The organism is Janthinobacterium sp. GW821-FHT03A03, from assembly GCF_059421435.1.
On record NZ_JBWKUZ010000001.1, the window covers coordinates 341,691 to 510,186 of the forward strand.

Genomic DNA, 168,496 nt, shown 5'->3' on the forward strand with positions numbered 1-168,496 from the left:
GAGACCATGGAAGTGTACGTGCCGATCGCGCACCGCCTCGGCCTGAACAACATCTACCACGAACTGCAGGACCTGTCGTTCTCGCACCTGTATCCGATGCGCTACCGCACCCTGGCGAAAGCCGTCAAGGCGGCGCGCGGCAACCGGCGCGAAGTGGTCAACAAGATCATGGAAGCGGTGAAAAGCACCTTGTCCATGGCCGAGCTCGAAGCCGAGGTCACGGGCCGCGAAAAGACCCTGTACGACATCTATAAAAAGATGCGCAGCAAGCACTTGTCGTTTTCGCAAGTTCTGGACGTCTACGGCTTCCGCGTGGTGGTGGGCAGCTTTGCCGACTGCTACGTCACCCTGGGCACCCTGCACAGCCTGTACAAGCCCATGCCGGGCAAGTTCAAGGATTACATCGCGATCCGCAAGCTGAACGGCTACCAGTCGCTGCACACGACCGTCATCGGCCCCTACGGCACGCCCGTGGAATTCCAGATCCGCACGCAGGACATGCACCGCACGGCCGAATCGGGCGTGGCGGCGCACTGGCTGTACAAGAGCGGCGAATCGAACCCGTCCGACCTACAGCAGCGCACGCATGCGTGGCTGCAGTCCCTGCTCGACATCCAGCAGCAGACGGGCGACTCGGCCGAATTCCTCGAGCACGTCAAGGTCGACCTGTTCCCCGATTCCGTCTACGTGTTTACGCCGAAGTCGAAGATCATCGCCCTGCCGCGCGGCGCCACGGCCATCGACTTCGCCTACTCGATCCACACGGGCATCGGCGACCAGACCGTGGCCGTGAAAATCAACAACGAAACCTCGCCCTTGCGCACCGAACTGCACAATGGCGACATCGTCGAGATCATCACCGATTCCTCGTCGCGCCCCAGCCCCACATGGCTGTCGTTCGTGCGCACCGGCAAGGCCCGCTCGGCCATCCGCCACCATTTGCGCACGATCAACCTGCCTGAATCGATCGCCCTGGGCCAGCAGCTGCTGTCGCAGGCGCTGCAGACGCTCAATATCGACGCCGACCTGCCGGCGCCGCTGGTGGAACGCCTGCTCAACGAATCGAGCGCCAACTCCATGGACGAGCTGTACGCGGACATCGGCATCGGCAAGCGCATGGCCACCCTGGTGGCGCGCCACATCTTCGGCCTGATCGGCGGCGAAGCGGCCAGCATGCCGGTGGAACACAATAGCGGCAGCGAACTGGACCCCGTCACCATCTGCGGCAGCGAAGGCGTTTCCGTGCAGCTGGCGCCGTGCTGTCTGCCGATTCCCGGCGACCAGATCATCGGCCAGCTGCGCCGCGACCAGGGCTTGCTCGTGCACACGAGCGACTGCTCGCAAGCCAAGCGCCAGCGCGCCAAGGAACCGGACCGCTGGATCGCCGTGCGCTGGGGAACCGAACTGAACCGCCGCTTCGACTGCCGCATCAAGGTCTTGATCAACAGCGAACGGGGCATCCTCGCCCGCGTGGCCGCCGAAATCGGCGAATCGGACGCCAACATCATCTATGTGGGCATGGACGAAGACAAGGACAACGTGCTCGACCAGCTGCGCTTCACCGTGCAGGTCAAGGACAGGGTCCACCTGGCCGCCCTGCTGCGCAATGTGCGCCGCGTGGCCGGCGTGAACCGCATCCTGCGCGAGCGTAATTAGACCCCAAGGCAAATACTGGGGGTCGGCCCCTCAGGGTCCGACCCGGCCCTTATGCTTTGCGGGTTTGCAATTTTTTCACGAATTCGGCACTGCCAACCGCCGCATTGCCACGGCTGGCGGCACGCAATGCCTGGAGCGCCGTTTCCTCATCCTCATGAAATAAAGCGGCATAGGCCTGCTGCCGCTCCCCCTTGCTCCTGCTCATGTTTAAATAGAGCGGATGTGGTTGTATCAAAGCATCCTCGCACCCCTCCGCATTGCAACGATAGCTGGACCATCGGTAGTGCCCCGGATAGCGCACCATGCCGGCTCGCACGGGATTGAGTTCGATATAGCGCTGGCACACCAGCAGATAGGTTTCATCCTGCACGACACAGGATTTGTAGCGCCCGTCCCATAGCGGTCCGCTGCGATGGTGGCGCCAGTTGATGTAGTGTGCATACTCTTGCCCCAAGGCCTTCATCATGCGCGAAACTGCCAGAACACTACCTGCGGAGAGCAGCAAATGCACATGATTCGTCATCAGGACATAGGCATGCAGGAGACAGCTTTGCGCATGTGAGTGCCGCTGCAGTTGCTGCAAATACCAGAGAAAATCAGCCGGTTCAAAAAAACAGATTTGCCTGTCCGCCCCACGCTGCACCACATGCAAGGGCATACCAGGCATAAACAAACGCTGGATGCGGGCCATCATCGCTCTCCCGTAAAGGAAAGTTCCAGCGTGACAGACTTACCAGGACTAACCCTGCGTCACCGCAAGCTTACCCCTCCCCCGGCGCCGGATACGTCACTTCCAGCAACTCCAGTTCCTGCTCGCCCTGCGGCGTGTTGAGGGTGATCAAATCGCCTTCGCGCGCCTTGGTGATGGTGCGGGCCATGGGCGAGACCCAGCTGATCTTGCCGTTCAGGGGATCGAATTCATCGATGCCGACGATGGTGATGGTGTGCGTTGCCCCGTCCTTCGTGCGGTACTTGACGGTGGCGCCGAAGAATACCTGGTCGTTGCCGTGGTGCACGCTGGGGTCGACGATGGCGGCCAGGTCCATGCGCTTGGTCAGGAAGCGGATGCGGCGGTCGATTTCGCGCAGGCGCCGCTTGCCGTAGATATAGTCGCCATTTTCCGAACGGTCGCCATTCGACGCCGCCCAATGGACGATGCGCACCACTTCCGGGCGGTCGACGTCGATCAGCTGCAGCAGCTCATCCTTGATGCGCTGGTAGCCGGCCGGCGTGATGTAGTTCTTGGCGCCGGCGGGGATGGCCAGCGCCAGCGCGGCCGCTTCTTCATCGTCGTCGTTGTCGGATTCTTTTACAAAGGCTTTATTCATGCGGCTATTGTAGCCCCGTCAAGGACTGTCGGACACAGCGATTTATCGTATCATCGAGGCAATGGCAGCCATACCGGGCAGCCACATGGAGACGGATGAAAAAATTCTACAGAGTCAGGCGCTGGCTGTTCGCGCCGCTGGTCTACCTGGCCGCCATTTTCCTGCTGATCGAGGAATGGCTGTGGACGACGGGCGCGCGCATCATGCAGGTGGTGGCGCAATTTCCGCCGCTGCATGCGCTGGAAGCGTGGATCAAGCGCCTGCCGCCATACTGGGCGCTGGCCGTCTTCGTGCTGCCGGCCGTGTTGTTGTTCCCCGTCAAACTGCTGGCTCTGCTGGCGATCGCGCGCGGTCATGCGTTTTCCGGCATCGGCGTGATCATCGTCGCCAAGCTGGGCGGCGCCGCGGCCGTGGCGCGGCTGTACACCCTGACGCGCCCCGCCCTGCTGACCTTGCCCTGGTTTGCGCGCTGGCACGGTGTATTCATGGAAACGAAGGACCGCTGGATCGCCCGCCTGCGCGCCACGCGCCCATGGCGCCGCGTCAGCCGCCTGTCGGCCGCGCTGGGCCGCGCGCGCCGCGCCTGGTGGCAGCGCTTGCGCAAAAGCACGCCGAGCCGTCATCATTCCCGTCCGGCCAGAGTACTGCGCCGTTTCGCCGCCTTCTGGCGCGCCCGCCGCTGATGAAGAAACAGACCGCCATGCCCGACACCCCTGCCCCGGCACAGCTTGCCCCCGCCATGCGCGCGGCGGCGCCGGAAATCTATCTGTACGACGCGGCCAGCCTGCAATTGCTGGACGTCAACGATAGCGCCTGCGCCAACCGCCGCTATGCGCGCGAGGAACTGCTGGCGCTGGCGCCGCCGCTGCAGGCGCCGGCGCGCCAACTGGCCGCCCTCGACGACGCCGTCGGCGCGCAAGCCGTCATGCATCTGCAGCCGCAACGGCGCGACGGCAGCCAGTATTCGCTCACCCTGCACCTGTCGCGCGCCAGCCACCATGGCCGGCCCCTGATCCTGGGCGTGGGCGAAGACCTGCGCACGCCGCAGGCAACGGCCGCCGCCCTGGCGCAGGTGCAGTCGCGCTTCAACGCCATCGTCTCGAATACGCCCGGCCTCGTGTACCAGTTCTGCCTGCATGCGGACGGGCGCGCCGCCTTCCCCTATCTGAGCGACGGCTGCCAGGCCCTGCTGGGGCTGAGTCCCGCACAGCTGCATGCGCGCCCGGAACTGTTTTACCAGCTGATCCTGGCCGACGACCGCGCCTCGTACCTCGAATCGATGCAGGCGTCCAAGGCCGCCCTGTGGAGCTGGAACTGGGAAGGCCGCATCTGGGTCGACGCCTGGAAGGACGTCAAATGGATCAACCTGCGCTCCACGCCGCGCGCGCTGGCGGACGGCACGGTGCAGTGGGAAGGCATCATGACGAATATCACGGAAAGCCGGCTCGAACAGATCGAAGTGCGCCAGTCGCGCGCCCGCCTGGCCGAGCTGACGGCGCATATCGACAAGGTCAAGGAACACGAACGCACGCGCCTGGCGCGCGAACTGCACGATGACCTGGGCGGCAATTTGACGGCGATCAAGATGGCGCTGGCCATGCTGGTGCGCCGCCTGCCGCCGGACGACGCCCAGTTGCAGGAAAAAGCCGAGTATGTCGACGCCCTGGTCGACCGCAGCATAGACGCCGTGCACAGCATTTCCCTGGATTTGCGCCCCTCCATGCTGGACCTCGGCCTGGTCGCCGCGCTGGACTGGCAAGTGAAGGAATTCGCGCGCCAGGCCGGCATCGAATGCCGCTTCATCTCGAACCGCCAGCACATCGACCTGGAACTGGACCTGGCCACCAGCCTGTTCCGCATTGCCCAGGAGGCGCTGACGAATATCGCCAAGCATGCGCAGGCGACCACGGTGACGGTGCGCCTGGCGCGCCAGCGCCAGCACATCAGCCTGTCCATCGCCGACAATGGCGTCGGCATGCGCCTGTCCGACCGCGCCAAGCCGCAATCGTTCGGCATCCGCGGCATGATAGAACGCACCAGCGCGCTGGGCGGCACCCTGACCCTGATGGACGGGCCGGACGGCGGCACGGTCCTGAGCATAAAAATCCGGCTGACCACGCCGCGAGAGGCGATAATAGCGGCTGCAGCCAGCACCCCTGCCCACAGCGGACCGCCATAAAGAACGCGGCATCGCCCGGCGCAGGCGAATCAGATAGGAAACAATGCAGTCATGAAAGAAAAAGCCACCATCCGGGTATTCATCGCCGACGATCACGCGATCGTGCGCGAAGGCTTGAAGCAGATCCTGGCCGATACCCGCGACATCGTCGTAGCGGGCGAAGCGGAAAACGGCCACGACGCCATCAAGCTGTTCCGCGGTTCGAAATGCCAGGTAATGCTGCTCGACATCTCCCTGCCCGACCGCAGCGGCATCGACGTGCTCAAGCAGATCAAGAAGGAAAAACCGGAACTGGCCGTGCTGATGCTGTCCATGCACCGCGAAGACCAGTATGCGATCCGTTCGCTCAAGGCGGGCGCGGCCGGCTACCTGACGAAGCAGAGCGCCCCGCGCGAACTGGTCACGGCCATCCGCCAGGTGTCCGAGGGCTTGAAGTACATCAGCGCCTCGCTGGCCCAGGAACTGGCCAACACGGTGGGCGAAGACCATGACACGGCGCTGCACGACACCCTCTCGGACCGCGAATACCAGACCCTGGTGATGATTGCCTCGGGCAAGACGGTGGGCGCCATCGCCGAAGAGCTGAAATTGTCCGTGAAAACCGTCAGCGAATACCGCGCGCGCCTGCTGGTCAAAATGAAACTCAAGAACAGCGCGGAACTGACGCATTACGCCATCCGCAACCAGCTGGTCGACTAGCGGCAAAGTGGCGCCGGACGCCGCCGAGGCGGCATGGGCGCTGGCATCGGGCGAATTGGACGGACTTATCCTTGCTTCTCGCACAATAAGTTCTTTGCCAACTAGCCTATCATGAGGATAATTAGAAAATATCTAAAAAGGCTGTGCCTACATGTCCAGTAAATTGCCATCTCCGCCAGCAAGCGCTCCCGCTGGCGCCACGAACTCCGCCGCCGTCCCCGCGATGAATCCGGCCGATATCGCCCGCGAAGCGTTTCGCCGCCTGGCGACGCGCCGCATCGCCCCCACGCCCAGCGCCTACCGCGAAATCTACAATGAAATCGCCGGCATCAGCGAGCCGGCCGACACGCCTGCCGCCCCGGCGGCCGTGCTGGCCGCCAGCGCCAATGTAGAAAAAGGCGCGGAGAGCGGCGCGGAAAACGTGCTGACGCAGTTTGCCGCCAGGATGAGCGAATCGGCGGGCGAACTGGGCGACTTCGGCCGCCGCTTCCAGCGCGCCCTGAAAGCGCGCGACTGGGACAGCTATGCGCGCATCCTGGCGCAGCTGGCGGAAAAACAGGTCAAGAAAGGCGGCGGCATCGAATTGCCGCCCCTGCCGGACGGCGAACAGACGCGCACCCTGCGCGAATTGCTCAGCCGCACCCTGGGTTTTGCCGTCGCCACCCTGCTGACGGGCACGCCCGCGCTGGTGGAAGAGGCCGAATCGCTGGGCGCGGCCATCAAGCAGGCGCACACGGAAGAAGCGCTGAACGAAGCAGCCCTGCGCCTGAAGCAGCTGTGCTACCAGATCGAACTCAAGAGCGGCGACACGGCCGAGCAGCAGGAATTGCTGTTGCGTCTGTTCAAGTTGTTGCTGGACAACGTCAGCCAGTTGCTCGACGACGACAGCTGGCTGCGCGGCCAGGTCGACGCCGTGCAAAACCTGATCGCCGGCCCGCTCGACCAGCGCGCGCTGGAAGACGCCACGCGCAGCCTGAAGGAAGTCATCTACAAGCAAAGCCAGCTCAAGCACAGTTTGTCCGACGTCAAGCTGACGGTCAAAAACATGATGATGACCTTCATCGACCGCCTGGGCCAGGTAGCGGCCAGCACGGGCGACTTCCACGAAAAGATCGGCGGCTATTCGGAAAAGATCAGCCAGGCGGAAAATATCAGCGAACTGAACAGCGTTCTCGACGAAGTCTTGCGCGAAACGCGCATGGTGCAGAACGAAGCGTTGCGCGCACGCGACAAAATGGTGCTGGCGCGCCAGGAAGTGCAGGATGCGGAACAGCGCATCCACACCCTGGAAGCGAAGCTCCAGCATATGAGCGAGCTGGTGCGGGAAGACCAGCTGACGGGCAGCCTGAACCGCCGCGGCCTGGACGACGTGTTCGAACGCGAAACGGCCCGCTCCGACCGCCGCGGCACGCCGCTGTGCATCGCCATGCTGGACCTGGACGACTTCAAGCGCCTGAACGACACCTATGGCCACCTGGCCGGCGATGCCGCGCTGAAACACCTGGTGAAGATCGTCAAGGAAACCCTGCGCTCGATGGACGTCATCGCCCGCTTCGGCGGCGAGGAATTCCTCATCCTGCTGCCGGAAACGACGGTCGAGGCCGCCTCATCGACGATGACCCGCCTGCAACGCGAGCTGACCCGGCATTTCTTCCTGCACGACAACGAAAAAGTCCTGATCACCTTTTCCGCCGGCGTGGCCCTGCGCCAGCCCAACGAAGACCAGGCCGAACTCGTCAAGCGCGCCGACCGCGCCATGTACCAGGCCAAGCAGACGGGCAAGAACCGGGTGGTGGTGGCCGACTGAACCGCTTTACACGGTACGCGCCAATGAAAATGCCGCTCATCGAGCGGCATTTTTGCATTCCGGCGCCCGCTGGGCACATGGCAGGAGCCTCAGCGGTAAGGATGCTCGTCGGCAAAGAAATCGATCAAGCCGCCCTCGTGCTCGATCAGGATGGACTTGGCAATAATGCCCTCGCGCACCATCTCCGCAGCGATATCGCGTGCACGCCACTGCGTGGGAATGATGACCACATCGGCCGGCCGCGCTTTCAGCACGTCGCGGTAGACGATTTCCTGGCCCAGGCCAGGCACGAAAGTGCCGGCCTTGTCCGGGTCGGAGTCGACCACCAGCGGGAAGCGCTGCGCATCGGCACCAAACTGGTGCATGAACGCGGCGGCCTTGCCCGTGCCGCCCCAGATGGCCACGCGCTGGCCGCTGGCTGCCAGGGCGTCCAGTTGCGCGGCAATGGCTTGCCGGCTGCGCCGGGCGGCGGCGGCAAAGGCATTGCTTTCTCGCGCCTGGTCGCGCAGCGCCTTGGGCACCTGCAACCGTACCAGCGCATACACGACTTCGCCGTCATAGCCGTGCGCCAGTTGCACCACCTCGCCAGCACGCTGCATCAGGGTGCGGAACGATTCCGTGGTGAAATGCGACATATGTTCATAGAAGAAATCGGCCAGGCGGCCCGTGGCGAAGACCCGGTCGATGCACGGCACTTCGGCAAACAGCCAGCACGGCTTGTCCGAGCGCGAAGCGGCCCACGCCATCTGCTCGACCAGCGAAGCGGGATCGGTCAGGTGTTCCAGCACGTGGCGGATCACCAGCGCATCGGGCGCGAATTCGGGCACATCCTGCAGCGGCTGGAAATAGCGCGCGTGAAACTCCACGCCGCGGCCCGTTTCCGGCGTCGCATTCGGGTCGAAACCGATGAAACGGCCCTGCTCGCTGCGGGCATCGGCCAGAGCGCGCACGAAATGGCCTTCGCCGCAACCGATGTCGATCACCGTGGGCGAGGCGGGCAACCGGGCCAGCAGCACGTCGCGCGTATCGGCCAGATGGCCTTTCCAGATGCCGCCCTTGTTGAACATGCGGTTAGGATTGTTTTGGTAAGGAATGGCGTCATAGGAAAACGCGCGGTTCCACACGTGCGTGCACTGCGGGCACTGCACGAAATCGTGCGGCTGCACGGCCATTGCCTGCGCGTCGGCAGCGCTGGCCGGCCAACCCAGAGTGGCCAGTGCTTGCTGGCCACCATCGAAAAACGCTGCCGCCACTGTGTGGGCGCAGACCGGACACACGGCCGGGAGCAATTGCTGTTTCATGCAAAGATCACTTTCTTGAAGTAAGCGATAGTTTCTTTCAAGCCATCGTGCAGACTCACTGCCGGCTCCCATTGCAGGGCGGCGCGCGCCTTGGCGATATCGGGCTGGCGGCGCACGGGGTCGTCGGCCGGCAAGGGACGGAAAACCAGTTCGCTTTTCGACTCCGTCAGGCGCAGCACCAGCTCAGCCAGTTCGCGGATCGTGAATTCGGCAGGATTACCCAGGTTCATCGGGCCGATTTCCTGGGTCTGGTTCATCATGCGCACCATGCCTTCGATCAAGTCATCGACGTAGCAGAACGAGCGCGTCTGCTGGCCATCGCCATACAGGGTGATCGGATCGCCGCGCAGCGCCTGCACGATGAAGTTGCTGACCACGCGGCCATCGTTCGGATGCATGCGCGGGCCATAGGTATTGAAGATGCGCACGACGCGGATATCCACGGCCGACTGGCGGTGATAATCGAAAAACAGGGTTTCGGCGCAGCGCTTGCCTTCATCGTAGCAGGCGCGCGGACCGATAGGATTGACATGGCCCCAATAATCTTCACGTTGCGGGTGCACCTGCGGATCGCCATACACTTCCGAGGTGGACGCCTGCAAGATACGCGCGCGCTTGCGCTTGGCCAAGCCCAGCATGTTGATGGCGCCCAGCACCGAGGTCTTGGTGGTCGAGGTAGGGTCGTTCTGGTAATGCACAGGACTGGCCGGGCAAGCCAGGTTGTAGATGCGGTCCACTTCCACGTACAGCGGCAGCCAGACGTCGTGGCGCAGCAGTTCGAAGCGCTTGTGACCCAGCAGGTGCCGGATATTGTCCTTGCTACCCGTGTAGAAATTATCCACGCACAGCACATCGTGGCCATCGGCAATCATGCGGTCGCACAAGTGCGAACCGAGGAAACCGGCGCCGCCAGTAATCAGGGTGGTACGGGGCATCATTGTTCTCCTTGGGGTATGCCGCAGGATTCAGCCAGTTTTTTGTTCTTCTCATGAAACATGCCCCAGACCGCATCCTCGAAGTGACGCGCGAAACGGCGTGCGTCATACAGCGGCGAGTTCACGACCTGCTGGCGCAAGCGCCCCCGCAGAGCCGCCAGCGCATCGATGTCGCTGGCACAGCGCCGGGCGACGGCCACATAATCGTCATCGTCGCTGGCGATCCAGTCCGGCAAGCCTGCATTGTGCAGTATCGACTCTCCCAGATGCGACAAAAAGTGCGTGCCGCGCAGCGTCACGATGGGCACGGCCATCCATAGGGCCTCCATGCTGGTAGTACCGCCGGGATACGGAAAAGGATCGAGTGCGATATCGACCTGCTGATAGGCCTCCAGCATGGCCAGGCGGGTCCCGGTTCCCGACATGGAAAGACGCCCGGCACTGATGCCATGGGCAGCAAAGCGCGCCAGGGTGCGCGCACGCACGGCCGCGTCATCCAGCTGTTTGGTCTTGAGCGACAGCCGGGAATCGGGCACGGCCTTGAGTACGCGTGACCACAGGGCGACGACGGCATCAGTCATCTTGGCAAGATTGTTGAAACAGCCAAATGTGACATAACCATTCGACACAGCCGGCAACGGCGTCACAGACACTTCCTCACGCGGCTCCGTGAAGCACAGATAGCTGTCGGGCATGCGCCACAGCGTCTCGGTGAACTCGCCCTCCTCTCCCGCTGGCGCCACATGGGGGTCGGCCAGCAAATAATCCATTTCCGCCATGCCCGTGGTGGCAAAATAACCCAGCCAGCTCACCTGAACGGGTGCCGGACGCCAGGCGAATACGGGCAAACGATTGTTGCCTGTATGGCCACCCAGATCGAACAATACGTGCACACCATCGCTTTCAATCAACTGCGCCGCCGCAGCATTATCCATGCCGGAAATCGGGCGCCATGCGGCAAAGTGGGGCCGCAGGCGCGCCGTCACCGAATCGGCGTGCAGAACAGTCGGGTAAGCGATCAATTCCACACGACGCGGGTCCAATGCCGCCAGCAATGCCTCTAGGAAAAGTCCAACCGGATGGTTCCTCAGGTCAGCTGAAACCATGCCGATACGCAAGCGCTGCGGCTGCTTGCTACAAGACCAAGCCGTAAATGGCGCGCTCGCCAAGCAACTGACTTCCTGGCCAAAACGCCGCGCTTCGGCCAGACGCTTGGTCGGCGTTGCACGGGAGTGATAGTTTTGCATCAAAATGAGATTACTGTGTGCCAACATTAAGCCAGGCTGCATGGCCATGGCATTCCTGCAAGCATTCTCGGCAGCTGTCATATTGCCCAGTTCCTGCAAGATCAGCCCCAGATTGTGCTGAGCCTCGCCATCTCCCGGAAGCAGACGCGCCGCTTTCTGCATGCATGGCAGCGCCTCGCGCGAACGGCGCTGCTCCTGCAACGCGGCGCCCAGCAATTTCCAGCCGTAGCCGTCGCGCGGCCGGCGCCGCGTCAAGGCGCGCGCGCCCTGCTCCACTTCGGCATAACGGCCTTGCTCGAACAAGGTGTTCAAATCGTCTTCCCCGGGGTCTCCGCCGCCCGATCCATCGCCGGCGAAAACATTGTCCAGAGAAACGACATCGGCGGCAGGCGTCCCTGGTCCGCCGCCATCGAGCCGGCGGGCCAACTGGTCGGCCCATATATTATCGAGGCCGCGCTCGCGCCCGAACTGCAACACCTGCCTCGCCGCCTCATGCTGGCCAGCCAGGATCAAGGCCTCGATATAGTCCAGCCAGCCAGCGGCCAGATCGGGACGCGCCTCAAGTGCAGCGGCAAAGAAAGGCAAACTTGCCTCAACCTCGGCCGCCTTTAATGCCAGCAACCCCAACTGGCGATTGGCTTCCGCGTGCAAGGGGGAAAGTTGCAATACTGCTTTATATAGCTGCTCAGCCTCGGAAAAACGGCCCGTCCGCAAATATGTCTCAGCCGATAATATGGCTTGCGCCACCGCCAACGCGATTTCGCTGCTCTCAGGCAGGCCGGCAGCATGGCCAGCAGCAGTATCAGTCATCATTTTATTAGGGTATCCATACAATCCATACAACTGCCCGGCCACCATGAGCGCCCCACCATATCAATTAGTACCATGACAGGCATCAATACATGGTGGCAACGATCTTAGCAGCTTATCTTCACGCTGAGAAACGCTGCCATGACGATGGAATGAACGTCCGACGCAAAAGAACATGGCGAAGCAAAGGTAAAATATTTTTTTAAGCCCCTCAAGTTTTCCGCAGGATTGCCGATAGGCGGGCCCTGATTTTAAAAATTGAAGGAAAAAAATAAAATAAAGAATGTTTTTCTCTATCAACTTTTCCAGACAGTAACCGATAAACATTACAACAGCGGCTTGATTGCCCCAGAACAACGGGGCAGGCCAAAGTGACTAGCACATAGCGCAATGTAGTACCTGTCTGGAGAATTATCATGGCTGCAGTAATTAATACCAACATTTCATCCCTGAATTCGCAACGCAACCTGTCGACCTCGCAGTCGGCCTTGAGCACCTCGCTGCAACGCCTGTCCTCCGGCTTTCGCATCAACAGCGCCAAGGACGACGCCGCTGGTCTGGCGATTTCCGACCGCATGACGTCGCAAATCCGCGGCATGACCCAAGCGACCCGCAATGCAAACGACGGCGTCTCGCTGGCTCAGACGGCCGAGGGCGCACTGTCGAGTTCGGGCGACATCCTGCAACGCATCCGCGAACTGGCCGTGCAATCGTCGAACTCGACGAACTCGTCGAGCGACCGCCAGGCGCTGCAAACCGAGGTGGGCCAGCTGGGCTCCGAACTGAACCGTATCGCCACTACCACTTCCTTCAACGGCCAGGCGCTGTTGGACGGCACCATGGGTACGGCCAATTTCCAGGTCGGCGCCGATGCCAACCAGTTGATTTCGGCCAATGGCGCGAACTTCCTGACCAGCACTTATGGCAACAACCGCATTGAAAACAATGCAGTTGCAACAACCGCCTCGTCAAGCGTGGTCGCTGCCAAGGCAATCGGTATCAGCGGCAAGCTCGGTTCCGCCACCTATACCACCACAGCCACGGATACGGCCCAAACGATCGCCGCAGCACTGAACCAGAAAACGTCGGCCACCGGCGTGACGGCAACCGCCAAGACTGAGGCCAACCTGGGCCTGGTCGCCGGCAACTACGCCTTCACGATCGCTTCGGACAACAGCGCAAGCCCGGTCACCGTCTCGTTCAACGTCGCCGCTGGCGCCTCCAGCGCAACTGACTTTGCTGCCGGTATCAACGCCATCAATGCCCAAACAGCAAAGACCGGCGTCACTGCCCAGTTCGACAACACGAATGGCGGCATCAAACTGAGCAACTCCAACGGCGCCAACATCGCCATCGCCGACACCGCTGCCGGCGGTGCCAACCAGTTGAAAGTCAATACCTACACCACCGCCGGCGGCATTGTTGCTGGCGTGGATGCCAAAGGTGCTACGGCCGTTGCCAACGGAACCGTCACGTTCGACTCGGACAGCAGCTTCTCCGCCAGCGATGCGGGCTCCGGCCTGGCTCTGGTTGCAGGCGGCTCGGCTTCGAAGCTGAATTCGGTTGCTTCGCTTGACGTCACCACCTTCGCCGGCGCCCAGCTGGCGCTGAAGATCGCCGATGCCGCCCTGTCGACGGTCAACAGCCAGCGCGCCCAGTACGGCGCCTTGCAGTCGCGCTTCGCCTCAGCGATCTCGAACCTGCAATCGACGACGGAGAACCTGTCCGCATCGCGCAGCCGCATCGTCGATACCGACTTTGCATCGGAAACGGCCAACATGACCCGCGGCCAGATCCTGCAACAAGCTGGTACGGCGATGCTGGCACAGGCGAACTCGCTGCCAAACGGCGTCCTGAGCCTGCTGCGCGGCTAATCTCCGATTAGCCAGGCAACAGCGTTGGACCCTGATTCCCCTGCCGGATTTTTTTGGCAGGGGAATTTTCACTAGGAGAGCACCATGACTATCGACACGATAGCGGCCGCCTCCGCGGCCAGGATAGACAAGAGTTACGTGTCTGCGGACACGCCGCCGGCGCGTCCGGCAACGCCACGTGCAGCAACGGAAAACGGCACGGCTGCATCACAGCCAGCCAGCAAGGAACCGAGCCGCGAGCAATTGAACAAGGCGGTATCGGAGCTGAACCAGTCGTCGCAAATAAAAACGCAGGGTCTGGAATTTTCCATCGACGAAGACAGCCAGCGCACGGTGGTCAAAGTCATCGATCAGGAAACCAAGGAAGTCTTGCGCCAGATTCCCACCAAGGAGGCGCTGGAACTGGCCAAGACCTTCAACTCGGCCAAAGGCTCCTTGATCAGTCAGAGCGCATGAAGATGGGATTACCCACAGACATACAGCTTCGTGGCGATACGCATCTGCATGACACCGGGGCCCGATAGCCTGGCTATCCGGCCCCGCATTTTTACCATAATTGCAATAACATTTCCAGCCCCGCTCCCGATTTTTTGTTCCCGCTGAAAACAGCGCGGTAAATCCCCCTCTCAAGTCCTGATTGATTCTGCCGATAACAGCTTATATTAGCGTTTTCCTAGGAGCATTCCGTGGCCATCACCCCTACAATATCATCCGTTGGCATCGCAGCCGGCGCCAGCGGTCTGGACGTGAACGCCATCATCGACAAGCTGATGAACGCAGAAGCGGCGCCACTGGGTACTTTTGACAAAAAAACGGCATCCTACCAGGCCAAGCTCAGTGCGTTAGGAACACTCAGCGGCTCCGTCAGCAGCTTCCAGAGCTCGCTGTCGGCACTGACCAACTCGAATAACTTCCGCGCCGTCAGCGCCACGCCATCGGATCCGCTGGTCCTGACGGCCAGTGCCGGCGCCAAGGCCGTGGCCGGCAGCTATAACATCAATGTCTCCCAACTGGCCCAGGCGCAGACGCTGACGTCGGGCGGCATGGCCAGCAAACTGTCGACCATCGGCAGCGGCGCCAAGACGACGGTATCCTTCCAGCTCGGTTCGCTCGCCGGCGGCACCTTCGGCGTAACGGGCACGACGCTGGGCGGCAGCACCCTGCTCACGGGTGTGAGCAACGGCTCCGTGATCATCAATGGCACTGCCATCCCGACGGATGCCAGCACCAAGAGCGCGCGCGCGCTGGCGGACGCCATCAATGCCAAGAGCAGCACCACGGGCGTGACAGCCACGGCCCAGCCGACGGCCAGCAGCGCCAGCATGTTCACCGGTTTCGGCAGTATTGCCACCGGCGCGGACGGCACCTATACACTGTCGGTGGGCGGCATCGAGATCGTCACCCAGGGCAACGGCGTCGCTGCGGGCGGCGGCATCACGGCCGCTTCGCTCGATACGACACTGGCTGGGCCGAACGCCGTCTCGAACGCACTGGCGGCGGCGAATATCACCGTCACCGGCACGGCAGCCGGCGGCAACCTGCAATTTACCCGCGCCGATGGCTCCAACATCAATATCGAGGAAGTCGTCACGGGCAGCGTCACGGGCGGCATCGGCCATGCCGCCAATTCCACCAACGACGGCTCGAACGTGACCATTGCCAGTTCGATCACCCTGGCCTCGGGCAATGCCAGCCCCATCACCATCGCCGGCAGCAATCCGGCAGCAGCCGGACTCACGGCAGGCTCGGGCGGCGCCTACATGAATACCAACTTTACCCAGGATGGTACGCAGGCCACCGGGTCGGTGGTGATCGACTCCACCAACAACACTTTGCAAGGCATACGCGACGCCATCAATAACGCAGGCCTCGGCGTTACCGCCAGCATCGTGTCCGACGGTAGCGACAAGCCGTATCACCTAGTGCTCAGCTCGACCAAGACAGGCGCCAATTCGGCCATGAAGATTTCGCTCAGCGGCAGCGATGGCCAGCCCGCCGACAGCGCCCTGACCAATTTGTTGTCCTATGATGCGTCCGGCACGCAAAACCTGAAGCAGAACAGTGCAGCGCAGAACACGATGTTCAGCGTCAACGGCATTGCCATTACCAGCAGTTCGAACAGCGTCGATACGGCCATCGAAGGCGTCACCCTGGGCATTACCAAGATAGGCACTTCCAATTTATCGGTAGCAAAAGATACCACGACGGTCAAAACCAGCATCACCGCCTTCGTCAAGGCCTACAACGACCTGAATACCTCGATCAGCAAGATGACGGCATACAATCCCGACACCAAGACGGGTGGGGTGTTACTGGGAGACGCAACCGTTAAATCGATCCAGAGCCAGTTGCGCAGGCAGCTGGGGGCGCCGATTACCGGTCTGAACAGTAGCATGAGCACCTTGAGCCAGGTGGGTATTTCCTTCCAAAAAGATGGTAGCCTGAGCCTGGATACCAGCAAGCTCGACAAGGCAATCAGCACGAACTTCGGCAACATCGCCGGCCTGTTTTCAGCCATCGGAGCAACCACCGACAGCAATGTGGCTTTCACCAGTTCGACGGCCGCCACCAAACCCGGCACCTATGACCTGACCATCACAACCATGGCCAGCCAGGGCTCACTCACGTCGCTCGGCGTGCTGCCCGCCAGCACCACGATTGCCAGCGATACCGTCTGGAACGTCACGCTGAACGATACGGATCCCTCGGCGGCCAAGAACACGGCCCAGGTGACGATACCGGCAGGTACTTACACTCCGGCGCAGATGGCGTCGCTGATGCAGTCCTCCATCAACGGCGTGAAAGCCTTTTCGGACAATGGCGCATCGGTCTCGGCTTCGATCGATGGCACCGGCAAACTGGTCCTGGCGTCGAGCCGATTTGGTTCGGTATCGAACCTGGCCTTGAGCAGCAATACGGGCACGGCGGTGAGTGACCTGTTCGGTGCAGCCACCCCCCTCAAAGGCGCCGACGTGGCCGGCACGCTGGGAGGACAACCGGTCATCGGCTCCGGTCAGACCCTGACGGGCGCCGCCGGTTCCCCGGCCGAAGGCCTGAAGATTGAAGTGACGGGCGGCGTCACCGGTTCGCGCGGCACGGTCAGCTTCTCGCAAGGCTATGCCTACCAGCTGAACAACCTGGCCACGTCCTTCCTGGGCACGGACGGCATGATCACCGGACGCACGAACGGCATCAATGAAACCCTGAAGTCGGTGGCGGCGCAGCGCGACAAGTTCAGCGCGAAACTGACCGACATCGAAGCGCGCTACCGCGCCCAATACACGCGTCTCGACGTGACGCTGAGCAAACTGCAGTCCACGCAAACCTATTTGACCCAGCAGCTGGCCGCCATCGCCGCCAACCGTTAAGCGCTATCATCAGGAGAATATATGTTTGGAACCCAACAACGCGGCGTCAACGCCTATGCCAAGGTGGGCCTGGAAACGGGCATCGTCTCGGCCTCGCCGCACAAGCTGATCGTGATGCTGTACGACGGCGCCCTGGTGGCCGTGCTCAGTGCGCAAGTGCACATGAAATCGGGCAATGTGCCGGAAAAAGGCAAGTCCATCTCGAAAGCCATCCAGATCATCGACAATGGCTTGCGCGCCAGCCTGGACAAGGAAGCGGGCGGCCAGATCGCCGAAGGCCTCGACGCCCTGTATGAATATATGAGCGCGCGCCTGCTGGCGGCCAATATCCGCAACGATCTTGGCATGCTGGAAGAAGTGCAGCGCCTGCTGACGGACCTGCGCGACACCTGGAACGCCATCGGTTCCACGCCCGCCGCCATCCCCGGCGCCGATTTGAAACGTATGCCCAGCCTTGTGAGCGCCTGACCCATGATGACGAATCAAGAAGTCCTGACCACCTACGAAACCATGCAGACCCTGACGGGCCAGATGGTGACCGCCGCCGGCAACGCCGACTGGGTCCAGCTCGAAGCGCTGGAGCAGCAAGTGAGCGCGCACGTGGCGGCGCTGAAGGCGAATGAAGAAAAAGTCGTGCTGGAAAGCGCCGGCCGCCAGCGCAAGGTCGCCCTGATCAAGCAGATCCTCGAAGACGACCGCAAGATCCGCGACCTGACCATGCCGTGGATGGCGCAATTGTCCAAGCTGATCAACAGCACCGGCACCGAGCGGCGCCTGGCCAACGCCTACGGCGTCTAGACGCCCCCGGGGCAAGGTTACCTATCATGTTGCCGAAGATGGATGCGATCGGCATGACGCCCTTGACCCCGGTCAAGGGCACGCGCCCGGCCGACACGGTCGCCGACCCGCGCCAGGCCGAGTTCCAGCGCTCGCTGCAGGGGCTCATCGGCAAAGCCATGCAGGGCCAGGTGCTGGCCCGCATGGGCGACGGCAGCTTCCTGGTGCGCGTGGCCGGCACGCCGGCCCGCATGCAGCTGCCCGCCGGCGCCCAGCCGGGCGCTGAGATTCCCCTGACCTTGATCGGCATCAATCCCCGCCCCTCTTTTCAAATCGGCAGCACCCGCGACCAGCCCGCCAGCACCGTGCTGACGTATGCGGACGCGGAAGCCGAACCCGACGCGGCCGAAGCGCGCGGCCCCCAGGCCGGCGCCGCCCAGGCCGGCACGCGCGCCAGCAGCACGGCCGCCACCCTGCTCAGCCGGGCGCCGCTGACGCCGGCCAACCTGCTGCCCGACCTGGCCGGCGACACGCCCGCGCCGGAACTGAGCACCACCGCGCGCGCCATCAGTAGCGTACTGAGCCAGGCGGAAAGCGCGCCCGGCGCGCCCGTGGCGCTGGTCGGCAAGACGCCGCTGATGGCCGCGCCGGGGGCCAATCCGGCCCAGGTGGCGCAAAAACTGCAGGAGGCAGTCGGCAGCAGCGGCCTGTTCTACGAATCGCACGTGGCCGAATGGGCCGAAGGCAAGCGCGCGCTGGCCTCGCTGCAGCTGGAGCCGCAAATGCAGAAGGCCGCGCCGGGCGAGATGGCAAAGACGGGCACCGACCTGGCCTCGGCACAATTAATCAATTTGCAACTACACACCCATGAGCAGGCGCGCGTGCAGTGGCAAGGCGAAGCCTGGGCGGGCCAGAAGATGCAGTGGGATATCAGCCGCGATGCGCCGGAAGGCGGGCAGCACGAGGGCCGTGACGGCAACGAGGAAGCGGCGGCCTGGCGCAGCAGCGTGCGCTTCCAGTTTCCCCTGCTGGGCGACCTGGCCGCGCAAGTGCTGCTGCAAGGCGGCCGGGTGGCCATCCAGCTGCAAGCCGGCAGCGAAGGCAGCGCCGAGACGCTGCGCCGGCACGCGGCGCGGCTGGAAGCATCGCTAGCCGCGGCCGGCTGGCCCCTGGCGTCGTTGACGATCGCCGGCCAGGACACTGCCGCGCCACCGGCGGCGGGAGACGGCGATGCTTGACGACACCAGGCGCAAGGTGCCGCAGACGGCCGTCGCCCTGGCCTACCAGAGCGGCACGGCGGCACCCAAGGTGGTCGCCAAGGGCAGCGGCCTGATCGCGGACCAGATCATCAGCACGGCGCGCGAACATGGCGTCTTCGTGCATGAATCGAAGGAATTGGTGGCCTTGTTGATGGATGTCGACCTGGACCGCCAGATTCCGCCTGGCCTGTATCGGGCGATTGCGGAACTGCTGGCCTGGTTATATCATATTGAATCTGCGAATGGCGGCCCCATCCCGCCGCCGCCCGACACCAGCTTTCTTCCCATCGATACATAGACAGGCATCAATGCAAGCACATATTATGGATTCCGGCCTCGAAAACTGGCACGACTTTGAAGTGGAATCACGGCGGGAAATCATCGCCTTGTTGCGCGGCATCAGCGAAAAGAACCAGCTGATCCGCATGCTGATCCATGGCGAATCCGATGTGTGCGTCACTTCGATCCTGGAAGTCGATGCCGAGCACAATACCGTCATCCTCGACCGCTCCGTAAACGCCGACCAGAACCGGCGCATGGTGGCCGCCACCGGCATCTCGTTTGAAACCTCGCTCGACAAGATCCGCATCCTGTTTGCCAGCGCCCTCGTGGAAGAGTGCAACTATGGCGGCACGCCCGCCCTGAAAATTGCCATTCCAGAAACACTGATCCGCCTGCAGCGGCGCGAGTATTACCGCATGACGACGCCTGTCAGCAATCCCGTGCGCGTCTCGATTCCCCTGCCGCCCTCGCTGGGCGGCGCCGACACCCTGTTTCCGCTGGCCGACATCAGCTGCGGCGGCATCGCCATCCTCGACAATAAACTGATGCTGGGCGAAACCATCGGCAGGGACTACCCGGGCTGCCGCATCGACTTGCCCGACGTCGGCATCGTCACCGCGACTTTGCAAATTCGCAACTCGCTGGACATGACATTGCTCAACAATAAGCTGAACCGCCGCCTCGGCTGCCAGTTCGTCGACCTGCCGCGCAGCATGCTGGCGCACGTGCAGCGCTATATCACGCGGCTCGAACGCGAGCGCAATGCCAGGATGGCGGGACTGGGTTAATTCAATCCGGAGTCAAAGCTTAACGTTTCGCAAAAGCGTAGCGAGCGGCGATGATTTGCGGCCGAGACGCGCAGCTGTGCTATAGCACAGCGGGCATCGCAGGCCGCAAAGCGCGCCGCGCAGTAGCTTTGGCGAGACGTTAAACTTGCATATTCATGATGTCATGATATGCAGAAACCAATTTATTGCGCACCTGCACCGTGGCCTGGAATTCGATGCTCGACTTCTGCATCGCCACCATCACGTCCGACAGGCTGACTTTCTCGTCGCCCATGGTAAAGCGCTGGCCCAGCGCCGATGACGCCTTCTGCGCGCCGCTCACGGAATCGAGCGCGCTCTTGAAGGCGTCGGCGAAGTTCACCTTGGCCGCCGGCGCCTCGGTCTGGATCGCCGGTATTTTCGCCTCCGGCCGCGTGGCCGCCGACTTCAGTTGCGCGATCATCGCCTCGATCCTGCTGCTATCGATACCGCCTGTTTTCACTTTGCCTCCCGATTCTGGTCAATTCCTGCCTGTTGCACCCAGAGAACAAAACTCTAGCCTGCAAGGCAACGACGGGTACAATATCTTCCGTCACATGTTGCCAGGGTTCCACAATACCAGCGCCAACGCCAGCCGCTCGGCCGAGCAGGCGGCGAAAGCGCCTTCTATTTGGACGATTGAAGCGCGTGACAGTGGCGGATAATTCTGCAAATCGCCCCCTCCTCCTCAGGAAGCGGCCCCCACGCACCACCCAATACCCGTCAAACCACGCGCCCTGGAAGGCAATCATGGCTGTAGCCGAAGAAATCGATGTGAACCGCATACCACCGGAGCCGGCGCCCGCCCGCTCGCCCGTGGAATCCGTGCAAGCCTTCGCCAAGACCCCGATGGGCAAGAATTTCCTGCGCGGCCTGGGCGTGGCGGCACTGATCGCCATCGGCGTGGCCCTGTACATGTGGAACCAGCCGCCTGAATACAAAGTCCTGTTTTCCAACTATACGGACCGCGACGGCGGCGCCATCACCGCGTCGCTGGACCAGCTGGGCATCAAGCACAAGTTTTCCGAAGGCGGCGGCGCCATTCTCGTGCCCACCGAGCAAGTCCACGATGCGCGCCTGAAACTGGCCGCGCAAGGCTTGCCGAAAGGCGGCAACGTGGGCTTCGAGCTGATGGAAAACCAGAAGCTGGGCGTATCGCAATTCCTGGAACAGGTCAATTTCCAGCGCGCGCTCGAAGGCGAACTGGCCAAATCCATCGAATCGGTGTCCGCCGTCGACACGGCGCGCGTCCACCTGGCCCTGCCCAAACCGTCCGTCTTCGTGCGCGACCAGCAAAAACCGACGGCCTCCGTGCTGCTGAACCTGCACCCGGGCCGCGGCCTCGACCAGCTGCAGGTGAGCGCCATCGTACACCTGGTGGCGTCGAGCGTGCCGGAGTTGCTGCCGATCAATGTCACCGTGGTCGACCAGGCCGGCACCCTGCTGTCGAACCAGGAAAAGGACAAGGACCGCGCCAACGGCGTGAAAAGCCTGGACCCGAACCAGCTGAAATACGTGCAGCAGCTGCAGCAAAGCGTGATCAAGCAGGTCGAATCGATCCTGCTGCCCATCGTCGGCGAAGGCAATGTGCGCGCCGAAGCGACGGCCGACGTGGATTTTTCGCAAAGCGAGCAGGCGGCCGAAACCTACAAGCCGAACTCGCCGCCGGAAGCGTCCACCATCCGCAGCCAGCAGACGAGCGAATCGACGGGCGCCGGCAATGCCAACCCGTCCGGCGTGCCCGGCGCGCTGTCGAACCAGCCGCCCGGCGTGGCCACGGCGCCGCTGACGGCGGAAGCGCCGGGCGCCCCGGGCGGCGCGCCGACGGCGCCCACGCAAAAGGAATCGACGACGAATTACGAAGTCGACAAGACCGTGCGCTACGAACAGAAATCCATGGGCGGCCTGCGCCGCCTGTCCGTGGCCGTCGTCGTCAATTACCGCCGCAGCTTCGACAAGGATGGCAAGGTCACGGTCAAGCCGATTTCCCCGGCCGAAATGGTCCAGATCAACAATCTGGTCAAGGAAGCGATGGGCTACAACAAGGAGCGCGGCGACAGCTTCAGCGTGGCCAACTCGCCGTTCGACGGCATCGACCGCGCGCCGGAAGGCAAGCTGGAGTGGTGGCGCGACCCGGCCAACTTGCCGCTGGCCAAGGAATTGGCGAAATTCCTCATCACGGCCCTGATCCTGTTGTACATTTTCATCAAGATCGTGCGCCCGATGCTGCGTCCCGTGATGCGCAAGATCGACGATTTCGGCGCCCCGCCGCCCGTCATCGAGCCGGAGCTGCCGAAGACGGAAGAAGAAAACGAGGTTCTGCTCAGCGAAGCCGAGCTGGAAGAACTGGAAGAAGACACGGCGCGCGGCTACCGCGAAAACCTGGCCATGGCCAGGAAGCTGGCGCAGGAAGACCCGCGCGTGGTGGCCAACGTAATCAAAGCATGGGTGGGCAATAATGAGTGAGACAACGGGACTGCAAAAAGCGTCCATCCTGATGCTGGCCCTGGGCGAGAGCGAAGCGGCCGAAGTGATGAAATTCCTCGGTCCGCGCGAAGTGCTGAAACTGGGCGCCGCCATGGCCACCATGAAGGGCATCGCGCACGAGCAGGTGGTCGAGGTGCTCGGCGACTTCCGCGCGCAGACGGAACTCAATTCCACCGTCGGCCTCGATTCGGACGAATACATCCGGCAAGTCCTCACCAAGGCGCTGGGCGACGACAAGGCATCCGTGCTGCTGTCGCGCATCCTGGGCGGCAAGGACGCGTCCGGCATCGAATCGCTGAAATGGATGGATTCGCAATCCGTGTCCGAGCTGATCCGCAACGAACACCCGCAGATCATCGCCACCATCCTGGTCCACCTGGAGCGCGACCAGGCGTGCGAAATCCTCGGCCACTTCACGGACCGCCTGCGCAACGACGTGGTGCTGCGCATCGCCACCCTGGACGGCGTGCAGCCGGCCGCCTTGCGCGAACTCAACGATGTGCTGACGAAACTGCTGTCCGGTAACGAAAACATCAAGAAATCGTCGCTGGGCGGCGTGCGCGCGGCGGCCGAGATCCTGAACTTCATGAGCGGCGAGCAGGAAGGCTCCGTCATGGACAATATCAAGAACTACGACAATGACATGGCGCAAAAGATCATGGACGAAATGTTCGTGTTCGACAACGTGATCGATATCGACGACCGCGGCATCCAGCTGCTGCTGCGCGAAGTGCAGTCGGAAATGCTGATCATCGCCCTGAAAGGCGCTTCGCAGGAGCTGCGCGACAAGATCTTCAAGAACATGTCGCAGCGCGCCGGCGAGATGATGCGCGAAGACCTGGAATCGAAAGGCCCCGTGCGCCTGTCGGAAGTGGAATCGCAGCAGAAGCAGATCCTGCAGATCGTGCGCCGCCTGGCGGACGAAGGGCAGATCGTATTAGGCGGAAAAGGCGAGGATTCGTTTGTCTAACTTAATTCCCAAAGAGCAACAAACCGCCTACCAGCGCTGGGAAATGACCTCGTTTGGCGACGAGCGGCCCAGCGTGGTGGCGGCGCGCAAGCTGCTCGAGCCCGATCCCGAAACGGAGCTCGATGCCTACGGCGAGCCGCACGAGGAAGAACTGGCGCCGCCTCTGGAATACCCGACGCAGGAAGAGCTCGACGCCATCCGCGAGGAAGCGCGCGCCACCGCCTTCGACGAGGGCCGCGCGGCCGGCTATGCGGAAGGCCATGCGGCCGGCCATGCCGACGGCCATGCGCAGTCGTACGCGGAAGGCAAGGCGGCCTCCGCCGTGGAGCTGGCGCACCTGCAAACCATCGCCGTCGACTTCGGCACGGCCGTGCAGCAGGCCGACGAACTGATCGCCAATGAAGTGATGGAACTGGCCCTGCAACTGGCCAAGGGCATGCTCAAGTCAGCCTTGCCCGTGCGCCCGGAGCTGATGCTGCCGCTGGTGCGCGAAGCCATCGAATATTTGCCAGTATTGCAACAACCGGCCTTGCTGATGCTCAATCCCGACGATGCGCAAGTGGTGCGCGACGGCATCGGCGACGAGCTCGACAAGGGCGGCTGGCGCGTCATCGAAGACCCGAGCGTGGAACGCGGCGGCTGCAAGATCGATACGGCCAGCAACCAGATCGACGCGCAGACGTCCACGCGCTGGCAGCGCCTGATGCATGCGCTGGGCAAAGACCTGGACTGGCTGGCGCCGTGAGCGAGCCCGTCAAAGGCCCGGCTGCCCATGCGGCGCGCTGGCGCGCCTACCTGAACGACTGCACCGCCGTGGTCGGCTTCGTCGAGCCGATGCAGGTGTCGGGCCGGGTCACGCGCGTGGCCGGCCTGGTGATGGAAGCCGTGGGCCTGCGCCTGGCCGTGGGCGCCGCCTGCACCGTGCCGCTGCCCAATGGCGGGCGGGTCGAGGCGGAGGTGGTGGGTTTTGAGGGCGACCGCCTGTTCCTGATGCCGCAAAGCGACGTGGAAGGCATCGTGCCCGGCACGCGCGTGTTTTCCGTCGAACCGGCCATCCCCCGCCCCGGCAGCGTGGCGCATCCGCGCCGCCGCCCCAGCGACCGCGCGCGCCACCTGCCCGTGGGGCCGCAACTGCTGGGCAGGGTGCTCGATGGCGCGGGCCGCCCGCTGGATCAGCTGGGGCCGCTGCACACGAGCGACAGCGCCCCCATCAACGTGCGCCCCGCCAATCCCCTGGGCCGCGCGCCCATCGTCGCCACCCTGGACGTGGGCGTGCGCTCGATCAACGCCATGCTGACCGTGGGCCGCGGCCAGCGCATGGGCCTGTTCGCCGGTTCCGGCGTGGGCAAAAGCGTGCTGCTGGGCATGATGGCCCGCTACACGGAGGCGGACGTCATCGTCGTCGGCCTGATCGGCGAACGCGGGCGCGAGGTCAAGGAATTCATCGAGCAGATTCTCGGCGCCGAAGGCCTGGCCCGTTCCGTCGTCGTGGCCGCGCCGGCCGACACGCCGCCGCTGATGCGCCTGCAGGGCGCCGCGTATGCGACGGCAATCGCCGAACACTTCCGCGACCAGGGGCAAAACGTGCTCTTGATCATGGATTCGCTGACCCGCTACGCCATGGCGCAGCGCGAAATCGCCCTGGCCATCGGCGAGCCGCCCGCCACCAAAGGCTATCCGCCGTCCGTCTTCGCCAAGCTGCCCGTGCTGGTGGAGCGGGCCGGCAATGGCGAGGAAGGCGGCGGCTCGATCACGGCCTTCTATACCGTGCTGACCGAGGGCGACGACCAGCAAGACCCGATCGCCGATTCGGCGCGCGCGATTCTCGACGGGCATATCGTGCTCAACCGGCGCCTGGCCGAGGCGGGCCACTACCCGGCCATCGACATCGAACAGTCGATTTCGCGCGCCGCCCACTCGATCACCACGCATGAACACCAGCAGCAGGCGCGCAAGCTGAAACAGCTGTATTCGCGCTACGAGCGCAGCCGCGACCTGATCAGCGTGGGCGCCTACAGCGCCGGCACCGACCCCGTGCTGGACCAGGCCATCGCCCTGCATGAAAAAATTGAAGCCTTCCTGCAACAGCAAATCACGGAACGGGTCAGCATGGACGAGAGCTTGGGGCAACTTACCGCTCTATTCGACTGATTAGGGCTTGCACACCGGGAATATAATCAGCCATGGCCTCTCCTTCCCAACTTGCAACCCTGATCGACCTTGCCCAGCGCGAGACGGACGATTGCGCCAAGCGCCTGGGCGCGGCCCTGAAAGCGCTCGACGATTGCCGGCAAAAGCTCGACATGCTGTCCGGCTACCGCGACGACTATGCCCAGCGCTTCGAGGCCACCATGAGCAACGGCATCACGCCCATGGCCTACCGCAACTTCCAGGCCTTCATGGTCAAGCTTGACAGCGCCATCCTGGGTCAGCAGCAAGTCGTCGAGCATGCGCAGGCGCGCAGCGAGAATGAAAAAATGCGCTGGCAGGCGGCCGAGCGCAAGCGCATGTCGTACACCACCCTGAACAACCGGGCACAGGAACAGGCGCTGAAACTGGAAAACAAGCGCGACCAGAAAGCAATGGATGAGCACGCGGCTCGACAAGCCTATTACAAACGCTAAGCAACACTGAGGCAGCATCATGCAAACCCAGCCAACCCCGATTTCCCAGATCGTCTCGCCGAACGCCACGCCCGGCCCGGCCAACCGCGCCCAGCAGCCATCCGGCGGCGGCGACGGCGACTTCCAGCGCACCCTGAACCGCCAGCTGGAACAGCGCCAGGCCAGCCGCAATGTTGCGCAGGCGCAAATGCAGCCCCAGCCGCCGGCAGCCCGCCCGGCGCCCGCCGCACCCGCTCCCGCCACGCCGGCGCCGCCAGCCAAGGCGGCAGGCGGCGAAGCCAGGCCCGCCGAGCAGGCCGTCGCGCAGGACAAGCCGGCCACGCCTGCCAGTGAAGCGGCCGCACCGCCCGCCAGCGACAGCAAGCCGGCCGACACCACGGCAGCGGCCGCCACACCGCCGACAACGCCGCCGCCGGCCGATCCGGCCGCGGAGATGCTGGCCCTGGTAGGCAGCATCCAGCTGGCGATCCAGCCACCGGCGGCAGCGGCCAAGGCCGTGCCGGAACTGCCCGCGCGCGCCGGCGGCGTCAAGGCCGACGGCAAGGGCCTGGCGGCAGGACCATTGCTGGCGGCGGGCCAGGGCAGCGGCAAGGCTGCCGCCGCCATCGCCACGCAAGCGGACAGCGGCGACTTTGCCGACAGCCTGGGCCAGGCCCAGGGCAAGGCGGCCGCCGGCAGCCAGCCCGGCGCCAGCGTGCCAACCGGCAAGGCCGAGCAAGGCAAGCTGGCCATCGACGCCCAGCTGGCGGCCACGGTCAAGGCGGGCGCCGCCATCGCCGAACCCGTCATCAAAGAAACCCCGGCCGACCTGAGCCGCCTGGCGGCCCAGTTGCAGCCGGGCGCCCTGCAGCAGGCGGCGGCCGCTGCGGCCGTGCCGGCCGACAAGCTGGCGGGCCGGGTCGGCACGCCGGCCTGGGACCAGCAACTGGGGCAGAAAGTCGTGTGGATGGCGGCCGGCGGCGACCAGAGCGCCACCCTGACCCTGAATCCGCCCGACCTGGGGCCCTTGCAGGTAGTCCTGACGGTTACCAACGACCAGGCCGACGCGGCCTTCATGTCGGCCCAGCCGGAAGTGCGCCAGGCGCTGGAAGCGGCCATGCCGCGCCTGCGCGAGATGATGAGCGAAGCGGGCATCGCCTTCGGCAGCGCCACGGTCTCGGCCGGCACGCCGGAACAGCAAAATCATGGCGAACGTGCGGCCCCGGGCGAACGCCGCGGCAATGGCCAGGGCGGCGGCGCGTCGGGTGGCGAGATCGCCATCGCGCCAGCGGCGGCCGGGCGCAGCCGGCCCAGCCTGAGTGCCGTGGATACCTTTGCCTGAGGACAATTCGTCGCCCGCGGGCCACAGGCGTGCCCCACAGCGTAACTTTTCGTATAAAAACAGTGAGTTGAGGGCGCTTCCGCCCTCTTTTCATTGCATCCTTCTGCGCAGAATTTGCCGATAATGACATAATGGCGTCGTGATCCACTTCCATGCACTCGAGTACCATTGAAAGCAAATCCAAAAATGAAAGCAGATCCGAAAGCAGATGCAGGCGTGGCGCCGGCCGGCGCGTCGAAAAAGAAGCTTCTGATCATCGTCCTGGCCGCGGTTCTGGTCGCGGGCGGCATCGGCGGCGGGGCCGCCTGGTATTTCCTGCACGGCAAGGCCGACAAGGAAGAAAGCGCGCCCAGCAAGAAGAAACATGCCGCCTCCAAGGCCGGACCGCCCGTCTTCGTGCCCATCGACGCCTTCACCGTCAACCTGCAGCCGGAAAACGGCGAACAGTACCTGCAGATCGCCTTCACCCTGCAGGCCAGCAGCCCGGAAGAAATGGACTTGATCAAGGTCAACATGCCGAAGGTGCGCAGCCGCCTGCTGTTGCTGCTGTCGGGCAAAAAGGCGTCGGAACTCAATACCGTGGAAGGCAAGCAGCAACTGGCGGCCGAAATCATCGGCCAGGTGAACCAGCCGTTCGAGGACAAGGGGCCGGAGCAGGACGTGACGGACGTATTATTTACCGCATTCATCATTCAATAAGCAGCCATGGCCGATAATTTCCTCTCCCAGGAAGAAGTCGACGCCCTTCTGAAGGGCGTCAACGGAGACCAGGACGACGCGCAGGCGCCGGAAGACGTCACGGGAGTTCGCACCTACAACCTGGCGACCCAGGAGCGCATCGTGCGCGGCCGGATGCCAACGTTGGAAATTATCAACGAGCGTTTCGCCCGCCTGCTGCGCGTGGGCCTGTTCAACTTCCTGCGCCGCAGCGCGGAAGTGTCCGTCGGTTCCGTGCGCGTGTCGAAATACAGCGAATTCATCCGCAACCTGGTGGTGCCCACCAATCTGAACCTGGTGCACATGAAGCCGCTGCGCGGCACGGCCCTGATGGTCTTCGATCCGGGCCTCGTGTTCCTGCTGGTGGACAACCTGTTCGGCGGCGACGGGCGTTTCCACACGCGCGTCGAGGGCCGCGACTTTACGCAGACGGAGCAGCGCATCATCCTGCGCATCCTCGACATCGTCTTCGAAGCCTATACCAAGTCGTGGGAGCCGGTCTTCCCCGTCGAGTTTGAATATATCCGTTCGGAAATGAATACGCAGTTCGCCAACATCGCCACGCCGAACGAGGTCGTCGTGGCGTCCACGTTTACGGTGGAACTTGGCTCCGTTTCCGGACAAATCCACTTCTGCATGCCGTATTCGATGATCGAGCCGATCCGCGATTCGCTGACCTCGAGCCTGCAGGGCGAGGCGCTGGAAGTGGACAAGCGCTGGATCCGCCTGATGACGCAGCAGATCCAGATCGCCGAAGTCGAGCTGGTGGCGTCGCTGGGCACGGCGCGCGTGTCGTTCGACGAGATTCTGAACATGAAGGTGGGCGACATCATCCCGCTGAACATCCCGGAACTGATCGCCGCCACCGTCGACGGCGTGCCCGTGATGGATTGCACTTACGGCGTGTTGAACGGACAATATGCATTGAAGGTGGAGAAACTCCTCGCCAATGCCGACAACATGAACAATCATTAAATAATGCACCCGGGCCGCGCTGCGGCCCGCATCTGTACAACAGGAGAAACACATGTCTGACAACCAAGACGACCAAAGCGCGGAAGACGATTGGGGCGCGGCCATTGCCGAGCAGGCCAAGGCGGAAGCCGAAGCGCTGCAGAACCAGGCCGCCAATACGGCCAGCGCCGCCAGCGCCGCCGTGTTCAAGGACTTTTCCAAGCAGGCGTCGAAGTCGGAAACGCACAACGATATCGATTTCATCCTCGACATCCCCGTGCAGCTGACCGTCGAACTGGGCCGCACCAAGATCGCCATCAAGAACCTGCTGCAGCTGGCGCAGGGTTCCGTGGTCGAGCTCGATGGCCTGGCCGGCGAGCCGATGGACGTGCTGGTCAACGGCTGCCTGATCGCCCAGGGCGAAGTGGTGGTGGTGAACGACAAGTTCGGCATCCGCCTGACCGACATCATCACGCCGTCCGAACGTATCCGAAAACTCAATAAATGAAGCCTGGACTGTTGATTTCCATCATGCTGCCGCTGGCGGCGGCGTGCTGCATCGCCCAGGCGGCGCCCGCGCCGGCGTCCGCAGCGGTTGCGGCGGCCAGCGCCGCCGTCGCCAGCGCGCCGGCCGAGGTTGCTGTTGAGAAAGCTGCGGCTGCGCCCGCCGCTGCCGCAACGGTCCCCGCGCCCGCCGCCGCCCTGCCCGCCATGCCGCCGGGCGCACCGATGACGATGGCGCCCGCGTCCTCCGCCGGCAGCCTGCTGCAAACCATCTTCGCGCTCGTCTTCGTCCTGGCCCTGCTGATCGGCCTGGCCTGGTTCATGAAGCGCTATGGCCCGAAAACCCTGGGCGGCAACAACAAGATGCGCGTCGTCAGCTCGCTCAACCTGGGTGGACGCGAACGCATCGTCCTCGTCGAAGTGGCCGACCAGTGGATCGTCGTGGGCGCTTCGCCCGGGCGCATCAACGCGCTGGCGACCCTGCCGCGCCAGGAAGGCGAGCTGCCCCAGCTTGCCACGGCGCAAAACGGCCCCGCGGCCGCCAATTTTTCCGAATGGCTGAAACAGACCATTGAAAAACGCAATGGGAAATAAGCAGGCAATGAAGCAAGTGACGCGGATGCAAGCGCAAGCATTGAGCAATATCAAGACTCCCCTGGCCTGGCTGCTGGCGGCCGCCGCCCTGGCCCTGCCGCTGTGGGCGCTGGCCGAACCGGGCATCCCCGCCTTCACCAGCACGCCGGCGCCCGGCGGCGGACAGAACTATTCGCTGCCGGTACAGACGCTCATCCTGATGACGTCGCTCACCTTCCTGCCCGCGGCCTTGCTGATGATGACCTGCTTCACGCGCATCGTCATCGTGCTGTCCCTGCTGCGCCAGGCCATCGGCACGCAGTCGGCGCCGCCGAACCAGGTGCTGGTGGGCCTGGCCCTGTTCCTGACCCTGTTCGTCATGGGCCCCGTGTTCGACAAGATCTATACGGATGCGTATCAGCCATATCAGGAAAACAAGATCACCATGCAGCAGGCGATGGACAAGGGCGTCGAACCGCTGAAAACCTTCATGCTCAAGCAGACGCGCCAGGCCGACCTGGCCCTGTTCGCCAAGATGTCGCGCTCGGCGGCCCTGCAAGGACCGGAAGACGTGCCGCTGCGCATCCTCGTGCCCGCCTTCGTCACCAGCGAGCTGAAAACGGCGTTCCAGATCGGCTTTGCCATCTTCATTCCGTTCTTGATCATCGACATGGTGGTGGCCAGCGTGCTGATGTCGATGGGCATGATGATGATGTCGCCGGCGACGATTTCGCTGCCGTTCAAGCTGATGCTGTTCGTGCTCGTCGATGGCTGGCAGTTGCTGCTGGGCTCCTTGTCACAGAGTTTTTACTAGGGGAATGCGATGACACCCGAAAGCGTCATGACCCTGGGCCGCCACGCCATGGAGGTCACCCTGATGGTGGCCGCGCCCATGCTGCTCGTCGCGCTGATCATCGGCCTGATCGTCAGCATCTTCCAGGCGGCCACGCAGATCAACGAGGCGACCCTGTCCTTCATCCCCAAGCTGGTCGGCATTTTCGTCGCCATCGTCGTGGCGGGACCGTGGATGCTGTCCGTCATGCTCGACTACATGCGCCAGGTCTTCACGGGCATCCCGAACCTGGTGGGCTAGCCGCTTGCCACCGGGGCACACGCCATGCTGACCCTGTCAAGCATTGAACTCAATACCTGGATCGCAGCACTGCTGTGGCCGCTTAGCCGCATCCTCGGCCTGCTGGCGGCCGCGCCCCTGTTCGGCAACGCGGCCGTGCCGCTCACCGTGAAGGTGTCGCTGGGCGCCCTGCTGGCCATGATCATCGCTCCCACCGTGCCGGCCCTGCCCGCCACGGACCCGATGTCGCTGGCCGGACTGCTGATCCTCACGCAGGAAATGCTGGTCGGCCTGGCCATGGGCTTTTCCATCCGCATCGTGTTTGCCGCCATCGAGATGGCCGGCGAGATCAGCAGCCTGACCATGGGCCTGGGCTTCGCCTCGTTCTTCGACCCGCAAACCAAGGGCCGCTCTTCCGCCATCAGCCAGTTCCTCGTCATGCTGGCCACGTTGATGTTTCTCACAGTTAATGGCCACCTGGTCTTGCTGGCGGCGCTGGCGGAAAGCTTTGTCAGCCTGCCCATCTCGGCTAGCCCCATCAGCGGCGGCGGCTTCCAGCAGCTGGCCGCCTGGGGCGCGGAAATCTTCCGTTCCGGCGTGCAGATTTCGCTGCCCATCGTGGCGGCCCTGCTGCTGACCAACGTGGCGCTGGGCATCCTGACGCGGGCCGCGCCGCAGCTGAACATTTTCGGCATCGGCTTCCCCGTCACCCTGGGCGTGGGCCTGCTGGTGATCGGCATGGTGCTGCCCTACCTGGCCACGCCCTTCCAGAACATGTTCCTGCGCGGCATAGAGACGGCACGCCTGCTGCCGCGCGGCTTTGCCACGCGCGACCGCCCGCCCCCGCCCGCGCCGCCGAATCCCTTGCGCCCGGCACGGCCTGCGCCGGCGCCGCTGCCGCCCGCGCGCTGACCAGGGCTACCCGCCCAGCGCATGGCGCAGCAGCAGGGCCGACAGCACGAACATGGTGACGCCGATCAAGCCATCGAGCACTTGCCAGGCCCGGGGCCGCGCAAACCACGGCGCCAGCCAGCGCGCGCCGCATCCGAGCGCGGCAAACCACAGCAGGCTGGCCGCGCTGGCACCGGCGATGAAGCTGCCGCGCAGCGCACCGGGCTGCTGGGCGCCAATACTTCCCACCAGCAATACCGTATCCAGATAGACATGGGGGTTGAGCAAGGTAAACGCGGCCGCCTGGGCCAGCACGGCGCCCGCGCCCAGGGCATGCCCGCCCGCGGCGGCGCGCAGCTGCTGCGGCCGGCGCGCGCGCCGCAGCGCTTGCCAACCGTAGACGGCCAGGAAAGCGGCGCCGCCCAGCGCCAGCACGGCGGCCAGGACGGGGCGCTGCCCCAGCGCGCTGGCCATGCCCAGCACGCCGGCGGCAATCAGCACGGCGTCCGCCAGCGCGCAAAACAGCACGATCTTGCCCACATGTTCGCGCCGCAATCCTTGCCGCAAGACAAAAGCATTCTGCGAGCCGATGGCAACGATGAGTCCCAGGCCCAGGGTCATACCCTGGAGAAAGACAGAAAAGGCGTGTGGGGTGGTGGCGGAGAGTGTCATGCGGCGATCTTGCCAGCCCCATGAAATGAAGGCAAACTACCTTTTCTGTTGCCAGTTAAGGAAAACTTCATCCATGCTCGACTATTCATCGCTCAGCGCGCTGGCCGCCGTGATCCGGGAAGGCAGCTTCGAGCGTGCCGCGCGCGCCTTGCACGTCACGCCATCGGCCGTGTCGCAGCGCATCCGCCTGCTGGAAGAGCGCGTCGGCTGCGCGCTGGTGATACGCGACCAGCCCTGCCGCGCCACGCAGACGGGCCGGCGACTGTGCCGGCATGTGGACCAGGTGCAACTGCTCGAACAGGATTTGCAGGCGACCTTGCCAGCGCTGGCGGCGCAGGGCATGGCGCGCGCCACCTTGCCCGTCGCCGTGAATGCCGACAGCCTGGCCACCTGGCTGGCGCCCGCCATCGCCGCCTTCGCCGCGGAACATCCGGTGCTGATGGAAGTGGCCGTCGATGACCAGGACCACACGGCCGACTGGCTGCGCAGCGGCGCCGTGCTGGCCGCCGTCAGCGCCACGGCCCGGCCCGCGTCGGGCTGCAACAGCCGCCCGCTGGGCGCCATGCGCTACCTGGCGGCGGCCAGCCCCGCCTTCCTGCAGCGGCATTTTGCCCACGGAGTCGGTGCCGCCAGCCTGGCGCTGGCGCCCAGCCTGGTGTTCAATGCCAAGGATGAATTGCAGGCGCGCTGGGTGCGGCGCCTGTGCCACCGGCATGTGGAACTGCCGCGCCATGCCCTGCCCTCGCCGCATGCCTTCGTCACGGCCGCCCTGGCGGGCATGGGCTGGGGCCTGCATCCGCAGGCGCTGATCCAGCCGCATCTTGACAATGGCAGCCTGGTCGAACTGCTGCCCGCTACGCCCCTGGACGTGCCCTTGCACTGGCATACGGCGCGCGCCGCCTCCGGCCTGCTCGACGGCTTGAGCGCAGCCATCCTGGCCGCCGCCCGAACGGGCCTGCTGCCGCCCTGACGGGACGCGTCAGGGCTGGTCGCTGCCGAGCGCCACGCGCCAGCGCCGCAGCTCGACATTCAAACGCAGCTGCTGATGTTTCACCAGGTAGCGCACGCCGACGAGGGCCGCCGCCAGGCCCGACAGGGCGCCTATGCCCAGTGCCCAGCGCGGGCCGAAGGTATCGGCCACCCAGCCCACGATGGGCGCGCCCAGCGGCGTGCCGCCGGCCGAAATGGCCAGCACGATGGCCATGACTCGGCCCCGCATGGCGGGCGCCGTCGACAATTGCACGCTGCTGTTGACGCTGGTGGTAAACGTTTGCGCGGCGATGCCGATGAGTACCAGCGTGACGCCGAACAGCCAGTAATTGGGCATCACGGCGGCCAGCGCGCAGCCGAAGCCGAACAGCGCGGCCGCGCCCAGCAGCAGGGCCAGCGTGGGCCGGCCCCGCCCCGCCGCCAGCAGGGCGCCGGCCACGGAGCCGCAGGCCATGATGGAGCTGAGCACGCCATACTGGCCGGCGCCCGCATGGAAGGCCGTCACCGACATGGTCGACAGGAAAATCGGGAAGTTCAGGCCGAAGGTGCCGATCAGGAACAGCATCAGCAGGATGGCCATCAGGTCGGGCCGCTGGCGCACGTAGCGGTAACCCTCGCCCAGGCTGGCGCGCGTGGCCTTGACGCGCGGCGCGCGGCGCAGCAGTTCCACGCGCAGCAGCAACAGCGAACCGATCACGGCGGCAAACGAGACGGCGTTGATGATGAAGACCCAGCCGCTGCCGACGCTGCTGATCAGGAGTCCCGCAACAGCCGGGCCCAGCATGCGCGCCGCATTGAAGGAGGTGGAGTTGAGCGCCACGGCGTTCGTCAGATCTTCCTCCTCGACAATCTCGGAGACGAAAGTCTGGCGCACGGGCGCATCGAAGGCCGTCACGCAGCCCAGCAGGAAGGCAAACACATACACATGCCACAGCGCTACCCATCCGCTGATGCACAGCAAGCCCAGGCCCAGCGCCAGCAAGCCCATGGCCGCCTGCGTGCACAGCAGCAGTTTCCGGCGGTCGAGCAGGTCGGCCGCCATGCCCGTCAGCGGCAGCAACAGCAGTTGCGGGCCGAATTGCAAGGCCATGACGATGCCGACGGCGCTGGCCTTGTGCTGCGTCAATTCGCTCAGCACCAGCCAATCCTGCGCCGTGCGCTGCATCCACGTGCCGACATTCGACACGAGGGCGCCGCCGGCCCAGATACGGTAATTGGGATTGCGTAGCGAACGGAATGTGTTGTTCATCTGGGCGTGCGGGCTCCTTGCCGGGTAGTCAATGGGTTGGTCGGCGCATCACTGCGCCAGGCGTTGCAATAGCGCCACAGCCTTGTCCAGCTCGCCGACTTCGGCCGGCGTGTAGCGGGTTTCAATGGTGCGCGCCAGCCAGTCTTCGCGCGCGGCGCGGCTGGCCGCGATCCAGGCGCGGCAGCTGTCCGTCAGGCTCAATATCGTCTGCCGGCCATCGAGCGGGTCGGGCGCGCCCGTCACCATCTGCGCGTCCGTCAAGGCTTGCACGGTGGCGGCCATGGACTGGGGCCGCATGCCTTCGGCGCGCGCCAGGCAGCTGGCGGTGGCCGGACCGTCGCGCTCGAGGCGGCTCAGCACGGAGGCCTGCGACATGCTGACGTCGCCCAGGTGCGCTTCCTCGCGCAGGCGGCGGCGCAGCCTGCCGATGAGAATGCGCAATTCGCCGGCCAGCTGCAATACGTGTTCGTGGTCTTCTTGCGGGGTGGTCATGGTCGCCGTGTGGTGGATCAACAGCCCCTACTATAACAGATAGACAGGTAGACTGCACAGTTTGCCTGTATATCTTGCCAGGATAGCCAGATGCCGGGCGCAAAAAAAGCCGGGGCGGGAGATGCACTCCCTGCCCCGGCTTGCCGGCCCATCCCGCGATGCCGGTGCGTCAGTTGATGTAATTGAACAGCGACAGGCCCGAGATCGAGGTGAACGATTTTTGCGCCGCCTGCAGGGTCACTTGCTGCTGGCTGAAGGTGGAAATGGCTTTCACCATGTCCAGGTCCTGCAGGTCCGACAGGGTGGTGGCGTACTGGATGTCGAGGTCGTCGCCGGCGCTGTCGAGATAATCGAGCTCCTTCATGCGGGCGCCCACTTCCGCGCGCACGGACAGCACATTGTCGTAGGCCGTGTCGAGAATATTGTGCGCGGCGTTCAGGCCGTTCGTCAGGCGCGCCTGGCCCGCGTCGCCGCTGCCCGGCTGGCGCAGCACGCCGATCAGGTTTTTCACGGTGGTAAACAGCGATTCCTTGGCGCTCGGTTCCAGCGTAAAGCTGTCCTGGTCGGCCGGCTTGCCCGTGATGTTTACCTGCTGGCCGTCGAAAGTGATGGCGTCGCCCGCCTTGTAGGGGACGGGCACGGCGGGATTGGGCACCGTCTGGCCCAGGGTGGCGTCCGTGACGATATAGGTGGTGACGGCGTCGGTGCCCGTGCCCGTGACCTTGAAATCGATCGAATACTTGTGCCCCGTCAATGCCGACGGGTCCGTCACGGTGCCGCCCGAAATGATGCCCGAGCCGCCGCGCGTGAAATTGGCGGTGGCCGCCGCCGTGGTGAACTTGCCATTGCCCGTCAGGTTGTTTTCAAACACGGTGGCGCCGGAATCGCTGGTGGCCAGGTAGCGCGCCGACCCCACCTGCAGCTCGCGCTGGCCCTGGTCGCCCACGTAGCTGGCGCCCGTCGGCGTCTGGCTGAACGGCTGGGTCGTGGCCTTATAGCCGGAAAACAGGTAGCCGCCCGCGCCGTCGGCCGTGTTGGCGATGCCCAGCAGGTCGGTCAGCCGGCCTTCCAGCTCCTTGGCCAGGGTATCGCGGTCGACATCCTTGAGGGCCGGATTGCCGGCCTTGAGAACCAGGTCCTTCACGTCGGCGATCAGCGAGGTGGTGCTGGCCAGCGCCAGCTCTTCCTGCGACAGGAAATTCTTCGCGTTCGAGCGGTTCGTCACGAACTGGGTGTTGATCGATTGCGATTGCGTCACTTCCAGCGCGCGCGCGGAGGCGATCGGATCGTCGGCCGGCGTCAGGTTGCGGCGGTTCGACGACAGCTGCATCTGCGTGCGGTTCAAGGCGCCCTGCAGATTGTTCAGCTGCGAACTGCCCTGGTCGTAAATCATTCGTGTGCTGATGCGCATGATGCTGCCCTTCCAGAAAACCGCCGCGCTGCGCTGCGGCAAAAAATTGATTAACGTCCCAGGCCGATCACCACGTCGAACAGAGTGCTGGCGATCTGCATGACCTTGCCGCACGCCTGGTAGGACTGCTGATAGCGCAGCAGGTTGGCCGCCTCTTCGTCGAGGTTGACGCCGGAGACGGCCTGCTGCTGGGTGCTGACCTGCTGCAGCAAGGCCAGGCTGGCCAGGCCGCTGACCTGTACTTCGCGCGTCTTGTTGCCCACGAAGCTGACGGTTTGCGCATACGAACCCTGGAACGTGGCATTGCCGCCATCGAGGATGTTCTTCGTCTGCAAGCCGGCCAGCAGCGCCGCGTTGCGGTTGTCGCCCACGCCGCCCGTATTCGGACTGATGGTAAAGGTATCGCCCTGCGCCGGCGTGCCTGTCATGCTGACATTGATGCCGCCAAAGCTGAAGCTGTCGCCCTCTTTGTAGGGAATGTTCGCCGTGCCGGCCGGATAGGTCGTGGTGGCGCCGTTCAAGCCCTTGACCGTCACCGCCTGGCCCGCCGGGAAACCCGTCAGCGAGGTGGTCGCCTTGTCATATGTCAAGGTCAGGGGACCCGTCAGGGCATTGCCCGGCGTCAAGTAAGCCTTGTCGACGGAGCCGGCGCTGAGCTTGCCCGAGCCCGTATTGGCCACCGGCGCCGACGTGGCGATCGGCGCCGCGGCGGCGATCTTGTTGCGGTCGGTAATCAGCACGGCCATGCCGGCCGCGCCATTCGCCGTCGGCCTGATGACGTAGTTGTCGCCCTGGGCGGCCGTGCCCGAGATCGAGAAATCGACGCCGTCGATGGTTTGCGGCCCCGTTTGCGGATACGGATTGATGATGGTGTGCGTGCCGTCGGACTCGCGCGTCACCACATAATTGCTGCCGTCGTACTTCAGGCTGTAATCGCTGGCCGTCAGCTTGGTCGGGTCGCTGACCTTGGCCGACAGCACGGTGGTGCTGCTGGCGTTGTTGCCGCGGTCGGCGCCGATCACGGGATCGGGCACCTTGAAGAAGTCGCCGCCCATGGCGCCATTCAAGTCCTGGCCCAGCTTGTGCTGGTCGTTGAAGGTGGTCGCCAGCGCGATGGCCACCTTGCCCAGCGAATTCTGCACATTGTCCAGGGTGCCGCTGCGAAATTCCAGCAAGCCGCCCAGCGAGCCGCCGCTCAGGGAGCTGTCGGGCAGCGCGGTGACGGTACTGCCCGTGACATAGCCCACCTCGATGCGGTTCGGGTCCGTCCGCGAAGGCGTGGCCGCCAGCTCGAAGCTGCGGTCCGCCACCACCAAGGGCTGGCCGGCGCCGATGGAAATGGTGACGGTATTGTTGGCGGCCGGCTGCACCGTCGCCTTGACATATTTGTTCAATTCCGTGATCAGCTGGTCGCGCTGGTCCAGCAGATCGTTGGGCTGGTTGCTGGCGTCGACCGACAACTGGGAAATCGACTTGTTCAGCTCGGCGAGCTGCTTGGCGTAGGTATTGATGACCGTCACATTCGACGTGATCTGCGAATTGACGCCGTCGCCGATCTCCGTCAGGCGCGCGCTCAGCCCCTGGAAACGCGAAGCGAGCGAGCCGGCGCTCGACAGCAGCGCCTGGCGCGAGGCCACCGACGAGGGATTGGCGCTGAAATCCTGCACGCCCTTGAAGAAATCCTGCATGGCGGGCGACAGGCCCGCCGTGGGATCGGCCAGCAGGTTGTCGATCTGGCTGATCTGCGTGTAATAGGTGTCGAGGGCGCTGGTGGCGCTTTGCGCGGCATTGACCTGGGTGGCCATGAAGCTGTCGTACTGGCGCTTGATCTGCGACACTTCCGTGCCCGTGCCGATGAAGCCATAGCCCGCATAGTTGGACTGCGAAGTCTGCTGCAGCACCACCTGGCGGTTGTAGCCGGCCACGTTGGCATTGGTGATGTTATGCCCGGTCGTCGACAGGCCCACCTGCGCTGCAAGCAAACCGCTCTTACCGATGCTGAGTAGATTCGAAGTCATGGTGTCTTATTGGTTACCGTCAAATGTATTTACGGCAGCCGCGGCGAAAACTTGAAGCGCCCGGCCGGCACAAGGGGATGGCGGAGGCTTAGCCGACCAGCGAATTTTTTATGATTTTTGTCAATTTGGCAGCGTAATTCGGGTCTGTCGCATAACCGGCCTTTTGCAAGCCCTGGGCAAAGGTACTGGCGTCGCCCGCGCTGGCCAGCACTTTTTCATAGCGTTTGTTGTTGGTAATCAACTGCGCATAGTCCTTGAAACTGTCCGCATAGCTGTCGTAGGCGCGGAATTTCTCCACCTTGCGCTGCGCCTTGCCATTCACGTATTCGGTGGTGACGGCCTCCGTCACCTTGCCCTTCCAGTCGCCAGAGGCCTTGATGCCGAACAGATTGTGGCTGCTGCTGCCGTCGCGGCCGATGATTTCGCGCTTGCCCCAGCCCGTTTCCAGCGCCGCCTGGCCCAGCATGAACTTGGCCGGGATGCCCGTGGCGCGGCTGGCCTCTTCCGCATGCACGCCCAGCTTTTCCTGGAAGGCGCGCACGTGCGGCGCCTGCGTGGCGTTGGCCTTGTCGCTCAGGGTCTTGCCGGCGGCGGCGCTGCCTGCGCCCTCGGTCAGCGCGCCCTGCTGCTGGCGGAACGCGGCCAGCGCCTGCGCCATGCTCGACGAGCGGGGCGACGGCGCCTCGGCGCCATCGGCGGCCAGCGCCTGGTTCGAGGACGACAATTGACGGATCAGCACGTCCGCCAGGCCCGTGCCCCGCTTGGCCAGGTTCTGGCTCGTCTGCTGGTCCAGCATCGAGGTGTACATCTTGCTCTGCTGGCTATCCATGATGCCGTCCTGCGGCGAGGCTTCACGCATGCTTTTCATCATCATATTGATGAACATGGCTTCAAATTGCGTGGCCGCCTCTTTCAGCGCGGCGGGGTCCTTCGCCTTGGCGGACTGGCGCAAGCCATCCATGCCCTTGACGTCGTAGGCGGCGGTATTGCTCAGGTCGGTTTGACTGATCATGGCGTGTCCATCAAATGATTTCGAGTTCGGCGCGCAGCGAACCGGCCGCTTTCATCGCCTGCAGGATGGCCAGCAAGTCTTGCGGCGAGGCGCCGATGGCGTTGAGGGCTTTCACCACGTCCGACAGCGAAGCGCCGCCCTTGACCAGCATGACCTTGCCCGGTTCCTTCTTGATATCGATCTGCGCCGTCTGCGTGACCACCGTGCGTCCGCCCGACAGGGGCGCCGGCTGGCTCACCTGCGGCTCGACATTGATGGTGACGGACAGGTTGCCGTGCGAAATGGCGCACGTTTCCAGGGTCACGGACTGGTTCATCACGACGGAGCCGGTGCGCGCGTTCATGATGACCTTGGCCGCCAGGCGGGCCGGGTTGACTTCGATGCTTTCCAGCTGGCCCAGGAAGGACACGCGCTGGTCGCTGCCGCCCGGCGACTGCACCTGGATCACGCGCCCGTCGAGCGCGGCGGCCGTGCCGGCGCCGTAGCGGCTGTTGATGGCGTCGACGACGCGGCTGGCGGTGGCGAAATCGGTGGCGTTCAGTTCCAGGCGTATCGTGTTGTTGGCGCCCAGCACAGAAGGCACCGTGCGCTCGACGGTGGCGCCGCCCGAGATGCGGCCCACGCTCAGGTGATTGACGACGACGGAGCTGCCGGCCGCCTGCGCGCCCACGCCGCCCACCAGCACGTTGCCCTGCGCCATGCCGTACACCTGGCCGTCGGCGCCCTTCAGCGGCGTCATCAATAAAGTGCCGCCGCGCAAGCTTTTCGCATTGCCCATCGACGACACCGTCACGTCAAGCAGCTGGCCCGGCTGGGCAAACGGCGGCAGCGACGTCGTCACCATCACGGCGGCCACGTTCTTCAGTTGCAAACTGGTGCCTTGCGGCAAGTTAATGCCCTGCTGCTGCAGCATCGCCGCCACGCTCTGGATGGTGAACGGCGTTTGCGTGGTCTGGTCGCCGCTGCCGTCGAGGCCGACGACCAGGCCATAGCCCATCAGCTGATTCTGGCGCACGCCGGCGATGCTGGCCAGGTCCTTGAGGCGTTCGGCCTGCGCCGCGGGCGCCAGCAAGGCGCACGCCAGGCCGAGAATGGCCAGGAAACGGGGAAAAGTCACGGTCGCCATGATCAGAACGGCAACAGGCTGAGGAAGAAGCGCGACGCCATCGAGGCCATTTCGGCGCGGTCGATCTGGCTGTTGGTGCGGTATTCCACGCGCGCGTCGGCCACCTGGGTCGACGGCACGACGTTGCCGATGCCGATGGTGTCGGGATTGACCATGCCCGAGAAGCGGATGAATTCCGTGCCCTTGTTCATGGCGATCTGTTTCTCACCAGCAACGATTAAATTGCCATTTGGCAATACCTCGATCACCGTCACGCCGATCGTGCCGGAAAACGTGTTGCTGGCGGACTGGTTGTCGCCGTCCGCAAACTTGGTCGCGCCGTTCGCCGAGACCGTGCCGCCGAAACGGCCCTGGGCGATGCCGGGCGTGCTGAAGCCCACGCTGCCCGATTTATTGCCGGAACTGGCGCCCGCCTTGACGGCGTTCGTGCGCTCGGTGATGGCGATCGTCATGGTGTCGCCCACGTGGCGCGCGCGGCGGTCTTCGAAGGCGGGACGGTAGGTCGACGGCTGGTAGATGGAGCCGTTGCTGACGACCACGGGTTCGGGCATCGGCGCGCGCGTGGTGGTCGGGTACTGCACGATCGAGGTGGGCGTGATGGCGCAGCCGGACAGCAGGACTGCGGACAACAGGGCGATGATGGGGTATTGCATGACAAACCTCCGCTGCCATCCGGCGGCGGATGGCATGACAGCTATGAAAATTAAAGTTGCGACAATTTCTGCAGCATTTGGTCGGACGTGGTGATGGCCTTGCTGTTGATCTCGTAGGCGCGCTGCGTCTGGATCATGTTGACCATTTCCTCGGCCACGTTGACGTTCGACGTCTCGATATAGCCCTGCATCAGCACGCCGGCGCCGTTGGTGCCAGGAGTGTTGGTCTGCGCCACGCCGGAGGCGCCCGTTTCCATGTACAGGTTTTCGCCCTTCGATTCCAGACCGGCCGGATTGACGAAGGTGGTCAGCTGCAGCGAGCCGATTTGCGATGGCGCCACGGTATTGGGCAAGGTGACGGAGACGGTGCCGTCGCGCGCCACGGTCAGGCTCAGCGCGTTGGTCGGCACGGTGATGGCGGGCTGGATGACAAAACCTTCGGAAGTGACGAGCTGGCCGTTGGCGTCCGTCTGGAAGGAGCCGTCGCGCGTGTAGGCGGTGGCGCCGTCCGGCAGCAGCACCTGGAAAAAGCCCGTGCCGTTGACCATCACGTCGCGCGAATTGCCGGACGCCTGGGGATTGCCCTGGGTATGGATGCGCTCGGTGGCCACGGTGCGTACGCCCGTGCCGATCTGCAAGCCGGAAGGCAGCTGGGTCTGCTGGGACGATTGCGCGCCCGGCTGGCGCACATTTTGATACAGCAAGTCTTCAAACACGGCGCGCGACTTCTTGAAGCCGGTGGTGCTGACGTTGGCCAGGTTATTGGCGATCACGTCCATCTGCGTCTGCTGCGCTTCCAGGCCGGTCTTGGCTATCCAAAGGGAACGAATCATGTTTTTTCTCCAATAACGGCGCTGTAGACTATTTCTATGTGACCATTATGCGGTGGTCCCCATCAATTCAAAGCGAGGATCTGGGTGGCTTTCGCCGCGTTATTCTCGGCATTCTTCAGCAAACTCATTTGCGTTTCGAACTGGCGCGCCAGGGCGATCATGCTGACCATGGAGTCGACGGGGCTGACATTGCTGCCTTCCAGGGCCCCGGTGGTCAGCTTCACGGCCGGGTCGGCCTGCGCCACGGTGCCATCCTTCAGGCGGAACAGGCCGTCGTCGCCGCGCACCAGCTGCTGCTCGGGCGGATTGACCAGCTTGATGCGTCCGAGCACCGTGGACGGTCCCGGCGGCACGTCCGTGGAAATCGTGCCCACCGTGCCGTCGCCGGCGATGGCCACCGTCACGCCCGGCGGAATGGCCATGGGTCCCGTGTCGCCCTGCACCATCAGCCCGGCCTGCGTCTGCAGCATGCCGTTTTCATTGAGCTTCAGGGCGCCGTTGCGCGTGTAGGCTTCGGAGCCGTCGGCCGACTGCACGGCGATCCAGCCCGCGTTCTCCACGGCCACGTCCAGCGCCCGGCCCGTGTGCTGCATGGGGCCTTGCGTAAAATCGGAACCGACCGTCGAATCGACGACGAAGGCGCGCGTCGGCATCATGCCGTCGGCCACTACAGGCACGGCGCGGAACGAGTCGAGCTGGGCACGGAAACCCGTGCTGGTGGCGTTCGCCAGGTTATTGGCCGTAGTCGCCTGCTTGTCCAGGATGTGCTTGGCGCCCGAGCCGGCGGTGTAGATGAGACGGTCCATTTTTTATTTCTCCCAAACCAACAATAAAATCGGGGGCATGCGCCCCCGGTCAACTTATTAGCGGAGGTTGACTAAGGTTTGTAACACCGAATCCTGCGTCTTGATGGTCTGCGCATTCGCCTGGTAGGCGCGCTGCGCCGTGATCATGTTGACCAGTTCGGCCGTCAGGTCCACGTTCGACACTTCCACGGCCGAGGCACGCAAGTCGCCCAGGCCGCCCGAGCTCGGCTCGCCCGTCATCGGACTGCCCGAGGTCGAGCTTTCCGCCCAGGCATTGTTGCCCAGCGGCTCAAGGCCGTTCGGATTGGAAAACTTGGTCAGCACCACCTGGCCCAGGTCGCGCGTCTTGCCATTGTTGTACTGGCCCTGGATCACGCCATCGGAACCCACGACGAAACGGTCCAGCTGGCCGGCCGCATAGCCATCGGCCACGGTGCGCTTTTCGCTGGTGGACGAACTGAGCTGGGTCGAATTGGTAAAGTCGACCTTGATCGCCAGGTTGGCGTTCGCGCCCGTGGCGGGGAAGACGGGCAGGTTGACCGTCACCGGCAGGGTTTGCGGCGGCGTCAGGGCCAGCATGGCGGCCTTGTCCAGGGTGCCGACGCTGTTGAACACCAGCGACGCCGACTTCACGGCGGGCACTTCCGTCACCGCGGAGATCCTGCTGTCGATCTGGTCCGGCGTGAGGCTGGAATTGACGCCGTCGGGCACGGCGCTGCCATAGGTGGCGCTGATGGCGGCCAGCTGGGCCGGGCTGGCGCCGGCCGCGGCGGCGGCGGTGCGTATGGCGACACCGGCCGCATTGCCATAGGCAACGGCGGCGGCCGTGATATTGGCGGGCACCAGCGGCACGGCCGTGACGGCGGCCTGATAGGCGGCGCGCGCGGCCAGCGAGGCGGCATCGGTTTGCGCCGCGGCTACTACTTTCGCGCTGGTGATTTCCTTGCCGTCAGTGGCCGTGTAGACATCCCAGGTATTGGTGCCCGTCTTGACGTAGAAATTGGACATGGTGTGGGAGTTGCCCAGCGAATCGTAGACGGGCACGGGGAACTGCTTGGTCCACGACTTTTGCTCGCCCACGGTGAACGGCACCACGGTCGGCATGGCCGAATTGGAATCGAGGTTGACCTGGGTATCGACCTTGGTGGTCGCCTGCGGCGCCATGTCGGACGGGTCGATCTGCAGCGGCACGGTGGCGCCGGCCAGGATCTTGCCGTTCGCATCGGCCGGATAGCCGGTCAGCTGGGCTTTCTGGGCATTGACGATGAAACCGTTCTTGTCGACCTGGAACTGGCCGTTGCGCGAATACTGGATGGCGCCGTTCACGCTGGTGCGGAAGAAACCGCCGCCGTTGATGGCGATGTCGAGCGGATTGGACGAACTTTCCAGGTTACCCTGGTTGAACAGCTGTGCCACTTGCGACACGGACACGCCGATACCGGGCTGGTTGCCGCCCACGCCATACAGCGAGTTGGCGTAGATGTCGGCAAACTGCGCCTGCGACTGCTTGAAACCCACGGTGGCCGAGTTGGCGATATTGTTACCGATGACGTCCAGCGATTTGGCGGCGCCGTTCAAGCCGCTCAGGCCTTGTTGAAAAGACATTCTGCTCTCCTGTTAGGAATTATTGACTATCCAGTTTGACAATATTGCTTACAAAATCTGTTTCACATCGGCCATGGTGATGCTGCCCACGCCCGGCACGTTCAGCTTCACGCCCCCGGTTCCCGTCGACACGCTGGCGACCGAACCGAACATCAGCGCCGTGGCATCCGTGAGCTTGGCGCCGCCCCGCTTGGCTTCCACCGAGAAGGTGTAGGCGCCGTCAGGCAGCACGATGTTCTTGCCATCCTTGTCGAGGTCGGCGGTGGAGCCGTTCCAGCCCAGCGGCAAGGTACCCGCGCCCTGCGGGCCCAGGTCGATCGAGTGGACTTCCTTGCCCGTACTGTTGTAGATGACGACCTTGACGCTGTCGGCCGGCGTCGCCAGGTCCACGCCCAGCAGGGCCGCGCTCTTGCTCAGGTTAATGCTCTTGCCGGCTGTCAACACGCCGTGGCCGATGATATTCGCCGCCTGCATGGATTCGGCCTGCTGGTAGCTGGTCTTGAGCGTTTCCAGCGTGGTATTGAGCTTGTTGACGCCTGTCACCGTGGAAAGCTGGGCCAGCTGGCTGGTCAGCTGTGCATTGTCCAGCGGGTTCATCGGGTCCTGGTTTTGCAGCTGGGTCACCAGCAGGGTCAGGAATTTGTTCGTCTCCTCCTCGACGCTGCCCTTCGCGGCCGTCGTCTTCTTCGGATTCATCGTCGCCATCAGGTCGGTGGTGACGGTTTTGCTCGTATCGATGGTTGCCATAATGGTCAATCAGCCTTATTGGCCGATGGTGAGGGTTTTCAGGAGCAGCGACTTGGCCGCGTTCATGGTTTCCACGTTGGTCTGGTACGAGCGCGAGGCCGACAGCATGTTGACCATTTCGTCCACCGTATTCACGTTGGGCATGGTGACGTAGCCCTTCTCGTCGGCCAGCGGGTTCTTCGGGTCGTACACCAGCTTCATCGGCGACGGGTCCTCGATCACTTTCTGCACCTTGACGGCCGTGGCGCCGTTGGCCATGGGCACGGCTTCAAACACCACCTGCTTGGCGCGGTAGGCTTCGCCGCTGGCGCTGGTGGCGCTGTCCGCATTGGCCAGGTTGCTGGCCACCGTGTTCAGGCGCTGCGCCTGCGCGCTCATGGCCGAACCGGACACATTGAAGATATTAAAAAGCGACATGATTATTGTCCTCCCTGGATGGCCGTCAGCATGCCCTTGATCTGCGAGTTGAGGAAGGTCACGGCCGCCTCGTAGCGGATGGCGTTGTCGGCAAACGCGTTGCGTTCGAGGTCCATGTCCACCGTATTGCCATCGACGGCGCCCTGGGCCGGCGCGCGGTACAGCAGCGGCGTGCCGTCGGCCAGGGTCTCGACCTTGCCACCCGTGCTGCCACCCACGGCGGCGGCGACGCCCTTGCCCGGCATATGCTGCGGCGCCGTGCCCTTCAGGGCGGGCGGCACGCCGTCCTTGCGCGCCATCGCCCCCTTCAGGGCGGCGGCGAAATCGACATCGCGCGCCTTGTAGTTGGGCGTGTCCGCATTGGCGATGTTCGAGGCGAGCAATTCCTGGCGCGTCGAGCGCAGGCTCAGCGCCGTCTCGTTGAAGCGCATGTAATCGTCGAGTTTCCCTATCATGTCAGGCTCCGGAAAGATCTGCCACTGGCGCCCGAGATGGCGGAAGGATGGCGGTATAGTGATGACAGGAAACATAGTACGGCCGGCGCCGGCAAGGCCATCGCCGGATCAGACCATACTTTTCCCCCTTAATCGGCGCTTCAAACGGGGCGGCGCGCACTATCATGGCAGTATTCCAGAGGCCTATCACCATGAAGACACCGCTTGCTTTCCTCCTCGCCCTTGCCGCCCTGACGCCTCTGGCGCAGGCGCAAAACGCTGGCCGGCAGACGCCGGAAGCCTTGCGCAACAGCGTGGAACAATTTCTGCAAGTACAAAGCAATGGCTTGCCCGGCAAGGTGACGATCACCGTCGGCGCCGTCGATCCGCGCCTGAACCTGGCCGCCTGCCCCGCGCCGCAGGCGTTCATGGCGCCCGGCGCCCGCGCCTGGGGCAAGACCACCGTGGGCGTGCGCTGCACGGCCCCGGCCAGCTGGACCATCTATCTGCAGGCGAATGTCGCCGTCGTCGGCGACTACGTGGCCAGCGCCGTGCCGCTGGCGCAGGGACAAGCCATCGACGCCAGCCAGCTGGTGACCATGCAGGGCGACCTGGCGGCATTGCCAGCAGGCATCGCCACCGACATGGCCCAAGTGGTGGGCGCCAGCACGAATATTTCCTTGCCACCGGGCACGCCGATGCGCCTCGACACCCTGCGCCGCAAGCCGGTGGTCATGCAGGGCCAGCTGGTCAGGGTCGTTTCCAGCGGTAATGGTTTCCAAGTGGCATCAGAAGGACGCGCCATCGGCAGCGCCGGCGACGGGCAGACGGTGCAGGTACGCACGCAGAGCGGCCAGCAGATCAGCGGCGTGGCGCGCCCTGGAGGCATGGTCGAAGTAGCATTCTGAACACGGATGGACAGCGATATTGTGGTCTGGCGCACTAAAGTTCCTGGATATGATGCCGATAAGAAGTCATATCCCGGAGTTTTTTGACTTCGACCAGACGAGGATCACGCTGTGAAAATTACCGACAACACCATTAAAAGCAATCCCGGCCTGCCGGTAGCGCCCGCGAATACCTCGAGCGCCCGCAATGCCGAGAAAGCGCAAGCAACGCCGACGACGTCGGACAATGTACGCCTGTCGCCGCAAGGACAGGCATTAGCGGCCAGTGCAACTGCCGGCAGCGGCGCCGTGTTCGACACGAAAAAAGTCGAACGCATCAAACTGGCGATCGCCGACGGCCAGTTCCAGGTCAACTCTGAAAAAGTGGCGGACGGGCTCCTCGACACGGTCAAGGACTTGCTGCACTCACGAAATAGATAGGTTTCCTCATGCAATCAGTGACTCCGTTTTCCAGCCTGCGCGACGAGCAACAGCTCATGACCACATTGCTGGCATTGATGAAAGAAGAACAGCGGCATCTGGTTGCCGCTGACATCGATGCGATCACGGAGCTCACGGCGCGCAAGACGGCACTGGTGGGACAATTGAACAAGCTGGCGGCGCAACGCCACCAGGCGCTGGCGGCGGCGGGCTACACGGCCGCCGAAGCGGGCATGGAAGACTGGCTGGTCGGCGCCGATGAAGCCGAGGCGGCGCCCCTGTGGAAAGCCCTGCTCGACACCACGCGCGAGGCCAAGGAACAGAACCGGCTCAACAGCCTGCTGGTCAACAAGCACATGCTGCACACGCAGGGCGCCCTGAACGCCATGCGCCCCACTGCCCAGAGCGGCAATTTCTACGGCCCCAGCGGCCAACCGACGACGAACACGGCCAGCCGGCGCGTCGTCATCGGCTGATTTTCTTCTTTACCTAACAGCAACATCCCCTGCCGTCGAGTGGCGCCCTGCGCCGCTCAGCCGTGCGCGGCACGCCCCGCATGCTGGCGGAACTTCGCCGCGATCGCCTGCCCCTTCGCCGTGGCGGCCGCCAGCTGCCCGGGCGTCAGCTCAGCCTGCAGCCAGTGCCAGTATTCATCCTGATACGGATTGGTGACGCCGGGCGCGAGGATGTCGTCGTACACCATGCGCAGGGCCAGCAGGTAGCCGTAGGCTTGCGCCGCGTCCTTCTGCACCACCTCGCCATCGCGCAGGTAGGCCATCATCAGGGTAGCCACGCTGGTGAGTTCCGCTTCGTCCGCCTGCGCCGTCAGCTGGGCGATGGCCTGCCGCTTCCATGCCTGCACCAGCGGGTCGTCGGGACGGTTGCGCAGCGCGCTGCGGTCGCCGAACGGGCCTTCCGACAGGAACAGGGTGGCCGCGCCCGGCACGCCCGCCTGCGCGGCGGTGGCCAGGTAGCCGAGGCGGTCCTCGCGCTGGCGCTGCGTCAGGCCCGCGCACAGCTGCCGCTGGGCGGCCTTTTCTTCGGCCGTCATTTCGCGTCCCAGCTCGAATTCCAGTCCCGGCAGCCGACCTTCTTTCTCAAAAGAAATACAATCATCGAGCAGCTTGTAAGCCGCATACGCGTCTTCCGCCCTGCCGCTGGCGCCCAGGCGCGCAAGCTGCTGCGCCAGGGTCACGGGAACAGGCGCGGCATCGGCGGCCGGGCTGGCGTCGATATGCAGGTACGATTCCAGGCTGCGTCCCGCCGGCGCGCCGGCGGCCGCGGTGGCAGATTCCGGCGCGCCGCCTTCAGGCGCGGGCCAGTACGCGAGCGCCAGCACTGCCGCGATGGCAGCGGCGATGGCGATGCTGGTCAATTTGACGTTCATGGTGAGGATGCGCGTGGTTGGGAAGCGCACGTTACCACAGGCGCGCGGCGGCGGCCCGCACGCCTTCGCACGCTCAGCCGCCGGCCTTTTTCGCCGGGTGGCCCAGCCTGGCCAGCGCGGCCACGATGGCGTCCACATGGTCGCCCTGCACCTCGATCACGCCATCCTTGACGGTGCCGCCCGAGCCGCACTGCGTGCGCAGCTGCTTGCCCAGCAGGGCCAGGGCGATGGCGTCCAGCGCCAGGCCCTTGACCACGGTGACGCTCTTGCCGCCGCGGCCCTTGGTCTGGCGCGACACGCGCACCACGCCGTCGCCCGCGGGCGCCGCCTTGGCCTGCGCCTTGCACGCGCACTGCGCCAGCGGCTGGCGGCAGGCGGGGCACATGCGGCCCGTTTCGGTGGAATACACTAAGCCGCCCTGGGAACTGCTTTTCATGATGGAGAAAGAAGAGAATGGAAAGGCCGCGATTGTACCAAGCGGCGGCCCGCAGCTGACGGGCGTCAGTTGGCCGGCGCGGCGGCCGGCGGCGGCGTCGGCACTTCCGTCACCGTCTCGGGAATGCCGGACAGGATCGTCACGGCGACCCGGCGGTTGCGCGCGCGCCCTTCCGGCGTGGCGTTGGGCGCCACGGGGATGTTGTCGGCGTGGCCGACGGCCGTCAGGCGCGTGGCCTGTACGCCGCTGGCGATGAACAGGCGCACCACGGCGCTGGCGCGCGCGGCCGACAACTCCCAGTTCGAGGCGAAATTCGAATTGCTGATCGGCTGGACGTCCGTATGCCCTTCCACCTGCACGTCGTGCGTGTCGTCCTTGAGCAGCACGGCGACGGCGCGCAGGGCCTGGTCCGATTCCGGCGTCAGGCCGGCCGCGCCCGGGTCGAACAGCACGCTGGCATTGATTTCCACGCTCACGCCGCGGCTCGTCTGCGTCACGCGCACCTTGCCCTCCTTGACCAGCGGCGCCAGCGTGGATGTGAGGTCCTGCGCCAGGCGCGTCATGTGTTCGCGCTCGCGGCGGATGGCTTCCGTGCGCCGCTTGAGGGCGGGGTTCGGCAGCGCAATGGCTTGCGGCGCCTCCATGATGATGGGCGGCGCGCCCTTTTCCAGGCTGAAGGCCTGGCCGATGGCGTTCTGGAAGACGCGGTATTTACCCTCGTTGACTTGCGAAATCGCATACATGACGACGAAAAAGGCGAACAGCAGGGTGATGAAGTCGGCGTACGAGATCAGCCAGCGGTCCTGGTTGTCCGGTTCCTCGTCATACTTCCTGCGCGCGCGCCGCATCATGATCAGTGCTCGTGCAGCAGGCTGGCGACGCGCTCTTCGATGATGCGCGTGTGGTCGCCCGTGGCGATGTCGTACAGCACGGCGGCCGAGATTTCATACTGCACCACCCGGCGCGAGACGATGGCCTTGAGTTTATTGGCCACCGGCAGGAACAGCAGATTGGCCAGGCCGACGCCGTAAATCGTCGAGACGAAGGCCACGGCGATGCCGCTGCCCAGTTTGCTGGGGTCGGTGAGGTTTTCCATGACGTGTATCAAACCGAGCACGGCGCCCAGGATGCCGATGGTGGGCGAATAGCCGGCCGCCGATTCCCACACCTTGACGGCCTGGCGCTCGGCCATCTCGTAGGCGGAGATTTCCACGTCGAGCAGCTGGCGCAGCTTGTCCGGCGCGATGCCGTCGACGATCATGCGCAAGCCCTTGGCGTTGAAGCGGTCGGCCGTGTTCTCCATCAGGCGCTCGAGCGCCAGCGGGCCGTCGCGGCGCGCCGTCAGGCTCCATTGCCCGATGTCGCGCGCCAGCGCGGCGCGCGTGTCGGCGGGCGGCAAAAATACCCAGCGCAGCATTTCCAGGCCGCGCACGAAAGTGCGCAGCCGTGTCTGCAGCAGCACGGCGCCGAAGGTGCCGATGATGACGATGGCGAAGGCGGCCGGCTGCAGCAGGGAGGCCATCTTGCCGCCTTCCAGTGCCTGGCCGACCAGCAGGCCCGCCAGCGCCAGCGCCAGCCCGATTACGCTGGACCAGTCCACGCCTGCTCCCTCAAGGTTGCGCGCAGGCGCGCGACGGCCTGGGTATGCAGCTGCGAGACGCGCGATTCGGATACCCCCATCACCGCGCCGATCTCCTTCAGGTTCAGCTCTTCTTCGTAGTACAGGCCCATGAGTATTTTCTCGCGTGGCGGCAGCGCGTCGATGGCGTCGATCACGGACTGCCGGAAATCGGTATCGAGCAGGGAACGCAAGGGGTCGCTGTCCTCGTCCACGCAGTGGCGGTCGAGGAAGCTGTCATTGCCGTCCGGGTCATGAAAATCTTCGTAGTACACCAGCTGGTGGCCGCCGCCGTCGCCCAGCATTTCCTGGTAGTCGGCCAGCGACATTTTCAGCAGTTTCGCCACTTCCGACTCCGTCGGCGGGTGGCCGAGGCGCTGCTGCAGGATGCTCATCGCCTCTTCGATCTTGCGCATGTTCTGGCGCATGCTGCGCGGCAGCCAGTCGCTGGTGCGCAATTCGTCGAGCATGGCGCCGCGGATGCGCAGCACGGCATACGTCTCGAACTGCGCGCCATGGGTTTCCTCGTAGCGGCTGATGGCGTCGAGCAGGCCGATCATGCCGGCCTGGATCAGGTCATCGACCTCGACCGAAGGCGGCAACTTCGCCTTCATATGGTGCGCCAGACGCTTTACCAGCGGAATGTGCTCCGTCAGCAAATAGTCCTTGTTCGATTTCCCTTTGACCGTGTACATAGGCTGCTTATTGTTTTATCGTCTTATCTGGTGCTACGGTTGGATTCAGGCGCTGAAATGGTGTGCGCTCCCCGTCTGGTACAAGGTGCTTCCCAATACGGGCGCCGCCGAACGCACCAGCCGCTCGGCCAGTCCGCGGAACGCCACCGACGCGCCGGCCAGCGGAAACGCATCGACCACGCTGCGGCCCAGGCGCGCGGCGCGGTGCAGGTATTCATCGGCCGGCACCGAACCCATCGACGTCAGTTTCACGGCCAGGTAGCGGCTTGCCGCCTGCGCCATATTATCGTATACCACTTTTGCCTCGGATTCGGAAGCGCCGGTAACAAGAATGCCGAAGGGACGCCGGCCCAGTTCCTGGTTCAGGCGCTTGATCAGGCAGTACGCCGCCTTGATCGAGGTGGCGCTGTTGGACACCTGCACCACGATATCGGACGAGGCCATCAGCGGCACGGGGAAGCAGTCGCCCTGCTCGGCCACGACGCCGTCGACCAGCACGATGCCGCTCTGACGCGCCATCACCTCGAAGGTCTTGCCCAGGCGGCGCGTCTCGTCCTCGCCCGCATAGTCGGCGCTGTCCATCAGATGGTTGCGCGCCCCCATGTGCGCCACGCCGAAGCCCTGCGGCACCTGGTGGATCACCTGGTTCAGGCCGCACTGCTGGCGCGCCACGTCGAGCAGGCTGGCGCCATGCGCCAGGCCCAGGCGCGAGGCGACGCCGTCGCCGCTGCCGCTGGCGTCGACCAGCAGCACTTCATTGCCGCCATAGGCCAGCGAGGCGCCCAGGTTGACCAGCATGGCGCCCTTGTCGTCCTGCGGCGTGGCCGAGAGAAAAGTCATCACGCGCGGCTGCGGTCCGGCCAGCATGCGGCGCAGGCCTTCGGCCTGATCGAAATCAAAGTTAGCCAAGGCGCACCCCGCGCGCTTCATTGTTGCGGGCGGCCGCCTGCGCCATCAGCAGCGGCAGTTCGGCGTCGGAAAACTGCGTCGCCGCCGTATCGCGCTTGAGCTTGAAGGCGCGGTCGATCAGGTAGCCGCGGTCGGCCAGGTGCAGGTCTTCCGGCACGCGCTGGCCGTTCGACACGTAGAACAGATTGAGTTTCTGGCGGATCACCACGTCGAGCACATTGCCGATCGACGCCGCTTCATCGAGCTTGGTCATGATGCAGCCGGCCAGGCCGCTGCCCTGGTAGGCGCGCACCACTTCGTTCAGGGTTTCCTGCGTCGCCGTGGAATTGAGGCACAGCAAACGTTTCACGTCCGCGCCCGCGCCCGACAGCATGGCCACCTGCTCCGTCACCATCTGGTCGCGCTGGCTCACGCCCACCGTATCGATCAGCACCGTGTGCTTGTTCTTGAGTTCCTTCAGGGCGATGCGCAAGTCCGCTTCGTCCTTCACCGAGTGCACCATCACGCCGAGGATCTTGCCGTAAATGCGCAGCTGTTCATGCGCGCCGATACGGTAGGCGTCCGTGGTGATCAGGGCCAGCTTTTCCGGACCGTGGCGCATCACGCAGCGGGCCGCCAGCTTGGCCGTGCTGGTGGTCTTGCCGACGCCGGTCGGGCCCACCAGCGCGAACACGCCGCCCTGCTCCAGCATGGCGTCTTCATTGGCGACGGAATTCAGGTTGCGGCTGAGAACGGTCTTGATCCAGCGCATGCTTTGTGCGCCGTCCAGGCCGGCCGGCAGCTTGTCGATCAGGTAGCGCGCCAGGCTGGCCGAAAAGCCGGCGGCCAGCATTTCGCGCAGCACGACGGCCTTTTGCGGCTCGCGCTGCTGCGTCGAGCCCCAGGAGATTTCCGCCAGCTGGGTTTCCATCATGCCGCGCATGGCGCGGATTTCATTCATCATGCCGCTCATCTCGGCGGCCGCGTTTTCCTTGACGTGGGCCAGCGCGCTGGCCATCATCTGCTGCATGCGGGCCATGTCCACTGGCTCGCCGGCGGCCTGGCGCGGCGCGGCAGGACGGGGCGCGGCCGGGCGCTGGGCCGGGGCGGCCGGGCGCTGCGGCGTGGCGAACTGGGTCTGCAACTGGGGCCGCGGCTGGGCCATTTCCGAGGCGGCCGGCGGCGACGCCAGCGAGGCGGCGTCGTCATTGGCCAGCGCGAGGATTTCCACCACGCCATCGCCCTGGCGGTTCGACAGGATCACGGCGTCGGGACCCAATGCTTCGCGCACCTTGCGCAGCGCATCGCGCGACGAGGCGCCCGTAAATTTCTTCACATTCATGGCCGGCCTCCCAGGGCTGGGTGGGCGCTGTATTGGCTGAACTGTGTGACCATCATCGACTCCTGTTGCTTGAGTGCTGTCTTCCACATGGACACAGATCACCCGGACAGTTTCCATTATTAGCGATGCTTGTTGGAAATGATCGAAGGAACAGGACGGGAAAGTACCCGTTATTCAGTTTGCCGAAAGGAAATTGATGAAAAAATAAGCAAAAAGGTGGCGGGGACCGTCGTCGGTGATCAGCGAGGGCTGGGGTCTGACGGGGACGCCGAGTCCCCCTCGCACCCTGGCGATGACCTTCGTGCTGGCGGTGTTGCGGGTCCGACCCCGGCATTAACTATGGCAACTATTGCGCGCCCACCAGCGCCGTGACGCGAATCGTCTTGGTTTCCGGCACTTCCGCGTGCGACAGCACTTTGAGCTGCGGCAAGGCGCGGCGCAGGAAGCGCGACAGCAAGGCGCGCAGCGGCGCCGGCACCAGCAGCACGGGCGTCAGGCCCAGCGCTTCCTGCTGCTGCGCGGCCAGGCCCGCCTGGTGGGCAATGGTGTCGGCCAGACCCGGCTCGATGCCGGCGCCGTCGCCGCCATTGCCCATCGCTTGCATCAGCAGGCGCTCCAGGCGGCTGTCCAGGGTCATCACGGACAGCTCGGCCGCGCCGGGGAACAGCTGCTGCACGATGGCGCGGCCCAGGCCCACGCGCACCAGCGCCGTCAGGTCGTTCGGGTCCTGCGTATTGACCGTATGCTCGGCCAGCGTTTCGATGATGGTGCGCATGTCGCGGATGTGCACGCCTTCGGCCAGCAGGTTCTGCAGCACCTTCTGCAGGGTCGACAGCGACAGCATCTTCGGCACCAGGTCTTCCACCAGGCGCGGCGACTCCTTGCCCAGGTGATCGAGCAGCGACTGCACTTCGGCGCGGCCCAGCAGCTCCGAGGCGTGCGAGGTGATCAGGTGGTTCAGGTGCGTGGCCACCACGGTGCCCGCATCGACCACCGTGTAGCCCATCGATTGCGCCTGGTCGCGCAGGCTGGCCTCGATCCACGTGGCGGGCAGGCCGAACGCGGGGTCGGTGGTGGCCAGGCCGGGCAAGGTGCCGCTGGCCATGCCGGGGTTGATCGCCAGGAACTGGCCGTTGTAGGCCTCGCCCACGCCCACTTCCACGCCCTTGAGGGTGATGCGGTAGGCCGAGGGCTTCAGTTCCAGGTTGTCGCGGATATGCACGGGCGGCGCCAGGAAGCCCACTTCCTGGGCGAATTTCTTGCGGATGCCTTTGATGCGCTTGAGCAATTCGCCGCCCTGCGTCTTGTCGACCAGGGGGATCAGGCGGTAGCCCACTTCCAGGCCCAGGGTATCGACGGGCATGATGTCTTGCCAGCTGGCTTCTTCTTGCTCGGGCGCCACCGTGGCCGGCGGCGCTTCGGCCGGCGTCTCGGCCGCCTCCTTCGCCTGCGCCCGCGACTTGCTGATCAGGTAAGCCGAGCCGGCCAGCAGGGACGCCAGCAGGATGAAGACCATGTTCGGCATGCCGGGAATCAGGCCCATGCCGCCGATGATGCCGGCGGTAATGTACAGTACTTGCGGTTTCGCAAACAACTGGCCGACCAGCTGGGTGCCGATGTCCTGTTCGCTGGCCACGCGCGAGACGACGATACCGGCCGCCGTGGAAATGATCAGCGAAGGAATCTGCGCCACCAGGCCGTCACCGATGGCCAGCAGGGTGTAGTTCTTGAGCGCATCGGCAAAGCCCATGTCGTGCTGCAGCAAGCCCACCAGCAAACCGCCGACGATGTTGATGACGGTGACCATGATGCCGGCGATGGCGTCGCCGCGCACGTATTTGCTGGCGCCGTCCATGGCGCCGTAGAATTCCGCTTCCTGCGCCACTTCCGTGCGGCGGCGGCGCGCCTCGTCTTCGCCGATCAGGCCGGCGTTCAGGTCGGCGTCGATGGCCATCTGTTTACCAGGCATGGCGTCCAGCGCGAAGCGGGCGCCCACCTCGGCGATACGGCCCGCACCCTTGGTCACGACGGTAAAGTTGATGATGGTCAAAATGATAAACACGACGATACCGACCGTGTAATTGCCGCCAATCAAGAAGTGGCCGAAGGCTTCGATCACTTTACCGGCCGCGTCGGCGCCCGTGTGGCCTTCCGTCAGCACCACGCGCGTGGAGGCCACGTTCAGCGACAGGCGCAGCATGGTCGACACGAGCAGGATGGTCGGGAAGGCCATGAAATCGAGCGGCTTGACCGTGTACAGCGCCGTCAGCAGCACGATGATGGACAGCGCAATATTAAAGCTGAAGAAAATGTCGAGGATGAAGGCCGGCAGCGGCAGCACCATCATCGCCAGCAGCATGATGATAATGACCGGCGCGGCGATGCCCTTGCTGGCGTTGCCTTTCAGTCCGCTGAGCCAGGCTGGCATGGTCAGGCCGTTCATGGTGTGCTTCCTTTATTCTTGTCTGCCGCGTCTGCCGCGGCCTTGGTCTGCGATGCGGGGTCGAGCGGGTCGAGCTCGGGCGGCACGTCGAGTTTTTTCGGCTTCTCGGGGCGCTGGCCGTGGCCGCTGCCGTAGCTGCGCAGCTGGAACACGTAGGCCAGCACTTCGGCCACGGCGCCGTACAGCGCCTCGGGAATCTCGTCGCCGATGTCCGTGTGCTTGTACAGCGCGCGGGCCAGGGCCGGCGCTTCCAGGATGGCGACCTTGTGCTCGCCGGCCAGCTCGCGGATCTTCGCCGCCACCTCGTCGATGCCCTTGGCCACCACCTGCGGCGCGCCGCGCGAATTCTCGCCATACTTGAGCGCCACCGCATAGTGGGTCGGATTGGTCACCACCACGTCGGCCGTCGGCACGTCGGCCATCATGCGGCGGCGCGACATCTCATGCTGCATCTGGCGGATCTTCGCCTTGATCTGCGGATTGCCATCCGACTCCTTGGCCTCCTGCTTGACTTCCTGCAAGGACATTTTCATCTTGTTGGCGTAATGCCACATCTGGTAGGGGCCGTCGATGGCGGCGATCAGGCCCAGCGCGCCGACGATCAGCAGGAAAGCCGTGATCAGCAGACTGATCAGGTGAGCGGAACCGGCGCGCAAGGATTCGACCGACAGGCCCAGCACGGCGTCTTTCTGGTGCTGCATCACCATCCAGGCGACGACGCCGACGACGATGGTCTTGGCGACGGCCTTGAGCAATTCCACCAGCGCATTCTTCGAAAACATATTGCCCAGGCCGCGAATCGGGTTGAGCTTGCCAAAATTCGGGGTAAACGCCTTGGAGCTGAACAGCCAGCCGCCGACCAGCACCGGCGACGCCAGGGCGACGAGCATGATGGCCAGCGCATACGGCAGGCAAGTGAGCAGGACCGAGCCCACGTCGTAGCCGATGCGCAACATCATCGCGTCGGGATTGAGTATCTGCTCCCGGTCCAGCGACAGCCCGGAAACCATGACGGCCGTCAGCCGCCGCACGATGGCGTCGCCGGCAAACCACAGGCAGCAGCCGGACGCCATCAGCACCGTAAACGTCGCCACTTCACGCGATCGCGGAACGTCGCCTTCCTCACGCGCCTGCTCGAGGCGCTTCGGTGACGCGGCTTCGGTCTTTTCTGCGTCGCTGTCTTCCGACATCAATCAACTCCGGTGAAGTCCTGCGGCCTGGCTAGGCGCAATACGGACTGGGCATGACGCATTATCGGTTCAATCATCACGGCGCCATCAAGGGAAAAGGAGGGCGAATCCCCTGCTTTTCCTTTGCCGGGATGAAACAAGGCGCCGCAGGCGCCCAATTCGGAGGGGACCGAAAAATGGGCAGGACAAGGCGTAGCCCCGAAGACAGTACGAATAGTACGGCGAGGGGCTGCAACGCAGTCATGGCCATTTTCCCGGGGCCCCTAACGATTTTTTCGCGCCTCGGCCTGTTTCACCGTTTGCTCTATCGCGCCGAACAAGGATTTACCGTCATCGCCCAGCATTTCCAGCCTGACAACATCGCCAAACAGCAGGAATGGCGTGCTGGCGACGCCATCGGCGATCATCTCCTGGTTACGTCGTTCAACGATGCTGGAAAATCCCTTCTTGACTTCCTTGTTGGCAATGCCGCCAGCACTCACCACGCTGCCGGCGCGCGCATTGCGCGTCTGGCACAGGTGGGCGAGCAATTGCGGGTAATTGAAGGCCATGTCGGCGCCCGCGTGGGGCTGGCCCGACAATTTGCCGTTCAGGCTGCAGCGCACGGCATAATGCACCTTGCCGCCGCGCCAGGCGTCGCCCAGCTCGTCCGGCGTGATGGCGACAGGCGAGCAAGCCATGGCCGGCTTCGATTGCAGGAAGCCGTAGCCGCCGGCCTGCTCGTCGGGCGCCAGGTTGCGCAGGGTGACGTCGTTGACCAGCATCAAGAGCTTGATGTTCAGGTGCGCCTGGTCCGGCGTCGACCCCATGGCCACGTCGTCCGTGATGGCGGCGATGCCCGCCTCGTAGTCGATGCCCCACTGCTCGTGCGCCAGGGCGATGTCGTCGTGGGCGCCGAGGAAGTCGTCGCTGGCGCCCTGGTACAGGCGCGGCGCCTCGCGCAGACTGGCGGGCGCCTCCAGGCCGGCGGCCTTGCAGGCCCGCTCGATCTGCTGCAGGTAGGACGCGCCGGCCACGCGCAAGCTGCTGCGCGGCAAGGGCGCCATGCAGTTGGCGGGGTCGAACTCGAAGGCGCGGTGGCCGCGGCCGCTATTGATGGTCTGGTACAGCAAGTCCAGCTGCGGGGAAATGAAACTCCAGTCGTCGAGCGCCTTTTGCAGGGTCGAGGCGATGCCGTCGGCCAGGTGCGCCGTTTTCAGGTCGCGCGAAACGACCGCAAGCTGGCCATCGCGCGTGCCATCCTTCAGTGTAGCTAATTTCATGTACGGAAAACTTCGTCAAATGCAGGCAATAGGAGGCTAAAGACGCCAAAAAGCCGGGAAAACCCGGCTTCGGCGCTCAGGGGGAGTTATGCCAGGAGGGCGATCTGTGCGGGCGTGAGGTAGCACCACTCGCCTTCGGCGATGCCCAGCGATGCCAGGGTCAGGCTGCCGATGGCGGAACGGTGCAGCGCGCTGCAATGGTTGCCGGCAGCGGCCAGCATGCGCTTGACCTGGTGGTACTTGCCCTGTTCGAGCACGATTTCCAGCAGATGCTCGCCGCGCTTGACGCACACGAGGGCGGCCAGCGGCGCCGGCTCGTCGTGCAGTTGCACGCCGGCCAAGAGCTGGGCCACCAGTTCATCGGTCACCGGCTCTTGCGTGGTAGCCTGGTAAATTTTCGGAACGTGGCGCTTCGGCGACGATTGTGCATGGATAAATGCCCCATCGTCGGACATCAAGAGCATGCCGGTCGTGTCATGGTCGAGCCGGCCGACGGGCTGGACTTCGCGCCAGCTGAACTGTTCCGGCAGCAGGGTCAGCACGCCAGGGTGGTGGCTGGGCTTGCGCGAGCATTCGAAGTTGGCGGGCTTGTACAGCGCCAGGTACAGGTGTTCGCGGTAGACCCACTCTTCCTCGAAGACGTGCAGCACCAGGCCTTCGGTCTCGACGGTGGTGCGGTAATTGGTCTGGGTGACGCCATCGATGACGACATCGCCATCATCGATAAGGGAACGGCAATACTTGCGGGTGCCAAAGCCCTGCGATTGCAGGATGCGGTCTAGGGATAATTTACTCATGGGCGTGACTGTACCAGAAGCGGCTGGCAGCGTGAAGCGGCCGCGCGCGCCGCCTGCGCCAGCGTACGGGAGGCGGGAAACCATGGCACACGCAGAAATACCGAAAAGAACAAGGTGAGATTTGGCGAGAAATGGCCCATTCCTTTGAGATATATCAAGCGCTCGGAATATCGCATTGATAGACTGAAACTTCGTTAGGAATCCGCCTAACGTGCGTTAGGAATTATGACAGCAGCCACGACCTCACAAGGATATCGTATGAAGCACATCGACACCATAGCCTTACAAGGCAGCATCGCCGACATGCGCGGCCGCATCGCCGCCGAACAGAGCGCCATGCATAAAGTCCAGCTCGGCCTGGCGCGCTGGCGCGGCGCCCTTCCCGAACAGGACGCAGACGGGGCCAGCCCCGCTCCTGCCAGCCAGGCACGCTGGCACGCCGAGGCGCAATGCCATTTCATGTGCTGGCTGGAACAGGGCGGCTTTGCCCTGGCGGAAGAGGAAGCGGACCAGGCGGCGCCGGCAGCCTCCATGGCGCACGGCGCAAAGGGAGCCGGCGCGCAGGCTAAGCCATCCACCGCCCCGATCTCGCCTGCGCACTGCAACGACTGCGCCGCCTGAGGCGCAGCAGCCGGTCACCCATGCCCCGCCTTCGCATGCCTGCCCACCACCAGCCAGCCCACGCCGCGGCAACCGCGCCGCCCAGGTCATCCCCGACTTCGACGCACAAAAGGGAACGGCGGCATTGCGCCGCCGTTCCCAAGCCCCAACGGGACTTTAGTGAGGAATGTAAATTCACTCAAAACCACATCTGCGATGCGGCGAGTAGTTCCATGACCTGCCCATCAAAGTACTGACAACATAGTAGATATATCGCCCCTCCTTGAAAAGAACTACGCTTTCACTATAGCCCAGAAGGGTCGATTTTCAAGGCAAATTGCCATCTTATTGAAAATCATTCTCGATTGGCTTATCAAGTTATTACGAGAGATATCTTCAACGCAACGCCGGTTGCGCCTGCTGCACGGCCGCCTTCATGGCGCCCGCCCCCATGGCCGCGCCAAACTTCTTCAGCACCCGTTCCGGCAAGCCTTCGTGCTGCGTGTAGTCGACGATGTCTTCCGCCTTGACCACGTCGCGCGCCACGCTGTCGACCGTGCCGAAATCATCGGCCAGGCCCATTTCCACGGCTTTCGCGCCGGTCCAGTACAACCCCGAGAAAGTGTCCGGCGTTTCCTTCAGGCGCTTGCCCCGTCCCGCCCGCACCACCTCGATGAACTGCTGGTGGATTTCATTGAGCATGCCCTGCGCATACGCCTTGTGCTTGTCCGTCAGCGGGCTGAACGGGTCCATGAAGCCCTTGTTCTCGCCGGCCGTCAGCAAACGGCGCTCGACGCCCACTTTTTCCATCACGCCCGTAAAGCCGAAGCCGTCCATCAGCACGCCGATGGAGCCGACCACGCTGGCCTTGTTGACGTAGATGCGGTCGGCGGCGGCCGCGATGTAATAGCCGCCCGAGGCGCACATTTCATCGACCACCACATACAGGGGCTTGTCCGGATAGCCCTTGCGCAGGCGCTGCATCTCGTCGACGATCATGCCCGCCTGCACGGGGCTGCCGCCCGGACTATTGATATGCAGCACCACGGCCACGGAACCGGCGTCGGAAAACGCCTTGTCCAGCGCGGGGATGACGACGGCAGCCGAACCGCTGCCCTCGGACTCGATGGCGCCGCTGATGTCGATCAGGGCCGTGTGGCGGCCCAGGGTTTCGCTGTCGTCGGCCGTGTTGTAGTCATAAAACACCCACAGGGCGAACAGCACGATCAGCAGGCCGAAGACCTTGAAGAAGATGCTCCAGCGGCGGTGGGCGCGCTGCTCTTGCAACGTGGCAAACACCAGTTTTTCCAGCACGTCGCGTTCCCAGTGGCCGGCAGGGGCGCCGTTGCCGGCGGCCGCACCGCTGTCCAGCTTGTCATTCGTGTTATCGCTCATAGTTCACTTTGCTCACATTGCAAAAAGACCGGCGCCAGGCTTCAGGCCGGCACAGGCCTGACATAGTCATCGGGCTGCCAGTACAGCTGGCCATCGCGCTCGGCCACGGGAATCGGGCGCAAACGGCCGCCCTTGCAGGGGCCGCCCGCGCAGAAACCGCTTTCCGGCACATAGATGGCGCCGTGCGTCGAACACATCAGGTACAGGCCGCTGGATTCGAAAAACTCGCCCTCGGCCCAGTCCAGCTCGATAGGCACGTGGGCGCAGCGGTTCAGGTAGCCATACGCCTTGCCGCCATGGCGCACGACAAAGCCGGTCGTCGCTTCGCCCCCGGCCAGCACGGGAAAGCGCACGCCCTTGCCGCCGTCGGCCACGGCGTCGGCCGCGCAAATGAGCACTTCCGGCACATCGCCCATCATGCGTGCTCGCTCAGCCATTGATGCAGGTCGGCCACCTTGGCGGCCGAATACAGGGGCTTGCAAGCTTGCAACTGCTCGACGGGATGTGCCCCATACTCTACGGCAATACTGGCCGCGCCTGCATTGCTTGCCATCAATAAATCATGGCTGGTGTCGCCGACCATTACCGTGCGGCGCATGTCCTGACCCAGTTCGCGCGTCAGTTCCTGCAGCATGGCCGGATGGGGTTTGGAGAAAGTTTCGTCTGCGCAACGTGTCGCATCGAACAGGGACAGCAGCTTGACGGCGTTCAGCGATCGGTTCAGGCCGACGCGGCTCTTGCCCGTGGCGACGGCGAGGAAATACGCCTGCTGCGACAATTCCAGCAGCATTTCATGCACGCCCGGAAACAGTGCCAGCTCATGGTCGCGCGACAGATAGTGATAACGGTAGCGCTCGGCCATGCGCGCATGGTATTTCGGCTCCACGTCGGGCATCGCCAGCTGCATGGCTTCCTGCAGGCCCAGGCCGATCACGTGCGAGGCCTGCAACTCGGTGGGAACAGGCAAGCCCAGGTCTTTGGCCGAAGCCTGGATGCACTTGACGATGGTCGAGGTACTGTCTATCAGGGTGCCGTCCCAATCGAAGACGATCAGATCAAATTGCTTTCTTGCCATGTTTTCCGACGACAACGCCGCCGGCTCCTTGAGAATGAATGATGGCGACTGACTGCCTTGTGGGCAGCGTCGCGCGCACGCGTTTGATAACTATCTAACTATCGAGCGGCAACAGCCAATGGTTTGCCCAAGCTTACCAAGAAACGCTCGCATTCGGCAGCCAGCGGCGCATTCAGGGTCATCGTCTTGCCGTTTTCCGGATGCGTAAACGTGATCTGGTGCGCATGCAGGAACATGCGTTTCAGGGCGCCGCGCGTGCTGTCGGCCTTCAACAGGGCGCGGTTGAGGGCGAAGTCGCCATATTTATCGTCGCCGGCGATGGGGAAGCCGGACGAGGACAGGTGCACGCGGATCTGGTGCGTGCGGCCCGTCTTCAATTCCGCTTCCAGCAAGGCGAAGTTGTGATATTTATGCAACAGTGAAAACACCGTGTGCGACGCCAGGCCGTCGGCCTGCACGGCCACCCGGCGCTCGCCTTCGGCCGTCGTATATTTATGCAATGGCAACTTGATATGCTGGCGCGCGTTCTTCCAGTCGCCGGCCACGAGCACCAGGTAGCGCTTGTCCGTGACGCCGTCGCGCATCTGTTCATGCAAGTTCGTCAACGCGGAACGTTTCTTTGCAAGCAACAACAAGCCGGACGTGTCGCGGTCCAGGCGGTGCACCAGTTCCAGGAACTTGGCGTCGGGGCGCGAAGCGCGCAATTGCTCGATCACGCCGAACGAGACGCCCGAGCCGCCATGCACGGCCACGCCGGCCGGCTTGTCGATGACGAGCAGCTGCGCATCCTCGAAAATAATCTTGAATTCGGCGGCCGGCGCGCCCGTGGGCGCCTTTTCGGCCACGCGCACGGGTGGAATGCGCACCACGTCGCCGGCGGCGAGACGGTACAGCTGATCGATACGGCCTTTATTCACCCGCACTTCTCCCGATCGCAAGATCCGGTAGATGTGGCTTTTAGGCACTCCCTTGCACACTCTTAATAAGTAGTTGTCGATGCGCTGGCCTGCTTCTTCCTCGGCGATCGTTACGAATTGGGCTTGCGGCTGAACCGGGGGTGTTGAAGGGGGAACAACATCATTTTGACTCTTCATTTACTATGTCTTCCCAGAAATCTCTCTAAGTCCTTCATTTTGAATATATAATTGTTTTTGCTGCGGCCCTGGCTGCTGCGAGTGTAAGAATAAAAGCACATTTTACACAGGGGCGTCTCCACCGGCCTCGCCAAATTGCAAATTCGGTGGAAAAAAACGTATATGCACCATCCCTGCGCGAATCAAGGTTGCACCGTAGTTGTAATCGGATAACGCGTGGAGATGCTGAAGTGAGTGTGGGATTATAAGGATAAGTACCCGTTAGCGCGACTTATCGAGTCGGGCTCGCGGGTTGATGAAGTTGATAACGCTTGCCGTTTTCGCCAAACCCCGTATGCGGCCACCAGAGGGTTGTCGATGAATAGGCTGAGGCCAAGCCTCGCCATCGCGATCCCTGTCATGAGCCGGCCTACGATTTGGCTCTGAATTTGCTGACCACCTGCATTCTCTGCCCCCGGCATCCGGGCTGTTTCAGATGAGTTGCAGGTGTCCTGTGCACTCGGCATGACGATCGACCTCACCGCGCCCTGTTGCGGCCGCAACGCATCACGCGTTGTTGCTCCGCACGCTAAGGCATTCCCCCCGCCAACACTCCCGTTCTCGCATATATCCCTGTACTGTCGCCGCTTCCCCGGAAGCGGCTTTGAGATGGCCTACGGGTCGCGGAGTTATAAAAATGAAACGCATGTTGTTTAATGCCACGCAGCAAGAAGAACTGCGCGTAGCGATTGTCGACGGACAAAAACTGATCGACATCGATATCGAGACAGCCGGGCGCGAACAGCGCAAATCCAACATCTACAAGGGCGTCATCACGCGCATCGAGCCTTCGCTCGAAGCGTGCTTCGTCAGCTATGGCGAAGACCGCCACGGCTTCCTGCCCTTCAAGGAAGTTGCCCGCACGTATTTCCGCGAAGGCGTCGACGTGCGTAACGCGTCCGTCAAGGAAGCGCTGCGCGAAGGCCAGGAAATCATGGTCCAGGTGGAAAAGGAAGAGCGCGGCAACAAGGGCGCCGCGCTGACCTCGTTCGTCTCGCTGGCCGGCCGCTATCTGGTCTTGATGCCGAACAACCCGCGTGGCGGTGGCGTATCGCGCCGCGTGGAAGGGGAAGAGCGCCAGGAATTGCGCGAAACCATGGATAAGCTGGACTTGCCTGCTGGCATGTCCGTCATTGCCCGCACGGCCGGCATCGGCCGCAACGTCGATGAACTGCAGTGGGACTTGAACTACCTGATGCAACTGTGGCGCGCCATCGAAGGCGCCGGCAAGTCGGCCAACGGCGCCTTCCTGATCTACCAGGAATCGTCGCTCGTCATCCGCGCCATCCGCGACTACTTCCAGCCCGACATCGGCGAGATCCTGATCGACACCGACGAGATCTACGACCAGGCGCACCAGTTCATGAGCCACGTGATGCCCGACATGGTGCACCGCGTCAAGCGCTACAGCGACGACGTGCCGCTGTTCTCGCGCTTCCAGATCGAACACCAGATCGAAACGGCCTACAGCCGCACCGTGCCGCTGCCATCGGGCGGCGCCATCGTCATCGACCACACCGAAGCGCTGGTCTCCGTCGACGTCAACTCGGCGCGCGCCACGCGCGGCTCGGACATCGAGACGACCGCCTTCAACACCAACTGCGAAGCGGCCGAGGAAGTGGCCCGCCAGCTGCGCTTGCGCGACCTGGGCGGCCTGATCGTCATCGACTTCATCGACATGGAAGTGGCAAAAAATCAACGCGAAGTGGAACAGCGCCTGAAGGACGCGCTGCACCATGACCGTGCCCGTGTACAAATGGGCAAGATTTCCCGCTTCGGCCTGATGGAACTGTCGCGCCAGCGCCTGCGCCCTTCGCTGTCCGAAGGTTCGCACGTGACGTGCCCGCGCTGCTCCGGCACCGGCCACATCCGCGACACGGAATCGTCCGCCCTGCAGGTGCTGCGCATCATCCAGGAAGAGGCGATGAAGGAAAACTCGGCCACCATCCACGTGCAGGTGCCCGTGGACGTGGGCGCCTTCCTGCTCAACGAAAAGCGCGGCGAAGTGCTGAAGATCGAGAACCGCCACCGCATCGCCGTGATCCTGATCCCGAACAAGCATCTGGAAACGCCGCACTACAAGCTCGAACGCATCAAGCACGACGATCCGCGTCTGGAAGACAGCCAGGCCAGCTACAACCTGGCCGAAAGCGCTGAAACCGACATGGCCTACAGCAAGCGCCAGAAGGAAGAAGCCAAGCCGCGCCAGGAAGCCGTCGTCAAGACGATCACGCCTGACCAGCCGGCACCGCTGGTCGAGCGCAAGCCCGTCGAAACGAAACCGGCTCCCGTGGCCGCGCCTGCCGCGCCGCAAGGCCTGATCGCCAAAATCATCAGCTTCTTCACGGGCGCGCCGGCTGCTCCGGCACCGGCCCCCGCCCCTGTCGCGCCAGTCAAGCCGGCCGGCAATGCCGACCGCGGCGACCGCAGCAACCGTGGCCCGCGTGGCCGTGGCCGCAATGGCAAGCCTGGCCGCGAAGAGCGCGAACCAGGCCAGGGCCGTCCGGCCCAGGACGATGCGGCGAAAGAAGCGGAAGCACTGGAAAAGGCGGCCCGTCCGCCACGCCCGCCGCGTCCGCCACGCGAACCGCGCGAAGCGCGCGAGAATGGCGATACGGCAGCGGCGCCACGCGAACGGGGCGAGCGTCCAGAACGGGCGGAACGTCCCGAGCGCGCTGAGCGTCCGGAACGCGCCGAGCGTCCGCCACGCCAGCCGCGCGAAGCGCGCGAACCACGCGCCGACAAGGCTGTTGTTGCTGAAGTGAAAGCTGAAGAACTGGCATTGGCCGGCGCTGCCGCCACGGCTGTCAACGTCGTCGTGGCGTCAAACGGCCCTGCCGCCGACGCCGCGCCTACGAGCTTGCTGAAGGCCCCGGCCAATGCCGGCCCTGAAGGCGAAGAGACGGAAAACGACGTGGAAGGCGAAGAACCGCGCCGCCGTCGTCGTCGTGGCGGCCGCAACCGCAACCGCCGCGACCGCGAAACGGGCGAGCTGATTGAATCGGCAAACGGCGAGAACGAAGGCCAGGACGCGCCCGTGATCAGCTTTACGGTCGCTCCGGCGCCGGAAGCGGCCGCCGCTGCCGATGCTGCGCCAGTGGCCGTCGTGGCTGCCGCCGTCGCCGCGCCGGTGGAAGCCGCCGTCGTGGACGTGGTCGAAGTGGTGGAAGTGGCCAAGGTGGTGGAGATCGCCAAGGTCGAGGTAGCCGCTCCTGCCGCAGAAGCCGCAGTTGCTGAAGTGATCGTGCCGCAAGCCCCTGTTGAGGCCGTCGTTGCTGTAGCGCAAGCTGAACCAGCCGCTGCCGAACCAGCACCAGCTGCCGAGTACAGCTTTGCCGAGAAGGCCGCGCCTGAAGCAGCAGCTCCTGCTCCAGCTCCAGCTCCAGCTCCTGCTCCAGCTCCAGCTCCAGCGGAAATCATCGTCGAAGCGGCGCCGGTCGTGGAAACGGCCGCCGTCGTGGAAACCGCCGTCGTGGCTGAAGCAGCGCCAGTCGCCGAAGCAGCACCTGTCGTGGTGGAAGCCGCCCCGGCGCTTGCCGAAGTTGCTCCCGCTGCGGCGCCAGCCCCCGTGGCTGCTCCTGCTCCTGCTCCGGCACCTGTCGTCGCTCCAGCTTCCGCACCGGCTCCATCGCCGGCGCCTGCGCCGCTGGACCTGGACGCGGTGCTCGGTTCGGCCGGCCTGACCCTGGCCGCCACCGATCCGGAAAAACTGCGCCTGGCGCAGGAAGCTGCCGCCAAGGCCGTCGCTCCCGTGCGCAAGCCGCGCGAGCGCAAACCCTTGCCGCCGCAATCGGATGAGCCGTTGATCCAGGTCAACACGCAGCGTCCATAAGCGTGCCGGGTTTGCCCAGCCGCGAATGATGAAAGGGGGAGCTCAGGCTTCCCCTTTTTTACGTCCCCACCTTTGCCAGCCAGCCGCCATGCACGAGAACGCCGACCTTTCCCCTCCCGCCCCCGTCACCCTGCGCAGCGCCTTCTGGTACTGGCTCAAGCTGGGCTGCGTCAGCTTTGGCGGCCCCGCCGGGCAGATCGCCATGATGCATGCGGAACTGGTGGAAAAGCGGCGCTGGATCTCCGAGCAGCGCTTCCTGCACGCCCTCAATTACTGCATGCTGCTGCCGGGGCCGGAAGCGACCCAGCTGGCCATCTACATCGGCTGGCTGATGCACCGCACGCGCGGCGGCATCCTGGCCGGACTGCTGTTCCTGCTGCCCTCGCTGCTGCTGCTGATCGTCCTGTCCTGGCTGTACATGGCGTATGGCCACGTGGCCGCCATCGCCGGCATCCTGTACGGCGTCAAGCCGGCCGTCGTCGCCATCGTGGTGGCGGCCGCGTGGCGCCTGGGCCGGCGCACCTTGCGCAGCCCCGGCCTGAGCGCCATCGCGGCGGCGGCATTTATCGCCATCGCCGCGCTTCATCTGCCATTTCCGCTGATCGTCTTTGGCGCGGCCCTGCTGGGCATGGCGGGCGGGCGCTGGCTGCCGGCCCATTTCCAGGCCGGCGGCACGCGGCACGGCGGCGCGGCCCGCCACGGCGCCGCCCTGATCGACGACGACACGCCCACGCCGGAGCACGCGCAGCTCAAATGGCCGCGCCTGCTGGGCATGGCCAGCCTGGGGGTGGCGCTGGCCTTGCTCGCCTGGCTGGGCCTGGCGCTGCTGGGCGGAAAGGATCAGCCGCTGGCGCAGATGGGCGTGTTTTTCAGCAAGGCCGCCCTGCTGACGTTCGGCGGCGCGTATGCCGTGCTGCCCTATCTGGTGCAGGGCACCGTCGAGCAATACCACTGGATCAGCAGCACGCAGATGATGGATGGCCTGGCGCTGGGCGAAACGACGCCCGGCCCCTTGATCATGATCGTCGCCTTCATCGGTTTCGTGGGCGGCTGGAGCCACGCGGTGCTGGGCGGCAACCTGTGGCTGGCGGGCGTGTGCGGCGCCCTCGTCGCCAGCTGGTTTACTTTCCTGCCGTCATTCATCTTCATCCTGGCCGGCGCGCCGCTGGTGGAGGCGACGCGCGGCAACCTGCGCCTGAGCGCGCCCCTGAACGCCATTTCAGCGGCCGTGGTGGGCGTCATCGCCAGCCTGGCCCTGTTCTTCGGCCGCCACGTCTTCTGGCTGGAAACACCCTTGCCGCACTGGGATTGGCTGGCCCTCGCCATCGGCGCGGCGGCCGGCGTGGCGCTGATCAGGTTTCAAATGGGAACCATCAAATTGCTGCTCGCCTGTGCCATCTTCGGCCTCGTGCTATCGTATCTGCCTTGAACGACTTAACGTAACTGGCATCACCTTTCATGGCTGACAAGATTATCTACCTCGCCGAGGCCCGCAACGGGGTGCTGGCGATACCCGAGCGGCTGGAAAGCCCCAGCGGCAGCGTCGCCGACCGCCTGGGCCGGCCCCTGCACGACCTGCGCATCTCGATTACCGACCGCTGCAATTTCCGCTGCGTGTACTGCATGCCGAAGGACGTATTCGACAAGAATCACGTCTACCTGCCGCACACGGATTTGCTGTCCTTCGAGGAAATCACGCGCGTAGCGCGCCTGTTCGTCGCGCACGGCGTGGAAAAGATCCGCCTGACGGGCGGCGAGCCGCTGCTGCGCAAGAATATCGAAAAGCTCGTCGCCATGCTGGCCGCACTGCGCACGCCGTCAGGCCAGCCGCTGGACCTGACCCTGACGACCAACGGTTCCCTGCTGGCCAGAAAAGCGCAAGCGCTCAAGGATGCGGGCCTGAACCGCGTCACCGTGTCGCTCGACTCGCTCGACGACGCCACCTTCAAGCGCATGAACGACGTCGATTTCGCCGTCGCCGACGTGCTGGACGGCATCGCCGCCGCCCACGCGGCGGGCCTGGGACCGATCAAGATCAACATGGTGGTCAAGGCCGGCATGAACGAGCAGGAAATCGTGCCCATGGCGCGCCACTTCAAGGGCACGCCCTACATCCTGCGCTTCATCGAATACATGGACGTGGGCGCCTCGAACGGCTGGAACTTGCAGGAAGTCATCCCTTCGGCCGAGGTCGCGCGGCGCATCGCGGAACACATGCCTTTGCTGCCGATCAACCCCAACTACGCGGGCGAGACGGCGGCGCGCTGGCGCTATGCGGACGGCGACGGCGAGATCGGCCTCATTTCCAGCGTCACGCAGGCGTTCTGCGCCGACTGCAGCCGCGCCCGCCTATCGACCGAAGGCAAGCTCTACACTTGCCTGTTCGCCACCAGCGGCCACGACTTGCGCGGCCTGCTGCGCGGCGGACGCAGCGACGAGGAGATTTCCACGGTGGTGGCGCAGCTGTGGCGCGGCCGCGCCGACCGCTATTCGGCCTTGCGCACCAGCCAGACGGACTTGACGGGCGGCGCGCTTGAGCGCGGTAAAAAGAAAGTGGAAATGTCATATATCGGCGGCTGAATCGGACGCAAGGGGCGCCCGCCGCTGCTACCATGGCGCATGCACCCATTTTCCTACCTGACATGATCAACAAACACGATATTACCGGCCTCATTCTTGCTGGCGGACTCGGCACGCGCATGGGCCACGGCGACAAGGGCATGCAGCCGCTGCACGGCCAGCCCCTGGCCCGCCACGTGCTGCAGCGCCTGGCGCCGCAAGTGGGCCCGCTGGCCATCAGCGCCAACGAACACGCCGGCAACTACGCCCGTTTTGGCCTGCCCGTCTGGCAAGACGTGCTGCCCGGCCACGCCGGCCCGCTGGCAGGTCTGCACAGCGGCATGCGGCACGCCGCCACGCCCTACCTGCTGAGCGTGCCGTGCGACTCGCCCCTGCTGCCGCCCGACCTGGCGGCGCGCCTGGCCGCCGGCTTGACGCAAAACAATGCCGACATGGCCATCGCCGTCACCGAAGAGCTTGATCCGGCGACGGGATTGACGGTACGCCGTCCCCATCCCGTTTTTTGCCTGGTGAAAACATCGGCCCTGCCCCAGCTGGACGCCTACCTGGCCGCCGGCGAGCGCCGCATGCGCACCTGGCACGGCCCCCTGAAGCTGGCCGAGGTGCTGTTCGAAGACAGCGCCGCGTTTGGCAACGTGAATACGCCGGACGAGCTGGTCGCCCTGCAGGCGCGGGCATTGAGCGTGCCGATGGCGCAAGCCATCCTCGCCGATACCGTCACGCCCGTGGCCGACATCGAGCAATTGCCGCTGCAGCAGGCGTTCGAGCGCATCCTGGCGGCCGACATCATCTCGCCCATCAGCGTGCCCGCGCACGACAATTCCGCCATGGATGGCTATGCGCTTTACGGAGCTGACCTTGGCGCCGACCTCGGCGGCGGCGCCCCTGTCACCCTGGCCGTCGTCGACACCATCCTGGCCGGGCGTCCCGGCACCGTCAAAGTTGCACGCGGGCAATGCGCGCGCATCATGACGGGCGCCGTCATGCCCGACGGCTGCGACAGCGTGGTGCCGCAGGAACTCGTGCTGCAAGCGGGCGAAACGAGCATCACGCTGGCGCCGGACTGCATCCGTCCCGGCGACAACCGCCGTTTCAAGGGCGAAGACTTGATGCAGGGCAAACCGGCCTTGCTGCAGGGCAAGCGCCTGGGTCCGGCCGAGCTGGGTTTGCTCGCCTCGCTGGGCATCGCCACGGTGCCCGTGCGCCGCCGCCTGCGCGTGGCCTTCTTTTCCACGGGCGACGAATTGCGCTCGATCGGCGAACCGCTGGCCGCCGGCTGCATCTACGACAGCAACCGCTACACCCTGCTGGGCATGCTGACCCGCCTCGGCTGCGAGGTACTCGACATGGGCATCGTCAAGGACAATCCGCCGGCGCTGGAAGCGGCCCTGCGCGGCGCCTGCGCCTCGGCCGACGTCATCATCACTTCGGGCGGCGTCTCCAGCGGCGCGGCCGATTTTACGCGCGAAATCCTGGCCCGCCTGGGCAAGGTCGCCTTCTGGCACATCAACATGCGTCCGGGCCGCCCCATGGCGTTTGGCCGGATCGCCAGCGCGGGCGACACGGCCTTGCTGCTGGGCTTGCCCGGCAACCCCGTGGCCGTGATGGCGACCTTCTATTTCCTCGCCCGCCCCGCCCTGCTGCGCCTGATGGGCGCCGATGCGGAGGCGTCCAGCCTGCCGCTGCTGCAGGTGGCGGCACAGGCGCCCATCCGCAAGAAGCGGGGCCGCACGGAATACCAGCGCGGCATCGTCGAGCGCGATGCGGACGGGCGCCAGCATGTGCGCGTGACCGGCGCGCAAGGCTCGGGCATCCTGCGCTCGATGACGCAAGCCAATTGCATGATCGTGCTGCATGAAGCGCAAGGCAACGTGGCGGCCGGCGACCTGGTCGATATCGTGCTGTTCCACGGATTGACCTGATGAAACATCTAGTTCTGGCGCTGGCCCTGCTGCCGGGCATGGCGGCGCATGCTGGCGAAGTCCACAGCAATGGCTACACGGTGCGCTTCGACGAGCGCATCGAAACGGCGCCGGGCGACTTGCATGGCGCCAGCGTGGGCCGCATCAGCATCGTGCGCGCCGCCGACCAAGGTCTCGCGTGGCAGGAAAATACGCCCTTGCAGCCGGGCTGCGGCGCCATTGCGGCCGTCACCGTCCTCAACGACAGCTATGTGGCCCTGTGCGGCCACCTGGGCGGGCGCCATTACACGCAAAAGATCATCTTCATGCAAGGCAACTCGCCCGCCATGGTGAGCGTGGACCAGTTCGATTCGCCCAGCGCCGTGCGCGTGGAACGCGACGGATCGCTGGCCATCGACGTCCTGCGGCGCGACCGGTTCCCCGGCGAACTGACGGGTCCGCATTATTTTCCCACCGTGTACCGCTTGCACCATGATGACGCCACGTTCGGTTTCGTCCCCAGCTTTGATGGCGATGCCGCCGAGCGCTACTGGCAGCACTATCGCGCCAAGCGCCAGGCGGCGCCAGCGGCGGACGTACTACCGGAACTGCTGGCGTCCCTGCTGGCCGCGCAGGCCGGCAAGCAGCCCATCTGCACCGAGCTGGCCACGCTCGCCGCCGACCTGCAGCGTGACAGCCAGCCGCACGATGCACAAGGTGCGCGTACCTTGATGCGCACCTGGCTGCACAAGTTGCCGGCCATCGGCTATCCCCGCTTCGAGGCACCTGCCTGCCGGGGCACGTTCTAGCGCGACATGCGGTCGGCGCTGCGGCGCCAGCTCGCTCAACATCCTTCTTCAAGCACCACCACGGCCCGCCCTGCGCGGGCCGCTTGCATTGCCCCTGCGCAATCAATTTTCCTCATTTGAACGCCTTTTCCCACCGAGATAAAAATATTAATTATTTCGCTCAATAACATATCAATAAACACAACACTAATTGTAATAATTTTATTTATTTGTTGATATTGAAGTTTCTTCGGTGATAACATCCGGACTCAAGCAAAAGAGTTCAATTTTGATATTGTTTTCACGAGGAAACTACCAATGAAACACGGCCCATCGATCGCGGGCGCCTGCATGCTGGGTGCCGCCGTCCTGTTCGGCATGTTGTCCCTGACGCCCCTGCCCGCCAGCGCGAAAGGCATGGCCCGCGCCGACGTGCTCGATAATTGCAGCTGGAACCGTCCCGGCGTCGATCCGTTCATGGGTGACGTGGTGGCGGCCGTGGACCGCTATACGGATATCGCGCCCCAGGTGCGCGAACAATTGAAGGAGCGCATGCGCGCGCGCCAGTACGACGAGATCGTCGTGATCAGCCGCGACGCCATCCGCGGCAAGGGCAACTACAACGCGCGCATCAGCGAGATGCATTTCGGCCCTGGCCGCGTCTGCCGCAACGTCACGCGCGCGGGATGGAGCGAGCAGATGCAGGAACGGGGACTCGTGTATTGCGTGCAGGGCCAGTGCATCCTCGTGCCGACGATCTGCCGCAACGTCAGCCGCATCACGCAGGCGCCCGCGTCGGCGCCGCCGGCGGCGGGCGCCGCACCCGGCGCTGCAGCACCCGTTGCCGCCGCGCCCGCCGCCGCAGAAACGGCAGGCGTGCCCCTGATCGACCATCCCGACGCCTTGCGCGGCGGCTCGTTCACGGGCGACGCCATGCCGCCCGAAGTGGCCGGCATTCCTTTCCTGCCCTTCGATTACCTGCGCACCGTCGGCGGCATCTCGCCGCCGGCCGGCACGGGCGGCAGCGGCGGCGCTGGCGGCTTGCCGCCCGGTTCGGCGGGCAGCAGCATCATCGTGCCGCCCACCGTGACCCTGCCCACCTTGCCGCCCACCGGCCCGAATGTCTTGCCGGCCGTGCCGGAACCGGACACCTGGGCCATGCTGCTGGCGGGACTGGCGCTGACGGCCTTCGGCGCCAGCAAACACCGTGCCGGCAAGCATGCCGCCTGAGGCCTGGCCACCTCGATACCGTCAATGCCCTGGCCGCCAGCCAGCCTTTGCTTCCTGCGCCGGGCACGGCGCCGCGCCTGGCGGCGGAGTTGATGAATCTGGTGAAAGACGTGCGGATCGCCGCTGCCGTGCAGCGCGGGCAAGGGCAGGCCGCCGAGGCCGAGGCCCGGTGCGCCGCCCTGCTGGCCGGCCTGGCGCATGACGCCATGCGCGCCGGCGCGGCGCAGGCTCGATGCGCCCGGCAGCATCACCGCTGCAATCGTCAAGCGCCAGATGGACGAGGAAGCACAGGCCTAGCCGGCCGCGACGGCGAACATGACGTGCCTATTCGCCGTCCGCCTCGGCGGACAGCCCCGCATCGGCCGCGCCCAGCAGCAAGGCGGCCGCCTCGCCGGGCAAGGCTTCCACGGATTTGAGCTTGCGCGCCATCTGCCGGCTGCGCACTTCCGCGCTTTCGATATTCTTCGCCGCCCGCTCCAGGGTCAGCTTGGTTTGCGCCAGCACGTCGCCGAACTTGCCGAATTCCGTCTTGACGGCGCCCAGCACCTGCCACACTTCGGACGAGCGCTTTTCCAGCGCCAGGGTGCGAAAACCCATCTGCAGGCTGTTGAGCAAGGCTGTCAGGGTGGACGGTCCGGCGATGCTGACCCGGTGCACGCGCTGCAATTCGTCGGCCAGGCCCGGCCGGCGCAGCACTTCCGCATATAAACCTTCCGTGGGCAGGAAGAGGATGGCAAAGTCGGTGGTCTGCGGCGGCGCCAGGTATTTCTCGGCGATGGTCTTCGCCTCGCCCCGCACGGCCCGTTCCAGCTCGCGTCCGGCCTGGGCCACGCCGTCGGCGTCGGCCCGCTCGGCCGCCTCGACCAGGCGCTCGTACTGTTCTTTCGGGAATTTCGCGTCGATCGGCATCCACACGGGCGCGCCGCCTTCGACCATGCCCGGCAGCTTCAGGGCGAACTCCACGCGTGCGCCGGTCCCAGGCACCGTTTCCACGTTCTTCGCATACTGGTCGACAGTGAGTACCTGCTCCAGCAGCATTTCCAGCTGCACTTCGCCCCACGTGCCCCGCGTCTTGACGTTGGTGAGCACCCGCTTCAAATCGCCCACGCCCAGCGCCAGCTGCTGCATCTCGCCGAGGCCCTGGTGGACTTTTTCGAGCCGCTCCGACACTTGCTGGAACGAGGCGGAAAGGCGCGTTTCCAGCGTCGCGTGCAGCTTTTCATCGACCGTCTTGCGCATTTCTTCCAGGCGCGCGCCATTGTCGGCCTGCAAGTCGCGGATCTTGTTTTCCAGCGTGGCGCGCACTTCCAGCATGCGCTGGGCATTCGATTCCGTCAGCTGGGACAAGGTTTGATTCGTGCTGTCGGCAAAGCGCGCCAGGCTTTGCGCCTGTTCCTCGCGCCCCACTTTCCCCTGCGCCTGCATCTGCGTGCGCAGGCTGTCGAGCTGCTGCAGGGTTGCCGCCTGGAATTGCGCCAGGCCGGCCGCCAGGTCTTGCCGCGTGGCCTGCGCCGACGCCTGCAATTGCAGCCGCACTTCGCGCTCGACCCGGTCGATGCGTTCCAGGCTTTGCTGCTGGTGCTGCTGCACCAGCGCCAGCGTGGTGGCGCCATCGCCGGCCGCGCCACGGGGGCGCAGCAGCAGCAAGAGCAACAGGACGATGGCGGCGATGGCGGCGCCCAGCAGGCTGTAGAACTCGATAGGGCTCATGGGTATCAGTCCGGTTTGTTGCGCATCCAGTCGGCCGTCTGGTAGAACGATTCCATCAGGCGCACGCGCAGGGATTCTTCGATGCCCGTGTCTTCCATGGCCCAGGCCATGGCCCGCAGCCACTGGTCGCGCTCGCTGGTGCCGATGGCGTAGGGCAAATGACGGGCGCGCAGGCGCGGGTGGCCGAATTTCTCGATATACAAATCCGGCCCGCCCATCCAGCCCGTGAGGAAGAAATACAGCTTGTCGCGCGAACCGTCCGTCGAGGGCGGATGCATGACGCGGATGCCGGCGAACTCGGCTTCGAGCTCCATCAGATCATAAAAACGGTCGACCATCTCGCGCAGCACGGGGGCGCCGCCGATGGTCTCGTACAGGGTGGGGGCAGTGGTATCGGTCATGGCCGCCATGATAGCGCAAGCGCCGGCGCGCCATGCGGCACTGGCACTCCCTGCCACAATAAATGGCAATATACTTGACCACTCAAGCTTTTATCAACTACTATGCAATTTTTAAACACGGAAAAGACCAATATGCCAAGCGCCACAGACACCGATTTGCTGAGCAATACCAACTTCCGCTGGCTGCTGGGCGGCGGCCTCGTTTCCATGCTGGGCGACCAGTTCAGCCTGCTGGCCCTGCCCTGGCTCGTGCTCAGCCTGACGGGCGATAGCCTCAGCCTGGGCATCGCCGTCGCCCTGATGGGCGCGCCGCGCGCCGTACTCATCTTGCTCGGCGGCACCATCGCCGACCGTTACTCGCCCGGCCGCGTGATGCTGCTGAGCAAATATGCGAACGCTGCCATCCTGCTGCTGCTGGCGGGACTGCTGATGCTGGACCACGCCAGCCTGGCGCTCGCGTATGCGGCCGCGCTGGCACTGGGCATCGCATCCGCCTTCGGCATCCCGGCCGGCACAGCCATCCTGCCGCAAGCCGTGCCAGCATCATCGTTGCAGAAAGCCAATGGCTTGCAGATGGGTGTGCGCCAGTTGTCCCTGCTGGCCGGGCCGCTGCTGGCGGCGCTCGTGCTGGGCGCCCGCGATGGCGGGCAGCAAACCAGCATGACGGCGCTGGCCGCCGCCTTCGCCATCGATGCGCTGACGTTTGTGTTTTCCGCCTGGACCTTGCGCCAAGTCAAGCTGCGGCCCCGGGCAGCGGCCGCAGCGCAGGGCATGTGGCGCGACTTGGCGGCGGGCCTGGCCATGGTGTGGCGCGACCGTCCCTTGCGCAGCTGCTATGCGTACTGGGCGGTGGTGGCCTTCTTCGTCATGGGTCCGCTGCAAGTGGCCTTGCCCGTGCTGGCCAGCGAGCGCCTGCATGGCGCCCCGGCGCTCGGTTTGCTGATGGGCGCGCATGGCGCGGGCACCCTGGCCGGCATGCTGGCCTCCAGCCTGGGCGGCGCCTGGCTGCGCCGCCATTTCGGCGCCGTCCTGCTGGCCGCCGACGCTGTCGTGGCTTGCCTGCTAATGGCGCTGGGACAAATCAGCACGGCCTGGCACGGCGCGGCCCTGCTGGCCGTCACGGGCCTGCTGTCCGGTTACTTGCAGGTCGTCATCTTTACGTGGATACAGCGGCGCGTAGCGCCCGCCATGCTGGGCCGCGCGATGGCCTTGTTCATGGGTATCTTCCTGGGCCTGGCGCCCCTGTCGGCCGCGGCCACGGGCGCGCTGCTGCGCCACCTGAGCGTGGGCGAACTGTTTTGCGGCGGCGGCGCCCTGCTGCTGGCCGCCGCCGTGGCCGCCGCCCTGCTGACCGACATTCCCCGCATCGCGGGCAGCCCTTCCGTATCGTCACATTGAGAAAGTTCTACCATGGATAAAACACGACAAGCGGCCCTGAAAGCGGCTTACCGGCAACAGGCGCCCGCGCTGGGCATCATCGCGCTGTGCCACCTGCCCAGCGGGCGCACCCTGCTCGAACGCAGCCGCAACGCCCCTGGCGCGCTGAACCGCCACCGCTTCGAACTCACGCTGGGGACGCACCGCAACGCCCGCCTGCAGGCGGACTGGCGGCGCGACGGCGAAGCGGCCTTCCGCTGCGAGCTGCTCGACGCCGTCACGGTGCCCGACGATCCCGCCTTCGATGCGGATGCCGAGCTGGCCGCCCTGCTGGCGTTGCACCTGGAACAACTGCAGGAGCGGGGGCTGGCCCTGTATTGAGCCGCCATGCTTTACACTTGCGCACTCACGCACTGCGCAGCCAACATAAAGAAAACCATGACCGATAATACTTCCCCGCCGCCGGACGGCGCCAGCGCGCTGGATTTCTGCCTGCGCCTGGCGCGCGCCCAGGCGCTCATCGTGCGCCGCTTCGACAGCATCCTGGGCAATCTGCATGGCCTGAGCTTTGCCGACTATCAATTGCTGTACCACTTGCAGCGGGCGCCCGGCGGCCGCCTGCGCCGCATCGACCTGGCCGAACGCCTGGCGCTGACGGCGTCCGGCATCACGCGCTCGCTGATGCCGCTGGAAAAAATCGGCCTGGTGGCGCGCCAGGCCGATGCGCGCGATGCCCGCGTCGGCTACGCCGTCATCACCGGGGCAGGACAGGCGCTGCTGATCAATGCCGATGCGACGGCGCAGGCGCTGGGCCAGGAATTGCTGGGCAGCGCCAGCGCGCAACAGCTGGCGCCCCTGTCCCTGCTGCTGGCCGGCATCGCCGGCAGCCAGCCCGCCCACGGCTGACACACGCCACTTACACCAGCGCCAGCTTGCGCAGGCGCCGCGTCGATGGCCAGCGCGCCATGCCCGTCTCGTCGCGGATGGCGGCGCAGGCGGCCAGCACGCGGACGCACTCATCCTCGCGCAAGCCCGCATTCAGGGTCAGGCGCACCAGCGAACGGTTCTTCGGCGTGGCCGGCGCGCAGAAGACGGCGCCGTAGATGCCGTGCCGTTCCAGCGCCTTGCGCAGTGTCAAGGTATCGGGTTCGCTGCCCGCCTCCAGCGCGATGATCTGCTCGGTGCCGTCGCTGACGTTGTAGCCGAGATCGGTCAGCCCCTGGCGCAGCCGCACGCTGTGGCGGCGCAGGGCGGCGCGGCGGGCGTCGGCGGCGCGGATGAAGTCGAGCGCCGCGTCGAACCAGGCCAGCTCGTGTTCGAGCAGGCAGGAACTGAAGATGGCGGGCCGCGAGGCGGACAGGAAGTAGCCCTTGAAGCGGGCCGAACAGGTGATCAGCCCGGCCCGGCCCGCGAAGGCCTTGGCCAGCGAGGCCGTGCGGAAATGCACCCTGTCGGCCAGGCCCAGCTCCGCCACCAGCCCCGCGCCCTGCGGCCCGTGCGTGCCCAGCGAATGCGATTCGTCGACGATCAGCATGCTGCCGCTGCGCTCGGCGATCGCCACCATGTCCGACAGCGGCGCCACGCTGCCATTCGTGCTGTATAGCGCGTCGACGACGATGATGCCGGGGCCATGCTTGTCGAGCTGGCGCTGCAGGTGCGCGCCATCGTTATGCAGGAAGGCCACGGGCATGGCTTGCGCCGACTGCACCCCCTCCCACAGCGAAGCGTGCGCCTGCATGTCCAGGTAGACGGGCACGCCGGGCCCGGCCAGGCTTTGCAGCAAGCCCACGTTGGCGGCCCAGCCCGACTGGGCCAGCACGCACGCTTCGCTGCCGAGAAACGCCGCGAGTTTATGTTCGAGGCGGTGCTGGCGGCTGCCTTCCTGCAGGAACACGGACGACATCAGCATGGCGCCGCCGCCCTGCAGGACGCGCGCCTGGGCCGCCAGCAGCGCCGCCTCGCCAGCGATATTCAGGTAATCGTTACCCGACAGCACGACTGCGCCGGCCGGCATGGCTTGCCATTCGTGCAAGTGCTCTCCGCCAAGCAGCTTTTCGATGCGCTCGACATAATGGTCATCCATGCGCGCGCGCACGAAGGCGGGCAGCTGCCGTTCGGCGGGAATGACGGGGGATGGCAGGGGAAAAAGGGCGTTTGGCATGAGGGCTCCTGATTGGTTGCGGTGGGAACTACCGCGTCCAACATGCGCGAGCCATCCGGCAAGAGATTGATCCATCTCAACAGTTATGACGATATGCCTCTTTTATTGCGGGAACACGCCGATCATGTTGCATTGATACGCCTCAACGAATGTGTTCCCCTACCATGATGCACCTGCGGTCCGCCTCCGGAAAACGCTGGCAAGGCAAGCTGCTCCAGCCTTTCCTGCATTTCCACGACACCATCGAACACGCGCCGGTACGCCGCACCCAGGTGCGCACCCTGGCCGTCATCGGCGCCCTCGGCATGCCCCTGTATTACTGGCTGTGGCAGCATGTCTTCCCGCAGGAGTACGAGTCGCCGCTGCTGCGCGGCGTGGCGGCGCTGCTGTTCCTGCCCGCCCTGTGGCCGGGGCGCTTCAGCAATACCTGGTTCAGCGTCTATCTGTTCCTGGGGCTGACGTTCGAGCTGCCCTTCTTCTTCACGTATATGTTCCTGATGAACCACGCCTCGGTCCTGTGGGTGCATTCGCTGCTGGTGGCCCTGATCGTGCTGTTTCATTTCGACGCCCGCATCGCCATGCTGGCCTACCTGAGCGGCACCTTGCTGGCCTGCCTGGCCTTTGCCGTGCGCGGCGATCCGGCAGTCATGCTCAGCCGCGAAGTCTTGCAGCAGCTGCCCGTGCACTGGTTCACGATTGCCGTCCTGTCCGTCGTCAAGGTGGGGCGCCACGTGGGCGCGCAGGAAAAGCTGGCGGGCCTGGCGGCCGGCCTGGGCAGCGTGGCGCACGAATTGCGCACGCCGCTCGTCAGCGTCGAGGCGAATGTGCGCGGCCTGCAGCGCAGCGCCGCCGCCCTGCAAGCGGACGCGGCCAGCCAGGACGCACTGGCGCGTATCCAGTTCGAAGTGCGCCATATGCACCACATGATCGATCTGTTCCTGCTCAGCGCCAGCACCGTCAACCGCAAGCTGGAAGCGAACGAAACGGTGGCCATGCAGGACAGCGTCGCCACCATGCTGCGCCGCTATCCGTTCACCAGCGCGGCGCAGCGCGACCTGGTCAAGGTCGATGTGCGGGCCGACTTCACCTTTGACGGACAGTCCGAGCTGTGCGCGGCGATTTTGCTGAATTTGCTGCGCAATGCCCTGAAAGGCATCCAGCGGGCCGGCAAGGGCCGCGTGCGCATCATCGTCGACGGCGCGCGGCCCGTGCCGCGCCTGCTGTTCATCGACACGGGCTGCGGCATCGCAGCCAGCCGCCTGCCGCTGATCTTCGACCGCTTCTACTCCTATCCGGCGCACAACGGCAGCGGCATCGGCCTGGCCCTGTGCCTGCAGATCATGCAAGCCTGGCATGCGCGCATCCGCTGCGTGGCGCGCGAAAACGCCTATGCCATCTTCGTGCTGGAGTTTCCGCACCCCGTGTCCACGCCCAGGTCCAGCCGTTTTCCATCCATCCACCGCGCGAGGTGACGCATGCAACTGCCCGTCCACACCCATCCGACGCTGACCGTATTGATCGACGACAGTGATTCCTTCCTGAAAAGCCTGGCGTTCCAGCTCGATCCTGGCCTGGCGCGCAAGACTTTCCACGACACCAGCAGCGCCCTGCACTGGCTGCGCCACAGCACGCAGCTGGGCGAGACGCCGCTGCACGTCAATTTCGACACGCAGAACCTGCCGCCCGACCAGTGCAACGTGGCGCTCGACCTCGAACGCATCTGGCGCATCAGCGGCCAGGCGCAGCGCTTTGCCGTGCCCTCCGTGCTGGTGGTCGATTATTCGATGCCGCAGATGAACGGCCTGGAATTTTGCCAGGCCGTGCGCGACTTGCCATGCAAAAAGATCTTGTTCACGGGCGCGGCCGATGAAAAAGTGGCCGTGACGGCCTTCAACCGGGGCTTGATCGACCGCTACATCAAGAAGAGCGACGACGATGCGCTCGACATCCTGGAACAGGAAGTCCATGCCCTGCAGCGCGAATTCTTCCTGCAGCAATCGGACACCGTGCGCGACTTGCTGTTGCTGCACGACTATAGTTTCCTGCAAGACGAGGCCCTGGCCGCCGTCGTGCACGAGCTGTGCCGGCGCCACGGCTTCGTCGAATTCTATATTTTCCCGAATCCCTGCGGCATCCTGTTTTTCACGCGCGACGGCCAGGCCCGCCTGATGATCATCGAGACGGAGCGCAGCCTGCACACGCAGTACGAAATGGCGCGCGACAGCGACGCGCCCGATTCCCTGCTGCTGGCCCTGCTGGAAATGCGCGTGATCCCGTATTTTTCCGACGCCGACAGCGACGGCATGTATGCGGCCCACATCGGCGAAAACTGGTTCCGCTACTGCGCCGCGCCCACCATCTGCCTGGGCCGCGAAACGTATTTCTGGGCCCTGTTCGACGTGCCGCCCCACCAGCTGGGGCAGCCGGTCATGTCATACGCGCAATTTCTGCGGGCGCAGACGGGCGACAGCGTGGGCGCGTAGTTGGCAAGCTAGCTTTCCCGCAGCGTTTGCAGCGGCGGATGCTTCAGGACATTGCGCAAGCCCAGCCAGCCGCCGGCAATCGCGCACAGGGCGCCGGCCAGCAGGCCGAAGGCCCACACGCCGGGCGCGAAACTCCAGGCGAACTTGAACTGGTAGGTGGCCAGCGCCCAGCCCATGGCCGCCGCGCCCGACGCGGCCAGCAGGCCGGCCAGCGCGCCGACGAGCGAAAACTCGATCAGCTGCGCCTGCGCCAGCTGGCGCCGCGTGGCGCCCAGCGCGCGCAGCAGGCCCGCTTCGCGCGTGCGCTCGTCCTGCGAGCCCATCAGTGCCGCATACAGCACCAGCAAGCCCGAGGCCAGGGTGAAGGCGAAGAGGAATTCGACGGCCGTCACCACCTGGTCCAGCACGCCCTGGATTTGCTTGAGCACCCCGCCCACGTCGACCACCGTCAGGTTCGGATACTCGCGCAGCAGGGCGTTGCCCAGGTCCGCCTGCGCGGCAGGCAGGTGGAAGGCCGTGATCCATGTTTGCGGCGTGTCCGCCATGGCGGCCGGGTTGAGGATGACAAAGAAATTGACGCGCATCGAACCCCATTCCAGCTTGCGCAAGCTGGTAATGGCCGCTTCCACGGGCTGACCGGCGATGTCGAAGCGCAACTTGTCGCCCAGTTTCAGCTTCAGGGTTTTGGCGATGCCCTCTTCCACCGACGCTTCAAACGGCGCGCCGGGCTTGTCGCTGAACCATTTGCCCGCGACGAGCTTGTTTTCTTCCTGCATGGCGGCCATCGTCGAGAGGTTGAATTCGCGGTCGGCCAGGCCCTTGGCGCGGTCGTCCTCGTAGGTGGCATCCGTGATGGCCTTGCCGTTCACGGCCACCAGGCGCCCGCGTATCATCGGATACAGGGGCGCATTGGCCACGCCCGCCCGGGCCAGGCGCGCGGCGATCGGGTCTTTCTGCTCGGGCAGGATATTGATCATGAAACGGTTCGGCGCGTCGGGCGGCGTGGCGTTGCGCCAGGCCACCATCAGGTCGCCCCGCACCACCGTCAGCAGCAGCAAGGCCATCAGGCCCAGGGCCAGCGACACCACCTGGATGACGGTGGCGCCCGGACGGCGCTGCAGGGATGTGACGGCGAAGCGCCAGCCCTGGTGCCGGAACAGGCCGCGCAGGGTTTTCAGCGAGCGGATGCCCAGCCAGCCGGCCAGGGCGAACAGCGCGAAGCCGCCGAGGAAGCCGGCCGCCGTCAGCAAGGCCAGCTTGACGTCGCCCGCCTGCCACAGCAGCAGCACGACGAAGGCGGCGATGCCCAGGCCGTAGGTCGCCAGGGCCAGCGCCCGCGGCGGCTCCTGTTCGCGGCGGATCACGCGGTTATGGGGAACATTGCGCAACTGCAAAATCGGCGGCAGGGCGAAGCCCAGCAGCAGCAACATGCCGGTGGCCACGCCCTGCAGCGCGGGCAGCACGGAGACGGGCGGCAAGTCGCTCTGCACCAGCTTGCCCAGCAGCTCCAGCAGCACCAGGTGGCCGCCGAAGCCCACCATCACGCCGATCAGGCTGCCCGCCAGGCCCACGCACAGGAATTCGATCACGTACATGGCCGTGACCTGGTTCTGCGTCAGGCCCAGGCAGCGCAGCATGGCGCAGGCGTCGAGGTGGCGCAGCATGAAGCGGCGCGCAGCCATGGCCACGGCGACGGCGGCCAGCATGGCCGACAGCAGGCCGACGAGCGACAGGAAACGGTCGGCGCGGTCCAGGGTCGACTGCATCTGCGGGCTGCCCGATTCCAGCGATTCGATGCGCACGCCTTTTATTGACTGCGCCTTGATCTGGCTTTCCAGCCAGGCTTGATATTGCGCAAGCTCGGCCGCCTTGGCGGGCGGCGCCGACAGCAGCAGCCGGTACGACACGCGCGAGCCGTTCTGCACCAGCGCCGTGGCGGCAAGATCACTCAAGGGCAGCATCACGCGCGGGGCAAAATTGAGGAAGGACGCGCCGCGGTCCGGTTCGCTGGCGATCAGCTGCGTGACCGTAAATGCCTTGTCGCCCAGGGTCACGGTGTCGCCCAGCTTCGCGTTCAGGCTGGACAGGATCGCCGCATCGACCCACAGGGTGCCGGGCGCGGGCACCTGGTCGGTGGGCTGGCCCACCGCATCCTGCGCTTCGCTGAGATGAGTGGTGATTTTCAGCTTGCCGCGCTGCGGGTAGCCGGGCGAGACGGCCTTGATGGACGCCAGCTGCGACGTCGACTGCTCGCCCTCGCCCGCCTGCGCCATGCTGGGAAAGGTCACCGTGTCGGCCAGGATAAAGCCGCGCTTCTGCGCTTCGGCGCGCCAGGCCGCATTGACGGGCTGGTCGGCGTTGATGACAAGGTCGGCCCCCAGCAGCTGGTGCGCGTCGCGGTTCAGGCCAGCGCGCAGGCGGTCGACGAAGAAGCCCACGGCCGACAGGGCCGCCACGGCCACGATCAGCGCGACGAGGAGGAAACGCAGTTGCCCGGCGCGCCAGTCGCGCCCGGTCATTTTGAGGGAGAGGCGCAGCATGGGCGGCGGGTCTTTATGCAAGAGTCAGTTATTGCGCCGCGCCGTGGGCGGCGGCGTGCTGCGCGAAATACGCATCGACGGTGGCAAGAAACGCGTCTTTCTGCGCCTGCGGCAGGAAGGCGGCGATGAAACCGTTGCGCGCCAGGCGCTGCGCGTGGGCCAGGCCCAGCGGCAAGGCGTCGAAGATGGCGTCGAAGTTGTCGTTCATGTAGCCGCCGAAATAGGCGGGATCGTCGGAGTTCACCGTCACCAGCAGGCCCGCGTCGAGCAGTTGCACCAGGTTATGGTCCTGCATCTGGTCGAACACGCGCAGCTTGGTGTTCGACAGGGGGCAGACGGTGAGCGCGATCTGTTCGCGCGCCAAACGGGCCGTCAGGTCCGCGTCTTCCAGGCAACGCACGCCATGGTCGATGCGTTCGACTTTTAAATCGTCGAGCGCCGTGCGGATGTAGGCCGGCGGGCCTTCCTCGCCCGCGTGGGCCACCAGGTGCAGGCCCAGCTCGCGGCAGCGGGCAAACACGCGCGAGAATTTCTCGGGCGGGTTGCCCACTTCCGACGAGTCGAGGCCGATGCCGATGAACTTGTCGCGGTGCGGCAGCGCGTCTTCCAGCGTCTCGAACGCCTCTGCCTCGCTCAGGTGGCGCAGGAAGCACAGGATCAGGGCCGCGCTGACGGGGCTGTCCTGGCAGGCGCGGTGGATGCCGTTGATCACGTCGGCGATGGCCACGCCGCGCGCCGTGTGCGTTTGCGGGTCGAAGAAGATTTCCGTGTGCAAAACATTATCGGCTTCGGCGCGCTGCAGGTAGGCTTGCGTCATGTCATAGAAATCCTGCTCTTTCAAGAGCACGCTTGCGCCAGCGTAATAAATGTCGAGAAAAGACTGTAAATCTGTAAAAGCATAGGCGCTGCGCAAGTGTTCCACAGATTCATAGCCCAGAGGCACGCCATTACGCTCTGCCAGTGCGAAAATCAGTTCTGGCTCCAGCGAGCCTTCGATATGGATATGCAGTTCGGCTTTCGGCATGCCGCGGACGATCGCGCGCAATTGGGGGGGCATCATGGGGTTTCCTTCAACGGTGACGATAAAAATGCTGGCAGGCCCGCGCCAGGCGCGGCGCAAGGGCAACGCGCCGTGGCGGCCGCCATCAGACATGCAGGCATCTTAGCGCAAGATGGACGGCGCCACCGGCGCCGGGCCGCCTGGACGGCATCGGCACGGGCCAGCGAATTGTCGTATGATGATTAGACAGGTAGTGGAAAGTTCCTTTTCAAGCCGAATAAATTTGATGTTTTTTCCAATTAAATCAACAATTTACACACAAGTATTTAAGGATGATGACATATCTTTTGACTTCCTGATCCTTTAGAGCAATAATAAATTTCATGGGGTAATGGTAGGTGCAACAAGCGCTATCAACAGTGAAAAAAAGCCGGCTGGCCACGTCAGCACACGGCATCAAGCGCCAGTTTTTTGGTCCGGGCAATCCGGACTCGCAAAGACAGCCGGGCTTGAAACAACAATAAAAATCGATACGGGTACAGGAAAAGTTCAGACGGCAAGCCCAGGCGAGTGCCAGGCGGGCGGCCATGGTGACTGGCAGTTCAGGTTTACATTAAAGGACATTGACATGACCATTTTTGATAACTATGCAGCACGCTACGAGCGCACCCGCGAAGAGGAAATGTCGCTCACCGAATACCTGGCCCTGTGCAAGAAGGACAAGCTGACCTATGCCAGCGCCCCCGAACGCATGCTGGCCGCCATCGGCGAGCCGCAACTGGTCGACACGCGCAACGATACGCGTTTGTCGCGCATCTTCGCCAACAAGGTCATCAAGATCTACCCCGCCTTCCGCGATTTCTACGGCACCGAGGAAGTCATCGAGCAAGTCGTCTCGTATTTCCGCCACGCCGCGCAAGGCCTGGAAGAACGCAAGCAGATCCTGTATCTGCTGGGGCCTGTCGGCGGCGGCAAGTCGTCGATCGCGGAAAAGCTCAAGTCGCTGATGGAACATGTGCCTTTCTATTGCCTGAAGGGCTCGCCCGTCAACGAATCGCCGCTGGGCCTGTTCAACGAGGAAGAGGACGGCACCATCCTGGAAGAGGATTACGGCATCCCGCGCCGCTACCTGCGCAACATCCCCAGCCCCTGGGCCGTCAAGCGCCTGCATGAATACAATGGCGACATCAACCAGTTCCGCGTCGTCAAGCGCTACCCGTCCGTGCTGAAACAGATCGCCATCTCGAAAACGGAGCCGGGCGACGAAAACAACCAGGATATTTCCTCGCTGGTGGGCAAGGTCGACATCCGCAAGCTGGAAGACTACGCGCAGGACGACCCGGATGCCTACAGCTATTCGGGCGGCCTGTGCCTGGCCAACCAGGGCCTGATGGAATTCGTGGAAATGTTCAAGGCGCCCATCAAGGTGCTGCATCCGCTGCTGACGGCCACGCAGGAAGGCAATTACAAGGGCACGGAAGGCTTCGGCGCCATCCCGTTCGACGGCATCATCCTGGCCCACTCGAACGAGTCGGAATGGAAGACCTTCAAGAACAACCGCAACAACGAGGCGTTTCTTGACCGTATCTATATAGTCAAGGTGCCGTACTGCCTGCGCGTGTCCGACGAAATCAAGATCTACGACAAGCTGGTGGCCAATTCCTCGCTGGTGAAGGCCCCGTGCGCGCCCGGCACCCTGCGCATGATGGCGCAGTTCGCCATCCTGTCGCGCCTGAAAGACCCGGAAAACTCCAGCATTTTCTCGAAGATGCTCGTCTACGATGGCGAAAACCTCAAGGATACGGACCCGAAAGCCAAGTCCATGCACGAATACGTCGATTACGCGGGCGTGGACGAGGGCATGAACGGGCTGTCGACGCGCTTTGCCTTCAAGATCCTGTCAAAAGTGTTCAACTTTGACAATTCCGAAGTGGCTGCCAATCCCGTGCACTTATTATATGTACTGGAACAGCAGGTCGAGCGCGAACAGTTCGCGCCGGAACTCGAGCAGCGCTACTTCTCCTATATTAAAGAGCACCTGGCGCAGCGCTACGTGGAATTCATCGGCAAGGAAATCCAGACGGCTTACCTGGAAAGCTATTCCGAATACGGCCAGAACATTTTCGACCGCTACGTGACGTTCGCCGATTTCTGGATACAGGACCAGGAATACCGCGATCCGGACACGGGCGAAAGCTTTGATCGCGAATCGCTGAACAATGAGCTGGAAAAGATCGAGAAGCCGGCGGGCATTTCCAATCCGAAGGATTTCCGCAACGAAATCGTCAACTTCGGACTGCGCGCCCGGGCGTCGAACGGCGGCAAGAATCCCGCCTGGACCAGCTACGAGAAGTTCCGTACCGTGATCGAAAAGAAAATGTTCTCGAATACGGAGGAATTGCTGCCGGTGATTTCCTTCAATGCCAAGGCCAGCGCCGACGATGCCAACAAGCACGCCGACTTCGTCGCCCGCATGGTGGAAAAAGGCTATACGGCCAAGCAGGTACGCCTGTTATGCGAATGGTACTTGCGCGTACGCAAGTCATCCTAGCGCGGACAGCGGGCGCGCCCCGCCCGGAGACGGGCGGGGCGCGCAAGACGAGAAGCAAGGAGGCACCCTTTGACATACCTCATCGACAGGCGCTTGCAAAGCAAGAATAAATCCGCCGTCAACCGCGAGCGTTTCCTGCGGCGTTACAAGGGCCAGATCAAGGATGCCGTGGGGCGCGCCATCAAGGGGCGCTCGATCACGGACGTCGAGAATGGCGAGAAAGTCAGCATCCCCGTCAAGGACGTGGGCGAACCGTCGTTCGGCCACGCCCACGGCGGCGTGTGGGAAGTGGTCAATCCCGGCAACAAGGAATACCTGAAAGGCGACCAGATCGCGCGGCCGAAAGGCGGCGGTGGCAGCGGACGGGGCAAGGCGGGCAACAGCGACGAGACGACGGAAGACGATTTCATCTTTGAATTGTCACGCGAAGAATTCATGAATTATTTCTTCGAAGACCTGGAATTGCCGCACATGGTGAAAACCCAGCTGACGGCCACCACGGAATTCAAGAACCAGCGCGCCGGCTACAATATGTCGGGCACGCCGTCGAACATCCATGTGCTGCGCTCCCTGCGCGGCGCGCTGGGGCGGCGCATCGCCGTCGGCGGCGGCGCCCGCAAGCAGCTGGCGCAGGCCGAGCAAGACCTGGCCGCCCTGCTGCTCGACGGCGCGCCCGAGGACGACGTGCTGGTGCAGGAATTGCGCCGCCTGATCCACCACATCCACACGCGCCTGCTGGCCATCCCCTTCATCGACCCGTTCGACTTGCGCTACAGCAACCGCATCAAGGTGCCCAAGCCCATGACGCAGGCCGTGATGTTCTGCATCATGGACGTCTCCGGTTCCATGGACGAATCGCGCAAGGACACGGCCAAGCGCTTCTTCATCCTGCTGTATCTGTTCCTCAAGCGCGCCTACGACAAGATCGAGGTGGTGTTCATCCGCCACCATACGGCGGCGGCGGAAGTCAACGAGCATGATTTCTTCAATTCGCGCGAATCGGGCGGCACCGTCGTGTCGTCCGCCTTGCACTTGCTCAATACTATTATTGACGAACGCTATGGCGCCGGGCAGTGGAACAGCTATGTGGCGCAGGCGTCCGACGGCGACAACTGGGACAACGACTCCGTGCTGTGCCGCCAGCTCTTAATTAATACCATCATGCCCAAGGTGCAGTACTACACCTATGTCGAGATCACGGACGGCCCGCAGCAAAACCTGTGGGAGCAATACGCGGGCGTGCTCGACCATCACGCCCATTTCGCCATGCAAAAGATCGTCACGCCGGCCGATATCTACCCGGTCTTCCGCGAACTGTTCAAGAAACAGGTGAAATAATGAGTGCAGCCTTTGACCGCGCCAGCAATACTCCGGGCGAACCGTTCGTGCGCCTGCGCCACCCGAACGCCCTGCCCGAGCAGTCGGAATGGACGTTCGAGCTGATCGAGCAAATCCACGAAGAAATCCGCCGCGTGGCGAAACAGTTCGGCCTCGACACCTATCCGAACCAGCTGGAAATCATCACGGCCGAGCAGATGATGGATGCCTACACCTCCGTCGGCATGCCCGTCTCCTACAACCACTGGTCTTTTGGCAAGCATTTTCTGTCCACCGAGAAAAGCTACAAGCGGGGCCAGATGGGCCTGGCCTACGAGATCGTCATCAACTCGAACCCCTGCATCGCCTATTTAATGGAGGAAAACAGCCTGACCATGCAGTCGCTGGTGATCGCGCACGCGGCCTACGGCCACAATTCCTTCTTCAAGGGCAACTATCTGTTCCGCGCCTGGACGGATGCGGACGCCATTATCGACTACATGGTGTTTGCCAAGAACTACATCAGCGAATGCGAACAGCGCCACGGCGTCGACGCCGTGGAATTGCTGCTCGACTCTTGCCACGCCATCCAGAACTATGGCGTGGACCGCTACAAGCGGCCGGCGAAGTTGTCGATGGCCAAGGAATATGCGCGCCAGAAAGAGCGCGAAGAATATGTGCAGTCGCAGATCAACCAGCTGTGGCGCACCCTGCCCCGGCGCGACGACGACGAGGACGAGGGCGAGCAGCGCAAGGCCGCGCCCCGCTTTCCGCCCGAACCCGAGGAAAACCTGCTGTACTTCATCGAGAAGTACGCGCCGCTGCTGGAACCGTGGCAGCGCGAGATGGTGCGCATCGTGCGCAAGATTTCGCAGTATTTCTATCCGCAGCGGCAAACCCAGGTCATGAACGAGGGCTGGGCCACGTTCTGGCACTACACGATCCTGAACCAGCTCTACGACGAAGGCGTGGTGGGCGACGGCTTCATGATGGAGTTTCTGAAAAGCCATACCAACGTCGTCTACCAGCCGCCCATCGACAGCCCGTACTACAGCGGCATCAATCCGTATGCACTGGGGTTTGCCATGATGAGCGACATCCGCCGCATCTGCGAACACCCGACCGACGAAGACCGCGCCTGGTTTCCCGACATGGCCGGCAGCGACTGGCGCAAGAGCCTGGACTTTGCCATGCGCAATTTCAAGGATGAAAGCTTCATCGCCCAGTACCTGTCGCCCCGGCTGATCCGCGAATTCCACTTCTTTGCCGTGCTCGACGACGACAAGAATGAAAAACTGGCCATTTCCGCCATCCACGACGACGCCGGCTACCGCTACGTGCGCCAGCAGCTGGCCGAGCAGTACAACCTGGGCAACCGCGAGCCGAACATCCAGGTATGGTCCGTCAACACGCGCGACGACCGGGCGCTGACCCTGCGCCACACGCAGTTCCAGCGCCGCCCGCTGAACCAGCAGGCGACGGAAGTACTCAAGCACGTGGCCCGCCTGTGGGGCTTCGACGTGCACCTCGACACGGTCGATCCGCAGGGCGTCGTGCTGGGCACGCTCAATTGCCGCCGGGAAAAACGCAACCGGCGCGACGACCCCGTCGTACGCACCTAGGGCCGGTCGCGGCGAACGGCCTTGCCTGCCGGAATGGCCTCAAAAAATGAACTTCCTGGCAAGAATTTTGGCAAGAACATAAGCGCGCGCTATGCCGGCATCACAATTCAGTATGGCTGAGCGGCCTCGAAAGGGACGCCGGAGCCGTCTTTTTTGACCTGTGCAAAGTTCTTTCCGCACCTGTTTGGTGCGAACGAAAGGCTAAGTGGTCTGGTTCCGAGGCAAAACATTTCCAAAAGGAAAGATTTTCATCCAAATTTAGCAGTTTCCATATTGGATATCACGAAATATAATTCCGCCAGATCGGCACATCGGAGAACTTAGCAGTGGTAGCCCAAAACGGCTGTAAAAAACCGATAAGACCGCCTTTTTTTCTGTCCGAAAGCGTGCAAAGATGACATAAGCAAGTACGTTTTCAGGGCGCAAAAGCGCCAAAAATTTAACCGGTTTTAGGCGTTAAAAATCTGTGTAAAATAAAGAATTCGTATGTATAATTCGGCGACGTCCCGGATACGGCTGGAGCTTTGTGTCGTCATTTTGGGGTTCAGTTGCAAGACAAGAGATGGTATTTGGAGAAAGCAGGCATGAATTTTTCGAACGAGAAAAGTCCCAAGAACTACACAGGCATCACTATCGTTGTCCTGCTGCACGTTCTCGCGGCTTACGGGATCGTGACGGGCTTGGGCAAGCGGTTGGTCACCAAAATGATGGAACCGGTTGAAACCAAGATTATCGAGGAAGTCAAACCGCCTCCACCGAAGGATCTTCCACCGCCACCACCGCCGCCAGAAATGAAGGCACCACCGCCGCCATTCATTCCGCCAGTCGAGGTGAACGTGCAGCAGCCGCCACCACAACAGAACGTGATTGCAAATACGACTGCTGTGAAGCCAGCCACGAATGTATTGGCACCGCCATCGCCGCCTGCACAGCCTGCGCCAACTCCTGGACCAGCCAAATCGGTGCGTACGCCGGCCGTGGTTGACTTCAGTGTCTGCGAAAAGCCGGCTTATCCAAAGTCGTCGCAGCGCAATGAGGAAACCGGTGTGGTGACACTGTCCTTCCTGATCGGTGTGGATGGCAAGGTCGCTGATTCGAAGATCGTGAAGTCAAGCGGCTTCAGAGACCTGGACAAAGCTGCGGTGCAAGGCATCAGCCGCTGCACATTTAAGCCGGCAACAGTCGACGGCAAGCCGGAACAAGGCTGGCAGCAAATGCAATACGTTTGGTCGCTGGATTAAAACCCGAGACAGTTATCCCCTGTCTCACACCATGATTTCGTTGTCATTACGTTCAGCGATCTGTTATTTTTAATTTTGGAGGAAGCATGTTTAAGAATACCCGTTTGTCCGCATTTTTTGCCGCGGTTCTGTTGTCCGTCACCGCTACTACCGCCCTGGTAGCAGCACCAGCTTTCGCTGACGCGCCAGCATCGGCAGCCGCTTCGGCTCCAGCGGCAGACGCTGCACCGGCAGCACCAGCTGCTGATGCCGCAGCAACTCCAGCAGCAGACGCAGCCGCTCCAGCCGCTGACGCAGCCGCGCCAGCCAAAACCGAAGAAGTGCACAACCCGTTCGGCCTGCAAGCAGTGTGGGACGGCGGCTTCGTGCCACGCGCCACCCTGATCATCCTGGCCATCATGTCGATCGGCAGCTGGTACATCATCATCACCAAGCTGATGGATCAAATGAAGATCTTCAAGCAAGCCAAAGAAACGGCTGCCAAATTCTGGAAAGCGCCTTCGATCGCTGCCGGCTCGGCAACCCTGACCGAAGGCTCGCCATTCCGCTTCATCGCTGAATCGGGCACCAAGGCAACGGCTCACCATGACGGCGCCCTGCTGGAACAAATCGACCTGTCGACCTGGGTGACGATGTCGATCCAGCGCGCTTCGGACAAAGTCCAATCGCGTCTGCAAGATGGCCTGTCGTTCCTGGCAACCGTTGGTTCGACCGCACCGTTTATCGGTCTGTTCGGTACCGTTTGGGGTATTTATGGCGCGCTGACCAACATCGGCATGACCGGTAACGCTTCGATCGATAAAGTTGCAGGTCCAGTTGGTGAAGCACTGATCATGACCGCTTTCGGTCTGCTGGTCGCCGTTCCTGCCGTTCTGGGTTACAACTGGCTGGTGCGTCGCAACAAAACCGCAATGGAAGACGTACGCTCGTTCAGCGCCGACGTTCACTCGGTACTGATCTCCGGCGCCATGTCGACCAGCGAAGCTGGCCGTGCTGCCGGCGCTAAAAAGATCGGATAAGAATCATGTCGATGTCCGTCGGCTCCGACAGCGGAGATGAAGATCAAGTAATGTCAGAAATCAACACGACGCCGCTCGTCGACATCATGTTGGTTTTGCTGATCATTTTCTTGATCACCAGTCCGGTTGTCCTCAAATTGCAGAAAATCGATCTGCCGATCGAGGCCAACCAAGCCCTTCAAAGCAAGCCAGAAAACGTCAACATCGTTGTCAACAAGGATGGCGAGATCTATCTGGGCCAGAAGAAACTGAAAGATACGAACGAACTGTTCGATTATCTGAAAGTTGAAGCAGTGAAAGTACCGCAGCCGGAAGTACACGTTCGTGGCGACCAAGAAACACGCTACGAATCGATCGGCCGGGTTATTTACACGACCCAACGCGCCGGAATCCAGAAGGTCGGCTTCATCACCGAACCACCTGACAAGGGCTGATAGCGGCTGACAGCGGCGTCCCGGCAACAAGGGACGCCACTGCCGGAAGCTTGCCGGGCGGCAGTCTCGCCCGGCGCTTCGTTGGACTTCTTAAAGGAAATACTATGAGTATGAATGTCGGTTCGGGCAGTTCGCCAAACGCGGATCCGGAACCAATGATGGAACTGAACATGACGCCCCTCATCGACGTGATGCTGGTGCTGATTATCATGTTGATCATCACGATTCCTAAGCAAAACCACTCGGTGAACCTGAACATGCCGGTCGGCACCCCGCCGCCACCGACAACGGAACCAGTGGTCGTCACGATCGATGTCGATTTTGACGGCACCATCTTGTGGGACAATCAGGTCGTTCCTGACCGTGCCTCGCTGGAAGCCAAGCTGAGCAACATCGCCGCGCAAGCGGACCAGCCGGAAGTGCATCTGCGCCCCAACAAGCTGGTGGAATACAAAGTCGTCGCCGGTGTGATGGCGTCGGCCCAGCGTCTGGGCGTGACCAAAATCGGTCTGGTCGGCAACGAGCAATTCCAGTAAGCTGCAGCAATCAGGTTCTCTTTACATCCGAATAGGCAGGACTTCCTGCCTATTCGCTTTTTACTGAAAGACTTTCTCATGTCCAAGTTTCGTCTCGCTCATCTCGGCCTCGTCATGGCCGCTATCGGTTTTACCGCAGCAACTCCTGTAATCGGCCTGGGCTCGCTGGCATACGCCGCCGACACCGTGCGCGCCGAAGTGGGCAAGCCACTGCAAGAAGCGCAAAAACTCGCTAGCAGCGGCAAAAACAAGGAAGCGCTGGCCAAGCTGCGCGAAGCTGACAGCGTTGGCGGCAAGACCGCCTTTGAGAGCTACCAGATCGAACGCGTGCGCGCTTCGGCCGCCGCCGCAGCCGGCGACAACCCGACCGCCATCAAGGCCTTTGAAGCCGTCATCAATTCCGGCCGCCTGGGCGCCGCCGAAGCCCCCAAATTCACGCAAGCCCTGGCCGGCATGTACTACCGCGCCAAGGACTGGCCTAACGCCATCACCTGGATCAACCGCTCGCTGAAAGACCGCGAAGATCCACAGATGCGCGAACTGCTGATCCAGACCTACTACGTCAGCGGCAACTATGCAGCGGCGGCGAAAGAGCTGCAATCGCGCGGCGGCAACTCGGAAAGCAGCCTGCAGATGCTGGCCAACATCCAGTTGAAGCAGAATGACAAGGCCGGCTACGTGGCCACGCTGGAAAAACTGGCAGGCAACTATCCAAAGACCAGCTACTGGGCCGACCTGCTGAACCGCGTTTCGGGCAAGCCAGGCTTCTCGCAACGCCTGGGCCTGGATGTCCAGCGCCTGCGCCTGGCCAACGGCCTGTTCACCAAGCCCTCCGAATACATGGAAATCAGCCAGCTGGCATTGCAAGCGGGCAATCCAGGCGAAGCGCTGAAAATCATCGACCAGGGTTACAAAAAAGGCATTCTGGGTACGGGCGCCGATGCGGCCCGCCACCAGCGCCTGAAAGACCTGGCCCTGAAGACGCAAGCTGACCTGAAGGCCAACGCCGCCAAGTCGGAAGCCGAGTACATCAAGAACAAGGACGCCGACAGCTTGAGCAAGCTGGGCTTCGCCCTGGTTTCCGATGGCCAGGCCGACAAGGGCCTGGACCTGATGAACCAGGCCGTGAAGATGGGCAGCGCCAAGTACCAGGAAGAAGCACAATTGCACTTGGGCATCGCTTACGGCGTGGCTGGCAAGAAATCCAATGCCCAAAACGCCCTGAAAGCCGTCAAAGGCACGGATGGCGCAGCTGACCTGGCCCGCTACTGGTCGCTGATGCTGAAATAAGCCGGCATCAACCGAGGCTGCTGCGCGGCGCGCCTTGCCGCCTGCGCACCTCACCGGCTCGGCCCCCCGTATGCAAGTACGAGGGCGCTTCCGGGCCACAAATCACCGCCGCTCGCTACGCTGTTGTGCGATGTTGGTAGTGTTGCAATATGTCAAAAAGCGTTGCCCGCCCTGTGCCGGCAACGCTTTTTGTCCATTTCAGGGGGAAATTACCGCTCTGGCCGCCCTTGCGGCTGTGCATCCCTGAAACAGTCCGTATAATCTCCCATTTGGCACAGTTTTTCATCAGATTCCTATGAAGGTATTCCGCGGACTTCCCAATGCCCAGGCTCGAGCGCCCTGCGCTCTGACCATCGGCAATTTTGACGGTGTCCACATCGGCCATCAGGCCCTGCTGGCGCGCGTGCGCGAAGCTGCCACCGAACTCGGCATTGAAGCGGCCGTGATGACGTTCGAACCGCACCCGCGCGAATTCTTCGCCCAGCGCGCGGGCGACCTGTCGAAGGCGCCGCAGCGCATCGCCAACCTGCGCGACAAGCTGCAATCGCTGGACGACGCCGGTATCGACCGGGTCGTCGTCGAGCACTTCAGCGCCCAGTTCGCCGCCCTGACGCCGCAGGAATTCACGGAAAAAGTCCTCGTTGACGGCTTGCACGTGAAATGGCTGATGGTCGGCGACGACTTCTGCTATGGCGCCCGGCGCGCCGGCGACGTGGCCATGCTGCAGGAGGCGGGCCGCCAATATGGTTTCCACGTAGAAACTTTGGCGACGGTCATGAATGGCAGCACGCGCATTTCCTCGTCCGCCGTGCGCCTGGCCCTGGCCGCCGGCGACTTCCCGCTGGCGCAGCAGCTGCTGGGCCATCCCTACGCCATTTCCGGCCATGTGATCCACGGCCAGAAGCTGGGCCGCACCCTGGGTTTTCCCACCCTGAACCTGCGCGTGGCGCACCGCCCCGCCCTGTCCGGCGTCTTCATCGTGCAAGTGCACGGCCTGGGACCGCTGCCGCTGCCCGCCGTGGCCAGCCTCGGCGTGCGCCCCACCGTCGACGACAGCGGCCGCGTCTTGCTGGAAGTGCATCTGTTTGATTTCGCGCAATCGTGCTACGGCAAGCTGGTGCGCGTGGAATTCCTGCAAAAGCTGCGCGACGAAGAGAAATACGACGATTTGCCCACCCTGACGGCCGCCATCGAGCGCGACTCAAACCAGGCCCGCGCCTGGTTCGAGCAGCGCAGCGGCGCCATCACGGCCACCGACCGAATTTGATCCCGGCCAACTCCGCCGCCTGGCGGCGCCTGCCGCCGCAAACCATTCAATATCATTAAAGAAGACTATGTCCGATCAAAACAAGCCAGCCACGCCCAAGCAGAACAAGAAGCCTGAAAGCAAATACCCGGTCAACATGACGGAAACCCCATTCCCGATGCGCGGCGACATGGCCAAGCGCGAGCCGCAATGGGTACAGCAATGGCAAGACAAGAAGATTTACGAGCGCGTGCGCAAGGCTGCCGCCGGCCGGCCGAAATTCATCCTGCACGACGGCCCGCCGTACGCGAACGGCGACATTCACCTGGGCCACGCCGTCAACAAGATCCTGAAAGACATGGTCGTCAAGTCGCGCTCGCTGGCCGGCTTCGACGCGCCGTATGTGCCAGGCTGGGATTGCCACGGCATGCCGATCGAGATCCAGATCGAAAAACTGCACGGCAAGAACCTGCCGACGGCCGAAGTGCTGGAAAAGGCCCGCGCCTACGCCAACGTGCAGGTCGAGCGCCAGAAGAAGGATTTCATCCGCCTGGGCGTGCTGGGCGAGTGGGACAACCCCTACCTGACCATGGCGCACGGCAATGAAGCGGACGAATTGCGCGCGCTGGGCAAGCTGCTGGAAAAAGGCTATGTCTACCGCGGCCTGAAACCGGTCAACTGGTGCTTCGACTGCCAGTCGGCGCTGGCCGAGGCGGAAGTGGAATACGCGGAAAAGCGCGATCCCGCCATCGACGTCGGGTTCAAATTCAAAGAATTTGAACGAATCGCGCAAGCCTTCGGCCTGCCTGCACTGCCGACCGATAACGGCTTCATCGTCATCTGGACCACCACGCCGTGGACCATCCCGTCGAACCAGGCGCTCAACGTGCACCCGGAAGTGAAATATTCGCTGGTGAAGACCGAGCGCGACGGCCAGCCATTGCTGCTGATCCTGGCACAAGACCTGGTCGTGGCCAGCCTGGCGCGCTTCAAGCTCGATGGCACGACGATCGCCACCTGCGACGGCGCGGCCCTGGCCGGCATCAGCTTCCGCCACCCGCTGCACGCGTCCGACGCCTTCTATGACCGCCTGTCGCCGCTGTACCTGGCCGAATACGTGACCACGGAAAGCGGCACGGGCGTGGTGCACTCGGCGCCCGCCTACGGCCTGGACGACTTTATCTCGTGCAAGGCGCACGGCATGAAGGACGACGACTTCATCAAGCCCGTCATGGGCGACGGCAAATTCGCCTCGACCCTGCCCCTGTTCGGCGGCATGAGCATCTGGGAAGCGTCGAAACCGATCTGCAATGCCCTGAAAGAAGCAGGCGCCTTGTTCGAAGTCAAGATGTTCGACCACAGTTACATGCATTGCTGGCGTCATAAGACGCCGATCATCTACCGCGCCACGTCGCAGTGGTTCGCCGGCATGGACGTGACGCCGAAGGACGGCGGCGCGACCCTGCGCGAGACGGCCTTGCAAGGCATCGCCGACACCGAGTTCTTCCCGGACTGGGGCCAGGCGCGCCTGCACGGCATGATTGCCAACCGTCCCGACTGGACCCTGTCGCGCCAGCGCCAGTGGGGCGTGCCGATGGCCTTCATCGTGCACAAGGAAACAGGCGACCTGCATCCGCGCACGCCGGAACTGCTGGAGCAGGTGGCCAAGCTGATCGAAAAGGACGGCATCGAGGCATGGCAGGCGCTGGACTTGCGGGACCTGATCGGCGACGAAGCGGCCATCTACGCCAAGAACAAGGATACCCTGGACGTGTGGTTCGATTCCGGCGCCACGCACCAGACGGTGCTGGGCGGCCCGCAGGCCCACGGTTCGCACTCGACGCAGCTGCAATTCCCGGCCGACCTGTACCTGGAAGGCTCGGACCAGCACCGCGGCTGGTTCCACTCGTCCCTGCTCGTGTCGTCGATGCTGAACGGCCGTCCGCCGTACAAGGCGCTGCTGACGCACGGCTTCACGGTCGACGGCGAAGGCAAGAAGATGTCCAAGTCGCTGGGCAACACGCTGGCGCCGCAAAAGATCTCGGACACCCTGGGCGCGGACATCCTGCGCCTGTGGATCGCCTCGACCGATTACACGGGCGAGCTGTCGATCTCCGATGAAATCCTCAAACGCGTGACGGAATCGTACCGCCGCATCCGCAACACCCTGCGCTTCCTGCTGGCGAACACCTCGGACTTCAATCCGGCCACGGACGCCGTGCCGGTGGCGGAAATGTTCGAAATCGACCGCTATGCGCTGGCCAACATGGCCTCGCTGCAGCAGCAGATCGAGAACAATTACGCGCGCTACGAATTCCACCCCGTCGTGTCGAAGCTGCAGACCTACTGCTCGGAAGACCTGGGCGGCTTCTACCTGGACATCCTGAAGGACCGTCTGTACACCTCGGGCTTGACGTCGCACGCGCGCCGTTCGGCGCAGACGGCCCTGTGGCACATCACGCAAAGCCTGCTGCGCCTGATGGCCCCGGCCTTGTCGTTCACTGCCGAAGAGGCCTGGGCAGTGTTCGCCGGCGCGGAAGCGTATGCCGCCAGCGATGAAACCATCTTCACGCAAACCTGGTGGCAGCTGCCGGAAGTTTCGGGCGCGGCCGAGCTGCTGGAAAAATACACGGCCCTGCGCGCCGTGCGCACGGACGTCACGAAGCAGCTGGAAGACTTGCGCACCTCGGGCGCCATCGGTTCCTCGCTGCAGGCGGAGCTGACGATCAAGGCCGCGCCGATGAAATACAAGCTGTTGACCACCCTGGGCGACGACTTGAAATTCGTCTTCATCACCTCGCAGGCAACCGTGGCCGAAGTCGCCGACGAAGCGGCAGAGGAAGTGCTCGTGGCCGCGTCGACGGCGCCGAAGTGCGAGCGCTGCTGGCACTACCGCGCCGACGTGGGCACGGACGCCGCCCATGCCACCCTGTGCGGCCGCTGCGTCAGCAACCTGTTTGGAAAGGGCGAAGTTCGCCGTTTCGCCTAAACAACGTCGTCAAAATCTACTGCGCGTCGCGATTTGCGGCCTGCGATGCTCGCTGTACTAAAGTACAGCTGCGCGTCTCGGGCCAACGGGGGCGCCGAGCCTCGCTGCCGCTCGCTACGATTTTGCCCGTCGTTGTATGCTATGAGTCCAACCGCCGCCTGCTGCCAGGCGGCGGCTTTATCTTCCCTGGAAAAATATGGCCACTAAAAACCGTTTTTCATCGAAATCGTCCTCTTCATCGTCGCTGGTGCCCTGGCTGGGCATTGCCGCCATCGTCATCCTGTTCGACCAGATCACCAAGATCACGATCCTGAAGACCTTCCGCTATGCGCAGGAGATGGTCATCACCTCGTATTTCAACCTGGTGCTCGCGTACAACAAGGGCGCCGCGTTCAGCTTCCTGTCCGACCAGGGCGGCTGGCAGCGCTATTTCTTCACCGGCATCGCCCTGGCGGCGGCCATCTACATCATTTATTTGCTGAAAAAGCACGCCGGCCAGCGCATGTTCTGCTGGGCCCTGGCGCTGATCCTCGGCGGCGCGCTGGGCAACGCCATCGACCGCCTGGTGTACGGCCACGTGGTCGATTTCCTCGACTTTCACTGGAAGAGCTGGGGCCATTTCCCCGCTTTCAATATCGCCGACAGCGCCATCTGCATCGGCGCGGCCCTGTTCATCATCGATGAACTGCGCCGTGTAAACAAATAGACAAGCAGGAGAACGGCATGGAATTGTCCGGCAAAAAAATTGTCCTGGGACTCTCGGGCGGCGTCGCCTGCTACAAGGCGGCGGAACTGTGCCGCGCGCTGACAAAGGCCGGCGCCTCGGTGCAGGTGGTGATGACGGATGCGGCCAGCCATTTCATCACGGCCGTGACGATGCAGGCGCTGTCCGGCCACCCCGTGCACACCAGCCAGTGGGATGCGCGCATCGACAACAACATGGCGCACATCGATTTGACGCGCCATGCGGACGCCATCCTGATCGCGCCGTGTTCGGCCGACTTCATGCGCAAACTCGCGCACGGCGTGTGCGACGACCTGCTGTCGACCCTGTGCCTGGCCCGCCCGGCCCACCTGCCCCTGCTGGTGGCGCCGGCCATGAACGTGGAAATGTGGCAGAACCCGGCCACGCAGCGCAATGTGCAGCAGCTGCGCGACGACGGCATCCAGATCTTCGGCCCGGCGGCCGGCGAACAGGCGTGCGGCGAAACGGGCCTGGGCCGCATGCTGGAACCGGAGCAGCTCTTGACGGAGCTGATCGCCGCCTTCCAGCCGAAAGTCCTGGCGGGCAAGCGCGTGCTGGTCACGGCCGGTCCCACTTTCGAGGCCATCGACCCTGTGCGCGGCATTACCAATCTGTCCTCGGGCAAGATGGGTTATGCAGTGGCCAGGGCGGCGCGCGAAGCGGGCGCCGAAGTACTGCTCATTTCCGGTCCCACGGCGCTCGAATCGCCGTTCGGCGTGCGCCGCATCAATGTGCAAAGCGCGCAGCAGATGCATGATGCGGTATTGGCCCATGTCGAAGACCAGCATGTCTTCGTCGCCGTCGCCGCCGTGGCCGACTGGCGGGTCGTCAACGCCAGCGAACAAAAGATGAAAAAGCAGGCCGACGGCTCCGTGCCCGAGCTGCTGTTCGCGCAAAATCCCGACATCCTGGCCACCGTGGCGGCGCGCACCAACCTGGCCGGCTATCCGTATTGCGTGGGTTTCGCCGCCGAATCGGAAAACCTCGTGGAATTCGGCTCGGTCAAGCGAGAAAAGAAGGGCATCCCCCTGCTCGTCGGCAATATCGGCCAGAACACCTTTGGCCAGGACGACAACACCATCATCCTCTTCGACGAGGATGGCCATACCGTGCTGCCGCGCGCCTCGAAACTGAACCTGGCGCGCCAGCTGATCTCGGAAATCTCAAAGCGGCTGGCAAAAAACTCGCTCCTCAAGTAACCCTTTATACGCATTAGCTCATTTAGATTCATGAAAAATATCGACATCAAGATCCTCGACGCCCGCATGCAAGAACTGCTGCCGGCCTACGCCACCCCGGGCAGCGCCGGCCTGGACCTGCGCGCCTGCATAGCCGAGTCCATCACCATCGAGGCCGGCCAGACCGTGCTCATTCCCACCGGCCTGGCCATCCACATCGGCGACCCGTCGTATGCGGCCATGATTTTGCCGCGCAGCGGCATGGGCCACAAAAACGGCATCGTTTTGGGGAATCTGGTAGGCTTGATCGATTCCGATTACCAGGGCCAGCTGATGGTATCGACCTGGAACCGGGGCCAGAGCGCATTCACGCTCAATCCCATGGAACGCCTGGCGCAGCTCATCATCGTGCCGGTGCTGCAAGTGGGCTTTAACGTCGTCGAGGAATTCGGCGACAGCGAACGCGGTGTTGGCGGTTTTGGCAGCACCGGCAAACATTAACAGCGACTGACAAACCGCAGCGGGCTCGTGAGTTGTGGCTAAAAGCGGAGCGGTGCGTATGCACAGTGAACGTTTGAGGCCGCGACCGGCGCCGCGCAGCAGGTTTTGTCTGGAGCGACAAGAAGGAATAAGTTTATGCCAGGTTTCCGCCATCTGATCCCAGCCCCAACTTCGCTGCGCCGACTGGCCACGCCCCTCCTACTGGCCGGCGCGGCCATTCTGGCCGGCTGCACCACGCCGGCGACGCATGTCAGCGGCCCGTTCAACGTCGTGCCGGCGCCCGACGCGCCGGCTCTGACGGCGCAGCAAAAGGCGGCGCAGGAAGAACTGGTGAAGATGGTGGCCCTGCAGGACCGCCTGTCGAAAGTCTCGGCGCCCCTGCTGATCAACAATGCGGACCTGTGCAAGACGTATGCGCGCAACCTGCTGGGCTTTACGGCGCAGAACAAGTATTCCTACCCTGGCATCTATGCCGACGCGGCGCAGGCGGCGCTCGGCTATGGCGAGCAGATGCAGGTCTCCGGCGTGCTGCCGGGCAGCGGCGCCGCGCGCGCCGGCCTGCGCAAGGGCGACGGCTTGCTGGCCGCCGAAGGCAAGCCGCTGCCGGCCGGCCCGAAGGCGGAAGGCCCGTTCGGCGCCATCGTCGGACCGCTGGCCTCGAAAAGCGCCAGCCTGAACATGACCATCGCCCGCGACGGCCAGCAGCAGGACCTGAAGATTCCCGTCACGCGCGCCTGCGCCTTCCGCGTCGCCCTGGGCAATGCGGACAATATCAACGCCTATTCGGACGGCGCGCGCATCATGCTCACGCGCGGCATGATCAATGCGGCGCAAAACGACGAAGGCATCGCCTTTGTCACCGCCCGCGAAATGGCGCACAACATCCTCGACCACGCGCGCAGCCAGCGCACGGCCGGTACGGCCGGCGCCATCATCGACAGCCTGGGCGCCGTGCAGCCCGACGTATCGATGCTGACGGGCGCCGCCGGCATCAAGGCCATGCCGCAGGAACTCGACGCGCAAGCCGACGCCCTGGCCATCTACCTGCTGGCGCGCGCCGGCTACAATATCGATAACGCCGCCCGCTTCTGGCAGCGCCTGGCCACGCAAGTGCCGGCGACAGTCGCCAACGGCTACACGGCCCTGCATCCCGGCACCAACTCGCGCATGGCGGCCATCAACCGCGCCGTCATCGACGTGCGCGCCAAGCAGGCGGCCAAGAAACCGCTCAAGCCTTAGCAAAGTGGCGCCTGACAAAACCGTCGCGAGCGGCAGTGATTTGTGGCTAAGAAGCGCAACCGTACTTTAGTACGGGGGCGCCGAGCCGGTGAGCATCGCAGGCCGCAAAGCGCGACGCGCAGCAGGTTTGCTCAGGCGCCCGGGAAGTTCGGGAAGTAGGTGCCCATGATCCAGGTCAGGGCGCCGCAGAACACCACGGCCAGGAACAGGATGACGAGCAGCTTGCCGAACTTGGGAATACCCTCTTCTTGCGTCTTGACTTCATTTGACATGAAAATTCTCCGCAGGGTGGTGGAACAGGTAGTATATCCACAATCTTGAATACTTTTCCATACTTTGCCGCAAACATACGGCATGTAACTCCCGCCCCCCATGGACAGCATCGACCTTGAAGTTCTGAAGACCAGCGCCGCGTGGCTCGCCGCCGGGCACCGCTGCGAACTGGTCACCGTCATCAAGACCTGGGGCTCCAGCCCCCGCCCCGTGGGCGCCACGCTGGCCATCTGCGACGACGGCACGGTGGTCGGCTCCGTCTCCGGCGGCTGCATCGAGGATGATTTGATCGACACCGTGCGCGTGCACGGCATCGTGCGCACGCGGCCCGACATCGTCAGCTACGGCATCAGCGCCGACGAGGCGCACCGCTTCGGCCTGCCCTGCGGCGGCACCATCGAACTGGCCATCGAGCCGCTGCATGCGGGCAGCCGCGTGGCAGAACTGCTGGCGCGCCTGGAAGCGCACGAACTGGTCGAACGCCGGCTCGACCTGGGCACGGGCGCCGTCACCCTGCAAACGGCCGCGCCGGGCGCCGTGCTGGCCCTGGAAAATGGCGTGCTCACCACGCAGCACGGCCCGCGCTGGCGATTGCTGATCATCGGCGCCAGCCAGCTGTCGCGCTTCGTGGCGCAAATCGCCATGGCCATGGATTACCACGTCATCGTCTGCGACCCGCGCGAAGAATACCGGGGCGGCTGGAACGTGCCCGGCGTGCCCCTGCTGCACGCCATGCCGGACGATCTCGTGCTCGATTTGAAGCTCGACAGCCGCAGCGCCGTCGTCGCCCTCACGCACGACCCAAAGCTCGACGACCTGGCCCTGATGGAAGCACTCAAATCCCCCGCGTTTTATGTCGGCGCCATCGGTTCGCGCGCCAACAACGCCAAGCGCCGCGAGCGGCTGCTGCAGTTCGGCGTCAGCGCGGACCAGCTGGCGCGCCTGCACGGCCCCATCGGCCTGTACATCGGCAGCAAGACGCCGGCCGAAATCGCCATTTCCATCCTGGCCGAGCTGACGGCCGTGAAAAATGGCGTGCCCGACGCCCTGCAGATCCAGCACGCGGCCGCCCTGACGCCGCCCAACCCTGGCCTCTGCGTGCGCTGACGCCTGAAAAGCAAGAAACAAGATGCGCCAGCGGCGCGCCCCTGCTACCTTCCCTGATTTTGGCCACCATGAACCTGCTGCACTGGACCCTCCCCCTGCCCGCCGGCTACCGCCGCGACGACGTGATCGCCTTCCACAGCCGCGACGGGGAAGCCGTGGCCGAACAAGTCACCGCTACGGGACTGCGCAAGGGCATCCTGCTTGACGGCGTGCCCGTGGTGCTGGACGTGGCCTTCACGGACGCTGCGGCCGTCTGCCGCGCCGAGATCGACGGCAGCGCCAGTGACGATCTGCAAACGGCGCTGCACGGCGCGCTGCTCAACATCCTCGGCCTGCGCATCGACCCGCAGCCGTTTGCCCGGCTGGCTGCAGGCGATCCGCTGCTGGCGCCTTTGATCCGCATCAATCCGGGCTTGCGCATCGTGCAATCGGCCAGCCCCTTCGAGGCGCTGACGTGGGCCATCATCGGCCAGCAGATCAACCTGCCGTTCGCCATCGCCCTGCGCCGCACGTTTATTTTGCAGGCGGGGCGCCGGCACGGCAGCGGCTTGTGGTGCTACCCGGAGGCGCGCGACGTGGCGCGGCTGTCCGTCGAGGATTTGACCAGCCGCAAATTCTCGCGCGCCAAGGCGGAAACCGTGCTGCGCCTGGCCCGCCTCGTCGACGAGGGAAAATTGTCGCTGGAGCTGCCTTCCTCCGGCGACGTGGCGGCCATTTCGCAGGCGCTGCTGGCCGTGAAGGGCATCGGCCCGTGGACCGTCAATTACGCGCTGCTGCGCGGCTACGGCTACGCCGACTGCTCGCTGCACGGCGACGTGGCCATCCGCGCCGCCCTGCAAAAGCTGCTCGGCGAAGAGAGCAAGCCGGACATGGCGCGCACGGAACAGTGGCTGCGCCAGTACGCGCCGCACCGCACCATGGCGGCCGCCCACCTGTGGGCCAGCCTGCATGCGCCGGCAAAAAATATGTCAAACGAGCGGGAATAAACGGTGGGCGGCATGCGTCCATCCCTTGCAAGCCCACCACACCTCAAGGAGACCATCATGCGCTTTACCACTATCGCCACCCTCGCCGCCCTGTTGTCCGCCCCCCTGGCTTTCGCCGCCGACGTCATGCCCGCCAACGGCATGCTGGTCAACGCCAGCGGCATGACCGTGTATGTGTTCGACAAGGATGTCGCCGACAGCGGCAAGAGCGCCTGCAGCGGCGGCTGCCTGGTCGCCTGGCCCGCCGTCATCGCCACCGAAGCGGCGCCCGCCGCCCCGTATGGCAGCATCAAGCGCGAAGACAACGGCGCCATGCAGCTGACCTACAAGGGCAAGCCCCTGTACCTGTACAAGGAAGACAAGAAGCCGGGCGACGTGGCCGGCGACAATTTCAAGAACGTCTGGCACGTCGCCAAGCCTTAAGCATCGCGCCGCGCCGCCACGATGACCACGCCAGAGGACAGCCGCCAGCTGCAAGCCTGCCTGCCGGGCCTGCGCCGCTATGCGCGCGCGCTGGCCGGGCCCCTGCACGCGGACGACCTGGTGCAGGACACCGTGGAGCGGGCCTGGCGCAAGCTCGATCAGTGGCAGCGCGGCGGCGAGATGCGGCCCTGGCTGTTTTCCATCATGCATAACCTGCACGTGGACCAATTGCGCCGCCCCGGCCTGCCCCTGCTGGAGCTCGACGACGACACCGTGCTGCCCGCGCCGGAGCGCGCGCCGGGGCAAGCCATCGCCATCGGCGAAATGGATGCGGCATTGGCCCGCTTGCCGCTGGCGCAGCGCGAAGTGATATTGCTCGTCGCGCTGGAACAGATGCCGTACGAGCAGGTGGCTGCCACCCTGGGCATCCCCGTCGGCACCGTCATGTCGCGTTTGTCGCGCGGGCGGGACAAACTGCGCGCGCTGCTCGACGGCCGCCCCGCCGGCGACGGAGGCGCGCCCACCCTGAAAGTCGTGAAATGACAAGGCAAGCCATCAGCGAAGCGCAATTGCACGCCCTGGCCGACGGCGTCCTGCCCGAGGAACAGCGCGCGGCCGTCGACGCCCACCTGCGCGCGCATCCGCAGGACGCCGCCCGCGTCGGCGCCTGGCGCGAGCAAAACCGCCAGTTGCGCGCCCTGTTCGATCCCGTGCAGGAAGAAGCCGTGCCGCGGTCCTTGCTGCAGGCAGCGGCGCCGCCGGCGGCAAACCGTGCCTGGTACCGCCCCGCCATGCAGGCGGCGGCAGCCGTCGTGCTGGTGGTTGCCGGCGGCGCGGGCGGATGGCTGCTGCGTGGCGACGCCGGCAATGCGGATGCTGGCGCCAGCCCGCGCATGCTGGCGCGCAGCGCCGCCATCGCCCACGCCGTCTACACGCCCGAAGTGCGCCACCCCGTGGAAGTGGGCGCGGAACAGGAAGCGCACCTGGTGCAATGGCTGTCGAAGCGCCTGGGCGCGCAGCTGCAGCCGCCCGTGCTGTCGCCGCTGGGCTACCAGCTGATCGGCGGACGCCTGCTGCCCGGCGACGGCGACGGGCCCGTGGCGCAGTTCATGTACGAGGATGGCGGCGGCAAGCGCCTGACCCTGTATGTGGCGAAAGAGCGGGCCGGCAGGCAGGAAACGGCCTTCCGCTACACGCAGGAGAAGGAACTGAGCGTGTTTTACTGGATCGACGGCCAGCTCGGCTACGCCCTCTCGGCAAATCTGCCCAAAAAGGAGCTGGGCAAGATCGCCAACGCCGTGTATGCGCAGCTGGAGCAGCCTCGCTGAACCGCGTATCGCCGCCAGGACAGCGCAGGCTTACTGCGCCCGCTTGCGCCACAGCGCCAGCTGCAGCAGCACCGCCATGGCGGCCACCACGGCGGCGCCGGCTGCCAGCAGCCATGCGGGCCAGTCGAGCAGGAGCAGCAGCCCGCCCATGGCGGCGCCGATGGCGCTGCCCAGGTACAGCGCCGATTCATTGAGGGCGATGGCCAGGTTGCCGTCGCCCTGCCGCGCGCGCACGGCCAGCAGCTGCTGGTTCTGCGGCACTTGCAGGGCCCAGCCGGACGCGCCCCACAGCACGATGGGCGCCAGCATCAGCCACGCCGACCAGCCGGCCGCCAGCGGCAGCGCGCACAAGGCCAGCGCCAGCAGCTGCAAGATGAACAAGGTCAGCTTCGGCGGCCGCACCCTGTCGGCCCATGGCCCGACCAGCACGCTGCCAGCGATTCCCCCCACGCCCCAGGCCCACAGGAAGGGCGTGGCGGAAATCGCCGTCCCCTGCGCGGACCAGGCCAGCAGCGGCGCAATAAACGTGTACATGCCCAGGCTGGCGATGGCGGCCAGCAGCGACACGAGCAGGATGGCCAGCACCCGTCCGTCGGCCAGCAAGGCCAGCTTGCGGCGCAACGAGGACGCCGGTACTTCCGGCAGCACCGGCAGCTGCCACAGCAAGCCCGCCAGCGCCAGCGCGCCGAGGATGGCGACCAGCCACAGGGCAGCGGCCCAGCCCAGCTGCTGCGCCAGCAACAGGCTCAACGGCACGCCCAGCACCGTGCCGCCCGCCATGCCGCCCATGATCACGCTGATGGCCTTGCCGCGCTGCGGCGCCGTCGCCACGCCTGCCGCCGCCGCGATGCCCAGCGCCAGGTAGACGCCCGCGCCCACGCCGGCGACGGCCCGGCACAGCAGCAAGCCGGCAAAATCGCCGGCCAGCGCGCTGGCCCCGTTCGCCAGCACGAACACGCCCAGTGCGCCCAGCAGGCCGGAACGCTGCGCGCGCGCCGGCAGCAAGGCCACGACAAGAGGCGAGCCGAGGCCGTAGGCCAGGGTGAACGCCGTCACCAGCTGCGCCGCCATTGCCACGGACACGGACAACGCGCCGGCGATCAGCGGCATCAGCCCCGCCGTCACATACGACGCCATGCCCAGCGCGAAGGCGCCCACGGCGATCAGGTAGACGGTGGCGGGCAGCGCGGCGGCGGCAGGCGCGGCGGCACGGGAGGAAGAATAGTCAGACATGGGCAAGCTTTCGGGAAGAAAGCAGGCATTCTGGAATACAATATAAACAATTACAATTTAACTGTTTATGCTATTACTGGCAGCAACAGGCTCACCGGAAAGACCGCACCATGCGTACCTTGCAACGCACCCGCCATGAACTGGCCGCCTACCTGCAGGCGCGGCGCGCGCGCCTGTCGCCCGAGGACGTGGGCTTGCCCGGCGGCGGGCGGCGCAGGACGCCGGGCTTGCGGCGCGAGGAAGTGGCGGCGCTGGCCGGCGTGGGGCTGACCTGGTACACCTGGCTGGAACAGGGGCGCGACATCGGCGTCTCGAGCGCCTTCCTCGACAAGCTGGCGCAAGTGCTCAAACTCGATGCGGCGGAACGCCGCCACCTGTTCCTGCTGGCCCATGCGCGCCCGCCCGCCGAAGAGGGCAAGACGTTTTGCGTGGTGCCGCCGCTGGTGCGCCGATTGATGCACGAACTGGCGCATCCGGCCTATGTGCTCAACCTGCGCTGGGACGTGCTGGCGTTCAATGCGGGCGCGGACACCCTGTTCGGCTTCGGCGCGCATGCTGGCGCGCGCCGCAACCTGTTGTGGCTGTTGTTTACCGACCCGCAGCTGCGCTCGCGCTTCGTGGCCTGGGAAGAGCAGGCGCCGCTGATGCTGTCGGGCTTTCGCCGCGACTACGCGCGCGCCACGCAGGAAGCGGACATCCATGCGCTGGTCGACGAACTGGAAAAAGTCTCGCCCGAATTCAGGCTATGGTGGCGCCGCCACGACGTGCATGCGCCATGCGACGGCGTGCGCCGGCTGACAATCGGCGGCGAGCAGGTCGCGTATGAGCACACTGCGCTGACCATCGACGCGGACCGCCACTTGCGGCTGGTCGTGTATGCGCGCCAGCTGCAGCAGGAAGCAGCGCCATAGAACGAAAAAACCGCTGGCCCTCTTGCGAGGAACCAGCGGCTTCGAATTGGTTGCGGGGACAGGATTTGAACCTGTGACCTTCGGGTTATGAGCCCGACGAGCTGCCAGACTGCTCCACCCCGCACTCGAATTATATACCAGATTGTTGCGCGGCGTAAAGGGCGTGAATTGACAATGTCACTGCTGCCCGCCTGGCGGTGCTTGCCAACGGGCAAAAATGGAAAAAGCCGCTGATCTTTTGCAAGAATCAGCGGCTTTCCGGTATTGGTTGCGGGGACAGGATTTGAACCTATGACCTTCGGGTTATGAGCCCGACGAGCTGCCAGACTGCTCCACCCCGCACTCGAATTATACGGGCAAAGGGGAGAATTAGGCAATAGCTATCTCAACTTCGACTGCAATAGAGCGATTTAATTTAAACGTTCGGCCAATTGCCGGTTGGCATTGTGTCCGCCCGTCACGCCACGGCGCACGCAATCGGTGTACAGTAAGCGTTACACTATCGTCTTGCCCGATGCCCTCTTTCCCGAAGCCTGCCCATGAAATTCTGCTCCGAATGCGCCCATCCTGTCAGCCTGTCCATTCCGGAAGGCGACAACCGTCCCCGTTATGTGTGCGCCAACTGCGACGCCATCCATTACCAGAATCCGAAAATGGTGGTCGGCTCCATCCCCGTGTGGGAAGAGGATGGCCAGTTGCAGGTCTTGCTGTGCAAGCGGGCCATCGAGCCGCGCCTCGGCTACTGGACCCTGCCGGCCGGCTTCATGGAAAACGATGAAACGACGTCCGATGCGGCCGAACGCGAGACGGTGGAGGAAGCGGGCGCCAACATCGAGCTGGGCCCCCTGTTTTCGCTGCTCAACGTGCAGCGCGTGCACCAGGTGCACCTGTTCTACCTGGCGCGCCTGCGCGACCTCGACTTCGCGCCCGGCATCGAAAGCCTGGACGTGCGGCTGTTTACGGAAGCGCAGATTCCCTGGGATGACCTGGCCTTTCCCACCATCCGCGCCACCCTGGAACTGTTCTTTGCGGACCGCGTGAAAATCCGCGAAGGCGGCAGCTACGGCGTCCATACGGGCGACATCACGCGTCCGATGGCGCGCGCCGACGCCGAATAAGCCCCTCACCTGCCCCCTTTGACGCCGCATGATTCCCTGGCTCGATATCCATACCCCGTTTCCCGACGTCGCGTGCGCCCTCACCGACGAGGCGCCCGGCCTGCTGGCGGCCGGCGCCGACCTGTCGCCCGCGCGCCTGCTCGACGCCTACCGGCACGGCATCTTTCCCTGGTTTTCCGAAGGCCAGCCCATCCTCTGGTGGAGCACCGATCCGCGCATGGTGCTGATGACGCAGGATTTCAAGGTGTCCGACAGCCTGGCCAAGGCGATCCGCAAGGTCGAACGCAGCGCCGCCACGGACGGGCGCTGGCAGCTGCGCTTCGACGGCGACTTCGAAGCCGTCATGCGCGCCTGCGCCGGGCCGCGCAAGGACGGCCCGGGCACCTGGATTTCCGACGAGATCATCGCCGGCTACACGGGCTTGCACAAGCTGGGCTACGCGCACTCGTCCGAACTGTGGCTGGACGGCGAACTGGTGGGCGGCGCGTATGGCGTGTCGATCGGGCGCATGTTCTATGGAGAATCGATGTTCGCGCGCGTCTCGGACGGCTCGAAGATCGCGCTGGCGCACCTGGTACGCTTTTTGAAAGCGCGCGGCGTGGCCATGATTGACTGCCAGCAAGAAACAAAACACCTGGCCTCGCTGGGCGCGGCGCCCATTTCGCGCGCCCGCTTCCTGGCCCATGTGCGCGTCGCTATTGAAGCAGCGCAAATCACCGACTGGCATGCTGCGCCACCCGCATAAAAAAGCTATGATAGCTCCAGGCACACCGCCAGGCACAACGCCGCGGACAGACCAGACAGGATCAGCATGACGCACCTGAACGAACTACCGTTTGCCACCCTGCAGTTCTACACGACGGCGCCCTACCCGTGCAGCTACCTGGACGACCGCCAGGCCCGCTCGCAGGTGGCCACGCCTTCGCACCTGATCAACAGCGACGTGTATTCGGAACTGGTGCGCAACGGCTTTCGCCGCAGCGGCATTTTTACCTACCGCCCGTATTGCGACGGCTGCCAGGCCTGCATCCCCGTGCGCGTGGTGGCCGGCGAGTTCACGCCCAACCGCAACCAGCGCCGCGCCTGGACGCGGCATGCCAGCCTGCAGGCCGGCGTGGCCAGCCTGTCCTTCCTCGACGAACACTACGAACTGTATCTGCGCTACCAGAGCACGCGCCACGCGGGCGGCGGCATGGACCAGGACAGCCGCGACCAGTACGCGCAATTTTTGCTGCAAAGCCGCGTCAACACGCGCCTGGTGGAGTTCCGCGAGCCGGACGGCACCCTGCGCATGGTCAGCATCATCGACGTGCTGGCCGACGGCCTGTCGTCCGTCTACACGTTTTTCGATCCCGACGTGGCCGGCGCCTCGTACGGCACCTACAACGTGCTGTGGCAGATCGCGCAGGCGCGCGAACTGAACCTGCCGTATATCTACCTGGGCTACTGGATAGAACAAAGCCCGAAGATGGCGTATAAGATCAACTTCAAGCCGCTGGAAGCGCGCATCAAGGGGCAGTGGGTGATCTTGTAAATTAAACCCTACGGCGGACACTGGGGTCGTACCCTGAGGGTACGCCCCCGGCCTTTGCTGCTGGGTTTGCATTGCCGCCTTATTTGCCCTCTTATTTGCTCTTGTCCGGAAACGCCGGACGCGCAGGCCGCACGGGCGGGTTCTTCGCCAGTTCGGCCTGGATCACCTCGATCGCCTTTTCCAGCTGCGGATCGCGCCCGGCGATGACGTCGGCCGGCGTCTGCTCGACTTCGATATCGGGCGGCACGCCCTCGTTTTCCACGCCCCAGCCGTTTTCGCGCGTCCAGAACGCCAGGTTCGGCGCCGTGATCGTGCCGCCATCCATCAGCACGGGGAAGCCGAGGATGCCCACCAGGCCGCCCCACGTGGCCTTGCCGATCAGCGGGCCCATGTTGTTCTTGCGGAACATCCACGGCAGCAGGTCGCCGCCCGAGCCGGCCGTCTCGTCGATCAGCATGGCGCGCGGCCCCTGGATCGAGGCGGACGGCGTCTTCATGTCGGCGCCGTAGCGCATGGTCCACCAGGCGATTTCCTTCTTCTGCAATATCTCGATGTAGTAATCGGCCACGCTGCCGCCGCCGTTGAAACGCTCGTCGACGATGATGGCCTGCCTGTCCGCCTGCGGGAAGAAATAGCGCTTGAAGTAGGTGTGGCCCAGGCCCGCCGTATTGGGCACGTACACGTAGGCCACCTTGCCATTGGTGGCCGCATTGACCTTGCGCATATTGCCTTCGATCCAGTCGCGGTTGCGCAAGGCATCCTCGGTGGGCACGGGCACCACGGTGATCGTGCGCGCGCCCTTGCCGTCGGCCGACGGCCCCACGGTCAGGTCGATGGCCTTGCCGGCCGTGTTCTCGAAGGCGCTGTAGATATTCGTCGGCGGCACCAAAGGGCGGCTGTCGACGGCCAGCAGGTATTCGCCCGCCTTGACGTTCAGGCCCGGCTCCGTCAGCGGCGCGCGCAGGGCCGGATTCCAGTTCAAGCCGCCATACACCTTCTTGAAGCGGTAACGGCCGTCGCTGACCTCGTAATCGGCGCCCAGGAGTCCCCCCGGCACCTTCTTCGCCTCGATAAAGTCGTCGCCGCCGCCGCCGCGGTGGTGGCCCACGGCCAGTTCGCTGCACATCCACTGGATCAGGCGGTTCAGGTCCGCGCGGCTGGACAGCTCGGGCAGGAAGGCGGCGTACTTGTCGCGCATGGCCTTCCAGTCCACGCCGTGCATGCCCGGGTCATAGAAATAATCGCGGTTGATGCGCCACACCTCATTGAAAATCTGCGCCCACTCGGCGCGCGGATCGGCTTTCACTTCGATGGCGTCGACCTTGATCTTGCCTTCGCCCGGCGCCAGCAGCTTGCCCGTGGCGGAGCCCATGGCCCAGTTGTCCTTGTGCCGGTACAGCAGCTTCTTGCCGTCGGCCGAGACCTCGAAATCATCGGCTTCGGCCACCACGGTTTCGGCCTTGCGCTCCTTCAGGTCGAAGCGCTGCACGGCCTTCTTGCCGTCGCTTTCGCGCAGCAGGAAGATCTGCCCCGCGGCGCCGGCCGTCAGGCTGGAAAACTGCGCGGCCGGCAGCGGCAGGTCGACGATGCGCGTGGCGATGCCGTCGAAATCGATGGCAATCGGCGCCACGGGGGCGACCGCCACTTTCGGGTCGTCGCGGCCCGTCTTCGGATCGATCTTCGGCTCGTTTTTCGGCTCCGCTTCCGCCTTTGCCGGCTCCTTTTTGCTTTCCGCGCCGGCGGCCTTTTCCTCGTCGCTTTCCTTGATCAGCGGCGACGGCAGGTCGCGCCGCAGCACGGCCATCCACACGGTGCGCGTCACCAGGTTGTCTTCATTCTGCTGCGAGAACCAGTTGTTGCTGGGCCCCGCATTCGTCGAAGCGAAGAAGTACAGGTATTTGCCGCTCTTGTCGAACACGGGCTGGGCCACGTCGGACAGGCCATCCGTGACGGGCATGGACTTGTTCTGCTCGACGGAATAGATGTAGGCGCTGCGCGTGTAGGTGGGCGAATTGAGCGTGTAGGCCAGCCAGCGCGAATCGGGCGCCCACGAAGCGCGCATGCTCTTGTCGACGCCGTACATCGGCTCCGTGGCGATCTTTTGCACCTTGCCGTTGCCGACGTCGATCACGTACATGCTCCAGCCATTGTCGGCAAACGCGATCTTTTTGCTGTCGGGCGACCAGACGGCATTGTCATAGAAGCCGCTGCCATTGAGCTTGAACTTGCGCACGGCGCCCTTGCCGTCCTGCCCGCGCACATGCAGCTCGTATTCGCCCGATTCATCGGAAAAATACGCGACCGAGCGGCCATCGGGCGACCAGATGGGCGTGCGCTCGTGGGCGCCGGCCGTCTGCGTCAGGTTGCGCACGTCGCCCTTGTCGGCGGGGATGGTGACGATCTCGCCCCGGTATTCGAAGGCGATGCGCGCGCCCGACGGCGAAATCGAGGCGTCGCGGATGTATTTCGCGTTCTTCACCCAGCGGGGGCGCGCCTGGCCCAGGTCGCTGGCCACGCCGATGGTCAGTTTGCGCGCCTGGCCGCTGGCGATGTCAAGCGAGTGCAGGTAGCCGGCCTGCTCGTAGACGATGGTGCCGTTCGCGGCCGACGCGTTGAGCACAGGAAAGTCCTTGTGCTGCGTCAACTGGCGCACGGCTTTCGTCTTCACGTCGTAGGCAAACAGGTTGAACTCGCCGTTGCGGTCCGAGCGGAAGTACACGGTATCGCCTATCCACATCGGATCGACGTCGTTCGAGCGCGTCGTCGGCTGGGGGATTTTTTCGATCGATTTGTCGGCCGGGGAAAACAGCCACAGCCAGGAATTGGTGCCGCCCCGGTAGCGCTTCCATTGCTTGAAGGCGGGCGCCAGCGGGTTGTAGGCGATGCGCTGGCCATCGGGCGAATACGTGGCGCGCGAGGCGTTGGGGATTTCCAGCTGGGTTTCCACGCCGCCCGCCACGGGCACCGTGAACAGCTTCTGGAAGCGGTTGTTGAAGGCGGCGCGGGGCGAGGTGAACATCACGGCACGGCCGTCGGGCGTGAACGATTGCGCCAGATCAACACCAGGATGGAAAGTCAGGCGGCGCGGCACGCCGCCGGCCGCCGCGATCACGTACACGTCGACATTGCCGTCGATGTTCGCGCTGTACGCGATCAGACTGCCGTCGGGCGAGAACACGGGATTCGATTTGTCGCCCAGGTCCGACGTCAGGCGCCGCGCGCCGCCGCCGTCGAGGTTGGACAGCCACAGGTCGCCCGCATAGATGAAGGCGATGTGGCGGCTGGAGACGGCCGGTTCGCTCAGCATGCGGGTATCTTGCGTATTGGGCAGGGCCAGGGCCGGGTGGCTCAGCAGCAGTGCGCTGGCGGCCGCGATGGCGGTCAGGATGCGTGTCTTTTTCAATCGATGTCTCGCTTATGTAGTAAAGGGAACAGGGAAGAAACAGGATAGTCCACGGCCGGATGCAGATTATCAATGGATCAATATTGCATTAGACCAACAAGAACTATACACCCGTCCGCCGCGCGGAACACGGTAAAATACGCCACTTATTTCGCGCGCCGCCAGCCCTTCCCGGCAGCCCGCACACCTACTCAAAGCGCCCCATGTCTGAAAAATTCCTGTACTCCCTCGCCCGTCCCCTGCTGTTTTCGATGGATGCCGAAGCGGCCCACCACTTCACCCTGCCCGCCCTGAAACGCGCCAGCGCGCTGGGCCTGACGAAGCTGGCCGGCAAACCGGCGCCTGACCCGCGCACGGTGATGGGCATCACCTTCCCCAATCCCGTGGGCCTGGCTGCCGGCCTGGACAAGGATGGCGCCTACATCGACGCGCTGGCCGACCTGGGTTTCGGTTCCATCGAAGTGGGCACCGTCACGCCGCGCGCGCAGGCGGGCAATCCGCAACCGCGCATGTTCCGCCTGCCGCAGGCGCAGGGCATCATCAACCGCATGGGTTTTAATAATGGCGGCGTGGATGCGTTTGTCGCCAACGTGCAGGCGTCGAAGTTCTACCAGAACCGCGCCGGCGTGCTGGGCCTGAACATCGGCAAGAATGCCGACACGCCCATCGAGCGCGCTGCCGACGACTATCTGCTGTGCCTGGAAAAAGTCTATCCCTACGCCAGCTATGTGACGGTGAACATCTCGTCGCCGAACACCAAGAACTTGCGCCAGCTGCAGGGCGCGTCCGAACTCGACGCCCTGCTGTCGCAATTGAAGGAGGCCCAGGCCCGCCTGGCGGACAAGCACAAGCGCTACGTGCCGCTGGCCCTGAAGATCGCGCCGGACATGGATGGCGAGCAAGTGAAAAGCATCGCCGAGTCGCTCACGCGCCACCGCATCGACGGCGTCATCGCCACCAACACGACCCTGTCGCGCAGCGCCGTCGAAGGCATGCCGCACGGCGCGGAAGCGGGGGGGTTGTCCGGCGCGCCCGTGTTCGAGCTGTCGAACAATGTCATCCGTTTGCTGAAGGCGGAACTGGGCGACGCGCTGCCCATCATCGGCGTGGGCGGCATCATGCAGGGCAAGGATGCCGTGGCCAAGTTCGAGGCGGGCGCGCAGCTGGTGCAGCTGTACAGCGGCCTGATTTACGCCGGTCCGGCCCTGATCAAGGATTGCGCGCGCGCGCTGCGCGGCAAGCAGCCGGCATGATAGACAAGGTCAGACTCGGTTCCAGCAGCCTGGAAGTGAGCACGATCTGCCTGGGCACGATGACCTTCGGCGAGCAGAACAGCGAAGCCGAAGCGCACAGCCAGCTCGATTACGCGCTGGAACGGGGCATCAACTTCATCGACACGGCGGAAATGTACCCGGTGATGGCCAGCGCACAGACGCAGGGCAGCACCGAGCGCCATATCGGCAGCTGGCTGAAGAAAAGCGGCAGGCGCGGCGACATCGTCCTGGCCAGCAAGGTGGCCGGGCCGAACTCGCGCATGCACTGGATACGCAAGGGCAAGACGGACCACGACGCGGTCAACATCCGCGCCGCCGTCGAAGACAGTTTGCGCCGGCTGCAGACGGAGCACATTGACCTGTATCAGTTGCACTGGCCCAGCCGCAACCTGCCCATCTTCGGCGCCAGCGTCTACAACCCGCGCAAGGAGCACGCCTCGGTGGCCATCGAGGACACCCTGGCCGTGCTGGGCAAGCTGGTCGACGAAGGCAAGATCGGCCACATCGGCGTGTCGAACGAATCGTCGTGGGGCGTGTGCGAATACATCAAGCAGGCTGAACTGAAAGGCTTGCCGCGCATCGTGTCGATCCAGAACCTGTACAACCTGACGGCGCGCCATTTCGAGACGAGCTTGCTCGACGAGACCTGCCACCGGGAAAATGTCAGCTTGCTGGCCTACAGCCCGCTGGCGTTCGGCCAGCTGACGGCGAAATACCTCGACGATCCGCAAGCCAGGGGCCGCCTGACGATCTTCCCGCCCGGCTGGAGTCCCCGCTACGTGCGTCCCGCCACCATCGAGGCGGCCCGGCAATATGCGGCGCTGGCCCGCGCGCACGGCCTGACGCCGGCACAGCTGGCGCTGGCCTGGTGCTACTCGCGCTGGTTCGTCGCCTCGACCATCATCGGCGCCACCAGCGTGGCGCAGCTGCGGCAGAATATTGACGCCCATCAAGTCAGCTTGTCACCGGAACTGGTGGCAGCCGTCGACGCCATCCACGCCAGAGCGCCCAATCCGGGGCAGTAAGGCCCGCCGCCTGGCGGCACATGCCGCCGCCAGGCGCCCCGCACTCATCGCAGATAGTCGTATTTATACAACAGCCAGCCATTTACTGCTGTGCAGCATTGCAGCCTTGCCAAGCCGGTCGTATGCTGGAAACGAGGCCATATGCGCTACTCGCGCCATGTTGACGTGGTTCATACATTTATTGCATATCAATAGACAGAACTATTCGTAAGCACGCCATGTGCCCGCTGTTAATCTGCTGTCATCACCGGACCGCCACGGTTCGCGCATCCCCTAACCGAAGAGATATAGTCGATGAGTTCAAGCACCGCCCGCTCCCAGCTTCCCGCCCTGCCCGTGAAAACCGTTATCGCCGCCAGCCTGATCGCCTGCTTCAGCCTGCCCATGCATGTGCAAGCGCAGCAAGAATTGCCGGCCGAAGGCGAATTGCAGTCGGTGGTCGTCACCGGCACCTTCGCCAAGAACCGCCGCACCATCGATTCCGAATCGCCGATCGACATCCTCACCTCGCGCGACCTGCAAAGCACGGGTTCGGGCGAACTGGCCACCGTGCTGGCGCGCCTGCTGCCCTCGCTGAACTTCGCCCGCGCCACAGGCGCCGACGCCAGCGACGCCGTGCGTCCGGCCCAGCTGCGCGGCCTGTCGCCGGACCAGACCCTGGTGCTGGTGAACGGCAAGCGCCGTTATACGTCGGCCGTGGTCAACGTCAACGGCTCGCTGGGCCGCGGCTCGGCGCCCGTCGACCTGAACGCCATTCCGCTGGCCGCCATCGACCACGTGGAAGTGCTGCGCGACGGTGCGGCGGCCCAGTACGGCTCGGACGCGATCGCCGGCGTGATCAACATCATCCTGAAAAAAGGCGCTGCCGGCGGCGATGTCGAAGTGGGCTATGGCCAGACGCAGGAACGCGACGGCAAGCAAAAGTCCATCAAGGGTTCGGCCGGCTTCGCCCTGGGCGAGGACGGCTGGGTGCGCGTCTCGGCCGAAGTGGCGGAACGCGACCCGACCAACCGCGCCGGCGCCGATTTCCGCAATCCGCTCGAGCCGCGCTACGGCAAGGTCAACCAGCGCTATGGCGATCCGGAAAGCAAGCCGGCAACGATATTCCTCAACAGCGAATACCGCATCAGCGACAACCTCGACTGGTATGCCTTCGGCAACTATGGCAAGCGCGACACCTCGGCCGCCGCCACCTGGCGCACGGCCCTGATCCAGGATGCCGTCACCAAGGCCTACTCGCAGCGCACGCCGATCTTCCCGGAAGGCTTCTTGCCGCTGCAAAACAGCACCCTGACGGACCAGTCCATCGTCACGGGCCTGCGCGGCGAAGCGGCCGGATGGCGCTGGGATGCCAGCCTCAATTACGGCAGCAACAAGTTCGAGCTGGACCTGGACAACACGGTCAACCAGTCGCTGGGCGCAGCCAGCCCCACGCATTTTTATGCCGGCTCGCTGAAAAACGAGCAAACCGTCTTCAATCTCGATGCGGCGCGCGAATTTCCCGTTGCTTACTTTACGGGTCCGCTGACGGTGGCCGTCGGCGCCGAAGCGCGCCACGAAAAATACAGTATCGGCGCCGGCGACGCAGCGTCGTACACGGGCGGCGGTTCGCAAGGCTTTGCCGGCTTTCGTCCTGTCAACGCGGGCAGCCACTCGCGCCACAACGAGTCGATCTATGTGAACCTGGAAGCGGAAGCGACGAAGAAGCTGTCCGGCGGCGTGGCCCTGCGCCATGAGCGCTACAGCGACTTCGGCAGCACCACCTCGGCCAAGGGTTCGGCCCGCTATGCCTTCACGGAGGCCCTGTCCCTGCGCGGCACCGTGTCGAGCGGCTTCCGCGCGCCGTCGCTGGCGCAGCAGTACTACACCATCACCACCACCAACTTCCAGGTCATCAACGGCAACAATACGGCCATCGAGACGGGCACCTTCGCCGTCAATACGCCGCAGGCGCGCTCCCTCGGCGCACAGGACCTGAAACCGGAAAAGGCCCGCAACTACAGCCTGGGCCTGCAGTTCCAGCCCAGCCGCAACTTCACGACGACGGTGGACGCCTACCGCATCGACATCGACAACCGCATCCTGTTCTCGGCCAACCTGGCGCTGAACGACAAGCTCAAGGCCGAGCTGGCGACGCAAGGTTCGACCGTCGGCGCGGCGCGCTACTTCACCAATGCCGTCGATACGCGCACGGAAGGCGTGGACATTGTCAGCACCTACCGCATCGACCTGCAGGACAAGGACCGCCTGGACCTCACGGTGGCGTACAACCACAACAAGAGCACGGTACGGAAAATCGCCGACAATCCGGCCATCCTGACGGCCAACAACCTGAAGCTGATCGACCGCCAGAGCATCGACCGCATCACGGTGGCGTCGCCGAAGGACAAGTTCAGCCTGGCCGCCGACTACGGCTTCGGCATCTGGAATGCGCACGGCGTCGTGACGCGCTACGGCAGCTTCACCGTGCCGCAGAACGACGTCAAGCTGGACCAGACGTATGATCCGCAATGGGTGCTGGACGTGTCCGGTTCCGTGAAACTGGGCAAGAACTGGCGTCTGGTGGCCGGCATCGACAACGTCACCAACCGCTATCCGGCGCAAGTGACGAGCGCGGGCAACCTGAACGTCAACGGTACCCAGCCCTACAGCATCTTCGCGCCGAACGGCTTCAACGGCCGCTATTACTACGCCAAGGCTGGCTATAGCTGGTAAAAAGCGCCCTGCCATGCAAAAAGCCCGGAACGCATCGCGTTTCCGGGCTTTTTTTTCATGCTTTAGCGCAAGCGCCCGCAGGCGCCGCAGGCTCAGGCACGGCGGCGGCGCGCGACAAAACCGACCAGGCCCAGGCCCAGCATCAGCATGCCGTAGGTGGCTGGCTCAGGCACGGCCGAGACGGAGCTGTAGGCGCGGAAGTTGCTCAGGCCGCGCGGCAGGTTGGCGATGCTGAAGAGCGTATTGGCGGCCAGCGGCGTATCCCAGTGGAACAACAGTTCGCCACGGCCATAATGCACGGCCAGGTAGTCGAAGCTGGAGTTGACGGTGAACGAACCGGACTTACCGCTTTCCAGGTCGCCCTGGGCGGCAAAGACCAGGGAACCGGCGCCGCTGGACGGCAGGCCAAACTTGCTGCTGATCAAGCTCTGGATGGCGGCCGCGCTTTGCGCGCCGGGCGGATTGGCGCCGTCATAGACCCAGACCGAGTCTGCTGCCACGCTGCCATAGGTAACGGTCTTGCCGCCCACCGAGAAGCCACTCATGGCGGGATCGGTGAGTTCCACCCAGTTCGCCGCCTGGGCCAGCGGCGCCAGGCAAGCCGAAACGCTCAGGCACAGGCCCAGCAGCGCATGTTTGGTCGTGTTCATATATTCCCCTAATCTAAATATTTCAATAAATGCAATCTTGATTATTTTTTTGTCATATTCTGTACCGCTGAGCAAAAGATATCACCCAGGAAATCAAAGTGCAATAAAAGAAACAAATTTTACCATTGGCATTTTCAATCGACCCCGGCAATTTACTGCCGGTGCCGGCTATCGCGGGGCGTGCCGCCATTCCGGCGACGGCCGGGCGGCGCTGCCGCACACGGGATTGTTGTAGATTGGCACATGCCGGATAGTGGAGTAGCCCTGCGGCAACAAGAATATGCGTGGTCATCCTGCCGCGCAATCGGCTACCATGGGTTTTGCTCTTCTTGATGACGGATAACCATGCCCAGCTGGCACCTGGCCGACGCCGCCGAACTGGCGGCGCGCCATCCCTACACTTTCTATAAATCGCCGCCCGCGGCCATCGCCCGGGTGCGCCCCGGCGACGTGGTCAAGCTGATCTTCGCCTTCCACAGCGACGACCCGCAGGCGCCGGGCGCCGAGCGCATGTGGGTGCTGGTCGATACGATCGGGCCGCATGGGCATTTCACGGGCAAGCTCGACAATAGGCCCGGCTACATCCGGGATTTGCAGGCCAGGGACACTATTGCCTTCGAGGCGCGCCACATCATCAATACGCGGCACGACGATGACGACAACCTCGTCAACCGCTATGCGGGCCTGTGCTTCGTCACAAAACGCGTGCTGGAGGATGGCGCGCCCGTCGGCTATCTGTACCGCGAGGAGCCGGACAACGCCAACGACAGCGGCTGGCGCTTCACGGCCAACGACGAGAGCGACGACTACGTCAACGACAGCGCCAACGTGGCCCTCGTGTCGCTGGGCGCCGTGCTCAGCGTGGACGACCGTTTTATTGCGCTGCTGGACGCTCCCGCCGGCGCGGCCTATGCCTTCGACCATAACACGCAACAATTCATGGCGGTTGACGAATGACAAGTGATGAACTGAAAGACTTTTGCGCGGCCCTGGCCGGCGCACAAGCCGTGCTGCACGGTGCGCCGTCGAACATCCTCGTGTATGAAGTGGGCGGCAAGAAATTTGCCTACTTTAAGACCAGCACGCCCGAGCAGTGGCGCTTCAGCCTGCGCGCCAGCGCCGAACGCTTCGTCGAGCTGACGGACATGCCGGGCGTCAAACCGGCCCGCTACATGGGCCGTTTCCACTGGGTAACGATCGTCGATGTGGGCCGCTTCCCGTCCGCTTACCTGGCGGAACTGGTACAGGATAGCCACGCGCGCGCCGTCGCCAGCCTGACGCGCGCGCAGCGGGCCGCGCTGGCTTAAAGCGCGTCCTCGCCCGCCATGGCGCGGTCGATGTCGGCGCGCGTCAGGTCCGGCGCCAGCTGCAGGATGAATTCATAGGCATACGAGCGCAGGTAGGCGCCGCGGCGCACGGCCAGGCGCGTCGTATTCGTGGCGAACAGATGCGACGCTTCCACGGCCCGCAGCCCCTTGTCGCGGCCATGGTCGAAGGCCATCGACGCCACGATGCCCACGCCCAGGCCCAGCGCCACGTATTGCTTGATGACGTCGGAATCCATGGCCGTCAGGATGATGTCGGTGGCCACGCCCGCCTTGGCGAACGCGTCGTCGATATGGCCGCGGCCCGTGAAACCCTTGTCGTAAGTAATCAATGGGTATTTCGCCAGGTCTTCCAGGCGGATCGGCGAATGTTCGAGCAGCGGATGGCCGTCCGGCACGACGATCAGATGGCTCCAGCGGTAGCACGGGAACGACACGAGGTCGGGAAACTGGCTCAGGCCTTCCGTGGCGATGCCGATGTCGGTCTTGCCCGACAGCACCCATTCCGCGATATGTTCAGGGGCACTTTGTTGTAGCGCAATACGCACGTCGGGATAGGCGGCGCGGAAACTCTGCACCACTTTCGGCAGCGCATAGCGCGCCTGCGTATGCGTGGCCGCGACGGATAAGGTGCCGCTGGTCTGGCCGCTGTATTCGAGGCTGGCCTGCTGCAGGTTTTCCGCCTCGATCAGGAGGCGGTCGACGATCTTCAAAATGCCCTTGCCCGGCTCCGTCAAGCCCGTCAGGCGCTTGCCGTTGCGCTCGAAAATCACCACGCCCAGCTCATCTTCCAGTTCGCGGATCTGCCGGCTCACGCCCGGCTGCGACGTGAACAGCGCGTTCGCCACTTCCGTCAGGTTATAGCCGCGGCGGGCCGCTTCGCGGATCGAACGCAGTTGTTGAAAATTCATAGTATTCCAGTATATGAGTTAACTTTGCGACACCTGACAAAACCGTAGCGAGCGGCAGTGATTGTGGCTAAGAAGCGCAACCGTACTAAAGTACGGTGAGCATCGCAGGCCGCAAAGCGCGACGCGCAGTAGGTTTGGTCAGGTGTTATCTTGCTGTCGGTTCGACGAACACATGTAAACGTTTCGGACGGACAACCAGGGTCTCGCCTTCCTTCAGCTGCAGATGGCTGAAGCGCTCGTTCGACATCACCGCTTCGATCAGCTCGCTGTTATCGACGCGCTGCAAGTCCAGCTGGGCCAGCGGGCCGATCGCATGGGCGCGGCTCAGTTTCACGACGATGCCTTCCGCGCCCTGCGTGTAGCGGTCGATTTCCAGGTCGTGCGGACGCACATAGGCCGTGCCCTTGCTGTCGCTCACGCCCGCATAGTCGGGCACCTCGAAGCTGGCGTCGCCCGTCGCCATCACGCCGTCATGCACGCGGCCGTGGAACAGGTTGACGTTGCCGAGGAAACCGTAGACGAAGGGCGAGGCCGGGTGGTTGTAGACTTGCTCCGGGGAACCGAGTTGCTCGACCGTGCCCTTGTTCATCAGCACCACCTGGTCGGCCACTTCCAGCGCCTCTTCCTGGTCATGCGTGACAAAAATGCTGGTGACGTGCAAGTCGTCGTGCAAGCGGCGCAGCCAGCGGCGCAATTCCTTGCGCACCTTGGCGTCGAGCGCGCCGAACGGCTCGTCGAGCAGCAGCACGCGCGGCTCGACGGCCAGGGCGCGGGCCAGGGCGATGCGCTGGCGCTGGCCGCCCGACAGCTGCGGCGGATAACGGTCGGCCAGCCAGTCCAGCTGCACCAGCTCCAGCAAATCTTTCACTTTACGGCGGATCTGGTCTTCCGACGGGCGCTCGCTGCGCGATTTCACGCGCAAGCCAAAGGCCACGTTTTCGAAGACCGTCATGTGCTTGAACAGCGCATAGTGTTGAAACACGAAACCGACTTGCCGCTCGCGCACGTGGCGGTTCGACGCGTCTTCCGCATCGAGCAACACCTGGCCGCTGTCCGGGTGCTCGAGGCCGGCTATGATGCGCAGCAAGGTTGTTTTACCGCAACCCGACGGACCCAGCAGGGCCGTCAATTCGCCGGCGGGAAAGTCCAGCGAGATATTGTCGAGGGCGACAAAATCGCCGAAGCGCTTGTGAATGTTCTTAACTGCGATGGTCATATCAGTGCTCCGTGGAACGTAAGGCGGAATCGTCGGCGTCGCTCTCGTTCAAACGCCACTCAATAAAGGCTTTCAGGGCCAGGGTCACCAGCGCCAGCAGGGCCAGCAGCGAGGCGACGGCAAACGCGGCGGCGAAGTTGTACTCGTTGTACAGAATCTCCACCTGCAAGGGCATGGTGTTCGTTTCGCCGCGGATATGGCCGGAGACCACCGAGACGGCGCCGAACTCGCCCATGGCGCGGGCATTGCACAGGATCACGCCATACAGCAGACCCCATTTGATATTCGGCAAAGTCACGCGGCGGAAGGTATTCCAGCCCGAGGCGCCCAGCACGATGGCGGCCTCTTCCTCTTCGCTGCCCTGCGACTGCATCAGCGGGATCAGTTCGCGCGCCACGAAGGGGAAGGTAATGAAGATGGTGGCCAGCACGATGCCGGGCACGGCGAACAGAATCTTGATGTCGTGCGCCTGCAGCCACGGGCCGAACCAGCCCTGGGCGCCGAACATCAGCACGTAGATCAGGCCGGAAATCACCGGGGAAACGGAAAACGGCAAGTCGATCAGGGTCAATAAAATGCTCTTGCCGCGGAAGTCGAACTTGGCGATGCACCAGGAAGCGGCCACGCCGAACACCAGGTTCAGCGGCACGGCGATGGCGGCCGTGATCAAGGTCAATTTAATGGCGGAAATCGCGTCCGGATCGATGATGGCGGCGATATACGCTTCCCAGCCCTTCTTGAACGCTTCCGCAAACACGGCCACCAGGGGCACGATCAGGAAAGCCGTCAGGAACAGCAGGGCTATGCTGATCAATACCGTACGCACCCACAAGGGTTCCAGCACGACGGGGCCGACGTTCGGTTCGAAGCGGCGCGCCGTTGGCCGCGCAGTATCCACGCCAGCGGCGGCAGTCGTATTCGTACTCATGATTTCTTCGCCTTTCCGCGCGTCCATGCTTGCAGCAGGTTAATCGTCAACAACAGCAAAAAGGACACCACCAGCATCACCACGGCGATGGCCGTGGCGCCTGCGTAATCGTATTGTTCCAATTTGGTAATAATGAACAGCGGCGTGATTTCCGACACCATCGGCATGTTGCCGGCGATAAAAATCACGGAACCGTACTCGCCCGTGGCGCGGGCAAAGGCCAGCGCAAAGCCCGTCAGCAACGATGGCAGAATCGTGGGGAAAATGACGCGGATAAACGTTTGCAGCGAGGAAGCCCCGAGGCTGGCGGCCGCCTCTTCCAGCTCTTTTTCCGCGTCTTCCAGCACCGGCTGCACGGTGCGCACGACAAACGGCAAGCCGATGAAGGTCAGCGCCACCACCACGCCCAGCGGCGTGAACGCCACCTTGATGCCCAGCACGCCTTCGATGAACTGGCCGAACCAGCCGTTCGACGAATACAAGGCCGTCAGGGTGATGCCGGCCACGGCCGTCGGCAAGGCGAACGGCAAGTCGACGAGCGCGTCGATGATGCGCTTGCCGGGGAATTTATAGCGCACCAGCACCCAGGCCAGGATGCCGCCGAACACCACGTTCAACAGGGCGGCGATCAGCGAGGCGCCGAACGTCAGCCGGTACGAGGCCATCACGCGCTCGGACGTGACGGCGCTGAAGAAGGCGTCCCATGTCATGGTGAAGGTTTTCAGGAACACCGACGACAGCGGGATGAGAACGATCAGGGCCAGGTAAAACAGCGTAAAACCCAGTGACAGCTTAAAACCCGGCATGACCCGAAACGGCGCCCCGCGCGCCTTGACCGGCGCTAGTGTTGCTTCAGACATGGAAACTCCCTCTTATTACATTTTTGAGTTATAGGCCGCAATAATCACATGCAATCGTTATAAAAAGAACTAACCATTTCTCATTTGCTTAGATGGATTTTGCATACTTGCCGGCGGAATCTGCAGGCGAAAAAAAACGCACGGGCGAGGTGCGTTTTTTAGGAACAAGAGTGCCGAATAGAACGTTCAGGGCTAGGCGCGTTGCCGAAGACAGTACGAATGTACGGCGAGGCAATGCGACAACGCCATGGACGTTTTTTCGGTGCTCTTACTTGTTCGGCTGCGGCGTGAGGCGCAAGTATGGCTTGGCGGCCGTAAAACCCTTCGGATATTTCTGCTTGATCACCTCCGGGTCTTGCACGGTCAAGGGAATGATGACGTCGTCGCCGTCTTGCCAGTTGCCGGGCGTGGCCACCGTGTAGCCGTCCGTCAATTGCAGTGCGTCAATGACGCGCAGGATTTCATTGAAATTGCGGCCCGTGCTGAGCGGATACGTGAGGATCAGGCGTACTTTCTTGTTCGGGTCGATGATGAAGACGGAGCGCACGGTGGCCGTGACGGACTGTTCCGGGTGGATCATGTCGTACAGCACCGACACTTTCTTGTCGACGTCGGCGATGATGGGGAAGCCCACCACCGTGTTTTGCGTCTCTTCGATATCCTTGATCCAGCTCTTGTGCGACTCGGCCGCGTCCACGGACAGGGCGATGGCCTTCACGTTGCGCTTGTCGAATTCCGGCTTGAGCCTGGCCGTCAGCCCCAGTTCCGTCGTGCACACGGGCGTGAAGTCGGCCGGGTGGGAAAACAGCACCACCCAGGAATTGCCCGCCCACTCGTGGAACTTGAGCGGGCCGATCGAGCTGTCTTGTTCAAAATCAGGGGCGACATCGCCCAGGCGTAAAGTCATGGTGTTCTCCTCAACAGGTTTTTGATAACGATCAGTGTCCGTGTGTCCGTCAGGCTGCCTGACGGTGGCGTTTGTCGCTTTGCGCCAGATCAAACAGTGTCTGCAGTTGCGCCTGGCCGTAAATCCAGTCGCCCAGTCCCGATTCGGCATTGATGTGGCCGAGTTCTCCGCCATCGATGTATTTGCAATTCCAGCGCCGCGCCCACTGCGTGGCGTGCTCGGCCGTCATCCACGGGTCCGTCCGGCTGGCGATCAGGATGCCGGGGCAAGGCAGGCGCTTCTGCGGCAAGGCCTTGGCCACGCCGAACTTGTCCGGATCGGCCGGCCCCACCAGCAGCACGCCGGCCACGCCCTGCGGGTCGCGCGCCAGGCTGTGCGCCGTCGTCAGGCAGCCGAAGCTGTGGGCGACGATCAGGGTCGGGCGCGCATCCTGCCGCCGCACCCGGTCCAGGCGCGCCGACCAGGCGGCCAGGTCGGGATAGCTCCAGTCATCCTGCTCGACCCGCTCGAATTGCGGATACAGGCGCTGCCAGCGGCTCTGCCAGTGTCCGGGACCGCTGTTATGCAAGCCCGGCACGATCAGTACCCGGTAATCGGAAAAGCTGCGCAGCGCCATGATGGTTCCTTTTAGTAACGGTCTGGCAATCGTGCCATCCGGAATTACTTAGGCTGGTAAATCTGGTCGAAGATGCCGCCGTCGGCAAAGTGGGCCTTCTGCGCCGCCGTCCAGCCGCCCGCCACCTGCTCGATGGTGAACAGATTGACCTTGGCAAACTGCGCCGCGTATTTCTTCGCCGCCTTGTCCGTTGCCGGACGGTAGTAATTCTTCGCGATGATGTCTTGCGCCTCGTCCGTGTACAGGTAGTTCAGGTAAGCCTCGGCCACCTTGCGCGTGCCGTGCTTGTCGGCAAATTTGTCGACGACGGCCACGGGCGGCTCGGCCAGGATGCTGACGGACGGCGTGATGATGTCGAACTTGGTCGGGCCCAGTTCCTTGACGGCGAGATACGCCTCGTTTTCCCAGGCGATCAGCACGTCGCCGATGCCCCGTTCGACGAAGGTGGTGGTGGCGCCGCGCGCGCCGGAATCGAGCACGGGCACGTTTTTATACAGCTTGCCGAGGAAATCCCTGGCCTTCGCTTCGCTGCCGCCCGGCTGGCGCAAGGCATAGCCCCAGGCTGCCAGATGGTTCCAGCGGGCGCCGCCCGAGGTTTTCGGATTCGGCGTGATGACGGACACGCCCGGCTTGATCAGGTCGTTCCAATCCTTGATGCCTTTCGGGTTGCCCTTGCGCACCAGGAACACGATGGTCGAGGTGTACGGCGAGCTGTTGTGCGCCAGCCGCTTTTGCCAGTCGCCGGCCAGCAGCTTGTGCTCGGCCAGCGCGTCGATGTCATAGGCCAGGGCCAGGGTGACGACGTCCGCTTCCAGGCCGTCGATGACGGCGCGCGCCTGCTTGCCGGAGCCGCCGTGCGATTGCTTGATCTTGACGTTGTCGCCCGTCTTGCCTTTCCACTCCTTGGCAAACGCCGTATTCACATCCTGGTACAGCTCGCGCGTCGGGTCATACGACACGTTGAGCAGGGTGATATCGGCGGCTTGCGCCGTTTGCAGAACGGCAAACGCGCTGAGGGCGGCGGCAATGATGATTTTTTTCGACAGCATCTAAGATCCCCGTATGGTTGAACTTTCAGAGCCACCAGAGTACGGCGCCGCGACCGCAAAGAGAACGAAGCGTTTCGCCGTTCGATATGCATTTTTCGCATATGGACGGCGCGCAACGGGGATTTAGCGGTTAAGACCAGGGTCACCTGACAAAACCGCAGCGAGCGGAAGGGAGAGGCGGTCGAGAAGCGCAACTGTGCTTGGCACGGGGCCGCCGCGGCAGTGAGCATCACAGGCTGCCTATACCGACGCGCAGTAGGTTTTGACAGGTGTTCAATAAAAACGGTTGAACAGGATGACTGCCCAGGTGGCGAAGGCCAGGATGCAGGTCAGCAGCACGGCGGCGCTGCCGAAGTCCTTGGCATTTTTCGACAGCGGATGGCGTTCCAGCGAGATGCGGTCGACCACGGCTTCCAGCGCGGAATTGATCAGTTCGACGATCAATATCAGCAGCAGCACGCCGATCAGCACCAGCTTTTCAAACGCGGAGATACGCAACAGCAAGGCGATCACCGTGCCGACGAGGAACAGGCCCAGTTCCTGGCGGAACGCATGTTCATGGCGCCAGGCCGCCTTCAAGCCGTCGAGCGAGTAGAAAAAGGCGGAAAAAATCCGTTTCAGGCCACTTTTACTCTTGAATTCATTTACAGGTTGCATAATTTTCCATGGTTCAAAGCCTATCCGGTGCATGCATTATGCCGGGCGGCATAGGGATTGTGACAATTTAATCGCTTTATATCTCGGAACATTTCACTATTTTTTCACATCATGGTATAAAGAAGCATGAATACTGCATTGCACCAAATCCATCATGAAAATTGAACCGGTCGCAGCCCCGAAGACGACGATCCAGGTGATCGAGCGCATGGTCGCGCTGCTCGATGCCCTGGCCAAATATTCCGACCCTGTCAGCCTGAAGGAATTGTCCAAAGTTTCCGGCCTGCACCCCTCGACGGCGCACCGCATCCTCAACGACATGGTGCTCACGCGCTTCGTCGACCGCATCGAGCCGGGCACGTACCGCCTGGGCATGCGCCTGCTGGAGCTGGGCAACGTGGTGAAAAGCCGCCTCAGCGTGCGCGAAGCGGCGCTGGACTTCATGCGCCAGTTGCACAAGAAAACCCAGCAAACGATCAACCTGTCCGTGCGCCAGGGCGACGAGATCGTCTACATCGACCGCGCCTTCTCCGAGCGCTCGGGCATGCAGGTGGTGCGCGCCATCGGCGGCCGCGGCCCCCTGCACCTGACCTCGACAGGTAAATTATTCCTCTCCGTCGACGAGCCGAAAGCCATCCGCGCCTATGCCACGCGCACGGGCCTGGCCGGGCACAACAAGAATTCCATCACGGATCTGCAAAAGCTGGAGCGCGAGCTGAGCCTGGTGCGCGAGCGCGGCTATGCGCGCGACAATGAAGAGCTGGAACTGGGCGTGCGCTGCATGGCCGCCGGCATCCGCGACGATACAGGCAAGCTGATCGCCGGCCTGTCGATCTCGGCGCCGGCCGACCGCCTGCAGGATGAGTGGCTGGTGGACCTGGTGGAAACGGCGAACCAGATTTCAGTGACCTTGGGATTCATTCCCCAAGACTAAAGCACTGCCGTATAAAAATGTTCAGGACAAGGCGCACTAACGAAGACAGCACGACTAGTACGGCGAGTTAGTGCAACGCAGCCCTGGACATTCGCATTGAAACTTAATCAACCGCCGGGCAGGCTCATGTTGGCGGGTTTCAAGGCTTCCAGCCACTTGCGCATGCGTCCCGCGTCGGCCGTGCGCGACTGTTTCCCCTTGGAATCAAGGAAGACCATGATCACGGCCCGTCCTTCGATGACGGCCTGCATCATCAGGCAGCGGCCCGCCTCATTGATGAAACCCGTCTTTTGCAAGCCGATTTCCCAGCCCGGATTGGCCACCAGGTGATTCGTATTGCCAAATTGCATGGGCTGGCCGCTGGCTTCGACGATGGCTTTCGGGTCCGTCGAGTACTGGCGCAGCAGCGGATGGTGGAAGGCGGCCATGGCCAGCTTGCCCAGGTCGCGCGCGCTGGCCACGTTCATTTTCGACAAGCCGCTGGAATCGACGTAATGCGTATCCATCATGCCCAGCTGGCGCGCCTTGCTGTTCATGGCGTCGACAAAGGCGGGCAAGCCGCCCGGATAATTGCGGCCCAGCGCCGAGGCGGCGCGGTTTTCCGAGCTCATCAGGGCAATGTGCAGCATGTTGGCGCGTGTCAATTGCGAACCCACTTTCAGGCGCGAACTGCTGAACTTGGCGCGGTCGACGTCCTCGTCCGTAATCGTCAGCAATTCATCCATGTCCTGGCGCGCTTCGACTACCACCAGGCCCGTCATCATCTTGGTGATGGAGGCGATGGGCAGGGCGACGTTGGAATTCTTTTCAAACAGCACTTCCGAGTTGGCCTGGTCCAGCACCAGCGCCACGCTCGACTTGAGGTCGAGCGGATCGCGCGTGAGGTTCAGGCCGGCCAGGTCGCCCATGGTGGGCATCGGTGCGGCCATGGGCACGGCCACGCTGCTCACTTTCTGATAGATGACCTTGCGCTTGCCGCGCACCATGACGACCCGGCGCACGGTCTTTTCGCGCGGCGCGGCCGTCGCGCCCTTGCGCAGCACGACCTTGACTTTCTTGGTGTTGTGTTTCTTGGAGGCCGAGGATTTGCCGTTCGCTTCCCTGGCATGCACGGCCGCAGCCGGCGCCAGCGCAAACAGGAGGGAAGCCAGGACACCCAGCGCAAGTTTAAACTTAGCCATTCGATAATTCCCCGTGAAGCTGTTGCCTTATTGCAGTGTAGCGAAATGCAGAGTAATCGCAAGCCCATTTAACAGTTGGGACAGTATTTATTGCGGCAATGAAATACAAATCGTTGGCGTTCCGCAAACAAGCTCATCCTTAAACTCTTGTTTACTTGTGCATATTGCTATACCTCGCTAGACATCCATGAATTTAACAAAGCCGGACAGCGGCTCGCGTTCCGTGCTCAGGCGGTTTTCAATCTTGTCCGGGTCCGCATGGCCCAGCGCCATGCCGCACACCACCATTTCGCTGGCAGGCAGGCCCAGTTCGTCGCGGATGATGTCATGGTAATGGATGAAGGCCGCCTGCGGGCAGGTGTCAAGCCCGCGCGCCCGCGCGGCCAGCATGATATTTTGCAAAAACATGCCGTAATCGAGCCAGGAACCCTGCTCCAGCACGCGTTCGATGGTGAAGATCAGGCCCACGGGCGCGTCGAAGAACTGGAAATTGCGCCCGTGCTGGGCCGCCATGCCGGCCGTGTCGCCCCGTTCCAGGCCCAGCAGCTGATACAGGTCCAGGCCGATCTTGCGGCGGCGCTCGATGAACGGCGCCGTCCACTGGCGCGGGTAATAGGTGTACGAGGCCGTGCGCGCGGGCGCATCGGGCGCCCTGGGCGCCGCATACGCTTCCAGGATGCGGCGCGACAGGCGCTGGCGCGCCTCGCCCGACAGCACGTACACTTTCCATGGCTGCATGTTGGCGCCCGAGGGCGCGCGCGCCGCCACTTCCAGGATGCGCGCGATATCGTCCCGCGCCACCGGCGTGGGCAAAAAGGCGCGGATCGAACGACGCGACAGGATGGCCGCATCCACGGCTTGCTGCGTCGACGGTGTTTCTGATGCTTGCTTGCTCACTGCCCTGCTCCCTGCTATTTCTTGACGACGAAGACCACGCCGACCACGGCCACCAGCATGCCGGCGATGCCCAGCATATTAAACGCTTCGCCAAACATCAGCCAGGCCATCACGGCCGTCGTGGGCGGCGTCAGGTACAGCAAGCCCGTCACTTTCGTCGCGTCGCTGCGGCGGATCAGGGCGAACAGCAGGAAGATGGCGCCGATGGACAGCACGAGTACCGACCACAGCAAGGCACCGATGAAATTCGCCGTCCATTGCACGTTGCTGAAATGCAGGTCCAGCCCTTCGTAATACAGGGCAAACGGCAACACCACGACAATGGAGGCGGCAAACTGCACCACCGTGCCGGTGCGCAAGTCGAACTGGGGACAGTGGCGTTTTTGATACATGGTGCCGGCCGTCATCGACAGCAGGGCGAACACGCACAGCAGCACGCTTTCCACCGTCAGGCCCACCAGGTTGATCTTCGCATACACGACGAGGGCCACGCCCAGCAGGCCGAAGAACAGGCCCAGCCACTGGCGCGGACGCACGGATTCGCCGATCAGCGGCGCGGCGCAGGCCGTCAGCACCGGTTGCATGCCGACGATCAGGGCGGACAGGCCGGCCGGCATGCCCAGCTTGATGGCGCACCAGACGCCGGCCAGGTAGCCGGCCTGCATCAGGATGCCGGCCACGGCGATCTGGCGGAACTGCCCTACGGGCCACGGCGCGCGCAACAGCAGCACCAGCGGCAGCAGGATCACCAGCACGCCCAGGAAGCGCAGCAGCAAAAAGGTCAGCGGCGGCGCGTACGGCAGGCCGAACTTGGCCACGATAAAACCTGTGCTCCATAACAACACGAAGAAAGCGGGCAAGGCCATCGGCGCCACGGTCGTCAGGAAAGGGGTTTTGGGGGCTTTGCCGCTGGCGCCAGCCGCGGCGGGAGGATTGGACATGGTATCAACTCGGGAAACGGGGTCGGCACCGGGGCGCTGCGCCGGTGCGGGAGGCAAAGTCTAGCATGCTGCGCCGCGGTCGTCCCCGCAGCCCCTGGAAACGATAGTTTAAGTTCAAACCATTGACAGCCAGAAATCAAATATTTCTCTTTAGAAACAACGGCTTTTGATGCAAATCTATTCAATTGTTGCATCGCACAAGATTCGCTTGACTTCATTTTTTTTAACCGTAGAATAGGGTTTGTTGCGTTGCACAATTCTTGTTCAGCTTGAAAAATTTAGATTCACCTGCTTCCCAAACGGTACACGCAGCATCAAATTAACCAGATTTCAACATTTTGGAGATTTATATGTTTTCAATTCCTGAGCAATTTTCGTCCGCCACCAAAGCCAACCTGGAAGCCCAGTTCGCCCTGTTCTCGTCGCTGACGGGCAAGGCCTTCGAAGGCATCGAAAAGATCGTCGAACTGAACCTGACCGCCGCCAAGGCCACGCTGGAAGAATCGACCGCTGCCGCCAAGCAATTGCTGTCGGCAAAAGATCCGCAAGAATTCTTCTCGCTGAGCGCAGCGCAAGCCCAGCCTAGCGCCGAAAAAGCCATCGCTTACGGCCGTCACCTGGCTGCCATCACGTCCGGCACGCAAGCTGAATTCAGCAAAGCGGCGGAAGCGCAAATCGCTGAAACCAACCGCAAAGTCATTTCGCTGGTCGATGAAGTCACGAAAAATGCGCCAGCCGGCTCGGAAAACGCCGTCGCCATCCTGAAAAGCGCCATCGGCAACGCCAATGCCGGCTACGAGCAGTTCACGAAAACCAGCAAGCAAGCCGTCGAAGCCATCGAAGCGAACCTGGCGTCGGCCGTGAACCAGTTCACGCAAGCGGCTGAAAAAGTCGTGCCACGCACTGCTGCCAAGTAATTGTTTCATGGACCGTCAATGACGGTCCCGCAAGCCTCCTCCAGGCATCCATCCCGCTTCTCCGCACGGATGCCATTCTGCCCCGATACTTCGGGGCATTTTTTATACCTGAACGCTCATTCCGCCCGCTCACTCGCCCAGGTACGCCGCCTTCACGCGCGGGTCGTCGAGCATGTCGGCCGCGTTGCCGCCCATGGTCACCAGGCCGGAATCCATCACGTAGCCGCGGTGCGCCGCCTGCAGGGCCAAACGGGCATTCTGTTCGACCAGCAAGATCGTGATGCCTTCGGCCGATACCTTGCGGATGACCTCGAAAATCTTCTCCACCATGATGGGCGACAAGCCCATTGACGGCTCGTCGAGCAGCAGCAGTGTCGGGTGGCACATCAGGGCGCGCGCCATGGCCAGCATCTGCTGCTCGCCGCCCGACAGGGTGCCGGCCATCTGCGCCGCGCGTTCCTTCAGGCGGGGAAACACGTCGCACCACCTGGCGATATCGTCCTCGACACCGGCCTTGTCCGTGCGCGTGTAGGCGCCCATCATGAGGTTTTCGCGGATCGACATGCGCGTAAACACGCCCCGTCCTTCCGGCACCATCGCCAGTTTCTTTTCCACCAGGTGAAACGACTTCGTGCCCTTGAGCGACTCGCCCAGGTAGCTGATCATGCCTTCGACCTTACATGCAGGCAAGGTTCCCGTGATGGCTTTCAGGGTCGTCGTCTTGCCGGCGCCGTTCGCGCCGATCAGGGCGATGAGCTCGCCCCGGTTCACTTCCAGGTCGATGCCTTTCACGGCCTTGATGCCGCCGTAGGCCACGTGCAGGCCCGCCACTTTCAGTACGCTGTTGCTCATGCGTGCGACCCTCCCAGATAAGCCTCGATGACGGCCGGGTTTTGTTGTATTTCGGCCGGCAAGCCTTCGGCGATGCGCTTGCCATATTCGAGCACCGTGATGCGGTCGCACAGCCCCATCATCAGTTTCACGTCGTGTTCGATCAACAGCACGGTCTTGCCTTCCGCCTTGATTTTCACCAGCAACTCGCGCAAGGCCAGCTTTTCCGTCGCATTCATGCCGGCCGCCGGCTCGTCCAGGGCCAGCAGGGTCGGATCGGTGGCCAGCGCGCGGGCGATTTCCAGGCGCCGCTGGTCGCCATACGACAAGAAGCGCGCCGTGCGGCTGGCGAACTGGGCAATGCCGACGAAATCGAGCAGCTCCATCGCCCGCTTGCGGATGGACGCTTCTTCCTCGCGCGCCGCCTTGTGGCGGAAGATGGCGCCGAACACGCCCTGGTGCGAGCGCACGTGGCGCCCCACCATGACGTTCTCCAGCGCCGTCATGTCGCCAAACAGCCGGATGTTCTGAAACGTGCGCGCGATGCCCGCCTTCGCCACCTTGTGCGGCGCGGACGGCGAATACGGCTTGCCGGCCAGCTCGAAAGTGCCCGTATCGGGCTGGTACAGGCCCGTGATGACGTTGAAGAAGGTCGTCTTGCCGGCGCCGTTGGGGCCGATCAAGCCATAGATCTGCCCTTGCTTGATGGTAATGCCCACATCGGTGAGCGCCTGCAGGCCGCCAAAACGCTTGTTGACGCCGGCAATATTGAGAATGATCTGTTCGCTCATGGTGCTTTCCCCTCCTTAGGCGGACACGACGCCGGTCGACTTGTTGGGCTGGTCGACGTCGTTGTCGGGCCGGTCCTCGTGCTTGGGCGCGGGCCACAAGCCGGCCGGGCGATTGAGCATGATCAAGACCAGGGCCAGGCCGTACAGCAGCTGGCGCAGCACTTCCGCTTCGATCACCACGTGGCCGAACAGCGCCTGCTGGGCCGGCTCCACCACATGGCGCAGCACTTCCGGTATCGACGCGAGGATCACGCCGCCGAGAATGACGCCGGGAATATGCCCGATGCCGCCCAGCACCACCATGGCCAGCACGGCAATCGATTCCGTCAGGGCAAACGATTCCGGCGAAACAAAGCCCTGGAACGAGGCAAACATGGCGCCGGCCACGCCGCCGAACGAGGCGCCCATGGAAAAGGCCAGCAATTTGACGTTGCGCGTGTTGATGCCCATGGCTTTCGCGGCGATCTCGTCTTCGCGGATGGCGACCCAGGCGCGCCCCAGGCGCGAATGCTGGAGGCGCTTGGTGACGAACACCACGGCGATGCACAGGAAAAGGAACAGAAAGTAATAGGCATTGACGGACGGCATGGAGAAGCCGCCGAGCACGACGGTGCTGTTGCTGCCCGCCTCGCCCGCCAGGTTGACGCCGAAGATGCGGATGGGATCGATCAGATTGATGCCTTGCGCGCCATTCGTGAAATTGATGGGGTCATTCAAATTGTTCATGAAGATGCGGATGATCTCGCCAAAGCCCAGGGTCACGATAGCGAGATAGTCGCCGCGCAGTTTTAATGTAGGCGCGCCCAGCAGGGCGCCGAAAAATCCCGCCACGGCGGCGGCCAGGGGGACGATGGCCCAGATCGACAGATGGATGCCGTGCTCGCGGATTTCCGGTCCCATCAGCCGCACCAGGGTTTCCCCCAGCACAGGATATTGATTCACCACCGATTCGAGCAGGATGGCGAACTGCGGCGACGCCAGCAGGGCCGTCAGGTAGGCGCCCACGGCATAGAAGGCGATGTAGCCGAGGTCGAGCAGGCCGGCAAAGCCGACGACGATGTTCAGGCCCAGGGCCAGCATGATGTACAGCAAGGCCATGTCGATGATGCGTACCCACGAATTGCCGAACTGGGCGGCAAAGAACGGGAACACCACCAGCAGCGCGGCCAGGGCCAGCATGCCGGCGTAGGCCTTGGCGGGGTTCTTTTTGACGTCGAAATCGAGTAGTGCCATGATGGTCAACTCCTTGTTTTGATGGGTGACGTCAGGCGCGGTCGGCCACGCGTTCGCCCATGATGCCGGACGGACGCAGGGTCAGCACGATGATCAGCACGACGAAGGCAAAGATATCCTGGTAGTGGCTGCCCAGGAAACCACCGGTGAAGTCGCCGATATAGCCGGCGCCCAGGCTTTCTATGATGCCCAGCAGGACGCCGCCCAGCATGGCGCCATAGATATTGCCGATGCCGCCCAGCACGGCGGCGCAGAAGGCTTTCAGGCCGGGAATGGCGCCCATCGAATATTGGATGGACGAATAGTTGGCGCCCCACATCACCCCCGCTACGGCCGCCAGCAGGGCGCCGATGGCAAACGTGGCGACGATGACCTTGTCGGAATCGACGCCCATGAGTCCGGCCACGCGGGGGTTTTCCGCCGTGGCCCGCATGGCGCGGCCCATGCGGGTTTTTTCCACCAGGACCACCAGCGCGCCCATCGACAGCGCGGCCAGGGCCAGCAGCAGCACTTGCGTTTGCGAAATGACGGCGCCGCCTATGTTGATGGGGTCGGTGGACAGCAGTTGCGGAAAGGGCAAGGGATTGCGCGTCCAGATCATCATGGCGAAAGTTTGCAGCAGGATGGAGACGCCGATGGCGGTAATCAGGGGAGCGAGGCGGGGGGCGTTGCGCAGGCGGCGGTAGGCGACCCGCTCGATGAGAATGTTGACCAGGATACAGACGGGAATGGCGCCGAGGATGGCGGTGGCCAGTTTCAAATAGCCGGGCCAGTCCGGCACGTAGATGCCCAGCAGCTTGAGGATGCTCAAGCCCACCATGGCGCCGATCATGAGCACATCGCCGTGGGCGAAGTTGATCAGGTTCAAGACGCCGTACACCATCGTGTAACCGAGGGCCACTAAGGCATACATGCTGCCCAGCACCAGGCCGTTGATGATTTGCTGGATGAATGTATCCATGGTCAGATTGCCCTATCAAATATGCATTTCTCGGGAACAACTTCCGCAGGAACTGCCATCGCTGATACAAAAACGGCACCGGAGGAAGAAATCCTGCAGTGCCATCCCTGGACCGTTCTCACCAGCATGGTGCACGCACTCAAAACGCGCGTGACCTTGCTTAGTCATAACGACAACATATTCAAGCTTGAGGCAATCATAACGATCTTTTGCAAAAACTAAACTTGGAATAAATCGATCATTTCCGAATTAAATTTTGTTTTGAGGTGACTCCTCATCGATACTCAATCGTCCCGCAGGCTCAGGCGACGTCGCGCTTGATGCCGTCGAGGCCTTTCGGCATCGGGAAAGTGACGGCTTCCTGCACGCCGTCGAGCGGTCGCACGCTCTTCACGCCGCACTCTTTCAAACGGTCGATGACGGCTTGCACCAGCACCTCGGGTGCCGAGGCGCCGGCCGTCACGCCCACGCGCAGCTTGCCTTCCAGCCAGGCGGGATCGATCTGCGACGCATTGTCGACCATATAGGCAGGCGTGCCCATCTTCTCGGCCACTTCGCGCAAGCGGTTCGAATTCGAGCTGTTCGGGCTGCCGACGACGATCACCACTTCCACCTGCGGCGCCATGAATTTCACGGCTTCCTGGCGGTTCGTGGTGGCGTAGCAAATGTCGCCTTTTTTCGGCTCGGAAATATTCGGATATTTCTGTTTCAGGGCCTCGATAATGTCGCGAGTGTCGTCAACTGACAACGTTGTTTGCGAAACATAGGCCAGGCTGTCCGGATTGGCGACCTGCAAGGCCGCCACGTCGTCGAGCGTTTCCACCAGATGCATGCCCATGTCGGCCTGGCCCATCGTGCCTTCCACCTCGGGATGGCCGTCGTGGCCGATCATGATGATCTCGCGGCCTTCGCGGCGCATCTTGCCCACTTCCATGTGCACCTTGGTGACCAGGGGGCAGGTGGCGTCAAAAATGCTCAGGCCGCGCGCTTCCGCTTCGGCGCGCACGGCTTTCGACACGCCATGCGCGGAAAACACGAGCGTATTGCCAGATGGAACGTCATCAAGGTCGTCGATGAAGATGGCGCCCTTGTTGCGCAAATCGGCCACCACATAGGCGTTATGGACGATTTCATGGCGCACATAGATGGGTGCGCCAAATTGCTGCAAGGCGCGCTCGACGATTTCGATCGCCCGGTCGACGCCAGCGCAGAAACCGCGGGGCTGGGCCAGTAACAGTTCTTTTTCCATCGCCATTCCTTCTTTACAGGACCGAAATGAGCCGGACTTCAAAGCGCAGCGGCTGGCCGGCCAGCGGATGATTGAAGTCGAACAGGGCCGAATCGTCGCGCATTTCGCGCAGCACGCCGGCAAAGCGGCCGCCGCCCGGCGCGGCGAAGTCGACCAGGTCGCCGATCTTGTAGTCGGCGCCCGGCACGGAGTTTTCGTCCAGGGTGGCGCGCGAGACCGATTGCACCAGCTCGGGATTGCGCTCGCCAAAGCCTTCGCCGGCGGCCAGCTCGAACGTCTCGTGCGTGCCTTCTGGCAAGCCCAGCAGGCGCTGCTCGAGGAATGGCGCCAGCTGGCCCTGTCCCAGCATCAAGGTGGCAGGATTTCCGCCAAAGGTAGTGACAATATCAGTACCGTCCACCGTGGCAAGACGATAATGCAGGGTGAGGTAAGCCGCTTCGGTGACGACTGCTGGTTGCTCGTTGGACATAGTAGTTTTCAGGTAACTGGTGCAAAACGATATTGTAAGCCACACTGGCCGCGCCTGCCCCATGGCTTCGTCAAAGAAGGCCACACCGGGGCGCACGCCGGTGCCAAACAGGAGAACAGCATGGGCATCAAGGATTGGCCGGCCAGCGAACGGCCGCGCGAACGCCTGATCGAGGATGGCGCGCACACGCTGTCGGACGCGGAATTGCTGGCCGTCTTCCTGCGCACGGGCGTGCGCGGCAAGAGCGCCGTGGAACTGGCGCGCGACACGGTCGAGCACTTCGGCTCCCTGCGGGGCCTGTTTGGCGCCAGCCTCGTGAGCTTTTCCGCCGTGCACGGCATGGGCAGCGCCAAGTTTGCCCAGTTGCAAGCGGTGATGGAACTGGCGCGGCGCGCCATCATCGAGGACTTGCAGGCGGGGCAAGCCCTCAATTCGCCGCACGCCGTGAAAGACTACCTGCGCCTGACCCTGGGCCACCTGGCCCACGAAGCATTTCATGTGTTGTTTTTGGACGTCAGGAACCGCCTGATCACCACCCGCGAAATGTTTCGCGGCACCCTCACCCACACCAGCGTGTACCCGCGCGAAGTGGTAAAACAGGCGCTGCAGCACAACGCGGCCAGCGTCATGCTGGCCCACAACCACCCGTCCGGCACGCCGGAACCGAGCGAAGCGGATTTATTGCTGACGCGCGCGCTGATGCAGGCCTTGTCGCTGGTGGACGTGCGCATCCTCGACCATTTCATCGTGGCCGGACGGCACGTGCATTCGTTCGCGGAACACGGCCAGATCTAGGCCGGCTCCTGCGCCACCGCAGTTAACCATGTGTAAACAAGGACATACGTCACAACGCCAGGCGACTTATCTAGCAGTAAACACACTGGTTTACCAGCGGCTGTCCCGTAAAAACACCTGAAAATCAAATTGTTAAATTTATTCACAACAACAAGACACAATTGTTTTTCGCAAGTCATTGATAAATCGGCTTATTTTGGATATACTCTCGTTTTTCCAATTTGGAATATCTTTAAGGAGTGCGCCATGGCACGTGTTTGCCAAGTCACTGGGAAGAAGCCGATGGTCGGCAACAATGTTTCCCATGCAAACAACAAAACCAAACGTCGTTTTTTGCCTAACTTGCAGAATCGTCGTATTTTTGTTGAATCTGAAAACCGCTGGGTCTCCCTGCGTTTGTCCAACGCCGGTCTGCGCGTCATCGATAAAGTCGGCATCGACGCCGTATTGGTCGATATGCGCGCTCGTGGCGAAAAAGTCTAATTAGCAGAATAAGGGAGCTATCATGGCAAAATCAGGCCGCGACAAAATCAAGTTAGAATCGACCGCCGGTACGGGTCACTTCTACACGACCACCAAAAACAAGCGTACGACGCCTGCGAAAATGGAGATCATGAAATTCGATCCTAAAGCACGCAAGCACGTAACGTACAAAGAAACCAAGATCAAGTAATTGATACTGTGTTCTGTAAAAAGAGCCGCTCCGATGAGCGGTTTTTTTTCGCCCTGATTTTTACGCCCCCTCCCCGTCAATGTGCCAGATCAAAAAAAAGGCCCTGGAATCCAGGGCCTTGATATGGCGCAACAGTCTAGTTATGCATAGCTGCGCAGGCGCAAGGAGAAATCCTGCAGCGACTGGATGCCTGACGCCTCGGCGCGCGCGCACCAGTCTTGCAGTTTCTGCAGCAATTGCTCGCGCGTAAAGTGCGAGCGCTCCCAGATGGCGCCCAGCTCCACGCGCATGTGGTGCATGGTTTCCAGTGCCTTGCTGTGCTGGAACAATTCCGACAGCTGCTCGTGGTGCGCGTCGGCCAGCTTGGCCGGTTCGCGCTGCATCAGCTTGCGCGATGATTTCAGGAAACGCTTTTCCAGTTCCGCCTTGTGCTTCAGGTGTTCCAGCTCTTCCTTCCAAGCATGCTTGATCGATTTCGCATACTTGGCCATCACGTCATAGCGGTTGGCGATGACGGACTGCAAGGTCTCGAAGTCCGCTTCCAGCTTGCCGTGGGAAAACTTCGGCGCCGGCGCCAGCTTTTTCACCTTGGCCAGGCCCAGCATTTCCAGGGCGCGGATATACGCCCAGCCGATATCGATTTCATACCATTTCGACGACAGCTTGGCCGATGTCGCATACGTGTGGTGGTTGTTATGCAACTCTTCGCCGCCGATCAGGATGCCGAACGGAATGATGTTGGTGGCCGCGTCGGCGCAGTCGTAGTTGCGGTAGCCCCAGTAATGGCCGATGCCGTTGATGATGCCGGCCGCCGTGATGGGGATCCACATCATTTGCACGGCCCACACGGAAATGCCGATCACGCCGAACAGGATGAAATTGATGACGAACAAGGACACCACGCCCAGCCAGCTGTATTTCGTGTACAGGTTGCGCTCGATCCAGTCCGTCGGCGTGCCGTGGCCGTACTTGGCCATGGTTTCCAGGTTCTTCGATTCGGCACGGTAGAGCTCGGCGCCTTCCCAGAAGACTTTCTTGATGCCGCGCGTCACGGGGCTGTGCGGATCTTCTTCCGTATCGCACTTGGCGTGATGCTTGCGGTGGATGGCCGCCCATTCCTTGGTGACCTGGCCCGTCGTCAGCCACAGCCAGAAACGGAAGAAATGGCTGGGAATCGCATGCAATTCCAGCGCGCGGTGGGCCTGGTGGCGGTGCAGGTAAATCGTCACGCTGGCAATCGTGATATGCGTGACCACCATGGTGTACAGGAACACTTGCCATGCGGACAGATCAGTAATGCCAGTTGCCATGAACTGCAATACGTCGTGTAAAACGGAACTCAATGTCATTACTACTACTCCAAGTGGACAGGGCGTGCGCACGGTCGCTCCAGTGACTCTGGAGGTCCGGCAGAGTTAATTTTAGGCGTGATTGTACGCCCTAATGGGTGCTATCAGGCAAAAACGGCGGCAGGCAGCGAGGTCAAGGCTGGGTGCCGGAAGGCGCGGACTCACCGTCTGCAGCGCCGGCGAGCGGGGCAGGAGGCGTGGCAATAATACGCAATTCGCGTTGCGGAAACGGTACAGTGACCTTATGTTCCTGCAAGGTGCGCCAGATGGCGCGGTTCACATTCGACTTCACGCCGCCCGTGCCGTTTTCCGGGTCCGCGATCCAGAAACCGATCTGCAGATCCAGGCCGTCGGCGCCGAAACGCACGAGGGTGGCCGATGGCGGATTGCTTTGCGATACACGCGGCACACTGGCCGCAGCCGCTTCCAGCAAGGGGAAGATGACATCAAGGTCCGTTTCATACCCCACCGACACGGCCGTCGACAGCCACACCATGCGGTTGCTTAGCGACATGTTCTGCACGCCGCCGGAAATCAGCATTTCATTCGGCACGATGGATTCAACGCCATCGCCGCCCAATAACACAGTATAGCGCGTATTGATCTGCGTCACCTTGCCCGTAAATTGGCCGACGGTGATCATGTCGCCGATGGTCAGGCTGCGGTCGAGCAGGATGATGAAGCCGGACACGAAGTTGGCGGCGATCTTTTGCAGGCCGAAACCGAGCGCCACGCCGAAGGCGCCGCCGAATACGGACAGCACCGTCAGGTCGATGCCCACCAGCGACAGGCTGACCAGCACGGAAACGAGGATCAGCACGGCGCGGCCCATGCGCGACAGCACCACGCGCAAGGAGGTGTGCAAGCCCTGCATTTTCATCAGGCGCTCGTCGAGCGAGGTGCCGGCCCACATGGCCAGCACCAGCAGCACGGCCACGGAAATAGCGGCTTGCAAGATGGCAGCCACGGACACCTTGTTGCGGCCCAGCGGCACGATGATGCCTTCGAGGAAGGCATGCAAATCCGGCCACAGGCCCGTGATATACAGGGCCATGCCGGCCCACACGACCACCGTGAAAATCTTTTCCAGCAACAACATCGTGGGGCTGATGGTGCCGTGGCGGGTAAAAATACGCCGCAACACATAAAAGCCGAAGCGCACCAGCGCCATCGAGGTGCACAGGGGAATGGCGATACTGAGCAGGTTGACTGACTGGAACTTCGCCAGGAAGTGCTGCGCAATGCCCAGCAGCATGGCCGCCAGCACGGGCGTCAGAATGCGGATGAAACTGTCCGTGCGCTGCAGGGTTTCCGGCGCTGCCGGCGTGGCCGCCGCTTCCGCCCGCTTGTGCAGGAATTCGCGCAACTGCCGCACCAGCAGCCAGCTCAGGGCCAGGCAGGCGATGATCGCCAGCGCCTGCCACAAAATGGCCGGTTGACGGAAATCGTCGACAAAGTCGGTGATCAGGTTGAGCAGCGGAGTTTCATTCATGGCGGATGGGGTCTGGAAGATGATGCGGGGAAACAAACGGGCGCGGCGCCCACAGCCAGCGCCAGGCGGGCCGGCGCAGGAGAGTGGCCGCCGCTGCGAAGCTGCAGCGGCGGCCCGTGAGCAGCTTATTCGGCTTGCTCAGCGTCAACGTCGTCGGCCGGTTTTTCATCGGCGTAGACTTTTTTCGGCATGACCTTGCGTTCGAACACGGCGGCGAAGAAGCCGTCGGTCTGGTGCAGGTGCGGCAGCAATTTCAGGTAGTCGCCCATTTCCAGCTCGATCTTCTGCTCGGCCAGCACCTTGCTCATCGGCACCAGCGTGAAGTCGGGGTTGGCAGCCAGGAATTGCTCGGCGATCTGGTCGTTTTCTTCGTTCAGGAAGCTGCAGGTGGCGTACACCAGGCGGCCGCCGCCCTTGACCAGGCGCGCCGCGCCGGCCAGGATGGCCGCCTGCTTGGCTTGCAGCTCGACGATGGAGTTCGGCTGCTGGCGCCATTTGACGTCCGGATTGCGGCGCAGGGTGCCCAGGCCGCTGCATGGCGCGTCGACCAGCACGCGGTCGATCTTGCCGGCCAGGCGCTTGATCTTGGCGTCGCGCTCATGCGCGATCTGCACCGGATGCACGTTCGACAGGCCGCTGCGGGCCATGCGCGGCTTGAGCTTGGCCAGGCGCTTTTCCGACACGTCAAACGCGTACAAGCGGCCTGTGTTGCGCATCAGCGCGCCCAGTGCCAGGGTCTTGCCGCCCGCGCCGGCGCAGAAATCGACCACCATCTCGCCGCGCTTGGCGCCGACGATCTGCGACAGGATCTGGCTGCCTTCATCCTGCACTTCGATGGCGCCGCTCTGGAACAGGGGCAGGTTTTGCAGCGACGGCTTCTTGATCACTCGCAAACCCAGCGGTGCAAACGGCGTCGGCGTGCTGAGGATCGGCGCTTCGGCCAGGGCCAGCATCACGTCGTCGCGCGTGGCCTTGAGCGAGTTGACGCGCAGGTCCAGCGGCGCCGGCGCGTTCAGCGCATCGGCCAGCAGCATGGTTTCCGCTTCGCCGAACTGGGCGATCAGCTTGTCGAACAGCCATTTCGGCATGTTGGCGCGCATATTCGCCGGCATCAGGCTGCGGTCGATCTGCTTGATGCGCTCCAGCCATTCCACTTCTTCTTCCGTCAGGCCGCCCAGCGAGTCGGCGCCCACGGCTTCGGCCAGGCCGAGGATGGTCAGGCGGCGCATGGTGGGGCCATTGCCCGCTTCGGCGAAATCCGTGAAGAACGATTTGTTGCGCAGGACGGCATAAATGCCTTCGGCGATGGCGCCGCGTTCGCGCGAACCGAGGCGCGGATGGTCGCGGAAATAGCGCGACAGGGTGGTGTCGGCCGGGGCCGTGAAACGTAAAATTTCGCGCAATACTTCTTCAGCATTGGCAAGTATCGCTGGTGGCAATCTCATTGTTATTCTTCCTGTAATATTTTATTGAGGGTCCACGCGGACCTGGCCATGCTCGACCGACAGTTTATCGTCAATGAACAGGCGGATGGCGCGCGGGTAAAGCAGATGTTCCTGTACCAGCACGCGCGCCGATAAGCTGTCTTCTGTGTCGCCCGGCAAGACGGGGACTGTCGCGCTCGCCACGGCCGGGCCATGGTCAAGTTCGGCAGTCACGAAATGCACGGTCGCGCCGTGTTCCGTCACTCCCGCCTCGAGCGCCTGGCGGTGCGTCGCCATGCCCGGGAACAGCGGCAGCAGCGACGGGTGGATATTGAGCATGCGCCCCGCATAGTGCTCGACGAAGGGCGGCGTCAGGATGCGCATGAAACCGGCCAGCACGACCAGGTCGGGGGCAAAGCCGTCGATCACGGCTTGCAGCGCCGCATCGAACTGTTCGCGGCTGGCATAATCCTTGTTGGCAACGACTGCCGTCGCTATCCCGTGTTCCGCGGCAAACACCAGCCCCTGGGCGTCCGCCCGGTTACTGATGACAGCGGCAATACGGGCTGGCCATTGCTCGGCTTGCGCCGCGCGCACGACCGCTTCCATGTTGCTGCCGCGTCCGGAAATGAGGATAACGATATTTTTCATAGCGCGCATTGTACCCGCTATGGCTAGGCGAATCTAGAAAGGCCGGTATTATTGTTGCGGCGCAACATGTCCGCCGGGCCGCCGCCGCTGCCCGCTTGCTGCTCCCGGTAGCGGCATGGCAGGCCGGCCGGAGGCCGCCATGACAAGAGTAAGCGCTTACTCGAATGAATAGAAGACGCGGAACGGGACTTTCTTCTCGGCCCAGTAGTCGGCCGCGTCGCGGAACACGTCGAGCAGGATCTCGCGTGCTTCCTTGTCGAATTTTTGCGTATTTGGCAATTGCTCGAGCACGACCAGGAAACCCGTCTGCGGACCCGCCTTGAACATGGTATCCGTCAGGCACAGGCGCAGGGCATCGAAATTCTTCGCCAGATTTTTCGGAAACAGGAATGCTTCTGCGATAATGCCGATGACTTGTTGTTTGGTCTGCCCAGCGTTGCAATGCGCATATAAAAAGTGCTGCCCGAGACGAATCGCCTCGTCTTGTAATTCGGTCACGCGAAAGGCACGGATGGACTGGACAAGGTTGGGCGGCACGGTTAGTAACAAACTCATTTTTCCCTCAAATCGACCTGTTATGTATGGATTTTTTCTAGCTGCTCGTCTTATTGCATCCCCGCACGCGGGTCAATGCGCACGCGGTGATTCGATCTGTATCAACTTTTATGCGATTCAGTGCGATTTTGTATAAGCCATACGCGTATTAGGGTAACGTGTTGTCTTGCATGAATCAACCCGAATATGATGTCAAACGCAAGATTTGTTACAAACCGCCGGTTTCAAGCCATTTCAACATCTTGTATCGATTGAAAGTGCATGTTACAGACTGCGGGGCAAGGGACTCGGGCTGTTACATTTTGTTGCCATGCGAACGACAACCGGTCGGCGAGTCGGATTACTATAGGCTCAAGTTGTAAAAAATACCCTGAAAGATTCTCTAGATAACGAGGTTACAAATGAACTTGCAAGCCAAATTGATGATGTCAGCCCTTTGTATCGGTGCATTGCCACTCGCCCAGGCCGCCGACTTTGAAGATTTCGGCAAGGTCGTGCGCGTCGTGCCGCAAGTGGAGCAGATCAATCGTCCACGCCAGGAATGCCGTACGGAATACGTGCAAGTGCAGGCGCCGCCCCAGCAGCGCAGCGCGGGCGGCTCCATCGTCGGCGGCATCGCCGGCGCCCTGCTCGGTAGCCAGGTCGGCGGCGGCAATGGCCGCACGGCCGCCGCGGCCGCCGGCGCGATTGCCGGCGCCGTCGTGGGCGACCGTGTCGACAACCAGAACAACTACCAGGGCGGCGTGCAGGAACAAGCCGTCAAGCAGTGCCGCCAGGTCGACCACTGGGAAAGCCGCAACAATGGCTATCAGGTCACCTACGACTACCGCGGCCGCAACTACACGAGCATCATGTCCTATGATCCGGGCGAACGCATCCGCCTGCGCGTCTCGATCGAGCCAGCTCAGCAGTAACGCTTGACATACGCTGCTGCGCGTCGGCATAGGCGGCCTGCGATGCTCACCGGCTCGGCGCCCCCGTACTAAGCACGGTTGCGCTTCTCGACCACCTCTGCCTTCCGCTCGCAACGCTTCTGTCAGGCGTTGTTACTCAGTATTAAAATGCCGGCCCCATGTCGTTCTCATGGGGCCGGCATTTTTTATGGCGCCCCGGCACGGGCTATAATGCGGCACACTTTCAGGCCGCCTTATGCTTATCAAACGAAAATCCATCGAACAAGTCGAATCCTCGCGCCCCGCGCGCAAGCCCCGCTACGCGCCTGTCACCCTGTCGGAAATGGATGGCGTGCGCTATCTGCATTTCGGCACGGAATGGGTGCAGGGCGCCATGCGCATCCGCAAGCCGGACTGGCCGGAGCTCGAATACGCGCAGCAGATGATGGCGTGGATGCTGTGGATCGAGCAACCGCAGCGCATCGCCCAGCTGGGCCTGGGCACGGCCGCGCTGACCAAGTTCTGCTACCGCCAGTTCCCGCAGGCACAGGTCGAGGCCATCGAACTGAACCCGGCCGTCATCACCATCTGCGCCTCGATGTTCAAGCTGCCGCCCAATGACGAGCGCCTGCACGTGCGTGAAATGGACGCGCTCGACTATGTCAACGACGACGCCAACCACGGCACCCTGGACGCCCTGCAGGTGGACCTGTACGACGCCACGGCGCGCGGTCCCGTGCTCGACAGCGCGGACTTCTACGCCGCCTGCTGCGCCTGCCTGGCGCCGCACGGCATCATGACGGTGAACCTGTTTGGCGACCACCCCAGCTACGCAAAGAACATCAAGGTGATGAAGTTTGCGTTTGAACAGGTGATCTGCCTGCCGGAAGTCCATGATGGGAACGTGGTGGCGATCGCCTTCAAGACGAAAGTGACGCTCGATGCCGAAGCGCAAGCGGCCCTGCTCGAGCGCGCCAAGCAGATCGTCGCCGAGACCAAGCTGCCCGCCAGGACCTGGGTCAAGGGCATCGTCAGCACCCTGTAACCGCCGGCACTCCCAGGCAAGGCCGGCAGCCCTGAAAGGCGCCGGCCATGCCCGCATCCCTCCCCCCTGCGCCCGACACGCCGCTGGAACTGCCGCAACTGCTGGCCTGGCTGCAGGAAGACGGCTTGCTTGATGCAACGCAAGCGGCCGCCATCAGCGCCCAGGCCGCCCTGCAGCGGGCGCCGGCCCTGCATCCGCTGTGCCACGTCGCCCACGATGCGCTCACGCTCGACACCCTGTGCGCCTGGCTGGCGCGGCGGGCAAGCTTGCCGTATCTGCGCATCGATCCCCTGCACATCGACTTCAGCCAGGTGGCCGACGTCATGACGGCCGGCTATGCGGCCCGCTTCAACATCCTGCCCGTCGAATGCACGCTTGACCGCATCGTCATCGCCACGGCCCAGCCCTACGCGCTCGCCTGGCAGGCGCAGCTGGGCACCCTGGCGCCACGCAAGCTGCACCTGGCCATCGCCAACCCGTTGCACATCGCCGACGCCATTGCGCAGTTTTTCAGCCTGGCCAGCTCCGTCAAGGTGGCCAGGCAAGCGTCCACGCAAGACCTGGCGCTGCGCCAGAATGTGGAACAGCTGGTGGAACTGGGGCGCAACAAGACCAGCCTGGACGCCAACGACCAGCACGTGGTGCGCATCGTCGACTGGCTGTGGCAATACGCGTTTGCCCAGCGCGCGTCCGACATCCACCTGGAGCCGAAGCGCGAGGCCGGCCTCGTGCGCCTGCGCATCGACGGCGTGCTGCACCAGGCTTACCAGGTGCCGCCCGTGGTCTTGCTGGCCATGACGGCGCGCATCAAGTTGCTCGGACGCATGGACGTCGTGGAAAAGCGCCGTCCGCAGGATGGCCGCATCAAGACGCGCAATGCGCAGGGACAGGAAATCGAGCTGCGCCTGTCGACCCTGCCCACGGCCTTCGGCGAAAAGCTCGTCATGCGCATCTTCGACCCCGACATCGCCATCAAGAACCTGCTCGACCTGGGTTTCCCGCCGGCGGACGCCCAGCGCTGGCGGCAGCTGACGGCGCGCACCCACGGCATCGTGCTGGTGACGGGCCCTACCGGCTCGGGCAAGACCACCACCCTGTACAGCACCCTGAAGGCGCTGGCCAGCAGCGAAGTCAATGTGTGCACGGTGGAAGACCCCATCGAGATGGTCGAGCCGGCCTTCAACCAGATGCAGGTGCAGACCCAGGCCGGCATCGAGCTGTCGTTTGCCGATGGCGTGCGGGCGCTGATGCGGCAAGACCCCGACATCATCATGGTGGGCGAAATCCGCGACCTGGCCACGGCCGAGATGGCCATCCAGGCGGCGCTGACGGGCCATCTCGTGCTCTCGACCCTGCACACCAACGATGCGCCGTCGGCCGTCATGCGCCTGCTGGAGCTGGGGGTGCCCGCCTACCTGCTCGAAGCGAGCCTGGCCGGCGTACTGGCGCAGCGGCTGCTGCGCTGCCTGTGCCCCGACTGCAAGCAGCCGGGCGCGGCGCCGACGCAAGCGCAATGGCAGGGCCTGGCGGCCGGCCAGCTGGCGCGGCCGGAAACGGCCTGGCGGCCCGCCGGCTGCGCCCTGTGCCGGCAAAGCGGCTACCGGGGCCGCGCCGGCATTTACGAACTGCTCTGCGTGACGCAGGCATTCAGCCAGCTGATCAAGGCCGGCGCCGACATCCACGCGCTGCGGCGCCAGAGCCTCCTCGACGGCATGACGCCGCTGCGCATCGCCGGCGCGCGCAAGATCGCCGACGGCACGACCAGCATCGACGAAGTGCTGAGGCTCACGGCAGCCCTGCATTGACGCAGTTCACACTTTCTCGCAGGAATACTTTGCATTCCTTTTCAACTGATATATAATGCGGCCTCTTTCGGGTCGTTAGCTCAGCTGGTAGAGCAGCGGACTTTTAATCCGTTGGTCGCAGGTTCGAATCCCGCACGGCCTACCACGAATGCGCAGTACCAAAAAGCCCCTCCCCACGGAGGGGCTTTTTGCATTTCCGGCCCTGCAGCTATACTGGCGCTTCGTCTTGCCAGCCCTGAAAGAACCGCATGAAACTTGCCGCCGCCCTCCTCCTGGCCACCGCCTGCCTGTCCGCCCGGGCGCAAGCGCCCATCGTGCTCGACGGCCAGTACAGCCTGCGCACGGACGAGATGAGCCTGGAAATCATCGGCAACCGCGTCTGCTTCGCGCCCGACAAGGCGCAGTGGGGCCGTTTGCCCCGGCCGGCAGCTTCGCACGATGCGTGGTTCTGCTTTTCCAACGACGGCCAGGCGCGCCGCCTGCTGCGCGTGCCCGCGCGCCAGGCCGATAATTGCGGCTGGCAGGCGCGTGCGCGCATCATCATTGACACGTATCAAGCGTACATGGAACAGGGCGACGGCAACGACATGGCACGCCTGGCGTCCGTGGTGAAAGTGGCGCAGCCGAACGCCATCGCCTGCGAATAAGCGCTAGTCGAGTTCGTATTCCCGCAGGTAGCGGGCAAACAGGTCGCCGTCGGCCAGCGGACACGCAAACCCCGCGCCCCAGTCGGCCAGCAGCAACTGCTCCTTCAAGGGCAGCAGCAACAGTTCCGGCATGCCATCGCTGCACCACAGGTCGCACACGATGCCCTTGTCGTCCAGGCCGGCAAACAGGGTCTCCGTCTTGTCGCCGCCAAAGGCCAGCACGTTCTTGCATTCCACGCGGTAACTGCCGTAGCCCGTGTACACGGCGCCATACGGCGGCAAGGCATCGGCCAGCGCCAGCCGCAGCCGGTCGGCCGTCATGCCCAGCGCGGACAGTGGCGACGGCGGCGCCTTGATGACGTACATGTCGGTCCAGCCGGCGCCGCTGCGGTGCGCATCGGCAAACGCCTGCTGCTCGCCCATCTGCGTCACACAGTGCTGCAAATTATCCAGCGGCAACAGTTCGATCATGCAGAAATCGTCTTCGTGGTAATAGGCTTCGCGCATGCGTCAATTCTCCAGTAAATCTTGCAATTGCGCATTGCGCCGCGCCGTCAGCAGGCCGGCCCACGTCTCGCTCGTCACGGATGGATAGCGCACGGCGCCAAGATTCATCCAGGCATCGCGGTAGGCGAGCCACAGGCGCTGGGTGGCGCGGATGCCATCCTTGTCCACGGCGCCCGCATAGGTGGACGCGGGCTTTTTCATCAGCTTGCCGTAGATGGCGTTGAGTTCCTTGTCCAGCGCCGCCGCCTGCGCCGTCGACAGGGCCGGCGGCAGCTTGCCCGCTTCGTACTGGCGCAAATCCTGCGCCAGCAGGTCCAGCTCGGCCGTGCGGGCGGCGATGCTCATGGCGGCCCGCGCCGTGCCGCTCAGGTCCGTTTCATGGGCCGCGCGCGCGTCGGCAAACTTGCTTGCCGCCGCCTGCAGTTTTTGCAGCGACGCTTGCGCCACGGCAGGCCAGCCATCGCTGAGTTTACCGCTTGCCTGCGCGCGCACGCGCTGCTTTTGCCGCGCATCGATGGCGCTGCATACGCCCATCATATAGCCGCTGGTGATGTCGTCGCACAAGTCCATCATGCCGCGCCCGCTGGCATTGATCTGCTGCAAATGTGCTATGCGGCCCTGCATCTCGGCCGGCGCCGCGTCGATGCTGCACGCATACTTGAGCGCCAGCAATGGGTCCTTCTGCACGCCCTGCCCGTTCTGGTACAACATCATCAGCACGGCGCTGTTCTGCGTGGCCATGGCGCAATGACGCACAGGACGCCAGTCGGCCGGCTTGGGCGAGGACATACTCTTGGTATCGTAATACAGGTCTGTCGCCTGGCACTGCTGCAAGGCGGCCACGGCGGACGGCGCCGGCAGGTCGGCCGGCGGCGGCGCCGCATCCTTGACCTTCAGGCAGCCCGCATACCAGGCCGTGCTTTCCGCGTGGCCCACGCCCATGGCGCTGGTGTTCGGGTAAGGAGCTGCCGCGGCGGCAAAGCCATGACCGGCAAGCAACACACCTGCGCCCAGCAATGCCGTTTTCAATAAGGGTAGACAATTTTTCATGTTCTATCAGCGCCAGCGTGAGTAAAGCGGCAAGTTTAACTGATCAGGCATACCGCGCCCGCCCGATACGCGGCCATCCCGCCTGGTAAGTAACGGTCCATGGCCTTGGCAGCGGCCGAATCGATGGGCAATAATGTTGCCCGCTGTACTTTTTTCACTACCCGGACCACGCCCATGACCTTACCCCGTCTTCGCCGTTCCCTCGGCTCCCTGCTGATCGCAGCGGCCTGCGCCTCGCTTGCCCATACCGCCGCCGCCGCGCCTGCCGCCGCCCCGCAAACGCCAGCCAGACACGCCATCACGCATGAAGACGTGTGGCTGATGAAACGGGTGGGCGCGCCCGTCGCCAGCCCGGACGGGCTCTGGGCCGTGTTTTCCGTCGTCGACAGCGCCTACGACAGCAAGGACCAATGGTCGGACCTGTGGATCAAGTCGCTGCTTGATGACAGCCCCGCGCGCCGCCTGACCTATTCCAAGGGCGGCGAAGGCGCCGTGGCCTGGTCGCCGGACAGCCGCCAGCTGGTGTTTGTCGCCAAGCGCGACGGCGATGAAGCGGGACAGATCTACCGCCTCGACGTGGCCGCCGGCGGCGAAGCGCAGCGCCTGACCTCGCTCACCCTGGGCGCGCGCATGCCGAAATGGAGCCCGGACGGCAAGCAATTGCTGTTCATCAGCGACATCTATCCAGGCAACAAGACTGAGGCCGACGTCAAGCAAAGCGCGAAGGAGCGCAAGGACCGCAAGGTCAGTGCCCGTTCGTATGAAACGACGGCACCGCGCTATTTCGACAAATGGCTGACGGACAAGCAGGTGCGGTTGTTCATCGTCGATGCGCAGCCTGAGACGAAAGGTGAAAACACGCCGCGCGACATCCTGTCGGGCACGCAACTGGTGGCCCTGCCGGGCTTTGGCGGCGGCCAGGGCGACGAAGGGCAATCCTTGGACGCCGTCTGGACGCCGGACGGCAAGGCCGTCGTCTTCAGCGCGGCCAGCAACCGCGACGCGGCGCAGCGCGAGGCCGTCTACTCGCAACTGTATCTGCTGCCCGTGGCGGGCGGCGAAGCCCAGCGTTTGACGCAGGACAAACACAGCTACGGTTCCTTGAAATTTGCCGCCGACGGCAAGACGCTGTTCGCCCTCAGCGACCCGCAAACACCCGGCAAGGTGTATGACGTGAAACGCCTGGCCAGCTTTGCCTGGCCGATGAGCAACCCTGCGCCGACGATTTTGACGGCCAGGCTGGACCGGTCGATCTCGCGCTACGTGCTGCCCGACGGCGGCAAGCGCGTCATTTTCAGCTATGAACATGCGGGCCTGGAAAAGCTGTATTCGATCGACGCCAGGGGCGGCGAGGTGCGCGAGGAGCCATCCTTGCCGACCGGCACCATCAATTCGCTGAGCAGCGGCGGCAAGTCGCTGGTGGGCGTGTGGGAGTCCGCCATCAACCCGCCGGAAATCTATGCCTTCAACGGCAAGCAGCCGAAGCGGCTGACGGCCTTCAACACGGACAAGGCCGATAAAATCGACTGGCAGGCGCCCGAGCACTTCTGGTTCACCACGGCCGACGGCCGCCGCATCCACAATATGCTGGTCAAGCCGGCCAATTTTGACCCGAACAAGAAATACCCGCTGTTTACCGTCATCCACGGCGGCGCGGCCAGCATGTGGCGCGACCAGTTCGTGCTGCGCTGGAACTATCACTTGCTGGCCAAGCCAGGTTATGTCGTGCTGCTGACGGATTACAAGGGTTCCACCGGCTACGGCGAGGAATTCTCGCGCTCGATTCAGTTCGATCCCTTGAAGGGTCCGGGCGATGAGGTCAACCAGGGCGTCGATGAAGCCATCAAGAAATATCCGTTCATCGACGGCACCAGGCTGGCCGCCGGCGGCGCCAGCTATGGCGGCCACCTGGCCAACTGGCTGCAGGCGACCACCACGCGCTACAAGGCCATCGTCTCGCACGCGGGCGAAATGGATTTGATCATGCAGTGGGGTACCAGCGATGGCGGTTTCGGCCGTGAAACGAATGCGGGCGGCCCCGTCTGGTCGAACCTGCCCGTGTGGCGCGACCAAAGCCCGGTCATGCAAGCGGGCAACCACGAAAAAGGCACGGGCTTTACCACACCCATCCTGATCACCGTGGGCGAGCTCGACTACCGCGTGCCGGCCAACAATGCCTTGATGAACTTTGCGGTGCAACAGCGCCTGAACGTGCCGGCGAAACTGCTGGTCTTCCCGGACGAGAACCACTGGATCTTGAAGGGCGAGAACAGCCGTTTCTTCTATAGCGAAGTCGAGGGCTGGCTGGCGAAGTATGTGAAATAAGCGCCTGACGTAAACGCCGCACCCGCTGGGCGCGTCTTCCGCCGGCCGCCCATCCGGCGCGCGCCCGCAGCGCAAGAAACAGCCAGGCACCGCCTTTGCGGACCTGGCTGTTTTCATGCGGGCAGTCTCCCTGCCCCATGGCAGGCGCAACCAGGCTTACTTCACCTTCAAGCCATTCTTCACGTCCTTCACGCCTTCCACGCCGCGGGCCAGGTCGCCCGCCTTCTGCACTTCATTTTGCGATGGCACAAAACCGCTGAGCATGACGACGCCGTTGACGGTTTCCACATGGACATCCAGCGCTTTCAGGGTGGAATCCTTGACCAGGTCCGCCTTGATCTTGGTGGTGATGACGGAATCGGCCACGGCCGTCTTGGTGCTGCCGGCCGCATTGCGCGTCATGCAGGCGGCCTTGGCCGTCGCATCCATGGCGTCGCAATTCTCCTTGGCAACGGCAGGCGGATTCTGCGCCACATTGGTGCCGGCCTTGGCACCCGTGCTGGCATCGGCCAGGGCGGCAGTTTTTGCTGCCTTGGCATCGTTCATGCATGTGGTTTTATCGGCGCCCGTGCGGTCGCTGCACTTGGCCTTGGCCAGGTCATACTCGGCATTGGCCACGTCCTTGCGGGCCTTGGTCAGCTCGCGCGGCGTGTTGCGGTATTGCGCCACGGCATCGGAATCGGCCTTGGCGCGGGCCACCCGGGCCTCTTCCACGCAGACTTTTTTCGCATTGCCGCTCTGGGCGTCGCAGGCGGCCTTGGCCTGCTTGTAATCGGCTGTTGCCTTATCGGTCAGGCTCTTGTACGAGGTGTCCTGCGCATAGGCCGGTGCGGCGGCAAGCAGGGCGCTGGCACTGGCGGCCAGTACGAAGGCGATCATTTTGTTCATGATGGTTCCTCTCTGGTTTGGTGGATGACCAGATTAGACCCCTGCCGCGCCCAAAGCTCCGTGCGACAACACACGCTGGCAGGCTATCGCGGCACAAATTCGCCTCTATTTGTCGCCGCTCAAGCCCATCCGCCATAAAACTTGCGCCTGTTCAAATGGTGAAGCGGCCCCATCAAATACACCCTCGCCCTCCGCCAGCGCCAGCCATGCCTGCGTGGCGTGCGACCCGGCTGCCGTCGCGCCGCCGGCGCGCACGCCGCGCATCCAGGCCAGCACGTCGCGGTACTGCTCCCGGTGCTGGCCATGCATCCACGCCAGCGCCACCAGGTCCGCATAGCCCTCCTCGCGGCGCGTGTCGCGCAGCTCCCGGTCCAGCCGCTTCAGCTTGCCCCGCTGCCCGCTGGGCGGCTCGACGAAGCCGCGCGGCAGCGCATGCCAGTCGCCCTGGGCGTAGCGCCGGCAATGGCCGATCTCATGCGCCGTCATCGCTTCGATCATCAGGTCCTGCTGCGCGGGCAGTGCCTCTTGCAGGACGCTTTGCGCCTGGGCATTGCCGCGCAACGACAGCACCAGCTTGCAGCGCCCCGCCTCGAAGCCCAGCGCCAGCGGCACGGCCCCGGGCGCGTCCTGCGGCTGGACGATGATGTCGAGCGGCAAACCTTGCGCGCGCGCAAACGCGATGACGGGCTGGCCCGCCTGCAGCCAGCGCGTTTCCAGTTCGGTGAGCTGGGCGGCAGCCACTGCAGGCAAAGGAGATAAGGCGATGAGCAAGCTCATCAGCAAGAGCGGTTTCAACATGGGACAGGCGGGAAGAAAGGAGGATTTACCACTGCAGAGTAAGCGGTGGACGTATTTCCACAAGGAAAAACTGGCAACTTTTCGCAAATAAAGACGAAAAAAAACCGGTGCAGCAGCACCGGCTTTTCACTCTGCCAATACGGCATCGGGTTTATTTCTTCGTCGCTTGATCCAGCGCGCGGGCCATGACGAATTCCGGGCGGATATCGTTGGGCACGGCCTTCATCTTGTCGAGCGCCACCTGCACTTCAGGGCGGATCACCACGTATTTCGTCATCATCGCTTGCGCGCGCGCATAGTCGCCCGTCGCCTCGATGGTCAGGAATTCGCGGTCCAGGTCGATCACGGCCTGCTTGATCTTCGCAAAATCGACGCCGAACTTGCCGTCGCCCAGCGAGACGAAACCGCCCTTGTCGAGAATGTAATTGATCTGGATGGCCATGCCGCGCGCATGCGAATCCGTCAGGCCGAAATGCAGGGTGCGGAAACCGGAGGCAAGGAAGGTGTTGTACAGCTTGCGCTCGGCCGCCTCGCCCTGGCCCAGGGTGTCGTTCAGCTGGCCCTTGTCCATCATGTAGCGCAGCGCGAACAGGCCCGTGATGTCCGCCTTGGCCTCTTCGATGGTCGAATAGGCTTCCTTCAAGTCCTGGCGCGGCGTCGATGGCTTGCCGTCGACGACGGTCGCGTGCGGGCCCAGGCCGTGCATGATTTCATGCGCGAGGATGTGCGTGAAGAAGGAATTGAAATCGACGTCCTGCTGCGCTTCGGGCGTGAGCACCAGTTTCGAGATCGGCGTCAGGGTGGCCTTGAACTTGGCTTCCTGCACGTTCTTCAGCATCACGCGCTTGGAGCCGCGCGCGCTGATGATGCGTTCGTCGTTGGGCAGGTTGTAGGCGGCCGTCTGCACGGCCATGTTGCCGTCGCCTGCGCCATACACCTGGTTGACCACCACCATCGGCGCCAGCGCGCCCACTTTCGGGTTGCGGTAGCGGGCGTCGAGCGGCAGGTTGTCTTCCAGTTCCTGCATGTGTTTGGCGAAGAAATCGAGCTTTTGCGTTTCCGCCTGGTCACGGATGTTCACATACGCTTCGAACGCGGCCTTGTAGCCGAACAGTTCATCGTTGTATGTTTCATACGGGCCGATGGTAATGTCGACGGGAGAATCGAGGTCCATCCAGGCGAAATCGGACGGCAGATAGTCGTTGTCGAGGAAAGCCTTGGCGCGCAAGGTCAGAAATTTCTTCAGCGATGCGTTGTCCGTGGCGGCCGCCGCTTCGTCGAGCAATTTGGCCAGCTGTTTCAGCTCCACCTTGTATTCGTCCGAATACTTGACGGTCTGGTACTTGCCGTCCTTGCCCGCGCGGATGGTGGTAAAAAACCATTGCGCCTGCTGCTTGTCGTCTGGCGACAGGCCATTCATCCACGTTTCCAGGCTGGCCTTGGTGGCGCCCTGCGGATAGAAATTGCCCGCTTCCGGCTTGTGCGCGGGAATGGCGATGCCGGCGTAGCTGGCCGGCATGAAGGAGGCGTGCGCGTCGAGCACCGACCATGGCCCCTTGTTGATCCAGAAATAGTTCAGGCGGGCCTGGCCCAGGGCCGACTTGTCCTTCTTCAAGGCCGCCCACAGCGCTTCATTGCCGGACCAGCGCTGGCGCAGCTGCAGCACGTCGACCAGCCTGGCCGCTTCGACCAGCTTGGCGATGGCCTGGCGGTCGCCCGCGGACAGGTGCGTGACGTCGGCCGTCAGCGCGACGGGCGCGTAGCGGGCGCTCATGGCCGTCAGTTGCTGCGCGGTGGCCGGGGCGGCTGGCGTTGCGGCGCAGGCGCTGCCGACGGCGGCGGCCATCAGCAGGGGAATCAGGAGTTTTTTCATGGAGGTCTCGGTTGGATTTTTCTCAGACGCGGCTGGCGCGGATGGCGCGCTACCGCTTTCTTGCTCAGCCTGCGATTGTCCCACCTGCCCCCATGGCATGGCAAGCGGCTTACCAGACCTTGTACACCTGCCCCGTCTGCGCCCCTTCCACGCTGCGGCTGTAAGCGAGGGCCACGCGGCTGGCGGCGGCCGGCTCGAAGCCGTAGAAGAAGGGGCCGTACGACTCCAGCGACTCGGCCAGCACCGTCGGGCTGACGACATTGATGCGCACGCCGCGCGCAAGCTCGATGGCGGCGCCCCGCACGAAGCCTTCCACGGCCGCATTGGTCATGGTGGCGGCCGTGCCGAAGCGGATAGGCTGGTCGGCCACGATGCCGCTGGTGAGCGTAATCGAGCCGCCGTCGTTCAGGTACTCCTGCGCCACCAGCGCCACGTTGACCTGGCCCATGAGCTTGCTTTCCAGGCCTACCTGGAATTGCTCAGGAGTAAATTCGCTCAGCGGGCCGAAATGCAGCTTGCCGGCCGTCACGACGACGGCATCGACCTTGCCGATGCGCTTGAACAGGGCGCGCACTTGCGCGATGTCGCCCATGTCGGCCTGGTGCGTGCCGCTGCGGCTGCCCACTTCGATGATTTCATGGCGCTGCGCCAGTTGGGCGGCGACGGCCGTGCCGATGGTGCCGCTGGCGCCGATGATGACGATTTTCATGCTGCTTCCTTGTGTGGGTTGAACGATGGAGCCAGTATGCGCCGCTTACAAGAAGGAATAAATACGCTAGAATTTACATGATTACCAACCCACAGTTTGCAATCGGGACGCCATGGATAAATTGCGCAGCATGGAAATTTTTGTCGCCGTCGTCGATGCAGGCAGTTTCACGGCCGCCGCCGAGGCGTTCCGGATTTCGCCCGTGATGGTGGGCAAGCACATCAAATACCTGGAAGAGCGGCTGGGCGCGCGGCTGCTGGCGCGCACCACGCGGCGGCAAAGCCTGACGGAAATCGGCCAGCAATATGTGGAACAGTGCCGCCAGATCCTGGCCAGCATCAACGCGGCGGAACGGGGCGCGGAAGCCATGCGCGCGGCGCCGCGCGGCAAGCTCAAAATCACGGCACCCGTGTCCTTCGGCAGCGAGTGCATCGCGCCGCTGATGGCCGACTACCTCGATGCGTATCCGGAAGTGAGCCTGGAACTGAACCTGAACGACAGGACGGTGGACCTGGTGGAGGAAGGGTTTGACGCGGCCATCCGCATCGGCAAGCTGGAAGATTCCGCCATGGTGGCGCGCGTGCTGCGGCCGTATGCGATGGTGATCTGCGCCGCGCCCGCCTACCTGGCCAGATACGGCACGCCGCGCACGCCGGCCGACCTGGCGCGCCACGAATGCCTGGACTTCATGCAGTGGACGCGCCATGTGCGCTGGCGCCTGGCCAGAAGCGGCGACGACGATGGCAGCCCCGTGCGCGAAAGCCGCTTCCGCTCGAACAACGGGCAGGCGCTGCGCGTGGCGGCGCTGCACGGCTTCGGCATCGTCATGCAGGCGGAAATCCTGATGGCCGGTGATATCGCCGCCGGCAGGCTGGTGCCGCTGCTGGCCGACTACGTGCCGGCGCCGCGCCCCATGCACCTCGTGTACGCGCGCGACCGCCAGCCCACGCCGAAGCTGACGACCTTCATCGATTTTCTGCTGGAACGCTACGGGCCGGCGGCGATACCGCCACCGGCCACGCTCACGTAATCGTCGTACTTAGTTGACCTTTGCGGCGGGCGCCGAGGCCAGCCTGGCCAGCTCGCCGTCCGGCTGCCAGCCGGCGCCGAGAGACCTCGCTACGGCAACCGTCGCCAGCAGGCGCTGGGTCTTGATCTGCGCGGCGGCGCGGTCCGCCGCCAGCGAACTGCGCTGGGCATCGGTGACGTCGAGGTAGGTCGAGATGCCGCGCTCGTAGCGCGTGCGCGCCACCAGGTAGGCGCGCGCCGCCGCTGCCTGCGACAGGGCCTGGGCGTCGCCCTGCAACTGGCGCTGCTCCACGTCGGACAAGGCATCTTCCACTTCGCGCAAGGCCGTCAGCAGCTTCGTTTCGTGGTTCGCCACGGCTTCCGCATAGCGCGCCTTGCTCAAATCCAGATTGGCCTGATTGCGGCCGCCGTCGAAGATGGGCAGGGACAGGGCCAGCGGGCCAAAGCTGAACTGGCGCGAGCCGCCCTGCGCCAGGTCGCGCAGCTTTTCGGACGCGTAGCCGAAATTGCCCGTCAATTGCAGCGACGGGTAAAACGCGCCTTCGGCCACGCCCACTTGGGCGTTTGCCGCGCGCAGGCCCGCCACGCTGGAAACGAGGTCCGGGCGGTGCGCCAGCAGGCTGGCGGGCAAGCCGACAGGGATGGCGGGCGGCAGCGGCAAGCTCGATGGCTCGGCGGCCAGCGGCAATTGCAGCGCCGACGGCGGCTTGCCCGTCAAGGTGGCCAGGCTGTTTTCCAGCTGGTTGCGCTGGCGCTTGACTTCATGCAGGTCGGCCTGGGCGTTCGACAGTTCCACTTTCGCGCGCGCCAGGTCCAGCTCATTCGTCAGGCCCGCATTGAAGCGCGCCTCGACGAGCTGCGCCGACTCGCGGCGCGTGTCCAGGGCGCCATTCAGAATGGCCATTTCCGCATCCAGCCCGCGCAGCTGCCAGTAATTGCTGGCCACTTGCGACGACAGCATCAGCAGCACGCCGTCGCGGTCGGCCTGCGCCGCCAGCGCCTGCGCGTCCGCCGCTTCGACCAGGCGCTTCACGCGGCCCAGCAGATCGACTTCATACGACAGCGAGCCGCCCACGGAGAAGTTATTCCCGCTGATCGAGCGGTTGCCCAGGGCCAGGCCCTGCGAGGTGTTGGCCGAGGTGCGCGAGTTCGAGATACCCGTGCTGACGTTCACGCTCGGGCCCTGGTTGGCGCGCGCCGTGCCGCTTTGCGCCAGCGCCTGCAGCAATCGCTCGCCGGCCGCCTTTACACTCGGATTGTCCTGCAGCGCGCTTTGCTCGAGGCGGTTCAGGGTGGCGTCGCCGTAGATGCTCCACCAGTCCTTGGGCAGCTGCGCGGCGTCCGCGGCGGCCGCGCCGTGGCGGAAGATGTCGGTGCCGGCCACGTTTGCCGGGGCGGTGAAATCCTGGCCCACGGTGCCGCAGGCGGACAGCGCCACGGCAAGGGAAGCGGCCAGCGCGATTTTCGTCAATACTGTTTGCATGATGATTACCTTCTTGTTCTTGAGGTGGCTGCGTGCGGCGCTCAATGACCGCCGCCACCGCCACCGGGAGCTTTGAGTTTGTCGGCCAGCCACAGGGGCACGATGCAGGCCAGCAGGATGGCGCCGACGAGGAAGAAGCCGTCGTTGTAGGCCATCACGTAGGCTTCGCGGCGCACGATGCCGTCGATCGCCTGCAAGGCCTGGTTGCCGGCCGTGACGGCGTCATAGCCCTTGGCCATGAACGAGGACGTCAGCTGGTCGATGCGCAGCTGCGTGGCGCTGGAATACGCGTTGATCGCCTCGCCCAGGCGCTGCGAGTGGAAATGCTCGCGCGTGCTCAGGGCCGTGGCCAGCAGGGCAATGCCGATCGAGCCGCCCAGGTTGCGCGTCATGTTGAACAGGCTCGAAGCGGACGCCATGTCCTTCGGCGCGATGCCCTTCATGGCGAAGTTCGACAGGGTCAGCATGACGAAGGGCTGGCCCAGCGCGCGCACCACCTGCGACCACAGCAGCTGGTCGTAGCCGGTGGAGGCGTCCATGTAGGCATTCATCATGCACGAGCCGCCGAACAGCAAGAGGCCGAACGAGCACAGGATGCGGTTGTCCACCTTCGACGACAGCTTGGCAACAAACGGCATGATGAACAGCTGTGGCAAGCCCACCCACATGATGACTTCACCGATCTGCATCGGCGAGTAGCCGGCGATCTGGCCCAGGAACAGGGGCAGCAGAAAGGCCGAGCCATACAGGCCCATGCCTGTCACGGCCGACAGCACGGTGGCCACTAAAAAGTTGCGCTGGCCGTACAGGGCCAGGTTGACGAACGGCTCGGCGCGCGTGGCGCTGGTGACGACCCAGCCCAGGATGCCCGTCAGGGCCAGCGCGGCGAAGGCGATGATGAAGCCCGAGTCGAACCAGTCCTTCGAATTGCCCTCTTCCAGGAAGATGGTCAGGCAGCCCAGGCCCAGGGCCATGAAGAAGATGCCCAGCCAGTCGGCCTTCCAGAACAATTTGAGCTGCATCGGCTCCTTGTCCAGGCCATAGATCATGCCGGCGATCAGCAGCACGCCGGGCACCCAGTTGATGTAGAAGATCGAGGGCCAGCCATACAGCTCGCTCAGATAGCCGCCGAGGGTCGGGCCCATGGCCGGCGCCAGGGTGGCCGTCAGGCCGAAGATGGCCATGCCGACGGCGCGCTTGGAGGCGGGCAGCTTGAGCATCACCAGCGTGAACGCCATGGGGATCAGCGCGCCGCCCGTAAAACCCTGCAGCATGCGGAAGACGATCATGCTTTCCAGGTTCCAGGCCGCGCCGCACAGGGTGGAGAACAGCAGGAAGAAAGCGGTGGTGCCTATCATGTAGGCGCGCAGTCCGAATACGCGCGCCAGCAGCGCGGTGAGGGGAATGACGATGATTTCCGCCACCAGGTAGGCCGTGGAAATCCACGAGCCCTCTTCCTGGGTGGCCGACAGCGAGCCAAGGATGTCCTTGAGCGAGGAATTGGTGATCTGGATGTCGAGCACCGCCATGAAGGCGCCCAGCATGCCGGCGGCGACCGCCAGCCAGGTGCGCCCGGAGACTTTCTCGTCAATCACGGGAAACGCCGGCGGCTTCGCCAGCGTGGTGGAAGGGCTGCTCATGGAAGCTTAGCGGGCGGCGGTCTGGGCGGCAGGAGCGGCGGCGTGGCGCGGTGCCTCGGCCTTGTCCTGGGCCGACACGGGCTGGTTCACTTCCACTTCGGCGATCACCGACATGCCCGGCACCAGGCGGCCATTCATGGCCTTGATGTCTTCCGGCTGGAAGACGATTTTCACCGGTACGCGCTGCACGATCTTGGTGAAGTTGCCGGTGGCGTTATCGGCCGGCAGCAGGGCGAACTGCGCGCCCGAGGCAGGGGCGAAGCTGTCCACCGTGCCCACCAGTTTCTTGCCCGGCATGGCGTCGATGGTCACGTGCACGCTCTGGCCGCGGTGCAGGTCGGCCAGCTGGGTTTCCTTGAAGTTGGCGGTGACCCAGACGTTGTCCTGCACGATGGCCGTCAGCTGCTGGCCAGGCTGCACGCGCATGCCCGTTTCCACGTTGCGCTTGCCGATGCGGCCGGCGACGGGCGCCAGGATGCGGTTGTACTGCAGCTGCTGTTCCGCGTCCTTCAGTTGCACGCGCAGCACGGCCACCTGGGCCTTGGCCACGTCGCGCGCAGCTTGCGCCGCGCCGATCTGCGCCTTGGCGGCGGACGCGCTGTCGCGGCGGGCGGCCAGGTCGGCCACGGCGCTGGAGCGGGCCGCGTTGGCGGCGTCCAGTTCCGCTTTCGAGACGGCTTTCATCTGGCTCGTGTACAGCTGGCCGAAGCGCTCGGCATCCTGCTTGGCGCGCAGCAGCTGCGCGTCGGCCTGCGCCACTTGCGCCTGGGCGGCGCTCGCTTGCGCCTGCACTTGCGCGATCTGCGCGTCGGCCTGCAGCACCTGCTGCTCGGCACTGGCGATCTGCGCGGCGATCTGCTCGGTTTTCACGCGCTGGTCGAAGGGATCGAGTTCGGCGATCACGTCGCCCTCTTTCACGATTTGATTGTCATCAATAAAAACCTTGGTGACGACGCCGGAAATGCGCGCCGACACCGGATGCACATGGCCGGCCACATAGGCGTTTTCCGTTTCCACGAAATAGTGGCTGCGGTACCACATGCGCGCGCCGGCGCCCAGCGCGACGAGGACGATCAGGCCGGCGATGATTTTCACGCGGTTGTTCGGGGGGGCGGAGCTGGCGGAAGCGGCGGGCGTGGAAGGCACGGCCGGGGCCGCGGGTGGGACGGCGCTCAGCACCTTGTGCTCTGCTTGGCCTGGCTGGTTGGACATACTCGCTCCGAAAATGAAATGACGTAGATTCATTATTGGGCAAAGAAAAGCGCTTGTCAAGAAATGAAACGATTGCATTTCATTTTAATTTGCACTACAGTGTGAGCCGTCACTTACCCTTCAACTCATAAAGAGACCCAGACCATGTCCGATCCCGGCCTCAGCGATACCCTGCCTACCGATACAGACTCCGGCAACGCCGCCACCGAACTGACGTGCTGCGGCAAGCCTGCCGGCCGCCCGCGCGCGGCCGACATGGAAGCGCGCATGGAAAACCTGCTGCACACGGCCGGCTGCCTGTTCCTGGAAAAAGGCTATGGGAAAGTCAGCCTGGAAATGATCGCGCGCGAAGCCCACGTGGCCGTGCGCACGATTTATGTGAAGTTTGGCGGCAAGTCGGGCTTGTTCAATGCCGTGGTGGAACTGCGCCGCGCCGCGTATTTCTCGACCATGCCGGCGCTGGAAACGGATATGCGGCCCCTGCCCACCATCCTCGGCGAGTTCGGCCTGCTGTTCGTGCAACTGGTGACGATGCCGGCGGCGATACGCCTGAACCGCATGGTGGTGGCCGAAGCGGCTACGCACCCGGAACTGGCGGAAACGTTTTACAAGGTGGGACCGGGGCAGACGCGCGAGATGCTGACCAAGTTTTTCAAGCGTCCTGATATTGCACCGCTGTTTCGCGAGGAATTGACGGCATCCATGCTGGCCTTGCACCTGCTCAATTGCCTGCTGGGCGACCAGATGTCGCGCCTGCTGTTTCCGCCCCAGGCACAGCCTGATGTCGCACAATTGCGCGCCAAGGTCGAGGTCAGTCTCGACCTGTTCCTGCGCGGCACCCTGCGCGCGCCGCTGCCGGCCTGAAACCCGGATCAGCCAGGGCGGCTGCAGTCCTCGGGCGCAGACGTCTCTGTCCGGACGGCCTCGATGCGTTCACCGCTGAGGCCCAGTGCGCGCAGGAAAGGCTGGGCCGCCGACGCGCCGTCAATGCTCAGTGAGGACTCACTGCCATCATAGCGTTCCGGGCCGTAGCGCATCAGATCAAACGACGTTTCAAAGCGCTGCGCCAGGAAATAGGTGCGGAAGTAATCGAAGGAAAACGCCACCTGGCCATCGGCGCGCAGCAGCAGGCCGTGCGCATACAGCGGCGCCAGCCAATCGCCCGCCCCCATGTCCCAGCCCTTCACGCCGCAATAGTCGCAGGCAAAGCGCTGCAACTCCGCCTCGCTCAGGAACAGGGTCTTGGCTTCGAACATCACGAAGGCCAGTTCGATGAGGAATTCGCGTGCCGCCACGGCGTCGTCGGACGGCCCGCGGTGCGGCATGCCCGCCTTGCCCAGCAAGCCGTCGAGATAGACGCGCTCGTCGGCCAGTTGCGGCAACAGGGTGGCAAATACATAGTCGGCATCCATCTGCCCCGTTTCCTGGCCATTCGGCGTGTACAGCACCGACAGGGCGAAGTGCTTGCTCACTTCGTCGAACTCGCGCAAGGCCACCGTCCACTGCGAACCGGGTGCGCCGTCGGCGCCACTGTTGCCGAATTCCAATACGGCAAACGCCGCCATCTGGCCATGAGCACCGTACAGGCTGCCAGGATTGCTCTTGAACAAGATACCCAGCGACTTCATCAGCGAGCTGGCGTCGCCCGTATGCTGGTGGCCATGGAACACGGCGTGGATATTCTTGTAGCGCGCGCGCTGCTCGGCACTGGCGTGCTCATCGGCAGCGAAAAAGCTGAAACCGGCATTGCCCAGCGCGGCGGCGGCGACACCCTGCTGGCGGCTGCCCGGCACCAGGTAAAAGCGCGCGCCCGGCAGGCTGGCCGCCTGCAGCAGCGGACGCAGAAAATATTCGTAGACATACACGGGCGTCGTGCCGGCGCAGGCGTCAGGCGCCACCAGCTGGCCCGTAAAGAAAATGGCATCGATCTGTTTTCCCGCCGCCAGGATGGCGGCCACATCCTGATACAAGGCGTGCAGCATCACGGCCTGCTCTTGCTCATCGGCCCGGCGTAAGCGCACATCGGCAATATGGAGGGCGGTAAATTTTTTCATTGTTGCAAAACTTTCTCAGCACAGCCGAACTTGACCGGACACTGGCAACGTTCAGGGAAAAATCACACACCCCGGGTCAAGCGTGAGCGAAACATAGTTACAGACTTCCATTCTGCCATTTTTTCCATACGGCAATACTCACCAATTTTCACATGGGACGTATCCGCCACAGATCGCGTGCATTTTACGCCGCCCAGGTCAAAGGAAATAAAAAAAACGCGCGCACTTTCCCGTTTTTTTTGTACTGGAAGTTAACTATTTATCAGCGCTTGCGCGGCGGCGGCAGGTCCGTGCACACGCCTTCGTACACTTCGGCGCGCTCTTGCCAAGCTGCCGATCG

160 protein-coding genes and 3 tRNA genes (1 of these 163 running past the window's edge) are annotated in these 168,496 nt (G+C 63.6%); 84 read left to right on the forward strand and 79 right to left on the reverse strand.

Annotated elements, in window-relative coordinates; genetic code table 11:
* Positions 1-1,656: the 3' portion of a RelA/SpoT family protein gene (locus AC07VI_RS01530; protein ID WP_086146865.1), read on the forward strand. The gene continues 618 nt to the left of window position 1, outside the view; the window shows 1,656 of its 2,274 coding nt (coding positions 619-2,274); its start codon lies off the left edge, out of view; it ends in the stop codon at positions 1,654-1,656.
* 49 nt (positions 1,657-1,705) lie between these two features.
* Here AC07VI_RS01530 and AC07VI_RS01535 read toward each other — a convergent pair whose 3' ends face one another.
* Both AC07VI_RS01535 and greB read right to left on the reverse strand, forming a co-directional pair.
* Positions 1,706-2,350 (reverse strand): transposase, encoded by a 645-nt coding sequence (locus AC07VI_RS01535; protein ID WP_492995476.1) that lies wholly within the window; start codon positions 2,348-2,350, stop codon positions 1,706-1,708.
* Between the two features lie 67 nt (positions 2,351-2,417).
* Complete coding sequence (greB, locus tag AC07VI_RS01540; protein WP_099419860.1) at positions 2,418-2,984, reverse strand: transcription elongation factor GreB; 567 nt, start codon at positions 2,982-2,984, stop codon at positions 2,418-2,420.
* A gap of 95 nt (positions 2,985-3,079) precedes the next feature.
* Between greB and AC07VI_RS01545 the strand changes: the two genes are divergently transcribed.
* The 4 genes from AC07VI_RS01545 (at position 3,080) to AC07VI_RS01560 (ending at position 7,669) form a co-directional block, all read left to right on the forward strand.
* Positions 3,080-3,667 carry a hypothetical protein gene (locus tag AC07VI_RS01545; protein ID WP_086146863.1) on the forward strand — a complete coding sequence of 196 codons (588 nt, stop codon included), beginning with the start codon at positions 3,080-3,082 and terminating at the stop codon, positions 3,665-3,667.
* On the forward strand, positions 3,667-5,163 hold the full coding sequence (locus AC07VI_RS01550; RefSeq protein ID WP_253251959.1) for a sensor histidine kinase: 1,497 nt from the start codon (positions 3,667-3,669) through the stop codon (positions 5,161-5,163). Before AC07VI_RS01545 ends, AC07VI_RS01550 begins: the two co-directional genes overlap by 1 nt.
* Before the next feature lie 51 nt (positions 5,164-5,214).
* A complete protein-coding gene (locus tag AC07VI_RS01555) occupies positions 5,215-5,862 on the forward strand; it encodes a response regulator (RefSeq protein WP_086146862.1) in 648 nt (215 codons plus the stop codon).
* Positions 5,863-6,085: 223 nt separating this feature from the next.
* Positions 6,086-7,669, forward strand: coding sequence for a GGDEF domain-containing protein (locus tag AC07VI_RS01560; protein ID WP_086146861.1), 1,584 nt, complete (start codon positions 6,086-6,088; stop codon positions 7,667-7,669).
* Positions 7,670-7,758: 89 nt separating this feature from the next.
* On the opposite strand, the gene AC07VI_RS01565 is transcribed toward AC07VI_RS01560, so the two are convergent.
* From AC07VI_RS01565 to AC07VI_RS01575, 3 genes are read right to left on the reverse strand one after another with little or no spacing between them, the layout of a single operon-like run.
* Positions 7,759-8,970 carry a class I SAM-dependent methyltransferase gene (locus AC07VI_RS01565; RefSeq protein WP_086146860.1) on the reverse strand — a complete coding sequence of 404 codons (1,212 nt, stop codon included), beginning with the start codon at positions 8,968-8,970 and terminating at the stop codon, positions 7,759-7,761.
* On the reverse strand, positions 8,967-9,908 hold the full coding sequence (locus AC07VI_RS01570; RefSeq protein ID WP_086146859.1) for a UDP-glucuronic acid decarboxylase family protein: 942 nt from the start codon (positions 9,906-9,908) through the stop codon (positions 8,967-8,969). The genes AC07VI_RS01565 and AC07VI_RS01570 overlap by 4 nt, the downstream gene beginning before the upstream one ends.
* Positions 9,905-11,965: an O-linked N-acetylglucosamine transferase, SPINDLY family protein gene (locus AC07VI_RS01575; protein WP_216356372.1), complete on the reverse strand. Its 2,061-nt coding sequence runs from the start codon at positions 11,963-11,965 to the stop codon at positions 9,905-9,907. The genes AC07VI_RS01570 and AC07VI_RS01575 overlap by 4 nt, the downstream gene beginning before the upstream one ends.
* A 413-nt stretch (positions 11,966-12,378) precedes the next feature.
* Between AC07VI_RS01575 and AC07VI_RS01580 the strand changes: the two genes are divergently transcribed.
* From AC07VI_RS01580 to AC07VI_RS01615, 8 genes are all read left to right on the forward strand, one after another.
* Positions 12,379-13,836, forward strand: a complete 1,458-nt coding sequence (locus tag AC07VI_RS01580; protein ID WP_086146858.1) for a flagellin N-terminal helical domain-containing protein — start codon at positions 12,379-12,381, stop codon at positions 13,834-13,836.
* Between the two features lie 84 nt (positions 13,837-13,920).
* Entirely contained in the window at positions 13,921-14,292 is a 372-nt protein-coding gene (locus AC07VI_RS01585) for a flagellar protein FlaG (protein ID WP_086146857.1), read from the forward strand.
* 230 nt (positions 14,293-14,522) lie between these two features.
* Complete coding sequence (gene fliD, locus AC07VI_RS01590) at positions 14,523-17,204, forward strand: flagellar filament capping protein FliD (protein ID WP_492995481.1); 2,682 nt, start codon at positions 14,523-14,525, stop codon at positions 17,202-17,204.
* Between the two features lie 21 nt (positions 17,205-17,225).
* The gene (fliS, locus tag AC07VI_RS01595; protein WP_099419859.1) at positions 17,226-17,672 is read left to right on the forward strand and encodes a flagellar export chaperone FliS; all 447 of its coding nucleotides are present in this window, start codon (positions 17,226-17,228) and stop codon (positions 17,670-17,672) included.
* Between the two features lie 3 nt (positions 17,673-17,675).
* Positions 17,676-18,002: a flagellar protein FliT gene (locus AC07VI_RS01600; RefSeq protein ID WP_099419858.1), complete on the forward strand. Its 327-nt coding sequence runs from the start codon at positions 17,676-17,678 to the stop codon at positions 18,000-18,002.
* Between the two features lie 26 nt (positions 18,003-18,028).
* Positions 18,029-19,219: a flagellar hook-length control protein FliK gene (gene fliK, locus AC07VI_RS01605; protein ID WP_492995483.1), complete on the forward strand. Its 1,191-nt coding sequence runs from the start codon at positions 18,029-18,031 to the stop codon at positions 19,217-19,219.
* On the forward strand, positions 19,212-19,538 hold the full coding sequence (locus tag AC07VI_RS01610) for an EscU/YscU/HrcU family type III secretion system export apparatus switch protein (RefSeq protein WP_492995484.1): 327 nt from the start codon (positions 19,212-19,214) through the stop codon (positions 19,536-19,538). Before fliK ends, AC07VI_RS01610 begins: the two co-directional genes overlap by 8 nt.
* A 25-nt stretch (positions 19,539-19,563) precedes the next feature.
* Positions 19,564-20,310 (forward strand): flagellar brake protein, encoded by a 747-nt coding sequence (locus AC07VI_RS01615; RefSeq protein WP_086148527.1) that lies wholly within the window; start codon positions 19,564-19,566, stop codon positions 20,308-20,310.
* 139 nt (positions 20,311-20,449) lie between these two features.
* Here AC07VI_RS01615 and fliE read toward each other — a convergent pair whose 3' ends face one another.
* Positions 20,450-20,752, reverse strand: coding sequence for a flagellar hook-basal body complex protein FliE (gene fliE, locus AC07VI_RS01620; RefSeq protein ID WP_226935476.1), 303 nt, complete (start codon positions 20,750-20,752; stop codon positions 20,450-20,452).
* 326 nt (positions 20,753-21,078) lie between these two features.
* Between fliE and fliF the strand changes: the two genes are divergently transcribed.
* The 13 genes from fliF (at position 21,079) to fliR (ending at position 32,462) form a co-directional block, all read left to right on the forward strand.
* The gene (fliF, locus tag AC07VI_RS01625) at positions 21,079-22,794 is read left to right on the forward strand and encodes a flagellar basal-body MS-ring/collar protein FliF (RefSeq protein ID WP_099374301.1); all 1,716 of its coding nucleotides are present in this window, start codon (positions 21,079-21,081) and stop codon (positions 22,792-22,794) included.
* Positions 22,787-23,785 (forward strand): flagellar motor switch protein FliG, encoded by a 999-nt coding sequence (gene fliG / locus AC07VI_RS01630; protein ID WP_086148515.1) that lies wholly within the window; start codon positions 22,787-22,789, stop codon positions 23,783-23,785. Before fliF ends, fliG begins: the two co-directional genes overlap by 8 nt.
* Before the next feature lie 43 nt (positions 23,786-23,828).
* Positions 23,829-24,530, forward strand: coding sequence for a flagellar assembly protein FliH (locus AC07VI_RS01635; protein WP_086148516.1), 702 nt, complete (start codon positions 23,829-23,831; stop codon positions 24,528-24,530).
* 89 nt (positions 24,531-24,619) lie between these two features.
* Entirely contained in the window at positions 24,620-25,936 is a 1,317-nt protein-coding gene (gene fliI / locus AC07VI_RS01640; RefSeq protein WP_226935478.1) for a flagellar protein export ATPase FliI, read from the forward strand.
* Positions 25,937-25,968: 32 nt separating this feature from the next.
* Positions 25,969-26,409 (forward strand): flagellar export protein FliJ, encoded by a 441-nt coding sequence (gene fliJ / locus AC07VI_RS01645; RefSeq protein ID WP_086148518.1) that lies wholly within the window; start codon positions 25,969-25,971, stop codon positions 26,407-26,409.
* A 19-nt stretch (positions 26,410-26,428) separates the two neighbouring features.
* Complete coding sequence (locus AC07VI_RS01650; protein ID WP_226935379.1) at positions 26,429-27,730, forward strand: flagellar hook-length control protein FliK; 1,302 nt, start codon at positions 26,429-26,431, stop codon at positions 27,728-27,730.
* A gap of 186 nt (positions 27,731-27,916) precedes the next feature.
* Positions 27,917-28,429 carry a flagellar basal body-associated protein FliL gene (gene fliL / locus AC07VI_RS01655; protein ID WP_086148547.1) on the forward strand — a complete coding sequence of 171 codons (513 nt, stop codon included), beginning with the start codon at positions 27,917-27,919 and terminating at the stop codon, positions 28,427-28,429.
* Positions 28,430-28,435: 6 nt separating this feature from the next.
* Complete coding sequence (fliM, locus tag AC07VI_RS01660) at positions 28,436-29,422, forward strand: flagellar motor switch protein FliM (RefSeq protein ID WP_034754035.1); 987 nt, start codon at positions 28,436-28,438, stop codon at positions 29,420-29,422.
* A 52-nt stretch (positions 29,423-29,474) separates the two neighbouring features.
* Positions 29,475-29,909 (forward strand): flagellar motor switch protein FliN, encoded by a 435-nt coding sequence (gene fliN / locus AC07VI_RS01665; RefSeq protein WP_034754038.1) that lies wholly within the window; start codon positions 29,475-29,477, stop codon positions 29,907-29,909.
* Positions 29,906-30,499, forward strand: coding sequence for a flagellar biosynthetic protein FliO (gene fliO, locus AC07VI_RS01670; protein WP_492995488.1), 594 nt, complete (start codon positions 29,906-29,908; stop codon positions 30,497-30,499). Before fliN ends, fliO begins: the two co-directional genes overlap by 4 nt.
* A gap of 25 nt (positions 30,500-30,524) precedes the next feature.
* Positions 30,525-31,292, forward strand: a complete 768-nt coding sequence (fliP, locus tag AC07VI_RS01675) for a flagellar type III secretion system pore protein FliP (RefSeq protein WP_086148559.1) — start codon at positions 30,525-30,527, stop codon at positions 31,290-31,292.
* A 9-nt stretch (positions 31,293-31,301) separates the two neighbouring features.
* Entirely contained in the window at positions 31,302-31,571 is a 270-nt protein-coding gene (gene fliQ / locus AC07VI_RS01680) for a flagellar biosynthesis protein FliQ (protein ID WP_086148558.1), read from the forward strand.
* Positions 31,572-31,595: 24 nt separating this feature from the next.
* The gene (gene fliR, locus AC07VI_RS01685; RefSeq protein ID WP_086148557.1) at positions 31,596-32,462 is read left to right on the forward strand and encodes a flagellar biosynthetic protein FliR; all 867 of its coding nucleotides are present in this window, start codon (positions 31,596-31,598) and stop codon (positions 32,460-32,462) included.
* A gap of 6 nt (positions 32,463-32,468) precedes the next feature.
* On the opposite strand, the gene AC07VI_RS01690 is transcribed toward fliR, so the two are convergent.
* The gene (locus AC07VI_RS01690) at positions 32,469-33,113 is read right to left on the reverse strand and encodes a LysE/ArgO family amino acid transporter (protein WP_099374299.1); all 645 of its coding nucleotides are present in this window, start codon (positions 33,111-33,113) and stop codon (positions 32,469-32,471) included.
* A gap of 73 nt (positions 33,114-33,186) precedes the next feature.
* Here AC07VI_RS01690 and AC07VI_RS01695 point away from each other — a divergent pair, with 73 nt between their 5' ends.
* Positions 33,187-34,083 carry a LysR family transcriptional regulator ArgP gene (locus tag AC07VI_RS01695; RefSeq protein WP_086148184.1) on the forward strand — a complete coding sequence of 299 codons (897 nt, stop codon included), beginning with the start codon at positions 33,187-33,189 and terminating at the stop codon, positions 34,081-34,083.
* Between the two features lie 9 nt (positions 34,084-34,092).
* On the opposite strand, the gene AC07VI_RS01700 is transcribed toward AC07VI_RS01695, so the two are convergent.
* The 13 genes from AC07VI_RS01700 to flgB form a co-directional block, all read right to left on the reverse strand.
* Positions 34,093-35,352: an MFS transporter gene (locus AC07VI_RS01700; RefSeq protein WP_086148185.1), complete on the reverse strand. Its 1,260-nt coding sequence runs from the start codon at positions 35,350-35,352 to the stop codon at positions 34,093-34,095.
* Between the two features lie 48 nt (positions 35,353-35,400).
* Positions 35,401-35,844 (reverse strand): MarR family winged helix-turn-helix transcriptional regulator, encoded by a 444-nt coding sequence (locus tag AC07VI_RS01705; protein WP_099374297.1) that lies wholly within the window; start codon positions 35,842-35,844, stop codon positions 35,401-35,403.
* Between the two features lie 169 nt (positions 35,845-36,013).
* Positions 36,014-37,255 (reverse strand): flagellar hook-associated protein FlgL, encoded by a 1,242-nt coding sequence (flgL, locus tag AC07VI_RS01710; protein WP_172404893.1) that lies wholly within the window; start codon positions 37,253-37,255, stop codon positions 36,014-36,016.
* 50 nt (positions 37,256-37,305) lie between these two features.
* Positions 37,306-39,273 carry a flagellar hook-associated protein FlgK gene (flgK, locus tag AC07VI_RS01715; protein WP_086148187.1) on the reverse strand — a complete coding sequence of 656 codons (1,968 nt, stop codon included), beginning with the start codon at positions 39,271-39,273 and terminating at the stop codon, positions 37,306-37,308.
* A gap of 88 nt (positions 39,274-39,361) precedes the next feature.
* Positions 39,362-40,285, reverse strand: a complete 924-nt coding sequence (gene flgJ / locus AC07VI_RS01720) for a flagellar assembly peptidoglycan hydrolase FlgJ (RefSeq protein WP_086148188.1) — start codon at positions 40,283-40,285, stop codon at positions 39,362-39,364.
* Positions 40,286-40,295: 10 nt separating this feature from the next.
* On the reverse strand, positions 40,296-41,411 hold the full coding sequence (locus AC07VI_RS01725) for a flagellar basal body P-ring protein FlgI (protein ID WP_086148189.1): 1,116 nt from the start codon (positions 41,409-41,411) through the stop codon (positions 40,296-40,298).
* 2 nt (positions 41,412-41,413) lie between these two features.
* Positions 41,414-42,064, reverse strand: coding sequence for a flagellar basal body L-ring protein FlgH (locus tag AC07VI_RS01730; protein ID WP_086148190.1), 651 nt, complete (start codon positions 42,062-42,064; stop codon positions 41,414-41,416).
* 50 nt (positions 42,065-42,114) lie between these two features.
* Complete coding sequence (flgG, locus tag AC07VI_RS01735) at positions 42,115-42,897, reverse strand: flagellar basal-body rod protein FlgG (RefSeq protein WP_076568129.1); 783 nt, start codon at positions 42,895-42,897, stop codon at positions 42,115-42,117.
* 62 nt (positions 42,898-42,959) lie between these two features.
* Positions 42,960-43,703 (reverse strand): flagellar basal body rod protein FlgF, encoded by a 744-nt coding sequence (locus AC07VI_RS01740; RefSeq protein WP_086148191.1) that lies wholly within the window; start codon positions 43,701-43,703, stop codon positions 42,960-42,962.
* Positions 43,704-43,760: 57 nt separating this feature from the next.
* Positions 43,761-45,308, reverse strand: a complete 1,548-nt coding sequence (locus tag AC07VI_RS01745) for a flagellar hook protein FlgE (RefSeq protein ID WP_086140899.1) — start codon at positions 45,306-45,308, stop codon at positions 43,761-43,763.
* Between the two features lie 48 nt (positions 45,309-45,356).
* The gene (locus AC07VI_RS01750) at positions 45,357-46,055 is read right to left on the reverse strand and encodes a flagellar hook assembly protein FlgD (RefSeq protein ID WP_086148192.1); all 699 of its coding nucleotides are present in this window, start codon (positions 46,053-46,055) and stop codon (positions 45,357-45,359) included.
* A 15-nt stretch (positions 46,056-46,070) separates the two neighbouring features.
* Positions 46,071-46,472: a flagellar basal body rod protein FlgC gene (flgC, locus tag AC07VI_RS01755; RefSeq protein ID WP_071322379.1), complete on the reverse strand. Its 402-nt coding sequence runs from the start codon at positions 46,470-46,472 to the stop codon at positions 46,071-46,073.
* A 2-nt stretch (positions 46,473-46,474) separates the two neighbouring features.
* Positions 46,475-46,927, reverse strand: coding sequence for a flagellar basal body rod protein FlgB (gene flgB / locus AC07VI_RS01760; RefSeq protein ID WP_086148193.1), 453 nt, complete (start codon positions 46,925-46,927; stop codon positions 46,475-46,477).
* A 191-nt stretch (positions 46,928-47,118) separates the two neighbouring features.
* Between flgB and flgA the strand changes: the two genes are divergently transcribed.
* From flgA to AC07VI_RS01775, 3 genes are all read left to right on the forward strand, one after another.
* Positions 47,119-47,814, forward strand: coding sequence for a flagellar basal body P-ring formation chaperone FlgA (flgA, locus tag AC07VI_RS01765; RefSeq protein WP_086148194.1), 696 nt, complete (start codon positions 47,119-47,121; stop codon positions 47,812-47,814).
* A gap of 111 nt (positions 47,815-47,925) precedes the next feature.
* On the forward strand, positions 47,926-48,234 hold the full coding sequence (gene flgM, locus AC07VI_RS01770) for a flagellar biosynthesis anti-sigma factor FlgM (protein WP_086148195.1): 309 nt from the start codon (positions 47,926-47,928) through the stop codon (positions 48,232-48,234).
* Positions 48,235-48,242: 8 nt separating this feature from the next.
* Positions 48,243-48,710 carry a flagella synthesis protein FlgN gene (locus tag AC07VI_RS01775; protein ID WP_086148196.1) on the forward strand — a complete coding sequence of 156 codons (468 nt, stop codon included), beginning with the start codon at positions 48,243-48,245 and terminating at the stop codon, positions 48,708-48,710.
* A 56-nt stretch (positions 48,711-48,766) separates the two neighbouring features.
* Here AC07VI_RS01775 and AC07VI_RS01780 read toward each other — a convergent pair whose 3' ends face one another.
* The 11 genes from AC07VI_RS01780 to AC07VI_RS01830 all read right to left on the reverse strand — a co-directional run bounded on the left by AC07VI_RS01780 (position 48,767) and on the right by AC07VI_RS01830 (position 60,292).
* Positions 48,767-49,621, reverse strand: coding sequence for a hypothetical protein (locus AC07VI_RS01780; protein WP_139842646.1), 855 nt, complete (start codon positions 49,619-49,621; stop codon positions 48,767-48,769).
* Between the two features lie 73 nt (positions 49,622-49,694).
* Positions 49,695-50,057: a translation initiation factor Sui1 gene (locus AC07VI_RS01785; protein WP_086148198.1), complete on the reverse strand. Its 363-nt coding sequence runs from the start codon at positions 50,055-50,057 to the stop codon at positions 49,695-49,697.
* A 65-nt stretch (positions 50,058-50,122) separates the two neighbouring features.
* Positions 50,123-50,905, reverse strand: a complete 783-nt coding sequence (gene motD / locus AC07VI_RS01790) for a flagellar motor protein MotD (protein ID WP_086148202.1) — start codon at positions 50,903-50,905, stop codon at positions 50,123-50,125.
* Between the two features lie 5 nt (positions 50,906-50,910).
* Positions 50,911-51,657: a flagellar motor protein gene (locus AC07VI_RS01795; protein WP_492995496.1), complete on the reverse strand. Its 747-nt coding sequence runs from the start codon at positions 51,655-51,657 to the stop codon at positions 50,911-50,913.
* Positions 51,639-52,370 (reverse strand): RNA polymerase sigma factor FliA, encoded by a 732-nt coding sequence (locus AC07VI_RS01800; RefSeq protein WP_071322371.1) that lies wholly within the window; start codon positions 52,368-52,370, stop codon positions 51,639-51,641. Before AC07VI_RS01800 ends, AC07VI_RS01795 begins: the two co-directional genes overlap by 19 nt.
* Before the next feature lie 45 nt (positions 52,371-52,415).
* On the reverse strand, positions 52,416-53,279 hold the full coding sequence (locus AC07VI_RS01805; protein WP_086148203.1) for a MinD/ParA family ATP-binding protein: 864 nt from the start codon (positions 53,277-53,279) through the stop codon (positions 52,416-52,418).
* The gene (flhF, locus tag AC07VI_RS01810) at positions 53,272-54,600 is read right to left on the reverse strand and encodes a flagellar biosynthesis GTPase FlhF (protein WP_076568142.1); all 1,329 of its coding nucleotides are present in this window, start codon (positions 54,598-54,600) and stop codon (positions 53,272-53,274) included. Before flhF ends, AC07VI_RS01805 begins: the two co-directional genes overlap by 8 nt.
* Positions 54,601-54,946: 346 nt before the next feature.
* Positions 54,947-57,043 (reverse strand): flagellar biosynthesis protein FlhA, encoded by a 2,097-nt coding sequence (flhA, locus tag AC07VI_RS01815; RefSeq protein WP_086148261.1) that lies wholly within the window; start codon positions 57,041-57,043, stop codon positions 54,947-54,949.
* Positions 57,040-58,233 carry a flagellar biosynthesis protein FlhB gene (flhB, locus tag AC07VI_RS01820; protein ID WP_086148260.1) on the reverse strand — a complete coding sequence of 398 codons (1,194 nt, stop codon included), beginning with the start codon at positions 58,231-58,233 and terminating at the stop codon, positions 57,040-57,042. Before flhB ends, flhA begins: the two co-directional genes overlap by 4 nt.
* A gap of 263 nt (positions 58,234-58,496) precedes the next feature.
* The gene (locus AC07VI_RS01825) at positions 58,497-59,495 is read right to left on the reverse strand and encodes a fumarylacetoacetate hydrolase family protein (RefSeq protein WP_086148259.1); all 999 of its coding nucleotides are present in this window, start codon (positions 59,493-59,495) and stop codon (positions 58,497-58,499) included.
* An 86-nt stretch (positions 59,496-59,581) separates the two neighbouring features.
* Positions 59,582-60,292, reverse strand: coding sequence for a pseudouridine synthase (locus AC07VI_RS01830; RefSeq protein WP_086148258.1), 711 nt, complete (start codon positions 60,290-60,292; stop codon positions 59,582-59,584).
* A gap of 258 nt (positions 60,293-60,550) precedes the next feature.
* On the opposite strand from AC07VI_RS01830, the gene AC07VI_RS01835 reads away from it, so the two are divergent.
* Positions 60,551-60,913 (forward strand): hypothetical protein, encoded by a 363-nt coding sequence (locus AC07VI_RS01835; protein ID WP_492995500.1) that lies wholly within the window; start codon positions 60,551-60,553, stop codon positions 60,911-60,913.
* 375 nt (positions 60,914-61,288) lie between these two features.
* On the opposite strand, the gene AC07VI_RS01840 is transcribed toward AC07VI_RS01835, so the two are convergent.
* The 4 genes from AC07VI_RS01840 to AC07VI_RS01855 form a co-directional block, all read right to left on the reverse strand.
* Complete coding sequence (locus tag AC07VI_RS01840; RefSeq protein ID WP_086148256.1) at positions 61,289-62,287, reverse strand: S49 family peptidase; 999 nt, start codon at positions 62,285-62,287, stop codon at positions 61,289-61,291.
* Positions 62,288-62,328: 41 nt separating this feature from the next.
* Positions 62,329-62,706: a Rieske (2Fe-2S) protein gene (locus AC07VI_RS01845; RefSeq protein ID WP_086148255.1), complete on the reverse strand. Its 378-nt coding sequence runs from the start codon at positions 62,704-62,706 to the stop codon at positions 62,329-62,331.
* On the reverse strand, positions 62,703-63,362 hold the full coding sequence (locus AC07VI_RS01850) for an HAD-IA family hydrolase (protein ID WP_492995503.1): 660 nt from the start codon (positions 63,360-63,362) through the stop codon (positions 62,703-62,705). Before AC07VI_RS01850 ends, AC07VI_RS01845 begins: the two co-directional genes overlap by 4 nt.
* A gap of 98 nt (positions 63,363-63,460) precedes the next feature.
* The gene (locus AC07VI_RS01855; protein WP_086148254.1) at positions 63,461-64,456 is read right to left on the reverse strand and encodes an RluA family pseudouridine synthase; all 996 of its coding nucleotides are present in this window, start codon (positions 64,454-64,456) and stop codon (positions 63,461-63,463) included.
* Positions 64,457-65,132: 676 nt separating this feature from the next.
* On the opposite strand from AC07VI_RS01855, the gene AC07VI_RS01860 reads away from it, so the two are divergent.
* From AC07VI_RS01860 to AC07VI_RS01880, 5 genes are all read left to right on the forward strand, one after another.
* On the forward strand, positions 65,133-68,327 hold the full coding sequence (locus AC07VI_RS01860; protein ID WP_492995505.1) for an Rne/Rng family ribonuclease: 3,195 nt from the start codon (positions 65,133-65,135) through the stop codon (positions 68,325-68,327).
* 88 nt (positions 68,328-68,415) lie between these two features.
* Entirely contained in the window at positions 68,416-69,756 is a 1,341-nt protein-coding gene (gene chrA / locus AC07VI_RS01865; protein ID WP_086148252.1) for a chromate efflux transporter, read from the forward strand.
* Between the two features lie 29 nt (positions 69,757-69,785).
* The gene (gene moaA, locus AC07VI_RS01870) at positions 69,786-70,907 is read left to right on the forward strand and encodes a GTP 3',8-cyclase MoaA (protein ID WP_086148251.1); all 1,122 of its coding nucleotides are present in this window, start codon (positions 69,786-69,788) and stop codon (positions 70,905-70,907) included.
* A 62-nt stretch (positions 70,908-70,969) separates the two neighbouring features.
* Positions 70,970-72,829: a molybdopterin molybdotransferase MoeA gene (moeA, locus tag AC07VI_RS01875; protein WP_492995508.1), complete on the forward strand. Its 1,860-nt coding sequence runs from the start codon at positions 70,970-70,972 to the stop codon at positions 72,827-72,829.
* A complete protein-coding gene (locus AC07VI_RS01880) occupies positions 72,829-73,617 on the forward strand; it encodes a hypothetical protein (RefSeq protein ID WP_086148249.1) in 789 nt (262 codons plus the stop codon). The genes moeA and AC07VI_RS01880 overlap by 1 nt, the downstream gene beginning before the upstream one ends.
* A gap of 35 nt (positions 73,618-73,652) precedes the next feature.
* Here the strand turns inward: AC07VI_RS01880 and AC07VI_RS01885 are convergent, their stop codons facing one another.
* Positions 73,653-73,859 (reverse strand): hypothetical protein, encoded by a 207-nt coding sequence (locus AC07VI_RS01885; RefSeq protein WP_139842651.1) that lies wholly within the window; start codon positions 73,857-73,859, stop codon positions 73,653-73,655.
* 55 nt (positions 73,860-73,914) lie between these two features.
* Here AC07VI_RS01885 and AC07VI_RS01890 point away from each other — a divergent pair, with 55 nt between their 5' ends.
* On the forward strand, positions 73,915-74,826 hold the full coding sequence (locus AC07VI_RS01890; RefSeq protein WP_099374292.1) for an MHFG family PEP-CTERM protein: 912 nt from the start codon (positions 73,915-73,917) through the stop codon (positions 74,824-74,826).
* Between the two features lie 324 nt (positions 74,827-75,150).
* On the opposite strand, the gene AC07VI_RS01895 is transcribed toward AC07VI_RS01890, so the two are convergent.
* Positions 75,151-76,536, reverse strand: coding sequence for a DNA recombination protein RmuC (locus AC07VI_RS01895; RefSeq protein ID WP_086146749.1), 1,386 nt, complete (start codon positions 76,534-76,536; stop codon positions 75,151-75,153).
* Between the two features lie 5 nt (positions 76,537-76,541).
* Complete coding sequence (locus tag AC07VI_RS01900) at positions 76,542-76,937, reverse strand: group II truncated hemoglobin (RefSeq protein ID WP_034785429.1); 396 nt, start codon at positions 76,935-76,937, stop codon at positions 76,542-76,544.
* Between the two features lie 132 nt (positions 76,938-77,069).
* Between AC07VI_RS01900 and AC07VI_RS01905 the strand changes: the two genes are divergently transcribed.
* From AC07VI_RS01905 to AC07VI_RS01915, 3 genes are read left to right on the forward strand one after another with little or no spacing between them, the layout of a single operon-like run.
* Positions 77,070-78,335: an MFS transporter gene (locus AC07VI_RS01905; protein ID WP_086146816.1), complete on the forward strand. Its 1,266-nt coding sequence runs from the start codon at positions 77,070-77,072 to the stop codon at positions 78,333-78,335.
* 12 nt (positions 78,336-78,347) lie between these two features.
* Complete coding sequence (locus tag AC07VI_RS01910; RefSeq protein WP_086146750.1) at positions 78,348-78,695, forward strand: GIY-YIG nuclease family protein; 348 nt, start codon at positions 78,348-78,350, stop codon at positions 78,693-78,695.
* 57 nt (positions 78,696-78,752) lie between these two features.
* Positions 78,753-79,220 (forward strand): MarR family winged helix-turn-helix transcriptional regulator, encoded by a 468-nt coding sequence (locus tag AC07VI_RS01915; RefSeq protein ID WP_086146751.1) that lies wholly within the window; start codon positions 78,753-78,755, stop codon positions 79,218-79,220.
* A gap of 10 nt (positions 79,221-79,230) precedes the next feature.
* On the opposite strand, the gene cqsA is transcribed toward AC07VI_RS01915, so the two are convergent.
* Positions 79,231-80,475: an alpha-hydroxyketone-type quorum-sensing autoinducer synthase gene (gene cqsA, locus AC07VI_RS01920; protein WP_492995514.1), complete on the reverse strand. Its 1,245-nt coding sequence runs from the start codon at positions 80,473-80,475 to the stop codon at positions 79,231-79,233.
* A 164-nt stretch (positions 80,476-80,639) separates the two neighbouring features.
* Between cqsA and AC07VI_RS01925 the strand changes: the two genes are divergently transcribed.
* Both AC07VI_RS01925 and AC07VI_RS01930 read left to right on the forward strand, forming a co-directional pair.
* On the forward strand, positions 80,640-81,947 hold the full coding sequence (locus AC07VI_RS01925) for a sensor histidine kinase (RefSeq protein ID WP_086146753.1): 1,308 nt from the start codon (positions 80,640-80,642) through the stop codon (positions 81,945-81,947).
* Between the two features lie 3 nt (positions 81,948-81,950).
* Positions 81,951-82,958 carry a response regulator gene (locus AC07VI_RS01930; protein WP_492995516.1) on the forward strand — a complete coding sequence of 336 codons (1,008 nt, stop codon included), beginning with the start codon at positions 81,951-81,953 and terminating at the stop codon, positions 82,956-82,958.
* Positions 82,959-82,966: 8 nt separating this feature from the next.
* On the opposite strand, the gene AC07VI_RS01935 is transcribed toward AC07VI_RS01930, so the two are convergent.
* On the reverse strand, positions 82,967-85,498 hold the full coding sequence (locus AC07VI_RS01935; RefSeq protein WP_492995518.1) for an ABC transporter permease: 2,532 nt from the start codon (positions 85,496-85,498) through the stop codon (positions 82,967-82,969).
* A gap of 28 nt (positions 85,499-85,526) precedes the next feature.
* Complete coding sequence (locus tag AC07VI_RS01940) at positions 85,527-86,558, reverse strand: adenosine deaminase (protein ID WP_086146817.1); 1,032 nt, start codon at positions 86,556-86,558, stop codon at positions 85,527-85,529.
* Between the two features lie 568 nt (positions 86,559-87,126).
* Between AC07VI_RS01940 and AC07VI_RS01945 the strand changes: the two genes are divergently transcribed.
* The 14 genes from AC07VI_RS01945 (at position 87,127) to AC07VI_RS02010 (ending at position 104,406) form a co-directional block, all read left to right on the forward strand.
* Entirely contained in the window at positions 87,127-89,049 is a 1,923-nt protein-coding gene (locus tag AC07VI_RS01945) for a PrkA family serine protein kinase (RefSeq protein WP_086146756.1), read from the forward strand.
* 69 nt (positions 89,050-89,118) lie between these two features.
* Positions 89,119-90,387 (forward strand): YeaH/YhbH family protein, encoded by a 1,269-nt coding sequence (locus AC07VI_RS01950; RefSeq protein ID WP_086146757.1) that lies wholly within the window; start codon positions 89,119-89,121, stop codon positions 90,385-90,387.
* Positions 90,387-91,988, forward strand: a complete 1,602-nt coding sequence (locus AC07VI_RS01955) for a SpoVR family protein (RefSeq protein ID WP_086146758.1) — start codon at positions 90,387-90,389, stop codon at positions 91,986-91,988. Before AC07VI_RS01950 ends, AC07VI_RS01955 begins: the two co-directional genes overlap by 1 nt.
* A gap of 584 nt (positions 91,989-92,572) precedes the next feature.
* On the forward strand, positions 92,573-93,229 hold the full coding sequence (locus AC07VI_RS01960; protein ID WP_086146759.1) for an energy transducer TonB: 657 nt from the start codon (positions 92,573-92,575) through the stop codon (positions 93,227-93,229).
* A gap of 86 nt (positions 93,230-93,315) precedes the next feature.
* Positions 93,316-94,248, forward strand: coding sequence for a MotA/TolQ/ExbB proton channel family protein (locus AC07VI_RS01965; RefSeq protein ID WP_216356370.1), 933 nt, complete (start codon positions 93,316-93,318; stop codon positions 94,246-94,248).
* A gap of 5 nt (positions 94,249-94,253) precedes the next feature.
* Positions 94,254-94,682: an ExbD/TolR family protein gene (locus tag AC07VI_RS01970; RefSeq protein ID WP_071322342.1), complete on the forward strand. Its 429-nt coding sequence runs from the start codon at positions 94,254-94,256 to the stop codon at positions 94,680-94,682.
* Positions 94,683-94,786: 104 nt separating this feature from the next.
* Complete coding sequence (locus AC07VI_RS01975) at positions 94,787-95,218, forward strand: ExbD/TolR family protein (protein ID WP_193068824.1); 432 nt, start codon at positions 94,787-94,789, stop codon at positions 95,216-95,218.
* Positions 95,219-95,296: 78 nt separating this feature from the next.
* Entirely contained in the window at positions 95,297-96,508 is a 1,212-nt protein-coding gene (locus AC07VI_RS01980; protein WP_086146762.1) for a tetratricopeptide repeat protein, read from the forward strand.
* A gap of 295 nt (positions 96,509-96,803) precedes the next feature.
* On the forward strand, positions 96,804-97,775 hold the full coding sequence (locus AC07VI_RS01985; RefSeq protein ID WP_086146763.1) for a bifunctional riboflavin kinase/FAD synthetase: 972 nt from the start codon (positions 96,804-96,806) through the stop codon (positions 97,773-97,775).
* Positions 97,776-97,842: 67 nt separating this feature from the next.
* The gene (gene ileS, locus AC07VI_RS01990; RefSeq protein WP_086146764.1) at positions 97,843-100,743 is read left to right on the forward strand and encodes an isoleucine--tRNA ligase; all 2,901 of its coding nucleotides are present in this window, start codon (positions 97,843-97,845) and stop codon (positions 100,741-100,743) included.
* A 196-nt stretch (positions 100,744-100,939) separates the two neighbouring features.
* On the forward strand, positions 100,940-101,449 hold the full coding sequence (lspA, locus tag AC07VI_RS01995) for a signal peptidase II (protein ID WP_086146765.1): 510 nt from the start codon (positions 100,940-100,942) through the stop codon (positions 101,447-101,449).
* A gap of 17 nt (positions 101,450-101,466) precedes the next feature.
* Positions 101,467-102,687: a bifunctional phosphopantothenoylcysteine decarboxylase/phosphopantothenate--cysteine ligase CoaBC gene (coaBC, locus tag AC07VI_RS02000; protein WP_086146766.1), complete on the forward strand. Its 1,221-nt coding sequence runs from the start codon at positions 101,467-101,469 to the stop codon at positions 102,685-102,687.
* A gap of 30 nt (positions 102,688-102,717) precedes the next feature.
* Complete coding sequence (dut, locus tag AC07VI_RS02005) at positions 102,718-103,167, forward strand: dUTP diphosphatase (protein WP_070289098.1); 450 nt, start codon at positions 102,718-102,720, stop codon at positions 103,165-103,167.
* Positions 103,168-103,302: 135 nt separating this feature from the next.
* Positions 103,303-104,406 (forward strand): M48 family metallopeptidase, encoded by a 1,104-nt coding sequence (locus AC07VI_RS02010; protein WP_086146767.1) that lies wholly within the window; start codon positions 103,303-103,305, stop codon positions 104,404-104,406.
* Between the two features lie 131 nt (positions 104,407-104,537).
* On the opposite strand, the gene AC07VI_RS02015 is transcribed toward AC07VI_RS02010, so the two are convergent.
* Positions 104,538-104,678 (reverse strand): hypothetical protein, encoded by a 141-nt coding sequence (locus AC07VI_RS02015; RefSeq protein WP_170909650.1) that lies wholly within the window; start codon positions 104,676-104,678, stop codon positions 104,538-104,540.
* Positions 104,679-104,778: 100 nt separating this feature from the next.
* Here AC07VI_RS02015 and AC07VI_RS02020 point away from each other — a divergent pair, with 100 nt between their 5' ends.
* The 5 genes from AC07VI_RS02020 to AC07VI_RS02040 all read left to right on the forward strand — a co-directional run bounded on the left by AC07VI_RS02020 (position 104,779) and on the right by AC07VI_RS02040 (position 108,523).
* A complete protein-coding gene (locus tag AC07VI_RS02020) occupies positions 104,779-105,786 on the forward strand; it encodes an XdhC family protein (protein WP_492995525.1) in 1,008 nt (335 codons plus the stop codon).
* 68 nt (positions 105,787-105,854) lie between these two features.
* Positions 105,855-106,772: a DNA-3-methyladenine glycosylase family protein gene (locus tag AC07VI_RS02025; RefSeq protein ID WP_086146818.1), complete on the forward strand. Its 918-nt coding sequence runs from the start codon at positions 105,855-105,857 to the stop codon at positions 106,770-106,772.
* A 57-nt stretch (positions 106,773-106,829) separates the two neighbouring features.
* Entirely contained in the window at positions 106,830-107,195 is a 366-nt protein-coding gene (locus tag AC07VI_RS02030; protein ID WP_086146769.1) for a COG4315 family predicted lipoprotein, read from the forward strand.
* Positions 107,196-107,216: 21 nt separating this feature from the next.
* The gene (locus AC07VI_RS02035) at positions 107,217-107,738 is read left to right on the forward strand and encodes an RNA polymerase sigma factor (RefSeq protein ID WP_492995527.1); all 522 of its coding nucleotides are present in this window, start codon (positions 107,217-107,219) and stop codon (positions 107,736-107,738) included.
* The gene (locus AC07VI_RS02040) at positions 107,735-108,523 is read left to right on the forward strand and encodes an anti-sigma factor family protein (protein ID WP_492995529.1); all 789 of its coding nucleotides are present in this window, start codon (positions 107,735-107,737) and stop codon (positions 108,521-108,523) included. Before AC07VI_RS02035 ends, AC07VI_RS02040 begins: the two co-directional genes overlap by 4 nt.
* A gap of 30 nt (positions 108,524-108,553) precedes the next feature.
* Here AC07VI_RS02040 and AC07VI_RS02045 read toward each other — a convergent pair whose 3' ends face one another.
* Positions 108,554-109,756 (reverse strand): MFS transporter, encoded by a 1,203-nt coding sequence (locus AC07VI_RS02045; RefSeq protein ID WP_492995530.1) that lies wholly within the window; start codon positions 109,754-109,756, stop codon positions 108,554-108,556.
* A gap of 110 nt (positions 109,757-109,866) precedes the next feature.
* Between AC07VI_RS02045 and AC07VI_RS02050 the strand changes: the two genes are divergently transcribed.
* Positions 109,867-110,667, forward strand: a complete 801-nt coding sequence (locus AC07VI_RS02050) for a helix-turn-helix transcriptional regulator (protein ID WP_086146773.1) — start codon at positions 109,867-109,869, stop codon at positions 110,665-110,667.
* Positions 110,668-110,714: 47 nt separating this feature from the next.
* Here AC07VI_RS02050 and AC07VI_RS02055 read toward each other — a convergent pair.
* Both AC07VI_RS02055 and AC07VI_RS02060 read right to left on the reverse strand, forming a co-directional pair.
* Positions 110,715-110,791, reverse strand: a tRNA-Met gene (locus tag AC07VI_RS02055).
* A gap of 141 nt (positions 110,792-110,932) precedes the next feature.
* A tRNA-Met gene (locus tag AC07VI_RS02060) sits at positions 110,933-111,009 on the reverse strand.
* A 197-nt stretch (positions 111,010-111,206) separates the two neighbouring features.
* Between AC07VI_RS02060 and AC07VI_RS02065 the strand changes: the two genes are divergently transcribed.
* The 3 genes from AC07VI_RS02065 (at position 111,207) to AC07VI_RS02075 (ending at position 113,319) form a co-directional block, all read left to right on the forward strand.
* Positions 111,207-111,785, forward strand: a complete 579-nt coding sequence (locus AC07VI_RS02065; protein ID WP_086139983.1) for an NUDIX hydrolase — start codon at positions 111,207-111,209, stop codon at positions 111,783-111,785.
* A 28-nt stretch (positions 111,786-111,813) separates the two neighbouring features.
* Positions 111,814-112,530 (forward strand): leucyl/phenylalanyl-tRNA--protein transferase, encoded by a 717-nt coding sequence (gene aat, locus AC07VI_RS02070; RefSeq protein ID WP_086146774.1) that lies wholly within the window; start codon positions 111,814-111,816, stop codon positions 112,528-112,530.
* 66 nt (positions 112,531-112,596) lie between these two features.
* Positions 112,597-113,319, forward strand: a complete 723-nt coding sequence (locus tag AC07VI_RS02075) for an arginyltransferase (RefSeq protein ID WP_086146775.1) — start codon at positions 112,597-112,599, stop codon at positions 113,317-113,319.
* A 91-nt stretch (positions 113,320-113,410) separates the two neighbouring features.
* On the opposite strand, the gene AC07VI_RS02080 is transcribed toward AC07VI_RS02075, so the two are convergent.
* Positions 113,411-116,722 (reverse strand): S41 family peptidase, encoded by a 3,312-nt coding sequence (locus AC07VI_RS02080; RefSeq protein WP_492995533.1) that lies wholly within the window; start codon positions 116,720-116,722, stop codon positions 113,411-113,413.
* Between the two features lie 203 nt (positions 116,723-116,925).
* Between AC07VI_RS02080 and AC07VI_RS02085 the strand changes: the two genes are divergently transcribed.
* The 3 genes from AC07VI_RS02085 to AC07VI_RS02095 all read left to right on the forward strand — a co-directional run bounded on the left by AC07VI_RS02085 (position 116,926) and on the right by AC07VI_RS02095 (position 121,736).
* On the forward strand, positions 116,926-117,975 hold the full coding sequence (locus AC07VI_RS02085; RefSeq protein ID WP_086146777.1) for a quinone-dependent dihydroorotate dehydrogenase: 1,050 nt from the start codon (positions 116,926-116,928) through the stop codon (positions 117,973-117,975).
* Entirely contained in the window at positions 117,975-119,021 is a 1,047-nt protein-coding gene (locus AC07VI_RS02090) for an aldo/keto reductase (RefSeq protein ID WP_086146819.1), read from the forward strand. Before AC07VI_RS02085 ends, AC07VI_RS02090 begins: the two co-directional genes overlap by 1 nt.
* Positions 119,022-119,315: 294 nt before the next feature.
* A complete protein-coding gene (locus tag AC07VI_RS02095) occupies positions 119,316-121,736 on the forward strand; it encodes a TonB-dependent receptor plug domain-containing protein (RefSeq protein WP_099374280.1) in 2,421 nt (806 codons plus the stop codon).
* Positions 121,737-121,828: 92 nt separating this feature from the next.
* On the opposite strand, the gene AC07VI_RS02100 is transcribed toward AC07VI_RS02095, so the two are convergent.
* Complete coding sequence (locus AC07VI_RS02100; RefSeq protein WP_226935386.1) at positions 121,829-122,386, reverse strand: PEP-CTERM sorting domain-containing protein; 558 nt, start codon at positions 122,384-122,386, stop codon at positions 121,829-121,831.
* Between the two features lie 345 nt (positions 122,387-122,731).
* On the opposite strand from AC07VI_RS02100, the gene AC07VI_RS02105 reads away from it, so the two are divergent.
* Entirely contained in the window at positions 122,732-123,343 is a 612-nt protein-coding gene (locus AC07VI_RS02105; RefSeq protein WP_492995536.1) for an immunity protein Imm33 domain-containing protein, read from the forward strand.
* Positions 123,340-123,693 carry an MmcQ/YjbR family DNA-binding protein gene (locus AC07VI_RS02110; RefSeq protein WP_086146780.1) on the forward strand — a complete coding sequence of 118 codons (354 nt, stop codon included), beginning with the start codon at positions 123,340-123,342 and terminating at the stop codon, positions 123,691-123,693. The genes AC07VI_RS02105 and AC07VI_RS02110 overlap by 4 nt, the downstream gene beginning before the upstream one ends.
* On the opposite strand, the gene AC07VI_RS02115 is transcribed toward AC07VI_RS02110, so the two are convergent.
* From AC07VI_RS02115 to AC07VI_RS02150, 8 genes are all read right to left on the reverse strand, one after another.
* Positions 123,690-124,622: a CysB family HTH-type transcriptional regulator gene (locus tag AC07VI_RS02115; RefSeq protein WP_086146781.1), complete on the reverse strand. Its 933-nt coding sequence runs from the start codon at positions 124,620-124,622 to the stop codon at positions 123,690-123,692. The genes AC07VI_RS02110 and AC07VI_RS02115 overlap by 4 nt on opposite strands.
* Before the next feature lie 145 nt (positions 124,623-124,767).
* Complete coding sequence (locus AC07VI_RS02120; protein ID WP_086146782.1) at positions 124,768-125,838, reverse strand: sulfate/molybdate ABC transporter ATP-binding protein; 1,071 nt, start codon at positions 125,836-125,838, stop codon at positions 124,768-124,770.
* A gap of 1 nt (position 125,839) precedes the next feature.
* A complete protein-coding gene (cysW, locus tag AC07VI_RS02125; RefSeq protein ID WP_070312828.1) occupies positions 125,840-126,766 on the reverse strand; it encodes a sulfate ABC transporter permease subunit CysW in 927 nt (308 codons plus the stop codon).
* On the reverse strand, positions 126,763-127,572 hold the full coding sequence (cysT, locus tag AC07VI_RS02130; RefSeq protein WP_076568189.1) for a sulfate ABC transporter permease subunit CysT: 810 nt from the start codon (positions 127,570-127,572) through the stop codon (positions 126,763-126,765). The genes cysW and cysT overlap by 4 nt, the downstream gene beginning before the upstream one ends.
* A 322-nt stretch (positions 127,573-127,894) precedes the next feature.
* Positions 127,895-128,533 carry a peroxiredoxin gene (locus AC07VI_RS02135; protein ID WP_086146784.1) on the reverse strand — a complete coding sequence of 213 codons (639 nt, stop codon included), beginning with the start codon at positions 128,531-128,533 and terminating at the stop codon, positions 127,895-127,897.
* A gap of 49 nt (positions 128,534-128,582) precedes the next feature.
* Entirely contained in the window at positions 128,583-129,149 is a 567-nt protein-coding gene (locus tag AC07VI_RS02140) for an RBBP9/YdeN family alpha/beta hydrolase (protein WP_086146785.1), read from the reverse strand.
* Positions 129,150-129,193: 44 nt separating this feature from the next.
* Positions 129,194-130,198, reverse strand: coding sequence for a sulfate ABC transporter substrate-binding protein (locus tag AC07VI_RS02145; protein WP_086146786.1), 1,005 nt, complete (start codon positions 130,196-130,198; stop codon positions 129,194-129,196).
* A 273-nt stretch (positions 130,199-130,471) separates the two neighbouring features.
* Positions 130,472-130,855, reverse strand: a complete 384-nt coding sequence (locus AC07VI_RS02150) for a diacylglycerol kinase (RefSeq protein ID WP_086146787.1) — start codon at positions 130,853-130,855, stop codon at positions 130,472-130,474.
* Between the two features lie 154 nt (positions 130,856-131,009).
* On the opposite strand from AC07VI_RS02150, the gene AC07VI_RS02155 reads away from it, so the two are divergent.
* On the forward strand, positions 131,010-131,789 hold the full coding sequence (locus tag AC07VI_RS02155) for an IclR family transcriptional regulator (RefSeq protein ID WP_034747499.1): 780 nt from the start codon (positions 131,010-131,012) through the stop codon (positions 131,787-131,789).
* A gap of 107 nt (positions 131,790-131,896) precedes the next feature.
* On the opposite strand, the gene pbpG is transcribed toward AC07VI_RS02155, so the two are convergent.
* The 3 genes from pbpG to AC07VI_RS02170 form a co-directional block, all read right to left on the reverse strand.
* On the reverse strand, positions 131,897-132,970 hold the full coding sequence (gene pbpG, locus AC07VI_RS02160) for a D-alanyl-D-alanine endopeptidase (RefSeq protein ID WP_086146788.1): 1,074 nt from the start codon (positions 132,968-132,970) through the stop codon (positions 131,897-131,899).
* A 177-nt stretch (positions 132,971-133,147) separates the two neighbouring features.
* On the reverse strand, positions 133,148-133,867 hold the full coding sequence (locus AC07VI_RS02165; protein ID WP_086146789.1) for a nitroreductase: 720 nt from the start codon (positions 133,865-133,867) through the stop codon (positions 133,148-133,150).
* Positions 133,868-133,881: 14 nt separating this feature from the next.
* On the reverse strand, positions 133,882-134,808 hold the full coding sequence (locus AC07VI_RS02170) for a DMT family transporter (RefSeq protein WP_099374276.1): 927 nt from the start codon (positions 134,806-134,808) through the stop codon (positions 133,882-133,884).
* A 350-nt stretch (positions 134,809-135,158) separates the two neighbouring features.
* Between AC07VI_RS02170 and AC07VI_RS02175 the strand changes: the two genes are divergently transcribed.
* Complete coding sequence (locus AC07VI_RS02175) at positions 135,159-135,725, forward strand: phasin family protein (protein WP_076568196.1); 567 nt, start codon at positions 135,159-135,161, stop codon at positions 135,723-135,725.
* A gap of 129 nt (positions 135,726-135,854) precedes the next feature.
* On the opposite strand, the gene AC07VI_RS02180 is transcribed toward AC07VI_RS02175, so the two are convergent.
* From AC07VI_RS02180 to AC07VI_RS02205, 6 genes are all read right to left on the reverse strand, one after another.
* Positions 135,855-136,577 (reverse strand): ABC transporter ATP-binding protein, encoded by a 723-nt coding sequence (locus AC07VI_RS02180; RefSeq protein ID WP_492995544.1) that lies wholly within the window; start codon positions 136,575-136,577, stop codon positions 135,855-135,857.
* Positions 136,574-137,347: an ABC transporter ATP-binding protein gene (locus tag AC07VI_RS02185; protein ID WP_086146791.1), complete on the reverse strand. Its 774-nt coding sequence runs from the start codon at positions 137,345-137,347 to the stop codon at positions 136,574-136,576. The genes AC07VI_RS02180 and AC07VI_RS02185 overlap by 4 nt, the downstream gene beginning before the upstream one ends.
* Before the next feature lie 15 nt (positions 137,348-137,362).
* Entirely contained in the window at positions 137,363-138,580 is a 1,218-nt protein-coding gene (locus AC07VI_RS02190; RefSeq protein ID WP_086146823.1) for an ABC transporter permease subunit, read from the reverse strand.
* 31 nt (positions 138,581-138,611) lie between these two features.
* Positions 138,612-139,541 carry a branched-chain amino acid ABC transporter permease gene (locus tag AC07VI_RS02195; protein WP_086146792.1) on the reverse strand — a complete coding sequence of 310 codons (930 nt, stop codon included), beginning with the start codon at positions 139,539-139,541 and terminating at the stop codon, positions 138,612-138,614.
* Between the two features lie 301 nt (positions 139,542-139,842).
* Entirely contained in the window at positions 139,843-140,790 is a 948-nt protein-coding gene (gene ispH / locus AC07VI_RS02200) for a 4-hydroxy-3-methylbut-2-enyl diphosphate reductase (protein WP_086146793.1), read from the reverse strand.
* A gap of 13 nt (positions 140,791-140,803) precedes the next feature.
* The gene (locus tag AC07VI_RS02205) at positions 140,804-141,259 is read right to left on the reverse strand and encodes an FKBP-type peptidyl-prolyl cis-trans isomerase (RefSeq protein ID WP_086146794.1); all 456 of its coding nucleotides are present in this window, start codon (positions 141,257-141,259) and stop codon (positions 140,804-140,806) included.
* A 120-nt stretch (positions 141,260-141,379) separates the two neighbouring features.
* Here AC07VI_RS02205 and radC point away from each other — a divergent pair, with 120 nt between their 5' ends.
* From radC to rpmG, 3 genes are all read left to right on the forward strand, one after another.
* A complete protein-coding gene (gene radC / locus AC07VI_RS02210; RefSeq protein ID WP_086146795.1) occupies positions 141,380-142,054 on the forward strand; it encodes a RadC family protein in 675 nt (224 codons plus the stop codon).
* A gap of 246 nt (positions 142,055-142,300) precedes the next feature.
* Positions 142,301-142,537, forward strand: a complete 237-nt coding sequence (rpmB, locus tag AC07VI_RS02215; RefSeq protein ID WP_010400928.1) for a 50S ribosomal protein L28 — start codon at positions 142,301-142,303, stop codon at positions 142,535-142,537.
* Positions 142,538-142,559: 22 nt separating this feature from the next.
* Positions 142,560-142,727, forward strand: coding sequence for a 50S ribosomal protein L33 (gene rpmG / locus AC07VI_RS02220; protein WP_010400929.1), 168 nt, complete (start codon positions 142,560-142,562; stop codon positions 142,725-142,727).
* 140 nt (positions 142,728-142,867) lie between these two features.
* Here the strand turns inward: rpmG and AC07VI_RS02225 are convergent, their stop codons facing one another.
* The 5 genes from AC07VI_RS02225 to AC07VI_RS02245 form a co-directional block, all read right to left on the reverse strand.
* Complete coding sequence (locus AC07VI_RS02225) at positions 142,868-144,076, reverse strand: DesA family fatty acid desaturase (RefSeq protein WP_086146796.1); 1,209 nt, start codon at positions 144,074-144,076, stop codon at positions 142,868-142,870.
* 133 nt (positions 144,077-144,209) lie between these two features.
* Entirely contained in the window at positions 144,210-145,568 is a 1,359-nt protein-coding gene (locus AC07VI_RS02230) for a mechanosensitive ion channel family protein (RefSeq protein ID WP_492995548.1), read from the reverse strand.
* 125 nt (positions 145,569-145,693) lie between these two features.
* Positions 145,694-147,013: an RsmB/NOP family class I SAM-dependent RNA methyltransferase gene (locus AC07VI_RS02235; RefSeq protein WP_086146797.1), complete on the reverse strand. Its 1,320-nt coding sequence runs from the start codon at positions 147,011-147,013 to the stop codon at positions 145,694-145,696.
* A gap of 21 nt (positions 147,014-147,034) precedes the next feature.
* Positions 147,035-147,643 (reverse strand): phosphoribosylglycinamide formyltransferase, encoded by a 609-nt coding sequence (gene purN / locus AC07VI_RS02240; RefSeq protein ID WP_076568208.1) that lies wholly within the window; start codon positions 147,641-147,643, stop codon positions 147,035-147,037.
* Between the two features lie 156 nt (positions 147,644-147,799).
* Positions 147,800-148,198: a barstar family protein gene (locus tag AC07VI_RS02245; protein ID WP_086146799.1), complete on the reverse strand. Its 399-nt coding sequence runs from the start codon at positions 148,196-148,198 to the stop codon at positions 147,800-147,802.
* 401 nt (positions 148,199-148,599) lie between these two features.
* Here AC07VI_RS02245 and AC07VI_RS02250 point away from each other — a divergent pair, with 401 nt between their 5' ends.
* The 5 genes from AC07VI_RS02250 (at position 148,600) to AC07VI_RS02270 (ending at position 152,588) form a co-directional block, all read left to right on the forward strand.
* The gene (locus tag AC07VI_RS02250) at positions 148,600-149,112 is read left to right on the forward strand and encodes a glycine zipper 2TM domain-containing protein (RefSeq protein WP_034747447.1); all 513 of its coding nucleotides are present in this window, start codon (positions 148,600-148,602) and stop codon (positions 149,110-149,112) included.
* Between the two features lie 235 nt (positions 149,113-149,347).
* Positions 149,348-150,136: a class I SAM-dependent methyltransferase gene (locus tag AC07VI_RS02255; protein ID WP_492995552.1), complete on the forward strand. Its 789-nt coding sequence runs from the start codon at positions 149,348-149,350 to the stop codon at positions 150,134-150,136.
* 47 nt (positions 150,137-150,183) lie between these two features.
* On the forward strand, positions 150,184-151,941 hold the full coding sequence (locus AC07VI_RS02260; RefSeq protein ID WP_099374272.1) for a GspE/PulE family protein: 1,758 nt from the start codon (positions 150,184-150,186) through the stop codon (positions 151,939-151,941).
* A 69-nt stretch (positions 151,942-152,010) separates the two neighbouring features.
* Positions 152,011-152,086 (forward strand) — tRNA-Lys (locus tag AC07VI_RS02265).
* Between the two features lie 103 nt (positions 152,087-152,189).
* A complete protein-coding gene (locus AC07VI_RS02270; protein WP_099419842.1) occupies positions 152,190-152,588 on the forward strand; it encodes a hypothetical protein in 399 nt (132 codons plus the stop codon).
* 3 nt (positions 152,589-152,591) lie between these two features.
* Here the strand turns inward: AC07VI_RS02270 and AC07VI_RS02275 are convergent, their stop codons facing one another.
* Both AC07VI_RS02275 and AC07VI_RS02280 read right to left on the reverse strand, forming a co-directional pair.
* Complete coding sequence (locus AC07VI_RS02275) at positions 152,592-153,095, reverse strand: hypothetical protein (RefSeq protein ID WP_086146803.1); 504 nt, start codon at positions 153,093-153,095, stop codon at positions 152,592-152,594.
* A gap of 3 nt (positions 153,096-153,098) precedes the next feature.
* Entirely contained in the window at positions 153,099-154,145 is a 1,047-nt protein-coding gene (locus AC07VI_RS02280; RefSeq protein WP_492995555.1) for a lysozyme inhibitor LprI family protein, read from the reverse strand.
* A gap of 174 nt (positions 154,146-154,319) precedes the next feature.
* Here AC07VI_RS02280 and AC07VI_RS02285 point away from each other — a divergent pair, with 174 nt between their 5' ends.
* A complete protein-coding gene (locus AC07VI_RS02285; protein WP_492995557.1) occupies positions 154,320-156,470 on the forward strand; it encodes a prolyl oligopeptidase family serine peptidase in 2,151 nt (716 codons plus the stop codon).
* A gap of 156 nt (positions 156,471-156,626) precedes the next feature.
* On the opposite strand, the gene AC07VI_RS02290 is transcribed toward AC07VI_RS02285, so the two are convergent.
* From AC07VI_RS02290 to AC07VI_RS02305, 4 genes are all read right to left on the reverse strand, one after another.
* Positions 156,627-157,358, reverse strand: coding sequence for a BON domain-containing protein (locus tag AC07VI_RS02290; RefSeq protein ID WP_086146806.1), 732 nt, complete (start codon positions 157,356-157,358; stop codon positions 156,627-156,629).
* 105 nt (positions 157,359-157,463) lie between these two features.
* Positions 157,464-158,156, reverse strand: a complete 693-nt coding sequence (locus AC07VI_RS02295) for a hypothetical protein (RefSeq protein ID WP_086146807.1) — start codon at positions 158,154-158,156, stop codon at positions 157,464-157,466.
* A 151-nt stretch (positions 158,157-158,307) separates the two neighbouring features.
* Positions 158,308-160,029 carry a dipeptidyl-peptidase 3 family protein gene (locus tag AC07VI_RS02300; protein ID WP_492995560.1) on the reverse strand — a complete coding sequence of 574 codons (1,722 nt, stop codon included), beginning with the start codon at positions 160,027-160,029 and terminating at the stop codon, positions 158,308-158,310.
* A gap of 109 nt (positions 160,030-160,138) precedes the next feature.
* Positions 160,139-160,738, reverse strand: a complete 600-nt coding sequence (locus AC07VI_RS02305; protein WP_099374271.1) for a short chain dehydrogenase — start codon at positions 160,736-160,738, stop codon at positions 160,139-160,141.
* A gap of 112 nt (positions 160,739-160,850) precedes the next feature.
* Here AC07VI_RS02305 and AC07VI_RS02310 point away from each other — a divergent pair, with 112 nt between their 5' ends.
* Entirely contained in the window at positions 160,851-161,768 is a 918-nt protein-coding gene (locus AC07VI_RS02310) for a LysR family transcriptional regulator (protein ID WP_099374270.1), read from the forward strand.
* Between the two features lie 9 nt (positions 161,769-161,777).
* On the opposite strand, the gene AC07VI_RS02315 is transcribed toward AC07VI_RS02310, so the two are convergent.
* The 3 genes from AC07VI_RS02315 to AC07VI_RS02325 are packed head-to-tail and all read right to left on the reverse strand — an operon-like array spanning position 161,778 to position 166,102.
* Positions 161,778-163,250 (reverse strand): efflux transporter outer membrane subunit, encoded by a 1,473-nt coding sequence (locus AC07VI_RS02315; RefSeq protein WP_492995563.1) that lies wholly within the window; start codon positions 163,248-163,250, stop codon positions 161,778-161,780.
* A 41-nt stretch (positions 163,251-163,291) separates the two neighbouring features.
* Positions 163,292-164,890 carry a DHA2 family efflux MFS transporter permease subunit gene (locus AC07VI_RS02320; protein ID WP_086146811.1) on the reverse strand — a complete coding sequence of 533 codons (1,599 nt, stop codon included), beginning with the start codon at positions 164,888-164,890 and terminating at the stop codon, positions 163,292-163,294.
* A gap of 6 nt (positions 164,891-164,896) precedes the next feature.
* Positions 164,897-166,102: an HlyD family secretion protein gene (locus tag AC07VI_RS02325; RefSeq protein ID WP_086146812.1), complete on the reverse strand. Its 1,206-nt coding sequence runs from the start codon at positions 166,100-166,102 to the stop codon at positions 164,897-164,899.
* Between the two features lie 144 nt (positions 166,103-166,246).
* On the opposite strand from AC07VI_RS02325, the gene AC07VI_RS02330 reads away from it, so the two are divergent.
* A complete protein-coding gene (locus AC07VI_RS02330; RefSeq protein ID WP_086146813.1) occupies positions 166,247-166,966 on the forward strand; it encodes a TetR/AcrR family transcriptional regulator in 720 nt (239 codons plus the stop codon).
* A gap of 8 nt (positions 166,967-166,974) precedes the next feature.
* On the opposite strand, the gene AC07VI_RS02335 is transcribed toward AC07VI_RS02330, so the two are convergent.
* A complete protein-coding gene (locus AC07VI_RS02335; RefSeq protein ID WP_086146814.1) occupies positions 166,975-168,156 on the reverse strand; it encodes a hypothetical protein in 1,182 nt (393 codons plus the stop codon).
* A 152-nt stretch (positions 168,157-168,308) separates the two neighbouring features.
* Between AC07VI_RS02335 and AC07VI_RS02340 the strand changes: the two genes are divergently transcribed.
* A partial coding sequence (locus tag AC07VI_RS02340; RefSeq protein ID WP_494808769.1) for a hypothetical protein occupies positions 168,309-168,496 on the forward strand: 188 nt, incomplete at its 3' end.

Coding starts and splice junctions, on each gene's coding strand:
- AC07VI_RS01535 (WP_492995476.1), bottom strand. CDS start 2,350: ATGATGGCCCGCATCCAGCGTTTGTTTATGCCTGGTATGCCCTTGCAT.
- greB (WP_099419860.1), bottom strand. CDS start 2,984: ATGAATAAAGCCTTTGTAAAAGAATCCGACAACGACGACGATGAAGAA.
- AC07VI_RS01545 (WP_086146863.1), top strand. CDS start 3,080: ATGAAAAAATTCTACAGAGTCAGGCGCTGGCTGTTCGCGCCGCTGGTC.
- AC07VI_RS01550 (WP_253251959.1), top strand. CDS start 3,667: ATGAAGAAACAGACCGCCATGCCCGACACCCCTGCCCCGGCACAGCTT.
- AC07VI_RS01555 (WP_086146862.1), top strand. CDS start 5,215: ATGAAAGAAAAAGCCACCATCCGGGTATTCATCGCCGACGATCACGCG.
- AC07VI_RS01560 (WP_086146861.1), top strand. CDS start 6,086: ATGAATCCGGCCGATATCGCCCGCGAAGCGTTTCGCCGCCTGGCGACG.
- AC07VI_RS01565 (WP_086146860.1), bottom strand. CDS start 8,970: ATGAAACAGCAATTGCTCCCGGCCGTGTGTCCGGTCTGCGCCCACACA.
- AC07VI_RS01570 (WP_086146859.1), bottom strand. CDS start 9,908: ATGATGCCCCGTACCACCCTGATTACTGGCGGCGCCGGTTTCCTCGGT.
- AC07VI_RS01575 (WP_216356372.1), bottom strand. CDS start 11,965: ATGATGACTGATACTGCTGCTGGCCATGCTGCCGGCCTGCCTGAGAGC.
- AC07VI_RS01580 (WP_086146858.1), top strand. CDS start 12,379: ATGGCTGCAGTAATTAATACCAACATTTCATCCCTGAATTCGCAACGC.
- AC07VI_RS01585 (WP_086146857.1), top strand. CDS start 13,921: ATGACTATCGACACGATAGCGGCCGCCTCCGCGGCCAGGATAGACAAG.
- fliS (WP_099419859.1), top strand. CDS start 17,226: ATGTTTGGAACCCAACAACGCGGCGTCAACGCCTATGCCAAGGTGGGC.
- AC07VI_RS01600 (WP_099419858.1), top strand. CDS start 17,676: ATGATGACGAATCAAGAAGTCCTGACCACCTACGAAACCATGCAGACC.
- fliK (WP_492995483.1), top strand. CDS start 18,029: ATGTTGCCGAAGATGGATGCGATCGGCATGACGCCCTTGACCCCGGTC.
- AC07VI_RS01610 (WP_492995484.1), top strand. CDS start 19,212: ATGCTTGACGACACCAGGCGCAAGGTGCCGCAGACGGCCGTCGCCCTG.
- AC07VI_RS01615 (WP_086148527.1), top strand. CDS start 19,564: ATGGATTCCGGCCTCGAAAACTGGCACGACTTTGAAGTGGAATCACGG.
- fliE (WP_226935476.1), bottom strand. CDS start 20,752: ATGATCGCGCAACTGAAGTCGGCGGCCACGCGGCCGGAGGCGAAAATA.
- fliF (WP_099374301.1), top strand. CDS start 21,079: ATGGCTGTAGCCGAAGAAATCGATGTGAACCGCATACCACCGGAGCCG.
- fliG (WP_086148515.1), top strand. CDS start 22,787: ATGAGTGAGACAACGGGACTGCAAAAAGCGTCCATCCTGATGCTGGCC.
- AC07VI_RS01635 (WP_086148516.1), top strand. CDS start 23,829: ATGACCTCGTTTGGCGACGAGCGGCCCAGCGTGGTGGCGGCGCGCAAG.
- fliI (WP_226935478.1), top strand. CDS start 24,620: ATGCAGGTGTCGGGCCGGGTCACGCGCGTGGCCGGCCTGGTGATGGAA.
- fliJ (WP_086148518.1), top strand. CDS start 25,969: ATGGCCTCTCCTTCCCAACTTGCAACCCTGATCGACCTTGCCCAGCGC.
- AC07VI_RS01650 (WP_226935379.1), top strand. CDS start 26,429: ATGCAAACCCAGCCAACCCCGATTTCCCAGATCGTCTCGCCGAACGCC.
- fliL (WP_086148547.1), top strand. CDS start 27,917: ATGAAAGCAGATCCGAAAGCAGATGCAGGCGTGGCGCCGGCCGGCGCG.
- fliM (WP_034754035.1), top strand. CDS start 28,436: ATGGCCGATAATTTCCTCTCCCAGGAAGAAGTCGACGCCCTTCTGAAG.
- fliN (WP_034754038.1), top strand. CDS start 29,475: ATGTCTGACAACCAAGACGACCAAAGCGCGGAAGACGATTGGGGCGCG.
- fliO (WP_492995488.1), top strand. CDS start 29,906: ATGAAGCCTGGACTGTTGATTTCCATCATGCTGCCGCTGGCGGCGGCG.
- fliP (WP_086148559.1), top strand. CDS start 30,525: ATGCAAGCGCAAGCATTGAGCAATATCAAGACTCCCCTGGCCTGGCTG.
- fliQ (WP_086148558.1), top strand. CDS start 31,302: ATGACACCCGAAAGCGTCATGACCCTGGGCCGCCACGCCATGGAGGTC.
- fliR (WP_086148557.1), top strand. CDS start 31,596: ATGCTGACCCTGTCAAGCATTGAACTCAATACCTGGATCGCAGCACTG.
- AC07VI_RS01690 (WP_099374299.1), bottom strand. CDS start 33,113: ATGACACTCTCCGCCACCACCCCACACGCCTTTTCTGTCTTTCTCCAG.
- AC07VI_RS01695 (WP_086148184.1), top strand. CDS start 33,187: ATGCTCGACTATTCATCGCTCAGCGCGCTGGCCGCCGTGATCCGGGAA.
- AC07VI_RS01700 (WP_086148185.1), bottom strand. CDS start 35,352: ATGAACAACACATTCCGTTCGCTACGCAATCCCAATTACCGTATCTGG.
- AC07VI_RS01705 (WP_099374297.1), bottom strand. CDS start 35,844: ATGACCACCCCGCAAGAAGACCACGAACACGTATTGCAGCTGGCCGGC.
- flgL (WP_172404893.1), bottom strand. CDS start 37,255: ATGCGCATCAGCACACGAATGATTTACGACCAGGGCAGTTCGCAGCTG.
- flgK (WP_086148187.1), bottom strand. CDS start 39,273: ATGACTTCGAATCTACTCAGCATCGGTAAGAGCGGTTTGCTTGCAGCG.
- flgJ (WP_086148188.1), bottom strand. CDS start 40,285: ATGATCAGTCAAACCGACCTGAGCAATACCGCCGCCTACGACGTCAAG.
- AC07VI_RS01725 (WP_086148189.1), bottom strand. CDS start 41,411: ATGGCGACCGTGACTTTTCCCCGTTTCCTGGCCATTCTCGGCCTGGCG.
- AC07VI_RS01730 (WP_086148190.1), bottom strand. CDS start 42,064: ATGCAATACCCCATCATCGCCCTGTTGTCCGCAGTCCTGCTGTCCGGC.
- flgG (WP_076568129.1), bottom strand. CDS start 42,897: ATGATTCGTTCCCTTTGGATAGCCAAGACCGGCCTGGAAGCGCAGCAG.
- AC07VI_RS01740 (WP_086148191.1), bottom strand. CDS start 43,703: ATGGACCGTCTCATCTACACCGCCGGCTCGGGCGCCAAGCACATCCTG.
- AC07VI_RS01745 (WP_086140899.1), bottom strand. CDS start 45,308: ATGTCTTTTCAACAAGGCCTGAGCGGCTTGAACGGCGCCGCCAAATCG.
- AC07VI_RS01750 (WP_086148192.1), bottom strand. CDS start 46,055: ATGGCAACCATCGATACGAGCAAAACCGTCACCACCGACCTGATGGCG.
- flgC (WP_071322379.1), bottom strand. CDS start 46,472: ATGTCGCTTTTTAATATCTTCAATGTGTCCGGTTCGGCCATGAGCGCG.
- flgB (WP_086148193.1), bottom strand. CDS start 46,927: ATGATAGGGAAACTCGACGATTACATGCGCTTCAACGAGACGGCGCTG.
- flgA (WP_086148194.1), top strand. CDS start 47,119: ATGAAGACACCGCTTGCTTTCCTCCTCGCCCTTGCCGCCCTGACGCCT.
- AC07VI_RS01775 (WP_086148196.1), top strand. CDS start 48,243: ATGCAATCAGTGACTCCGTTTTCCAGCCTGCGCGACGAGCAACAGCTC.
- AC07VI_RS01780 (WP_139842646.1), bottom strand. CDS start 49,621: ATGAACGTCAAATTGACCAGCATCGCCATCGCCGCTGCCATCGCGGCA.
- AC07VI_RS01785 (WP_086148198.1), bottom strand. CDS start 50,057: ATGAAAAGCAGTTCCCAGGGCGGCTTAGTGTATTCCACCGAAACGGGC.
- motD (WP_086148202.1), bottom strand. CDS start 50,905: ATGCGGCGCGCGCGCAGGAAGTATGACGAGGAACCGGACAACCAGGAC.
- AC07VI_RS01800 (WP_071322371.1), bottom strand. CDS start 52,370: ATGTACACGGTCAAAGGGAAATCGAACAAGGACTATTTGCTGACGGAG.
- flhF (WP_076568142.1), bottom strand. CDS start 54,600: ATGAATGTGAAGAAATTTACGGGCGCCTCGTCGCGCGATGCGCTGCGC.
- flhA (WP_086148261.1), bottom strand. CDS start 57,043: ATGAACGGCCTGACCATGCCAGCCTGGCTCAGCGGACTGAAAGGCAAC.
- flhB (WP_086148260.1), bottom strand. CDS start 58,233: ATGTCGGAAGACAGCGACGCAGAAAAGACCGAAGCCGCGTCACCGAAG.
- AC07VI_RS01825 (WP_086148259.1), bottom strand. CDS start 59,495: ATGAAATTAGCTACACTGAAGGATGGCACGCGCGATGGCCAGCTTGCG.
- AC07VI_RS01830 (WP_086148258.1), bottom strand. CDS start 60,292: ATGAGTAAATTATCCCTAGACCGCATCCTGCAATCGCAGGGCTTTGGC.
- AC07VI_RS01835 (WP_492995500.1), top strand. CDS start 60,551: ATGAAGCACATCGACACCATAGCCTTACAAGGCAGCATCGCCGACATG.
- AC07VI_RS01840 (WP_086148256.1), bottom strand. CDS start 62,287: ATGAGCGATAACACGAATGACAAGCTGGACAGCGGTGCGGCCGCCGGC.
- AC07VI_RS01845 (WP_086148255.1), bottom strand. CDS start 62,706: ATGATGGGCGATGTGCCGGAAGTGCTCATTTGCGCGGCCGACGCCGTG.
- AC07VI_RS01850 (WP_492995503.1), bottom strand. CDS start 63,362: ATGGCAAGAAAGCAATTTGATCTGATCGTCTTCGATTGGGACGGCACC.
- AC07VI_RS01855 (WP_086148254.1), bottom strand. CDS start 64,456: ATGAAGAGTCAAAATGATGTTGTTCCCCCTTCAACACCCCCGGTTCAG.
- AC07VI_RS01860 (WP_492995505.1), top strand. CDS start 65,133: ATGAAACGCATGTTGTTTAATGCCACGCAGCAAGAAGAACTGCGCGTA.
- chrA (WP_086148252.1), top strand. CDS start 68,416: ATGCACGAGAACGCCGACCTTTCCCCTCCCGCCCCCGTCACCCTGCGC.
- moaA (WP_086148251.1), top strand. CDS start 69,786: ATGGCTGACAAGATTATCTACCTCGCCGAGGCCCGCAACGGGGTGCTG.
- moeA (WP_492995508.1), top strand. CDS start 70,970: ATGATCAACAAACACGATATTACCGGCCTCATTCTTGCTGGCGGACTC.
- AC07VI_RS01880 (WP_086148249.1), top strand. CDS start 72,829: ATGAAACATCTAGTTCTGGCGCTGGCCCTGCTGCCGGGCATGGCGGCG.
- AC07VI_RS01885 (WP_139842651.1), bottom strand. CDS start 73,859: ATGTTATCACCGAAGAAACTTCAATATCAACAAATAAATAAAATTATT.
- AC07VI_RS01890 (WP_099374292.1), top strand. CDS start 73,915: ATGAAACACGGCCCATCGATCGCGGGCGCCTGCATGCTGGGTGCCGCC.
- AC07VI_RS01895 (WP_086146749.1), bottom strand. CDS start 76,536: ATGAGCCCTATCGAGTTCTACAGCCTGCTGGGCGCCGCCATCGCCGCC.
- AC07VI_RS01900 (WP_034785429.1), bottom strand. CDS start 76,937: ATGACCGATACCACTGCCCCCACCCTGTACGAGACCATCGGCGGCGCC.
- AC07VI_RS01905 (WP_086146816.1), top strand. CDS start 77,070: ATGCCAAGCGCCACAGACACCGATTTGCTGAGCAATACCAACTTCCGC.
- AC07VI_RS01910 (WP_086146750.1), top strand. CDS start 78,348: ATGGATAAAACACGACAAGCGGCCCTGAAAGCGGCTTACCGGCAACAG.
- AC07VI_RS01915 (WP_086146751.1), top strand. CDS start 78,753: ATGACCGATAATACTTCCCCGCCGCCGGACGGCGCCAGCGCGCTGGAT.
- cqsA (WP_492995514.1), bottom strand. CDS start 80,475: ATGCCAAACGCCCTTTTTCCCCTGCCATCCCCCGTCATTCCCGCCGAA.
- AC07VI_RS01925 (WP_086146753.1), top strand. CDS start 80,640: ATGATGCACCTGCGGTCCGCCTCCGGAAAACGCTGGCAAGGCAAGCTG.
- AC07VI_RS01930 (WP_492995516.1), top strand. CDS start 81,951: ATGCAACTGCCCGTCCACACCCATCCGACGCTGACCGTATTGATCGAC.
- AC07VI_RS01935 (WP_492995518.1), bottom strand. CDS start 85,498: ATGCTGCGCCTCTCCCTCAAAATGACCGGGCGCGACTGGCGCGCCGGG.
- AC07VI_RS01940 (WP_086146817.1), bottom strand. CDS start 86,558: ATGATGCCCCCCCAATTGCGCGCGATCGTCCGCGGCATGCCGAAAGCC.
- AC07VI_RS01945 (WP_086146756.1), top strand. CDS start 87,127: ATGACCATTTTTGATAACTATGCAGCACGCTACGAGCGCACCCGCGAA.
- AC07VI_RS01955 (WP_086146758.1), top strand. CDS start 90,387: ATGAGTGCAGCCTTTGACCGCGCCAGCAATACTCCGGGCGAACCGTTC.
- AC07VI_RS01960 (WP_086146759.1), top strand. CDS start 92,573: ATGAATTTTTCGAACGAGAAAAGTCCCAAGAACTACACAGGCATCACT.
- AC07VI_RS01965 (WP_216356370.1), top strand. CDS start 93,316: ATGTTTAAGAATACCCGTTTGTCCGCATTTTTTGCCGCGGTTCTGTTG.
- AC07VI_RS01970 (WP_071322342.1), top strand. CDS start 94,254: ATGTCGATGTCCGTCGGCTCCGACAGCGGAGATGAAGATCAAGTAATG.
- AC07VI_RS01975 (WP_193068824.1), top strand. CDS start 94,787: ATGAGTATGAATGTCGGTTCGGGCAGTTCGCCAAACGCGGATCCGGAA.
- AC07VI_RS01980 (WP_086146762.1), top strand. CDS start 95,297: ATGTCCAAGTTTCGTCTCGCTCATCTCGGCCTCGTCATGGCCGCTATC.
- AC07VI_RS01985 (WP_086146763.1), top strand. CDS start 96,804: ATGAAGGTATTCCGCGGACTTCCCAATGCCCAGGCTCGAGCGCCCTGC.
- ileS (WP_086146764.1), top strand. CDS start 97,843: ATGTCCGATCAAAACAAGCCAGCCACGCCCAAGCAGAACAAGAAGCCT.
- lspA (WP_086146765.1), top strand. CDS start 100,940: ATGGCCACTAAAAACCGTTTTTCATCGAAATCGTCCTCTTCATCGTCG.
- coaBC (WP_086146766.1), top strand. CDS start 101,467: ATGGAATTGTCCGGCAAAAAAATTGTCCTGGGACTCTCGGGCGGCGTC.
- dut (WP_070289098.1), top strand. CDS start 102,718: ATGAAAAATATCGACATCAAGATCCTCGACGCCCGCATGCAAGAACTG.
- AC07VI_RS02010 (WP_086146767.1), top strand. CDS start 103,303: ATGCCAGGTTTCCGCCATCTGATCCCAGCCCCAACTTCGCTGCGCCGA.
- AC07VI_RS02015 (WP_170909650.1), bottom strand. CDS start 104,678: ATGTCAAATGAAGTCAAGACGCAAGAAGAGGGTATTCCCAAGTTCGGC.
- AC07VI_RS02020 (WP_492995525.1), top strand. CDS start 104,779: ATGGACAGCATCGACCTTGAAGTTCTGAAGACCAGCGCCGCGTGGCTC.
- AC07VI_RS02025 (WP_086146818.1), top strand. CDS start 105,855: ATGAACCTGCTGCACTGGACCCTCCCCCTGCCCGCCGGCTACCGCCGC.
- AC07VI_RS02030 (WP_086146769.1), top strand. CDS start 106,830: ATGCGCTTTACCACTATCGCCACCCTCGCCGCCCTGTTGTCCGCCCCC.
- AC07VI_RS02035 (WP_492995527.1), top strand. CDS start 107,217: ATGACCACGCCAGAGGACAGCCGCCAGCTGCAAGCCTGCCTGCCGGGC.
- AC07VI_RS02040 (WP_492995529.1), top strand. CDS start 107,735: ATGACAAGGCAAGCCATCAGCGAAGCGCAATTGCACGCCCTGGCCGAC.
- AC07VI_RS02045 (WP_492995530.1), bottom strand. CDS start 109,756: ATGTCTGACTATTCTTCCTCCCGTGCCGCCGCGCCTGCCGCCGCCGCG.
- AC07VI_RS02050 (WP_086146773.1), top strand. CDS start 109,867: ATGCGTACCTTGCAACGCACCCGCCATGAACTGGCCGCCTACCTGCAG.
- AC07VI_RS02065 (WP_086139983.1), top strand. CDS start 111,207: ATGAAATTCTGCTCCGAATGCGCCCATCCTGTCAGCCTGTCCATTCCG.
- aat (WP_086146774.1), top strand. CDS start 111,814: ATGATTCCCTGGCTCGATATCCATACCCCGTTTCCCGACGTCGCGTGC.
- AC07VI_RS02075 (WP_086146775.1), top strand. CDS start 112,597: ATGACGCACCTGAACGAACTACCGTTTGCCACCCTGCAGTTCTACACG.
- AC07VI_RS02085 (WP_086146777.1), top strand. CDS start 116,926: ATGTCTGAAAAATTCCTGTACTCCCTCGCCCGTCCCCTGCTGTTTTCG.
- AC07VI_RS02095 (WP_099374280.1), top strand. CDS start 119,316: ATGAGTTCAAGCACCGCCCGCTCCCAGCTTCCCGCCCTGCCCGTGAAA.
- AC07VI_RS02100 (WP_226935386.1), bottom strand. CDS start 122,386: ATGAACACGACCAAACATGCGCTGCTGGGCCTGTGCCTGAGCGTTTCG.
- AC07VI_RS02105 (WP_492995536.1), top strand. CDS start 122,732: ATGCCCAGCTGGCACCTGGCCGACGCCGCCGAACTGGCGGCGCGCCAT.
- AC07VI_RS02110 (WP_086146780.1), top strand. CDS start 123,340: ATGACAAGTGATGAACTGAAAGACTTTTGCGCGGCCCTGGCCGGCGCA.
- AC07VI_RS02115 (WP_086146781.1), bottom strand. CDS start 124,622: ATGAATTTTCAACAACTGCGTTCGATCCGCGAAGCGGCCCGCCGCGGC.
- AC07VI_RS02120 (WP_086146782.1), bottom strand. CDS start 125,838: ATGACCATCGCAGTTAAGAACATTCACAAGCGCTTCGGCGATTTTGTC.
- cysW (WP_070312828.1), bottom strand. CDS start 126,766: ATGAGTACGAATACGACTGCCGCCGCTGGCGTGGATACTGCGCGGCCA.
- cysT (WP_076568189.1), bottom strand. CDS start 127,572: ATGCCGGGTTTTAAGCTGTCACTGGGTTTTACGCTGTTTTACCTGGCC.
- AC07VI_RS02135 (WP_086146784.1), bottom strand. CDS start 128,533: ATGACTTTACGCCTGGGCGATGTCGCCCCTGATTTTGAACAAGACAGC.
- AC07VI_RS02140 (WP_086146785.1), bottom strand. CDS start 129,149: ATGGCGCTGCGCAGCTTTTCCGATTACCGGGTACTGATCGTGCCGGGC.
- AC07VI_RS02145 (WP_086146786.1), bottom strand. CDS start 130,198: ATGCTGTCGAAAAAAATCATCATTGCCGCCGCCCTCAGCGCGTTTGCC.
- AC07VI_RS02150 (WP_086146787.1), bottom strand. CDS start 130,855: ATGCAACCTGTAAATGAATTCAAGAGTAAAAGTGGCCTGAAACGGATT.
- AC07VI_RS02155 (WP_034747499.1), top strand. CDS start 131,010: ATGAAAATTGAACCGGTCGCAGCCCCGAAGACGACGATCCAGGTGATC.
- pbpG (WP_086146788.1), bottom strand. CDS start 132,970: ATGGCTAAGTTTAAACTTGCGCTGGGTGTCCTGGCTTCCCTCCTGTTT.
- AC07VI_RS02170 (WP_099374276.1), bottom strand. CDS start 134,808: ATGTCCAATCCTCCCGCCGCGGCTGGCGCCAGCGGCAAAGCCCCCAAA.
- AC07VI_RS02175 (WP_076568196.1), top strand. CDS start 135,159: ATGTTTTCAATTCCTGAGCAATTTTCGTCCGCCACCAAAGCCAACCTG.
- AC07VI_RS02180 (WP_492995544.1), bottom strand. CDS start 136,577: ATGAGCAACAGCGTACTGAAAGTGGCGGGCCTGCACGTGGCCTACGGC.
- AC07VI_RS02185 (WP_086146791.1), bottom strand. CDS start 137,347: ATGAGCGAACAGATCATTCTCAATATTGCCGGCGTCAACAAGCGTTTT.
- AC07VI_RS02190 (WP_086146823.1), bottom strand. CDS start 138,580: ATGGCACTACTCGATTTCGACGTCAAAAAGAACCCCGCCAAGGCCTAC.
- AC07VI_RS02195 (WP_086146792.1), bottom strand. CDS start 139,541: ATGGATACATTCATCCAGCAAATCATCAACGGCCTGGTGCTGGGCAGC.
- ispH (WP_086146793.1), bottom strand. CDS start 140,790: ATGGAAAAAGAACTGTTACTGGCCCAGCCCCGCGGTTTCTGCGCTGGC.
- AC07VI_RS02205 (WP_086146794.1), bottom strand. CDS start 141,259: ATGTCCAACGAGCAACCAGCAGTCGTCACCGAAGCGGCTTACCTCACC.
- radC (WP_086146795.1), top strand. CDS start 141,380: ATGGGCATCAAGGATTGGCCGGCCAGCGAACGGCCGCGCGAACGCCTG.
- rpmB (WP_010400928.1), top strand. CDS start 142,301: ATGGCACGTGTTTGCCAAGTCACTGGGAAGAAGCCGATGGTCGGCAAC.
- rpmG (WP_010400929.1), top strand. CDS start 142,560: ATGGCAAAATCAGGCCGCGACAAAATCAAGTTAGAATCGACCGCCGGT.
- AC07VI_RS02225 (WP_086146796.1), bottom strand. CDS start 144,076: ATGACATTGAGTTCCGTTTTACACGACGTATTGCAGTTCATGGCAACT.
- AC07VI_RS02230 (WP_492995548.1), bottom strand. CDS start 145,568: ATGAATGAAACTCCGCTGCTCAACCTGATCACCGACTTTGTCGACGAT.
- AC07VI_RS02235 (WP_086146797.1), bottom strand. CDS start 147,013: ATGAGATTGCCACCAGCGATACTTGCCAATGCTGAAGAAGTATTGCGC.
- purN (WP_076568208.1), bottom strand. CDS start 147,643: ATGAAAAATATCGTTATCCTCATTTCCGGACGCGGCAGCAACATGGAA.
- AC07VI_RS02245 (WP_086146799.1), bottom strand. CDS start 148,198: ATGAGTTTGTTACTAACCGTGCCGCCCAACCTTGTCCAGTCCATCCGT.
- AC07VI_RS02250 (WP_034747447.1), top strand. CDS start 148,600: ATGAACTTGCAAGCCAAATTGATGATGTCAGCCCTTTGTATCGGTGCA.
- AC07VI_RS02255 (WP_492995552.1), top strand. CDS start 149,348: ATGCTTATCAAACGAAAATCCATCGAACAAGTCGAATCCTCGCGCCCC.
- AC07VI_RS02260 (WP_099374272.1), top strand. CDS start 150,184: ATGCCCGCATCCCTCCCCCCTGCGCCCGACACGCCGCTGGAACTGCCG.
- AC07VI_RS02270 (WP_099419842.1), top strand. CDS start 152,190: ATGAAACTTGCCGCCGCCCTCCTCCTGGCCACCGCCTGCCTGTCCGCC.
- AC07VI_RS02275 (WP_086146803.1), bottom strand. CDS start 153,095: ATGCGCGAAGCCTATTACCACGAAGACGATTTCTGCATGATCGAACTG.
- AC07VI_RS02280 (WP_492995555.1), bottom strand. CDS start 154,145: ATGAAAAATTGTCTACCCTTATTGAAAACGGCATTGCTGGGCGCAGGT.
- AC07VI_RS02285 (WP_492995557.1), top strand. CDS start 154,320: ATGACCTTACCCCGTCTTCGCCGTTCCCTCGGCTCCCTGCTGATCGCA.
- AC07VI_RS02290 (WP_086146806.1), bottom strand. CDS start 157,358: ATGAACAAAATGATCGCCTTCGTACTGGCCGCCAGTGCCAGCGCCCTG.
- AC07VI_RS02295 (WP_086146807.1), bottom strand. CDS start 158,156: ATGTTGAAACCGCTCTTGCTGATGAGCTTGCTCATCGCCTTATCTCCT.
- AC07VI_RS02300 (WP_492995560.1), bottom strand. CDS start 160,029: ATGAAAAAACTCCTGATTCCCCTGCTGATGGCCGCCGCCGTCGGCAGC.
- AC07VI_RS02305 (WP_099374271.1), bottom strand. CDS start 160,738: ATGAAAATCGTCATCATCGGCGCCAGCGGCACCATCGGCACGGCCGTC.
- AC07VI_RS02310 (WP_099374270.1), top strand. CDS start 160,851: ATGGATAAATTGCGCAGCATGGAAATTTTTGTCGCCGTCGTCGATGCA.
- AC07VI_RS02315 (WP_492995563.1), bottom strand. CDS start 163,250: ATGCAAACAGTATTGACGAAAATCGCGCTGGCCGCTTCCCTTGCCGTG.
- AC07VI_RS02320 (WP_086146811.1), bottom strand. CDS start 164,890: ATGAGCAGCCCTTCCACCACGCTGGCGAAGCCGCCGGCGTTTCCCGTG.
- AC07VI_RS02325 (WP_086146812.1), bottom strand. CDS start 166,102: ATGTCCAACCAGCCAGGCCAAGCAGAGCACAAGGTGCTGAGCGCCGTC.
- AC07VI_RS02330 (WP_086146813.1), top strand. CDS start 166,247: ATGTCCGATCCCGGCCTCAGCGATACCCTGCCTACCGATACAGACTCC.
- AC07VI_RS02335 (WP_086146814.1), bottom strand. CDS start 168,156: ATGAAAAAATTTACCGCCCTCCATATTGCCGATGTGCGCTTACGCCGG.